This is a genomic window from Fibrobacter sp., from assembly GCF_045112255.1.
Lineage (GTDB): Bacteria > Fibrobacterota > Fibrobacteria > Fibrobacterales > Fibrobacteraceae > Fibrobacter.
In genome coordinates this window covers 57672-245845 of sequence record NZ_JBGUHR010000086.1, presented here as the reverse complement: position 1 = coordinate 245845, position 188174 = coordinate 57672, and the positions used below count along the sequence as shown (strand labels likewise).

The following is a 188174-nucleotide window of genomic DNA, read 5'->3' as shown; positions in this document are numbered from 1 at the left end:
CAAGCAGCCCGTCGCAACACTCGTTTTGCACACTACTGCGAAGAAAATACCTTGGCCGACGCTATATTCTCACTCTGTTTGTCATTCGTTTGTTTTTTGATAGAATATCTCACTAACAGCAATAATAATTGCTTCCAATATGTGCGATTATTTGGACGGTGTCCTTGGCTTCGGGGTGAAAACGCTCTTTTAATTCGGAGTTAGGAAGTATGAATTAGGACTAATGTATAGGGCGAGTGACGCAGGATTGCTTGCAAGCCTATTTCCTAATTAACCTAACCGTTGTCTATTACAATTTTGGAACGCGGACTTTGTCGCCGGCGTTGAGGTGCTCGAGCATGACGCCCGGGTTCACGGACTGGAGGGCCGAGAGCACGTAGAAGCGGGGGAGGTTCTGAGTGCCTGCACCGTATGTTCTGCGGAGGAGCTTGAACAGGTCTTCGCCATCGTTAGCGGTGACGACCTTGTAAAGACTCTTGTTCGAGGGATCGGACTGCAAGGCGGAGAGCGCGTTCGAGAACTTGGCTACGAAATTTTCGGCGTTGTTGCTTGGCTTGGAGGCTTCTGCGGCCTGCTTGACCTGTTTTGGCGGTTTGCTCAGCCCGGATTTGCGGCTCGTGCTCTTTCCGGTGACGGACGGCGGGAGCTTGAATGTCGGCGCCTTGAACGCGTTCATCTTGAGGCTCACGTCGGCGGTGTCTTTGCCTTTTTTGACCGGTTCGAGCTTCAAGATGGAGTCCAGCGAGGCTATATAGTTGCTGTCAGGCCATTCTTCGAGCACCATGCGCTTGTTCACCTCGACAATCTTGGCAGTCGGGTGGTCGTTTTCGCAGGCAATCAAAAGTAACGGAAAAAGCAGCAATAAAGATTTCATGCTATAAAAATACTAAAAATGAGGTTGCAACTTGCCAAAATCCTAAAAAACAACTAAATTATAGCTCTCAACAATTACTTCACAGGAAGTTTTATAATGAAAGAAGGTATCCACCCTAATTATCAACCGGTCGTGTTCGTCGATGCGAATACGGGTAAAGAATACATCACCCGCTCCACGAAGTCTTCCGCCGAAAAGAAGACTATCGATGGTGTTGAATATAACGTGATTTCTTTGGAAATCACTGCTGATACCCATCCGTTCTGGACGGGCAAGCAGCATCGCGTGGATACGGCTGGCCGTATCGACAGCTTCAACAAGCGTTATGGCGGCGGTGCTAACATCACCTCTGCAAAGCGCAAGACTCGCAAGGCTGCTCCGGTCAAGGCTGAAGAAGAAGCTTAATCTTCTTAAATTTTGGGGCCTCCCTAACTAGGGAGGCTTTTCTCTTATTTAACCCTGAGGACGCAAAATGAAAAAGAAACTTAGCATTTGTGCCGCTGCCTTCATCGCCCTTGCTATGACGGCTTGCGATAGCGGTAAGACTGGAACCATCGAAGGCGAAGTTCGTGATGCTTTCACCAACAAGCCGCTGGAAATGCCGACTGTCGGTATGGACTCCACGATTTACACCACTCTTTCCAAGAAGTACGAATTCAACCAGGAACTCCGCAAGGGTAAGTTTAAGTTTGTCAAGGTTCCGGTTGGTGCCTATAGAGTTTATGCTGGTCGTTCTAAGTATGTGAAGACCCGTATGAAGATTGAAACGACGGAACAGAATCCGAACGCTTCTCTCATTCTTTACATCTACAGCGCCCAGGTTGATCCGGGTCTGTACCAGGGCACTCCGGAAGGCCCGCTCAAGATCGATAACAAGTGGGTGGTCTACTCCACGAACTGCAATGAATCCATTGCCGGTTACCGCTTGACGATGCCGCAGCAGACTGGTAGCTCTACTGCAAGCATTGCTGAAAAGATTGGTGTCCAGAAGAAAGGCAAGAAGGGCAAGAAGGCTAAGAAGGCCGCTCCTGCTCAGGTCGCATCTGCTGTTACGAACCTCCCTGAACCGCGCGTCATTGAAGGCAAGCTCGAAGTGTTCTTCCGTAACGCATCTTCTGTGACGACTCCGCTCATTGCTAAGACCTATCCGGCTGTCGTTGCTCCGATCGCATCTCACAAGGACTGCAAGGGCTTTGGCGAAGGCGAAACGAAGGGCGTGTTCCCGGTCAAGGACAAGGCAACCGATCTCAAGGTCGAATACGTTGCTGAAAACCTCTTCAAGATTACTGGCGAACTTCCGAAGGGCAAGCAGATTATCCAGCTCTCCCAGGACGGAAAGACGGTCCAGACTTACTATTTCGAAGCCAAGTAAGCTTTCGAAAATAGCTTGAATATAAAAGCTGCACGGCCAGAAGGTCGTGCAGTTTTTTTGTATAAACGAAAAACTCCGTTGGAAAACGGAGTCCGCGACGAAGTCGCCAAACTAAAACTATTGACTAATGACTATTGACTAGAATTCAATCAGTCCCTTGGCTTCGTCAGCAAGGATGACCTTTGTGGCCATGTTAATGAAGAGGCCGTGTCCGACGATGCCTACGATGTGTTCGAGATCGCGGGCGAGCTTGTCCGGGTCTGCGATGGGGGCGAACTTTGCATCGGCGATGAGGTTACCGGAATCGCTAATCACTGGACCGTCCTTGCCTGGAGCGCCCATGCGGACCTTGACTTCGCCACCGAGCTTTTTCACGCGTTCGGTCACGACGGCGATGGCGCCCGGGATGATTTCGAGAGGTACGGCAAACTTGGTGCCGAGCTGTTGCACGGCCTTGCCACTGTCCGCGATGATCACGTAGTTGTCCGTCATGGAGGCGACGATCTTTTCGAGGAGGTGTGCGGCTCCGCGGCCCTTGATGAGGTTACGGTTCGGGTCGATTTCGTCGGCGCCGTCGATCACCATGTCGAGGTGGCTCACTTCGCCCATTTCCTTGAGCGGGATGCCGAGGCTACGGCATTGGAGCGTGGTGCTCCAGCTGGTCGAAACGCCCGTCACGTGGATGCCTTCAGTCTTGATGCGTTCGGCGAGTCGGTTCACCATGTGGGCCGCCGTGCTGCCTGTGCCGAGACCGACAATCATTCCGTCCTTGATCATGTCTGCGGCGCGAACACCTGCAGCCTTCTTGAGTTCATCCATCGATGCCATTAGCGCCATCTCCTTTCGTTTGAATCAAAGTTGTCGTCGCCCATGCGGTTGTCGTAACTGTCATAGTTATCGTAGCCGTCGTAATCGTCTTCGTCCGGGAATCCGGATTCCTGTTCGGTGAAGCTAGCTTCGACGATGTCTATGACTTCGACATTGAAAGTCAAGTCCTTGCCTGCAAACGGGTGGTTCCCGTCTACAATGACCGTATCTTCGAGAATTTCCTTGATGGTGTAAATGCCGTCGCACTGATCGTCGTCATCGTCAAGGTTCAAGTCGTTCACAAATTCTTCGGCGGTGTCCGGCAGCTGGAATTCGCGGATATCGTTATCCTGGTACATTTCGAGTTCCATGCCGAGCCAGAGTTCCCCGACGTCGCGGAGTTCTTCTTTCGGGACTGTGAGGATTAGGTCCTTGCGGTATTCGCCATAACCGAGATTCGCCGGAATGCTCACTGTAAACTTTTCGCCCAGACGACGCCCCGTCAATGCGTCTTCAAGTCCGGGAATGATGTTGTTGTATCCGTGGATGTACACGAACGGCTGGGTGGCGGGAACTTCTTCAAGAATTCGCTTGCCTTCTCTGAGGGTGTAGGCTATGCTCACCTTCATCTTGTCTTGGATGACTACCATACGTGCCCAAAGATAGAAAAATTATTTCTACAAACGGGCGCTTTCTCTATTTGCTAAAATCAAAAAATGCTGCAGGATCTGTTCCGAAAATTTCACCGAGCTTTATGGCCATCTTGCGGGATACCGCTCTGCGTCCATTTTCCATGGCGCAGAGGTTCTGAACCTGAATTCCGAGTTTTTCGGCTAGGGTGACTTGAGACCAGTTTCGCAAATCACGGTTTGCGACAATCATTTCTCCGGGGGTTGAGTCCAGATTCTTGAACCAATCGGATTCTTCGAAGGGAATCGAATCCTCGTTTTTGCAGACCGCCACATTTTCAGGCTTGTAGGTATCTTTTAGGAATCTGACAAGCGGAGCAGGGATGTGTTTCGCACGAATTTCAATATGGGGCTTTTTCACGACTGCCAACATAGTATACCTCAATATTTATCGACCCATTCTCACATGTCCAGCAAGCGACCCAGTTCAAGGCGATGTGACAATGATACTTGTTGTCGCCAAGTTTCGAGTAATGCCAGAAAAGAGGTTGTATAGGTCCGGAAACCTTTAGCGATTGTAGTAGAGCCTTCAGCTTGTTTTGCACCGCTCTAGGCATGGTTCTCGCCGAACGATCCGCTTTCTTGGTTAAGGTCACATTGTACATAGTTAAATATAATCAGTTTTTGATTATTTATCAACAGGGTTAAATTGTTTAAGGATTAAAAACTATCAAATAAAACACTCAAATACGAGAAGTAATCGAATTTTGCAAACAACCGATTGCAATTATCAACATTTTTTTCAAATCAAGGCGTATTATCCCTATTTGTCAATAGCGGTGTAAGACTTTCATATTTCTTTTTTTCTAAATTACAGGTATGCTTTACGGTATTTGTTCAGATATCCATTCCAACGCCACGGCATTCAAGGCTGTCCTTGAGTCTATGCACGATAACGGCGTTGAACGGAGAATATGCCTTGGTGATATTGTGGGATATGGCGTCGATACCGATGAGTGCGTCAATTTGGTTAAAGAGAACATGGATGTGTGCCTGATCGGAAACCACGACAGTGTGGCGGTACGGTACGAATCCAGCGCTGGCTTCAACCCGTATGCGAAGCAGGCGATTGAATGGACCCAGAAGAACCTTTCCAAGGAGTCTGTGGCGTTTATCCGCTCGCTTCCGTATATTCACGAAGAAAACGATATTTGCTTTGTGCATGCGTCGCCCTTGTCTCCGGCAGATTGGGTCTACGTGACCGATCTCGAGGATGCGCTGAACGCTTTTGACCATTTCTCGGAGCGTTACTGCTTTGTGGGGCATACGCATAGCCCGGTCATCATTGCAAGCCGTCCTTTGGCGATTCCGAAAATTCTTGATGAGTACGAGTACGTGATTGCGAATACCGAACGCTTGCTGGTGAACGTCGGCAGTGTGGGGCAGCCACGCGACCGCGACCCGAGAGCCTGCTGGTGCCTGCTTGATACCGAGACCAAGTGTGTACGGCTCATCCGCGTGGAATACGACATTCGCGAGACGCAGAACCGCATGAAAAAGCAGGGAATGCCCTCGTTCTTGATTGACCGACTATCGGTTGGGAGATAGGTTAGACGAGAGAACGGCTCTGCGAGTCTACAGACTAAAGACGAAAGAGGTGTAAATGACAAGATTTGGTTGTAAGAAAAAATGTTTAGCTTTGAATATTGTTGAACGTGATATTCATCGTATTTATTTGAATTCTCTCGTCTCTCGTCTTTCGTCTTTCGTCTAACCATGAAATGGATTTTAGCAGTTTTCGGCCGTGCTGGTTCCCCGTTCATTGCGGATGAGGTGGAAAAGTATGTGAAGCGTTTGCGCGGTTCCGCGATGCCTCTTGAAGTTGTTGAACTCAAGGAATCGAAAATTGACGATCACGCCCAGGCGCTTGCCCAGGAAGCCGCCCTTTTCGAGAAAAAATTCCCGCGTAACGAGTACCGCCGAGTGATCCTCTCCGAAGAAGGGAAGCTCATGACGACGGTGAAGCTTGCCGATGCGTTACAGGCCCGCTTTACGGGAAATATTGTGTTTTTGATTGGCTCTGCGTACGGCATCGACGAGAACTTGAAAAAGTCGGCCGACTTGCTGTTGAGCCTTTCTCCGTTGACTTTTACCCATGATCACGCGAGGATTATCACGGTGGAACAGCTCTACCGCGTCCAGATGGTCATGCAAAACCACCCGTATCATCACCGATGAGACGAAAGAACGGTGCTGCGCACCTACAGACGAGAGACGAAAGATGTTAATTTCTGCAATTGTAGCGGTTTCTGAAAACAATGTCATTGGGCGCGATGGGCACTTGCCGTGGCACCTTTCGCAGGATCTCAAGCGCTTCAAGGCGATTACCACAGGGCATGCCATCATCCTCGGTCGCAAGAATTACGACGATATCGGCCGTCCGCTCCCGAACCGCACGAACTACGTGCTCACCCGAAACAAGGAATTTCAGGCCCCGGGCTGCATTGTCTGCTCGTCGCTCGGTGAGGCGATCGAGGCCGCCCGCGCCGCAGGCGAGACGGAGTGCTTTATCATTGGCGGTGCCGCCGTGTACCGTGAAGCGATACCGCAGGTCGAAAAGCTCTATTTGACGAGAGTTTTGTCGCATGTAGATGGCGATGTTTTCTTCCCGGAATGGGAGGGAAACTTCGAAAAAGTCAGCGAAGAACCGTTCCAGGCTGACGAAAAAAACGATTTTCCGACCGTTTTTCAAATTTGGGTACGAAAAAAATAAGATTCTATTGCTTTTAGAATTTCTTATTATATATATATGCTGATGAAAAACGGAAAGAGAATTCTTAAGCTTCTCGTTGCAGTGCTTGCCGCTGTAAGTGTTGCTTTGTTTGTCATCAGTTTCAACGGAATGTGCCGTCATGGCACGTGTAATCATGTTATCAAACTTAACGATGGTTGGTCCGTTTCTTTTTCCGATGTGCATCTCACTCCGTTGAAGCATGTGTCGGAATTCCGGGTGCCTTCAAATGTTGAACCCGGTGATACCATTATTTACGAACGGAATATGAGGGATGATTCAATCCCTTTGCCAACGACTTTGCGCTTCCATGCGTATCACGTTGCTATTGCCGTTTATGTAGATAGTATTTGCTATTACCGTTATGGATTTGAACGCTTTAAGGAAGGGCGGCTTGTCGGTAGCGGAATCCATCTTGTGAACATGCCTGAGCATTTGGACCAGCATACGATTCGCGTGGTCACAGTTGTCACAGAAAGGGCTGCCGCAAAATCGCTGACATCTATAGAACTTTTGCGCTCCGGCAGCATGACGGATTATTTTGCGAACAATTCAGATTCCATTACGATTGGAATTTTCCTGATGTTCTTTGGCATGATAGCCTTTATTACCGGGTGTTGTGCAGTGGGGTTTGACCGGGCGTATTATCGACTTATCCTGATTGGACTTTTTGCAGGGCTGATGGGACTTTGGACGCTCAACTATGCGAAGGGAATTCAGATATTCTCGATGAATTATGCTCTGGATACGACGCTAGAGTATATATCGCTTTATCTTGCAGCAATACCGTTTGGGCTTCTCATCATCAATATGCGTTCTGGCAAGATTTCGCCGTGGAAAATGAGAATGCTGAAAGGCATTGTCGGTTTTGGTGGCTTGTTCTTTGTTGTGACGACTATTTTGCATGTGGCTGATATTGCTCATTATCCGTCATTTTTGATTGTCTATCACAGCTATATTTTTGTTTCGTTCTTGTTCATGGTCGTATTCAGGGTGCTTTACGATCGCGGTGCCGGCCTCCAGGAAAAAATCCTTACGTCTGGTACGGTTGTGTTTGTGCTGTTTGGAATTGCGGATGTGTTCCGCTACAACATCCAGAATATGCTTGGGCTGGATAAGCCTTTCATGGATTCGACATGCTTGCCTGTGGGGGCGCTCCTCTTCATTTTGCTCTTGATGGTGGGTTACCTTGTTTACATGTACGAAGAACTCATGGACAAGACCGAGAAGGAAGTCCTTCGCCAGATTGCCTATAGAGATGCGCTCACTGGCATATATAACCGTGCTAAGTGCGAACACATTTTTGAAGTCCTCAATCGTGATGATAGCGATTATGCTATTGTGAGTATCGATGTGAATGGACTCAAGTACGTCAACGACCATTTTGGACATTCTATGGGCGATAAGCTCCTCTGTGCCTTTGCCGATGTGTTCAAGAATGCTTTTAACGGCATTGGAACGACTATCCGCATGGGTGGCGATGAATTTGTGGCTATTGTCCGTGCGGAACATCTTTCGGATCTGAACACTGCGTTAAAGACGATGGTGCTCCTGGAAAAAGACGCCAAGTTGCCGATCGCCATGAATGTTGCTTACGGTTATTCAATACGCCGTCGAGGTGATGCCGTGACAGCAATGGACGTTTACCGCATGGCCGATGCGAACATGTACGCCATGAAGCTCGCCTCTAAACAACAGCGGATGGCGTAATTAATTCGAAATTAGGAATTTTGTTGGCTGTCATCTTGGAGCCGTCATCCTCGAACGAAGTGAGGGGAACCATTATTTCTTGAAATACAATGTATGGAATCCCTCCTTCACGATGCTCTGTCGAGAATGACAATTCTAAAAACTAATAACTAATAGCCTTTTTTTTGATTAGATTATTGAACAAGTATGATTGAGTTCAATATCTTTTATAAGCTTGCGGCGGCGCTGGGTATCGGTTTCATTATCGGTATGCAGCGTGAAAACTCGTATTCCCGCAATAATTCTAGGCACCCCGCTGGGCTGTGCTCGTTTTCGATTGTGAGCCTTTGTGGCGCCTTGTCTTGCTACCTGGGCGACCTGATGGGGTCGATAGTTCCCTTTGTCGTTGGCCTTGTGATTGTCGGGCTTTTGCTCGTGGCAAGCCATATTGCGTACGGCCTTTCGAACCGCGATAACGGCGGGCCTGCGGGCGTCACGACGAGTGCTGCCCTTATCATGATTTATTTCTTGGGGGCGCTTTGCTGGTTCAACCGGCTCCTGGAAGCGTGTATCCTCATGATCGTGCTTTTGTGGCTCTTGGCGGTCAAGCGGCAGCTTCACGATTTTGCGAAAAAGATATCGACCGAGGACATCATTGCGACGGTCAAGTTTGCGGTGATTTCTCTCATGATTTTGCCGTTCCTGCCGAATCGCTCTTTTGGACCGCCAGGCCTTGAAGTTCTGAATCCGCATACGATTTGGCTCTTTGTCGTGTTTATTTGCGGCATCGGCTTTGTGGGCTATGTGCTCATTAAGCTTGTCGGGCCGGGTAAGGGCATTTGGCTTACGGGGCTTTTGGGTGGGCTTGCGAGCAGTACGGCGCTCACGCTGAACTTGGCGGGGCGTAGCGTTGATAACGAACAGTATGCAGCGGACTTTACGCTCGGCATTGTGTTGAGCTGGTCGGTGATGTATGCACGACTCTACCTCATTTGCGTGTTCCTGATGCCCTCCCTTGCGCTCCCGCTCCTGGCGCCGTTACTTGTGCCTGTGGTGCCGGGACTTGGCTATGCGGGGTACTTGAAACTTCGTGAATCCAAGGATCATCGACAGAAGACGACCGATTTTAATAACCCGTTCAAGCTGTTGCCGGCGATTAAGTTTGGCCTAGTCTTTACGGTGGTCATGTTCATTGCGAACGCGGCTCATGCGTACTTTGGATCGGGCGCCTTGATGATTTGTAGCTTCTTGGGCGGTGCTGCCGAAATGGATGCGGTCGCGTTCTCGCTCATTGATATGTGCCGAAAGGCGACTCTTGAACACCACAACTTGATTTTGGCGCTCCTGTTTGCAAGCCTTGCCAATACGCTTACCAAGGGTTGCCTGGTGTATTTTCTTGGAGCAAAGTCCATGCGCCGTCCGATTATCCCGGCGGTTGTGCTCATTTGCGGCGTTTCGGTCGTGATGATTGGTATTTACTCAGTCGTGTAGTAAAAATGCTGGTATATTTTTTTGTGACAATTTCTCCTCTTGGTTCCCGTTTATATAATTTGGAAATGGGAAAATAAAAAAGTGGGTGTATTATGTCTAATAAGATGAATTTTGCGTTGACCATCGCTGGTTTTGATGGTTCTGCGGGGGCCGGAATTTTAGCCGATGTCAAGGCTATGGCTCATTTTGGTGTGTACTGCGAATCTGTATGTACTGCGCTTACTCAGCAAAATGAAGATGAATTTGTGGCGCCTGGCTGGGTCATCTGGGACCGCATCGAAGCTCAGCTAGAAACCTTATTCAAAAAAAGAACTTTCAAGTACGTAAAAATCGGACTTGTCGAAAAAGCCAAAGTTTTGAAGAAAATTGTTGAATATATCCGAACAAAATCTCCAGATGCCTACATTATATGGGATCCGATTGCAAGCGCTTCGGCGGGATTTCATTTTTTGCGAGCGGCCGAACAAGATAAATTCATGCCTGTGATGAATCAGATTGACTTGGTCACGCCGAATCAAGATGAATTTGGATTTCTTGGGCTTGGACTTGCAGCATCTCGTGGGCTGGTTAACCTTGGAAATGATTTTGCGCTTCTCTTGAAAGGGGGACATTCTAGAGGGAAAGAAGCCGTTGACATCCTCTGGGATCGTGATGGAAAACAGTACAAATTCTCTAGCCCGCGTTTGCCAGGGCATGGAAAGCATGGCACAGGCTGCCACCTCTCTTCTGCGATCCTTGCAAATCTTGCGCTGGGGCACACTCTCCCTGAATCGTGCCAGATTGCAAAGAATTACCTCACTGAGCTATTGCAGAGCGGTGAAGGCAGACTTGCAAAAGATATTTAGTTTAGATAGAATAAGCCTCCCGTTGGGGAGGCTCTTTTAATAAATTATTCTGTTTTACTTTTCAATGCATCTGACGGAGAAGGCGTTGTTTTCTTCGATGGCGCGTTCCGCATAACGTTCGTTGTATCCGCCGATGGTCACGAAGTTTGCGATGTAGGTCGTTTCTTCGGTAGCCGTCCAGAAGAATGCGGATTTTTCCATGTCTTCGTAAGCGAAATGTGTGTCGCTTTTGCCAGACGCGTTGAATGATGCTTTGGTTTCTTCGCAGTACGGACTCCACATTTCGTTGTTGCCGAAGCAGATCCTCTGGCCGGCCTGCTTGACTCTGAAACCGTTCTTCTTGCTTGCGCCGAGGTACTTGCTCAAGAAATTCCAGTCTTTGCGGTCAGGGAGCCTCCAGCCGGTGGGGCATGCCTTCATGGCTGCTTTCCATGTGTAGAGGCGACCGTACTTGTGACAGTTGGATTTGTCGTCGTTGTAGCAGTAGCTGCCTTTTGTCGTCTTGTAGGTGAGGTTTTCGGCGAGCCAGTTGTGGTTGCCTATTTTCACGATCTTGTAGGTGTGGCCGTCGCGCGGGTCCTTGAACTTTTTCGCGGAGGCCTTTTTGGAGGGGGCGGCTGCGGCGATGCAGGCAGCCAGAAGCATAAATACGAAACCAATTCTCATGGACTGAAATTTACAAATTTTCTGTTTTAGAAATTTTGTTATCTTGTGAAATGAAGAGGATTTAAAGTTGTTAATTGAAGATGTAAAAAAATCGATTGCTGATGCCGGTTTTCACGATGGCGAAAAAATGCCTTCCGTACGCAAGATGGCGGAGCGTCTAGGCCTTTCTGTGAATACGGTTCACCGGGCGTATAAGATTTTGGCTCAAGAGAAACTGGTGCAGCTCGTTCATGGCAAGGGCTGCTTTTGGGGTTCGGCCCCGTCGTTTGAGGTGAAGGCCGAAGAGAGCGTCTATTCCGTAGTCGAGCGCCTGTTCCAGAACGATTTGGACAGCGGATATCTGAATGCTTTTGATGAACTCCCTTCATGCAAGGAACTTTCGAACCGTTACAATGTTTCGCTTTATATTGTCAAAAAGTTTTTGATGCAAAAATGTGCGCAAGGGATTTTGCGCCATGTGGGGCACCGCTTTTTCTTTAGCGAAGAACGCCCTGTCGAAAAGTCTAATTATATCTTGTTTGTACATCGTTCGGATGAATTCGGGCGACTGAAGATAGAGTCCGAACGAGAATCCGATGTGTTCCGCACTTTTGCGCAGATTGCCGCAGAACAGAAAATTGCGGTGAAGTTTATTGGGTATCACGAAGCATCGAACCAGTTTTATTTATCTTCGGGTGAAACTTTTGTTGTAAAAAACGATGCTCATTGCCTGGGCGTGTTCCTCTCGACGTGGCTAGTTTATGATGCGGCGAAACTCTTTGCCCATTTTACTTCGTTCAAGAATCCGATTTCGGTCTGGTGGGAATACGCGCCGGATGTGATTCCGGTGATTGCCCGCAATAAAAAGAAATGGGCGTTTTACAACGTTGCGTTTGGCAAGGAAGCTGGTGTGATTGTTGGGCGCTATCTCAAGAGCAGGGACATGGGACCTGTTCATTACCTTTCGCCATACCACGCTAGTTTCTGGTCGAAGGCGCGTTTGCAGGGCTTGCTTGAAGCGGGCACGGATGTTATTCCGCTTGTCGATGAACGCTTTGCATCTCCGTTTGACTTGGCGGATGCTGCTGAACACGAGGGCGTTGAACGTCAGGTGCTTTTGGACAACATTCTTGAATCGCTTTTGAAAAATGCGACTTTGGATAAATTTGTTTGTTCAAATGACTGGGTGGCGGCTTCGCTGATTGATTATTTCAAGGCAAAAAAATTACCGGCGCCGTACGTGGTGGGCTTTGACGATACGATTGTAAGTTACCGCTACGTATTTGATTCGTTTGCTTTCAATGTCGGGACGATGGTGAAAGAGGCGATTTACCACATTGTCGCACCGACCATATATGCAGAACAGCGGCGCCAAATGCAGACGCCGCTTGGAAGAGTAGTCGAGAAACACTAATCGCAGTTGTCATCCCGGCCGTTGTGCCGGGATCGACATTGGTTAAACGTTAAACTTCCCGGAGCAGGCGAGGAGTCCGAGCATATACAGGAGTCCGTCGTAGTAGCGCCAGAGTCCGGTCGGGATTTCCATGTTCCAGAGGTCTTCGGCAAACGGCTTGATAAGCGGATCGCCCGCAGGGAGCGCGATCGTTGCGGCTCCGTTCATGGCAATCAGGCCGCCTGTAGCAGGCCTTGCCTCGCGCGGGAACGCGCTCCCGTCGACACGCATGTCGGCGAGATACGGGCGACGCCCGTGGAGGTAACCGAGAATTTTGCGAACAGCAGAAACTTCCCATTCGCTCACATCGGCACGTTCGCCTTTGTCTTGCAATTTGGCCGCGTCAAGACCGATGTTCCACACAACGCGCCAAGCATCACCGCAGAAGCAGTCGCTTTCCGGATGCCACGGCGTTTTCTTTGGCGTTCCGTCAAATTCGCTGTAGTCAGCGGCAAGTCCCGTGACCGGGTGGCAAGCCTTCTTCAAGTAGGCGACACTGTTGTCTGCAATCTTGTTCCAAATCGCGTCACCGCTTGCTTCGCCGTACATTCTGTAGAAGGCGACCGTGTTGTAGCTCGGATCGGTGTAATCGTTGCCCTTCATCGGCGAGAATCGCACGAGGCCCGCGTTCACGTCCATCATCGTGTACACGTCGCCTGCTTGCGGCTTGTGCGCCATGTCGTTGATGAGTTCGACGGCGTCACGCTTGTATTCTTCGTTTTTGAAAATCTTGGCGGCGAAAAGGAGTGCTGCGGCAAAGTATTCTTCGCCATCCGGGGCGGCACCCGGGTCCATCATCGAGAAATCGGCGGTCGAAACTTGCCAGGAGTAATAACCGACGAGGTCGCCCTCGGTGTTTTTCATGTGTGTCTTGGCGAATTTCCAGAGCTTGTCGAAAAGGTCCTGCTTGCCGAGGAGGGCTGCAACCGTCATGCCATAGCTCATGCCTTCGGAGCGGATGTCGTTGTGGCCGATATCCACGATGTACGCCATGTCATCGCCCTTGTCAAAGCAAATGCGTTCGTTTTCGCGGTCGCCTTCGAACAGTTGCGTGAAAGCCTTGTTGAGTTTTGCCTCGATTTCGGCGGGAGTCTTACCAATTTCTTCAAAAATGTTTCTCATGGCATCTAAAATAGAAATGTATTGAGCCGCCGTCTTGTTTACAAGATGAAATGTTTAAAAAGTGTTGTGGGTGTTTCTTGATGCGCTTGGAAAATTGTGGGAATTGTGAAAAAACTTGATAAAATTGAAAACGTCATATTTTGACATTTAATAATTCTATATTCATAAAAAGATTAATCCCGTTTTTTTCAAGCGTGTAAACGGGGAAGGAGAAAAAATGAAGATTATTGAAGAAAAAATATTAACGATTCGAAATGAACGAGTTATTTTGGATTGCGATGTGGCCAGTCTCTATGGTGTGCCTACAAAAGAAATAAATCAAGCTGTTAGGAATAATCCAGAAAAATTCCCCAAGGGGTACATATTCCAAACGACAGATGATGAAAAAAGTGAGGTGGTAAAAAATTTTGACCACCTTGGAAAGTTGAAATTTAGCCCTGTTAATCCTACCGCATTTACAGAACGCGGTTTATATATGTTAGCTACGATATTAAGGGGAAAAATTGCTGTTCAGACAACAATAAATATTATAGATACATTTGTTGAAATTAGAGAATTGTCGCGTGCTGTAGCTAGTATTCCTCATGTTGTAGATGAATCGAAACGAAAGTCTTTGTTGAAGCGTAGTGGAGAAATAATTTCAAATGTTCTTACGAATGATTTGGAAGAATCCGAAACAGAAACGGAAATAGAATTGAATTTGGCTATGCTTAAGATAAAACATAAAGTTAAAAAGGAACGTCAGCGAAAATAAAAACGCCCGCATTACTGCGAGCGTCTTTAAAAGCTTGAGTCTTCTTGGCTCTAAGCGGTTTACTACCTGGAGTAGTATTCCACGACGAGCTGTTCTTCGAGCTTGACCGGGATCTGATCGCGGAGCGGAAGCTTCACGAGAGTACCCTGCATCTTGCCGAGATCGACAGACAAGTATTCCGGAGCGGCAGCAGCAGAAGCGATTGCTTCCTTGATCTGCACGTGTTCCTTGGACTGTTCACGAACAGCGATCACGTCGCCAGCCTTGATGAGGCGGCTCGGAGAGAAGCTACGAACACCGTTCACAGTGAAGTGACCGTGTGCAACGTACTGACGAGCAGCGAAGATCGTACGGGCAAAACCCATGCGGAAGACGACTGCGTCAAGACGAGTTTCGAGCAAGATCATCAGGTTATCACCTGCAGAACCTTCACGACGGTTAGCTTCCTTGTATGCCTTGGCAAGCTGAGCTTCGGAAATGTTGTAGGTGAAACGAAGACGCTGCTTTTCGACCAACTGCTGCTTGTAAACGGAAGCAGACTTCTTGCGGGTCTGACCATGCTGGCCAGGTGCAAAGTTGCGGCGGTCGAGAGCCTTTTGAGTCTTCTGAGAAACGGCAACGCCGAGAGAGCGTGCTACTTTACCTTTAGGTCCGCGGAAGGAGGACATATTTACCTCTTTGAGGAAGCTCTTTGGTTACGCTCGCAAGTTGGCAGAGCTTGGCACGACATGCGAGATTTGGACTTCAAATTTAGTCAAATGTTCACTACTTGTCAACAGAATCCTGGCATTTCTCGAAGACGAAGGGATTGTGGTCGCCCTGGACCTTGAAAATGCGGCGGTCGCGTTCGCATTCGCGCTCGGTGACGGGGTACATCTTGTCCCAGGCTTCGAAAAGCTTGCGGTCCTGCTTGGAGAGGCTGATGTTGTAGGTCTTTTCCATGTAGAAGTGAACGCGGGCAATTTGGCCTCGGACTTCTTTGCGGGGTTGGACCTTCTTTTCCTTGAAATCGACGATGGTTTCGCACTCGCCGTACATAGGGGTTGGGTCGTTTGTCCACTGGCTGAACATGAAGTTGCTGCGGTCACCGTTCACTTCGCCGATGGCGGGGTAGAGGTTGTGGAGGTCGCCTTCCATGATCTTGAATGTGGTGTCGTTTGCGCTGCAGTTCTTGCGGCCGCCGTCGCGCCAGCAGGGGAGGTGCTTACCCATGTTGTGGGCGGTGACGATGTGTTCCCATTCGATGCGCTTGGTGCGTTCAAGGCTTTTGCGGTTCGGATTTTCGCGCGGCTTGTAGTTGCAGGTGTTAAAGTCTACGTGCTTTTTGTCGAGGTAGCGGCAACCGCAGTAGATTGTTTCCTGGAGTTCGCCGTAGTAGATGCGTCTCATTTGTTTGCCCGCATCGCGGTAGTTGTAGTGACGGGGAGCTGCCTCGGGATCGACTTTCGCAAACGAAAATGCTGCGAATACGCAAAGAATCAAAGCGACAGCGCTTGCTGAAACTTTCATATAAACAAAACCTCTTGTAGTGTGTAGTTTAAATGTAATAAATCGGAAGGGGAGTGTTGGTGTTTGGGACTTAGATGGCGGATCAGGTCCGCCATGACGTCGTTCCGGCCTCTGAGCCGGAATCTGACAATAGGGTTTAGCCGACTGCACCGCAGGTGCCTCAACTTTCTATATTATTATCCATGATTCAGAACGGATTGGAATATTTGAATTCCCGCCTCATATTCGGGATGATGCCGGGTCTTGCTTCTACCCGAAAACTTTGCGAAGCTCTCGGAAATCCTCAGAAAAAGTTTAAGACGATTCATGTTGTCGGTACGAACGGCAAGGGCTCGACGAGCTATTACTTGTCGGGTGTTTTGCAGGCACATGGTCTCAAGACTGGACTTTATACGAGCCCGCACCTGGTGAGCATGCGTGAACGCATCCGCGTGAACGATTTGCCGATTGACGATGAATCACTCGATCGCTTGATTATGCAGGTCAAGGCTGCAGCCGAAGAAACGCAAGTGGAGCCGACGTTTTTTGAAGTCTTGACGATTGTCGCGTTCCTCTATTACGCCGAACAGAACATTGATGTTGCTGTACTTGAAGCGGGCATGGGCGGTCGCCTGGACAGCACTGCCGTTGCCGATGGTGAACTGATCGTGCTCACGAGCATTGGGCTTGAACATACGGAAGTTCTTGGTAGTACGGAATCCGCAATCCTCAAGGAAAAAATGGGTGTGGCGGGTTCTGCACAAAGTATTCTTTCGAATGGCCGTAGTAAGATTTTTGTCTTGGGCGGCTTGAATGAAAATTTGATTGCTGAAGCCAAGATTTTTGCTGCATCGCACAGTTGCTCGTGTGTCGTTCCTGAAATCCGTAACGATATTGAACTCCCGAATTTAGGACAACATTACATCGAGAATGCAAGTCTTTCGCTCAAGGCGGCGGAATTGTTCTTGCAAAAGTCGCGTGACTTTTCTGCTGTAGATGTTGTTGCGAATAAAGGAATTGTGTACGATGGTGCTCTTGCGCTCAAGACTCTTACGACTCGCTCCTGGGCGGGCCGTATGCAAAAGCTTGTTGATGCAAACGGCGTTACAAAGTTTATTCTAGATGGTGCCCACAATTCTCACGCGGTTCGCCGCTTGGTTGAAACTCTTGACAAGTATTACCCGAATCAAAAGTTCCATTGCGTGTTTGGAGCGCTCCGCGACAAGGATGTGGGCGAAATGCTCAAGCTCATGGCGCCGCATGTGAGCGCTTGGCATATCACGCGTACGCCGTACCCGCGATTCCGTGAACTTTCGGATTTGCAGATTGAACTTGAAAAGCTTGGCTTGAATGTTGCTAGTGCGGCTGAATTTTCCCGCGAGTATCTCAATGAAGTTTGTGCAAGCGTTACGGATGGAACTCCAGTCCTCATTACGGGAAGCCTTTATATGATCGGGGCGACCGTGCAGGCGCTTAAGGACGATTTTGATGGACTCGCATTCTTCCGTGGGATGGAACCCACGACGAACGAACACCGGTAGGCTTTTCGTCATTCTGAGCGTAGCGAAGAATCCTGTAAAATCTTGAGTAAAAAAAGACATTGGTTTAACCAATGTCTTTTTGCTTGAAATATAAGCTGAAAGATTATTCCATTTCATCGAGTTCTGCGTAAGCTTTTTCAGCGGCTGCGCGAACCTTTTCGGCTTCATCCTTCTTTTCTTGTTCTTCGAGCATCTTGACGTATTCGGAGACAAGGTCGGTGTCGAGCGTCATGACGCCATAGACCTTGAACTTGCCATCGGCTGTCGTTTCAACCTTGACGTCGTTGAGCGTTGCACCGTTGAGGCGCTGGTTCACAGCAGTCTGAGATGTGCTCTGGAAGTGTTCTGCAATTTCGTCGCTCACATCTTCCTTGAAGTTCTTGATAAGAGCCTTGGTCTGAGCGTCGATAGACTTGGCAAGGTCTACACGTGCGTTCTGATCGGCCTTTTCAAGTGCAATCTGTTCATCAGCGGATTCGCCAATACCGATGCCTGCCGGAATGTGCTGCTTAATGTAGTTTTTCTTCTGCATCTGCATTTCGATGAGAAGGCCTGCAGACTTTTCTTGCGGGGTCTGCGGAGGATTGCTGGAGCAGCCTACAAAGAGTGCTGCAATAGCGAGGCATGCGAACAGTTTTTTCATTTTTTTTTCTCCTTGGATTAAAAAATCCACTTGTTTATGTGCTTTTAATATACAAAAATATTTTCACAAAGATGTAGATTCCTTACATTTGTCGAAAAAGTGATGATAAATGGTTTGTGGTATTTTTTATGGCTACTTTTTTGTATTATAATATAGTACGTATATTTTTGTAAAATTTTTGGAGGTTGTCTTGAACAATACAGTACCTGTCCTGCAAATGATTACGCAGTCTGATATTGTAACTATGGTTATTCTTGGGATTCTCGCCTTTATGTCGCTTGGCTCCTGGGGAATCATTATCGTGAAGTTCTTTAAGCATAAATCGAATTTGCGCGCCAACGCCAAGTTCTTTAAGGACTTTTGCAAGCTTAAACATTTTTCGGAACTCCAAAAACTTTGCACGGTTTCGAATGATAGTGCGCTCCGCCTGTTGAGTGTAGAAGTCTTGAACGAAGTATCCAAGTTCAAGGGTAAGGTGACTTACGAATCTATTCAGCATCGTTCTTCCTTGCTTGAAGACGCTATCCAGCGCTCGATTGAAGGCATCCGCATGGGCGAGGACCGCTATTTGACCTTCCTTGCGACGAGTTCTAACTTGGCGCCGTTCTTTGGTTTGCTCGGTACCGTTTGGGGAATCATGATTGCGTTTTTCCAGATTGGCCACCATGGCTCTGCGGACTTGACCGTTGTCGCTCCGGGTATCGCAATGGCGCTTATCACTACAGTGGCGGGCCTTCTGGTGGCTATCCCTGCCTCTGCTGGGTATAATTACTTTACCTCGAAGAATGGTTCTAACGAAACTTCGTATTACAACTTTGGATCGCAAGTTTTGAGCTTGTTCAAAAGAGGTGACATGCTCGCTGTTGAAGGAGTTGCCGAGGAGGAAGCGTGAAACGCAGCCGCCGTAAGGACTTAAAGCAGGAACTCAACCTCACGAACATGATCGACATCGTGTTCGCCATCTTGATTGTCTTTATTTTGTGCGCACCGTTGATGAGCCAGGGCGTAAAGGTCAACCTCCCGCAGGTCAAGGCTCCGACGATGGAACAGCAGAAACTTCTCAAAGTTTCCATCACCAAGAACCTCGAAATTTTCATCGCCGATATGCAGGTGGATATGGAAAGCTTCGAGAGCATTTTCAAGTCGCTGTGGAACGGCGAAATGGCTGTGGTCATCAATTCGGACGAAGCAGTAAGTTACGGCTTTGTGATGAAGGTTGTGACGCAGGTACAAAAGCTCGGTGTAACGAAGCTCGGTTTCTTGACGATGACTCCAAAAGATGAACTGGTAAATGAAAAGAAATAGGGACCATATCCAATATTTCGAGACGGAAAACGATGGATCTTTGTTCAAGATCATCGTGTGTGCTGTCGTGTTTCATTTGGCGGTTGTCGGGACTTTGATCGCTCTCAACAACATTGATTTGAGCAAGCCTGCCGAAGAAATTCCCGTGTTCGAGATGGTGCAAGTCGATGAACCGGTGAAAGCTCCTGCGGCTAAGACCGCTTTGCCGGAGCCTGAACCGCAGCAAGCGCCGAAGGTGGAACCTCCACCTCCGCAACCGCCCGAACCTGTGCCTGAAACGACTCCGGAACCGGAACCCGCTCCAGAGCCGACTCCTGTAAAAACGCTAGAGCCGGAAGCTCCGCAAGTTCCCGAAGAACCCGCTCCTGAAGTGAAGCCCGATACGCCGGAACCCGTTCCTGTGCCGGAACCCAAGGCTGAAGAAAAGAAGCCGGAAGAGGATGTCGAAAAGCCAAAGCCTGTCGAGAAACCTGTTGAAAAGCCGGTGGAAAAGGTTGCGAAGAAAACGGTTGAAAAGAAGAAGGTCGAGAAGAAGCCTGCGAAAAAGCCGAAGGATGACGACTTTGATATCGATGACTTGAACTTGCAAAAGTCGTTTGAATTGCCGAGCCTCAAGGCGGTCAATCCGATTGATATGGACCCGCTGATGCAGGTGTTTCTGGAACGCGCGAAGGCAAAAATCATGAGCAATTTCAATCCGCCAAACGGACTGACGATTGATCGTGATGCAAAAACGACGGTCCAGTTTACAGTTGAACGCTCGGGTGCGATTACTAGCGTGTTCCTCAAGCGATCTTCTTCGAACAGTGCATGGGACCATTTGTCGATGCGAGCGGTGAAGATTTCGAAGTTGCCGGAACTTCCGCCGACGTACAAGGGCTCAAGTCTTGTGTTGCAGTTTAACTTTACGCCGAACTAGGAAAGGAGATGCCCGCAGCATAGTTAGGAGTCCTGAAAATTAGGAATTAGGAAGTCGGAGTTCGGAATAAAAATAATCGCGGCTAAGCCGCCAAGTTAAATAATTCCGATTTCCGAATAACTCTAATGACCAATAACTAATGACCAATGACCAAACTGTCTTGTTGGCAAAATGAGATTATGATGAATAAAGTAAAATTGCTTTTTGTGTTTGCTGCGATGGCGCTTGCTGTGCCTGCGTTTGCGGCGATTGATACGATTGCTGTGGATGTGGGGATTTCGGTATTCCAGACGATGCCGATAGGAGTTGTGCCTTTTGAAGAAGAAGGTAACATCAAGTGGACAAACGAAGTGCCGCATTTGATTTTGACGCGTGATGCAAACCTCACGGGGCGTTTCGAAGCCGTGAATTCGGACAAGTTTGACTTGGTGCTTTTTAGCAAAAAGCGCGCCCGCCAGTACGTGACCGGCAATGCGACCAAGCTTTCGAACGGAAAAATCAAGCTTGATTGCTATTTGTATGCTGCAGAAACGAAGGACTTGCTGCTCGGTGAAAGTTATACTGTGAAGCCTTACGATGTGCGTCAGGCTGTGCATTCGTTTTTTGACAAGGTTGTTTATCGCTTGTTCGGGGAACGTGGTGTCGCATCTACAAAGCTTGCTTATGTCTCGAAAATCGATGGCGTGAAGCAGGTCGTGATTTCGGATTACGATGGTTTTTCGCGTAGGCAGATTACGCGCGATTCCTCCATCAACATGATGCCTGTTTGGCAGAAGGGCAACAAGGGCCTTGTGTATGTGAATTTCCGCAAGCAGCGCCCGAACCTTTATGCCATTACGTTTGGTGGCAAGGAAACCCCGCTCTTTACGCAGTTCAAGCAGACGTTTAGTCCGGCTGTAAATCCGAAGACTGGCGAACTCCTTTTCTCGGTGACGGATGGTGGCAAGACGGAACTTTATCGCGGTGATATAAAGACGGGTTCTGCACAGAAATTTTTGCACTTGAAATCCAATCAGGTGAGTCCTTCCTGGAGTCCGTTTGCAAGTGAAGTGCTCTTTACGAGTGACCGTGGCGGCTCTCCGCAAGTGTATGCGGTAGGGAAGGATGGTACGGATGTGCGCCGCATTACGTACATGGGCCATTACAATGAACGTGCAAGCTGGTCTCCAGAAGGGGATCGCATTGTCTACACGTCGATGGACGATGGCAAGATGAACATTTATACGTGCGCTCTTGATGGTACGGATATTATTCAGCTGACTTCGAATGCGGGGAATAACGAACACCCGACCTGGTCGCCCGATGGCAAGCTGATTGCGTTTGCCAGTGACCGCGGCGGCAATTATCAAATTTATATTATGCGTAAAGATGGGAGCGGCGTGACTCGCATTACGAACGGTAGCGAAAATACATCGCCGACTTGGTCCTGGTTCTTTGACGAGAAAAAATTTAAATAGAGGAGTGAATTATGGGTAAGGTCATTAAACTTGCATTGATAGGTACGGCTGTTGCGCTTTTTGCTTGGGGCTGCAGCAAGGAAAAGCCTGAAACGGATCCGCAACCGCAAACGGCGCCGGAAGCTCCTGTAGATTCTACGCTGAACCTTGATGCGCTTGTGGCAGATACGTTGAGTGCGGATTCTTTGGCTCGCTTGGAAGCGGAACGCCTCGAAGCTGAACGTGCGCGCTTGGAAGAACTGATCAACCGCATCATGCTTGAAGATGTGTACTTTGACTATGACCGCTCTGAATTGACCGAAAATGCGAAGCGATTGCTTGCGCAAGTGGCTGAAATCCTGGTCAACGAAAACCGCTTTATCGTGACGGTCGAAGGCCATACGGATGCTCGTGGCACTGAAGACTACAACATTTCTCTGGGCGCTCGCCGCTCGACAGTGGTGCGCGAATTCTTGATTGCTTATGGCGTGGATGCCAACAGGCTCGTTTCGGTAAGCTATGGCAAGGAACGCCCGAAGGTTCAGGGTTCTGACGAAACGGCGTATTCCAAGAATCGCAGAGCGCATTTCCGCGTGTCCATTGATCAGTAGTTTTGGGAGAATTTAATCGTGAATTTGAAGACTTTATCTCTTAGCGTTGTTTTGGCGTCTTTTGTGCTTTCGGGATGCAGTAGCATTACGATGTTGCGTACAAAAGAAATGCGCGCGGTCGGTGACGATGTCATTGCTAAAAATGATTCGTCGTATAAGGCCCTTTCAGCAGAAAATGCCGCGCTCCGTGCAGAACTCGATAGCGTGAAGGCTCAGCTTGAAGCTTCTGCGGTGGCGCAAAAGCGCTTGCAGGCTGAAGTGACTGTGCTTTCGAATCGCATGAGCGAAGAGACGGTCCGCCGCGATACGCGCCAGGAAGAAATCATTTACCGCCTGGATTTGCTCCTTGGCAAGTCTGACAAGATCTTGGCTAAGAAGGTCGTGGTGAACAATGGCGTGGCTAGCGCTGTGATGGAACCGGATGCCAATGCTGAAAAGATGATTGAGGCGGAAACGATGTTCAATGCCGCTCATTCGGATTACCATCGTGGCGAATACAAGCTCGCGTACAATGGCTTTAAGCAGGTCTATGAGCTTGTGAAAAAGGGCGAAATGGCTGAAGGCGCTCTCTACTGGATGTCTCTTTGCTTGATTGAAGCGAACCAGGCTGCCAAGGCAAAGACGCTCCTCACGAATCTCGTGGATTCTAATCCGAACGGGATGAAGGCTTGCGCGGGCATGTACAAGCTTGCAACGATTTACGGCAATGAATGCAATCTTGACCGTAAAAAGCAGTATTTGCAGATGATTCTTTCGAATAACACGTGTGCTTCGACTCCGGAACTGGAACAGGCCGCAATTTCGCTACAGGAAATGCTCGACTTTAGGTCTCCTGACGGGCGCTCGGCAACGGAGATTTGTAGAGAACAAATGCGGTAAAAACATCTCGTCGTTCTGAGGGGCTATGCCCCGAAGGACCCAGTCAAGTCTTGTTTTGCATTGACGAGATATGACTGGATCCTTCACTTCGTTCAGGGTGACGAAGTGAAAAAAAAGCCGGCTTGGGGCCGGCTTTTGTGCGTTTGGGATGACGTAAAAAAATGGCAGGCGAATGTGCCTGCCGATTTCGTATAATGTGTATTTTGCTCGCTTGGAGGCGGGCACTTTTTTTATTCGTCGCGGGCGTCCGGGTTGAAACGCTTGACGGTCGCACCGATCTTTGCCATCTTGGCTTCGAAATCTTCGTAACCGCGGTCGAGGTGGTAAATGCGGCTGATAGTCGTTTCGCCTTCGGCAATGAGGCCTGCGAGAACGAGGGCTGCACTGGCGCGGAGGTCGGAACCCATGATGTCAGCGCCTTCAAGCGGGAGGCCGCCCTTGATCGTTGCCGTGTTGCCGTTCATCTGGATGGAAGCTCCCAAGCGTTCGAGTTCGGCGACATGCTTGAAACGGTCGTTATAAACCGTGTCTTGCACGAGGCTGTTGCCTGGAATGGAGAGGAGCGTTGCCATGAACGGTGCCTGCATATCGGTCGGGAATCCCGGGAACGGGAGCGTCACAAGGCTCATCGGCTTGAGTTCCTGCTGACGGGCATCGACTTCGGCCCAGTCGGCGCCGACGCTTACCTTGCAGCCGATTTCGCGGAAGGCATCGAGCGTAGAGGCGATGTGTTCCGGGATGATGCGAGTGACTTTTACGCGGCCGCGCGTGATCGCTGCGGCGCAGAGGAAGGTGCCTGCTTCAATGCGGTCCGGGATGGTGACGCCTGTACCCGGGCGGAGCGATTCAACGCCTTGGACGGTAAGGGTGCGCGTTCCGCGGCCTTGGATCTTGGCGCCCATGCTTGTGAGGAAGTCGATGAGGTTGTCAATTTCGGGTTCGAGGGCGGCATTCTGCAAGACGCTCACACCCTTAGCAAGTGTAGCTGCCATCAAGACGTTGACGGTTGCACCGACGCTAGAAATCGGGAAGTTGAAGTTACCGCCGGGGAGGCGGCCTTCGCAAGTGGCTTCGACATAGCCGTGTGTGACGGTAATCTTTGCACCGAGCGCTTCAAGACCCTTGAGGTGGAGGTCTACGGGGCGCGGGCCCCAGGCGCATCCGCCGGGGAGCGAGACGCGGCAGCGGCCGAATCTGGCGACGAGAGGGCCTAGCACGTAGAAGCTTGCGCGCATAGTCTTCACGAGTTCATACGGCGCTTCGAGATGGTCTACACCGCGAGTGTCGATTTTCAGAACGTGGCTTCCGCCATTGATGTGGCAACCGATCACGCGGAGCACATCGGACATGGTCTTCATGTCCTTCAAGTGCGGAACGTTCGTGATTTCAGAAACGCCATCGGCGAGGAGCGCAGCTGCCATCACGGCAAGCACGGCGTTCTTTGCGCCGGAAATTTCAACTTCACCATTGACGGGTGCTTTCACTTGCGGAACGATAAACTGATCCATATAAATTAAACCTCTTTCTTTTCTTTTTGTTCGATGGCATTATGAACGACACGTGTTCTTGCTATAAAGTCGTGTAGCGCTCTCTTTTGCGGATCGATAAGGACAATAAGGTAACCCAGACCATAAAAAACGAGTGTCGCTTGCGTGACGATGCTTGCGATAAAGCGGAAAATCGAGAATGCCCACGAAAGCTTTTCGCCATTTGCCATTTCAACATGAATGTGCAAGAGCTTTTTGCCTGGTGTTGCGCCCCAGACGGCGTGGAATACGATAAAGTAAACAGCCTGTACAATGCTCCAAATCGTAAAGAACGTGGACATTCCGGGAATTTCAAGAGCCTTGGAAACAAGCTCCGTGGAGGTCGGGTTTTCGATGTACTGGTTTACGATCTCGGAGACTGCGGTGATGTCCAGCATGCCGGCCAGGCTCATGACGTAAAGGAATAGTGCTCCGAAAACAGAAAGGATTATGTTATCTATAATAAAGGCGTTCGCGCGTACAAAAAAGCCGGCGTAACGCTTGCGATTCATCCTGCTCTGGAGAAGCGTTTCAATCGTCTGCTTGAGGAGTTCTTCTTCGCTTGGCTCTGGGGGTTCGCTTGCTTCGGGAAAATCCTTCCATGCCTTCCAATTAGCTTCGCCGGTGTGCCAGACTAAAGTTTCGTCTTTTATTTTGCCTTCGTTGACAAAATCTCTAATTTCATCGATAGAATAAGGACCTTGACGCCTATCCCCGTCGGTGATTGATGTGTCGATATAAAACCATTTCATGTTGTGGAATAATTTAGTAAAAAGTTCGCAAGCCGAATTTTCGAAAAAATCCTAAATTTACAGGTTATGATGATGTTTAAAATTGGTCAGCGCTACGTTAGCCAAGCCGAACCTACCCTGGGGCTTGGTATTGTATCTGAAGTTCAGGGCCGTACTGTTAAAATTTTGTTCCCGTCTATCGGTCAAGCTCGTATTTACAGGACCGATGAAGCTCCGATTGAACGATTTGTGTTGCAAGTGGGTGAAACCGTCAAGAGTGAAAAGGGTGTCTCCTTTGTGGTGGACTCCATTCGCGAAGATGCGGGTATCATGGTTTATGTCGGGCGTAATGGCAAGGAAATGAAGGAATCCGAGCTGAGTTCGAAGATTTCGACCGCTCGACCGGCAGTGCTGTTTAAGGCCTTGGCCGATGACGAAGTTTGCTCGTCGCGTGATTTTTTGCGTCATGAAGATGCGATGGAAATGTATTACAAGTGGATGTCTTCACCGGTTCGCGGCATGATAGGCCCGCGTGTGAACATGATCCCGCACCAGTATTATCTTTGCTACCGCGCATGCTCTAGCTCGACACTCCCAAGGCTCATGCTTTCGGACGAAGTGGGCTTGGGCAAGACGATTGAAGCGGGCATGATTTGGCATGCGCTCAAGTCGAGAGGCCGCATCCAGCGTACGCTCGTGATTGTTCCGGAAACGCTGAAGCATCAGTGGATGATCGAAATGAAGCGCCGCTTCAACCAGCTCTTTACGCTTGTAGACGAAGGCTACATCCGTGGCTTGTTTGTCGGTGTCGCTAAGGATGAGACGAAGCCCAATCCGTTCATGCAGAGTAACGACATCATCGTGTCCATCGACTTCTTGATGGCGCAGCCGGCTTTGATCGAAGACCTCTTGAAGACGAACTGGGATATGACCATCATCGATGAAGCCCACCATCTGGTGTGCGAGGATGGTTTCACGAGCCACGAGTACATGCTTGCGAACAGGGTGATTGGCCGCTCGAAGGGCGTTTTGCTTTTGACCGGTACGCCACTCCAGCTCCATCCGGAATCGCAGTTCAACCGACTCAAGATGCTTGATCCGGTGCGCTTTGCCGACTACAATGATTTTATCAAGGACCAGGAAGCTTACCTCAAGCTTGTGCGTGATTTAAATAAGCTTCCGACCGACCCGAACCACCATATGAGCTGGGACGACTTGTACGAATGCGTTCCGAAGAACTCGCAGATCCGTCCGTGGCTGGAACAGGAAAATTCAAAGTCCATGACCGCTGGCGAATGGATGCGCCGCATTGTCGATGGCATGGGTACAGGTTCTGTGGTGTTCCGCAATACGCGTAAGGGCGTGGGCGGATTCCCGAAGCGTGTGCTCGATGAAATCCCGCTTGAACCGAATCCGGCTTACCGTGAAATGGTGGATGTCGCTGCTGACCGCGATTTGGAAGCTTCGACCGATATTCAGGAAAATGGCCTCCTCTGCACGAGGTTCTCCGACGCATGGGCGATGGACGAACGCTTTGTGTGGCTCAAGGGGTTCCTCAAGGAATACAAGAACGAAAAGGTTTTGTTGATTTGCGAATCCATCCAGGTGGTGCAGGCGCTTGAAACTTTGCTCCTCGAATTCCTGGGCGAAGGCGCTTTCGTGATGTTCCACGAAGACATGAGCATCATGGCGCGCGACAAGGCTGCGGCAAACTTCAGCAAGCCCGATGGTGCAAACTTGCTCATCGCTTCTGAAATTGGTTCTGAAGGTCGTAACTTCCAGTTCTCGCATCACTTGGTCTTGTTCGACTTGCCGCTTGATGCAGCGCTTGTGGAACAGCGTATTGGCCGTTTGGACCGCATTGGTCAGGACAAGAACATCATCATCCACGTGCCGTACGTGAAGGGTTCTGGTCAGGAAGTGATGTTCCGCTGGTACAACGAAGGCTTGAACTCGTTTGGCGCTCCGCTCATGAGCGGTGGCGAACTCTTCCTCAAGTACACGGAATCTTTGATTGAAGCTTTGGCAACGCCGCGTACTAGCCTTGAAAACTTTGTGAAAAACGTCATCCCGCAGGTCAAGAAAGATTGCGAGCAGATGCGTAAGCATATCGAAAACGGTCGTGACCGCTTGTTGGAATTCAACTCTCGCAATCCCGAGAAGGCTAAGGAAATCACGGATGAAATTCGTGAACTTGATGCAGAACCGGAACTCAAGAATCTCGTGTTCGATTCTTTGATGAATCGCGGACTCGATGTCGAGAATAGCTCTGTGCAGGATTGCTTCCTCATCACGATGGGACCGCAAGTTGAAGCGGGCTCTGTGCCGGGCATGCCTGATTTGGCAATGGCTGCGGCTACTGCAGGCGGTGGCCGTGTGAATAGCCAGACAGATCTCTGCGGCGAAGGTAGTGGAGAAGGCGACGGCGATGGTCGCGTGAGCGGCGGCACTTGCATGACGGTCACTTTCGATCGCGATGTTGCGATGACGCACGACGATATTGAATTTATCAGCTTGGACCATCCGCTCGCTCAGGGCGTGTTCGATTACGAAACGGGCATGGGTCGTGGAACGGTGTCTTGCGCCATTTGGCCGAACTCCGGTTTGCGCGGGCTTATGATGCAGTACAACTTTGCGGTGGAACTCCCGGTGTCCGAAGAATGGGGCTGTGCCGATATCGCAGGACCGAAGTATTTCAAGGTGCTCGTGAATGCTAAGGGCGAAAACATGTCCGGGTATTTCGATGCGCTTTCGAATGCGGCGCTCAAGGATGTTGGCGTTCCGCAAGGGAATGCCGCTGTCGATATGACGCTCCGTTACTTTGCTAAGGATGGCTTGGCAAAGGCTCGCCTGATTGTATCTGAACAGGCTAAGAAGTATGCCGAAGAAGCCGCGAATGCTGTGGAAGCGCGTTCGGAACAGGAATACCAGCGCATGAACCATTTGCTCTCGATGCGTGGCAAGGCGGGTACGAGCGAAGCTTTGAAGCAACTCCGCAAGAACGTGCAGGAACGCAGGAAGGTTGTGGCTAACCCGCAACTCCGCCTCGATGCAATTCGCCTGGTGGTGTGCAAATAGGTGAGTGGTAATGAAGTACGTAGTCGTCATCCTGAACGAAGTGAAGGATCCAGGGCTGAACTTAACTGGATTCTTCGGCTACGCCTCAGAATGACGTTTCACGCTTTTGCCTAATGAATTTTTAACTAAAGTTTAAATATGAGTGAATTAAGAAAGAACATTTTAGATGAAGCTCGCCGCGTGGTGGTGAAGATTGGTTCTCGCATTCTCGTGGATTCCGAGCGTGGTGGCGTTCGTACGCGTTACATCCAGAAACTCGCGGATTCCGTGGCTCGCTTGATGGATGCAGGGAAGGAAGTCGTCATTGTCACGAGTGGCGCTGTGGGTACTGGCATGGCTGAACTGGGTTATGCACAAAAGCCGACCGTGCTTGCCGAAAAGCAGGCTTGCGCTGCCGTGGGCCAGATTGACCTCATGTACGCTTACCGCGAAATGTTCCGCTGGGTGCAACTCTCTGTCGGTCAGATTCTTTTGTCTGCAGAAGACTTCCGCGATCGTGCGCGTTACAAGAATTTGCAGAATACCATTAAGGCGATGCTTGCTCGCAAGATTGTTCCGATCATTAACGAGAACGATTCCTTGGCTGTTGCTGAAATCAAGGTGGGCGATAACGACAAGCTTTCGAGCGATGTGGCGTTGTTCCTTGATGCAGACTTGCTCCTCATCTTTACGGATGAAGATGGCTTGTTTGATGATAATCCGAAGAAGAATCCAAACGCCCGTTTGTTGAACTTTGTTCCTGAAATCACGCCTGCCATTTTGGCGCTTGCCGGAAAGCCCGGCGAGGCCGGGTCCGCCGTCAGTACCGGCGGCATGAGGAGCAAGCTCGAAGCGATTCGCAATGTGACAAAGAGCGGCGCGAATGCATTCCTCGCTAGCGGTATGAAGGTCCTCCCGCATCAGGTGTTCTTTGAAAATGCAACAGGTACGTTGTTTGCAGGTTCCAAGAAAAAGCTCAATAGCCGTCAGCGTTGGCTGAGCTTCATTACGACGCCGCGTGGAAGCGTGATTGTCGATGAAGGCGGCGTGAAGGCTTTGCGTGAAAATCATTCGAGCTTGTTACCGGTGGGCGTGATTGCCGTGCAGAAGCATTTTGACAAGGGCGATTTGATTGAAGTTCAGGATGAAAGGAAGAATCCTGTGGCTCGCGGTGTCGCTGGTTTTGATAGCGAAACGCTCAAACTTGTGCTCCGCAAGAAGACTGCCCAGGTGCATGAAATCTTGGGCAAGAACGTCCCTGATGAACTTATCCACAAGAATGACTTGGTTGTATTCTAACTAGGTGACTTTAGACCGCTTTAGACAAAAGGATCAAACGTATGGCTGAAGATCAGAATGTCGAAGAACTGGCCGAAGAATCGGCGGAACTCCCGAAAGTTGAAAGTAGGGAAGACCTGGCTCGCATTATACAGGCGCTTGTGTTTGCGTCTCCGGATGTCGTGACGCTCAAGAAGCTTCGCGAAATTCTCGGTGACTTCTTGGACGCACGTTCTGTGGCTGATGCGCTCATCACAGCGAACGATTCTTTGAACAAGATTCAGTCTCCGTTTGAAATTGTGGAACAGGCGGGCGGTTACCGCTTTAGAACTCGTGCAAAGTATTATCCGTGGGTGCGTAAACTCTTCCCGGAAGCAAATGCCCGCAGGCTCAGCCAGGCTGCTCTTGAAACGCTTGCCGTGATTGCGTACCAGCAGCCGATTACCAAAGCCGCCATTGAACAGGTGCGTGGTGTTTCGTCTGCAGATGGTCCGATCCGTAACTTGCTCGACAAGGGATTTATTACTTTGGGCGCAAGAGCTGAAACTGTCGGTAACCCCTATACTTACGTCACGACGCAGGAATTTTTGAAATACTTTGGTATCAATCGCATTCCAGAAGACTTGCCGCGTTTGCGCGAATTCAGCGAACTTTTGGAAGCCGGCGCTCTGGTGCCGCAGTACTCCAAGCCTGATAACGCTCCGGAAGAACCGACTCCGCTCGAAGAATCGACTGACCAGATTGAATTGTCTATGGGAGATGCTTAATGGCCGTTACTCCGTTGATGCAGCAATATTACGAAATCAAGAAAGAAAATCCTGGCTGCATTCTGTTTTTCCGCATGGGCGACTTCTTTGAACTTTTTGAAGATGACGCTGTAATCGCCTCGAAAATTTTAGGTTTAACGCTCACGAGCCGCAATAACGGCGCCTCCGGTGCAACGCCCTTGTGCGGGTTCCCGCACCATGCTGCCGAACGCTATGTGCCAAAGATGGTGGCTGCCGGCTACCGCATCGCCATTTGCGAACAGGTCGAAGACCCGAAACTTGCAAAGGGCATTGTCAAGCGCGACATTGTTGAAATCATCAGCGCCGGCACGGCGATGAACGAAGAAAACCTCAATGCAAAAGAGGCGAATTACCTTTGCGCTTATGTGCCCGCGACAAGCGATGATGGCAAAGGAGGAAACGGCGATGTGGCTGCGTTTGCGATTGCCGATGTGACGACGGGTTACTTGGCGACGTGCCGTAGCAGTGTGCAGGCTTTTGAATGTGAATTCAGCCGTCGCATGCCCAAGGAAATCGTGATTCCCGAAGGGACGACGATTCCCTCGGCGATTATGGACTTGATCAAGGCAGAAAACGTCTTGGTCACCGAACTCCCGGCGATTTTGTTTGCAGAAGACCAGGCGAAAGATGTGCTCTTTACGCATTTCAAGGTCGAAGCGCTTGATGGCCTTGGCTTGGATGGTCGCGTTTTTGAAACGTCCGTGACGGGCGCATTGCTCCAGTATTTGATCAACCAGAAAAAGTCCGAACTATCGCACTTTACGACGCTCGAGATTTTGAATCTGGACGATTACATGACGCTCGACCCGAGTACGCTTCGCAACTTGGAACTCGTGCGTCCGCTGAATGCTGACGATTATTCCAGCACGCTTTGCTCCGTGCTTGATTTTACGGTGACGGCAATGGGTGGGCGTACGCTCAAGGACTGGGTAAGCCATCCGTTGATCGCTGTGGATCGCATCCGTGAACGCGAAGAAGCGGTGGGCGAACTTGTCCAGAATCCCGTGGCGCTTGACGAACTCAAGGAATCACTCACTTCGATTCTCGATATGGAACGCTTGATGGGCCGTGTCGGTAGCGGTCGAGCAAACGCGCGTGACCTCGCGGGAATGGGACGTTCTCTCTCGCAGGCATCGAAGGTTGCTGACGTTTTGGAAGACTTGCATGCGCCGCTTTTTGAAGGACTCCGTGAAACGCTGAACGCGGCAAAGGGCCGTGGCGAAGACTTGCTCAAGTACTTCAATGATGACTTGCCGATGACTGTGCGCGAAGGAGGAATGATCCGCCCAGGTGCAAGTGCAGAACTTGATGCGATGAACGAGGACATCAAGGAACGTCGTGAATGGATTGCTTCGTTGGAAGGTCGCGAACGCGAACGCCTCGGAATCCCGTCATTGAAGGTCGGTTACAACCGCGTGTTCGGTTACTACATCGAAATCACGAAGGCGCAGATGGCAAAGGCCACGCAGCCGATTCCAGACGAGTATATCCGCAAGCAGACAACGGTGAACGGCGAACGCTATATCACGCCCGAGATGAAGGAATGCGAATCCGTCATCAGCAATGCCGAAGTCAACATCCATGCGCTGGAATACAAGATTTTCTGTGAACTTCGCGAACGCGTGAACAGCTGGCGTGCCGAACTCCAGGGTATTGCCGATGCTATTGCCCGTGTCGATAGCTTGTACAGCTTTGCCCGTGCAGCCCGCAAATACAATTACGTTTGCCCGGAAGTTTTTGAAGGAACGGGTATTGAAATTCGCGGCGGTTTCCATCCGGTGATTGTCGCGGTGAACCCCGATTTGAACTTTATCCCGAACGATGTGACGCTCTCGCCGGACGGTACGCGACTGATGCTCATTACAGGCCCGAACATGGCCGGTAAATCGACGTACTTGCGCCAGACGGGGCTTATTGTGCTCATGGCGCAGATTGGCTGCTTTGTGCCTGCCGAAAGTGCGCGCATTGGCGTGGTGGACCGCATCTTTACACGCGTGGGCGCGAGCGACCGCTTGAGCCGTGGCCTCAGTACGTTCATGGTCGAGATGATTGAAACGGCGAACATCTTGCGCAATGCGACGCCGCATAGCCTTGTGCTGCTCGATGAAATTGGTCGCGGTACGAGTACGTTTGATGGCCTCTCAATTGCGTGGGCAATTGTCGAAACGCTCCATAGCGAGCCTGCACGCATGGCGCTTACGCTGTTTGCAACGCACTATCACGAATTGACGGGGCTTGTGGAATCGCTGGAACATGCCGGGAACTTCCAGGTCGCCGTTCAGGAAAAGGGCGACAAGCTCACGTTCTTGCACAAGATTCTCGAAGGCGCTTGCGATTCGAGCTATGGCATTCACGTGGCCGAGATGGCGGGGCTGCCACCTAATGTGGTGCGCCGCGCTCGCAAGATTTTGCTCCGTTTGGAAAAGCAGAAGATTGACCCGAGCGACGAGGCGCAAAACAAGAAAATCAAGGCGCAGCCGCAGATGGACTTGTTTGCTCCGCCAGACGAAAATACGCTCTTGCTCAAGGATGAAATTCGCAGGCTTAAGCCCGAGGAAATGACTCCGATGCAAGCTTTGCAACGCCTCATGGACCTGAAGGAAAATTACGGAAAATAGCAATTCAATTCGGATGTATGAATTAGGACTAATGCATAGGGCGAATGAAGCAGGATTGCTTGCAAGCCTATTTCTGAGCCAGCATTAGGTACTTGAGTAAAACGAAAGTACAATTATTTAATTTGGCGGCTTCGCCGCGATTATCTTAATTCCACTTTCCTAATTCCGAAATCCTAATTAAAAAAAATATGATCGATTTCGCGGCTTTAATGAACTTTGCTTTTGAAAATCGGCTCTACGAGTCCGAGGTTCATGGCATTGAGCATTGGCATCAGGTGGAGTACAATGGACTCCTCCTGGCGAAAAAGACCGGCGCCGATATTGATGTGGTGCGTTTATTTGCAATTTTCCATGATTCGCAGCGCTTGGATGATGCGTACGACCGTGAACATGGCGCGCGCGGTGCGGAATTTGCTAAGCGCTGTCGCGAAGAAAAGCGTTTTGAACTTGATGATGAGCGTTTTGACTGGCTCTATGATGCGTGTCGCCTCCACACGATTCAACCGCGTACAGGAATTGTTACGATTGACACGTGCTTTGATGCGGATCGCCTGGATTTGGGCCGTGTCGGGTTCCCGCTAGACCCTAAGAAAATGGCGACGGAATGGGGTGCAAAAATAGCCCAGAAGTCTCTGACTTCGGGCTATTCCGTATTCCATATGCGCGAATGGATCCGCTCACTTGTAATTTAATTCCGAAATCCGAATTCCTAATTCCGAATTATTCTTTGATTGCCTGGAACGTGCAGCTGATTTCGACAGCGACGTTCTTCGGGAGTGTCGAAACGCCGACTGCCGTACGTGCATGCTTTCCATTTTCTCCGAGAATCTGTACGGCAAGTTCGCTAGCGCCATTCAGTACAATCGGCTGGTCGTGGAAATCGTTTGCGGATTGCACAAAACCTTGAATCTGCACAAGTCGGAGCGTTTCGCCGGCTTTCAACTGCGTGAGGGCGGCGGCAATGTTGTTCAAGAAGCAAATTTGTGCGGCTTCCTTTGCTTTTTCTACAGAAATCTGGTTTGGAACTGTGCCGGTAAATGCGGAAAAGTCGCCCTTCACGGACGGCAACTGCCCGGAAACAATGATCGTATCGCCAAGGCGCGTTGCCGGAACATAAGCGGCAACCGGTGCGGGGCAGGCGGGGAGCGTCAGCCCCAATTCTTGGAATTTAGAGACAATTTGACTCATGTAATCTCCTTGTTTTTGCGCCTTTAATATACAATAATTGAGGGGCGTTTGGGGTGTTTATGGCCCGCTATTTAAAAAGCCCGCACGTTTTTGCGTGCGGGTATATTCTAAGGCTATTAGTGGCGATTATTTCTTCTCGACGAGTTCCGTGGCGAGCTTCTTCATTCCGTTGAAGTCCCACTTGCCGCTTCCGAGCTTCGGAATAGCTTCGACGCCGAATACGGAACCCGGCTGCATGAGTGGCGGAATGCCCGACTTGCGGAGGCTTCTCGAGATTTCTTCGGTGTCGAGTGTTGCATCGTCCTTGACCAAGAGCACAATGCGTTCGCCCTTCACAGAATCCGGCACGGCGGTAATGGCAAATTCGTGTTCGCCCATAATGCCGGTTTCTGCAATGCGGAGTTCCACAGCCGTAAGCGAAATCATTTCGCCGCCGAGCTTTGCAAAGCGGCTGTAGCGACCGAGAATTTGTATAAAACCATCCTTGGTGATGGTGCACTTGTCGCCGGTCTTGTACCAGCGGCGTCCATCGATTTCAAGGATTACGGAGGATGTCTTGGCTTCGTCCTTGAGGTAGCCCTTCATGACTTGCGGGCCGGTCACAACGAGCATGCCTTCTTCGCCTTGATGCAAAAATTCATTTGTTTCTGGATTGATGATTGCAGTGACTGTTCCCGGAGGCGGAAGACCGATACTGGAATTGTCGCTGCACTTTTCCATCGTCAAGAAGTCATCGAGAAGCACGTTCGGGGCGTTGATGGCGGCGAGAGGCGTGAGTTCCGTGCAGCCGTAGCCTTCGTAGAGGTCCTTACCGAACTTGAGCTTGAATGTTTCACGCATTTCGGGACGGAGCTTTTCGGCACCGGCGATGATGTAGCGGAGCGAATCCAGGCACATTGGGTGAACCCAGCGGTTGATGGCGATGGCGCGAAGGAATGTCGGGGTGCCCATGAGGATGGTCGTCTTGTACTGGGCGCACACTCGGGCAAGAGTCTTGATGTCGGTCGGGTCTGGGCAGAGCACCATCGGTACACCGTCCAAAAGCGGCATCATGAACGTCATCGTAAAGCCGAACGAGTGGAAGAGCGGGAGGAGAGAGGTCATCACGTCAGTACGGCAGAGCTTGACGACGTAGTCGCATTGCTGTGCGTTCGAGATGACGTTCTTGTGCGTGAGCTCTACGCCCTTTGGAGTTCCTTCGGAACCCGAGCTGAACAAGATGACGGCATCGTCATCAAGCCTTGCGGAGGTGTTGAACCACAAACTGCGGAGGAGTTTTGCAGGGCAGACGGATACGAAGTAGGTACTAACGAGTCGGCTGAGCGTCGAGATTTTGGCTTCTTCTTCGTCCAGGAAAATCAACTTGCACTTTTCGGTGAGGTGCTTGAAGTCTGGATTCTTGCCACAGAGCTTGTCGAAGAAGGCGCGTGTCGTGACGATTGTCGAAAGTTCAGCCTTGTCGATGCAGCCGATGAGCGTATCGACCGGAGCGGTGTAGTTCAGGTTGACGGATGTCTTGCCCGTGCCGAGAATGGACATGATGCCGAGGGCGGCGTCGCGGCTGGTCGGGAGCATGAAGCCCACGTTCTGGTCGTTCTTGGCGAAGGACTTGATCTTCTTACCGAAGTGGTGGCAGAGGCGAATCATGCCGTAACCGTTGACGTGGTTACCGGCGGGGTCAATCAAGATCGGGCGGGAACGGCGCTTGAGCATCGCTCTGAACCAGAGTGGAACGATGGATGCCGAGTGGTCCATGGCGATGTTCCAGATGTCCGAACCTAGAATCTGAAGCTCGTTGCGGATTTCTTCGTCGGAGGTCGTGGCAGGCATTGCCTTGCCAAAACCCACGCTAATGGTGCGGTTGAAATACTGCGGGCGGTTTACGCTTTCGGAGGCGTTGCTGTAGCGGCTGCCCCAGAGTCCCTGGATGTAGAACGGAACGATCTGGGCTTCAGTGCCCTCTATGGCCTTGCTGTAATCGAGCGAGAACTTGGAAATGAACGGGGCCTTGGAAACTTCGCCTTCGGGGAAGATGACAACTGCTTCGCCCTTGAGGAGTGCTTCGTGGATTTTTTCCATGGCTTCACTCGGGTCGCGGCGGTTGATGTTGATGACGGACTTGCCGTGCGAGAGCCAGCGCAAGTACCAGTCGGCAAAGGTGTTGCGGTTGCTTGCGATGAGGAGCGGGCGCGGGCTTGCCATCTGGAGTACGGCCCAGTCAATAAAGCTATAGTGCGGGCCGACCAAAAGGAGCGGGCCGGATTCGGGCATGTTCTGGATGCCGTGGACTTTGACTCTGTAGCGGAACACGAACGAGAATGCAAAGCGAAGACCTGCGCGCAGGAGCGTCATCGGGGTACGCTTGAGCGTGAACACGAACGTGAGGGCGAGGATCACGGCGAGGAAGAACAGCTGCTTGTGGAGGCTGAGTTCGGTCATGAGGAAGAGGATGACCTGGAAGCCAAGCAGGATGAACAGGAAACTCATCTGGATCATGAACGAGACGGCGTGGATGCGGCCCGAGGTGTCGGGGCGCGTGACGTTCTGGATGACCGTACGGAGGATGACGAATGCGGAACCCGCCCAGAAGGCGATGAACGCATAAAGGAATGCAAGGACGTACTGGTTATTGATGAACGGCGTCACGACCATCGTGATAGAAGATGCAATGGCTGCAAGCGGGATAAGGCCTGTTTCCACGAAGTTCTTGGAGGACTTTGCGGCACTGATCGCGCCAATGATGTAGCCGATTCCCGTAAAGATGAACGTCCACTGGAAAAGCGTTGTGCTCTGTGTACCCGTCATGTTCTGCGAAATCATGATGAGGAACTGCGTCACGCTCCAGAAGGCTGCAATGCCGAGCATCGAGAGCTTGAGCATCGGGTTCGACCAGGTCGATGCAAAATTACGTCTGGGCGAGCGGAGCTTCACGAACTTGTTCTGCTTGCAGATGCGGATGCAGAACGATGAAATGGCGGCGACGAGGCCAACGGCCGAGAGAATGAAGGGGAGAATCGAGTAGCTGATCGTCGAGCTGTCGTTTGGACTGTAGTCAAACGTGACGAAGGAGATAATTGTGATGCCGAGCGCCATGAAAATCAAGTGCATGGCGTTGATTTTCACGAGGTCGTTTCCGTCGGTGATTTCTTTCATGAGGCCGATTTTGGCCGGGTTGAAAATCGAGAGGAAAATGCCGTACAGGAACAAGAGCGCAAATGCGCCAAAGTCGAGCCTATCGCCGAAGAAGAATGCGATCAGTAAAACCGAGACCGACATGCCGATGGACGTCCAGCCCATGACCTTGCTTTTGGGGAAGCGGCCGGCGAAGTAACTTGCGACATGCATCATGATGATGCTTGGCGAGAACATGGCGAACTGGAGCAGTAGGCTCAGCCAGAAAAATCGAGTTCCTTCGGAGTTAAAGGTTATCCATCGTTGGAAATGGATGAATAAGCCGAGTTGCATAAAAGAAGTTAAAAATACAGCAATATAATAGGGAACTTCGCCAGGGCAGGTAGTACGTTTCATATAGGTTGTTTTGTATAAAAATTGTTCAAAATTGCGAGGTAAATATAGTAATGATTGGTGGGGGTAAAAAAGGAAAAGCCCGCACGGTGGCGGGCATGACAGAGCGGCTTCACGTCATTCTGAGGCGAAGCCGAAGAATCCAGTAAAGGTTTATTTCTTAAACACTTTATAGAAGCAGAATGCGCAGAGACCGATGATGGCGCCCCAAGCGCTAACCATGAAAACGAGTCCGCCCGTAGTAAATTCAGCGTCCATTTTTTAGCCCTCCATGTTTTCGTCAGAGTTACCGATTTCCATCTTCTTGATGCTCTTGCTGCGGCCCTTTTCAGCGGGGCCACCCTTGCGCCAGGCGTAGGCGATGGCGAGGTTCAAAAGCAGGAACAGCACGAGCAGGAATCCACGGAAAGCCCATGTGAAACCGACCTGCGGGAACGTGTGTCCGAGGAATGTGACCGTTGCGCTCGGGTCTACGTTGCTAAGCGTGATGAACGGGAGGCCGTCCGTTGCCGTGAACGAAACCAAAAGCACAATCAGGTAAATCGGGCATACGTAAAGGATAATCGGGCGGAGGAAACGCGGGAGCTTGAGAAGCGAGCCATCGTTCATGGTGGCAAATGCTTCGTTTTCGCCCGGTTCCACAACCACTTCGGCTGGGAGGTCGCCATTTTCCTGGGCTTTCTTGGCGTTGCGGCGTCCGAGCACGAGGCTAAAGAGAACCGCCTGGATCATGCCCACGAACACGATGAGGTACGTACCGCCCCAGAAGTCGAGTTCATCGACGGTGCCTGCGGCGAGGCCGAAAATAGCGGTGAGGCTACCGATAAAGGTAATCGTGCTGACCGTCGTGACGGACTTTTTACGCGTAAACTTGAGGTCGTCTTCGCAGAAGCTGATGAGCGGCTGGATGATGGAAATGGCGCTCGTGATGCCTGCAAAGAAGAGCATCGTGAACCAAACCGTCTGAAGCACACCGCCGAACGGGAGCGTACCAAAAACGTAAGGCATTGTCTGGAATCCAAGGCCGAACGTGCCGAGCTTCGCGCATTCTTCGATGTTCGCGCCTGCGATAAGCACTGCCATCGGGATCACGACCGTACCACCAATAATCACTTCGGCGAAGCCGTTTGTTGCGCTTGCTGTGAGCGAAGAAAGCACGAGGTCTTCCTTCGGCTTGAGGTAGCTGGCGTAGCAGAAAATGATCGCCATACCGAGGCTCATCGTAAAGAACACCTGGCCTGCAGCGGCCATCCAGACCTTCGGGCTTGCGAGTTCCGAGAAATCCGGGTTCCACATGAAGGCAAGTCCCTTGCCGATGCCCGGGAGCGTGAGCACACGGACCACAAGCACAAGGCCCAAAATCAAGAGGATCGGCATGCAAATCTTGTTGGCGCGTTCAATGCCCTTGCGCACACCGAACGAAAGCACAATCATGTTCGCGATAAATGTAATGAGGAAGAAGATGATGGCGACCGGGATGCCGCCGACGCAAGTCTTGAGCATAATGTAGTTGCCGAAGAATTCCGTCATCTTTTCAGGTCCCTGCGCGACAACGTCCATCAACGTGCCCGTTGCAGAGTAGAATGCAAACGCTAAAATCCAGGACTGGATAAATCCGTAGTAGAAAATGATGAAAATCGGCGGGAGGAGTCCGAGCGAACCCAGGTACTTTGCCCACTTCTTCTTTTTCTGGAAAATCACGTGGTAGGTGCTCGGGGAGGTACCGTAATTGTGGTAGCCTGCGTAACGGCCGAGCGTCCATTCAATCCAGGCGAGCGGAATCCCGAGGAACACAAACGCAATGAGGTAGGGGATGATGAATGCGCCGCCACCATTGGTAGCCGCTTGCACAGGGAATCGAAGAAAATTGCCAAGACCGACTGCGGAACCTGCAACTGCGAGGATGACTCCGAGTTTGGAACCCCAGTTTTCACGATTATTTGCCATGTTCTTTTCCTAAAATTTGAGCCTAAACTCAGTGAATATCGTGATAAATTTAGTTATTCCTCAAAAAATGGCAACTTTGAAAAATGTTACGGATGGAGATTTCTTTTTGGGCACAAAAATTCCTATACTTTCAACCCAAAAGAATGAGAGGTCCTATAAAGTATTATGAAAAATGGCGTGGTCTTGCTTGCTTTTTTAGGTGTTTTTATTGCGGCATGTTCCGAAGATTCTCCTACAGAAACTATTGACCCTGTGGAAGGATTTACTTTGGGTTCTATGACGGATAGTCGTGATGGTCAAACTTATAAGACTGTGACTATTGGTTCCCAGACGTGGATGGCGGAGAATTTGAATTTTGCCTATACGGGAGTGCCTTTTTATAATGGTGCGTATGCGTCAGATTCCACAAGTTGGTGCTATTATAACGCAAAAAATAATTGCGATATCTATGGTCGTTTATATACTTGGTCTGCTGCGATGGATAGCGCTGGGATTGTTTCTCTGGAAAATGGCGCTGTAGCTTGTGGAGTCGGATCAATGTGTAAGCCTAATAGTCCTCATCGAGGTATTTGTCCCGAAGGTTGGCATGTACCAACGCAGTCCGAATTTGATGTTTTATACAAATTAATTGGCGGAAAGAGCACTGCTGGCACAAAGCTAAAAACAACCAGTGGATGGGATGAAGAAAAAAATGGAATAGATGCGTTTGGCTTTGGCCTTTTGCCCGCGGGGTTCCGTTATTATGGAGGCCCTTATATGGGAATGGGGGAAAGGGGAGTTTTATGGTCTGTTTCGGAAAATGACATCAATTTAACCTTAGCTCAGTTTTTTTTGTTGGAGAATACTTAGATTCAGTTAAGTGGGCTAAAGCCGAAGGGGCTAGCCTTCGTTGCATCAAGGACCGCGAATAAGGCGAAGTCTGCGGCGAATAGTCGCTTCAAATGATTGCGTCGTCATCCTGAATTTTTTCACATCGTCATCCTGAACAAAGTGAAGGATCCAGTAACATCTTGAGATTGCTTCGCGCGGCTCATCTTGATAAATACAAAAAAAGCACCCCGCAGGGTGCTTCTCTAGTCTTTCGTCTGTAGCCGCTTTGCGGCGTTCTTTCGTCTAATTAATCGTCGTCTTCAGCCGGCTTTTTGGACATCTGCTTGCGCTTGATCGGGTCAAGTTCGGTCTTGCGGATGCGGAGCACTTCCGGAGTGACTTCGATGCATTCGTCTTCGTTGATGAAGGTGACGCATTCTTCCAAAGTCATGCGGCGGTACGGCGTGAGCTGGATCATGTCGTCAGAACCTGCGGCACGCATGTTCGTGAGGTGCTTGCCCTTCGTGACGTTCACGGTGATATCGACGTCGCGGTTGTGTTCACCAACGATCATGCCCGGATAAACTTCGGCACCCGGACCAATGATGAGGTAACCACGATCTTCGAGCTTGGAGAGAGCGTAGCTTGCGGCTTCGCCCGGTTCCTTAGCAATGAGCACACCGTTGATACGTGCCGGAATTTCGCCCTTGTACGGCTGGTATTCCTTGAAGAAGGACTGCGTCACGGCATAACCCTTCGAGAGCGAGAGAAGCTTCGGACGGATGCCGATAAGGCCACGTGACGGAACGATGAATTCGAGCTGCACACGGTCATTGTCGTCGGTCGTCATGTTGACCATTTCGCCCTTGCGCTGCTGGATTTCCTGGATGCAGGCGCCGCTGAATTCGCTCGGGACTTCGACCTTGAAGTCTTCGACCGGTTCAAGGAGCTTGCCGTTTTCGTCGTTCTGGAAAATCACCTGCGGAGAACCGATGGTGAATTCGTAGAGTTCACGACGCATGTTTTCGACGAGAATCGTGAGGTGCAAAATACCACGGCCAGAGACCTTGAACGTAGATGCGCCTTCTGCCTTTTCGACGAGGAGGGCCGGGTCTGCCATGTGGGCACGTTCCAGGCGTTCCTGGAGCTGGTTACCCGTCATGAACTTTCCACCGTACTTGCCTGCGAGCGGGGAGGTATTCACGGTGAAGAGCATGGAGATTGTCGGCGGGTCAATATGGATACGCGGCAAGTGCTTCGGATTGCTTGTAGCACTGAGTGTATCACCAATGTCGAAGTAGTCAAGGCCTGCGATGAGGATGATTTCGCCCGGACCGGCTTCTTCGATCGGCTTCGGGGTGAGGCCTTCGTAGCGGAGGATCTTCTGCGGGCGGATGGTCTTGACGGTGCCATCCGGGAATGTCTGGGCGTAAGTCTGGTTCGGCTTGAACACGCCTTCCTGCACACGGCCTACAGCCAAACGGCCGAGGAAGCTGGAGTATTCGAGAGAAGCAATTTGGAGGAGCGGTTCAGCGTTCGGATCGCCCTTCGGAGCCGGGATGCGTTCAATGATCTTGTCCATCAAGATGCTGAAGTCGCCATCCGGGTCTTCAAGTTCGGCGCGGCAAATGCCCTTACGGCCACTACCGAAGACCTTGTCGAAGTCAAGCTGTTCTTCGGATGCGTCGAGTTCGCAGAACAGGTCAAAGACCTTGTCCAAGGCGAGGAGCGGGTTGCAGCCGTCGCGGTCGATCTTGTTCACGACGATAATCGGGGTAAGACCGAGCTGCAAAGCCTTCTGCGTCACAAAGCGGGTCTGGGCCATCGGGCCTTCGAATGCGTCAACCACCAGGATAACGCCATCGACAGTACCCAAAACGCGTTCCACCTGGCCACCGAAGTCAGCATGCCCCGGGGTATCGACGATGTTCACGCGGTATCCCTTGTACATCACGCTCGTGTTCTTGGAGAGGATGGTAATGCCGCGTTCGCGTTCAAGGTTGTCGGAGTCCATCACGCGGTCCACGATTTCTTCACCTTCATGGAAGGTACCGCACTGTTTGAGGAGCTGGTTCACCAGGGTCGTTTTACCGTGGTCAACGTGGGCGATGATGGCAACGTTTCTGATTTTTGATTGATCCATATTTTACCGTTTGGCTTTAATTTTCGGCGCAAAGATAGAAAAATGAGCGGAAAAATGCAATATTTCCAGTTCGTATTCTATATTTAGGGGCGTGAATTACTTGGCTTTGGATTACGGAGAGCATCGTGTCGGGGTCGCTTTTGGCGATTCCGAGCTCAAGATGGCGTTTTCGCGCGAGACGATCGACCAGAAGACGACGAACCTGTTCGAGCGTCTGGATCAATTGGTGAAAATCAACAAGATTGACGAATTTGTCGTCGGGATGCCTTACCACCCGGATGGCCGCAAGGATGGCAAGAACGTGGTGGTCGAGGCTTTTATCAAGGATTTGGCGCTCCGTTTTCCGGGAATGAAAATCCATACGCAGGATGAATCGTACTCCAGCGTTCAGGCGCAGGAGTTCACCTCGTACATGAGCAAAAAGAAAAAGCAGAAGAACAAGGCCATTATCGACCGCACAGCCGCTGCCATCATACTCCAGCGCTGGTTCGATGAGCGTGGCTAAGCCCCGCATAGACGAAAGAACGGCTCTACGAGCCTACAGGCTAGAGACGAGAGTGGTATAATGGTGCTTCGCACGGATTCTGTGAAAAATCTTTCGTCTTTCGTCTCTCGTCTTTCGTCTAATTATTATATTTACAGCATGGCTAAAGAAATCGATAATTTTGATGATGAAGAAATGGACGAAGCCAACGGTGCGATGCTCGATGCATTGAACGCCGAAGAAAACTTTGTTCCGCAAGTCCGTGATTACAGCGACCGTCGCATCCTGATCTGGGAAGAAGACGATGTCCGCCGTGAAGCCTGCCTCGAAGTCCTTTCGGACTTGCTCGTGGGCGCATACTTCAAGGCCGTGAAGACCGAAGAAGAAGCTCTCCAGCAGCTCGAAGAAGACGACTGGGATACGTTCGTCGTGGATTTCTACACCGAAGGCGTCTCCGTCAGCGATTTTATCAAGCGCGTGAACAACTACCCGGGTTCTATCCTCGTCGCCATCAACATGGGTCCGCTGACTCTCCCCGAAGAACGTGAACCGGCCAAGGCCGAAAACTTGCGCCGCCTGTTCGACATCGAACGCGCTAGCTCCCAGATCCACGCTTAAACATTGTCATGCCGCACTAGTTGCGGCATCGCCTTCTTGTAAAAGGTCGCCCCAAATGGGACGACCTTGTTATTTGTCATGCCGGTCTGTCATCCCGGACTCCGTTCCGGGACGGCATCGCCTTTTTTAATTCCCGCAGGCAGAAATCACGCCCGGCGTAGGTGTGTCCGTGCACCAGGAATCCGGCTCACCGCGCTTGTTCCAAAGCCCGATGTTTAACTGCAAGCTCTTTGGCGCTGTTGCCGAGGAGCTTCCGACGGGCAATGGGGCGTTGTGGAGCGTATCGGCCTTGCCGTAATACAGCGAGTCGAGAATGTTTCCGTTGCATTGCAACACAAGCGATCCCGAGGATTTGCCAAATGCAGGCATTTTTTCGGTATGCATGTAGAATCCTGCGATGTCAGCTGTTTCATGATCCCCCACGACAAGGACTTCGTTGGGTGGAAGCTCTAGAGTTGCTATTTCTGCGGCGCCGCTTGCGTTTGATGTTTTCCCTAAGGAACATTTGTCCAAAATGAGCGTGTCTGTGCTCCCATTGTAGAGTTCTACAAAATTGTATTGCGAGGAATCTTTTGCGTTTGTCCATACAAAGAATTCACTGACCACGATGTCGTTCTTGGCCGGAACGCGTTTCGTTGCAGGGAGCTTGAGCGATACATGCACGTTTACTTCTTTTGCAAGTTCGATGGCCAGCGCGATTTTGCTACGCAGCGATTCTATCTGGAAACTTGGAATTGGAGTGTTTTCATCGAGCGTGAACTTGTCGTTCAAACTGAATATGGGTTTCCCGCTTTCATCCTGCATCGCTATTGTTATCTGGTATTCGCGGTTAAGCTTGAGTTCGTCGCTTGTGAACGAGACGCTATCCGAATCAAATATCATGGGGTAGGTGAAGGTCTCGTCTTTGCTTGTGAGAATCATTTCTCCTTTCTTGATTCCTGCCGGGTTTCCAAAGCCGATCGGAATTTTTACATAGACAAACCCGACGAGCGCATGCATCGGAATCTTTAAATTCACGGTTGCGCCGGCGTCAATAGCGGTTGTGACATCGCCTTCTTGCATCAATGCCCCATTTGCGTAAAGCTTTGCCTTAAAAGTCCAGTTCTCGCTTGGGAAAACATCGAGATTGAACGAATTGTTTTCGGCGGAATTTACGAAATGGAGTGTGTCTGGGCCAAAGCAATCCAGCACGAGACTGTCGAGCAGCGGCGTTTCGGAGTAATCCAGGTTGAGTGCGACTTTTGCGGTTTCGCCAATCTGGATTGTATCGAGGGGCGATTCTGCACGGGAATCGCCGGAGCAATTCCACAAGGCAAGGGCTGTTAATGCTGTAGCCGCGCTGCGGCAGGCGTGTTTTCTGATCATAGGACTCATATAACCTCCTGATTGTTTGGGTGGTCCTACTTACTTAACACGCACGAGCGGGCGTTTTATTCCCCCTACTTTTGTGTAAAATTAATTTGACAAAGCTTGTGGAAATGCAATTACAAATGCAACTTGCTTTTCCCGTTTTCCACGCGGTTGCCTTGCAATTTTGCGGCGCATGATTTGTCTTGGCGCAGAATTTTCACGAGCGCACTTGGGCTAAGCCCGAACGCGGCCGCTGCGGCTTTCGTATCGCCGTTCTTTGTTGCCATGATATCAAAGACATGAGCCACAAACAGTGGAAACAGCGGGTTGCTCGGCTGGATGTGCCCGTTGCTTCCTGGAAATTTCATCTCGACCTCGGGAGGATCTTCGCGTACGTTCAGCGCAAGCGCCATTTGCATGCGGTGTAGCGCGTGAATCTTGTTCTCTTTTGCGCTCCTGCTTTCGGAAGACTTAATTTCTAAATTATATTGTTGTAACGAAAGATGAACGCCGGTATTGGTCTTGTTCCTGTGCTGACCGCCGGGGCCGCTGCCTTGATAGCCTTTCAAGGAACAGGCTCGTAAAAGTTCATCCAGATTCATTTTGAGGTAGGTATCGCGATGCATGTACTGAAAAATAAAATTGTTCTTGCGCTTTTGGTGGGCGCTTTTGCTTTAATGTCCGGCTGTGCGGGTTCTTCCAATAACACTTCGAGTGAACTGCCTGAAACGGCGGCAGTCCGTGACGCCAAGGTGAAGGCCCAGGAATCAGATAAGCTTACCATGCTCGAAAACATGTTCACGCTTTTCAAGGAGTCGGTCAAGAACCATGCACCCTCTGATGTATTGCTTGACTTTTTGACGGATCCTTCGGAATCCTGGCTCGATGAACTTGAAAGCCATGCCAGGTCCTACGATGCCGCCGCGATAGACACATGCCAGTTTTATGAAGCTTATGCCATCGTGCTTTATAGACTGTTCGAGCGCGAACACCTCTGGACGGTACCTGATTACCGTATGCTCTATTTGCTTCTTTACGAAACTGAATTTCTGGACCTTGTGGAGCGCGTAAACATGGGACCGTTTGAAATCAAGAATGACCGAGGAAGCGTCGGCCTTGCATCGAGTCCGAAGGTCCCGATAATGCTTTTTAACTGGGACGACACCAAGTGGAAGCTGGACCTTATTGAAACTCTTCCGTTAATCACTAAGGGTATTGAAGCGACTGCTGCAAAGAAGAACTGGACAGGTGCAAAGCTTGCTCTTTATTGGCTCGACAAGAAATACCACTTGCAGTATTCACGCCTGGATGAATCGCTGTTCGAACCGATTGGGTTCTAGTGGAGACCGCTATGCGTAAGTCGCTTGCTGTTCTTGTTTTTTTCACGGTATGTGCAGCATTGTCCTTTGCAGCCCCGTCGGCTTCCGCGAAAGCGAAAGTGACTCCATCGACAAAAATCTACGGTGCTGTAGAAGCTAAGGATGGCTTTGCTGGAGGGCGCCTTTTTGATGTTCTTGATTCTGTTGGCGGCTCTGGAACGTGGATGGAATGGGATGTGAACGGTGTCCGTGACCCTTCGGTGATGAAGGCTATAGACCCTCTTTTGAACTCTTCGAACAAGCCGAAGATGATCTGGGCCATTACAGAACGCGAAAAGCCTTTGCTTGCTGTGCTTTTGCCGAAGGGCGCAGGCGAGGTTATCGTGTTTTACGAGCTTGGCGCCTTTGATGCAAAACCTGTTCCACTGAAACTCAACAAGGTCCTTACGCCTGATGTCGTATTCAGGGATTACAGACAAATTTCTGAAAAAGAATTTGTGCACCTGGACCGTTCGAACTTGAAGATCCTGGTAACGGACAAGTTAATCCGCTTTACCTACGACAATCCGGACAAGACTCCTCTTCGTTACGATCCTGACTTTGCAACGAAAACGCTTGTTGACAAGCATGCCGAAGTGAACGATTATCTGGGCTTCTTAAGGTATGAATATTCGATGATGCTCCGCGCTTTTGTCCAGTCTACCCGCGGTATTTTTAACTGGCAACCGTGGCATTGGTATATGGACAAGTGGAACTCGAAATTCATGATTACGGCGAAGGAAATCGAGATGATCCTTTCCAAAGGCGTTCCTCCTGAATATATAACCGTCTTTAAGGCTAAGGCGTCAGGGGGAGAAATTGTCGAAATGCGCACGACGGGCAATGGATTTCTCGAAATGGTCATTACAAGGCCGTAATTTTAGCATCTGACAGTTCTTACCATTTGCAGCTCTCGCCTTGCATGTCGTTCCGCGCCTCTGCGCGGGAATCCCCGTTTCTGATTTTTACTATTTTAATTTTCGTGAAATCTATCATTAAAAAATTTCAGATTCTACTGGTTGCCTGTGCAACGGTCTCCAGCATGGCTTCTTCTGTCATAGAAGATTCCAAGAAACGTTTTATCTTAGACGACGAGGTCCTTGATACGTCTAAAGAATCTTGTGAAGACGGCTCGGGAATGCGCTTTGCTCCCGAAAATGCTTTTTACATGGATTCTAGCAGGGTGCCGTACCGCTATTACCGAGTGGCACTTCCGTCAGGCGATATGCCTTCGGTCTCGGTAACCAACAATAAGCTTGTTGCGCTTGGAACTTCGTACTGCAAGTCTACTCCTGTAAAGGCACAGACAGTCTCGGTTTCAAAACCGTACCTCAAGGATAATTTGTGGATGGCCGATGTGCTGGTCCCGCTATATGTAAAGCAGGCCGGCTCCATCGCCCTTCGCACGGATTTCCGCTTGAATGTCGATTTTGCAAGTGCATCGGCAAGCGGCCGCAATCCGGGCGCCCGCGCACTTATGCAGGTGGTGAATTCGAAGTCCGCCGCGCAGTTTGGAACGGCCGCGTCCCGTACGGTCCTGCGCCGTGAAGCGGCTTCTGAAATCGATGGCATCGTCAAGCTTGCCAAACTGGTTGTAGGCGACAAGGATATGGCGACATTCCGCGAAGATGGCCTCTATGCCGTTGGTTTCAATTCCCTTCTGAAATTCACAAGTCGTGATGATTTGAGCGGAATCCCCGTAGAAAAAATTTGCGTTTACGGAGCCTCGCCAGATACGCTCCCTGACATGGGGCCAGGAGCCAAGCTTCGCAGCCCGAACCAGCTATTCGAACTGCCCATAACCGTTGATGACCGCAATTCTAACGGCATCTTTGATGATGGCGATTCCCTTTATTTCGTGGGATATGGTAATGCGTTTTGGAAAAGGATCGATTCAGAAGAAGAAAATTATCCCAAATCGAATATGAACTATTTCCATTCGTATTCTCCGTATTCTTTTTACCAGCATTTTATTCTCGGGTATAAAGAAGTGGGGAAGGGCAAACGCCTTGAAACCCTTGCTCAGCCAAAATCGACGCCGAAAAGCATTGAGTGGCTTAGGTATGTGCGTGCCGAAAAAGATGAACTCTTGATTGATACTTATTACGGCAAGTCTCTTGATTGGGAAAAAACAACTGGAAAAGAGTGGTTCTGGAAATGGCATGATAAAAATGAAACTACGGTCGTTACGGACTTGAACGCGGAATCGCAGATCGTGGACTTGCCTGGGTTTGTCAAGGATGGCAAGGGATTTGCGTCTGTTACCTATTTCCCGCTTCGCTCGATAAATTCAAGCAGTGGTGTGGATCAGTCGATTGGCTATATGTCTGATAGCGCTTACTCATCGCGGATGAAGTCGATTCATTTTAAGCTGAGTGTCAATGGCGAACAGCATTCAAAGGATCGTGCAGACTCCTTTTACTGGTCCGATGGCGTCTTGTTGCCGGGAGGGAACTTCGCTATGGAGTTCAAATCCCTCAAGGCTTCCGGGAACGAGTTTGAACTGACCATGCTTCCGAACGAAAATCAATACAACCGCTTCGATGGCGTTTCTGTAGCTTACCAGTGGGATCCGGCTTCTGTGTCAATAGATTCTTCGGAATGGCTGTTGCCTGGGTTTGCCACAGGAATTGTTCGGATCCCTGTCGGTAAAGATTCCGATCTGCGCTTGATGAAGTTTGTGAACTTTAAGCCGGTTGGACTTCTGAAAATTTCGAATGGAACCGCTATCGATAGTATTGGCTTTAATGAAGATGTTCGATACTTGCTTTATAACGAAAAGGATCGCCGTAACTCCACATTGAGTATTGAGGCTATACCTGCGCCATCCCCAAATGCCGTCCAGAAGCTTGCGCAGATTTCTTCCAAGACGGAATACCTGATTATTACGCCAGAAGAATTCCTTGAACCGGCGGAAGATCTTGCGTCGTTCCGTTCCAGCGATTCTGCTATAAGCCCGCTTGTCACTGCTGTTGTTGCTGTAGAAAACATTTACAGACATTACACCGGTGGATCTCCTTCTCCGATTGCGATTCGAAACTACATCGCCTACGCACGAAGCGTCTGCCCGGATTTGCGGTTTGTGCTGCTTGCTGGTTCTGGCCATTATGACTATCGAGGCGTTAATCCTAGACTCGGTAAAAATTATATGCCTCCGTTTGAAAAGGAGTCGGCGGTGACCGAAGACTTCTTTGCGGTCCTGGATTCTGGAGAAATGGTTAGAAGTCCCCGTATATATGATGTAGACCTTGCTGTTGGCCGTATTCCTGTATCGTCTGTCGATGAATTTTATACGTACAATGAAAAAGCTCGCGATTACGAGAAAGTGGGTCGATTTGATCACGGGGAATGGAGATCCACGATGCTGCTTGGGGCTGATGATGCCCGCAATAGCGGTGGGGTGGATAGGATTCCGCATACCGAAGACCAGGAAATGTTGGCAAGGACGATTGATGCAATTTCAGATAAACTTAATTATCGTATGAACATGAAAAAGGTTTATCTCCTGAATTACGAGTATGATGCCGCTGGTCAGAAACAGGAAGCAAATAACGATTTCCTGAATATTATGAATCAGGGTGCCTTGATGACCATATATTACGGTCATGGATCCAAGTCTACATTGGCTTCGGAAGGCTTGTTCAGAACATCGGACATTGCAAAGCTTTCTAATGAGAAAAAATACACGATATTAAGTTCGTTTGCATGTACCGTGGGACGCTTTGATGAAGGGGATTCTAGGTCAATGACCGAAGCTATGGTCCTTGAGAAAAGCGCTGGCGCTATTGCTGGAATTGGTGCGGCTCGTGAAACGTATGAATCTTACAATAATCAATTTTCGAAGAACTTGATAAATAACGCTTTGTCCAAAGATGGAAATTATCTTGGTGTCGCCTATATGCTAGCTAAGGATAATATTGTTCATAATCGTCAAGAATCGGATTCGCATGATAATGTGCATAATACGGAACATTATGTGTTTATGGGCGAACCTGTGATTCAGTTGCCTTTGGCGAGTATGAAGATTACTCTTGATTCGCCGGTGAAGTCTATCAAGGCTCTTGATAAAATGAAGCTTTCTGGAAAAGTGTCCGGAATGACTTCGGGAAACATCGCCTTGACGCTTAGGGAAGGCCGTTATACAAAGGCTCTTGATTTGATTTCTATAGAAAAAGTTATTGATGTGAATTATGATGGCGCGCTGATCTATTCAGAAGTCGTTCCCGTTGCTGATGGCCGTTTTGAAACGGAATTTGTGACTCCGAAGAAGTTGAATATCGGTGATTCGCTTGCGGAATTCCGCGCGTGGGCATTTTCGTCGAAAGAACCTGCTGTTGGGCGCTATCTTGAAAAGAATATTAAGATAACAGGTATTTCCAACTATGCAGATTCCTTGAATGATAATATTCCGCCGACGATTAAAATCCAGTCATGCAATGCCGGGGAATTGACTTCGTTTGCCGATAATCAGCATGTGAAATTGAGAACTCCGGCTTGTTTGCAGGTCGTTGTTGAAGATGAAACTGCTTTGGATTACCGTGAACAGGCCGATGAAGGTATTTCTTTTGAAATGGTTGGGCTTGAAAACCCCTATCATCCGGCACCCTTCCTGGAACAGTCCTCGAAACGTGCTGTTGCTCGCAAGTCGTTGACAACGGAAGCGTATCCGGCTGGCGATTACACGTTCAGGGTTCGTGCTTTGGATGTTCTTGGAAACATTGCTATAAAGACTGTTAATGTCCAGATTATAGAAGATTTGCAGACCGGGCTTGCTGACGTATTCAACGTCCCGAATCCGATGGGCAAGAAGGGGACGACGTTCTACTTTAAGAACCTTTCTGTAGACAAGGATCCGGAAGTGTCGATTTTCATCTATAACCAGCATGGTAGACTTGTCAAGGTTATTAATGACGCTAAATCTGGTGTAACACATTGGGATGGCAAGGACAATTATGGCCGTTTGCTTGCCAATGGGCTGTATCACTATGTTGTCCGAAACAAGGCGAAAGTCAGTGTTTCGGAATCTAAAACAAAAACTAAAACTTGGACTAAAAAACAAAAACTGTTGATCTCGAGGTAAATAAATGGAATTACGTGAAAAACCGGGCAAAGTGCAAAAGCTTTTGGAACTTTCCCTCCGCTTTCGCCTGATTTTTGTGCTGTTGATGATTGGCTTTTCGGTGGCGTTCCTTGCTACGGGCTGGCAACAGATGGCATCCCTTCCGCTGGGGGCTTCTGAAGCGCTTGGAATGTGGATTGCGAAGTTCACGAATTTGGCCTCGGCTTGGAATTCTGCGCAGTATTTCTTTGTTGCCGGACTTTCCATGATTGTGCTCTACTTTGTCTTTGGCGGTATGCGTGGCGGCTTTGGCGGCCTGCTTGCGCTTGCGGCTTTTGTGGGGGCGCTGTTTGCGCTGGGCGGCGATGAAGATATGCTTGTTATTTTCTTTGCCGTGTTTGCGGGCGTTGCACTTTTGCTTGTGCTTTTGGCCAAGTGGAGCGTTGCCTGTGCGCTGTTCCCGTTTGCGCTTTCATGGCTTTTGCTTACGGGATTTGTAAGCTGGTTCCCGCTGATGATTGGCAAGGCTTGGCTCATGTGGGCCGTGCTTAGCACAATTGCGTTCTCGGGCGTTGTTGCCTGTGCGTTGCTTGCAGGGAAGGAACTCGGTGAAGGAACGCCCTCGGCTGGCGCCCTCGTGAAGGCGGGCAAGAAAATGCTTGCTCCGGTCATGATTGCATCGCTCCTTGCTCTTTCGGCACTTGTAATCGACATGAGCGTCGTCGTGGACTGGAGAAGAATCGGCATTGCCGCCATTCTCTGGGTCGCTTTTAACGTCTGGTTTTTCGGATTTACATTCGGGACGATGTCCTTTGCCCCGTGGGAACGCATCCGCTCCGGCTCTCGCCGCGTCAAGATGAGCGACAAGAAAAAGAAATCTTCAAAGAAGAAGTAGACAGTAGGAAGTCGGCGGTAGGATGTTGGTTGTTGCATCTACGTCACCCTGACGCCCGTCATCCTCGACCGTCAGGGAGAGGAACCATTATTTCTCGTTATACAATTGCGGAAGGGTCCAGTTAAGTCTAGAATAATCAAAAAGCGTCTTGTGCAGTTTGCACGAGACGCTTGTTGTTGGAGTGTGGATGTTTTATTCTTTCTGACTATAAGTTAGATTGTTTTGAAACAAAAAGCCCTACTTCCGTAGGGCTTTTTATGGATAAAAAATCCATGTTGAGAATTGGTGTTGAGAATTACGCGACGTTCATCGACTGTTCTCGGATGCACTCAATCTCGTTCTTGAGTTCGATGGCTAGTGCTGCGATTTCGGCATTCTGGCACTTGGTGCCAAGCGTATTCGCTTCACGTCCCATTTCCTGGAGGATGAACCCGAGATTCTTGCCCTGGGCGCCACCCTTGGCGAGCGCGTCGAGGAACAGCTTGTTGTGGCTCCTGAATCTCGTGATTTCTTCATGAATGTCGAGCTTGTCGGCCATGATGCAGGCTTCCTGCAAAAGGCGGACTTCGTCGATTTCGGAATCCTTCATGAGCGTGTTGATGCGTTCGCGAAACTTGCATTTCCATGTTTCAATGCGCTGCGGATCGAGAACTTCGACCTTGTCGATGACTTCGTTCAGGTGGATCACGCGACGGGTGAGGTCTACGGCGAGGTTTGCGCCTTCCTTTTCGCGCATGGCGATAACGCCGTCCAGAGCCTTGTCAAGTTCTGCCTTCAAATGCTTTTCCCAGACTTCGTTGTCGCCGTTGCCGTCCGTGAACTGCAAAACTTCTGGGATGGCAAGCACATGTTCAAGCTTGATGTCGCCTGCAATGCCATACTTTTTCTGCATGGCCTTCGTGATTTCCACGAATTTTTCTACGGCTGCTTCGTTGTAGCAAACGGGAATGTTCCCGGCGTTGCCGGCACCAAGCGTAATCGACAAATTCACGGAACCGCGGACGAGCTTGTCCTTGATTTGTGCCTTGAAGTCATTTTCGAGGTAGGCGAAGTTCTTCGGAATCTTGCTTGAAATTTCGAGGAAACGGCTGTTCACGCTGCGCACTTCGATAACGCATGTGATTCCTTGCAGTGTGGATTCGCTCTTGCCGAATCCTGTCATGGAGATAATAGACATTTTATCCTCTTTCGTCTCTCGTCTCTCGTCTTTCGTCTAATTTACTAATCGTTGCAATCACATGTTCGGCGCCGAAGTTCGGCAGCCCAATGGCGGTCAGGAACTTGCTTATCTTGTGTTCGTTCTGGAAGTGCAAGTTTTCAATCTTGAACCCTTCCTTGTTGCACAACGTATAGAAGTCCTTGAGCGTAAGCACGCGGATGTTCGGTGTGTCGTACCATTCGTAGGGGAGTTCCTTCGAAATCGGCATACGGCCGTGGAGCATCAGGCTTCCGCGGGCAGACCAGTGGCCGAAATTCGGGAACGTCACGATGACCTGCTTTGCCACGCGCAAAAGCTCGTTCAAAAGTGCCACCGGATCGCGAATTTCCTGAATCGTGCGGTTGATAATCGCGTAGTCGAAACTGCCGTCCTTGAGGTCGGCAATGCCGCTTTCGTCCAAGTCACGCTGGATGACCGGCACGTCTTTTTCGAGGCAGCCCAGGATGCCCTTGATGTTCTTTTCGATGCCAAAGCCCGTGACCTGCTTTGTCTTTCTCAAGTTGTCGATGAGGTCGCCTTCGCCACAGCCGAGATCGAGCACATGGCTGCCTTCCTTCACGAGCTTGCTGATGCGCTGGAAGTCGCTCTGGTCGTGGAATACAGGCAATGCCTGCGTTCCGTTCTGCGGGATAATCTTTGAATCGAGGAAACGGCCTACAGCCTTACCGAGTTCGCCCACTTCAATCAGGAATCCGTCATGGCCAAACTGCGTGTCGAGTTCGAGACTTGTCACGGTCTTGCCTGTGTTGAGGAGCGCACTTGTGATGCGGCGGCTCTCGTGCGGCGGGAAAAGCCAGTCGGTCGAAAGGTTCACGTTCAGGACTTCGGCCTTGATGTCCTTGAATGCGTTTTCAATGCTGCCGTATTCCGTTTCGAGGTCGAATGCGTCTGTCGCATGGGCAATGTGTAAGTAGCTGTTCGCGTCGAAGCGGTCAACAAACTTTGTTCCCTGATAACGTAAGTAGCTTTCGATCGGGAGATTCAAGTCGTATGGCGTCGTGTACGATACGGCGTGGCTTCTGTTCTCCTGGTCCTGGGCGCGCTTGAACTTTTTCTCCATGCCCACGGCAGAGAGGTAGGTGATGTGCGCAAGCTTGCGGGCATTCGCAAGGCCGATGTCCGGTCTTGTCTTGCCTTCTTCGTAATAGTCACCGCCGTGGAAGTTAGGGTCCTGCGTGATGACGTCGCGGGCAACAACTTCAAAGCCGAGCGCCTGGCTCGAAAATCTGGGCGAGCTTGCAATCACGATGATGCGCTTCACCTGTTCCGGGTAGTAGATAGCCCATTTCATCGCCTGGAATCCGCCCATGGATCCGCCGATGACGCTGTAGAATTCCTTGATGCCGAGGCTATCGGCAAGTTCCTTCTGGGCATGAACCATGTCTCCTATCGTGATGGTAGGGAATGTGCTCCCATAAGGCTTGCCTGTGCGCGGATTGATTGTCGCAGGCCCCGTGGATCCCTTGCATCCGCCGAGGATGTTGCTGCAAACCACAAAGAATCGGTCTGTATCGATAGCTTTGCCCGGTCCGATGAGTTCGTCCCACCAGCCGGGTTTCTTGTCATTTTCAGTGTACCAGCCGGCAGCGTGGGCGTCGGCGGTCAACGGCGAACAAACCCACACGGCGTTATCACCGGCGGAGTTCAGTGTGCCATAGGTCTCGTAACGGAGGGTGAGGGCGGGTAGCGTCTTGCCGTTTTCCAGCAAAAAGCCCTGTTCACCGTAATCCTTGTTAAAATCCTTTGGGACAACGGGACCAAACGATTTATGCAAATATTCACTCATACGCATAAAAAATAGTAAAGTTTTAGTAGGAAGTAGGCGGTAGACTGTAGGAAGAGATTGTTCTCTCGTTTTTTATTTTCGACAATAGCTTTTGTTTATTGTTGCTTATAAACCAAGCTATTAATAAAACTTCACTGGATTCTTCCTCCCTTTGGTCGTCAGGATGACGTTGCTAGCATTCCACTAACCACTGACTATTGACCACATTGTAAATTCTTTTCGAGCGTTTTTTATAACATTTTTACCATATTCACTTTTGTAACTTATTGAATTGCATATAGTTACGGAACTTGATTTGCGAAGAATGGTCAAAATTTCGGATTTTACAATTGTTTTTTGTGGATACAGATGAGACGTTTGTGTATGCATTTTTGATGTTTTTCCCAAATCAAAGTAAGTTTTCGTTATTATATTTCTCACACATCGTGGGCTGATTGTGCCCTCAAGTTTTAACTCAAAGGACTAAAATGAAACGTCTCTCTCTCTTTGCTATGGCTCTTGTAGTCTCCGGCCTCGTTGCTTGCAACCAAGCTTCCGCTGGCGGTTCGTTCAACCAGCAGGCTCGCCTCGACTCCCTTGAAAAGGATTTCAAGCAGGTCAAGGAAGAATTTGAAATCATCAAGTATGCTCTCGACAAGCGTGGCATTTCTCTTGAACAGGCCCGTGCCGAAATGGAAGCCGACAACAAGGTCTGGGACATTCCTGATGAAGATAGCCCGGTCTTTGGCAACACCAAGAACCCGAAGCTCACGATTGTTGAATTCACGGAATTCCAGTGCCCGTACTGCTCTCGTATCGCTCCGGATATGCAGGAACTCAACAAGAAGTACCCGGACCAGATCAAGTTCGTCTACAAGCACTTCCCGCTCAGCTTCCACGCCAATGCAAAGGCTGCAGCCGCATCTTCTATCGCTGCTCAGAAGCAGGGCAAGTTCTGGGAATACCGCTATGCTCTCGCACCGCACTCCCGTGAACTCTCTGACTCCATCTACATTGCAGTCGCTAAGGAAGTTGGCCTCAACATCGAACAGTTCAAGAAGGACATGGTTCTTGATTCTGCTATGAACGCCCGCATCGACAAGGACTTCCAGTTGGGTGTCAAGGTCGGCGTTCAGGGTACCCCGAACTTCTACATCAACGGCAAGCGTCAGGATCGCTTCAGCACTGGTCTCGTCGAAAAGATGTTGAAGGAAGCCAAGTAATTACGTTTTCAGGCGTACACGTTAAATTGATGGACGTGTGCGCTTTTTATTTCGCAGGTTTATAATTTTAAATCAAAAACAACAAAAGGATGCACATTATGATTAAGCAATCATTGAAAGTTGCCTCGCTCGCCGTCCTCGGCTTGAGTGTTACAGCTGCAATGGCTCAGCCGAAACGTCCGCATCTGGCTGTGTACAAGTTCTTCGATGAACAGTACCGTCCGGGTGGATACGATTACTCTTACGGCGGCACGAGCAAGGGTGTCACCATCACCAAGTCTGGTGGTTACAAGTCCAAGGCTGCCTTGAACATCAAGTTGGACCCGAAGGAATACTCCGGTGCTTCCATTTGCCTTTACAACGAATTCTTCGACTTGAACAAGTACATGCTTGACTCCAAGGTCGAATTCATGATCAAGGGCAAGAATGGTGGCGAAGCCGTGAAGGTCGGTCTCCTTGACGAAGAAGTTTCTGACGGCAAGAAGACTCAGGTTGTGCTTCCGATGAACAAGTACATCGAAGGCGGCGCCGTGACGACGGACTGGAAGAAGGTTTCCATTCCTCTCGTGGACTTCCCGGACCGTGGTCTCTACTGGGACAACACCCGCAAGTCCGAATTCCCGGCTCGTATCGACTGGGACAAGATTGCTGAAATCCGTTTCTCCATTGACAAGAGCGCTGCAAGCGAATTCGAAGTCTGGATCGACAACATCGAAATCGTGAAGGGCAACAAGAAGGCTGCCCCGAAGAAGCAGATGGTCTACTGGGATGAAAACAACGATGTCATCGACGGCCCGAAGAACCCGGAAAAGCTCGACGGCAAGGCCAAGACGCTCGCTACGTTCTATGACAACCAGGTCAAGGGCTTCGCTTACAGCTACGGTGGTCTCACTGCCCAGCGTGAAGCTCAGTCCAAGACTCCGGGCAACAAGAACGTGCTCGCCATGTACATCGATAACAACGACTGGTCTGGCGTGACCTACTCTCTCGGTGAAGGCAAGTTCATTGACCTCTCCAAGGTTCGCGACAAGGGCGGTCTCTACTTCTGGATCAAGGGTAAGCTCGGCGGCGAAAAGCTCTACGTCGGTATCCTCGACAACCAGGGCAACGACATCAAGAGCCAGACCAAGGTCGGCCTCAACGACTGGATCAAGGTCTCCAAGGATTGGCAGCTCGCCAAGATTCCTCTCAAGCGCTTCACCGACAAGGGTAAGGCTTGGGACGCTAACAAACAGGCCGAAGTTGCCAAGGACATCAAGTGGGACAAGATTCAGGAAATCCGCTTCTCTGTTGGCAAGGGCGAAAACGCAGGCGAACCGGGCAAGCCGGCTCCTGTGACGGTCTTCGTGGACCAGATCACCTTCACGTCCAACATCGACTGGGTGGACCCGGATCTCAAGTGGGATTCCTTCAAGTCCAACGCTCCGGACTACGTGATCTCCGACTTCGAAAGCAAGTTTGCTAAGGACAAGTGGGAACCGTCCACCGGTCCGAAGTCTCAGCTCAAGTTCAAGGTCGAAAACTGCGCCGAATTCAAGAGCAACTGCTTGAATATCGAACACTACCTCCTTGCTGACTGGGTTGACGTCGTGCTCGACATGCAGAAGTCTGGTCGTCCGGCTGCTGACCGTGACTGGACCAAGCACTGGGGCCTCATGTTCGACGTGTACTCTGACAAGGCTTGGCAGTCCATCACCGTCCAGGTGCAGGATGCTGGCAACGAAATCTTCGTTTCTAACGTCGGTGCTCCGAAGGGCAAGACCACGATCCTCGTTCCGTTCCGTACGTTCGGCAAGTTCCCGTACTATCAACCGCCTAACGCTGTTGAAAACGGCCTCTTCGACCTCAAGGGTGTCGTCGCTCTCGACTTCAAGCCGAGTGGTGAAGGTACTGCTGGTGGCTTCAAGGTGGACAACATTCGCTTGACCAACCAGCGCGAAGTCAAGGCTAAGGAACGTCCGGCTGTCATCAAGGTCTTGGTGAAGGGCGAAAAGGAAGTTCTCAACCCGGAAATCTCTGGTGGCTTGTTCGGTATCAACGCCGCTCTCTGGGATGGCGACATGCTCGACAACAAGAACTTCAAGGTTCAGACTCGCGAATTTGCAAAGCGCATCAACCACGGCATTATCCGTTACCCGGGTGGTCTCCGTGCTGATGACGACCACTGGAAGGAAATCCTCGACAACCACGACTGGATGGTCGATACTGACGAATTCCTCGAATGGTTGAAAAAGACTGGCTCCAACGCCATGTTCACTGTGAACTTCGGTTCCGGCACTGAAAAGGAAGCCGCTGACTGGGTCAAGCACACGAACATCGACAAGAAGGCCGGCATCCTCTACTGGGAAATCGGTAACGAAATCTACGGTAACTGGCATCCGTATTACGAAAAGTATGGTAAGGACGGCGGTACCATCTATGGTAAGCGCGCTCGTAAGTTCATCGAAGCCATGAAGAAAGTTGACCCGACCATCAAGGTGGCTGTGCTCGGCGTTCTCGAAGGCGACTGGAACGAAAAGGTCCTTGCTGAAACGGGTGACATCGCTGATGGTCTTATCGTCCACCACTACCCGCAGCACTTCGGTGAAGAAAACGACTTCGCTATGCTCTCCGCTCCGCAGACCCTCACTGCAATCTACGAACGCTTGCACAAGGTTGTGGACAAGTGGACCAAGAAGTTCAATAAGGACAAGAAGATTGAACTCTGGCTCACCGAATGGAACTCTGTTGACTTCAACCCGGGTCCGCAGACCTTGTCTGTCGAAAACGGCTTGTTCGTCGCTGACTACCTCGGTATGCTCGCTACTGAAAACGTCGATAACGCTCAGTACTGGGATATCCACAACGACATCACTCCGGAAGGCGGTGACTACGGTTACTTGACCCGTTCTGGTGAAGAATGCATGAACTGCCCGCGCCCGAGCTACTGGGCATTCCAGATGGCTTCCGACGCTCTCCGTGGCAAGCTCATGAAGACCACCATCAAGGGTGACGAAGACGCTCTCCTGACCGCTTACTACACCGTAAACGGCAACAAGAAGCAGCTCCTCCTCGTGAACAAGAGCCCGTACAGCGACTTCGACATCAAGCTTGACATTCCGGGCTTCAAGGGCAAGGCTTCTGTCCAGACTTTGGACAAGACTTCCGAAAAGCTCAAGGAAGGCTGGGCAAACGACCCGTCCAAGAAGGCTAAGACTGTCGATATCACGAAGGGTATCAAGGTTGGCAAGCGCACCCTTACTCTCATCACTTTGAACTAAGTCGATGAACTAAGGTTCGTAAACTAGATTCTCGAAATCTTGAAAGGACTCCGCCGGAAGGCGGAGTTCTTTTTTCTAAATTCAGCCTTAAAGTATGAAACACCTCCTCATTTTGTTGCTGCTGATTTCATCGATTGCTTTTGCCGCACCTTTGTCTGCGCCGTATTCGCATGATGGCTTGTTTGCTAATGCTGCAATGGGGCTTGGTTACGCATCATTTGAAAATACAAATGGCAAAGAATCCATGACCGCTGACGGTTTTGGCGTCATGATTCATGGAAAGCTGGGCTATTATGCCGTTACGGATCTGGCTCTGCATGCGAACTTGGGATATGTGATGTATTCCAATTTTCGAGAAGCCGTGTATGGAACCTCGCAGTACGTAGACCACGATTTTTATGTGCTTAGCTCAGTCTATTTAGGTGCCGGGATCACGTATTATGTGCCCCAATGGAATAATATTTTCTTTAGCGGTTCTCTTGGTGTGACAGGTTATGCAACGAATAACCGAAGGTTTAAAGGAAATACCGGGCTACGTGCCTTTAGCTTTGGACTAGAAGCGGGCAAGGAATGGTGGGTGAGTGAACACGTTGCCTTAGGCGCTTCTGTCGCATTCAATTCAGGCGAATACTGGTCCGATGATGATGGCGTGTTCCGCTCGTCGTCTGTGATGCTTTTGTTCTCAGTAACGTTGAATTAAAAAAATCCCTGAAATGAATTCAGGGACTTTTTAATGAAATTCTAGTAACTAATGACTAGCGACTAAGAACTGCGCGAATGCGCTATTATCTTTCGAGCTTGAAGTAGACTGCTGCAAGAGGCGGAAGCTTGATGTTCAAGCTCCATTCGCGGTTCTGCCAAGGAACGTCCTGCGTCCAGACTTCACCGAGATTGCCGACGTTAGAGCCGCCGAACATCGCTGCGTCAGTGTTGAAAATTTCTTTCCAAGCACCGCGAGCAGGTGCGCCCAAGCGGTAATCGTTACGGACAACCGGCGTGAAGTTAAACACGCAGAGGATCATGTTGCCATGGTCATCCTTACGGACAAAGCTTACAATGGAATTGTCGGCATCGTCGCACCAGATCCATTCAAAGCCGGTATAGTAATGGTCGATTTCCCATAGCGGAGAATTTTCCTTGTAGATGTGGTTCAGGACCTTCATCATTTCGAGGAGCTTGCCATGGCTATCCCAGCTGATCAAGTGCCAGTCGAGTGAACGCTTTTCGTTCCATTCGCGGAACTGACCGAATTCGTTGCCCATGAAGTTGAGCTTCTTGCCCGGGTGTGCGTACTGGAAAGCGTAGGTGAGGCGGAGGTTTGCAAATTTCTGCCAGTTGTCGCCAGGCATCTTGCCGAGCATGGAACCCTTGCCGTGTACCACTTCGTCATGGCTGAAAACTTGTATGAAGTTTTCAGAATAAGCGTAGACCATGCTGAACGTGAGCTGGTTGTGGTGGTACTTGCGGTGGATCGGTTCGTGCTGGATGTAGCTGAGGAAATCGTTCATCCAGCCCATGTTCCACTTGTAGTGGAAGCCAAGACCGCCCTGCTCTGGCGGGCGAGTGATGCTCGGGAAGCTTGTCGATTCTTCGGCGATGAGGATTGCATGCGGGGTCAAGCGGCCCATGATGCTGTTCAAGTGCTTCAGAAATTCGAGCGTGTCGTAGTTGATGTTGCCGCCGTCCTTGTTCGGCACCCATTCGCCTGGACCCTTACCGTAGTCGAGGTAAAGCATGGAGGCAACGGCATCGACGCGCAGACCGTCGCAGTGGAATTCCTTGAGCCAGTACATCGCGTTTGCGATGAGGAAGTTCTTGACTTCGTTACGGCCGAGGTTAAAGATGTAGGTGCCCCAGTGCGGGTGTTCGCCCTGACGCGGGTCGGCATGCTCGTAGCAGGCGGTGCCGTCGAAACGTCCGAGAGCGTGAGCGTCCTTCGGGAAGTGGGCCGGAACCCAGTCCAAAATCACGCCGATTTCGTTCTGGTGGCAGAGGTCCACAAAGTGGCGGAACTGGTCCGGCGTACCGTAGCGGCTCGTGGGGGAGTAGTAACCGGTGACCTGGTAGCCCCAGGATTCGTCGAGCGGGTGTTCGGCGAGCGGCAAGAATTCCACGTGCGTGTATCCCATTTCCTTGAGGTACGGAATGAGGCGTTCGGAGAGTTCGTCCCAGTTGAGGAAACGGTCCGGGTTGGCCGGGTCGCGGCGCCAGGAACCGGCGTGGACTTCGTAAATGTTCATCGGAGCGCCAAAGACCTTTGTGGCCCAGTGCGTCTTCATGTAAAGATCGTCGCCCCATTCGTAACCGTCGAGGTGCGTGGTGATGGAGGCTGTTGCCGGGCGGACTTCGGCGAGCTTTGCAAGCGGGTCTACCTTCACATGGAGGTTGCCATCGGCGCCGTGAATTTCAAAGCGGTAAAGTTCGTTTTCGCCAAGATTCGGAATGAAGATTTCCCAAATGCCCGAGGCCCCGAGCATGCGCATCTGGTGACGGCGGCCGTCCCAGCTGTTGAAATTGCCGACCACAGAAACGGCATGAGCGTTCGGTGCCCAGACGGCGAAGTGAACGCCCTTGAATCCCTGGTGCTCGATGAGGTTTGCGCCGAGCTTGCGGTAAAGTTCGTAGTGTGTACCTGTTGCAATCAGGTGGCGGTCAAAGTCGCTGAGGACCGGCAAGAATGCATAAGGATCGACGAGCGTGTATTCGATGCCGTCGCCCTGCTTGATGATGAGCTTGTAAAAGAACGGCTTGTATTCCAAGTCGAGGATGGCTTCGAAAAATCCAGTGTCGCCAAGCTTCACAAAGTCAAATTCTTCGGTACCGTCGCACGATTCACCGCGGACAAAGCATGCCTGCGGCTGGTAGGTGCGGATGACGGTCTTGATTCCGCGATCGGTTTCGATCGGGTGGATGCCTAAAATTGAAAACGGGTCTTTTGTCTTGAAGTCCCAAATTGCCTGCATGTTTTCTGCGGTCAGGCTCGTGAAATCATTCCATTCCATAGGTTTTCCCACTTAATGTTTTAACGCAAAGAAAAATAACATAAAATGGGAATGTTAAGCGAATAATTGCAATAAAAACTGTAATATTTGGAGCTTTGCTGTTTCTTGTTCTTGTTTGTCATCCTCCGTTAGGAGGATCCATACAATTTAAAGTCTGCAATGTATGGATTCCCTCCTTCGCTACGCTCCGTCGAGAATGTTTTTTTTAGAATCTCTATTAACTAATATCAAGTAACTATGCATAACCTTAACCAACGTTTTTTCTTTATTCGGCATGCTAATCACTATTTACTACATTTCTCGCGACAGGAGGCTTACAATGGCTGTTGTGATGGAAGAAAATGCAAATCCGGTGAAGTATGAAAAACTTTTTAAGGTGACTCCCGAGATGATTGATGAAAACCGCCACATGAACAATGTTTGGGCGGTGCAGTGGGTCCAGGATATTTCGATTGCTCATTCGGATTCCGTTGGTGCGACCGATGTCATGTACCAGTTCGGTTGCGGTTGGATGATTCATACGCAGTTTGTGGAATACAAGAATCAGGCGTTCTTGGGCGATGAAATCCGTGGTACGACTTGGGTCGCTGGTTACAGCAAGGTCGCAAGCGTGCGCAAGTGCCGCTTTGAACGCGTTTCAGATGGCAAGGTCGTGTTTGAATCCGAAACGCAGTGGGTTCTCATGGATATGAAAAAGGGAAGGCCGTTTGCCATCCCTCAAGAAATTAAAGACCGCTTTCAAGTGAAGTAAGGAATGTCATGCCCGTCCCAGAACAAGTCCGGGATGACAGTCGGGCATCTCCTTTATAACTTTGTCCCTTTCACAATGCGATAGAGCGTTTCAAGCTCTTTCGCATTTAATATTTTCGGCACGGGGTAAAGCGGATTTGCTTCCTTGCTTGCTGATTTCGCGAGTCTTGGAATGTCCTCAGTTTGGATAAATTCCAAGTGTTCTGGAATTTCCATGGAACGGTTGAGTTCCCGGATCTGCATGATGAAAACCTTGGACGCTTCATGATTGTCCAGTTCTGCGGGAACAGCTCCGATTGCCTTTGCAAAGAATCCGAGGCGCTTTTCGCAGGCTTCGCCGTAAAACTCTAGAACATGCGGTAAAATGACGGCGTTGGCAAGCCCGTGAGGCGTGTGGTACATGCCACCTAGGCTGTGGGCAATGGCGTGAACGTAACCGACATAGGCGCGTGTAAAAGCAAATCCTGCAAGGTATGACGCCTTTTGCAGATTTTCTCTTGATTTGATATTGTGCCCATCGCGGTAAGCGTTCTGGATATTCTCGATGATAAGACGGCCTGCCAGGATGGCGGCTTCGGCACTACCGTCAAAGTTGCTATTGCCGATGTAGGCTTCGATGGCGTGTGTGAGTGCATCCATGCCTGTGGTTGCCGTAAGACTTGGGGGCAAGTCGAGCGTGATGTTGGCGTCGAGAATTGCAAGGCGCGGAATCAGGACAAAGTCATTGATGGGGTACTTCTCGTGCGTCTGCGGATTCGAAATCACGGCGGCCACAGTTGCTTCGCTTCCTGTCCCCGCCGTTGTCGGGATGGCGACGAGATACGGAATCTTGCGAAGAACGCGGAGCGTCCCTCGCATAAATGAAATCGGAGTCCATGGCCTTGCGATGCGGATTCCAACCCCTTTTGCGCAGTCGATGGCGGACCCTCCGCCAAAAGCAACGAGTCCTTTGCATTTGTTCTTTCGGTAAATGCGGGTGGCCTCGTTGATGTTGTCGATTGTCGGGTTCGGAATCGTTTTATCGTAAACGGAATAGCTGAGTCCCGCTTCTTCCAGATATTTTTTGATGTTTTGGAAATGCTCTGTCTTGGCGAGAAAATCGTCTGTAACGAGCAGGACGTTATCAATGTCGTTTGCCTTGAGGTGCTTGGGAAGATCACGTAAGCTCCCTGCTCCGTGGACAATCTGCGGTTCACGCCAGGGCATGAAGTGGATGCCTACGAAGAATGTTTTCTGGAATGCTCGACAAGCGAATCTGTAAAGTAAAGAAGCCATAGAAACCTCCTACATTGATTTTAAAAAGCGCAACGCTTTTTCGGCGAAACTTTGAATTTTGGAATGCAAGTTGCCCGGAACAATTCCGTAAGGCGGATGGAAAAATGTCACCGCGTCAAATCCCTTTTGCTCCATAATATTGCGTTCGTGGCTAAACGTCTTGAATCCGTAAAATCCGTGGTAGTTGCCTGTGCCGCTCATGCCCACGCCACCGAAGGGAACTTCCAGATTCTCAATCTGGATAATGGTATTGTTTACGCAAGTGGATCCCGATGTGGTATGGCTTAAAACGTGTTTGATATCGCGTTTGTTTGTACCAAAGATGTACAGGGCGAGTGGCTTTGGCCTACTTTGGATAAATGCAATCGCTTCGTCAAGAGTCTTGTAGGCGATAACCGGCATAATCGGTCCGAAAATTTCGGACTTCATGATTTCCATGTCGGGCGTCACATTTGTGAGCACGGTGACCGGCGTGTAGCAGTTTTCGATATCGCTTACTCCGCCGATGACTTGCTTGGCGCCCTTGGCTATCGCATCCTTGATGAGCGCAGCATGACGCTCGGTGGCCCGCTTGTCTACGATGTGTACAAAGTCCTTGCAATCGTGGCGCTTTGCTTCGGTGTCGCCGAAACGGCGTTTGATTTCTTCTGCAAAAGCTTCGGCAAATTCCTGAACTTTGTCTTCTGGGCAAAGGGCGTAATCGGGCGCGATGCAGGTTTGTCCGCCGTTTAGCGTTTTACCCCAGGCTATTTGCTTGATGTGCTTTTTGACGTTTACGCCAGGGAGTAAAATTGTGGGCGACTTTCCGCCAAGTTCAAGCGTAATGCTGGCGTGGTGCTTGGCTGCCATTTCTGCAATATGGGCGCCGACTCTTGGACTGCCTGTAAAGAACACGTGGTCAAACGGAAGCTCTAGTAACTTGTCTCCAATTTCAGCACCTTCGCCTTCGATAAGTGCAATTTCATTTTCTGGGAACAGGTCTTTGAATAACCGGACCGCAAATGCACTAACATGTGGGGTCTTGTGCGATGGCTTCGCCATAATGACATTGCCTGCGGCAATTGCCGAAATGATCGGATTTACAAGCAGCAAAAACGGATAGTTCCACGGCGCAAAAATGAGGACGCGTCCTTTGGGTTCATAGCGGAGAACGCTTTTGGACGTGGGCAAGAAAAAAACTCGATTTGCTTTTTTATCTCGCATCCATCTTTTTAAATGCTTGATGTTGTAGTCTATTTCTTCAATTGTCGGGAATATTTCGCTAAGCCATGCTTCGAATCTTGGCTTGTGAAAATCCTGCCAAACAGCTTCGTAAAATTCATTTTGGTGCTTTATGACGGCATCACGGAGCTTTTTCAGTTTCTGAATACGCTCTTTTGCTGATGTCTGGGCAATTTTCCAGCGATTCTGCCCTTGCGCTTCGAAAATACTTTCGATATCGATCCCATATAATTCATTCATACTCAATAAGATAGAACTTATTGGACAAAATGTTGCATTTTAAGTAATAAAAACAAAGCTTTTTTAATTATATAGGTATATCTTCTTTTGCTTTAATTTTGTAAATTGAAATTATGAGTTCTTTAATCCGTTATAAAGGTAAAACTCCACAGGTTGGTGAAAGAGTATTTTTAGCCGAAGGTGCATGCCTTGTGGGCGATGTTTGCATCGGTGATGATTCGTCGGTGTTCTACAATGCCGTTTTGCGTGGCGATCTGGCTCAAATCAAAGTTGGCAAGAGATCGAATATTCAGGACAATGTGACTGTTCATGTTTCCACAGGTGTTGGCGTGAACATTGGCGACGAAGTGACTGTTGGTCATGGGGCCGTACTCCATGGATGCACGATTGATGACAATGTTCTCGTTGGCATGGGGGCTATTGTCATGGATGGAGCTCATATCAAAAAAAATTGTATTATCGGTGCTGGTGCGTTAGTGACTTCTGCAAAGGAGTTTCCTGAAGGTTCTCTTGTGATGGGATCTCCGGCGCATGTCGTTAGGGCGTTGACCACAGATGAAATAAAGAACGTAAAGATTGGCGTAGAACACTACTTGGACGCAAAGGATGAACTTTTAAAAGATGTATAAGTTCTTTTTCCTCATTAATCCGGTGAGTGGAGGTGGACAAGGTAAGGTTATCCATAAGTTTCTTCCAGAAATTATGGAGTCGATGGATTTTAAGCCTGACGAGTGGAAGTCGGAATTTACGCGCAAGGACGGCTTGAACGAACAAGTCCTGAAGGCGCTTTCATCGACGGAAACGCTCGTTGCTGTTGGTGGCGATGGAACGGTTTCTTCGGTGCTTTCGATCATGCTGACCTCGGAAGATGCTGACAGAGTCCAGATTGGGCTTATCCCGCTTGGTACAGGCAATGACCTTGCTCGCGTACTTGGGCTTTACAAGCCTTTTGCGGATAAGGGACTTTTGTATCTGGTGCGCAGGCTCTTGATGGCGAAGGCTAGACCTTTCGATATCTGGACGGTGAATGGCAAGTACGCGCTTGCAAATTATTTTTCGGCGGGTATTGATGCTCGTATTGCCCATGATTTTAACCAAGATCGTGCAATGGGGGTTATTTCTTCGAATTCTGTTATTGCGAACAAGCTGCATTATGTTAAGCGCTTTTTTGCGGATAGGGCATACCATCTGAAAAGTGGATGGCTGTCGATGGTCGAGAATACGCCTGAGCTTATTGAAAATGTGGATTTGACGGGGCATACGACCGTCATTGTCGGAAACATTCCGAGCTTTGCCAGTGGCGCCAATCCATTCTTCAAGTCCGACATGGCCGATGGTTATTTGGAAGTTGTCTGTGTGCCGAATATGCTGAATTTCTTGCTTGCAATCGCTGTTGGAAATATTCCTGTTGTTGGCTATATTCTGAAAAAGCATCTGCTCAAGTCGCGTAAGGTTCGTTCGCTGACGCTTGACCTTGCCGATAACGAATACATCCAGCTCGATGGGGAAGATTTGAGCGGCAAGGTGGGGCGTCGCGTTACCATTCAGTTTGCATGTCAAGTTCACATGCTCACGCTAGAGGAATAATGTTTTCAGTTTCTTTATCTGAAGTTCTTGAAACGATGAATCTTAAAATGCCTTCGAATGAGGGCGTTTTAAATTTTAAACTGACTGGATTTTCATCGCTCGATCAGGCGGGGCCGCATGATGTCTCGTTCTGGACGGGCGATGCGAAGACGGAAACGGGACTTGCAGGAAATGCCGGTGGCGTGAGCGCCAGTGCTTTTGCCGGCGTTACGGCGGGTCTCCTTTTTGTGCCAAGTTTATACGAAAAGTATTGCGTGGACGGCCGCTCGGAACTTTTGCCGAATGTGCATTTTGTATGCCCGGTCGAAAATCCGTACCATGCAATGGTGACGTTCATGAAGGAATTTGTAGAACGTCGCGAAGTTTTTGAAGAAACGAAAATTGCAGCTTCTGCACAAGTTCATGCTTCGGCGGTTGTTGAAGGCGTGGTGGGCGAGAATGCTGTCATCGGCCCGAATTGCGTGGTAATGAAAGGCGCTACGATTGGCGCAGGCACGGTTCTTGAAGCGAATGTGACGGTTTACCCGCGTGTGACGATTGGTGAAGATTGCGTATTCCAGGCGGGCGTTGTCGTGGGACCTCGCGGTTTTGGGTTTTACGAGTACGAAGGCAAGCGCCGTATGGTGCCGCATTTGGCGGGCGTCCGCATCGGGAACCGCTGTAGCTTTAGCGCAAATGATGTGGTTGCGGCGGGCTTTGTCTCTCCGACGGTGATTGGCGATGATTGTCATTTCGATACGTTCGTACAAGTGGCGCATAACTGCCGCCTTGGGAACAACATCATGATGGCTTCGCAGTCTGGTGTGGCGGGTTCCGTAATCATGGAAGACGACGTGGAATTTGCGGGCGGTGTGCAGTCGGCGGGGCATTTGACGATTGGGAAGGGCGTGAAAGTCGCTGCCAAGGCGGGCGTGACCAAGAGCCTCAAGGCGGGCAAGGTTTACGCAGGCTACCCGGCCGAAGAAATTGACGTCTGGCGCCGTTCCGTCGTGAAACTCCGTATGATGGGCAAGAAATAATTTTATAAATTCCCGTTATCTAAATGAAAAAAGATTCTCGTAAAAGCCCGCGTGAGTGGGAATTTAGTTCTGCGTCTTTGTCTTACGGCAAGGCGAACGTAAAAGTTGAAGTCCAGGAGTATAATCCGCAACTGGAGCCTCGCGTCGAATGGCGCGTGGGCGGTCGTTCTTTTTACAGCACCGATTGCGTGAAGTGCTTCACGGATTTGAAGTTCAGCGTTGCCCGTACCGCAATTTATGAATCGGGCGAAGGCGCTCATGCATTGACGCTTGCGTCACCGGAACACCTTGCACCTGTATTCTTGATGTGGCCGTCTCGCCGCTTTGTGGTGGATGTCGCCTGCAACGAAGAAAGTGATAAGGGGTGTGTTGCCGAAGTTCCGCTGATGGACGGCAGTGCGCTCCCGTTCTTTAGTGAATTCCGCAGAAATGTGGGTGCTCCTGAAGAACTTGCTTTTTACGATGTTCCCGTACATGCATCGTGGGATTTGTTCCGCACGGATGTTGCGGATTCCGCTCAGGCTCAAAAGCCTTACGGTTCCGTGAAAATTTCACCGAGCGAAGCGTTCGAGGTGGAATACATCCTGGAACGCAATGAAAACGGTCACGTTTTTAAGTCGGCGGCGAATGTTTCCATTTACTCGGCTGAAGACTTGTATAACGTCTTTGCCGCGAGAACTTTCATTTTAAAAAACGAATTTGACGAAGCCCGCAAGGCTGGTTTGCTTGGCGGGGTGGATGAATCCTGTGGGCTTCTGCTCGACGATTCTCTGGAAGCTTCTGCTCCCGTGTTTAGAGTTGCCGACGAACCCGCTCGTCATAAAATCCTAGACCTGTTGGGAGACCTTTGCTTTGCAAAGCCTGCTCTCCCGAAAGTTCGTCTGGAAATCATTAACGGTGGTCACTTGAGCCACAGAACAATCTTAGAAAAGGTATTGCCCTATGCTTTACAATGAAGAACAAGTACATGCCCTCCTCCCTCAGAAGGCTCCGTTTGCTTTCGTGGACGAAATTCAGGAAATCACCGAAGGTGACCAGCCGTCTATCGTTGCTGTTTGGCACGTGACGGGCAAGGAAAAGTTCTTTGACGGACATTTCCCGAACAATCCGGTGCTCCCGGGTGTGATTCAGATTGAATCCATGGCCCAGGCCGCAACGCTCTTGACGATGATTGCCAAGAAGGCCGATGTCGAAGGCAAGCGCCCGGCATTCATGGGTGTCGAAAATTGCCGTTTCCGCGCTCCGGTGATTCCGCCGCAGGACTTGACGCTCAAGGCTACGCTCGTAATGGCTCGCCATGGCATCTACAAGTACACGGGCGAAATCTGGCAGGGCGAAACGCTTATCTGCAACGCCTCCTTCAGCGCTGCAATGGTCTAATTAAGGCTGTGTTATGACGCGAGCTGACGATAAATTGAACGTGTTGATTCTAGCGGCGGGGCTTGGCACAAGGCTGAGACCTTTGACGTCGGAAATCCCGAAGCCGTTGGTTCGCGTTTATGACAAGAGCATTCTTGAAATCCAGATGGAGCGGGCGAAATCGCTTGGCGATGTTCGCTTGCATGCGAATGCGCATTACCTGGCCGACCAGATTGTAAGCGAAGGCAAGCGTCTTGGCTTTGAAAAAGTCTGGGTTGAAACGCCTGAAATCCTCGGAACGGCAGGCCCCTTGCGCCGTATTTATGCGGCGGGGTATCGCGGTGGCCTCTTGATTATGAATGGCGACGCGTACTGCAATTTTGACTTGGGTGCGTTCGTGCGGAATGCTCGAAACCGCTGTGAGGCTGCTCTTTTGGCGGTCGACTTTCCGAAGGTGAACACGTTCCGCGTGGGTGAAGATGGTAGCCTCGTTGGAGTTGCCGGACGTTTTGGAGCCGATACGGGAACGGCTGCGACGTTCTCTGGAATTTCGTGGTACAGCGACGAAGCTTTGGCTCGGATTCGTGATGGCGAATTTGATATCCGTGAATTCTGGAAACAGGAAATTACGTCGGGCCGTGCGCCGTTTGTCGATATGTCGCAGTTGCATGCCACTTGGATTGATATGGGTTCTCCCGAAGGTCTCATGGCTGCTGTGGAAGCGCGTTTGGCGGAATGTGGCCGCAACAAGAATGAAGCTGTTGTGGAACCTGGCGTTGTGATTCCTGACGGTGTGAAAATCGCACATTCCGTGATTTTTAAAGGTGCCGAAATTCAACCCGGCGAGACCATCGAAAACGAGATCCGCGGAAAAGGATTTAAGTGGATCGTCAATGGGGCGTCATCCTGAACAAGCGTAGCGCAGTGAAGGATCCAGGAAGTTTTTTAAGAGTTTTTGATTATGCGTAAATTTAGAGTTGTTTTAGTAGAACCGGAACACCCGCACAATGTGGGTTTTGTCGCACGTGCCATGCATTGCTATGCATTGCCGGAACTTTATATAGTCTATCCCAAACGCGACAAAGTCTTGGACAAATCTTACCATACGGCGGCCAATAGCCATGACATTCTGGATAACGCGAAGGTCGTCCACAAGTTTGAAGATGCCATTGGCGATTGCTCTTGCGCTGTCGCTTACAGCCGTCGCATTTTTGCAAGTTCTATCAAGCATACGATGGTGCAGAACTTGTCTGACATGCTCCCCGAAGATGGAACGATTGCTCTCGTGTTCGGTCGTGAATCTTGCGGGCTTGCGCTTGAAGAAGTGAACGCTTGCACGTACCAGTGCGAAATCCCGGTGCCGGGACTCATGAGCTTGAATCTTGGACAGGCTGTCTCGATTAGCTTGTACGAGCTTTGCCGTTCCGGGGCACTCGCGAACGGCGAGGGCCGCGCGAAGCGCACAACGCGAGGCGTTGCCGAAACGGGTCCTGCAACGATTCAGCAGATTGATGGCTTCAAGAAGTTCCTGGACCGCTATCTCACGGGCCAGTATCACGATCAGGCTTGGCGCGATAGCTTCCTCAATACGCTCTTACAGCGCTTGCACCCGACGCGTAACGAACTTTCGGCTTTGTTCGGACTCTTGCGCAATTTGGCAGGCAAGCCCGCTCGCTTGGAACATGCCGCCGAAAAGGCTGCAAAGCAGGCGACGCAGAATACTGAGCAAGAATCCGCTCCGAAAGCTGAAAACTCTAAGAAGTCCAAGTAGCGCAACTCTGGAGATGGACATGTACGAAATATTGCCCTACAGTCACGAACTGGAACAGCGCTGGGATCGCTTTGTCATGGAAAATTCCATGAACGGAACGTTTTTGCAGACGCGCAAGTTCTTGAACTACCATCCAGAAGGTCGGTTCAAGGACGTTTCGTTCTTTGTCGAAAAGAGCGGTATCATCGTGGCTGTCGTTCCTGGCTGTAATGTCGAAGGCAATTTCGTATCGCATCAGGGGTCCACTTTCGGTGGCCCCGTTATCTCCAAAGATTTTTATTCGGGCAATAAGATTCTTGAAATTGTCAAGACGATTGATGATCATATTGCCCAAAATTTCAAAAGCGTAAAGCTAAAACCGACATCGCAAATTTTTGCAACGATGCCGACGGATATGCTGGATTACGCTTTGGAACATGCGGGTTACTGCCGCCATACGGAACTCAGCTGCTATACGCCGCTTGCTCAAGTTGATCCGCTTGAAGCCTGCAAGCGTGAGTGCCGCCATAACTTTAGACAGGCCGAAAAATTGAATTTGACTTATGGTGAAATTCCCGATAGCGAAATGGAAACGTTTTACGATTTCCTGGTGCTTTCCAAGGCTCGCCATAACACGACGCCCATCCATTCCTTAGCTGAACTGCGCGACCTTAAACGGAGATTTCCAAAAGAAATTTTATTCCGTGGTGTTTGGCAGAACAAGCAAAATGGGCAAGATGGCGAATACCTTTCGGGAATGATGATTTTCGTTTTCAAACAGGTGAAGGTTTTCCATTTCCAGTACCTTGCTCCCGATGATTCCAAACGCGAAACGAACGCTACAACGGCGCTGCTTGTGAATGCCATGCGAGAAGCCGCTCAAGCGGGCTGCGAAAAATTCTCTTGGGGAATTTCGACTGAAGATGGCGGCGCGTATTTAAACGAGAATCTCTATCGTTTTAAAGAGTCGTTCGGCGCGCTCCCTTGCGTGAACGCTAGATACGAGAAGTAACTTCTTTAACAAAATCCTCGTACTCGTAGATGTAATCGGATTCATCGTAATGCTCGGAGGCGAGCACCATGCAAACTGCGCCCGAAGAGAAGTTCTCGATTTCGCGCCAGTGCATTGTCGGGATGTAAAGCCCGTGGTAGGAACGGTTCAGGGAATATTTGGAACGCGTCTTGCCGTCGTCCAGGATCACGTCAAAGCTACCGCTTGCCGCAATGATCAGCTGACGCAGCTTGCGATGGGCATGGCCCCCGCGGGTCGTTCCGCCCGGAACGTCGTACAGGTAGTACACGCGCTTGATATTAAACGGGATGAGTTCGCCGCCTTCGACAACGCTCAAGTTGCCTCGCTGGTCGTGAGCGATAGGGATATCGATTAAACGCGGTTCTTTAAGCTGTTCTTCGTTCCATTCCATGCCCTTAATATAACAAAACCTTTTTGAGATGAAATGATTTGCTTGAAAAATATAATGTATGGCGACCCTGGAACAAATGCGAGTACGAGAAATAATGGATCCCCTCCCAAATGAAGGGACAAGAAATAATGGGTCCCGTCGCTACGCTTCAGGATGACAAGGTCGAGGATGACGGGGCCGGGGAGGTTATGTGAGCCAACCTATCTCCAGTGCTTCAGTTGCGAGAGGTGCGAATCAAAGAACTTACGGCGTTCTGCATCGGGCGTGTTGTCGGGATTTGGCATGTGCGAAAGCAAAAAGTCGAGCAATGTGTCTTTGCTTGTGTAGGCAAACTTGCCACCGTCATAGCACCACTTGCAGTAATCTTCGTTGAAAGAGCCGTCCGTTTCGCGGCTGATCATGGCATCGTCACCGAGCGGCATGCCGCAGCACTGGCAAAAGAGCTGGCGCGGTGCGCCGAGCAGCGTGTTGATGGAAACGTTGAATTCCTTTGAAAGCACTTTGAGCATTTCTGTGTTTGGCTGAGTTTCTCCGGTTTCCCAGCGGCTAACGGCCTGACGAGTCACGTGAATGCGTTCTGCCATCTGGTCTTGCGTGAGGTTGTGCTTTTCGCGGATGTTCTTCAAAATCTCCTGGGTCTTCATTGAATCTCCTTTGTTCGATTACGGAGTCAAATATACCAACGGTCTAGCGCAAAATCAAGAAACAGGCTGTTGCGTTGTGTAAAAAGCAAATGGGTTGTTAGTTGTTTGAATTAGAAATTCTGGATCTGAATTTTTGGCATTTTCAGGTTCAATGGACGGTACAGTTCGTCGTATAAATCCTGAAGTTCCTTTTTCTTGAAATCGTAAAGGCGGTATGTTCCTATGACGCTTCTCGCTGTGTCGAGGTTGCCGAGTTTTCTCCCAACTTGGATGTGCTTGAAACCGGCTGTTTTTATAGCCCGCATAAGGGAGCGCAGCTCGTAAAGAAAGTCCTTGTTAAAGCTTTCTTCCAGTATCAGGACAATCCAGTCCTTGTCTGGAAATTCGAATCGTGTGCGCACTGTGGCGAGGTCCTTGGCGATGACGTTAAAGGCCGATAGAGGCTTTATTTCTGCATCTGGAAAGTCTTTGTCACGGATGGCCTTGATAGAAACAGGAGACGTTTTACCACTGCGCCCTTCTCCAGGGAATGCGATGAAGGCCCCGCTGGAATCAGTGATATATTCTTTGCTGGAATCGGAGTAAAGGCCCCAGATTATTTTGCCCGGGTCTTCTTCCGATTCTTTTTGGATGGCGACATAATCTACATTCGACTTTCTCTTGGAAAAATCATCAGATGATGGATCGACGAGTTCCTTTAGAACGGTGTAGTAGGTGTTCGGCATGAAACCGCCCCTTGCGCCGATGACGAAGAAACTGTCTTTTTTTACGGCGACAGCCAAATGCAGCAGGCTGGAATCACTTGTTTTAAAGGAAACTTGGACGTTTTCAAATACGGCACCTTTGGTGCTGCCTTCTGGCCGTTCTTTCGCGGTTGTGTTCGATACAGCAAAAATGGTTATGATTGCAAAAAAAATGATCCTGTTCATACGTTTTACTAAAAGATAAAACTTTGTATATTTACGGCATGACCGCAAAGACTATAAAAATACAATATCTCGATGAATCGATTCCGAAACTCACTTACATTGGTGGCAAATCCGACTGGATAGACCTTGCCGCCGCAGAAACGGTGACGCTCAAGGCGGGCGAATTCCGCCTGATTCATCTAGGTGTTGCAATGAAGTTGCCTGAAGGCTACGAGGCACATATCGCTCCGCGCAGTTCCACGTTCAAGAACTTTGGAATTTTACAAGCAAATTCTGTTGGCGTGGTCGATTCTAGCTATTGCGGCGCAAACGACTGGTGGAAAATGCCTGTTTATGCCACCCGCGATGTGGTAATCGATAAGGGGAGCCGCATTGCGCAGTTCCGCATCATGGAAATCCAGCCGACGCTCACCTTCGAAGAAGGCGCCCTTGACGGTAAAGACCGTGGCGGATTTGGCTCGACGGGGATTTAATTTATAATATTGAAATTTGAATTAACTTGTTCTTTGTGCTTTTGCTTTTCTTCATCGGGAAGCATCATACATGGTACAAGTAATGAACACCAAGAGTCTATAGTCTTTTGACTATAGAAATTTTTTTGAGATGCCATTTTTTTTATTAATTCCATCTCAAGATTGTAAATTTCGTGAATGGAATTAAAAGTTGAATTTTCTGGGATGTATTTAAGTTCTGCTTTTGATCCAAATACAACCATATTGAACGCACGTAATTGAAATTTATTTAGATTTAGAAAATTACATAGTGCTTTGATATGGCCTTCGTTTTGTTTTATTGGGTTTACGATAAAATCTTTTTCACCGTTTTTCTTATAGCGTTCCCATTGCGGATGTTGATAATCTCCATAAACGGTTCCTGAAAGATTTTTACTCTCAAAAACATAGACGCCAGTTTCGTGTAATAGGAGGACGTCTATTTCAGAATATTTTCCATTTGGTTTTGGAATATAGACGTTTCTTAATAGTTTGTAATATCGCTTGTCGTATTCGCATGCTGTCCAAATTGCTTTGCTTACTGCATCTTCTCCGACTTTTCCTGCAATTTCTTTTGCGGATGGTATTTCACCAACTATTTCTTCATAGGTTGCTGGAGTATGTGATGGTATGCTACTAATTGGAGTCTTTGTTTGTGTTTCTGTTGCTTCAGCAAATGATGAAGCTCCTTTAACAGCTTGGTTGGTTACTGGCTTTGTTGAAAAATGATAATGAGGCGGTTCTTTAATTTTAGGAATGACTGTTTCGATTGGTTCCTGTTTGTCTCGCTCAAAATATGCAATTACGATGAGGATTGAAATAATGAATATTATGATTATTCCTGCAATGATAAATGCTGTGCTATGGGTTTTGACGAAATGAATCAATGTGGTCAATATGCCAATCACTAGTGTGAGTATAAATATCCCGCCACATCCATAGGCGACAAATTCAGGTCTTTTGCTTAGGATGGTTAATCCAATAGATATTATGGCTCCGAAAATAAGGATTGGGATGAATTGTGATAGAAAACTATCTAAAAATCCAGTTGCAATTTGTGGACCTAATGGGCTGTTTGCGAATGCTGCGTTTGCCAAAAAAGCGATAAGAATAAAAAAAGTTGAGTCCATTTTTTTCATAAGAAATACCACAATGACTTTTTCATAAAAAAGAGCTAAATGAATGTAATGCTTTTATCTTAAATGTAAACAAAAAATTAAATAAGCGAATGCCTTTATATGAAAAACTTTTGCTTCGGGGGGTTTAGGGGCGGAGCCCCTAGGCGAGGGGGTAGGGTAGGACTTGGCTATGCGTCTTTTTGCTTTTTAAAAAGGAGATGCCCGTTCGGAGATGGGCATGACAGGTTTAGAGCCAAGGCCGCAGCGAGGGGGAGGCTTCCCCCTTCTCATACCTACAATTTTTACATGAATTTCTCTCGTCTCTCGTCTCTCGTCTCTCGTCTAATTCCTATATTTTCCACGCAAAAATTTTAAACAAGGACATTGTTATGGCAAAGATTGCTATTCTCGGTTACGGTAACCTCGGTCGCGGTGTGGAATGCGCTGTGAAGCAGGCTCCGGATATGGAACTCGTCGCTGTTTTCACTCGTCGCGATCCGTCGACGGTGAAGATCCAGACGGCTGGCGTTCCGGTGTTGAACGTCTCTGAAATGGAAGCCTGGAAGGACAAGGTGGACGTGCTCATCATTTGCGGTGGCTCTGCTACGGACCTGCCGGTGCTCACCCCGAAGTACGCATCCATGTTCAACGTGATCGACTCCTTCGACACGCACGCCAAGATTCCGCAGCACTTCGCTGCCGTTGACGCTGCAGCCAAGAGCGCAAACAAGATTGCCATGATCTCTGTTGGTTGGGACCCGGGCATGTTCAGCCTGAACCGCGTGTACGCCCAGTCCATCCTTCCGGAAGGCAAGGACTACACGTTCTGGGGCAAGGGTGTTTCTCAGGGCCACAGCGACGCTGTCCGCCGCATCAAGGGAGTGAAGAATGCCAAGCAGTACACCTGCCCGGTGGAATCTGCTCTCGAAGCTGTGCGTAGCGGTTCCATGCCGGAACTCACCACTCGCCAGAAGCACACACGTCTTGTTTACGTTGTTGCAGAAGAAGGTGCCGATAAGGCATACATCGAAAACGCCATCAAGACGATGCCGAACTACTTCGATGAATACGACACTACGGTCAACTTCATCAGCGAAGAAGAATTCAACAAGAACCATAGCGGGCTTGCTCATGGTGGTTTCGTGATCCGTACCGGCAAGACCGGCATGAACAAGGAACACACTCACGTGATCGAATACAGCCTCAAGCTCGATTCCAACCCGGAATTCACGACGAGCGTTCTCGTGGCTTATGCCCGCGCCGCTCTCCGTATGAAGGCTAACGGCCAGATCGGTTGCAAGACCGTTCTCGATGTGCCGCCGGCATACCTCAGCACACTTAGCGACGAAGATTTGAGAGCTCACTGCTTGTAGTCGCCTACGGCTCACGGAGTAATGCGTTGGTTGCCTCGGAATAATGTCCGGGATGACATTGCAAAAAAAATTTGCCTCGGGTTAACCCGAGGCTTTTCTGTATGAAACAAGTCTTTTTGTGGGGCCTGTTGGAGAGTCTTTTTGTATAATGGACAGAAGAAATTTTTATTTTGGGGGTGAATGTTTCTATAGTTGAAACGGGAGAATCCTATGCGTGTGTTTTTGAGAAAGATTTTTTTGCTGACTGCGGTTGTTTTATGTGGTCTTGTTTTTGATTCTTGTGCTATGATTTTTTCAGTGAGCCGTCCTGATCTTTCGCAAAAAGAATATACTGCCTTGATTATAAATGATAAAAAGGCTGCACAATGCTATGTGGAAGAAACAAGAGTCGGGATGATTATTTTGGATGCTATTTTCTGGCCTGCGCTTCTTGTTGATGGTCTTGGTGGTTATTATACTTATTACTCTTATTCACCTGCCTTTTGCTCCAATAACAGTATAAATAGTGCTGAACCGGTTTCCGTTGCCGAAAAAAAATGGGATGTCGATAAGATTGCCACTAATACACAGAAAAATAAGAAAAGCGTTTCTAGTCGTCCTGTTTTTGTTGCTGTCCTTGAATCGGTTTCGGGTGGTATCCTTAAATATCAGGAAAACCAGTTTATAACAAATGTGTTGAGAGAAGAAGCGGTTAAGGCTTTGTCTTCGGAAATTAACGCAACTATTATGACTAGGGAGAATATCAGAGAAATGCTTCCTCCTGAAAAATCGCTTGAAGATTGCGAGGGGGCATGTATAGTTGAGACTGGAAAAAATATCAGCGCGGATTATGTCTCTCAGGCAAGAGTTGGAACTTTTGGAAAGAACCTGACAATTTCTGTGGAACTTTACAAGACATCAAACAACAAGCTGGTTTCGAGCTTTAACACCAAGGCTCAAGATATAGATGCTCTTGAAGAAAAAATTCGAGAAAATGCATCGGGGATGTTTGCCGACATCATCCGCGAGGAATTAAACAGATAAGGAATTGAACCGATAAAGAATGCCTCGGGTTTATCCCGAGGCTTTTTGTATAAAAGGAGATGAATTCGCGATTTAATCGTGAATCGCGTTCTTGAGGCTTTCAATCAAGCGGGCGAAGCTCGGGTCGGTTTCCATTTCTTTCTTGACGCTCTTGATGGCGTGGACGACCGTGGAATGGTCCTTGCCTCCAAAACGGGAACCGATGCTTTGCAAGCTGATGGGGGAGAGTTCGCGCATGAGGAACATGGCGACCTGGCGGGCCTTGGAGATTTCCTTGGTGCCGCGGCCCGGTTCGATGAGCTTGGTTTCGGGAACTTCGTAATGCTGCGATACGGCATGGAGCACGGCGTCAAGGCTTACGCGGCGACGGAGCGTCGGGGCGATTTCGGTGACGACCTTCTGTGCGATGTTCATGTCGATGTCGTGGCTCATGAGGCTCGACTGGAGCGTGAGCTTGATGATGGCGCTTTCGAGGCAACGAACGTTGCTTGCAATATTTTCAGCAAGGTAACGGATGACTTCGTCGCTGATTTCGAGATGGCGTTCTTCGGCCTTCTTGTGGAGAATGGCTTCGCGCGTTTCGACGTCAGGCGGCTGGATGTCAACGGTTAAGCCCCAGGAGAAGCGGCTCACAAGGCGGTCGGAGAGGTTCTTGACTTCGGCAGCGGGGGCATCGGAGGTGAGCACGATCTGCTTGCCTGCCTGATGGAGCGCATTAAAGATCAAGAAAAATTCGTTTTGTGTTTCGTACTTGCCCGTCCAGTTCTGGATGTCATCAATCAAGAGAATGTCCACTTCGTTGCGGTAGAAGTCCGACATTTCCGTGATGCGCTTTTCTTGCAGGCACTTCATGTACTGCTGCGAGAAGTCTTCGGACGTGAGGTAAATGACGCGCTTGGTCGGATCTTCTTCGAGAATGTAGTTTCCGATGGACTGGAGCAAGTGCGTCTTGCCAAGACCAGAAGACCCATAAATAAATAGCGGGTTGTACTGCGTTCCATCCGGGTTTCTTGCGACGGCGAGGGCCGCGTTGAAGGCGAGCTGGGCCTTGTCACCCGGAACGAAGTTTTCAAAACGGAAGCTGCCAGAGAGCGGAACGCTCGGCTTGATAAATTCGCGGAAAGAGTTGTCGGAGGAGCTTGCTTGCGGCTGGTAAACGTCTTGCGGCTGGAATTCGAATTCTACCGGAGCGTCGTCGTGGGAGACGTCTTTCCAGGCGAGGCGGATCAGGTCCTTGTAAGCGGCATAGACTTTGACGTCAAGTCCGGGGGGCACTGCGATGACGGCGTGTCCTGGGGTTTGGCTTACAAGCTTGGTCTGTGCAAAATATGTCTTGAATACCGTATCCGACAGCATTCCATGGAGGTAGTTCAAGCATCTTTCCCATTCAACTTGCATTCTTCAATCCTCATCCGATCTGGTTCAAAATCTATCAACAACTAGGCGTAATAATTTAGCTAATTCTTTGAAATGTTGATAGATGGGAACTGAAATAAACCTAAAAATTTTCTTACTTCTTTGTAAATGAAAATTAACGTCTGTGTTTGGGCATCCGGGCGGTTGCGAGAATCCTTGAAATTTTGCAAATTTTCTAATTTTTGCTACGATGGTAATGAATACGCTTGTGGAATACTGTTTTTGGACGCCCGTTTTGCTCTGGGTCGGTCTTCATTTTTGGTTTAGGAATGTCTCGTACGTCGTTTTTATGAAAAAACAGCTCAATCGGGGCGAAAAATGGGCTTATGTGCTGAGCGGATTTGTGAAAAATCCGGGTCGAGTGAGTTTTTTGCGCTTTTGCGATTATCTGTTTACGGCGGTGACGTCGTTTGCTACGGCGACGCTTATTGTGTGGATGCTCCAAAAGATGGGGCTAGGTGTTTATGCCTATTATGGTTTTGCATCCGTGCTTGTTTTTGTCTGGGTCGCCCATTTGATGAAGCGGAGGACGGAACTCAAGCTCACGGACCTGTTCCAATCGGCTTTTTATCTGGAATACCGTTGGGTGAATTACGGGATCCAGCGCAAGGGGATTACGATGTCGGAAGAAAACGTGCGTGACCGCGCGGGGTTGAGCTATGCGCATAAGCTTCGCAATGCCGAAGACCATGGGCGTTTTTGGAAGTACGTAAAGTCGATGGCCGCATCTAAAAAGGTTCCGCCGGAAATGTTCGAGGTGTATTGATTAGACGAGAGAACGCCCTTCGGGCTATAGACGAGAGTTTTTAGTAGGAAGTAGGCGGTAGGAAGTAGACAGTGGATTGTAAACAGGAATGTTATGAGTTTGTTTTTGTTTGTCATGCCCGACACCGATCGGGCATCGCCCTCACCTCTTGTCTGACGGCTATTGACTAATGACCATTGACCAAGTAGAGCAAGTATGATTGATAAATTGGATTCTTTAGATGTGGGCGAGAAGGTGCTCGAAGGCAAGGCGGCGTGGAAGTACGCCGAAGATATCTTGCAGTTGGTGTCGCGTACGTTTGCGCTGAACATCCAGGTTCTGCGAGGCAAGTTGCACCGCAGTATTTTGCTTGCGTACCTGTATTTGCGCATTGCCGATACAGTTGAAGATGATCCGGACATGAAGGCGACCGAAAAGGACCGCGTACTTGCGCTGTTTGCCGATGTGTTCAGGACGGGCAAACTTGAAACCGAGAAAATCCGCACGTTTGTGGCGGCTCTCCCGGAATCATGGCATGGCTCCGAAGACCCGAACAAGGATCTTTGCGTAAAGTCCGAAGTCGTGGTGCCGCTTTTGAAGTCGCTCCCCAAGAATTACCAGAAGCCGGTTTGTGACGTGGTGATTGAGATGTGCGGTGGCATGGCGAAGTTTGCGCTCCGCCAGGAGGCTGCGCTTTCGGCGGGCTGGTTTACGCTTGCGAACGTGGGCGAACTCGACGAGTACTGCTACTATGTGGCTGGCATTGTCGGGAAGCTCTTGACGAAGCTTTTCTCGGCGGATACGTGCTTGATTAGCAAGGAGCGCGAGGCCGAACTTTCGAAGCTCGACGTGAGTTTTGGGCTTGCCTTGCAGGTCGTGAACATCGTGAAGGACTGCGTCGAGGATTCTGGACGCCGCGTCTGCTTTATCCCCGAAGAGATTTGCAAGCGCCATGGCTTTGCGCACCCGAGCGAACTGTTTGCCGCAGGGGCTGATGCTCAAAAATGCGGCGCGGTGCTTGCGGAACTTGTCGAAAAGGCTTGGCATCATCTGGACGATGCGATTGCCTACACGAAGCTCATCCCGAACATCAAGATGCGCACAAGGCTCTTCTGCCTTTGGCCGCTCTTTATGGCTGCAGAGAACTTGAGCTTGATCGGGGATGGCGTGTCGGTGTTCACTTCGGACAAGAAGGTGAAAATCACCCGCGATACCGTGAAGCGGATCGTGAAGGAAACGTCGATGCACTTCTATTCGGACAAGTGGATAGATGAAGCCTACGCGAGAATTAAGAGGAACGTGTAGACGAAAGACTAGAGACGAAAGACGAGAGAAGTGTCATCCTCGAAGCGAAGCGTAAGGACAACCATAAAAGGTGAGTGTTGCAGCCATGGTCATCCTCGACCATCAGGGAGGGGATCCATACGGTTGAAAAAACTTTTAGTATAGTGATAAAAAGGAATTTTATGCAAGATAATACGAAGTTCTATAATAAGAGGCCGTTCCATGTGGCGGTGATTGTTTTTAGCATTGTTGCAGACCAGTTGACGAAGCTGTGGGCGGTGGCGCGTTTTACGGATGAAGCCGGGAATTTTACGTACGAGAAAATTCCTGTGATTGGCGAACTTGTGCGTTTTCAGCTTGTGTACAACAAGGGGGCTGCGTTCAGCAGCCGTCCGCAAGACTTGATGCCGTTCTTGCCGCCTTGGCTTTTCTTTTTGCTGATTTCGATTGTTGCCGCTTTTGCTCTCGCATGGTTCTATAAGTCTATCGACAAGCGCGATTACTTGAGCCGCTTGGGCGTGGTGATGATTCTCGGCGGTGCTGTCGGAAACTTTATTGACCGTATGCGCATGCAGATGGTCGTAGACTTTATCGACTGCGATTTCCCGGACTTTATTATGACGCGTTTCCCGACGTTCAATGTGGCGGACTCGTTCGTGACTGTTGGCGTTGCTCTTGTGATTTTGTCTCCCGTAATTTTGCGTAAGTTGCATAAGCAAATAAAAGAAGAGAAAGACATTAAAGAAAAACGCATAGATGAAAATCAAAAGGTGTCATCCTGAGCGTAGTGAAACGGAGTCGAAGGATCTCAAAATAAGTTTAGATTCTTCGACTACACGCCTTGCGGCGTTTCGCTCAGAATGACATGAAGGCGGAATTTCGCCAATCATCTCTAACTACCAACCACAAACCACTGATTCATGAATTACATCGTAGAAGAAAAGCATAATGGTGAACGTATCGACAAGTTCCTTGTCGGCGTTATGGAAAATGTCTCCCGCACAGACGTGCAGAAGCTGATTGAAGCGGGCGAAGTCAAGGTCGGCGGTGGCAAAGTATCCAAGAACTTCCGCGTTGAAACGGGGATGGCGGTTGTCGTTGAAAAGATGATTGAGAAGGAATCTTCGACGCTTGAACCCGAAGATATTCCGCTGAATATCGTGTACGAAGATGACGATATCGTGGTCATCAACAAGCCGCGCAATTTGGTGGTGCATCCGGGCAATGGCGTGAGCAAGGGAACGCTTGCCGCAGCGCTTTTGTACCACTTCAAGGAAAATCTTTCGACCGTGAACGGCCCGCTCCGTCCGGGTATTGTCCATCGTCTGGACAAGGATACGCCGGGGCTTATGGTGGTCGCGAAAAACGATGCCGCTCACAGGCATTTGGCACACCAGCTTGAAACGCGTACGCTCCACCGCACGTATAATGCGCTTGTATGGGGCTGCCCGCGTGACCTCGAAGGAACGATTGACGCTCCGATTGGCCGTAACCCGAAGAACCGTCTCAAAATGGCTGTGGTGAAGGGCGGCAAGGAAAGCCGTACGCATTACGTTGCCAAGCAGTTCTTTGCGATTGCAACGCTTTTGGAATTGCAATTGGAATCTGGCCGTACGCACCAGATTCGCGTGCATAGCCGTTACACGGGCCATCCGGTCGTGGGTGATCCGCTTTACGATGGTCGTGATGAAAGCTTGAACCGCGTGCCGCCTCTGATGAAGCCGGTGGCCGAGAAGGTTCTTGAAATTGCTCCGGCTCAGCTCTTGCAGGCCGTGAAGATTGAACTCATTCATCCGCGTACGAACAAGAAACTTACGTTTAAGGTTCCGATGGAAGAGCCGTTTGCAAATGTGCTTAAGCTCTTGAAGAAGGAATGCCCGGCGTCGGCGCCTGTGTATGATGAAGACGAAGGCTTCCGCGATTTTGACGCGCAAATTCGCTTTGACGAAGATGATGAAGATTTTGATGAATACGCAGAACCGCTGGAGATTTCGCCGGATGAAGCGGCTCCTGTGAAGGAACGCAAAACGCGAGCCCAGCGCCTTGCTGAGAAGAAAGCAACAGCCGCGAAGCGCCGTGCCGTTGCTGCAGAACGCAAGCTCATTAAGCAGATGAAGGCCGCTCGCCGCAAGGGAATCGCCCCGGAAGACTTTGTGGAACCTGGTTACGAACCCACAATCGACCCGGAGCTGTTGGAATAATTCGGAGTTAGGATGCCGGAATTAGGAATTGGTTTAATGGGCGGCTTTGCCGCGAATGTTCAAATTCCGAACTCCAAATTCCGCATTCCTAATTGCTAATAACTATTGACTAAAGACTATTGACCAATGACTAATTCTTACTTCTTTATCGGTGTTGCAGGCGTGGGCATGAGTGCCATCGCGCAGTATTTGGTGGGCAAGGGCGTTGCTGTAAGCGGTTCCGACCGTCAGTTTGGCGAGTTCCTCAGCGGAAAAGCCGAAAAGCCGCTTGTCATGAGCCAACTCGAAGATTGCGGAATCAAGTGTTTTGCGCAGGATGGTTCCGGCGTTGTCGAAGGCCTTACCGCAGTTGTGGTGAGCACCGCTATCGAAGATACGAACCCGGATTTAAAGCGAGCCAAGGAACTTGGCGTTCCGGTGATGCACCGCAGCGAAATGCTTGCAAAGATTTCCAAGGAAGCGCGTACGATCGCCATTAGCGGCACGAGCGGAAAGTCGACGGTGACGGCGATGGTTTACCACATTCTTGATTACGCTGGACTCCAGCCGTCTGTGATGACGGGTGCCGGTCTCGTGAACTTGCAGGCTCAGGGCAAGATTGGAAATGCTGTGAGTGGCAAGGGCGAATGGCTCGTTGCCGAAGTCGATGAAAGCGATGGAACGCTTGTTCGCTATGAACCGGAAATTGGCGTCATTCTGAACATTGATAAAGACCACAAGGAAATCTCCGAGCTCGAACAAATTTTCTTGAAGTTCAGCCAGAACGTCTTGAGCGCAGGCCACATCTTGATTGTGAACGATGCGCACCCGCTCGCAAAGAAGTTTAGCGCTGGTCGCGAATTTGACTTTGGTTATGAAAGCTATGTGAGCGTTCAGGGAATTGATTTCAAGTCGGTCGGGACGCATATCCAGTTCCGCGTTCGCCATGGCAATGAACTTGTGAAGTTCGAAATTCCGCTGCCGGGCAAGCACAACATGGAAAACGCCTTGGCTGCAACAGCAGCAGCACTCCGCGCGGGCGTTTCGCTCCACACATGCGCCGATGCGCTTTCGACTTTCCCGGGCGTGTTCCGCCGTCACCAGATTCTTGGAACGTTCAATGGCATCACGCTTGTCGATGACTTTGCCCACAATCCGGCGAAAATTGCGGCAAGCATCAAGAGCGCCCAGGACTTTACCGAAGGCCGCGTGATTGCTTGGTTCCAGCCGCATGGCTTTGGTCCGACGCGATTCTTGCGCAAGGATTTGGTGGACTTTATCGCCAAGACGCTACGCCCGATGGATATGGATTTTGACCGCAAGAACGATGTGATGTTCTTTAGCGAAATCTATTATGCTGGTGGAACTGTAACGCGTGACATAAGCGCAGGCGACCTTGCTGACGACCTGATTCTCAAGGGTTGCGAGGCCATTTACATTGAAGACCGCAACGAGTGTGCCAAGAAAATGCTCGAGTACGCAGAACCGGGCGACACGATTTTACTGATGGGCGCTCGAGACCCCAGCTTGCAAGAGTTTGCTTTCTCCGTGAAAAAACTTCTCGAAGAACGTTAAGCAAACAATGTCATTCTCCGTCAGGAGAATCCATAAATGTCTATATTATAATATGGATCCCCTTTGCTCCGCTTCGAGGATGACGATGAATAAAAAGACGGTTTTAAAAAATGTTTTCTTTGATGGCGCAAAGCGCGACATCTTGATTGTCGATAATCTCTTTGAAAAAGTGACGCGCCCGCTGGAACCGGCTGATTACGAAGGCGCTGAAATCGTCGATTGTTCGCATTTTGCGATTATGCCTGCGTTTTATAATGGCCATACGCATGCGTCAATGAGCTTGTTGCGAGGCTTTGCGGACGACATGGAACTTCACAAGTGGCTCAACGAATACATTTGGCCTGCCGAAGCGAAACTCACGGATGACGATATTGCAATCGGTAGTCGCTTGGCGATTCTCGAAATGATCAAGTCGGGGTCGGTTTTCTTTGCTGATATGTACTGGCACCGTGAACGGACGATTCAGGTTGTCGAGGATATGGGCATCCGTGCAGCGATTGGCGTTACCTTTGCAGAACCGCTGATGTCATCGGAAGCTTGGGCGGCGAATGTCGATTTCTTGAAGAATCACACGGGCGAATCAGAACGCGTACAGCTCGTAGTAATGCCTCATGCTGTTTATACAGTGGGTGAGGAAAAAACGGCTGAACTGATTGAGCTTGCTCATGCCGAAAATTACAAGATTCATACTCATTTGTCCGAAACGACAACCGAAGTCAAGAATTGCGAGGAAAAGTTCAAGTGTACTCCGGTGGAATTCTGGAAGCGCCTTGGCGGCTTGAATTCGAATTTCTCGGCGGCGCACTGTACACATTTCAACGCTTCTGACCGTAAGATTTTTGCGGAATCAGGTGCAACGGCGATTTTGAATCCGTGCTCTAATATGAAGTTGAATAGTGGCATTCCGCAGGTCGCTGAAATGATCAAGGACGGCATGAAGCTCGGTCTTGGTACGGATGGCGATTCGTCGAACAACAATCTCGACATGCAAGAAGAAATGAAGACGATTGCGCTTCTCGCAAAGTATCTCGGGACTGCGGAAACGCTCCCGGCAGAAGAGGCTCTCAAGATGGCAACGTACAATGTCGCGCAGTTCTTTGGAATCAATGCGGGTCGAATTGCGGAAGGCTATCTTGCGGATTGCTTGCTCGTAGACTTGAACAACGAACGCATGGTGCCGTGCTACAACATTTACAGCAACTGGGTCTATTCTGCAAATTCTAGTGCAATTGATTCTGTGATGTGCAACGGCAAGTTCGTGATGCGCGGACGCCACGTCGATGGGGAAGAAGAAATTCTCCGTAACGCCCGCGAATGCGCTGCCCGCCTCGCTTCTAAATAAAGATGCGGCATTCTGCCGCATCTCGTCATCCTAAGCGAAGTGCGTAGCACGAAGTTGAAGGACCCAGTGAAGTCTTGAAAAAATTATTTCTTAGCGGCGCTCGAAGACGATTTGGCTGTACTAGACTTGCCTTCTTCAAACGTCTTGACTGCAGCATCTTTAGCGGCGATCGCAGCGTCTTTAGCTTTTTCTGCGGTTTCGCTAACTTTATTTGAGAGACTGCCCGCTGCATTTTTGACAGCAGCTTTTGCGCTATCGGCTGCTTGTTCCGTTGAACCTTTTGCTTTGTCTGTAATGGTCTTTGTAAGTTCGCTTGCTTTTTCTTTAGCCATCTTGCGGAGGTTTACTTCATCAGAAGAGTATCCCATGGCTTCAAGAGAAGATTTGTAAAGGCCGTAGGCTACGGCTTCGTTTCTCAATGATTTCAGCTTTCCTTCGACGGGAAGCAGGTGTAAAATGGTCAGCAGTACAAAGCAGACCACAGTTGCCTTGATGATGCCGAAAACCATTCCGAGAATGCGGTTCGTCTTTCCGACGATTGTATTCTTGATGGAATCGCCGACAACATGGCCGATAAACGAAAATAAAAGGAATGGAACTAGAAAGCCGATGCTTGTGCAGATGAGTCGCGCCGCGAAATCTCCAAAGGCAAAGTTGCGCACGAAAAAATCGCCAAAAAGATCTTGGGCAAAGTAGGCGCCTAAAATTGCTGCCACCCAACCGCAAAGCTTAAACACGCTGCTTAATAGTCCACGCCATAAGCCGATGACACTGAACACGAGTAAGCAAGCCGCGCATGCTATATCTATCCAATTCATTGGACAAATCCTCTAGATAGCTAACTGCACACCGATAAATGCGATGGCTGCAACTACCACTCCTAGTAAAAATCCTATTCCATACTTAAATGTAGTTTTTTGCGGCTTCGGAGATATCACTGAATCGATCGGTTGGTCTTCATTTACCGTATCTGCCCAATCGGCGATGTAGGGAGTCATGTCGCGCGGGTATTCCCTCATGAGGTCGGCAAGCTCGTTGGCGGCGTCGCAGGCCGAGGACGGGCGCTTGCTTGCTCGTTTATTGAGCAGCTTCAAGACGAACTTGCGGAGCGGCTTGGGAACATCGTTCGGGAAGACTTCTGGCTTGAACTTCATCTTGAGGATATTTTCGCGTGTTTCTTCGAAGTCCTTGCCTCGGAAAAGGTTCTCGCCAATGAGCATTTCGCAGGCGATGATGCCTACGCTAAAGAGGTCGCTTGCGTAGTTGACCTTTTCTCCCATGATCTGTTCGGGACTCATGTAGGCGGCCGTGCCTATGATGCAGCCGGTCTGCGTAAGTTCCTTGCCGATTTCGAGCGGCGTATCCGTATGGGCGATGCCAAAATCCAGGAGGCGTACACGTCCATCCTTGTCGATCATCATGTTTGCAGGCTTCAGGTCGCGGTGGGTCACGCCGTTTCTATGGGCATGGCTCAAGGCACTCAGGAGTTCATACAATATGGTTTCAACAACCCAGACGGGCGGTCGCTTGTTTCGGAGGAGCAAGTCCTTAAGGCTTGAACCTTGTACGTACTCCATCGACATCGTGTAGTTGCCGTCGCTGTCTTTCCAGAGGGCGTACGGCTGGATGATGTTCGGATGATTCAGGTGGGCGAGGATGCTCCCTTCTTGCAGGAATCTCTTGATGTAGATGTCCTGCTGGTTCAGGTTGGTGTTGAGCCTTTTGGCTACGACGAGCCTGTCGAGGGACGGGTCCCGACAAAGCCATAGACTGCCCATGGCTCCGCTATTGAGAGCTTGTATTGGCTTGTAACCGCCTATTTTAGACGGGAGCTGATCTTTGACTTTCTTTCTGGACTGTGTTGCCTTGACCTCTTCCATGCTGTCCTATATAGAAAAAGATTTATTTCTTGTCGCTCAGGTAAATGCTCTGGTGCTTCGTCTTCGGATCCTGATTCGGGTAGTCGAGGATGTAGTGAAGCCCGCGAGATTCCTTGCGACGGAGGGCGGCAATGAGGATCATCTTGGAAACCTGGAGTGCGTTCAGGAATTCAAGGAAGTGCAAGTTTTCTGTTTCTTTGTTCTTGATGGCAGTATCGACATCTTTCTGGAGTTCTTCGATGACCTTGAGTCCCTGATTGAGGCCAGCAACGGTACGGACAATGCCGCAGTGCGTCCACATCATGTCCTGGAGCATCTTCTTGCGCTTGCGCCAGTAGGCTGCCTTTGCGAAGCTGACTGTCTCTTTCTTGGACTTGGGTGCGGTGAATTTGTCCTTAGTGATGCCGCTCTTTTCGATATCATCGACGGCGCGGATGGCAAACACGACACTTTCCAGGAGCGAGTTCGAGGCGAGACGGTTTGCGCCGTGGACGCCGGTTGCTGCAACTTCGCCGCAAGCATAGAGACCGTTGATTTCGGTGCGGGACCAGGTATCGACGAGAACGCCGCCGCACATGTAGTGGGCTGCCGGGACGACCGGGATCCATTCTTTCGTGATGTCGATGCCTGCATCCATGCATTTAGAATAAATGTGCGGGAAGTGGCTCTTGATGTCCTTTGGCGTACGGCCAGAGAGGTCGATAAACATGTGGTCCTTGCCGAGGCGCTGCATTTCGCTGTGGATCGCGCGAGCGACAATGTCACGCGGGGCGAGGGAGTGCAGTGGGTGCACCTGGTTCATGAATTCTTCGCCCTTGTCGTTCTTGAGGATGCCGCCGAAACCGCGCACAGCTTCGGAGATGAGGAACGGCTTCTTGAACTTCGGTGCGTACAAGCTAGTCGGGTGGAACTGCATGAACTCGATGTCCTGGAGGGCAGCGCCTGCGCGGGCTGCAATGGCCATGCCGTCGCCACAGCTGTCTGGCGGGCAGACGGTGTACTGCCAAATGCGGCCTGCACCACCTGTCGAAAGAATTGTTGCCTTGGCGTAGATGCTTTCGACTTCTCCAGACTTCTGGTGGATAATCTTTGCACCGACGCAGCGCTTGTTCTTGCCTTCGCCTTCGCAAATCAAGTCCTTGATATAGCAGTTTTCAAGGTAGTCGATGTTCTTCTGTTCGTGAAGCTTGCAGAGGAGGGCGCGCATGATCTCTTTACCGGTGAGGTCAGCGGCGTGCAAAATGCGGTGGTGGCTGTGTCCGCCTTCGAGGTGAAGGTCGAACTGCGACTTGTCTTCGGGCGACGGTGTGAACTGGACGCCCCACTTGACGAGCTGCTTGATGGTCGAAGGACCGCTCTTGGTCAAGATGTTGACGGGTTCCTTTTTGCAGAGGCCGGCTCCTGCTTCGAGCGTGTCTGCGATGTGGAATTCAAACTTGTCTGTCTTTTCGGTAACGGTAGCGATTCCGCCCTGGGCGTAGTTTGATGAACCGTCCGGTTTTGCTCCTTTGGTTAGGATAACTACGTGGAAACCTTTTTCTGCCGCGTGGAGAGCTGCGCTCAATCCAGAAATGCCGGCACCCAGAACCAAAATATCGTACATGAGATACTCCAAAGGGATTGTTGTATTTTTATATCCCATAAATAGAAAAAATAGGGCTTTTCGGCATTATATTTGACTTGCAATTTCGATAAAATAAAATGCAAACATTTTTTTTTGCTATTTTTTCGACCGACAAAATTTTAATGGAGTTGTCTCTATGTTAACGTGGATTAATGAAAAAGCCAAGTGGGTAATTGTGATCTTTGCCGCCGGTATCGCCATCGGTCTTCTTGCCATGGACCGTGTTCCGGACCAGGGACGTAGCTATCCTATCGGTGTTGTCAACGATACCAAGATTTCCTATACGGACTTTGATTCTCGCGTGAAAATGATCGTGCAGAACCAGTACCAGAACCAGCACTTGGACGACGAACAGTACTCTCAGCTCCGTGCTCAGGTTTTCTCTAGCTTCGTCCGTCAGGCCCTTTTTGCCGAACAGTATGAAAAGGCCGAACTTAGCGCCTCGGTCGCTGAACTCAAGAACGAGTTCAAGCGCAATTCCGATGCCGTTCGCGCACGTTTGGTGCAGGAAGCCCAGGCTCGCCTCTATGCTATCCAGCAGCAGGCGACATCTCAGGACGACCTGATTCAGCGTTCTCAGGCATACCTCAGTTCCTTGCCGAAGTTCCTCACGGACACGACTTTCAACAAGGCTGATTATGACGCTTGGATTGAAACTCCGGTTGCATACCGCTGGAACTCCATGCTCATGCTTGAAGACGAAATGAAGAACAACACTATTCCGGCTCGTCAACTTCAGACGCTGGTCGGCGCTTCTGTCCATCCGACTTCTCTTGAAGCCAAGTGGAGCGTTGAACGTCGCATGACGGATTACGAACTGCAGGTGGCGGTTGCACCGAGTTCTGCATTTGTTGTGGATTCCAATTCCGTGGATAGCGTGATGGTCGCTGGCTACTTCAATGCTCATATTGATAGCTTCTTTGTTAAGAATGACGCTGCCCAGTTCCAGTATGTTTCCCTCCCGGTTGAAGCTACTGCCGCTGATGACGCAAGCATTCGCGAATACGCTATGACGCTTTACTACCAGCTCACGGACTCCTCTTCCGCTACGACATTCGAAGACATGGCTCGCGTTTCTTCTGAAGATCCGGGCAGTGCTGAAAAGGGCGGTATCTTGAGCGAAGATTTCGTTGGCCGTGGCACTTACGTGAAGCCGTTCGAAGACGCTGCTTTTGCTCTTGATTCCGGCAAGATTTCTGAACCGGTCCGTTCTCAGTTCGGTTACCACATCATCAAGTCTTACGGTAATGTAAAGAATGCCAAGGGTGAAGTTGAAAAGGTCAAGGTCGGCCACATCCTCCTCACTGTTACGGCTTCTTCCAATACAATCGATAGCCTCGAAAAGATCCTCACCAACATCAAGAAGGATGTTGATGCTGGCTCTGACTTGCTCACCGAAGCTCAGGCTCGTGGTCTTGAAGTCAAGACTTCTGAATGGGTTTCTCGTGATGGCAACATTGCTGCATTTGGCTACCTCAAGGGTCTTGCTTCTTTCGCTTGGCCGAACGAAAACCTCCCGAAGGAAGAAAGCGAAATTTCTGGTGTGCTCAGAAACAACAAGTGGGTTGTCATTGCCAAGAAGGTTGGTGCTTATAAGGCTGGCGAACGTAGCCTCGCTCTCTACTACAATGACATCAAGGAAACGCTCCTCAAGCAGAAGGCTGACAAGGCTGCCGAAGTTTACTTGAACTCTGTCGCCGCCCAGGTCAAGGCTTGGAATCCGACTGATACGGCTGCCAAGATTGAAAAGATCGAACTTGAAACCAAGAACGCCTCTGTTGACGGCTTTGTTCCGGGCTTTGGCTACGGCAATGCTCAGATCGCACGAGTTGTGGGCAAGGCTAAGGCTGGCGAATGGACTGCTCCGGTTGTCGCCGAAAACGGCGCCGTGATGGTCAAGGTCGTATCCAAGAAGACTCCGTCTGTTGAAGAAGTTGAAGACGCCATCAAGCAGGATGTCGAAAACTCCTACCGCTTTGGCGTGATGACCGCTTTCAACGACTACGTGACGACTCTTGAAGCTTCTACGCCGGTCAAGAGCAATCTCGACCTCTTCTACAGAGACTAGTCTTTAGTTAATGGTTATTGGTCAGTAGTCATTAGAGATGTTTTCTAAAATCATTCAACTAATGACTAACGGCTAATCGCTAAGAACTAGATTCTAGTAAATGCGGCGAAGCTGCTCTGCAACTCTTGACTAAAATCAGTTGACGGAATACGCTTAATTTGCTATAATGTGCCGCACTTGCCCCCATCGTCTAGTGGCCCAGGACTCGGGATTCTCATTCCCGCAACAGCGGTTCGAGTCCGCTTGGGGGTATAAAAACGACCAACCGAAAGGCTGGTCGTTTTTACTTTCCGCCCCAGGGGTACTAAAAAAGTCTCATGATGAAAACATGAGGCTTTTTTACTTTCCGCGAAACAGGGTATAAAAAGTCTAACCGAAAAGGTTAGGCTTTTTTGTTTTCCGCATCTCGTCATCCTGAGAACCAAAGGGACGAAGGATCCATAATTTCTCGTGGCGGGGTGCTAAAAAAGCCAGGGTTTGTACCCTGGCTTTTCAAATGCTTTAAGCGAGCTTCGCGCGGCTTAGTTAATGCTCGCGCATTTTCGTATTTACGATTACTTGATTGTGCTCGTGAGGCGGAAGGCAAAGCCGACGTCGCTGATTTCATTGCCGCTATAGACGCTGAACTGGAGCTTTGTCTTTGCAATCTTCTTGGCCCATGCTACAGTCCATGCCCAGTCGTCAATCTTTTTGCCGTCATTAAGCTTCTTTCTGTCGCCGATGTGTTCCCATTCCACATAGAGGCTGCTCATAAGGTTGCTCATGAATCCTTCTTCTGGGGCGTATTCTGCGCCGATGTAGAACGGCATGTAAGAATCACCTGGTTTCATGTACTTGCATTCAGGAGCGACGTAATTGTTGGCCGCTTTTTCGACCGCATTGTCCTGCGTGAAAATATAGGCGTATTCGCTGTAAAGACGGAGATCAGCAATCTTGTAGCTCAGGTAAGATGCCATGCGGTGTGTGATGGCTGCTGTATTTTGCAGTGGATCGATGGCGTTGCTGCGGTAGGCGAATTTTGCTTCGAGCGGGAAGTCGAACTTGAGATCTTCTTCAATGCGGATGTAGCCCGTATTGAATTTGTTGTCTCTTGTGGCGATCATGGCGTTGAAATTGGAGTAACCCGTTTTCCAGCCGAATTCAAGGGCGTTGTGTGCGTAGTCTCGCATCCAAAGTCCTCGTGCCGTCAATTCCTTATCGATGTAAGTACCGAAGTGTGTGGACTGCGACCAGTCTGTTTTCCAGTGACCGACCTTGAGGTTGAATGTGTGGCTGTTGTAAGTCCATTTGTAGTTTGCCCAGTAGAGATCTGCGAGAATCTTGTCCTGTGCGGACTTGGTCGTCTTGAGATTGTCGTTATTCCATGTTGCGTCTGTGACGTTGATATTGCCAAACTGCGGGGCGAAAATGCGAAGCATCACCTGTGCATCAAAGTTTTCGCTTTTATAAAGTCCGCCAATGTTGGCGCGAATCCAGAAGGAACTCAAGTTGTTGTCGCGATCAGCAATTGTCTTGGTGGCCTGAGTCTGGACGTTACCTTTGAGATTGAATTCACCATCGGCGGCAAAAGCTGCAGAGCACATTCCTGCAACCAAAACAGCGCTTGTAATTTTTTTGAAGTTCATGGTTTCTCCGTATAAGTTTTTTACAATAAAAATTTAGAAATTTCAAAAAATATTTAAAGATAATTTGAAACTATGTCTGTCAATTTTTATTTTTGCCTCGCATAATACGCTTCATTTTTAGGAGTACAAGAATGAGAATGATATCCCGCATTGCCCTTTCGGCTATGGTGGCTGTTTCTTTTGCATTTGCCGGCAAGCTCTCGCCGAATAAGACGTACGCTGTGTTGAATGTGACATATACGAACAACGAAGATGTTCCGCATGCAAATAAAAAACTTACGTTTGTAGGTCAAAATAAAGGCAAGAAGGTGGTGGTGACGACGGACGTGTATGGCGAAGCGAGCTTCCACATTCCACGTGAAGATACTTACACGATTTTGTGTGAAAGCTTGACCGGTCCGTTTGAATGTGGCGAGACTCCGTATGTTTCCCGTACGGCAAGCACAGGGGGAATCTCCGTTGTTTTTGACGATACTCGTTCGGAACTTACAGGTGTGACGTTCAAGGCTGGAAGTGCAGAGCTTGTTCCTAGTTCTTTGAAAACGCTTGATGCTGCAATTGCTGGGCTGAAACGTAATCCGAAGGCCAAGATTGAGGTGGAAGGTCATACGAGTAGCGATGGCTCTGCAGAACTCAACCAGCAGCTTTCTGAAGACCGCGCGAATAGTGTTCGCAGTTACATGATCGAACAGGGAATCGATGCGGAGCGCGTGACTGCTGTGGGTTATGGCCCGAGCCGCCCTAAAGCGAGCAATTCAAGTGAAGCGGGCCGCCGTGCCAACCGCCGCATTGAACTCAAAGTGCTCAACGCCGACGAAGTAAATTTCTAAAAAACGAGAAGCGCGGCCGATGAGCCGCGCTTCTTATAATGTACACTTAAATCCAGCGAATCTTGAAAATGAAGAAAGCCGCAAATCGCGGCTTTTTTGCATGTATGGACGCGCCGATTAAACTGCGTGAATCCTTAAACTGCGCGAATCCCGCCTTCTTCGATGACGATTTTTTCTTCGCGGAAGAGCGTCCCGATAATCTTCTTGAACGTCTTCTTGGACATGCCGAATTCACGACGGATGGTTTCCGGATCGGTGTGGTCGCCGTAGGGGAGGAATCCGCCTGCTTCTTCGAGCTTTTGCATGATGGCATTGGGGCTTTCGCTCTTCATCATGCCCTTGTAGCCAATCGGAGTCAAGTTGAGCGTAATCTTTCCGTCGCTTGTGAAACGCTGGATAAATCCGGGCATCGTATCGCCGATGTAGATGCGTTCCATGCCGGGCGTCATCATGAGGCGGCCCGTGTAGCGGTAATCCACGAGACAATCGACGTAGTCGGGCGTGACTTCGTAAGCGGCGAGTTCTACGCGCTGGCCGATGTGCAAGTCGTTCGTGTCCGGATCGATAAAGCTCTTGATTTTTTCAGTGGCGATGATGCGTCCGCTCTTCTCGTCTTCGAGCACAAAGACAACGCAGCGGTCGCCTTTCTGCAATTCGCCAAGCTGCTGCTTGAAGGGGAGGAACAAGTCCTTGTTGAGACCCCAGTCCAAGAATGCGCCAACGCGGTTGACTTCCTTGACTGTGAGTACCGCAAATTCGCCTACCTGGGCGAGCGGTTTGTCAAGCGTTGCAATCGGGCGGTCTTCAGAGTCCGTGTAAACGAACACGTCGATAATTTCGCCTTCGACGAGCGTAAATTTGTTGCGGTTGCCAGGGAGGAGTACGCTTCCGCCGGTTTCAAGTTCGAGGTAATAGCCTTGCGGGGTGATAGACTCCACGCGTGCGCGGTTAATTCTTCCAAGTTCCATAATTTGCCTTTCCGTTCAAGTGATGCCGTAAACAATCGCGGCTCATTAAAGTCATGCCCGCCTGTAAGCTGTCATCCTCCGAAGGAGGATCCATACAGTTCTTATCCAATCTTGTATTAACGGGCTTCAACTTCAAATATACTTTTTTGTGCGAGTGCCCGCAAGGGCTTGCGTTGTCCGAATGAGAGGCTTTATTCCGTCGGCAGTTCTTTGCAATGCCGCATAAACCTAAGCGTTTCTTTTTCGCCATCCGTCGCAAGCTTCTTGAGCAAGAACAGCAATTTCTTGTAAGTCGTTTCCGTCATCTTCTCGTGCGCGGTACTTTTCGTCAAGTACTGGAGCGGAGATTCTTGCGTGTAGCTTTTCTTGTTGTAAGTCTTGGAGGCGGCCACGCGGTCGCAGAACATTTCCTTGATGTAGCGGTCCGGCATGTCCATCGGCACGATTTTCTTTGTCTTCATGTCGTAATCGTACCAGAATTCAAAGTGGTGCTTGTTGCGCCCCTTGTGGTGCATCCATGCGAGGCTCATGCCCGTATCGCGGCGCTCGCCGTTGTTTGGCGATTCCTTGCCCGTGTAATATTTTGCACCAGGAATAAATTCGGTGGGACTGTACTTCGATAAATCGTGGAACAGTCCCTGCAACCCGATACCGGCCTTAAAGCAAAGCCGAACTACTTCGTTTCTGTGCTTGGTAATTGTGATGAAGTGCCGGATCGGGTGGAACATGATTTTTACTTCTTCTTGGTCTTCTTGCTTTCAAGCCATTCGTCGAAGGTAATGCTGCGGTCAACAATGCCATTCGGCGTGAGTTCCAAGACGCGGTTTGCGATCGTTTGAACAAATTCATGGTCCTGCGAGCAGAAGATGACCGGACCCTGGAATGATTTGAGGCCGTTGTTCAAAGCGGTTATGGCTTCCAAGTCGAGGTGAGCGGTCGGTTCGTCGAGCAACAAGCAGTTTGCGTTCGAGAGCATCATCTTCGAAAGCATGCAGCGCACCTTTTCACCACCGGAGAGCACGTTTGCGCTCTTGAGGGCTTCTTCACCAGTAAAGAGCATACGGCCGAGGAATCCGCGGATGAACGTTTCGTCCTGTTCCTTGCTGTACTGGCGCAGCCAATCCACGAGGGAAAAGTCCGTCTTGAAGTAAGCGTCGTTGTTCTTCGGGAAATAGTTGTAGCTGATGGTGTTTCCCCACTTGAGCACACCTTCCGGAGCCTTGGTTTCTTCGGCAATGAGCTGGAAGAATGCCGTCTTGAGCGTATCGAATTCACCGACGAGTGCGACCTTGTCCTGATTGCCGAGCGAGAAGTTGAGGCCCTTGCAGATGATGCCGTCGCCGCCGTCAATTGTAGCGTTCTTGACTTCGAGCACGATCTTGCCCGGTTCGCGGTCCATTTTGAAGTTCACCCACGGGAACTTACGGCTCGATGCCGGCATTTCTTCGACGGTCATCTTGTCCAAAAGCTTCTTACGGCTAGTGGCCTGCTTTGCCTTAGCGGCATTCGATGCGAAGCGGCGGATGAATGCCTTCAATTCTTCGATCTTTTCTTCAGCGCGGCGGTTCTGGTCCTTGCGCTGCTTCTGGGCGAGCTGGCTTGCTGCGTACCAGAATTCGTAGTTACCACCGTAAATGTTAATCTTGCCGTAGTCGATATCGCAAGTGTGCGTGCAGACGGCGTTCAAGAAGTGACGGTCATGGCTCACCACAATCACGATGTTTTCGAAGCGTTCGAGGTAGTCTTCGAGCCAGCCGACGGTTTCCAAATCAAGGTGGTTCGTCGGTTCGTCCAAGAGCAAAATGTCCGGGTTGCCAAACAGAGCCTGGGCGAGGAGCACGCGGATCTTCTGGCCGCCATCGAGTTCAGACATCAAGTTGTAGTGGAATTCTTCAGGAATGCCAAGCCCCTTGAGGAGCACGGCTGCGTTGGAGTCGGCTTCGTAACCGCCGATTTCACCAAAGCGCGTTTCGATTTCCATGGCCTGCATGCCCTGTTCTTCGGTCATTTCAGGGAGCGCGTAAAGTTCGTCGCGCTTCTTGCCAAGTTCGTAAAGTTCCGGGAAACCCATCATGACGGTTTCGAGGACAGTGTTGTTTTCGTAAGCAAAGTGGTCTTGCTTCAAAACGGCGATACGTTCGCCCGGGTCCTTCGTGACTTCACCCGTGTTCGGTTCGAGTTCGCCCGAAAGAATCTTGAGGAATGTGGATTTGCCGGCACCGTTTGCGCCGATGACACCGTAGCAGTTGCCTCTCTTGAAGGAAAGGTTCACTTCTTTGAAGAGGACACGGCTACCATACTGAAGACTGACATTAGAAACATTAAGCATGGCGCCAAAGATAGTAAATTGTAGGGTCGGATTGTAGGGGGCTTGGGAAACTCCTGCCCGAAAATGTTCTTTTGAAAAGTAAATACCTAATAAAATTGTAAGAAATTCCCATGTTATTTTGTTATATGGGAATTTTTTTGTAATATAAATTCTATATAATTGGTTTTTATGATTTTTTAAATTTGACCTTATGAAATTAAGGTCAAAATTTTTCATTTATTTTCTGACGTTTGTCGCACTTGCATTTTCAGCCTCATATGCTGATTCTCCGAAGCCTGCTAAAAAAGGAGGGCTTCTTGGAAGTCTTTTCCCTGTTGAAGAAGATGAAGCGATTCATCGCGGGAATTTTCAAACTGGAGCCACGCTCTTTTTGCTTCAGGGTAGCTCTGATGACGATGCCTTAAATATCATTTTTGGCGATATCTACAAGGCCGAAGGCTACACCTTCACCGCAGAAGCGTTTGGCGGATATTTTGTTCGCGATGCAATGGCAATTGGCGCCCGTGTAGGGTATAGCCGTACCTATGCCGATGTTGATTTTTCGATTCTCGAAGATCTTGCCGATATTAAGCAGCGTTGTAAGTATTTAAGCAATGGATTTTTTGTTCAGCCTTTCCTCAAGAATTATTTGAAAGTCCTTGATTCCAAGACAATTTATTTTTTCAACGAAACATCTCTTACTGTGGAATATTCCTATGGAATTTCTCAGTCGGATGATGGTGAGGATGTCTCGAAAACTAAAAATCACGGCTGGACATTTAAATTTGGTATTAATCCGGGGCTTTCCATAATGGTTCTGGATAGGCTGGCATTTGAAACATCTGTAGGTCTTTTGGGGCTGAACTCTTCGTGGATGACGATTGAAGAAAATGATGAAACTCGTAGTAAGGTTTCGTACAATATTGTGAATTTTAAGATAAACTTGTTGGCACTTGACTTTTCGTTGGTGTATTTCTTCTAGGAGTGTGTAATGCTGGTGAAGTTTTTAAATAGTGCTGCGCTGTCGATCGTTTTCGTTGGATTGTTTGCGATATTGAATGGCTGCTCTGCAGATTACGATACTTTGGGAGTCTCGGATTACCGCAATCTGGAAGAAATTTCATTTACAGAACAGGATGGATCTTCCATGGTGTATGCCGCAGAACATCGCATGGAATTTGATTTTGTTGCGCCTCCTGAATCGCTTGAAACTTGGGATTCCATAGTTGTTGAAAATATCGACTTAAGCCATTTTGCATCGCTTTATTTGGTTGATGATAAAGTAAAAGAATTTCCTGAGGATTCATTGGAATTGGATTCTTTGGCTGAGAAGGTTTCCTATTCGAGAGCGTTGAAACCTGGTGATAAAATTCGGGTGCCATCTAGCCATGTTATTTACGTTGTTGTAGTTTCCGAAAGTGGAATGAAATCAATTTGGCAGCTGATTTTGAATGTTCCTGAAATTGAAACGTCCAGCAGCTCTGGGAAAAACGCTACATCTAGTAGTGCTTCTAGTAGTTCTGCAAAGAAAACGTCGAGCAGTTCTGCAAAAAAAGCAACATCCAGCAGCTCGGTAAAGTCTGCGACTTCCAGTAGCTCGACTTCCAGTAGCTCGGCTGGCAACAGCTCCGGCAAGTCTAGCAGTAGTTCATTCGTGTCTAGCAGTTCTAAAGATGGCAAACCTGTTGAATCGTCGTCTAGCGTTGATAATGAATCGCTCGGTTCCAGCGATTCTATAAGTGAAAGCCCAGCTCCGCGCATTCTTTCGCTATCCATCGCAGGCAAGCCTGCTGAATTTGATGCAGAACGCAAAACATTCCACGTGGACGATCTGGATTTCCGCACTGATCTCACAACGCTTGAACTTTCTGAAATGGAACTTTCAGAAGGTGCTACCGCCAATGTCGAAGTGGGCGAGTCTTACGACTTTGGCATGGGCATTCAAGTGACCGTCACGAACGCAAACGACGAATCAGAAACGTTCACCGTCAAGGCAGGCTACCAATTGCCGGGATCAAATTTCAATTCCTGGAAAGGTGATGAAGTCACACCTGATTCCATTTGGGGCAATGCCAATACCATTTTGACGACGACGGAAAAAATCACGTCTGGCTCCATGATTGGTGCTCAAATTCAAACGAGTAGCGCTCTTACAAAAACGGCAAGCGGCAGCCTCTACACAGCAGATTTCAACCCCAAAGGCGTCGGCACTCTTTCAATGGCGAGTTCTTCGACATGGCCCGATGGCAATGAACTTTTGGATTTCGGTAAGCCTTTTAACGCTCGTCCAGAATTCATGGAAGTCAAGTTCAGCTACGAAGGTAAAGGCGACAGCTGCGACATTTACATCCTTCTTGAAAATCGCACCGGCGACAAGAATGTCAACCGCAAGTCCGGCGACGTGAACAAGTTGGTCGCCTCCGCTTGGTTCCGTTCCACAAAGGCCGATAATTCCGGTCGCGAGAATCCGGATGTCGTGAGCGTCTCGGCACCGGACGAAAATGGCATGCGTACGCTCCGTCTCAAGCTCCAGTACGGCGAACCGCTCGCAGGCTCACCGATCGAGAATTCTTCAACGTTCAACACGAAACTTGAATCCTCGAACAAGTCCGCCATCAACAATGGCTTGGTGCAGGGATCAGGCGACGAATCCGTGACGCATATCCGCGTGGTTTTTGCATCGAGTGCCGATGGCAACCATTACAAGGGTACAAAGGGTGCGACACTCGTCATTGACGAAATGAAGCTGATATATTAAATAAAACTCACAAGGGTTCCCAAACTTTCGGCTTTTAACTAACTTTTAATTAAGGTTAGAAAATGATACGAAAGTTATATCTCCCTCTTCTTATTGCTCTGTTCTCGCTCGCGCTTATATCGTGCCAAAGCGAGAAACAGACCGTCATCCCCAACAGGGTTCATTCCATCAGCGATCTCGGCCACAAAAAAGTGGGCGTACAGATTGGCAACACCGCCGATATCTATGCGTCGGACTTTGGTGGCGATACGGCAAAAATTGATGTCGAACGCTACACGAAGCTTGCCGATGCTGTGCAGGCCTTGATGCAGGGGAAGATTGATGCGGTCATGAGTGACGACCAGCCCGCTAAGGCTTTCGTGCTCCAGAATCCGTCGCTCCGCATTCTCGAAGAAGTCTTCGTCGAAGAAATGTACGCAGGCGTTGTCGCGAAGGGCAACGAAGCGCTTTTGGATTCTGTGAACCAGGCGCTTGAAGCGATGAAGAAGGACGGCGTTTACGATTCTCTCTTCAATACGTACATTTACCGTTCGGGCAATTACCACTACCAGAAGAAAGTGACCGAAGGCCCGAAGCTTGTGGTTTCGACCAACGCTCAATTCCCGCCATACGAATACTACGAGAACACAAAGATTGTCGGTCTCGATATCGAAATCGTGAACTACATCGCCGACTACCTCAAACGTACGGTCGAAATCCAGGACATTGAATTTGACGCGATTATCAATGCGGTTGCATCGGGCAAGGCTGATGTCGGTTTCTCGGGATTCACCGTTACCGAAGAACGCAAGAAGTCCATCAACTTCACGACTCCGTATACGCTCTCGAAAGTCGTCGTGATTGTCCGCGGTGACGAGGCCGTTCAAAGCGAAGAAAGCTTTGGCGACCATGTCTACAAGAATTTCGTAAAGGATTCCCGCTGGAAGTTTATTGTTGAAGGTCTCCGCAACACGCTCGTGATTTCGTTCTTTGCTGCTCTCCTCGGCATCATGATTGGCTTTGTGATTGCGCAGATTCGCACGAGCAATGAATTTAACGGTCGTTTCAAGGTACTGAACTGGTTTGCGAAGGCTTACCTCGCCGTGATTCGCGGTACGCCGATGATGATCCAGCTCCTCATCATTTACTACATAGTCTTCTCATCGGTGAACATCAACAAGATTCTCGTCGCCATTGTCGCATTCGGCATCAACTCCGGCGCATACGTTTCCGAAATTATCCGCAGCGGTATCAAGGGCGTTGACCCGGGACAGATTGAAGCGGGCCGCAGCCTTGGCCTCAAGTTCCGCACGGTGCTTTATTACATCGTTTACCCGCAGGCGTTCAAGAACTCGCTCCCGGCTCTCACGAACGAATTTATCTCGCTCATCAAGGAAACGTCCATTTGCGGTTACATTGGCCTTACCGATCTCACTCGCGGTGGCGATATCATCCGCAGTATGACTTACGAAGCCATGCTCCCGCTCCTTGCTGTGGCCGCTATTTACTTTATCATTGTCGCCGGGCTCTCGGCTTGTGTTGCAAAACTTGAAAAGAGGTTGAAGAAAAATGAACGCTAATGCAGAAACTTTAATCCAGGTCAAGAACCTTTGCAAATCTTACGGTGACAAGCAGATCCTCAAGGGCATTTCGCTTGATATCCATCGCGGTGACGTAATCGCAATTATTGGCCCATCTGGTTGTGGCAAGTCAACGTTCTTGCGCCAGCTGAACTTGCTTGAGCTTCCGACGAGCGGCGATATCCTTTTGGATGGCAAGAGCATCTTGGCGAAGGATGTTTCGAAGCCTTCGATTCGCGAGCGCGTTGGCATGGTTTTCCAGCAGTTCAACCTGTTTAAGAACATGACGGCCCTCAAGAACATCATGTTTGCACCGGTAAAGCTCGGTCGCTTGTCCAAGGCTGAAGCCGAAATTCGTGCGCGTGAACTGTTGAAGCGCGTAGGTCTTCTGGATCGTGCGGATCATTACCCGGCACAGCTTTCGGGCGGTCAGCAACAGCGTATCGCCATTGCGCGCGCGATGGCAATGCAGCCCGAAGCGATCCTCTTTGACGAACCGACGAGTGCTCTGGACCCTGAAATGGTGGGCGAGGTGCTCAAGATTATGAAGGACCTTGCAAAGTCTGGCATGACGATGATTGTCGTGACGCACGAAATGAGCTTTGCCCGCGAAGTCGCAAACCGTGTGCTCTTCTTTGCTGATGGTTACGTCAAGGAAGACGGAACCCCCGAAGAAGTCTTCGACAACCCGAAGGACTCCCGCCTCAAGGAATTCCTGTCCGCACTCAAGAAGTGACACGACGTGTCATCCTGAGCAGGCGCAGCGCGTCGAAGTATCTATACATTTTGCGGCACTCCCGTATTACATTGTCATCCCCGCCTTATTTCTCTGTCATCCTGAGCGAAGCGAAGGATCCAGTTAAGTTTTAATGACGATAAAAATGAGAAACCCCGGCTTTTAAACCGGGGTTTCTTGCATTAAAAACGCGGACATCTCGCGGCAGCATTCAGCTTTAAATTTGTTGCATTTTGCCGGCCGTTTCGCTATTAGTTATAGCTGTTCTTTGCTTCGGACTGAGCCTTGAAAATCTTGTCGTATTCGTCCTTCGAGATTCTCATGTAACCTGTCACGATCTTGCCAGATTCGTCTTCGCCGAATTCATAGTAAGCGGAGTCGCCCTTCACGCGCATCAAAATGTCCATGTTGAGCGAGTTCTTGCCACGGAGAGCGTTGTCTTCGTATTTGGCCGTGAGGTCGCCGTTTACGTTTCTGATGGTGTAATCAACGTTATTTTCGGTGAGAACTTCGAAAATCATGTCGGCTTCGCCTTTCCAGTAACCCGTAAAGTTGGGCTTTTCATTGTTGCAGCCGAAGAACGTAAACGAAGAAAGTAAAAGAGCGGAGAGTAAAAGTTTTGTTTTCATGCTTTTAAATTAGATAATTTTTTCCAGTTGAGTTAACTAATCTATGTAATGTTGTTTTAACGGTGAGTTATTTACAACACCTGAAACCGACACTCGGGTACTGGTTTTGCGGGTAGAAGCTGAATTTGCTTACGGAACAGCTACTTTCGTTGTTCGTGTTCCATGCGCCACCTGCGACTAGGAACTTGTCCGGGTGCTGCTTGCTTGTAGAGGCTGTCCATTCCCAGAGGTTGCCGTTCATGTCGTACATGCCGTACCAGCTGCGGCACTGCGTCTTGCGGCCGCTTCTCTTGGCTGCCTTAGTATTGGTGTTGCACTTGCTTTGCTTGTAACTGTTACCGTAGGAGAACTTGAATCCGTCCTTGCCACGGCAGGCGGCTTGCCATTCGTCGATGGTACAGAGGTGCTTGCCTTCGTTTGCGCAAATGCGGGCGGCTTCTTCCTGGCTTACCATGTCCTTAGGCGTAGCGTCCGGCTGGTTCGGGTATTCGTAAGCGTCTACGCAGACGGTCTTTGAGCCGACCGGAACGGGGTAGGCGTTCTTGCCACAAATGTTGTCGCTTGCCATGTCGTACTTGGCTTCTTCCCAGGCGGTGCGGTTACCGACGGAGTCGGTTGCGTAGAAGAATACGGAACCGGTCTTGTTGTAATCGATGGGCTTACTTGCGTCTTGCGGGTTGAGCGTATCGCCGATGGAAACAAATGTCTTGCACTTGATTTCGTCGCACTTGACCTTGAGCTTGATCGGATCGTAGTAGCGGCCTGCAGGCGGCGTGATTTCGGCGGTGGGCGGGACTTTGTCCGAGTTACGGAGACTGTCGGCATAGCGGGCCTTGTTCAGGGAATCCTGGCGGTCTTTTTCGATACGTGCGAGCGAGTCGTTAACGCGGGCGAGGCTATCCCTGCGGAACTTGCGTATGGCACGGATACTGTCCTTGTTGATTGCCGGAACTTTTGGGAGTGCGGCGAGCGAATCTGCCGTGCGGATGGAGTCTGCGATGCGCAAGCTGTCTGCGATTCGTGCATCTTCGAGAGCCTTCAAGCTGTCGGCCTTGGCCTGTTCTGCGCGGAGGCTATCAAGAATCTGCTGCTGGCGAAGCGCTAGTTCCGAAAGCTTCTGCTCTTCAAGCGCTTGCTGCTTGACCTTGTTGAGCTGGCACTGCACTATAAAAAGGCAGATGAGCAAAAGGAACATCAAAATCAGGATGACGAGATTGCGTTTCCCTTTTTTCTTCGGTGCATTGCCCTGTGTATTTTGTGCGTTCTGCGTAGAATTCTTTTCGTTGTTTGCCATAAATTACACCTTGTTTTCGACAGCTTCGTTTTCGCCTTCGGTTTGTTCTTCTTCAATCACTTCGTTGAAGAGGTCGTGCCAGTGGCGGAAAATTTCGGCTTTAAGTTCTTTCGGGGTGAGGCCGCGTCTCAGGTTGTTTCTGTAAGCGGTAGAAATTTTACCTGTTTCTTCGGAAACGATGATGATGAGTGCATCACTTTCGGCGGCGAGAGCTTTTGCGGCGCGGTGGCGCATGCCATAGCCTGCATCGCCTTCGGCATTACCTGCCGGCATCGGTAAAATGCAGCCTGCGGCGACAATCGACTTGCAGTTGAGAATCACAGCACCGTCGTGCAATGCGGAATTCGGGAAGAACAGAGCGCGCAAAAGTCTAGAGCTGATTCGTGCATCGAGGTATTCACCCGTGTCTGCGTAGTTCTTGAGGCCCACGCGTTTTTCAAGCACGATGAGCGCACCAGTTTTTGTCTTTGCCAAGTCCTGAACGGCAGAGCAAATTTTCTGGGCGATGTCATCGAGACCGCTCGCGTGGAAGAGAATATTTCTGAGGTCCACCTTACTCACGCTTTGGCCGATTCGCGTGAGTGCGCTTCGGATTTCGGGCTGGAACAAAATCACGATGGCGATAATACCGAGCGTAGCGAGGTTACTGAGCATCCACACGAGCGTATGGAGTTCCCACCACTGTGCAATGAGCCATGCGAGAATGAGCAAAAAGCCACCGAAAATCATCTGTGCTGCACGCGTTCCGCGGAACAGCAAGAAAATATAGTAGAGAATGACTGATATGAGGAGAACGTCCAGAATGTCAGCCATGCGAACATCAATGATGCCGAATAACTTAAACAGCGTCATGGGACTTCAATGCCTCCAAATATAAAAGTGATTCTTTTGCTTCGCGGACATCGTGAACGCGGATAACGCTTGCACCGCCAAGGGCTGCAATAATGTCTGCGGTCACCGTCGGGATAAGTCTATCGCTTGTTTCAAGCCCAGGCATCTTTCCGATGTAGGACTTTCTCGACGTGCCTATCAAAACGGGGTAGCCGTCCTTGAGCATTACATCCACGGACTTCATCAAGTCAATGTTGTCCTGAACAGTCTTTCCAAAACCGATACCCGGGTCAATGCAAATGCGTTCTTTTTCGACACCTGCATCGAGGAGCTTTTTCACTTGTGCCAAGAGTTCTTCTTGAACTTCCTGGACCACGTTCGTGTACGGCTTGAAGTCCTGCTGCATCGTGCCGAAGTTTCCGCGCATGTGGTTCAGCACCACGCTTGCCTTTGTGCTTGCGGCGGTCTCGATCATCTTCGGGTCCATCATGCAGGCGCTGATATCGTTGATGATGTGCGCACCGAGCTTCATGCATTCTTCGGCAACTTTAGCCTTGACCGTATCGACCGAGATGTAGAACTTGCGGAATCCCGGATTGTCGAGGTCTTCCGAAATGGTTGCGGTCTGCGCGAGCGCTTCGACGACGGGGCATACGCGGTCGAGTTCTTCCTGGACGCTTACGGGGGCGCTTCCTGGACGGCTGCTTTCACCGCCGATATCGAGAATCACGGCGCCTTGTTCCACCAACGAAATTGCGTGTTCGTAAGCGGCTTCGGGCGAGTTATGCTTGCCTCCATCAAAGAAACTGTCCGGGGTCACATTCACGATACCCATGACAAGCGGCATCCTCGAAGCTGGAATGATGTCGTTTCCAATTTTCCAAGAGATTGCACGATTAGATTCTAATAGAGAGCGGAGCATTGAGCGACCTTATTCGTTTTCCTTCACAGAATTTGTAGCGGTTTCGTTGCCTGAAGCAGGGGCTGGCTGCACGTCGGTAATCGGGGCTACCGGCGGTTGGTCACCCGGATCAGGCGGCGGAGTGTTTTCTTCTTCGCGCTTTTTCGCGAGTTCTTCCATGGCCTTGTACTGGCGGCTCTTCTTTGTACCGGTGAGCTTTTCGCCAGCCATGACCTTGTCGATTTCTTCGCGGTCGAGCACTTCAAATTCAAACAGCGCTTCGGCGAGGTCGGTGAGCTTGTCCTTGTTTTCTTCAAGGAGTTGCCTTGCCTTGTTGTCCATGCGCTTGATCAAGTTGTTGATGGCGTTGTCGATCTTTTCGGCCATCATTTCAGACATTTCCTTCGGCTTACTGATTTCGCGTCCGAGGAACACTTCGCCATCGGCGCGGCTGTAGCAGACCGGTCCGATTTCTTCGTCAAAGCCCCATTCCGTCACCATCTTGCGGGCAAGTTCAGTAGCGCGCTGGATGTCGTTACTTGCACCCGTGCTCTGGTGGTTGAAGAAGATGAGTTCGGCGAGACGGCCAGACATCATGATCATGATGCGTTCTTCGGCGTATTCGCGGCTGTAGCTGACCTGGTCGCGTTCGGGCAAACTCATGGTCACACCGAGAGCGCGTCCGCGAGGAATGATCGTAATCTTGTGGAGCGGGTCCGAGTGCTTGCAGAGAAGCGTCATGAGGGCATGGCCTGCTTCATGGTAAGCGGTGTGGCGCTTTTCTTCGTCGGTCATGAGAAGCGTACGGCGTTCTGCACCCATGCTGAGCTTGTCGCGGGCTTCTTCAAAGTCGAGCATCGTCACTTTCTTGTTGTTGAACCTTGCGGCGAGGAGCGCTGCTTCGTTCACCAAGTTTTCGAGGTCTGCACCGGCAAGTCCCGGAGTTCCCTTGGCGACCGCCTTCACATCGACATCATCGCCAAGAGGCACCTTGCGCTTCTTCAAGTGAACCTTCAAAATTTCTTCACGGCCCTTGAGGTCGGGGAGGCCCACCACGATCTGGCGGTCAAAGCGGCCCGGGCGGAGGAGAGCCTTGTCGAGCACATCCGGACGGTTCGTGGCTGCAATCAAGATCACGCCTTCGTTGGCGGTAAAGCCGTCCATTTCCACGAGCAACTGGTTCAATGTCTGTTCGCGTTCGTCGTGACCGCCACCGAGACCTGCACCACGCTGGCGACCCACGGCATCGATTTCGTCGATGAACAAAATGCACGGAGCGTTCTTCTTGCCTGTTTCGAACAAGTCACGTACGCGGGATGCACCCACGCCAACGAACATCTCCACGAAGTCAGAACCGGACATGCTAAAGAACGGTACACCCGCTTCGCCAGCAACAGCGCGGGCGAGGAGCGTCTTACCCGTGCCCGGAGGGCCAACGAGCAAAGCACCCTTCGGGATGCGGCCGCCGAGCTTGTCGTACTTCTTCGGGTCCTTCAAAAATTCAACGAGTTCCTGCAAGTCCTGCTTGGCCTCGTCGCAACCGGCAACGTCGTTGAACGTCGTCTTCTTCTGCGAGTTCAGCTGGCGCACCTGGCTCTTGCCAAACGAGAACGGGCTCTTACCGCCACCGCCCATCTGACGGCTCATCATGATGTAGAAGAACGCAATCAGCAAAATGGCGGGCAAGAATGCGACGAGTGTATCGATCCAGGTGGTCGATTCGTGAATGACCTTGACCTTCACGTTCTTGAAAGCTTCCCAAGTCGAAATCTGCTCGTTTGAAATCTCGAGCATGTGGCTCTTGAAATGCTTGTTCTTGGTGTCGGTGCTATTGCGAGTGAACCTGGCGAGCGCGCTTTGGCCCTTCTTGGCCTCGGCAATTTCTTCCGGGGACATCTCATAAGCGCCTTCGATAATCACGCCATCGGGAGTCTTCTGGAGTGTAAGTTCAGTAATGACCTTGGTCGAGTCGCCCATCATGGCTAAAAATTCGGTACGGGTGATATCCTTGCTGGAATCTTTCCCGGTCATGGGGAACATGACGAAAAGCATGAGGAGCATGATGAGAACAATGATAAAATTCTTGTTCTTAAACGGAGCTGGCTTCTTAGGTTGATTCATTATAATCCTTTTCTTTCTTCTCGCAAGATACAAATTTTGCGGCTGAAAGCGCGTCCTTGAACTCGCAAATCCAGACAGTATGCGCTATTTTGACGATGGAACGCCTGCGGTAAACCGCCCGGACCGGAATTTTCACGTGGGCAGGCTCCTTAGGGCCGTAGAAAAATCCAATCGGGAACCGAAATCCCTTTTCCGTGAGCCATAACCGGAACAATTCGGACAGATCCGCGTTCGCGTATCCGCGTAGAATTTTATTGAGTTTTTTCTTGTCTAATGAGACGAAAGACGAAAGACGAGAGACGAGAGACGTGTCATCCTGAGCGGAGTGTAGCGGAGTCGAAGGATCCTTGTCATTCCCGCCAGAGCCTGTGCTGAGCGAAGTCGAAGTAAGCGGGAATCCCCTTGTGTCATCCTGAGCGAAGTCGAAGGATCTAGAGCATTTTGCCATCACTTTCGCATACGCCTTGTCGGCAAGCCCCGCAATCTTGCAAAGCTGTTTGATTGCCCCCGGACATTCGCGTTCCAGATTCGGCAAAAACTCGTGCCTAATCTTGTTTCGTGCGAACTTCACATCCGCATTGCTCTCGTCTTCGCACCAGCTTAAACCATTCTCGCGAGCATACGCGAGGAGGTCGCTACGTGTGACGCTCAAGAAAGGACGATAGATGAGAATGCAGGGAATGTCATGCCCGCCTTGATCTCTTTGATCACTTAGTGCTTTAGCACTTATGTGAGCATGATCCGCGTATGGGGAGGGCATCTCCTTCTTGTCCTGAATCGCCCTTACTTCTTGAATCCCGCGCAGCCCGGCAAGCGTTGTTCCGCGCTTGATCCGCATATACATCGTCTCCGCCTGATCCCCCGCATGATGCGCCGTTACAATCGCGATAGGGTTGTAGGAGACGAAAGACGAGAGACGAGAGACGAGAGAAATGTCATCCTGAGCGGAGTGTAACGAAGCCGAAGGTCCTTTGTCATGCCCGCCACCGAGCGGGCACCTCCCTTCTTCTTTGTCATCCTGGAGCCTCGCAGAGGCGATAGGATCCAAAGCATAATGGACTCTATCGCCAGTCGGCTCCAGAGTGACAATGCTTTTCACAATTTCTGTTAGCGCTTTATACCTTGCGTCTCGTGCATTTTCTTCGAGCGAACCTTCAGCACCTTTCAGCGCCTCTCCATTCAAACGCTTCAAGAAAAATGGAATGTCGTGCGACTTTGCAAATTCTTCCACAAATTTTGCATCGCGATCCGCCGTCCCTTCGCGCAGCCCGTGATGCACATGTGCAATGCCGAGCCATTCGATGCCGATCCGATCAAGGTTCTTGATAAAATAATGCGCCAAGCAAATAGAATCCAAACCGCCCGAAACTGCAAGCAGCAGGCGTTTGAAATCATGACGGCGAATATTTTCAATTAAGTCGAAAGACAAACGGAGAAAACCTCGACATCAAATCTAAAAAATAGATTAACGTTTCATGGCTCTGCGTCGTTCAGGTTTTCGTATTTCTTGCTTTGTTGAATCATGCTCCGAATTCGTCTTCATTTCTACGAATATTTGAGGCAGACGGTCGTTGCATTTTTCCTCTACATCTGCAGAGTCGTTGAATGGAATTAAGGTTAATCCTAGATTGACGATTTCTAGTGCGTTGGAAACTTTTTCCGAAGTGTTCCCGAGTTCCAATGAACGAATCTTTTTCTTTTTGAAGTCTAAAATATCAATACCAAATGTGTATCCGTCCAACGCAAAACCCAGTGTGTATTCCCTGCGATATTTCTCTGCCAATTTTTTGAGTTGAATCAGCGTTGCTTTTTTCTCTTGAGGCAAGGGTTCCCACTGGCAGATATTTCGCGGTGTTGCTTGTACAGATTGAGTGTCGTGGCTTGCCGAATCTTCAAAAACAAACGTTACACCGGCGCACATTCTATATTGTTTGCAATAAACGATTGAATCTTCGTTGGAACCCGCTACGTGCTTCCCGCGCATAGTGATGGTGTAATGGTTATTGCCCCATGCATCAGCGTGATTTATTTTCACCTCGTAGTCATAATTAGCGTTGTAGAGACTGTCTGGCAAGGCTTTGTCATTTATATAGCCGAAAGGTTCCCTCAATTCGTAATACTCAAAAGTCGTGAGCAACAAAAGAGAACAGGGGAGGATTAGAATTGCTGTGAGACAAAGGATAAATTTCTTATTGCTGAAATAGTAACCGACTGCAATTGACGCACTGAACAAAATTGCGAGTGCGCTACAGATTATGAAAATGTATATAAATGTAAAGGAACAGACAAAAAGTAAATAGCATAATACAACTGACGGAATTGCCGCTAAAATAATTTTCAGTTTCTTTTTTTGATCCTTGAATTTTACCGTAAAAATCAATGCCAAAAGGCTCGGCAAAAAAATGCAGAGCCCGTAAATATGTGGATCATCTGATATGATTAATTTGAAAATTTCGAGCATGCTATTAATTGTTGTGAACCTTAGCAAATGGGCTTAGTAAATTCTTCGTTTCTTCTGTGACAAGAGATTTTGTGCATTCGTAATACTCATCTCTGTTGTCCATTTTGAAGCCTTCTACAGGACCTTCTTCATAGTAGAATTGTTCCTCGCTTTTATCGCGATCGCTCAACAGAAATTCTGCGCTTTCTTCTTTGCACATTTTTTCGTTGATATTTCCAAAACGTTCATGTCTTGTGCATGTTTTACCATTACTTGAAAAAGTTTCAAAGTAATTCATGCCTGTTGAATCAAATTTTGCATAGCCGTCAACTTCAAAAACTTGATTACCGATAGAAAAAGAAAACCTTTCAACTGGATTTGGAGTTTGATGTGAAATCTCCTTGATGACTTGAGTTTTGAAAAGAGAGTCTATGTAAAGGTCCCCGATATCAAATCCCAAATTATCATCAAGAATATGTCCGTAATTTGCACCAAGCTCAATTGCGTTGTCTATACTCACTCTAGTCGTGCTATATAGAGAGTCTGGAGTGATTGTAAATGTTCGTGTTATACCGCTCAAGCTAGCAATGAATTTTGTGCATTTTATTTCTGTTTCGCCGAGAATCCTTTTGCAACCGGTAAGTTCCCATACACCATAAATACCGTTGTGGTTATTGCTTAAAGACAATGTTTCAACATTTCTGTATGCGTCAAGAAACTGTTGCTCATTGGGATCTTCAGAAACTTGTTTTTCTGTTGGTCCTATCCAAAGAGAATCTCCAACAACCCTAAATGAACTGGGCTCTAGTGATTTTAGATTTTCTTCCCATGCAAAAGTTTTTGTATCGGGGTGGTAATTGCAGGAGTATGTCCCTACGTATGCTTTTTTTGTGTTCTCCTCAAATCTGAACGGAGTCACAAACGTATAACCTTCGCCGATATCAACATTTGACTGAGTTGATGGTTTTGTGGTTTGAGTATTGTCGAGACCCGATGTCGGATTGTCGTCGCTGCAAGCGACGAATATGAACATGCCAAATAAAACTGCGTAAGCCTTTCTCATATTAAAACCCTTTTTTATTTAACGGTAATATATTAAATTTATTCATTAAGGAGGCTGTCATGGCTAAAAAGAAAGATAAAGCGTTCAGCAAGGTTGCTGAAACCGCCAAAGAAAGCGATATAATGCGCATGCGACGCATAGACGGCTCCCAAAACGGAGCCACGTTACGGACAAGAGTTGTCCGAGACAAGACAAAGTACAATAGAAATTTGAAACATAAGAAATCCTTCGCAATAGATGCGGGGGATTTCCCTTTTTTATGGGGTGCGGTCGTATGTGAATGAATCCATATAGAATTTCATATTTATATTTGTAATGAGATTTTTTATTTAGCAAAAAAGGTTTCTTATGCGGTTTGTGCTATTTGGAATTTTGAGCATTGCGATGGCGCTCGGTGCCTGTTCTCAATCGGTCTCGTCAACTGAAGATGATGATCCTGCTTCTTTAAATGGTCCCAAGAAAAATAAGGTCAGCTCCAGTAGCAGAATTAATGAAAAAAGTTCATCGAGCCGTTCCACGGAAAAATCTGACGAAGAAGATTGTTCTGGCGAGTCGGGTGAACCTTGGGATGGAACGACCGCAAAGGATTTCGCCTGTGGTACTGGAACTAAGCTTAGTCCGTACATCATTTTGACGGCTGAACAGCTTGCTCGCTTGTCTTTCTTGGTAAATGCGAGTGAAAAGGCTTATAGCGGCAAGTATTTCAAGCTCGGTGCAGATATCTTGCTCAACAAGGGAAAAGTTATTGACAGCAAGGGCGCTCTTGTTGCTGATTCGGCGAAGCTTCACAAGTGGACCCCTATCGGTAATTCAAGTGTGTCCTTTGACGGCAACTTCGATGGCGACGGTCATACTATAAGTGGCATGTTCATTAACACGACAAGTACGCACAATGGGCTGTTCGGAAATAGCCAGGGAACCGTGCAAAATTTGACCGTGGACAATTCTTGGGTGTATGGTGGTAAATATACAGCAGGAGTTGTGGGTTACAATAGAGGTACGGTAAAAATAATCTCTAATTATGCAAGTATTACAAGTTTAAATGGTCCTGTTGGTGGAATTGTTGGTGGAACAGAAGACTCTTATGGCAATGTAAACGTATTAGATAGTTTAAGTAATTGGGGCGTCATAAAAGGAAAAACTGATGTTGGTGGTGTTTTGGGATTTGTTGATAGAATAAAGTTGTCTTATTCGAAAAATTATGGTTTGGTTGAAGGTGAAAAATATACGGGTGGTATTTGGGGGGGGGCTCAATCAACTACTATCGATGCTTCTTATTTGGTTAATTATGGTAAAATTATTGGGCGGATAAATACAGGTGGATTAGCTGGTTATTGTGGGCATTATGGTCTAGGCTCCAAATATTCAGCCAAATGTGGAACCCTCAAAAATTTGAGAAATGAAGGCTCTGTACAGGGGGAGACGTATGTTGGTGGTATTGCAGGCTCATTTGGTGGAAAAGCAAGTTCAATAAGTAATGTAGCTTCGATTTTAGGAACAAATTACGTTGGTGGATTGTTTGGCAATGCTGATTTTTCAACAACCAACTTGATTTACAATACAGGTAATATCTCAGGCTCTCAGAATGTTGGTGGAATCGTTGGGTATAATCAGGAGGGCGTTACAAGTTCTGCATATTCCACCGGTAAAGTCGATGGAGATTCCCTAGTTGGTTTGATGATTGGCTACAACTACAATACCACGATGGCTGATTACTACTACCTAGAACGTGGCAAGCAGGAACCTTTTGGCCTCAATAACGGCGGTGGAGTCGCAACGCCAAAAACTGAGGACGAAATGAAATCTAAAGACTTTGCCAAACTTCTCGGAGATGAATTTGTCTATGAATCCGGCCTAAATGACGGCTATCCTGTCTTTAGCTGGGAAAAAGAGTAATTATGGGAAAAAAATTTCGTACGCATGTTCAAGGCGAATCGCTTCAAAAGAAAATTGATGCTGATTATGAATCGTTTTATGGCCTTTTGACAATGTGTTTAGCATTCTTTTTATTGACGTTGTATATATGGTTGTTTTACTTAGGCGTTTGGGATATAACACTGGGGCTTGCGATAACATTTTCTGTATTCACGGTTCTCCTGATTATCTATTCTGTTCGCAAGACTTTAAAGCTTGTTAAACATATGCGTAATTGTTATAAGGGCATGGAAGGCGAGCGTTTGGTTGGTGAAATGTTAAATAAGTTGAGCTGTGATTCTGTCCGTGTGTTCCACGATGTTTGTGGCGATTGTTTCAATGTCGATCATCTGATTATTAGTACTCGTGGAATTTTTACCATAGAGACGAAACATTACGATAGAAAAAGGGGGTATAAGTTTTTGTATCAAGATGGTAGATTGTTGTTTAATGGGCGTGTTTGCAAAACTCTTTTGAATCAAATGGATGGCGAAGCAAACTTTATTTCTGAAAAACTTGAGTCGCTATGTGGACGGAATTATCCTGTTCAAAAAGTTGCGATTATTATTGGGGCGTATATTGAGAACCCTGCGAGGGATTTTTCAAAGTATTGGATTTTAAATGAAAGCGGTTTCCCAAAATTTTTTACGAATGCAAAGGAATCGCTTTCTCTTGACGAAGTTCGCTCTATTGCCAATCAAGTGACAGAGTGGCTTAAAGTTTCTGTGGATTAGTTGAAAATTTCGAAATTCTAAAAAAATCCATCGAATTTTCCGATGGATTTTTAATGCTTAGGATGATGAGCGGCGCACTCGCGATGGCCTATGCTGTTGATGGGAATGCGCCGGATCGCTTACTTGTTGTTGGCGCGGATCAAGTTGAGGGCGGAGCCTGCCTTGAACCATGCCCACTGCTGTTCGTTGTAGGTGTGGTTGAGGGCGATGTTATCGACCGAGCCATCCTTGTGGTGTGCAACGAGCGTGAACTCGGAACCCGGAGCGAACTTGGTGAGACCAACGATGTCGAACACATCCTGTTCCTGAATCTTGTCGTAGTCGGCGGCGTTCTTGAAGGTGAGGGCGAGCATGCCCTGCTTCTTGAGGTTCGTTTCGTGAATGCGGGCGAAGCTCTTCACGATCACGGCCTTCACGCCGAGGAAGCGCGGTTCCATGGCGGCGTGTTCGCGGCTGGAGCCTTCACCGTAGTTTTCATCACCGATTACGATGGAGCCGACACCTGCTGCCTTGTACTGCTTGGCGAGTTCCGGAACTTCCTTGTAGCTGCCGTCGTTGCTGAGCACCTTGTTGGTTTCGCCGTTGAAGGCGTTCACGGCGCCGATGAGCATGTTGTTCGAAATGTTTTCCAAGTGACCGCGGTAGTTGAGCCACGGACCAGCCATAGAAATGTGGTCGGTGGTGCACTTGCCCTTGGCCTTGATGAGGATCGGGGCGCCTGCGATGTCCTTGCCGTCCCAAGCACCGAACGGGGCGAGAGCCTGGAGGCGCTTGCTGGTCGGGTTGATGGAAACGGTGATGTTGGAACCGTCAGCTGCCGGAGCCTGGTAGCCAGCGTCCTTCACGTCGAAGCCCTTCGGCGGAAGTTCGCACTGTTCCGGCGGGTCGAGCTTCACGGCCTTGCCTTCGTTATTCACGAGGGTGTCGGTCATCGGGTTGAAGCGAATATCGCCAGAGAGGGCGGCAATCACGGCCATGAGCGGGGAGGCGACGAAGGCGTGCGTGTTCGGGTTACCGTCAGCGCGCTTGGCGAAGTTGCGGTTGAAGCTGTGGACGATCGTGTTGAGTTCCTTCTTGTCGGCACCGGCACGGTCCCAGCGGCCAATGCAAGGACCGCAAGCGTTTGTCATAATTGTTGCACCGAACTGCTTGAACAAGTCGATGAGGCCATCGCGTTCAGCAGTGTAGCGAACTTGTTCGGAACCCGGGTTGATGAGGAGCGGGCACTTCGGGGTAAGACCCTTGGCGAGAGCCTGCTTGATCATGTTGGCAGCCATGTAAAGGTCTTCGTAGCTGGAGTTCGTGCAAGAACCGATGAGGGCGGCACTCACGACCGGAGTAGATTCCGGCTTCGTTTCGGTAGCCTTGAGGCTTTCTGCCATGTCGGTCACGGCAAATGCGCGGTCCGGGCTGAACGGGCCATTGTAATGCGGAACGAGCGTGTTGAGGTCGATTTCCACAACGCGGTCAAAGTACTTTTCCGGTTCGGCTTCAACTTCCGGGTCGGCCTTGAGGTCGGCGGCAATCTTGTCGGCGGCGTCAGCGACGTCGGCACGGCCTGTGGCGCGGAGGTAGCGGCTCATGGAATCGTCGTAGCTGAAGGTGGAGCAGGTGGCGCCCACTTCGGCACCCATGTTGGCAATTGTTGCCTTGCCGGTAGCGGAGAGGCTGCGAGCGCCTTCGCCAAAGTATTCGATAATAGCGTTCGTGCCACCCTTAACTGTGAGGATGCCGGCGAGCTTGAGAATGATGTCCTTAGCCGTTGCAAAGCCCTGGAGCTTGCCGGTAAGCTTCACGCCGATCATCTTCGGGTACTTGAGTTCCCATGGGAGGCCGACCATGGCGTCCACAGCGTCTGCACCGCCCACGCCAATCGCGAGCATACCGAGGCCGCCAGCGTTCACAGTGTGAGAGTCGGTACCAATCATCATTCCGCCCGGGAATGCATAGTTTTCGAGCACCACCTGGTGGATGATGCCTGCACCCGGGAGCCAGCAGTCAATGCCGTACTTGGCGGAGACGGACTGCAAGAAGTCGTACACTTCCTTGCTTTCTTCCTTGGCGCGCGGGAGGTCCTTTTCGACACCTTCGCGAGCGATAATCAAGTGGTCACAGTGCACAGAACTCGGTACAGCCACGCGGGACTTGCCTGCAGTCGTGAACTGGAGGAGGGCCATCTGGGCGGTTGCGTCTTGCATGGCTACGCGGTCCGGGTGGAATTCGGCAAAATCAGCGCCGCGCTTGTAGGTTCTGTTTTCTGCGCCATCGATCAGGTGGCTGTAGAGAATCTTCTCGGCGAGAGTGAGCGGGCGGCCAAGCTGCTTGCGGGCAACAGCGACGCGTGCAGGAATGCGGGCGTATGTGGCCTGGATCATGTCGAAATTAAAAAGCATAGTTACCTCATGAATTTTTCGAGCGAAAAGATAGAAATTTTAAAAACTGGGGAAAGGGGAGAATGTGTAAAAGCGGGATGCGTACAATTTTGTATTTTCAATGTAACCATGTCTGTAATATCTACGCCCCCAAAGGTGCTTTTTAAGCTCCTGAATTGGTTTCTTGGTGCCGCAGCTTTTGCTTGCGTTACCTGTGGCGGTAATTCTTCTATATCCTTCAGCGATGAAAGCATTTACGATGCCGAAAAAAATACTTTGACCGATCTTCGCGATGGGCAAGTTTATCGTACAACGACAATCGCTCCCGAAGGAACGGGCTATTCCAAAGTATGGATGGCGCAAAATCTGAATTACCGCTATAATCTGAAGTCTTTCAATGGAGGCGTTGCCGATACGTCTAGTTATTGCGTCTATAACGATCCGGAAAAATGCAAAACGCTGGGGAGGCTTTATACTTGGCCTGCCGCCATGGATAGCGCTGCATTGTTCAGTACCGATGGCAAAGGTTGCGGTTATACGAGGGACTGCAAGGCAAGCGAGGTCGTTCGCGGTGTATGCCCGAAAGGTTGGCACCTCCCTAGCATGGAAGAATTTGAAGCTTTGCTAAAAGCGGTGGGCGGCAGTTCTATCGCTGCGTTAAAGCTGAAAGCGACTAGCGGCTGGACGGAGAATGGCAACGGTGCGGATACTTTCGGATTTGCGGCGTTGCCGGCTGGTTACAGGGATGCCGATGGGCATTTCGGTTTTCAGGATAGCAGTGCGTATTTTTGGAGCACGACTGAAGTCTATTTCGCTAATTCGTACTTTATGGACATGTATTTCCGCAACAACTCTGCTGATATCCTTGGTGAGAACAAGGATATTGCTTTTTCTGTCCGTTGCGTGAAAAATTGATTTTATATTTAGACCTATAATTGGAGGACGTATGAAACTTTATACAACAGATTATATCACGGGCAAAGAAATCGAAACGCTTCAAATGGTAAGAGGGAGCGTGGTTTTTAGCAAAAATGTTGTGCGTGATATATTTGCGGGACTCAAGACTCTTGTGGGTGGTGAAATCGCAGGCTATACTGAAATGCTTAACGATGCTCGTAATATCGCTATTGGACGTATGGTCAGCGAAGCAACTGCTATCGGTGCCGACGCAATCGTCAACGTTCGTTTTGCAACAGCCTCGGTGATGGCTGGTTCCGCAGAAATCATCGCCTACGGAACTGCCGTAAAATTCAAATAAAAAATGTCGTATGGATAAATTCCATACGACAAATTTCAATCCCAAGAGGGGTTGCGCGGGGCTTTACTTCCCGGCGATTTCTTTGGCTTTTGCTTCGATTTCGGCGATAGCCTTTGCGCGGCCTTCGGCGGTGTCTGCGTTAGCAAGCACGATGTTTACGAACACGGAACCCGCGACCACAGCATACACGTGCTTCGAAAGCACCTTGGACTGTTCGCCATTGCGAATACCGAATCCGCCGAGAACCTTGGCGCCATGCTTGCCGACCGTGTCGATAAAGTCGAGCGTGTCCTGGTCAATCGTCGTTTCGCTACCGGTGGTACCAGCGCGGAGTGCGGCATAGATGTACTTGAAACCGGCGGAAGCCATTGTTTCGAGGCGTTCCTTGGTCATGCTCGGAGCGGCAACTGGAATGTTTTCGAGACCGTGCTTCTTGCAAGCTTCGGTGAGGCCTTCGTCATGGTCAAACGGCAAGTCCGGAATGATGCATGCAGAAACACCTGCGTCCTTGCACATCTTGACGAAATTTTCGACGCCCGGTGTAAAGGCGAGTGAGCCGTAGGTCATGATGTAAATCGGCGTTTCGGGGTGGCGTTCGTGAATCTGCTTCACGATGGCGAGGCCCTGCTTGGTGGAATAGCCTTTTTCGAGGGCGATGGTGGAGGCGGTCTGGATGGCCGGACCGTCTGCGCTCGGGTCGCTAAAGGCAAGCTGGATTTCGAGGATGTTGGCGCCACCCTTCACAAGAGCGTCGGCGATGGCGATAGAAGTTTCAGCGTCAGGAAAACCCGCAATAAGATGAGACATTAAATTCATGGTGATTACTTCCTTGTCATAATTTCGGCGTCGTGGATGTCTTCGTTGTTGTCAAGGCGCTTGAGTTCTGCCTTGAGGAATTCCTTCCACTTTTCGGGACGGAACACCGGGCTTGTGATAAAGATGTCCTTGTCACCGCGACCACTCATGTTGATGACGAGCGCCTTGTCCTTCGGGAGTTCCTTTGCAATCTTCATGGCGGCGGCACCGGCGTGAGCGCTTTCGAGTGCGAACAAAATGCCTTCGTTACGTGCAAAGAACTTGACGGCTTCCAAAGCTTCCTTGTCGAGAATTGCCGTGAATTCCACGCGGCCGGATTCGCCGAGGGCGGCGAGTTGCGGGCCAATGCCCATGTAGTCGAGACCTGCCGAAATGGAGCGCGTCGGCATGGATTGACCGTCTTCGTCAATGAGGAAGCGGCTCTTGTAACCCTGCACGATGCCTTCGCGGCTTGCGTTACCCGTCATGCGGGCTGCGTTTTCGCCGACGTTCGGGCCAATGCCGCCTGCTTCTGCTCCGATCAGGCGTACGTTCTTGTCTTCGATAAACGGAGTGAACACGCCGATGGAGTTGCTACCGCCACCCACGCAAGCGACAACGGCTGCGATGTCGATGTTGCGTTCTGCGGCCTGGCGCTTGACTTCTTCACCGATGATGGACTGGAATGTACGAACGATATCCGGGAACGGGGCAGGGCCGAGTGCAGAACCGAGCACATAGTGCGTGTTCTGGAAGTTTGTGGCCCAGTCGCGCATGGCTTCGTTCACGGCATCCTTGAGCGTGCGGCTACCGCTCGTGACCGGCACGACCTTTGCACCGTACATTTCCATCGTTGCTACGTTCGGCTGCTGACGACGAACATCGACTTCGCCCATGTACACGACGCATTCGAGGCCGAGCTTAGCGCAAGCGGCTGCAGTGGCGAGACCGTGCTGACCGGCGCCCGTTTCGGCGATGATGCGTGTCTTGCCCATCTTCTTGGCCAAAAGGCACTGACCGATAGCGTTGTTAATCTTGTGGGCGCCCGTGTTGGCGAGACCTTCGAGCTTGATGTAAATCTGCGCACCGCCCAGAAGCTTGGTTGCCGTCGGGGCAAAGTACAGCGGCGTTTCGCGGCCAATGTAGTCGCGCTGGATGATGCGGAGTTCTTCGAGGAATTCCGGATCGTGGATGTACTTGTTGAATGCCGCTTCGAGGTCGTCGAGCGGGCGGCGGATGATTTCGGCAACGTACTTGCCGCCGAACTTGTCAAAGAAACCGTTATTAGAAGTAATCATAGTAGGTTCTGGGTTTAGGTTTAAAATTCGAGGCTTTGGCTTTCGCCGCAATCCAGAAACCAAAAAAAATCGGCTTCCGGAGAGTCCCGAAAGCCTTTTACAAACACTTGATGAAATCAGCAAACCGGACTCTATTTCGTAGAGCCCCACCACCAACGGTTGAAACGGATTACTGCGTTCATCTTCATGTCATAAAATTTAGGAAGCCAATATAAATTTGGCAAGGGAATATGGAAAAATTGCTATAAAAAATAGGCTTCCGATAACGCACGGAAGCCATTTTAGCAAACACTTGATGAAACCAGCGAATCCGTTCCGTTTTACGGGAACCCCTCCCGCAAGCGGTCTGAGTGGATTACCGATTTCACCTTTACGTATATCAATATATAATGTAAGTTGTTGATTGTCAATAGGTTACGATAACTTTTTTGTAAATTTTTAGTATGAATTTGGGACTGTATAGAAAAAGCCTATCTTGTGGTTTAAAAAAATTTTACGCAAAAATAGTGGAATAATTTCTTTAAAAAAGCGTGTTAATGTAATAGGTGGGGAAATGCTTCCTTACCATTATATAAGGACTTAAAATGATAAGAGAAGAATATGCGCTTTTTCTTAATGGACTCAAGAATGTTCTGAATAAAGGTGGTGACGTAGATGCTTATATAAAGCAGTATGAAAATCGGAACGTTTACTTTTATAATGACGCCTGTATCAAGAAAATTCTAGCGAGCGAGAAAAATCTTATGCTGACGACGGACCTGATTAATGCGGCGTTGAACCTTGTCGGTTCAGACCGTATTGAAAATCCGAAGCTCGTGAACCCATATGTTCCGGGCGAACTAGGGCGTCGGAGTATTGAACCTGACTTGTTGCTGACGAATGAGCGGGGGGGTGAAATCCCGCGTGACCGTATTTCGATTGAAATCCAGCATGAAAATCACAAATCTTTGTACAGCGATCGTTTGGTTTTCTGCGTTGCCCGCCTTACGAATAACATGGTGTCAAAAGGGGCTGTTCCTCAATTGGAGAACTTGCATGTGATTAGTTTTCAGTTTTTCGACACTTTCAAGGATTCACCGAATTACCGTCATACGGTTCAGTTGCGCAATCAGGAGCATATGGTTTATTTTGACCGCCAAACGGTCACTTTAGTTGAGGTGAGCAAGTTCTTGAGGCTGTCGGAGAAGTTCGCAAGCGACAATTGCCGCATAGCACTGTGGCTCCGCGCGATTGATGCGCTGAATCGCGAAGCCGATTTCAGTAGGTTTGTGGGCGACCCGGTGTTCAATGTGTTGCAAAACGAAGTGAAATTGAGTAATTTTAGTCCTAGATATATGTCGAATTCATGGATGAAAGATTATGATGATGCTGTCCTCAGGTATGAGGGCTTTCTCGATGGTGCTCAAGATAAGGCTCGTGAAATGGCAACGAAGATGCTGTTGAAAAACAAGCCCTTAGCTGAAGTTGTTGAGTTTTCGGGGCTTCCAGAATCAGAAATTCTTGAAATCAAGGCGTCCCTTGATCGAAAGTGATGAAAATAAAAAAAATTATGAAAAAGCCTATCTCTGCGGATAGGCTTTATGCTTAATTGCGATTTCCTGATTGCTATTTTGCGGCGATTGCTGCAAACAGAGCTTTCATCTTGTCGTGATTCTTGATGCCGGGGGCGTCTTCGATGCCGCTAGAAACGTCGATGAGTTCGGGGTGGAACTTTTCGCAGATTGTGGCGACATTTTCGGGATTGACTCCGCCGGCGAGCCAGAGCGGGGTGCCGCTTGCTTTTTCGCGGAGAAGCGATTCGGGGATAGTCTTGCCGGTTCCGCCGGGAATGCCTTCGACCTTAGCGTCCAGCAAGATGCGAGGTTCGCCGTTTTTGCGGAGACCTGCGACGTAATCGAAATCTTCGGGGGCGCCTACGCGGGCCGCGCAGTAATAGGGAAGGGCGTTGCAGGATGCGGCTGCGTCGGAATTGTGCGGGTCAACGCCGTGGAACTGTACTGCGTCGAGGATGCCTTCTTGGGTGAGCTTGATGGCGGTTTTGCCTTCGACAGAATTCGGGTCGGTAATCACGCCTACGAGAAGCGGAGATCCGTCCTTGCGAACTGCGCGGAGCTTGGTCGAGAATGACGTTACGAATTCTTCGGTGGTGAGTCGCTTGGTGGTGCTGAACACGAATCCGAGCATGTCGGCGCCGAGTTCGGCGGCGAGGAGACCGTCTTCTTTACGGGTGATGCCGCAGATTTTTACGAGCGGGCGGTGCGCATTTTGCGATGAGGCTGCGCGAGTCTCGTTATGAGCAAATTTGCGCTCGGCGAATTTTTTCCAGAACTGCCCGCGGGCGTTTTCGCAGCCGCTTTCGAATGCGCTGACCACGTCTTTTGCGAGCGGCGGATTCTTGGCAACGGCTTCACCGACAAGAATTCCCGTGAATCCGAGATTGCGGGCGTATGTCGCGTCGGCGGCGCTCAGAATGCCCGATTCAAAAACGGCTTTGGCAGGAAGCTTGCTGCGGACGCTTGCGGGTATCAGCGGGTCCGTGTGGAATGTGGCGAGATCGCGAGAATTGACGCCTGCGACAATCGTCTTGGCGGCAGCGTCACCGAGTGCGGCTGTCACGACGGAGAGCTTGCGGAAATCGTCTTCTTCGCGGACTTCAACGAAAGCCTGAATGCCAAATTTCTGAGCGCGCTCGGCCATCCTTACGAGCTGAGCGTCATCCAAAATTCTTGCAATCAAAAGTACGGCGTCGGCACCGCAGCGGTAGGCTATGTCAATTTCGTCTTCGAATAAAAGGAAATCTTTGCGGAGAACAGCGCAAGTGTGCAAACCCTGCTGACGGCGGCGTTCCATCAAGTCTGCCACGGCAATCAGGTCACGGAGTGAACCTTTGAAAAAGTTCATTTCGGTTAGCACAGAGACCGCTTGAGCGTGTGCTTCGGCGTAAGTTGTTGCGAGTTCCACCGGATTCAGATTCGGAGCAATGTCTCCCTTAGATGGCGATGCTCGTTTGACTTCGAGAATGGCTCCTGCGTTACCGAGAAATTCTGTATGACCGACGCGGCGTACTTCAGGAATTTCAATATCGAAATTCAATCCAAGTCGTTCAATGTCTTCGCGACGCATACGCACGATTTTCGACAAAATATCTTCGCTCATACTAGTTCCTTACGTTCGGTTCAAGGGACGATTGCTTATTCTTTTACAATGATAGAAAAAAGAGACGCCCCGTCGAGGCGGGGCGTGACTCATCCTATAGTCTTCTTCCTGCTAAATAATATAGTACCACTCGTCGCTTTGTTGGAGTTCTTCGGTCTTGTGCTTGCTATTGGTGGTAGAAACGTAATCCATTTCAAGATTCTTGAGGCTTACGCGAGTGTTGGCATCAATGGATCTTGTAATGAAGGCGTTACCGCCGATAATCGCGTTTTCGCCAACAACAGTATCGCCGCCGAGAATGGAGGCTCCTGCGTAAATAGTGACGTTATCCAAAATTGTCGGGTGGCGCTTTTTGCCGGAGAGTTTCTGTCCGCCTCGAGTTGAAAGTGCGCCGAGTGTGACGCCTTGGTAAATCTTGACGTTCTTGCCGATGACAGCTGTTTCGCCAATCACAATGCCTGTGCCGTGATCGATAAAGAAATATTTGCCAATGGTTGCACCCGGATGAATGTCAATGCCCGTTTTAGAGTGTGCGTATTCGGTCATGAGTCTCGGGAGAACCGGAACGTGCAAAAGGTAAAGTTCGTGGGCGATGCGGTAAATTGTTGTCGCCATGAGGCCGGGGTAGGCAAGAATAATCTCGTCGAGGCAGCCGGCAGCGGGGTCGCCGTCAAATGCGGCGTGTAAATCAGTTTCCAGGAATTCGCGAATTTGCGGAATCTTGGCGAAGAATTCCTTACAAATTCTATAGCTTTCGATTTTGCGCTCGTCCGAGGTCATGGTGCCGCGGAGTTTACAGTAATCCAGCGCGATTGACACCTGCTTATGAAGGTGATAGAACGTGTCTTCGATAATGACTGCGAAGCTGTTCTTGGGATTGTAAATCTTATGCGTACGATCTCTGAAGTGCCCCGGATAAACAACTCGAATCAGATTTTGCAAAATCGTCTGGATTTCGGCCTGGTCGGGTCGATTGTAAATATCGATATTGTCGATATGCTTGCCGCGATTGTAATCTTCGAAAATAATTTGTACGGCTTTTTCAACTTCAGATTCTTGGATAAGTTCGTGCATAAGGTCTTTGATTCTAAGTAAAAAAAGTATAAGGAGATCCCCGGTCAAGCCGGGGATGACAAGGTGTTAGGTCTTATCTAAAACCTAACACCTGTTGTCTAACCTACGCGAATGTCTTCAACGCTCTTACGAGGGCGTCGATGTCATCCGGTGAGTTGTACAATGCGAGAGTGGGTCGCACGGTACTTTCGTAGCCGAAATGGCGGAGAACCGGCTGAGCGCAGTGATGCCCGGTGCGAACGGCAACGCCGTAAGCGTCGAGTCTCTTGCCCACTTCTTCGTCGGAGTAACCGTCGAGCTTGAAGGCAAGCGCAGAAGCTTTGTTGAGTGCGGTTCCAACAAGGTGGAGACCCTTGACAGTCTTCAATTCCTTAAGGCCGTACTGCAACAGTTCATGTTCCCAGCGGAATACACACGGCATACCGATTTCGGAGAGGTACTGGAGGGCTGCACCGAGGCCAACAGCGTCGGCGATGCTTCCGGTTCCTGCTTCGAACTTGTTTGGAATTCCGTTGTAAATCGTGCGTTCGAAAGTGACGTCTGCAATCATGTTGCCGCCGCCATGGTAAGGTCTTGCTGCTTCGAGCAATTCCTTCTTGCCATACACGACACCGATACCGGTCGGAGCAAACACCTTGTGTCCAGAGAATACGAAGAAGTCTGCGTCGAGGGCTGCAACGTTCACCGGAATGTGAGCGATGGACTGAGCGCCGTCAATGAGGATTCTCACGCCGTGTCTATGAGCGATGGCGATGAGTTCTTCAATCGGGGTCACAGTGCCAAGCACGTTCGAAACATGCGTCACGGAAACGAACTTGGTGCGCTTCGTGAACAAAGCTTCGTAATCGTGGAGCTTGAGCTGACCGGTAGAATCGCACGGAATCACCTTGATGATTGCGCCTGTTTCTTCGGCAATGAGCTGCCAAGGAACGATGTTGGCGTGATGTTCCAGGATGGAGACGATGATTTCGTCACCCGGCTGGAGCGTCGGCTTCACGTAGGCGTTTGCAACCAAGTTAATAGCTTCGGTCGTACCGCGAACGAAAACAACTTCCTGCGAGGACGGAGCACCGATAAAGTCACGAACAATGTTACGTGCATTTTCGTATGCGTCTGTCGATGCGGCCGCGAGCGTGTGTGCGCCACGGTGAACGTTCGAGTTTTCGTTTTCGTAGTAGTACTTGAGGCGGTCAATGACTACCTGCGGACGCTGCGTCGTTGCACCGTTATCGAGCCAGACAAGCGGATGACCGTTGATCTGCTTCGAGAGAATCGGGAAGTCAGAACGAATCTGGGCGAGTGTCTTGGAACCGATGCGGATGGAATCGTTGCGAGAATTTGCACCGCTGTTTGCAGAACCGGTCTTCACGGAATCGCCACCGAGGGAAGTCGGTGCATCGATCTGGCGGCTAGTTTGGGCGGCCTGCGTCTTGGACACGACCTTCGGGGAGTAACCCTGGGCCGGTGCGGGGGCTGTCGGGATGTCGCTCAGCTGCGATGCAAACTGCGATTCAGGAACCGCAGGGGCTTCAACTGTATTGAGCCAGGTGTCTGTAGAACTTCCGCCGTAGGCAAACGGAGCCGAAGATGTCGGCTGGTCGCCATAGGTCGCAAAGGGATGTTCCCAGTCGAAGGCTGGAGTTTGGCTAATGGCAGCGGCACCTTGTGCGGCGCTCACACCCTGGGCTGCAGAAGCGTTCTGCGCTTCGGGAGCGGCGGGGGTTGCTGCGTAGGCACTGTCCGTCAAATCTGGAAAGTACGCGTTAGCCAATTGCTCCAGTTCAGCCGCATTGGGAACTCCGGCGAGTTCTTCCAGCGATCTGGTTTCTGGATTATTCGTAGTCATAGTATTCGCCAACCTCGACATCTTCTAACACGGCGATAGCGTCGTCTGCGAGAATTGCGGCAGAGCAGTACAGAGACAAGAGGTAGGATGCAACGCCCTTGTTGTCGATACCGCGGAAGCGCACAGAGAGGCCACGGGAGTGTTCGTTCTTGAGACCGGCCTGGAAGAGACCGATAACGCCGCGCTTGGCTTCGCCAGTACGGACGAGGAGAATGTTGGTCTTGCCACCCTGGGACTTCGGATTCTTCACGCCATCGACAAGGAGCTTGTCGGTCGGGACGAGAGGAATGCCGCGCCAGGTGAGGAACTTGCCACCGGCGATGTCAACGACGACAGGCGGCACGCCACGGCGGGTGCATTCGCGTTCGAAAGCGGCGATAGCACGCGGGTGGGCGAGGAAGAAGGACGGTTCCTTCCAAACCTTGGAGATGAGTTCGTCGAGATCGTCCGGAGTCGGGCGGCCGTCGGCACGGAGCGGCTGGATGCGCTGGGAGTCAGCGATGTTCTTCAAGAGACCGTAGTCATCGTTGTTGATGAGCTGGCTTTCCTGGCGTTCGCGGAGAGATTCGATAGCGAGACCGAGCTGTTCCTGAACCTGATCATACGGGGAACTGTAAACGTCTTCGATAGCGGTGTTGACGTTGATGATCGTGGAGATGGAGTTGAGCTTGTATTCACGCGGTTCGGTTTCGTATTCAACGTAGCCTTCCGGGATAATGTCAGACTTCTTGGTTGCGCTGCAGAGAACGTCGAGCGGTGTCTGGCCTTCGACGACCTTGTTCACGCGGAAAAGACCGGTTTCGAGACCCTTGAATTCAAGGAACTTGGTGAGCCACTTGGGAGTGAGCGCGCCAAATTGCGGCTTGGTCTTGGTGACGTTCGCCAGGTTGTAAGCGGCCTTGGCGCCGAGGGCATTAATGCCCGTGTTCTTTTCTGCTTCATTTGCCATAATGGTTTACCTCTTATTGTTTGTTGTGTTTAAGTCCAATAACTCTATTTCCCTAGTAGTTAGGTATAGAAAGTTAGAAAAAAATAAGCTTATCTTGTTGTTACGAGAATCTCACGTTGCCGAAAAAATTTTTTGACATAGCTTTTCCCTATTCAAAGCCCAACGTTATAACCAAGCGCCTTCGTGCGAGAACATGATGTCCTTCATCGCGTCGATGCCGCCCTTCAGGTTGTACAGAGGGCCGGTGTAACCCGCTTCGCGCAAGGTGTTGATGGCAAGTTCGCTGCGCTTGCCCTGCTTGCAGACGAAGATGGTATCCTTGTTCGGGTCGAGTTCCTTTTGCCTGCGGACGAGCTGTCCAATCGGAATCACGATGGCGTTCGGGAAGCGCAAAATCGCGCGTTCGTGCGGTTCGCGGACATCCACGATGGTCATATCGTCGCCATTTTCAATGCGCTTGGCGAGTTCTTCAGGGGTGAATCCTTCCACAGGAGTTTCGTTTGTGGTTTTCAATCCGCAAAGTTCTTCGTAGTCGATGTCTTCGACGTTCGTGATTGTCGGGTTGTTACCGCAAATCGGGCAGTGGCAATCGCGATGAACTTTGAGAATTCTTGATGTCAGGTACAAGCTATCCACGTGGAGAATTTTGCCGTTCAGGTGTTCGCCGATGCCCAAGATGAGCTTGAGCGCTTCGTTTGCCTGGATGCTGCCGATGATGCCCGGGAGCGGGCTGATGGCGCCACCTTCTGCGCAAGAGGGGATGAGCCCTGCTGGTGGAGGAGACGGGTATTGGCAACGCAAGCACGGACCACCATCCAGGTTGAAAATGCCGACTTGACCTTCGAACTGGTAAATCGCGCCGAACACAAGCGGAATGCCATGCAGAGCGCAAGCATCGTTGATCAGGTAGCGAGCCTTGTAGTTGTCCGTGCAGTCGATGACGAGATCGTAGCCTTCAATTTCGGCTTCGATGTTCGATGCGTCGAGCTGTTCCTTGACGGCTTCGAAGACGATATTCTTGTTGATGTTTTTGACTTTGTCCTTTGCAGAGGCGACTTTCGGACGCTTGACGTCGCGTGAACCGTGCAATACCTGGCTTTGCAAGTTTTCGAGTGAGACTTCGTCAAAGTCGATGGCTTTGATGGTGCCAACGCCTGCGGCGGCGAGATACTGGATCACTGGGGATCCGAGTGCGCCAACGCCAATGACGACGACTTTTGCTGCCTTGATGCGCTTTTGGCCCTTGACGCCGATGTCTTTAAGCATCAGGTGCTTGCCGAAGCGTTCGATTTCGCTATCTTCAAAAGCGATCGCCTTGCGTCTTTCGTCAGAAATCAAACTTTCGACAGGTGCGCTTTGCGATTCTTCGACCGGTGCGCCGCCTGCGATGGCGGGCAAGAGCAGGATTTCGGAATCGTCTTCAAGTGTGGCGTCCCAGAGTGTATCGACGTTCAAGTTCTTGCCGTTGAGGTAGATCTTGATGAAACTTCTGAGCTTGTTGTTTTCATCAAAAAGGACTTTTTCTCCTTCTGGATAAGTACTTGTTAAATTGGCGAGCGCCTTTCTGACCGTGTTTTCGGGAACGCTAACCTGGGCGTTTTTCCCGAAGAAATTCCTAAGAGTTGCTGATATATATATTCTCACTTTTTTCTCCGTACATTAAAAAGTGGTTGTTCCGTACAAATTTTCCCACAATACTTGTAGGATTTTTTTCATGCCGAAATATAGAACGCAAATTGTAATTTGTCCAATACTTAATTTTTATGCGCTCTTATTGATTTTTTCTATAGCTGACGACGTTTAGTTATCTTTGGTTATTGCTATTGTGGATTGCGCGGGGAACTTCGCCGCAGTAGACAGTAGGTTGTAGGAAATTGGATGTCATCCTGAGCGAAACGTAGTGGAGTCGAAGGATCCAGTGACGTTCTTTTCGCGATGTCATGCCGAACGCCGATCCGGCATCGCCTTCTTGTAGCTCTTCACGTCCACGACTTCGCCGTTTTGCACGGACATGATGACGTATTCGAGGCCGGGTACCATGTACTCGTAATCCTCTTTGGAGAGGATGGCGGGGCAGTCGGGGTGCGAATGGTAAACGCCGACAATCTCTAGGCCGCGCGGCTCAATTTCTTGCTCCACGTGGTAAAGATATAGTGGGTCTATTTTGAAATGGGCGGCTTTTTGCCCTTGAAACTGGTTGGGGGCTTCGCGAATTTCGGTGATTTCGATTTCGCTCTGTTCGGACTTTTTACCCACCAAAATGCCACAGCATTCGTTCGGATATGCTTTTTGGGCAGCTAAGGCCATTTGTTCTGAAATGTTTTTACTATATTTGGCCATCATTAAAATTTCCCCTATAAAAAGCGCCCCCGGAATCGGAATTTCAGAAGGATCCCAGGGGCGCCGTTTGTACGGAGACCTTTTACTCGATCACCAAGCCTTCGTTCGTGGCGTTGTCGCCTTCAATGTGGAACGAATTGAGCACCGGGTTTTCACGATCCATCAGCGAAAGAATCAAGTAGCTTGCCTTGCTGTCAAAAGCGAGGCGCTTGTCTTCTTGTGAAGGGCGCGACGGGGACTCGGGATGAGAATGCCAGTTACCAAGTGGGGATAGGCCGTTTTGGCGCATATCCTTGATGGCGGCCAAGTGTTCCTTGGGGTCAAGCGAAAAGTGCTCATTGGAATGGTCAATATTCGTGAGCAGGTAAACCTTTTCAATATGCTTGTCGTTCCCCTCGATTTTCCCGGCAATCAGCCCGCAAGCCTCTTCGGGGAGGTTCTTCTGGGCATGCTCCAGGATCTTTTGATATTCAGCTTTTGGTAATGTAATCATTGAAATTCCTCTTTTGGATCTGTTGACACAGTTGTTCTCGACCGAAGGGAGGGAATCCAGTGCTTGTTCTCGTTTCAATTGTAAATCGAGAAATTATGGATCCCCTACGCTTTGCTTCGAGGATGACACATTCGTGTCACTTCCTACTGTCTACTTCCTACTTCCGACTCGCCTAGTGCTTCATTTCGCAGACGGCCTGTTCGTAGTCAATCAGGTGGTCAATCGTCGGGTGGTCACCGCAGACTGCGCAATCCTTCGTGTGGGTCGGGAGCTTGATCTTGCGGAATTCCATCGTGAGCGCATTGTAGGTGAGCAAGTAACCCGTGAGCAAATTGCCGACACCGAGAATGTACTTGACGGCTTCCATAGCCTGCAAACTACCGATAACACCGCCCATAGCGCCAATCACGCCTGCCTGCTTGCAGGTCGGCACGGCATCTTTCGGAGGGGGTTCCTTGAAGACGCAGCGGTAGCATGGTCCCTGGCCCGGAACGTACGTCATGAGCTGACCCTGGAAGCGGATAATACCCGCATGAGAGAACGGTTTTTTAGCCATGACGCAAGCGTCGTTGATGAGGAACTTTGCCGGGAAGTTGTCGGTTCCATCAATGATAAAATCGTAATCCTTGATGAGATCCATGATGTTTTCGCTGGTGACGAACGTGTGGTACGTAATCACCTTGACATCCGGGTTCATCGCTTCCATCGTTTCCTTAGCGGACTGCACCTTGGGCTTGCCCACATCCTTTGTAGCGTGGATAATCTGGCGCTGCAAATTGGAAAGGTCAACGACGTCTGCATCGGCAATGCCGATGGTGCCAACGCCAGCGGCTGCGAGGTACATGGCGACAGGAGCGCCGAGGCCACCTGCTCCAATGACGAGCACCTTGGCGTTCAGGAGCTTCTTCTGGCCCTTTGCACCCACTTCCTTGAGGATGATGTGGCGGGAATAGCGTTCGAGTTGTTCGTTAGTAAAAGCCATTACTGACCACCTCCCATGAAGTAGAGGAATTCGACGGTGTCGCCGTCCTTGAGGGCGGTCGTTGCAAACTTGTCGTTTTCGACAAATTCGTCGTTCAGGGAAACGGTCACGTACTGCGGCGTTTCTACCTTTTCTTGTTCAATGAGTTCTGCAACGGTGAGGCCGTCTTTAACTTCTTTCTTGTTTCCTGCAACAGTAATAAACATGTTTGAAATTCCTTTTCGGTTGAAATTTTTTGATTTTGTCATTCCCGCCTCCGAGCGGGAATCTCCTTAATCGCCTACTTTTTTGACAAACAGTGTAAAGGTTCCGTCCTGGTTGTCGTTGAGCTTGAGGATTTCGTGGCCTTCTTCCTTGAGGCTGCGCGGCACATTCTGCACCGGTTCGCCGTCATTCAGGCGCACAGCGAGAATTTGGCCTTCATCAAGTTCTTCGATGGCGACTTTTGCCTTGACAAATGTAGTGGGGCACTTGACGTCGGTGACGTCGACGGTATCGTCTACTTTGAATTCTTCTGACATTTATTTATCTCCGTACTTTAATTTTGTTGCTAAATATAGAACGCGTTTTTTACTTTGTCCAATACTTAATTTTTATGCTGAGTTATTGAATTTTTCTATATGGTCATTTTTTTGCTTCGGCGGTTACATCGTCATGACGCATCGTTTGTTTTGTTTTTTTTGCACCTCAGACCCCGTCATGGCGGACTTGATCCGCCATCTGGCTAGCACCTTCTACGAAATCTGCTTTATCGCTTGCTCAAAATCTTCCTTGAGGTCGGCAATATCTTCGATGCCCACGCTGATGCGGATAGATCCTTCGAATACGCCGGCGTTTTCCTTCTGTTCCTTGGTGGCGTGCGTGAAAATCGTGCTATCCGGGTGGATGACGAGCGTGCGCAAGTCGCCAATGTTCGTGGCAATCGTGGCGTATTTCAAGTTATTGATGAGCTTGAAAGCCTTTTCCTTGGTGCCTGCGTCAATGGAAATGATGGCGCCGCCCTTGCCTTTGAACTGCTTTTGAACGAGATCGTAATAGGGATTGCCCTTCAATGCGGGGTAGTTGACCTTGATGCCTTCGAAACCCTGCAAAAATTCAGCGAGCTGCAAGGCGTTGTCGCAAAGGCGTTCCATGCGGAGTCCGAGAGTTTCAAGACCGAGCGAGTTGAGGAATGCTGTAGCGGGTGCGAGACAACAGCCAATGTTGCGCCAGACGCCGTTACGGAGCTTTGCGAGGTAGGCGAACTTGCTAAAGCGCTTGTATTCTTCCAAACCCTTGTATTTTGCGTAATCCCACTTGAACTTGCCGCTATCGACGATGATGCCGCTGATGGCGCTGCCGTTTCCGTTGATGTACTTGGAAGAGGAATGGACAACGATGTCTGCGCCAAAGTCAAAAGGATGGACAAGGTAAGGTGTTGCGGTCGTGCTATCGACAATCAGCGGGACGCCTGCTTCGTGTGCGACATCTGCAACGCTTTGAAGATCAACGACATTGAGTTTCGGGTTACCGATAAGTTCTGTAAAAACGGCCTTGGTCTTTTCGCTCAGCTGCGAGCGGACGCTCTCGGCGGTGACTTCTGTGACGTAGCGCGTGGTGATGCCGAATGCTTCCAAATCATGGAACAAGTCAATCGTGCCGCCAAACAGCGCCGTGCTTGCAATGACTTCGTCGCCGGACTGCAAAATGTTCAAAAGCGACATCGTCACGGCAGCCATGCCCGAAGAACAAGCTATGGCACCAATGCCCTTTTCAAGAGATGCAATGCGCCTTTCGAAAGAATCTGTCGTAGGGTTTCCAATGCGTGTATATGCAAAACCCGGGGCCCTATTGTTAAAAACAGCTTCGAGTTTTTCTGCGGATTCTTGCGAAAATGCACTGACTTGATAAATAGGGGTAAGCGTAGAGCCGGTACTTCGTTCACTTTCAAAATTATGATGCAATAAAGTAGTATTAAAATCCATTAGGTTCTCCGTACATAATCCTATAAATTTCGTAGGCAAATATAGAACGCGAATTTGTGATTGTCAAATACTAATTTTATATGGCTTTTAATAGGAAAAATCTATAGAAATGGCCTTTAAATCACGACAATTGGTTCGCTGATGGACTTGTTTTGCAACAGGTAGGCGTTCTCGCCAACGGTCGCAAAAATGCGGTAAATGAATACATCCACCTTTTCGCCGATGCTGACATTTGCTTCGTCAAAGCCGCGCCTTGCTGTGAGCGATTCGCCGTTTACAAGAACAGTGACTTCGATGCCGCTGCCACGGAATGCAATGTCGGTGACTACACCTTCTTCGGCGGAATTTTTGTATTGCTGAATTTCGCTTTTCTTGGTGACCTTGACGAATTCGGGTCGTACAATCGCCTGTTCTACGTTTTCAATTTCTTCAAAGCTATGGAATTTGCTATAGTCCCTGAAAATAGAAGGTTGCCCGAAGAATGATGCGACAAAGGCTGTTTTGGGCTTGTTGTAGACGTCAAGCGGTTTCCCGATTTGGTCAATACGTCCTTTGTTTGTAATGATGATTTCGTCGGCGACTTCGATGGCTTCGTCTTGGTCGTGGGTGACGAAGATGCTTGTGACACCGAGTTTTGCGATCATCTCCTTGAGCCAATGACGGAGTTCCTGGCGGACTTTGGCATCGATGGCGGCGAAGGGTTCGTCAAGTAAAAGTAATTGTGGGTTAGGGGCGAGTGCGCGGGCGAATGCGACACGCTGGCGTTGGCCGCCCGAAAGCTGGCTCGGATAGCGGTTCTCGAGACCTTCAAGGCCAATGAGCTTCACGAGTTCTGCAACGCGTTCCTTGATTTCTTTTTCGGATTTCTTTAAAACGCGGAGACCAAATGCGATGTTTTCGAAAACGGTCATGTAGCGGAATAAGGCGTAACTCTGGAAAACGAATCCAATGCCGCGCTTACTTGCAGGGACGTTGTTGATGACTTTCCCGTCGATGATGATTTCGCCACTGTCGGGCGATTCAAGCCCGGCGATCATGCGGAGGATTGTTGTCTTGCCAGAACCGCTAGGGCCGAGAAGTCCGATGAGTTTGCCCTTTTCAATGCCAAAGGAAACATTGTCCGATGCCTTGAAATTTCCGAAATGCTTATTGATATTTTTCAATTCTACGTACATAATGTCTCCTATGGCTCAACTTTATTTTTCTTCTTTCCGTTGTATTCAATAACGCTTCTCGCAATCAAGATGATGATGGCTAACATCACTAATATTGACGATACCGCAAATGCAGGCACGTACTGAAATTCGTTAAACAAGATTTCAACGTGCAAGGGGAGTGTGTTTGTCTTGCCGCGTAAATGTCCCGAGATGACCGAGACGGCTCCGAATTCGCCCATCGCACGTGCTGCACAAAGGACTACGCCGTACAAGAAAGCCCACTTGATGTGTGGAAATGTAATCTTGCTGAAAATCGTCCAGCCTTTTGCACCCATCAGCGCTGCAGCCTCTTCTTCATCGTTGCCTCGTGCTTCTAGAACGGGAATCAGCTCGCGCGAAATGAATGGGAACGTTACGAAAATAGTGGCGAGTACAATTCCCGGCACTGCAAAAACGATTTTGATGTCCAAATCTTGCAATAGCGGAAAAATTGGGCTTTGTCGGCCAAACGTGAGTAAGAAAATGAGACCTGCGATAATCGGCGAAACCGTCACGGGCAAGTCAATCAGCGTTGTGAGAATCTTTTTGCCCTTGAACTGATACTTTGTAATGGACCATGCGGCGCTCAGTCCGAATACTGTGTTGATAAGAACTGCAAGCAGAGTTGCTTCGAGCGTGAGCCAAATTGCCTTGACCGTGTAATCGTCTGCTACAGCTTTTGCGTATACGGCGGCGCCCTGCTTGAATGCTTCGGTGATGACCGTGATTAGCGGGAGCAAGAGCATAAGCACGACAAAAATAATGCTGATGCTTATCAAGAACCACTTGATAATTTTAGATGATGTCGTCTCTTTGTTCATCAAGCGCCTCCTTTCAAAATTTTTGTATTTCTAGTTTGTACCAAGTTTACGAGGAAAAGCGTGACGAACGATGCAATGAGCATGACAAGTGCGATTGTTGTGGCGCTCGCATAATCGTATTCCTGCAATTCAGACATGATGATAAGCGGTACAATTTCTGTTTCGAAAGGCTTGTTGCCTGCGATAAAAACGACACTTCCATATTCGCCGAGGCAACGCCCGAATGCAAGACCAAAACCTGTCAATGCGGCGGGAATGATTTCCGGGAAGATAATCTTCCAAAAAATGCGGCTGCGTGATGCTCCGAGAACGCCTGCTGCTTCTTCGTAAGCGGGGTCGAGTTTTTCAAGAACCGGCTGCACGGCGCGAACGACAAACGGGATGCCGATAAAGACGAGTGCGACCGTAATGCCGATTTGCGTAAAGGCTATCTTCACGCCGAACTTGGCGAAAAAGCCGCCGATTAGCCCCGTGTCTGCGGTAAGTGCGGTCAATGCGATGCCCGCCACGGCTGTCGGGAGCGCAAACGGAAGTTCTATCATGCCGTCAATCAGGCGCTTAAACGGGAATGTGTATTTCACAAGAACCCACGCCAGTACAATGCCCATGACGGCGTTGATTAATGATGCGACAAATGCTGTCACAAAGCTTACCTTGAAACTTGAAAGTACACGATCGCGTGTAATTGTTGCGATAATTTCGTCAAGACTCATCTGCGCCGAAAATACCACAAGCGATGCAAGCGGAATAAGTACGACCACGCTCAAGATGGCAAGCGTGATGCCTGTTGTAAGGCCAAAACCTGGTATAACACTTCTGTTTGTTCTTTTCATATGTGAGGTCAAATATAGAACGCGATTTAGCTTGTGTCCAATACTTAATTTTTATGCGGGATTATCGGAATTTTTTATAATAGATAAAGTAATTTTGTTAGAAAAATCCTCGCCCGTTTGTGGGCGAGGATGGAGCTTTTGTTGTTTGGATATGTATTATTTCTTTTCGTAAATCTGGTCGAAAATACCGCCGTTGGAGAAGTGCTTGTTTTGAGCCTTATCCCAACCGCCAAAATAGCTGATGTCAATCAAATTCACGTTCTGGTCGAATTCCTTGTATTGATCAAGGATGGACTTGTTAGACGGACGATAATGATTCTTGGCGGCGATGTGCTGGCCTTCGTCAGAATAGAGGTAGTTCAGGTATTCAGTGGCGAGTTCGCGGGTGCCGCGCTTATCCACAACCTTGTCTACAATGGCGACAGAAGGTTCTGCCAAAATGCTCACGCTCGGGATGACGATTTCGTAATCGTTCGGGTAGTCCTTAAGCGAAAGGAAAGCTTCGTTTTCCCATGAAAGCAAAACGTCGCCCTGGCCATTTTCGATAAATGTGGTCGTAGAGCCGCGTGCGCCTGAGGCAAGCACGAGAACGTTCTGGTAAAGTTTCTTCACGAAATCCTTGGTCTTGGCTTCGTCTCCGTTATACTGTTTTTCGGCCCAGGCCCAAGCGGCGAGGTAATTCCAGCGCGCGCCACCAGAAGTTTTCGGGTTCGGTGTAATGATGCCGATGCCTGGCTTCACGAGATCGCCCCAGTCCTTGAGACCCTTCGGGTTGCCCTTGCGGACAAGGAATACGATGGTGGAGGTGTACGGGGCGCTATTCAGCGGAAATTCCTTGACCCAGCCATCTTCGATAAGACCTGCATCGCGGACTGCGTTTACGTCGTATTCCAAGGCGAGCGTTACAACATCGGCTTCGAGGCCGTTAGCCACTTCAAGCGCCTGCTTGCCGGAACCGCCATGAGACTGCGTAATTTCTACGTCCTTGCCGGTCTTTTCTTTCCAATGCTTGGCGAAAACCTTGTTGTAGTTGGCGTAGAGTTCACGCGTCGGGTCGTAAGACACGTTGGTGAGAGTCTGCTTGCCGTGTTCGTGCTTTTCTTCGGAAGAAGAGCATGCCGTGAAAGCGAGGGCGAGGAGAGCAATAGATGCTATGGTAAGTTTTTTGAAATTCATGTTTAAAACCTCTTTTTGTTAAATGTTTTGGTTTGTTTTTGGGGAGAAACGCCCTCAGCGAAATGGATCAAAGAAGCTGTTATGCTGTGCTGAGGGCGCTCGGGATATGCTAAGTCTTATTTGAGTGATGCCGTGAATCGTGCGGCAAGAGCGACTTCAGAGGCCTTCTTTTCGCTATAGACGTTCACTTGAATCTTGGAATAATCGTTTAATTTCTTGATGAAGCTTAACGTCCATGCAATTCCGTTTGCACCTGCCTGCAATTTGTCACGGTTAGAGAGGTATTCCAGTTCGGCGTACAGATTGCTCAAGAAACCTCCAGTGGGAATTTCCAAGCCGACGAAGAACGGAATGTATCGTGAATCCTGTGCGTATTCAGACTTGATGGCGTTTGATGCCTTAAGGTTTTCCCCATCGCCGGTAGCGATCAATGCGACTTCACCATAAAGGCCAAAGTTCTTTTGGAAGTTGTAGCTTGCACGGCCTGCAACACGGTGCGTTAACTGAGCTGTATGCTGGATCGGATCGAGTGCGTTCACGCGGTAAGCGGCACTTACTTTGGCTTCGCCAAACTTAAGCGTTTCTTCAAGGCGGACATAACCTGTATTGAACTTGGCATCATAAGTACCGAGCAATGCTTTGAATGTCGAAATTCCGTTTTCGTAACCGAATTCTACTGCATCATGCTGGTAATCGCGAGCGAGGAATCCACGCTTGTTGAGGGCTACGTCGACATAAGTACCGAAGTTTCCGCCAACACTCCAGTCGGTACGGAATCGACCGAACTGCAAATTGAATTTGCCATGTTCTGTATCCCACTTGTAGTTGGCGTAGTAGGTATCTGCGGAAATTTTGTCGTAGTTCTTGTCTTCAATCGTGTTGCCGAAAGCAGGACTGAAAATACGCAAATTAATTACGGCGCTGAGTTTTTCAGAGTCGTACTTTGCGCCAATATTTGCGCGCAGGAAAGAATTGTCAAGCGTGTTGTCTGCATCGTTATCGTAGAGCGACTTAATGGCTTGTGCCTGGACATTTCCTGTCAGCTTAAATGTGCTTTCTTTAGCAGATTCTGCAGCAGAGCAAATGGATGATACCAGTGCTGTTGAAATCAAAATCTTAGAAATTGTCTGGTTCATTCGTAGACTCCTTGTTGTTGTATGGTTTATTGTTTTTTTTTTTGTGCGGCAAAATATAGAACGCAATTTTCACTTTGTCCAATACTAAATTTTTATGCGGAGATATCAATTTTTACTATCGTAAATTTGTTTGTAATTTAAAATTACTTTATTAAAAATAAATGCTCGGCGTGAGCCGAGCTTTGTGTTGATGAAGAAGTAAGATTGATTATTAGTGTAAAACTACTTTGCGGTACGTGTTGAACGAAGCCCATTTGCGGAAAAAATCTTCGCGACCAGCGATACCTGCTTTCTCGTATTCTTTGAGCAACTTTTTCACGTCTTCATCGGAATGGACCTTGATTTCAAAGCCGCGTCCGTTGATGACGGGAACATTCCCATAGCGGTATTCTTCTGTCGTGGTGATTTCTGCGATGCGCTTGTTACGCACCTTGACGGCGACACTGTCACGCAAGATGATGATGTCAAAATCATCGGGGTAGTGGTAGCTTTCGCCTGCGGTGGGGATTTCATCACCGACGGTGTAGTGCTGCTTTACGGGTTGCTGTTTCACGACAGAGAGCGTTGCCGTATCGTAGAAAAATTCTTCAAAGATTTCTCCGCGACCATGGCGCTCGCCTTTCACAAATGCCGCTTTTTCCTGAGATTGTAATTGTTTTTCGTAAAGCGCTTCGACAACGCCGCAGGCGGCTGTAGCATGTGTTACGATGTCAATGAGAATGAGCTCGCCGAGCGTCTTGTGCTTTTCAAAAAGATCAACGACAATGGCTTCGGCAAAAACGAGTTCACAGAGGGCGATTCCATTCTTGGAAATACTTTCTACTTCCAAATGTATGCCCGTGTTCACGTCAATGGCGTAGTCTATTTTCGTGAGTGTTCCAGGAATAATCTTTGTCCCGATTTTGACGAGATAATCTTTACCGAGCGAAAGTGGTTCGTCATCCATCCACAAGAGCGAAGCCTTGATTCTCTTGTAGCTACCGATGCTTGCGTCTCTCGCGAGAACGCAACCTCTTGATACATCAACTTCGCGGTCTAGCGTAATCGTGACTGGTTCGCCGGCGTGGGCTTCCTCGACATTCTTGTTTGTGTAGAGAATGCTTTTGACGGATGCTTTCTCGTAGCTCGGAAGTGACTTGATGACATCGCCAACGCGAACCGTTCCCGATTCAATCTGTCCTTGGAATCCACGGAATGTGCGGTCGGGGCGGCTCACGCGCTGAACGGGCATGTAAAATCCCTTTTCTTGCGCAGAGCTTGATGTGTCGACATTTTCAAGGTATTCGAGCAACGCGGGGCCTTTGTACCAAGAAATATTTTTCGATTTTACAGTGACATTGTCGCCTTCTGTTGCCGAAAGCGGAATGACTTGTATGTTGCTCAGGGAATGAGTCTGTGCAAGTTCTGCAATTTGTACCTTGATTTTGTTGAAAACATCTTCGCTGTAATTGACAAGATCCATCTTGTTTACGGCAAATACAAAGTGGCGAATGCCCATCAGCCTGCAAATGCGTGCGTGTCTGCGAGTCTGTACGAGAACACCCTGAGAGGCGTCCACGAGAATCACGGCGAGGTCGGCAAAGGATGCTCCCACCGCCATATTGCGTGTGTATTCTTCATGCCCCGGCGTATCGGCAACAATAAAACTGCGGTTGTCCGTCGTGAAATAGCGATAGGCAACGTCGATGGTGATGCCTTGTTCGCGTTCTGCCATCAGGCCGTCGAGCAAAAGTGAGTAGTCAATCTTTCCGCTGCGGCTACCGACTTTACTGTCCAATTCCAGTGCCTTTTCCTGATCGGTGTAAAGCAACTTGGAATCGTAAAGAATATGACCGATAAGGGTTGATTTTCCGTCGTCAACGCTACCGCAAGTAATAAACTTCAATAAACCTTTCATTAGAAATAGCCCTCCCTCTTGCGGCGTTCCATGCTGCCGGCGGCTTCGTTGTCAATCACGCGCGATGTTCTTTCCGAAGATACGGCGCTCAAAGTTTCGTCAATGATTTCGTCAAGTGTTGTGGCTGTCGATTCTACGCCGCCAGTGAGCGGGTAGCAACCGAGCGTTCGGAAACGCACCGACTTGATTTCTGGCTTTTCGCCTTCACGCAAAGGGAATCGTTCGTCGTCCACCATGATGATGTTGCCGTCACGCACAACGACTGGGCGCGGGGCAGCAAAGTAAAGCGGTACGATGTCGATGTTTTCGCGCTTGATGTACTGCCAGATATCTTTTTCAGTCCAGTTCGAAATCGGGAAAACGCGAATGCTTTCGCCCTTGTTGATTTTTGTGTTGTACAGTTTCCACATTTCCGGGCGCTGGTTTTTCGGGTCCCAGGCATGTGCGGAATTGCGGAACGAGAAAATGCGTTCCTTGGCGCGGGATTTTTCTTCATCGCGGCGGCCACCGCCAAATGCAGCTGTAAAACCGTACTTGTTGAGCGCCTGCTTTAACGCTTGCGTCTTCATGATGTCGGTATAGGCGGAGCCGTGATCGAACGGATTGATGCCCTGTTTTACGCCATCCTGGTTGATGTGTTCCAACATTTCAATGCCGTACTTTTTGGCAATTCTGTCGCGAAATTCAATCATTTCACGGAATTTCCAAGTCGTGTTGACATGCAAAAACGGAAAAGGCGGTTTTTCGGGGTAGAATGCCTTGATGGCTAAATGCAACATGACGGAACTGTCCTTGCCAATGGAATAAAGCATCACCGGCTTTTCGCATTCTGCGGCGACTTCGCGGATGATGTAGATGGCTTCGGCTTCCAGCTCGTCGAGGTGTGAAAATTCGCTCACTGTGAAACTCCTAGTATTTATTTGATTCTTTGGGGTCAATGTCAATGGATTTGACGCTCCCGTCCGGGAATTCCACAATCCAGCGAATTAGACCGTTTACTTTTTCGGTATGTACCTTGCTTCCCTTGCCGCCAATGTCTTCGCCGAGGAAAAATTGAATGGCGTGAACAGGGCATTCCTTGATACACGAGGTGCAACCCCAGCAATCTTTGGGGTACTTGATAAATGCTTTTTTATTTTCATTTATCTTGATTAGCGTACCGGGGCATACATCGTGGCATCTCCTACAGCCGATACATTTGCTTTGATCAATGCTGATGCTCATAGTTCTTTTGCCCTTCTGCGGTGAGGTCGCGCAAGATGATTTTGATTTTGCCGTTGACGAGCTTTGAATTCACGTATTTGCGGAAGTTTGCGTTGTCTTTTTCGGGGTAATCCAAATTTTCTGCAAAGCTGTGCCAACGTGTCTCGTGTCGTGCCTTGAGGTGTGCTATAACGCTCTTGCAAACTGTCAGACGTTCCTTGAGTTCGTAGATGTACATCACTTCCTGCAAATCGGCAGCGCTGAGCTTATCCGTAAGACTTTCAATTTCGTCGATTTTTTCTTTGGCGATATTGAGCTGCTTTTCGCTGTAGCCGTAGCCCGTCTTGATTCCGCCTGCATGTTCGTTCATGGCGATTTGCATTGCTTCTTCAAGTTGCTCGGTCGTGTACAGCGAATTTTTCTGCGATAAATACGATTCAATTTCAGCGACGTGGCGGGCAATTTCTGCATCCTTAATGTTTGCTTTTGCGTCTACGGTCGCGCTGATATATTCCACAGCCGACTTCGCTGCAATTTCACCTTCGGCAAGAGCGCCTGTCACATACTTTTGCGGGCATCCGCCTGCTACGTCTCCAGCGGCATAAAGCCCCTTGATTGTCGTTGCTCGCTTGGTATCCACCCAGTAACCGCTTGCCGTGTGGCCGCCTACAATGTAGGGCTCCGTTCCTTCAATTTCGACATTCGCTTTGGAGGGTGTTTCGTTTTCGAGCCAGCGAATCGTTTGCGATGGAGCCATGTTCAGGTACGCTTTCAAAAGCGATTCTTCTTGCTCGGCTGAAATTCCTACAGTCCTTAAATAGCAAGGTCCGCGACCCGCTAAATTTTCGGCGACTGTTCCGTAAACGCGTTCGAATGTTGAAATTCCGTATTTCGTTTCGTAAACTTCGCCAAGCGAATTCACTTGCTTTGCGCCAACGCCTTGCGCGAGCGTTCCTGTCGGGGCAATCGTATCTTTGCAACGGAGCGCAATGAATCGCATTTCGAATGTTGTCATTTCGGCGCCGTGGCGGATTCCCATTGCGTAGCCCGCACCCGTATTGAACGGGGGGTACCACATTTTATGCCTTGAAAATCCAGGATTGTTCGGAAGGTAAAGACCTGCCGCGCCACCGGTTGCGATGATGACCGCTTTTGCTTCAATGGCGTAAAACGTTCCATTTTCAATGCCGAATCCGAACGCTCCGTCAATTCTGTTGTTGTGTACGGAAAAATCAATGATGTTCACATGATTCAACACTTGTACATTGGGCAATTTTGAAACCGCTGCGGCAAGAATCGGCTTGATGTTTTCACCGTTAATCTTGATATTGCGATTCCCACGCGTGACGTATTTCCCGTCCTTGTCCTTCAAGATGACAAGCCCAAGTTTTTCCAAATGCGCCGTGACTTCATTGAATTTTTCGGAAATGGAATACAGAAGATCTTCACGCACGATTCCATCGGCGTCTTTCTTCGCGTATTCCACGTAATCCTTTGGCGTACGACCCTCGGTGATGTATGCGTTCAGTGCATTTACGCCGGCTGCAAGGCAACCGCTTCGCTTGATGTTCGCCTTTTCGACGATGAAAATTTTCAAGTCCTTCGATTTGCCTAATTTTTGTGCAGCTGTAATGGCTGCGTAACACCCTGCCGTCCCGCCACCGATAATCAGCAAGTCTGTTTTTATTTTTTCAATATTCATTACTTGTTATAAACTTCTCGTATTTTTTCTGCGAAAACATCGTGACCGATACGGTCAATCGTGTACTTGAAACGTTCGCCGCTCTTGGCGTTGTCCGCAAAGAACTGGATGGCGGCATCGCAAATATCCAAAAGCTTTTGCTTGTCTTCGATGAACGGAATAATGGTTTCGCCCTTGTTGATGCTGTTGCCGAAAAGTCCGCCAAACGATACGATGTATCCGTGTGTATCGCTCCATGCATCAGTGGGGCAGGACTTGTAACAACGACCGCAGTAGTTGCATTTTTCTTTGTCAAAAATGACTTTCTTGTTTTCGATTTTGATTGCGCTTCTGCGGCAAACTTTTGCACAGAGCCCACAACCGATACACTTGTCTTGCAACCAATCCACCTTAATGGCGCCCTTGATGCCGACGTCATTTTCTTCGGCTTTGAGACAGTTGTTTTGACAACCCGTCACGCCGAATTTGAACTTGTGCGGAAGTTCCCGGGCGAAATAGCGGTCGTCCAGTTCTTTTGCAATGGCGTAGGTGTCAATGCAACCGCTTGGGCAAATGGCTTCGCCCTGGCATGCAGTTACCGTTCTCACGCGAGCGCCGCAAACGCCCGGTTCTACGCCGCCTTCGGCGAGCGCATTTTTTACGTCATCAACTTGATCCAACTTGATAAACGGAATTTCGACGCTCTGTCTTGAGGTCAAATGCACGTGGCCGTCGCCGTATTTGTCAGCGACTTCCGCGATTTTTGCAAGCTGCGTTGCAGTAAGGTTTCCGCCGACTACGCGCAAGCGAAGCGAAAAATTATTTTTCTGCTTCTGGCGCATGAATCCGCCTTTCTTGAGTGTAGAATAATCTGCTGCCATAGAATGTCTCCCATTTTTTTTGCTCTCAAATATAGAACGGGGATGCTCTCGTGTCCAATACTAAATTAATATCGCTTACGATAATATTAATTTATTAGTAATTATGCGGCGCAGCCTAATTTTTTATTATCGAAAAACTCGATAACTGGTGATTAAAAAATTATATTGGACATTACTATTAATCAATTCTATAATTGCGTTTGAAAATAGAAACGAAAAGGCTTATCCATGTCCGAAGTGAAGAATTTTTCTGCGAAAGATTTTTACAAGATTGATTTGAAAAACTCGACGCTGCTCGATGTTCGCGAACCAGGCGAAGTCCTTGTGCGGCCTGTGAATGGCGCTATCCAGATTCCGTTTTTTGAACTTTCAAAGAAAATTGATTCTATCCCGAAAGATAAACCTGTTTACGTATTCTGCACAACGGGAGATCGTTCCGAACAGGTTGCCGAAATTCTTGCCGATCGTGAATTTGACGTGTATAATGTTGATGGCGGGCTTGACGCGGTTCCTAAGGCTCATTTTGTAGATGCAAAAAATCTTTGCTGCCCGGGGCCGATTGTGAAAGTAGACGAGGTGGTGCGTGATGCCCTTGTCGGCGATGAAATCCAAGTTGAAGCGACAGAAAAAGCTTTTGCTCTCGATGTCAAAACATGGTGCGAACGTACCGGAAATGAATTGAAATCGCTCAATGAAAAAGATGGTGTTATTTATGCAACCATCGTCAAGCAAAACGCACCCGTCGCTGAAAAAAGTGAATTTGAACACGCCAAGACTTTTGTCGTTTTCAGTGGTGATTTAGATAAGGCTATTGCTTCGTTCATCATGGCGAATGGCGCTGCCGCAATGGGCCGCCCGGTGACAATGTTCTTTACGTTCTGGGGCGTAAGCCTTTTGCGTAGACCTGAAAAGGTTCGCGTCAAAAAATCGTTCATCGGTAAAATGTTCAGTTTGATGCTCCCGCGCGGTTCCAAAAAGCTTGGACTTTCTCGCATGAATTTTGGCGGTCTTGGCGCAAAGATGATTCGTGCGGTGATGAAACAGAACGGAGTCTCTTCACTCGAAGAACTGATTGAAAGCGCAAGGCAAAAAGGCGTAAAGTTTGTCGCTTGCCAAATGTCGATGGAACTGATGGGAATCGCTCCCGAAGAACTGATTGACGGCGTAGAACTCGGAGGGGTCGCGACAATGCTTGGCTCCACCGAAAAATCGGACTTGACCTACTTTATTTAGCGAATCTGGTCAAAAATGGCTCCATCGGCAAAGTGCTTGGCTTGCGCCTTGTCCCAACCGCCAAAGTGTTCAATCGTAATCAGATTGACATTCTGGTCAAATTCTTTGTACTCGTCAAGAATCGCCTTGTTTGTCGGACGGTAATGATGCTTTGCCGCAACATGCTGCGCTTCGTCAGAGTATAGATAATTCAGGTATTCCGTCGCAAGTTTGCGCGTGTTGCGTTTGTCTACAATCTTATCTACAATCGCGACAGAAGGCTCTGCCAAAACGCTCACACTCGGCATCACGATTTCGTATTCCTTGGGGTAATCCTTGAGCGAAAGGTAAGCCTCGTTTTCCCAAGAAAGCAACACGTCACCCTTGCGTTCTTCAATGAACGTATTCGTAGAACCGCGAGCGCCCGAAGCGAGGTCGAGAACGTTCTTGTAAAGCTTCTTCATGAAGTTCTTGACTTGTTCTTCATCGCCGTTGAACTGTTTTTCGGCGTAAGCCCAAGCCGCGAGATAATTCCAGCGCGCACCGCCCGAAGTCTTCGGATCCGGCGTGATGATGCCGATGCCGTCTTTTACGAGATCATTCCAATCCTTGATTTTCTTGGGATTCCCCTTGCGCACGAGAAACACAATCGTTGAAGTGTAAGGTGCGCTGTTGTGCGGAAATTCCTTGACCCAGCCGTTTTCGATAAGCCCCGCATCACGGATAATGTTCACGTCGTATTCCAGCGCGAGCGTGACCACATCCGCTTCAAGCCCGTTCACCACCTCAAGCGCCTGCTTGCCCGAACCGCCATGAAACTGCGTAATCTTCACATCTTTGCCGCTGACCTCTTTCCAATGCTTCATGAAAATATGATTGTAATTGGAATAGAACTCACGCGTCGGATCGTAAGACACATTGACAAGCGTGTTGTTCTCAACCTCGGGAGCCTTCTCCGAAGAGCAACCGAAAAAACAACCCGCGCCCGCCACCAGCGCCCCCGCAAAAACTGTCTTGAAAAAATGCAGATTCATAGTGAAATTCCTTCTTACTGAGAATGATAGTAATATTTTTGCAGTGTCACCCCGGACTTGTTCTCTTTGACCACTTGTACTTTAGTACTTATGTGGTCATGATCCGCGAATGGGGACGGGGGCGCCTATTTTATATGAATTTATTTTATAATAAGGAGGGGGGGAGAATCCCCCTGGTTCGCACTTCGTTGCTCTCCACCTCCTCTGCGGGGCTCAGACGCCGCCCCGCAACGCCTGGCTTGCCCCGCCCAACGCGCCCTTTTTTTCATGATTTTTCTTAGCATGTCATTTTATGCCATTCTAAAAAATCTAAATTTTAAAGAGAAAAGGATGAAATTCTATGACTCCATATTCTCGACATATAGATAAAACTTTAGCAATCAAGATTACAGAAAAACCTGTAGTTTTGGATTTGTTTGCTGGATGTGGTGGTCTTTCTCTTGGTTTTGAATCAGCTGGGTTTGAAACTATTGGTTATGAAATGATTGCAGAGGCTGCTGAAACATATAACATGAATCTAAAAGGACGCTGCTTCTGTGAAAAGCTTTCTCCAGGATTTGATTATCCACAAAATAAAAAAATAGATATTGTGATAGGTGGTCCTCCGTGTCAACCCTTTAGTGTTTTTGGAAATCAATTGGGGATGAAAGATGTTCGAGATGGATTCCCAATATTCATTGATGCTGTGAAACGGATAAATCCAAAAGTTTTTATGTTCGAAAATGTACGAAATCTCGCTTTTTCGCATAAAGATTATTTGGAAATGATTCTGACTGAACTAAGAAATCTTGGATATATTATTTCGTATAGAGTGATGAATGCGTCTAGATTTGGTGTTCCTCAGAATCGCGAAAGGCTTATTGTTGTTGGACACAAATCTCAGTTTGTTTTTCCGAAGGAATTACAAAAAACAGTAACTGTTGGAGATGCTCTTGGAGACATTATGGAAACGGTGACTGATGAAAAGATGATCTTGACTCCTCGGCAAGATGAATATATTGCTGCGTACGAAAAAAAATCGCATTGTGTTCGTCCTCGTGATTTGCATCCTGAGTTGCCGTCAAGAACCGTTACTTGTCGTAATTTGGCTGGGGCCACAAGCGATATGCTTCGCGTAAAATTGAAAGATGGACGTCGCAAACGTATTTCTGTTCGTGAAGCTGCAAGATTACAGTCGTTCCCAGATTGGTTTGATTTTGCGGGCAATGAGAGTAGACAATTTTATCAAATAGGAAATGCTGTACCTCCTATGTTGGCTCATCATATTGCTTTGGCGATAAAAGAGACTTACTATAAACCGTGTAAATCTTTGTCGGAAATACAGTTGATTAATGAAGCTGAATGTTATTCTTATGATTTGTTTGCTAAGGTGGGAACATGATTAAAAAGTTTACTGGAAATAAATCTCCCAAATTGCAAAGTCTCTACCAAGATATGCTTGTCATTTTGGACTGCATTGGTATTCCAGTTGAAAATTTGACTGATAGAGCAAAAGAAAAAATGGTTGGAGCTTGCCTTGCTGTAGGAAATGTCAGAAATGAATTAAGTGAAATTTGTTGCTTGCCGAAAGAAAAAGCACTAAAAACCCGTGATATAATAAAATTCGAAAATGAGTATTTTGGAGAGAATATTTCTCCTGGTTCTTACGATGATATTCGTCGAAAGGATTTGTCGCTTTTGACGGAAGCAAATGTTGTCTTGAATACTTCGTCTTTTTGTAAACAAAATCCAAATGATCCGAGCCGAGGGTACGTTCTGAGTCGTCTTTTTGTAGAATTAGTTTCTCATTATGGTAAAAAAGATTGGGGTGAAGCTTTATTAAAATATCAACATGAAAATAAATCTTTAAAAGAGGAACTTGCTCATAAACGTAATCTTGAAAAAATTCCAGTCAAATTACCAAATGGTAAGCTGCTATATCTTTTTCCTGGTGAACATAATGAATTACAGAAAGCTATTATAGAACAGTTCTTGCCTTTATTTGGATTTGGTGCCGAAGTTTTATATGTTGGCGATTCACCGGATAAATATCTTCATGTTGAAAAAGAAAAGTTGGAGAAAATCCATTTTTTTGAAATTAAACATAAAGAATTGCCTGATGTGGTTGCATATTGTAGTCAAAAAAACTTATTGTATCTTATTGAGGCGGTACATAGTCATGGCCCAATGGATGAAATTCGCATTAGGAAATTGAAAAGGTTGTTGACGGAAAGTGGTTGTATTGCGCAGGTTGTTTTCTTTACTGCTTATCTTGATAAAAAAACATTCCGTAAAGATTGTGAAAAAATTGCTTGGGAAACAGAAGTTTGGATTGCAGAAAATCCTGAGCATTTAATTCATTTCAATGGTCACAAATTCTTGGACTTGTATAAGTAAAAACATTAAGACTTTTGCTGCGTAAATAAAGATGTGTTTTCCCTCATCTCACAATTCCAATGGCGCAATACAGTAGCGATACTCCCATAAGCGTGTAGAAAATTCTGTGATGCTTTTGGAATAGTCCTTGCAAAAGAACGCCTGCGAAAAGCCATGCCAAATTGCAGATGGGGCCTGTAAGCGGCAAAAACAATCCGAGAAATAATAAATGCGGAAAATCCTGGTGGTAGGGGAGCATGTAGGTCGTGATTGCCGTGAGGCAGAACACCATGATTTTGACGTTTGTGAGCTGCACAAATAGCCCAGTGCGGAAACTGCCGGTTGTGCAGCTGTTGCGAATTTTTTCAAGGGGCTTGAACGCTTGAATTATAAGGCTGATTGCCAAATATGCAATGTAGATTGCACCGACGAATGAAAATACTTTGATGAAATTTTCAAAGGCGCTGCTGATAAAATAAACGATAAAGACGGATGCTAGCGAAACGATCGTGTATCCAGTAAAAAGTCCGTACCATTGCTTTATCGCGACGCTTTTTCCGCTCCCCATCGCTACCGAGAGAGAACAGAGGTTCGCGGGCCCCGGGGTAATTCCCGAGACGAATGCGTAAAGCAAAAAAGAAAGTGTTACTTCTAATGTCACTAAGCGACCTGTTCTATTGTTATTCGTCTTTGCTTTCTACAGCCCACGTGAATCCCGCATTTTCGATTTGGCGGAATGTATTTTCTAGGCTTTGGCCGCCTTCGGTGAGATACCCTGAGGCGAAAATGGAATCGGCGACTTTGAACAATTCCTTTTCGTGTCCTTTGAAATAGACTTCGCGACCGGCGGCGCAGCGGATGTCCGATTTCGGGAGCAACAAACGGGCAAGGCTAAGAATCTTGATGCCGTATTCGAATGTGAGTCCGGAAATGTCGCGGTTCGCGAGGCGTGTGCCTTTGACCGGCAACAAAAAGTTTATGGGAACGGATTCTGGATTGATGGCGACCAAGTCGAAAAGCATGTCGACCACGTCTTCTTTTGTTTCTCCCATGCCAATGATGCCGCCACAGCAAATTTCAAAACCGATGTTCTGCAACATGCGGATGTTTTGGATGCGACGCTCGTATGTATGGGTGCTGCAAATTTCGGGGTAAAAGCGACGGCTTGTGTTGAGGTTGTGATTGATGCGGTCAAGGCCGGCTGCTTTTAAAATGCGGGCTTGGTGTTCCGTTAGGAATCCGATGGAACAGCAAATGTGCGTACCCGATTTTTTCATGTGGGCGATGCGCTCGGCGAGTTCTTCAATTTCTTTGTCCGTAAAGCCCATGCCCGAAAGTCCGATGCAATGCCTAGACAGTTGAAATTCATCAACGAGATTGTTGTCACCGTAAAGCTTTTCGTCCGAAACGCTTTTGTATTTTTCAATGGGGGCTTCAGAATCACGAGATTGGGCGCAATAGGCACAATTCTGTGTGCAATTGCCGCTACGGACATTCGTCAAAAGCTGAATGTTGACGCGATTTCCTTTGTATTTCGTGCGCAACTTGAACGCAGCATCAATCAGCAAATGCAATTTTTCGTCGGGAAAATTTAAAATCTGCAAACATTCTTCACGCGAGAGGACCTTGCTTTCGTCCCAACCATTTGCCAAATAATCTGTAATTGCCATTCCTAAACTACCGTCATTGATCTTGTTGAATTTTGGTGACAAATATAAAAGCCAAGTTTCTACTTGGCTAATACAAAAAAACTATGGTTTGTAGGGGTGCTATTCACGAAACCGAATGCTTAATGATGGTGGTGTCCTTCGTGCATCGATTCCATGTGGTGTGCGGGGGCTTGAACTTCCGAAATCGATTTTGATTTGGTTTTGTAGCCTGCGATTCCTGGGTCCACCATTCCGAAAATCATCGCGATGTGCGAAAGAATGAGGAATGCGGCCAGCAAGAGAATGGCGTATGTCGTTTTTTTCGGAGCATCCGCTTTGCGGAATAAAATCTTCAAGTTCAAAAGGGCGAGCAATATCATCGGGATGCCCGCAAGGATGTAAGAGAATATGGCGACGACGTCAATCCATGTTCTGAAATCTCCTGCCGATGCAAGCGGTGCAATGACGTTCGGAATGAAATAGATTATGATTCCGACGAATGCGACTCCCGCAAGTATCCCTGCGATGTGATTTACTTTGGAAAGCGTTGGGTGCGCATTGGGCGATTTGAGCAGGAACAATTCTGTGATGGCGATGGTCTCGGCGAGAATGACGGGAATTGCCATGAATAGAATCAGGTTCCAGGGAGAATTCTGCATCAGCAGATCCATATAGTGAGTAGAGTACATGTTGTATCCTTTTTGTTATGGGTTTGACTTATTCTCCATCTCGTAATGCAATGTACAAAAAGAATTTTGCAAAAGTGTTATTGAAAATTTTGATATCTAGCGCTCTAAAAAAAGTGTAATTTTTTTACACATATTTCGAAAGCGTTTTGACATCTTTCCCGCTCCACGTGTAGAGTGCGAGCATGGGCTCGTGTTCGGTTTGCATGGAGTGTACGTGGTTGGATGGATGCAGTACAAATTCACCAGGGCCACGTACTTTTGAGATTCCGTCTAGTGTCCAGATGGCATGTCCGGACAGAATGACATACAGTTCTGTGGCGGGGTGCAAGTGGGAGGGGTAAAAGGTGTTTTTACCGAGGAGCGTAAAGCCGAAACAGAAATGCTCGTCATGGTAGGGCGCTTCGGGGCCAAGGATTTCGCCCCATCCCATTTGATCGGCTAAATCAGGCATGTCGGGGCGCGGCTCGTAATTGTATTTCCACGGCAAATAGGGGAGGGCGGGCTCCAAAGCTTTTAGCAAATCTGCGGTTTCGGGATTCCCGTGCTTGATGGCTTCTCCGATGTAGCGGATTAACGGCGAGTCGCTTTTTTCAAATTTGCCGATTGGCTTGGGAATGTCTCGGACTGCGAAATTGGCGGCTTCAAGCCCGATTTTATCGTCTATTTTGGCTCTCTTGAAAAGGAACTTTTGAGATTCTTTGATTAGATTGTTTATAACGTTTTTCATGGAACCTCTACTTTAAACTTGATTTTAACACGGCGACGGTATGGCCGATGACTTCGCCTTTTTTGAATGCTTCGTATGCGGCGGTTGCTGTGAGTTTTACGGAGTCTAGTGATTTTTCAATTTCAAGCGCACGATTTCCCGAATCCTTGACGGATACGTTTGCGAATGCTTTTTGCAAATCTTCAGCGCGGTAGAATCTGAACGGCCCGAGTCCTGCTTTTTCTTGTGCGGCGTATCCCGAAATCACATCTTCAGGCTCGGCTTGGACTTTCCAGGAATAGGTGAAAATTTCGGAATGGAGCCCAGCCAATTCTCCGAGCTTGATGAATGCACTGAGCGGAACGCGCCCGCCGAGCGTTGAATAGACGGCCCCGTTTTCTGCCAAGTAATCGCGAGCTTGCTTGAGCGCGAGGTAGTGCAAGTCAAGCATTTGCTCGTGTACAAATTCGGGGATTTCTTCTTCGCGCTTTTCCAGGTAATGACCGCTATTGCGTTTGTCTTCAATCTTTGTGTTGTTTGCAAGCGGCACGTTGGGGAGGTTTTCGTAAATCACATCGTAATTTCTTTTGCCGTTTTTGAGGGGTTGCAAAAGATCGCCATCGCCAAATTCAAATTCGATGTTGTTGCTTTTTAAGTTGTTCCTGACGTTCTGTGCAGCGGCGGCGACAACGCTTCTTTGCAAATCCGTGAAGCCTACGCGCTTTGCTCCCAAAAGCTCAATGCCGGTCAACACGTCAATGCCGGAGCCTGTGCCGATGGAAACGAATGAATCAATGTCGTGACCCAATTTTTCGCGAATCAGCTTGAATGCGGGGGCTGCAATGTAGGCGACCCAGTCGCTTTTAATGTCTTCTGTTTTCGGCAGGTAGGCGTGATCGGCAACTTCAATAGAGAGGTAATCTTTGATGCGCTTTGTCGCACCATTTAATGCAAGGTATTTATTGACATCTACAACGATACTCATTACTTACCACCTTTGGTGCTTGCTGCAATAGCTTGTTCAAAATCAGCGATGATGTCGCGTGGGTCTTCAATGCCGACGGATACGCGAATCATATCTTCGGGGATGCCTGCGGCGAGTCTATCCTTCGGGGAAAGCTGCGAGTGCGTGCTTGTGGCTGGGTGTAAAACGCTTGTGCGGGCATCGCCAACGTGAACGACCAAGGCGGCGACTTTCAGTGCTTTGACAAACGAACGGATGGCTGCTCTGCCGCCCTTGAGCCCGAATGTGAGTACGCCGCTACCGCCCTGATAATCAAAGTATTTGCGGATTCGCTTGAAGTACGGGCTAGATTTGAGTCCCGGATAGCTGACCCAATTCACGGCCGGGTGTTTGGACAAAAATTCAGCCAATGCGAGAGCGTTGTTGCTGTGCTGAGGCATTCGCAAATGGAGCGTTTCAAGTCCCAAATTCAAAAGGAATGCGTTGAACGGGCTTAATGCGGCACCGAAATCGCGCAAAAATTGTGCGCGAGCCTTTGCGATGAATGCGGCACGTCCAAATTTTTGAGTATAGGAAGTGTTTGCGTATTGTGCGTCCGGTTCCACAAGGTCCGGGAACTTTCCGTTTTCCCAGTTGTAATTACCACCATCAATGACGACACCGCCGAGCGCAACCGCGTGACCATCGATGTACTTTGTGGCAGAGTGGATGACGACGTTTGCGCCGAGTTTCAAAGGCTTCACGAGGAATGGCGTGGCAAGCGTGTTATCGACGAGGAATGGAACGTCAAATTCCTTGGCGAGCTTGGAGAACTTTTCAAAGTCCAAAATGCCCAAGGCGGGGTTGCCAATCGTTTCGCCGAAAATGAGCTTGGTGTTCGGACGGAATGCTTTGCGGAGTTCTGCGATGGAGTCTTCCGGGTCGATGAACGTCGTTTCAATGCCGAGCTTGGCAAGTCTCACGCTGAGCAACGTGTAGGTGCCTCCGTAAATGGTTTTGCTGGCAACGATGTGGTCGCCTGCTTTCACGAGGTTCGAAATTGCGAGGAAGACTGCGGCTTGGCCTGATGCTGTTGCGACTGCACCCACGCCGCCTTCAAGTTCTGTAATCTTGCTTTCAAATGCCGCAACGGTCGGGTTCCCAGTGCGGGTGTATTTATTGCCCGATTGCTTGAGTGCGAAAAGTCGCTCCACTTCGTCAACGTCTTCGTACTTGTACGTTGTGGATTGAAAAATCGGGAGCACGCGAGGCTCGCCAATCTTGGGCTTCCAACCAGCCTGTAAACACTTTGTTGCAAAATTCCATGTGCTCGGATCGGTAACGTTTGCGATATTCTTTGCGGATTCAATTTTCTTTTTCGATATAATCTTTGTCATTTTAAAAACTCCTCTAGCAAAATAATTGCTCTTGAATAATTCTATTTGTACGGCGAAAATATAGAACGCAACTATTACCTTGTCCAATACTTAATTAATATCGTGTATAATAGAATTAATTTATTAGTAGTAAAATGTGCGCGGACTATAGCCTTGTACGTCATTCCCCTAACGGGGCTTGAATGCTGCGGTTATCCAATACGAATGCAAGCGTTCGTGCTGTCTAACCTTGCGCGTCATTCCGAACGTAGTGAGGAATCCAGTGATTTCTCGTCTATCGAAATAAGCAATTGTCAGTGATTAGAAAAATTTATAACTCGCCACATATTGCGTAGTGACTCGCAAAAATTCGTGGGCGAATGCTGTCAATCGTCCTCATAAAATTCTTATATTTCGTGCCATGGCATTATCAGCAAATATTACACGTGAAGGAGCGCTTGAACTCCTTAAAAAGTACAACAAGGATCCGTTCCACCTTGAACATGGCGAAATCGTAGAAAATACGATGCGTTACTTTGCTCGTGAACTCGGTTACGGCGAAGACGAAGAATTCTGGGGAATCGTCGGTCTCTTGCATGATCTTGATTTTGAATTGTGGCCGGAACAGCATTGCATCAAGGAACGTGAATTGATGCAAGAGGCGGGCCTTTCGGAAGAGCTGATTCATGCGACAACGAGCCACGGCTGGTCTATCACGGTGGATGTCAAGCCGGAACATGAAATGGAAAAAGTGCTTTATGCTGTTGATGAACTTACGGGCTTGATTGGTGCTGTAGTTTTGATGCGTCCGTCCAAGAGTGTGCAGGATTTGGAACTGAAATCGGTCTTGAAAAAGTACAAGGCCCCGAAATTTGCAGCGGGCTGCTCCCGCGAAGTGATTGAACGCGGCGCGAACCTCCTCGGATGGGAATTAAACGACCTCATTTCAAGAACAATCGCCGCCCTAAAAACTTTTAGACCGTAAAAACGTCATCCTGACGCTTACCGCGGAAGGACTCTGTAAAGTCTTGTTTTTCATATGAAAAAAGCGCTCCGAATTTTCGGAGCGCTTTCTCGTCTTTCGTCTATAGCCCGCTTTCGCGGGCATTTCCTTTATGCGTTAGTCGCGACTTTCACTTCCTCAATCTTCTTGAGGACGGAGCCGTCTTCCATCGCCTTGATTGCCTTATCAAAGCCTTCCTTGATGCTTGCTGCCTTATTGCTGATGTAAAGTGCAGCGCCTGCATTCAAAGCGCAAGCGTACTTGATGCCTGGACGGCCCTTGCCGTTCAGAACATCGAGAGCGAGGTTGAAGTTGTCCACGCCCGTGCCGCCGGCGAGGTCTTCCGGATCCACAGCCGGGACGCCGAAATCCTTCGGGTCGATCCGGTATTCGCGATACTGACCGTCTTCGAGGATTTCTGCAATCGTCGTCGGAACGCACGGAGAGATTTCATCGTAGCCGTCATCGGAGATGGCGACCATCACGCGCTTTGCACCGAGGGACTTTGCGGCCTTGGTGAACGGTTCCAAAATAGACTTGCTGTAAACGCCGAGCATGAGGTACTTGGCTTCTGCCGGGTTCGTGAGAGGTCCAAGCAAGTTCATGATAGTCTTCACGCCGAGAGCGCCACGCACAGGGCCTGCAAAACGCATAGCGCTGTGGTAGACCGGAGCCATGAGGAACACGAAGTTTGTCTTGTCGATGACGCTTGCAGCCTTTTCCGGAGTCATGTCGAGCTTGAAGCCAGCGGCCGTGTAGAAGTCGGCAGCGCCAGACTTGCTAGAAACAGCGCGGTTGCCATGCTTTGCAATCTTGGCGCCGCAGCTAGCTGCGATAAGGCCGGAGAGAGAGCTTACGTTGAAGCTACCCTTGCCATCGCCACCGGTACCCACGATGTCGGTGAGTTCGTCACCGCTGTACGGGAACTTGCGCTTCTTGCTGCTCAAAACCTTGGCGCAGCCTGCAATTTCTTCGGTCACAGGACCCTTGCTAGAAAGTGCGGTAAGGATGGCAGCCATCTGACGTTCGTCCATGATACCGTCGGTCAGGTCTTCCATGAACATTTCGGCGGTTTCGCGGCTCAAGTCCTTGCCTGCGGTGAGCGTGTTCAAAATTCCGCGAATGTCGAGCGGTTCACGACGGTAGTTGAGGAATGCCTTGAAGAATTCGTCAGCGCGACCGCTAGCGATGGATTCCGGGTGGAACTGCACACCTTCAATCGGGAGCGTCTTGTGGCGAATGCCCATGATGTCGCCGTCTGTGGCGCGGGCGGTCACTTCGAAATCGCCCGGGAGCGTAGATTCGTCGATGACCAAGCTGTGGTAACGCGTGAAGATGTTCTTCTTTCCGATGGTGCGGAAAAGTCCCTTGCCGTCGAGGTCGATTTCTTCAGCGATGCCGTGCTTGATGAACTTGGCCTGCACAATCTTTGCACCGAAGGCGTAACCGATAGCCTGGTGGCCGAGGCACACGCCCAAAATCGGGAGCTTGCCTGCAAAGTGCTTGATGGCGTCCACAGAGATGCCGGCATCTTCCGGACGACCCGGACCCGGGCTCACAATAAGGCGGCTCGGATTCAACTTTTCGATGTCTGCGATGGTGCATTCGCGGCTACGGAGCACGCGGATTTCTTCAGTAGTAATCTTGGCTAGCGCCTGGTAGACGTTGTAAGTAAAAGAGTCGTAGTTATCGATAATAATAATCATTCTTTTATCCACTTTTTTAAATGTTTGTTGCTCGGGGTCGAGTAGATTCCGGGTCAAGCCCGGAATGACGTTCTCGCGTCATGGTGGACCTGATCCGCCATCTAACTTTTAATTTTCCCCCTCCAATACAGCCCTGATCGCTCCGAGCTTTTCATTCGTTTCTTCAAATTCGCGGTCGGCGTTCGATGCCGCGACAATGCCGCCACCGGCCTGCAAGCTAATCGTCTTGCCCTGCTTCAAGCAGCAACGGATAGCGATGCAGAAATCCAGGTCGCCGTCCGATTCAATGTAACCCACAGCGCCTGCGTAGAAACGACGCTTGATCTTTTCGAGGCCAGAAAGAATTTCAATGGCGCTGATTTTCGGAGCGCCGCTCACCGTACCTGCCGGGAAGCTGGAGCGCAACACTTCAATAGCCTTCTTGTTCTTGGAGACGCGACCCTGCACATCAGAGACCAAGTGGATCACGTGGCTGAACTTTTCGCATTCCATGTACTTGGTGGTTTCGACCGTACCGGCTTCGCAAACGCGGCCAAGGTCGTTGCGGGCGAGGTCCACGAGCATCAAGTGTTCTGCGCGTTCCTTCGGGTCGCCCTTCAGGTTCTTCATCAAAGCTTCGTCTTCCATGTCATCCTTACCACGGCGGCGGGTACCTGCAATCGGGTGGATGGTGGCGATGCCTTCACGCACGCGGATCAAGCTCTCCGGCGATGCGCCGATGAACTGGTGCGTACCGTAATCCAGGAAGAACATGTACGGAGACGGGTTCACCGTGCGGAGGCGACGGTAAATGTCGAGGGCTTCAATGTCGCTTGCAAACTGGATGCGGCGAGACGGAACTGCCTGAACAATGTTGCCTGCGATGATGTGCTTCTGCAATGCGGCGACCTTTTCCACATATTCCCTGCGGGACTGTTCGAGGTCGGTCATCGTGATGCCCTTGCCGTACTGCTTTTCCGGAGCGAGGTAGCTGAAGTCGAGGTCTGCAAGGCGAGCTTTGACCTTTTCAATAGCGGCCTTCAGGTCGATTTGGTGTTCTTCGTAGTTCAGGGCGAACAAGTGAAGCTTTTCGGTGAAGTGGTCAAACACAATGTAAATGTGGCCGACCAAAAATTCGGCTTCGGGAATGTTGAGTTCGTCCACCTGCGGGGCGAGGCGAATCGTATCGCAGCGGGCGCAGAATTCGTAGCCGAGGTAGCCCACGCCCGAAGACGGGATAGGAATCTGGTTGGGCGGCACCGTGTTTTCGGCAGAAATCTTGAGCAAGGCGTCGAGAATATCGCCATCACCTTCGTCCAGGAACACGCTTTCCTTGCCATCCACGACGATGCTTACGTTCTTGTCGTTCTGGCGCAGGCGGAAACCTTCGTCCACCATCAAGGTCGAATAGCGGCTGCGACCGTGGTCAAAGCTTGCTGATTCGAAGATGGCCTTTGCGCCGAGCTTCTTGGCGAGTGAAAACGGGGTGTAACGTTCGCCGGGGAGAGCAACGTAAATGCTATCAGTACGCGGAGCGTAACCCGGGCGTTCGGTGATGTGAGTAATCTTAGTCATTTTAATCCTCTAGTTTTAAAACTCGTTTGCTTTCGCAAAGGCTTTATGTCCCGGAGGAATTCGTCAATTTTCGGAAAAAAGGAAGGCCTCCGTGAGTCCGGAAGCCTTTGCTAAAAAATCTTGGGTGATTCGTAACAATTACCGGGCTCTATGTTAGAGTCCGCGCCACCAACGACGGTTGAGAGTTGCATTTGTTACGAAATTCATCATGTCACAAAAATATCAATCAAAATTGCACATGGCAAGGGGTAAGTTCAAAATTTTTTCAGAATCCTATAAATTTTCTCTGTAAATCTACTTTTGAGGCTTGTCTTCATCCAAGATGCACCATATAGAACGGTATTTAGTTTTATTGGGGCGGCATAAACTCACCCTGATGCCTTCGGGAGCGCCCATGTTGCGTCGAATGCAATCGAATGATTCGTTATAACGCTCCGCACGGGCGTCGCAGTTTTCGGATGATGTTTTTGAAGGATCGTTTTTATAGCCCCATGCTTTGCAGGTTTCGTTTTCGAAAATCCATGTGTATCCATCATCTGTTATTTTCACATTGTACTTTTCAACGATAATTGTATCGACGTAGTAAGAATTGTTTTTGTTTTCGATTATAGTTAACATGGAGTCGCCTTCGAATGTATCTGTTGACCATGAAGAAGGGGTTTCGTAAACTGAATCCATGTCTACTTCTGTTGATGGAATGTACAATCTGCCGTCAGCGTACCAGACGGTAATCGATGAATCGTTCAACTGAATTAACTGCTTTTCGGATTCGTTGTAATAAAAATCGTTATTCCCGACTGTAATCTTTCCCGAGTAGAATGCTGTGCTATCGCATGCGCCCCAAGAGTGTATTTGTCGACAGTACGTGGCCGGACCAAGCATGAGCGAATCGTCTCTAACAACAAAGACGCTGGGTTGTTCGTAGGCATTTCTACCCGGCTCCATCGTTATAATCCCGTTTCCGTCTATATGTGTATCCTTGCAGAATTCTTTGGAATAAAATTTTAGAGCAATGTAATTCTCCCAAAATTCGCCCTGTTTCTCTTTGTGTTGGCGCAATCCGTAGTCGTTGAAAACCTCTTCAGGCCTTAAGAAGCTAATTGTCTGAGACTTTATTCCTGTTGTATCGAAGGGAAGTGCGTCCATGACGGTATTTTGTGAAGTCCCTTCATGGTTAGATGAAACCGGATCTGAAGATGAATTGTCGCAGGCGATAAATAAAAGAGTAGCCGCTGCAATCAATGAAAATTTTTTAAGCACAAATGCCTCCAAATGTTTGAAGTAACGTAATCAATATATATAAAGGTTGAATAGAAAGTAAACTAAATATGAAAAAAAATCCCGCGACTAATGTCGCAGGATTTCTCGAATCATAAAAGGAGATGCCCTGTCATCCTGGAGGCCAAAGGCCGATAGGATCAGACGGACATGACATTGCGTTAGTCGTCCAAGCAGCTGTCCATGACCTGGATAATCTTCTTTTTATCCATGTGCTGGCCGATGAACACCAGGCGGATGATGCGGTCGCCGTACTTTTCGTCCCAGATTTTCTGGAGCTGTGGATTTTCGGCGAGCATGCGGGCCTGTTCTTCCTTGCTTTCGGCGGCAAACCACTGACCGAAGTTTTCGGCGGAGGCCTGCTTACCGGCCTGTTCGAATAAGAAGCTGTTGTCGCGATCGTCGCTGAACCATACAAGACCCTTGGTGCGGATGATGCTGGTCGGATAATCGTCGAGGAACTCTTCGAACTTTTCGCGGTTCAGCGGACGGTGAGTCTCGTACACGAACGTACTGATGCCGTATTCGTCGCCATGCGGATGGTCCTTGTCGTGATGGTGGCCGCAGTGGCAAATGCCATGTTCGTGGTCGCAATGGCTGTGGTCATCGTCATCGTGGTCGTGATGGTGATGATGTTCGTGTTCGTCGTGATCATCGTCATGGTCATGATGGTGTTCGTGTTCCTCATGATCGTGGTGATGCTCGTCGTGTTCGTCGTCATCTTCATTGTGATTGTCGTGGTCCATGCCGTTGAGGCGGATGGCCCAGGCGCTGGATTCTGCGACCTTGCCAAAATCGAACTGCTTCGTGTCGAGAATTTCCTTCATATCGACCTTGCCGTAGTTCGTCTCGATCATCTTGGCGGTCGGCTGCAAAGCCTTCACGACGGCCTTCACGTGTTCCAGATCCTGCTTGTTGAGGCTATCGACCTTGTTCAAAAGGATCGTGTTGCAGAATTCAATTTGCTGGATGAGGAGGTTTGCAATATCGTCTTCCTCGAGATCTTCATCGAGGAGCTTCTGGCCACCGGCGAATTCATCGGCGAGGCGCATCACATCTACGACGGCGACAATGTTGTCGAGGTGGCAGGCGAGGCGCTGGCCGTTACGGCCCATCAGCTGGCTTCCAGCTGCGCAAATGGTCTGGGCTATAGGAATCGGTTCGCAAATACCGCTAGCTTCGATAAGGATGTAGTCGAACTTGCCCATTTCCAAAAGTTCGGCGATCTGTTCGAGCAAATCCGTCTTGAGCGAGCAGCAGATGCAGCCGTTCGACAGCGGAACAACCTTGCCCGAGTCTTCCTTCGTGATGTTTCCGCCCTTTTCAATCAGGGTCTGGTCGATGTTCACTTCGCCAATGTCATTGACGATGACGGCGACGTGATAGCCCTGCTGATTGTTGAGAACGTAGTTGAGGAGAGTTGTTTTGCCGGCTCCCAGGTAACCGGTCAGGAGCGTTATAGGTACAGATTTCATGCGTTAAAATTTACTAAAAATTGCAATTTTAGGCAATGTGACCCGGATTACAGATTAAAAAGCCATTCCAAATTGTACTATTAAACATCTTGCCTTTTTCTTAAATTTTTAATACATTTGGTTTTAGGGATTGAAGCGAGGGCTTTTGAGCCGAGTTTTATTCCGAAACGAGCTGCTTTGGTTTAATACCCTTCCTTGAGGGTTGCAGATTGTAGCTTCGCTGTGCTAAATCTTTTAATCAAAACAGTTCTGGGCGTCCTTCGGGGCGCCTTTCTTTTATTTTATCTTGTATTTCCCCCTGAGATTTTTTATTTTCTGCTGGTTCGTAATAATTTTGGGTATATGCAATGAACACGTTCCTTCGCAATATTTCTTGCACTCGTTCTTTTGCGCTCGTTTCGGCGCTTTTACTTTGTGGACTCGTATCCAGTTTTTGCCTGATGGGCTGTAGCGAAGAAAACTCTGGCTTGGGAACTGATGTTTCGGAAAAGCCCGATGTTTCGGAACAGCAGTTGGATTCCGTGACATTGTCCGAATATGACCATTTGACCGGTTATGTTGAGTATGTCGGTCGCGTTTCTGCAGTTACATTGTATGAACTCGATTCGGGACTTGTCTTTACGGGCCGAGAATTTACGGAAGCGGTGGATACGAGTAATGGATTTTTTGATTTTAAAAATTTGAAATTGCAGTCGCCCTATGCTTTGTTAAAATACGAAGCCGTTAGCTATTATCCTCCGCTGTGGGGTTTTGTCGATTTGAGTAAGAATGATTCCATTCACTTGAATACGATGGTGAACCTTGAATATCGACGCGTGATGAAGCTTGTTAAAGATGGCTTGCCGACGGACTCTGCGGAAAAGCAAGCCCAGCACGAAATCATGATGGATCTGTTCCAGAAAATATACGACATTAAGCCTTCAAATCAGCTTTCAAATGACGAGGCGGATTCTGTTGCTAGAGCCATTCATCGTATATATTCAAAATATCTTTTTCGTGATAAAATCGCTTATAAGTACGAATCGGATGGAACATGGGAAATCGATTCCTTGAAAACTCATTTTGTGGATCAAATTTATTTTTTCTTTGGGTATCCTAATGCAAAAGATTACGATTTTGGAATGGCTCGGTTGTGTGCATCTATCTTTGGAAATATTCAAGGCATAGGCGAGTGCTCCGCAAAAAATGATGGCGAAACCAAGCGCGTTACCAATGAAATGAGCGATCTTTACAAGAGACCGTTTGTTTGTAAAAAGGATTCGGGATGGACTTATCCGGGACCTTATTTCCAAGATACTTATGAGTGGGAAAAAGGCTATGATGGCGAAATGCGGAAGGGCGATTTCTTCAGTCCGTTCTGGTACGCTTACGATTCGCTTCAAGGAAAATGGATTCCTTCTCTAGATGACCCGATTGATGTGGCGTGCGTGTCGTCGAAGTTGGGGGCAGTCCGTAAGAGTGAAGCTACATACGCTTTTGCGCCCAAGTACCAAAAGTGCATTTTAAGGGATGGTGAATATCACTGGACTTCCGCGGATTCAGAAGAAGAATACATAGAGTATGGAACCAAGGGCTTGGAATGTGATTCTTTAGGACGCGTCCAGAAACTCACTATAGATCCGTCTTTTTATGTTGTTTGCGAAGAAGGCGGGTTCCGCAAGGCGACCGATGATGACATAAGGCTTGACTTGATTGAAAGAGAAAAGGCTGCAAATCCGTGTGGCGACGAAGATGACGACTTGCGTCAGGGAAAAGTGGATACGACGATTTACTATTCTTGCTACCATGGTGCATTGAAGATGGCGGGTGAACTGGACAAGTTCCTTGGAAAAGCCTGCAACCGTGGCTCTGAAGGATATTACAAGTACCAGAATTCCTTGTTTTACTGCAATGCTGTTCAATGGAAGTATTCTTCGGATTCTCTGGTGACCGAAACTGTGACCGATGAACGGGATGATTCAAAGTACAAGACTGTTGGCATCGGAACGCAAATCTGGATGGCTCAGAATTTGAAATTGAAGACGGATTCTAGCTGGTGCTATCAGGGTGATGACGTTAATTGTGGAATGTTCGGCCGCCTTTACCAGTGGAAAAATAATGTGGGAGCCAAGGGTGAGAATATTTGCCCTGAAGGGTTCCATGTCCCATCGAGCAAAGACTGGGAAACTCTGAAATCTTATGTCAACGGTGTCTTTGATTGGGATCATTATACACGTATTTTAGGCGCTAAGAAGGGTTGGGAAAAGAGGACCGAATGGTATATCGGAAATGATGACTTTGTCGGTTTCTCGGCGATTGCATCTGGTGTCCGCGATAGCAGTGGCACGTTTGCGGATGAGTTTGAAGCGGCTTATTTCTGCACGACGGATCATACGGACACTTCCTTTACCGTTTATAAAATGCAGAAATATTTGCCCAATCTCGAAGGGGTTGAATCTCCCAAGAACAGCGCTTGCACAATCCGCTGCATTAAGGACTAAACCCGTTGCATTGTCACTCCCGTCTTTTTACGTTGTCATCCCGGACTCCGTTCCGGGATCGCCTTACACACTAGTCATCCTCGACCTTGTCATCCTGGAGCGTAGCGACGGGACCCATTATTTCTTGTATTACACAAAATTTAGAGGTCCAGTGTCATCTGGTCTTCCGCGGGCTTTGTTGAACTGTTCGCTGCATTTTCAGCAGGTGCGCTGTCTTCTTCTGTGCTTGCGCCAGATTCGTCGGCGTTTGCAATCTGTGCCATAAGCCATGCTTCGTCGTGCACGGGAATCCCGAGTTCGTTTGCCTTGGTGAGCTTGGAACCTGCTGCTTCGCCTGCCAAAACCCAGCTCGTCTTTTTGCTCACGGAACCGGAGACCTTGCCGCCGTTTTCTTCGATGAGCTTGCGGGCTTCGTCGCGGTCCATGTTTGGAAGCGTTCCCGTGATGACTGCGGTTTGCCCTTGGAATAAAGTCTTGACAACGCCCTTGAATTCCGTCGGGAGTCCGAGTGCCACGAGTTCGTCAATTTCATTTGTGTAAAGCGGCGTGTGGAAGAATTCGTAGACTGATTTTCCGATGCGTTCGCCGACGTCGGTCACGTTCTGCAGTTCTTCGACCGTTGCCGTACGAATTTTTTCGAGCGTACGGAAATGCTTCGCGATATTGCGGGCGCTGGTGCGGCCGACAAAGCGGATGCCGAGACCGTGCAGCAAATTTTCGAGGCTCTTTTGCTTGGATGCTTGGATGGCATCGTAGACATTTTTCGCGCTCTTCTTCGCCATGCGATCCTGCGATTCCAGATCTTCGAGCGTGAGGCGGTAAAGGTCTGGAATGCGCTTGATTTTGCCTGTCGCAAGGAGGCTTGCAATAAGTGCAGGCCCGAGATTCTCGATGTTCATCGCTTCACGGCTCACGAAATGCTCGAACAAACATTGCACTTGCGCCTTGCAATGCAAGTTTTCGCAGCGCAAAATCACTTCGCCGTCGATGTGCGTCAGTGGCTCGCCGCACACAGGGCATTTTTCGGGAGCCAGGACGGGGGAGGCCCCGGCGGGGCGCAGCTCGCGCTTGACGTCGGTGATTTTCGGGATGATCTCGCCACCCTTCTCTACGCCGACGGTGTCGCCATAGTGCAAGTCAAGCCTTGCCACTTCGTCGAAGTTGTGGAGGGTGGCGCGCTTGACGGTCGTGCCGGCGAGGCGCACGGGTGCGAGATTTGCCACCGGCGTCACTGCACCGGTGCGGCCGACCTGAAATTCTACAGACAAAAGCGGCGTGTAAGCGCGTTCCGCCTTGAACTTGTAGGCGATGGCCCAGCGCGGGCTCTTGCTCGTGCTGCCGAGTTCCCGCTGTTGCTGCAAATCGTTCAGCTTTACGACCATGCCGTCAATGTCGAACGGGAGGCTGTCGCGGCTTGCGCCAATCTTTTCGGAAATCGCCATGATTTCATCGACCGTGTCAGCGGTCCAGTAATCGTTCGTGTGGAATCCGAGACGCTTGAGCTGCTTCAAGTTTTCTTCGTGAGTTTTGTTGTTGCTCTGCGGAATGTGGTAGGCAAAAAAGCGCATCGGGCGCGTCTTGCATTCGGCAACGCTCTTGAGCTTGAGAGAACCCGAAACCGTATTGCGGCAATTCTGGAAAGTCTTCTTGTTTTCCAAGATGAACTGTTCGTTCAAGCGTTCAAACGCTTCGCGTTCCATGTAGACTTCGCCGCGGACTTCGAACGTCCCTTGCGGAATCTCGCTCGGGTCAATCTTCAATTTCTTCGCGTCAAAAAATTCTGGAATGTCTGCAATCGTAAGCGCATTCAACGTCACATCGTCGCCCTGGGCGCCGTCGCCACGAGTTGCCGCCTGCTTCAAGCGACCATTCTCATAAACCACCGAAAGGCTAACTCCGTCAATCTTGCGCTCGCAAATCCATTTTTTAGGCAATTGTGTAGATTGCTTCGCTTCGCTCGCAATGACGTTGCTTGTTGTGTCATCCTGAGCGGTGCTTTTCTCGTCATCCTGAGCGCGAATGCGCGATATAGAATTGTAGGCATCTTGATGCCTTACAATTCTTAGGTTCGTAGGAGCAGGATCCAGTGAAGTCTCGAGACTCGCAATCCCCTCTTCTGCGGCCTTCACAAACTCGCGCATTTCTTCTTCGCTGTACACGTTTGCAATGCTGAGCATCGGCACCGCATGCGAGACCTTCGCAAAATCATTCGTAAGGTCGCTACCGACCTTCTGCGTGAGCGAACCCTTCCCGCGCAGTTCCGGATACTTCGCTTCGAGCGTTTCCATCTCCTTGATCCCAAAGTCAAAATCCTGGTCGCTCATGGGGGAGATTCCGTCCTTGTAATACAGACGGCTTGCTTCTTCCAGTTGTTTCTTTAACTCAAAATAGCGGGTACGGTCGATATCTTTCTGCTCACTCATGGAAAGCAATATAGAAAGTGTTTTAAACGGTCCATGTCAATAAAAAACAGAAAATAATCACTTTTTCTTCTATGCCACTTGTATCATTCTTTTTCTCTTGTTATATTTTTCTCACTTTTTAGATGTAGTCGTTAATCCAATGAGACCGAAAAAACATTCAAAATTCAGTTGTTGCCTCAAAAATTCGACGCCTCGTTTTGAAAAAAACTTCTTTATACCGTGAAAGAATCTTTATGAACGTGTTAGATAAAAATTCAAAGATTTATGTCGCTGGCCACCATGGGTTGGTCGGTTCTGCTATTTGGAACAACCTCAAATCCCGCGGGTACAATAACCTTGTCGGTCGCACCCACAAGGAACTCGACCTTACCGATCAGTATGCTGTCAAGAAGTTCTTTGACGAAGAACGCCCCGACGCAGTGGTTCTTGCCGCAGCCTTTGTCGGGGGCATCATGGCAAACTCGCTCTATCGCGCGGACTTCATGATGATGAACATGAAGATCCAGTGCAACGTGTTCAGCGAAGCCTACGCCCACAACGTGAAGAAGTTCTTGTTCCTCGGCTCTACTTGCATCTACCCGAAGAACGCCCCGCAGCCCATGAAGGAAGATGCACTCCTCACGAGCGAACTCGAATACACCAACGAGGAATACGCCATTGCAAAGATTGCGGGCCTCAAGATGTGTGAAAGCTACAACCTGCAATACGGCACTAACTACCTCGCCGTGATGCCAACGAACCTTTACGGCCCGAACGACAATTTCCACCTGGAAAACAGCCACGTGATGCCAGCCATGATGCGCAAGATCTATCTCGCGAAGCTCATCCACGACAACGACTGGAATAGCATTAAGGTCGATATGGACAAGCGCCCCGTCGAAGGCATCAACGGCAACGCTACGCAGGATGAAATTTTGAAGGTCCTCGCCAAGTACGGCATCGAGAACAACAAGGTGACCCTCTGGGGCACGGGCAAGCCGCTCCGCGAATTCCTCTGGAGCGAAGACATGGCCGACGCATCCGTTCATGTGCTCTTGAACGTGAACTTCAGCGACATCATCGGCATCGAAAAGTATTCCAGCGTACATTATGGCGCAAGCGTCGATGGCGCGGTGGACCGTAACCACAGTGCAGGCCGTGGCGGAGCCATCCCGAAGCTCGGTGAAATTCGCAATTGCCACATCAATGTGGGCACGGGCAAGGAACTCACCATCCGCGAACTCAGCGAACTCGTCGTGAAGGCGGTCGGTTTTGAAGGCGAAGTCGTGTTTGACGCCAGCAAGCCCGACGGCACCCCGCGCAAGCTGATTGATGTGAGCAAGCTCCACAGCCTCGGCTGGATGCACAAGGTCGAAATCGACGAAGGTGTACAGAAACTCTTCAACTGGTACAAGGAATCCCTCAATGGATAAGCGTAACGTAGCACTCATCACCGGCGTCACCGGACAGGACGGCTCCTACCTTTCTGAATTTCTCCTCGCCAAGGGCTATGAAGTCCACGGCATCATCCGCCGCTCTTCGGTGGACTATCGTGAACGCATTGCCCACCTCGAAGGCAGGCCGAATTTCCACCTGCACTACGCCGACATGGGCGACTCCATGAGCCTCGTGAAAGTCGTGGGCAAGGTCCAGCCGACCGAAATCTATAACCTCGCGGCCCAGAGCCATGTGCAGGTCTCATTCGACTCCCCGGAATTCACTGCCGACGTGGATGCCACCGGAGTCCTCCGTGTGCTTGAAGCCGTGCGTACCAACCACCTCGAAAAGACTTGCCGCATTTATCAGGCTTCGACTAGCGAACTCTACGGCAAGGTCGAAGAAGTCCCGCAGAACGAGAACACCCCGTTCCACCCGTACAGCCCGTACGCAGTTGCCAAGCTTTACGGTTTCTGGATCATCAAGGAATACCGCGAAGCTTACAACATGTTCTGCTGCTCCGGCATCCTCTTCAACCATGAATCGGAACGCCGTGGCGAAACCTTCGTGACCCGCAAGATTACGCTCGCCGCAGCCCGCATTGCCCAGGGCAAGCAGGATTGCCTGTACCTCGGCAACCTCGACAGCCTTCGCGACTGGGGCTACGCCAAGGACTACGTGGAATGCATGTGGCTCATTTTGCAGCACGACAAGCCCGAAGACTTCGTGATCGCAACCGGCGTACAGCACACCGTCCGTGAATTTGCGACGCTCGCTTTCCACCACGCAGGCATTGAACTCCGCTGGGAAGGCGAAGGCGTGAACGAAAAGGGAATCGATATTGCTACAGGCAAGACCGTCGTTGCAGTCTCTGAAGATTTCTACCGCCCGACCGACGTGGTGAACCTCTGGGGCGACCCGACCAAGGCGAGGGCCGAACTCGGTTGGAACCCGCAAAAGACGACGTTCGAACAACTCGTGAAACTCATGGTCGAAAACGACATGCGCAAGGTCGCCGCCGACGATGCCGCAAGCCGCGTACGCACGAACCTCGCCGAATACTTGGAAAAAGGTTTGGTGAAGTAAGAGGGAATGGTGGTTGCTTTTGAACGATATATTTTAGTCAAGGCAACCGCCTTATTTGTCATTCCCGACTTGTTCGGGAATGTTTTTTGTATATTCAACGGTTTGCAAAATCGTGAATGTTGCAAACCGTTGGTGACAGAGTATAGGGTGGCGGGATGATAGAAGTCTTATTAATAATGCTGCTGTTTTCAGGGGCAAAACAAAGTGATTTTTCAAAAGAAAAAACTTTGTTTTTAAAAGCTTTTTTGCCGTTCCTTGTAATTGCTAGTCATTATTGTCCTAGTATTATTACGCCAGCCAAAAACATTCAGTTATTGGGTTGGTTTTCTGTTTCAATTTTTTTCTTTATTTCTGGATACGGTCTAAGTGTAAAGGTGAAAAAAAATAGGCTGAAGTTGAGTTATCTTGTAAATAAAGTTATTTGTCTCTTGATTCCTCTAGCGATTGCGGTCTATATGTATATTGGATTTTGTTCGTTATTCGTAGAGAAACCGCTTAATATAGACTTGTTATCAGATATAAAAAATAATTATGTAGTACACCCTACTACTTGGTTTGTTATTTCTTTAGTCTATCTAAACATTATTTTTTTTGTAGCTCATTCATTTTTTGAAAAAAAACAACTTTTGGTATTGACGGTACTTGTACTCTTGTTGATGCTTTCGCAAAAATTATGCAACGTGTCAGGAACTTATTTTATGAGTGATTTGGCTTTTGTTTCTGGTGCTTTTTTTGCGAAATATGGCGAAAAAGTTCAGAAAGTTCCTATGTGGGTGATAAAAGTTAGTTTTTCATTCCTGATGCTTTTGGAGCTAATTCATCTTAAAGGCTTTACATTTGTTAATTCATTTTTGCTTCCTATTTGTTTTATTTTGCTTTTTTGCTCTATAAAACTTTTCCGAAATAAGATTGTCGATTTTTTATCAAAAATTTCTTATGAACTGTATTTGGGGCAGATCGTTGCTGCCGTAGTTGTTTATCATTATTTTGAACGCGGTATTGAATCTTTCGTTTTTATAGTTCTTTTAGATGTAGTGTTGGCGTACGTCATTTGTGTATGCTCTAAAATGTTAAAAACGCTCTTTTCCACTATGGTTTTATATAGAAAGGGGAAGGAAACGTAAATGATTTTTCTTAATTTAACATTGATGTAGATAGAATTAATGGTCTTTATATAATAATTGTTAATATCAGGTTTAATGTAAATCATGGCTACCGAACAGGAAAATAACAAGAGAATTGCGAAAAATACATTGTTGCTTTATGTGCGCACAATGTTTGTGATGGCTGTATCTCTTTTTACTAGTAGGGTAGTTCTAAATGCTCTTGGTGTTGAAGATTTCGGTACGTATAATGTTGTTGGTGGCTTTGTTGCGATGTTCTCTGTTATTTCAGGAGCCTTATCTTCCTCTATTAGTAGGTTTTTAACGTTTGAACTTGGTAAAGGAGGCGGTGAAAAACTTAATAGAATTTTTTCAACAAGCGTAAATATCCAAATAGTAATTGGTGCTGTTGTTTTTATATTAGGTGAAATTGCTGGATTATGGTTCTTGAATTATAAAGCAAATATTCCTGATGGACGTCTTATTGCTGCCGTTTGGGTTTTGCAGTGTTCATTAATTGCTTTTGTTGTTAATCTTGTTAGTGTCCCTTATAATGCAGCGATTATTGCCCATGAAAAGATGAAAGTTTTTGCTTACATTGGAGTTTTAGAAGCTGTATTGAAATTGCTTGTTGCTTATTTTTTGTACATATCTTCATGGGATAAATTAGTTACGTATGCTGTTTTGCTTGTACTGATTTCGGTAATTATTCGATTGATTTATGGAATTTATTGTCATCGGAATTTTTCAGAAACGAGATATAAGTTCTGCTATGACAAAGAGCTTGTGCATGAAATGACTGGTTTTGCAGGCTGGAGCTTTTTTACTAATTGCGCTTTTATATTTAATACTCAAGGAGTCAATATTCTTATAAATGTTTTCTTTGGGGTTGCTTCAAATGCTGCACGAGGTATTGCTGTTCAAATGGAAACCGCTATAAAAAAATTTGTTTATGACTTTACAACAGCAATCAACCCCCAAATAACTAAGAATTATGCTGCGGGAAAGTTTGCTGAAATGAACAAGCTTATTTGTAGGGGCTCGAGGTTTTCGTATTTGCTTTTTTTGATTTTCGCGTTACCATTTATTTTTGAAACACCAACTGTTCTTAAACTTTGGTTAAATGTTGTTCCTGAACATACTGTTGCGTTCTTTAGACTTACCATAATTTGCTCTGTACTTGATGTATTGGGGAATACTGGTTATACAGCCTGCATGGCGACAGGAAAAATAAAAAATTATGTTTTGAAAATAACTTCTGTAACTTGTTTGGCTTTCCCCTTATCTTGGCTGGCTTTTTATTTAGAATTTCCTGTTGAATCATGCTATGTTATTCTTGCTTTTTTGTATTTGATAGTTGATGTTGTTCGATTGTTTTTGATGAAACAAATGCTTGGATTTCCTCCGACTTTATATGTTCGAAATGTGTTTTTCCGAATTTCTTTGGTTACGATATTTGCTATACCGTTACCCTTGCTTATAACGCAATTGATGGACCAAACAATTTTTCGTTTTTTCGTTAATGCTATAGTCTGTGTGCTTGTTGCTAGTTTTTTATCTTTCTTCTTAGGTCTTTCGAAAAATGAAAGGATTGCTATTCAAAATGGTGTTAAATCGAAAATTTTAAGAAAATAGAAACGAAAAAAATTATTGGAGAAACTTTCTTTATAACAGGCGGCTCAGAAACAATTGACAAGGAAAAATAGCTTATTATGTACACAATTCAAGAAAACGTTCGAATAGTCATTGCTCTTCTTAAATTGTACAATATCAGGCATATTGTCGTTAGCCCTGGTGGTACAAATATTCCGATTTCTCAGGCAGTTCAAGATGATCCGTTCTTTATTTGCTATTCTATTCCCGATGAACGTAGTGCAATGTATTTTGCAATAGGTCTATATTTGCAAACAGGTGAGATAATAGCGACTTCTTGTACGAGTGCTCAGGCAACTCGAAATTATGTTCCCGGCTTGACTGAAGCTTTTTACAAGCATGTTCCGATTCTTGCAATAACTACAGCTAAATTGGAGCGTTTTCAATATCAGGAATACATGCAGGCTCCTGATCAGTGCTCTTTGCCTAAAGACTCTGTGAAGGCTTCTTTTGATTTGCCTCCAGTAACTGACGATAACACTCGGATACAGGTTTATCATAATGCAAAGGAAGCTATTTTGGAAACGACGCATCGGGGTGCCGGACCTATTCAGCTTAATATCCGAATTATAGATGCGTTGCAAAGTCAATTTGAAAATGTTGAACTACCAAAAATTCGTCCATTAACTCGCTATATGGCATGGGACGAGTGGTCTGACGTCGATTTAGAAGGCAAGAAAATTCTTATAGTAGTTGGAGAACATCGACCATTTACTGATAGACAATTAAAAGCAATAGATTGCTTCTGTGAAAAATATAATGTGTGCGTTTATGTAAATCATTTGTCTAATTATCATGGAAAATATTCGGTTTCTGCCAATTTGATGGTTTCTTGTGGTGGCTTTAATCAGTTGAAGCCAGATGTTCTTATCACAATTGGTGGTCAGACTGGAGATTACGCGATTTATGGAGCTCTTAACGGACTTGGAAATGCTGAACATTGGAGAGTGTCGGAAGATGGTGCTTATGTAGATACATATTGCCATTTGACAAAAATATTCGAATGTCCTGATTATTTTTTCTTTGAACGTTTTGTCAAAAAAGAGATTTCTGCTCATCCCTATTTCCAGGAATGGAAGTCTCTTTGTGATTCGATGAACTATGATGTAGAACTGCCATTTTCTAATTGCTATGTTGCACAACAGCTTCATGCTAAGATCCCTGCAAATAGTGTTATGAATTTTGCAATTCTTAATAGCTTGCGGTGTTGGAGTTATTTCCAATTGGATCCAAGTATTCAAGGGTATGCTAATGTGGCTGCGTTTGGTATAGACGGCTGCAATTCCATGCTTTTTGGTGAAAGCATGAAAACGGATGAGCTTTGCTTTATTGTTACGGGTGATTTGGCATTTTTCTATGATATGAATGCTTTAGGTATTCGTCATCTTAAAAAGAATGTGCGTATCTTGCTTATTAATAATAATGGCGGTGCTGAATTTAAAATTATGACTCGTAATTGGAAAAATGATGTTCGTGTTGATGATTTTATTTCTGCAAATGGTCATAATGGTAACGCTAAGGGATGGGCTGAAAATTGCGGCTTTAAATATTTATCCGCTTCATCCAAAAACGAATTTGAAAATCAAAGAGATTTATTTGTATCTTCTTGTGAACAACCGATTGTTTTGGAGGTGTTTACAAAAGAGGATGATGAGGTTGTAGCTATGAAAAATCTTGTTGAATCAAATAGGATTCAGTCTGCACAGGATCATTTAAAGGGTGTGGTTACTAATCTTGTTGGTGAAAAGGGTACGGCTTATTTGAAAAAGATTTTGAAGCGAATATAATAGGAACTCTATGAAACGTATACTTTTTGATATCTTATATTTGATTACATATTTTCTGAGAGCTTTTTTTACTTTCAAAAAAAAGGTCTTGTTGTTTTGTGTTCCTGAACATCCGAATCTAGGAGACCAGGCTCAGTTGATGTGTACTGAGAAGTGGATTAAGAAGAATTATGGTGATTACAAGTTGTTCGAGTTTCCACTGATCTGTCAGGTTTTTGCTAATGACAATAAATCCTTGTTATTTAATTATACGTTTTGGGTTTTTATTGTTTTAAAGTTAACTGTTCGTAAGAAAGATATTTTTATTGGGCATAGTGGATATTTCTTTACAGATCATCATGGAGGTTGGTTTTCCTTTGAGTTCTTGTTGGAACATTGGAGGAATCAGTTTATAATACTTCCGCAAACAATTAATTTTTATGCTCCGTTTGTTAAACAGCTTGTTGCAAAGAAATTTGGGAATCGAGAAAATCTCGCAATATTGTGTCGTGATGAAGTTTCTTATGAAAATGCAAAAAAGCTTTTCGGGTCAACGAAATTATTGCTTTTCCCTGATATTGTAACCAGCTTGATTGGTACGCGATCTTATAAAGTTGAGAGAGATGGGGTGCTTTTTTGCATACGTGATGATGTTGAAGCTTTTTATTCTGCAAGTAGTATTGATGATTTGATGAACAGATTTGGAAATGTTCGAAAAGAAAAGATTGACACAACGCTAAAGGTTAGTAATGTTGAAATGCGGAAGCATCGTGACGAATTGATAAATAAAACTATTGAAAAAATTTCAACCTATAAAGTTGTGATTACAGATCGTTATCATGGAACTATTTTTTCTGCGATTGCCAATACTCCTGTGATTGTAATTAATTCGGCTGATCATAAATTGAGTAGTGGCGTTAAGTGGTTCCCAAAAGATTTTTTTGGTGAAAATGTCCAATATGCAGAAAATCTAGAGGATGCGTATGAAAAAGCTTGTCGAATTTTGCAAGATTCGAGACAAGTAACTGCTAATCCGGCTTATTTTAAAGAAAAATATTGGGATAAGTTAATAAACGTGTTGTAGAGATGTTCTTGTTATGATGAATAAAACGTCAAATAATCCATTTAATACAATTATTTTAGGTTTTTTCCTATTTAACGTTATATCTGACGTTTTTTTTAAGCTGAGCCAAGGAAGTGAAATTGTTATTGCTGGATTTAAAATTATAGGCTTATTTTTTATATTCAAGAGTTTTTTTTCTATAAAAAATAGAAATATTTATCTTTTTTCTCCGTCTTACAGTAATTTGTTAAGTCTTTATAAAATCATTTGTGCAATAATGATTGTTCGCGGTTATATGATTGATTATCAATACGTATGGATTAGTACTGCAGGAATGATTAATTATCATTTTTTTCAACCTTTTTATATTCTTTGTTATCTTATGCCTTATGTGTCATATATCGATTATCGATTTTACGATTATGGATATTTTATGAGACTGGCATATAAATGTGCAAAAATTTCAGTTTTTCTTTTTGTGGTTGCATTTCCGTTTTTAATAAAAGAATCTAGCCAGCGTCTTTTATCAAGCGATAGCTTTTCTGGAAATGTGTCTGAAAGTAGCTGGATATTGCCTTATACAATATTTAACTTGTTTGTATTCTTTTTTCTTTTAGGCAAATATCAAACGAAAGTGGAACGTAATTGGATTCTTGGTGGCTTTATTTCAGTTCTTCTTGGTGGCCTGTTGTTGGGACGTAGAGGTAGATGCGCTATAATGGTTCTTTATTCGTTGTTTCCTATATATATGTGGATTCAAAAATTTAGAAGGGGAAAATTTTTTGTCGGCTTGTTTGCCCTGATGTGTGCTGTTGCCTTAACATTTTTGCTTTTTAATACATCACTTACGTCTTTTATTACATCTCGAGGTACGACTGACACTCGTTCAGGGGTTGATGTGGCTTTGATGGATCAAATGGATTCATGGGAAGTTGTTTTTGGTAAGGGCTTAAATGGAAGATATTACTACCCATTACGTGAGGATGATTACCTTAAGGGGTGGAGATATGGCTCTGAAACAGGTTTTTTCAATTTGATTTTAAAGGGAGGCCTTTTGATGGCTTTTGTTTATATAGCTCTCTTAATAATCCCTGCATTTAAAGGAATGTTTAGGTCTAATAATTTACTATGTAAAGCATCTGGTTATTTTATATTTGTGAGTTTACTTGAACTTTATCCGTTTGGATGGTTGATGTTTGATTTAAAATTTTTAATTATTTGGATGGGTGTAGTTATTTGTATGAATCCACAAGTTCGGTATATGAATGATGAACAGGTATATGAACTTTTCTTTGAAAGGAAAATATCATGAAAATTCTTTGGTTTGCAAATACGCCTTGTGAGGCTGAAGAAAAGCTCACTGGAAAGCCTGTCACCGGTGGTGGATGGTTGTACGCTCTTTCTCAAGAAATGAAAAAAAATCCTCAGGTAGAGCTGCATATCGCCTTTTATTGGGGTGTGCCGATGGAACCTTTTCTCTATTCTGGCATATATTATCACCCTGTATTGCGTTCTGGAAATGGCTCTAAGATTGGAAGGTATATCTATAGGCTCCGGTCCCAATTTTCCGATTGTTACGATGCCGTTGAAATTCCTCGTTTGCTTGATGTCGTATCTAGTACTAATCCTGATGTAATCCATATTCATGGATCTGAGGAAAATTTTGGGCTAATTGCGGAACATATTGATTCTCGGAAAATTTGTATGTCGGTGCAAGGAATTTTGGGCCCTTATAAGAATAAATATTTTTCAGGGATTCCTAAAGAGGTTGTAGAAAAAAATTCTCCCTTTATAAAAAGGTTGTTGCTAGACGATTCTATTGCATCGTTTCGCCGTTTTTGCAGAAAAACGTCAAGGGAAAAAAGAATTTATCGGAAAATAGATAATATTATTGGTCGTACGAAGTGGGATGAAATGTGTTCTTTGGCATTGAATCCGGAAAGAAAATATTATACCTGTAATGAAATTCTTCGTAGTGATTTTTTCAAAAAAGAGTGGGCGCCTACATCAAATGAAAAATTCAAGATTGTTTCGACGATAAGTTTTGGCTTGTGGAAAGGGGTCGAAGTGATTTTCCAGGCCGCCAAAATTTTAGAAGAGGCGGGATTCAATTTTGAATGGAACGTTATTGGCATAACGGCCAATGACGAAAAGGCTTTGTATTCCGAAAAAATGACTTCTTTCAACAGAGATTCATTAAATGTTAAATTTTTAGGCCGTATGGATTCATCTCGGTTGATTGAACAGATGATGTCTTCAAATTTATTTGTTCAGGTGAGTAGAATTGAAAACAGTCCAAATACATTATGCGAAGCTATGTTACTTGGTATGCCCATAATAGCATCTTATGTTGGTGGTACTGCAAGTATGATGAAAGAAGGGATTGAGGGGAATATGTACCAAGAAGGAGAACCGTATGTTCTTGCTGGGCTTATAATGGATTGTGAAAAAAATTACGCTAAATATGTTGAAATGGGGAAAAATGCGAGAGCACATGCTTTGAAAAGGCATAATCCCCAAAATGTCGCTCAAGAGTTGAAACGTATCTATGAATCAATTTGTTTGTCGAATGAGCGCGTAAATGATATGAGGGTGTGATATGAAGACGAAAATAATGAAGCTGCTAAGCAATGTCTACAAAAATGTTCTTAGAAAAAAATATGTCGGAAAGTCTTGGCCGAGCGAAAATGAGAGAGAAGACGCCAATCGAGCCATTTTTGATTTATTAAATGCGGATAAGCCTTGCTTTATTGGACGAATGGGAACGACTGAGGGGGCTGTCATACATAATTATATTACGGTTCATAGTGATGTAAGCTATTTCAAAAAATTGCTTAATTACATTACTGATAAAACGAGACTTCCTTGGTGGGATTTTCCTAGATTAGACAATGATTTGTGTCAATTTTCTGGTTTTTTTCCTGGTGGTGATTTAAAAAAATTGGAAAAGTTTGCAGAATTATATTTGAAATATATTCCGACAATGGATTTGGCGGGGCGCTTTTCTTATTATGAAAAATTTTTGCCGTTTAATTCCAAGTGTCAGTTCTTTCAGTTGGAATCGCTATATCCATTTTTTGTTGAGCATTCCTGGATGAAGGCCTTAGAAGGAAAAAAGGTCCTTGTTATTCACCCTTTTAAAGAAACCATTGAAAAACAGTATGAAAAAAGAGCCCATTTATTCCCTTCAAAGGACTGGCTCCCTGATTTTAAGAGTCTTACGGTTATAAAGGCTGTACAAACTTTAGCGGGTGAAAAATGTAAATTTGTCAACTGGTTCGAAGCTTTGGATTCAATGATTAAGCAAATTGACGAAGTTGATTTTGATGTGGCTCTTATTGGGTGTGGCGCCTATGGCTTACCTTTGGCGGCACATTGCAAAGAAATTGGAAAAAAGGGATTTCACCTAGGGGGTGGGCTACAGCTTTTATTTGGAATTAAGGGAAAACGTTGGGAGTCCCAATACACGAACTCTTGTTACAGGGATTTGTTTAATGAGTATTGGGTGTATCCAGATGGATCTGAAAAAATAAAAAATGCGTCATCTGTTGAATCTGGTTGCTATTGGTAATGTTTATGGTGCATAAATCGAATAGTCTAGCTCATTATTGCAATGTCGCTTGGAAAAGGCTTTCTAAATATTTTTGGCTGTTGCCCAATGTCTTGACAGCCTGGTGGTGGGGCGTCAATTTGGGCTCAAAGAACCGTTTTTATGGAAAGACTGTTTTTCGAACAGAACCTGATTCTATAATTTCTATAGGAAACAACTCTTGTTTCAATTCGTCTCATCGGTCGAATTTGATAGGTGTTTTTTCTCCGTGTATGATTTCCACAATAGCGCGGGGGGCCGAAATCCATATTGGAGACAATTGTGGCTTTTCGGGAACCGTTATTGGTGCTGCATTGTCTATAAAACTAGGCAATGGCGTACGTTGTGGAGCCAATACTATGATTACAGATAGCGATTGGCATTCGGATGATCCCAGATCTGGGAAGGATGCTCCTGTTGTTATTGATGATAACGTTTGGCTTGGTTATGGAGTCAAGGTCTTGAAGGGTGTACACATTGGTGAAAATACAGTAATTGGTGCAGGGAGTGTCGTTACTCATGATATTCCTGCCAATGTTGTTGCGGCAGGAAATCCATGTAAAGTGATAAAGGGCTTGAATTAGTATGAACGTGATTCTTATGACTGGTGAGGGGTATCCGAAGCGATTTTCTGCCAATAATTCCAAGAGTGAATTTATTGCTCGTGGCTTAAAGGAATGTGGCTGCTCTGTGTCTATTATAGATGGTGCTTTTGGTGCTTATGGTATCAGAGAGGAAATGTCAGGTATTTCTGAAAATGGAATAGACTACTGTATTTTTCCGAGAACTAATCGCCTAAAAAGTTTCTTTGTGAACTTGCCCAAATTATGGAAAAACCTAAAGAATAAGAAGCGTAAAGGTGAGGTAAACCATATAATAATCGGAATGGAAATGGTTCCTTTTATATATGTTTATTTTGCTATGGCTTGGTTGCTGGGGTATTCCAGAAGTTGCCTTTTTCATGAATGGCATGCCGGTTTAAGTCAAGGCTTTGTTTCGAAAATACGAGGATGCCTTTTAGATTATACTTTTGGCTATTTTGTAAATGCAATTTTCCCTATAGGTCATTTTTTAAGAGAAAAGTGTAATCGATTCCATAAGCCTAATATGTTGATTCCGATTTTGGCTGATTTTGATGTGAAATATCAACGTCAGAAAATTGCAAGTCATTTTACGTATTGTTGTGCTGGTGAGTATTTGTTGAGAAATACTTTGGTCTTGGATTCTTTTCGTGAGCTTCATAAACAGGAACAATACCGAGATGTCCAATTAGTTCTTGTGATTCAAGGAAATGATCGTGTTTTGAAAAAAACGCAAGAGCTGGTGCAGTCTTATGCTGATAATGAAAATATCATTGTCAAAAATAAAGTTCCACGTCAAGAGTTGAATGAAATTTTTGCATCGTCAATAGGTTTGCTGATTCCTTTAGATCCGAATAGCCTTCAGGATAAGGCCCGTTTTTCTCAAAAAATTGCGGAATACGTTGCCATGCGTAGACCGATAATAACTAGCGCTGTTGGCGAAATTCCTTTTTATTTTAAAGACAAGGAAAGTGCTATTCTTGCGTCTTATGATGTCGCCGGATATTCTGAGGCAATGCGTTTTTTAGTAGATAACAAATCAAGTGCCGATGAAATTGGCGAAAATGGTTTTATAGTTGGGCAATATTCTTTTGATTATCGAGAATGTGGTAAAAAGATTAAAGATTTTTTGAATACAATATGCCAATACAAATGAGATGTGAAAAAGACGTTAAAAAAGGAGTTTCCACAATGAAACCTAAAGTTATAATTGCAGAAGGTGGGCCTTCTGGAAATGTCGGATCAATGGCGTTAATGGAAAACTCCATAAAAATAGCAAAACAAAAACACTCCAATTGTGAGATTGTACTTTTATGTGCAACTCCAGAGGATGTTGATTATACCTTGTATAAGGAAAATCTTCATGATGGCGTCAAGGTTATGGGAGATTTATTTCTCTTTCCTACTGCTAGCAGTGTAAATAAAATGATTTGGCTGATTCTAACTATATTGTGGATCGCTTACACAAGAATTCTATTAATGCTAACATCGAATATTAGCTGGGGCTTGTTTGGAAGGCGAAAAAAGATTATTCAAGAAGTTGAAAATGCTGATTTTATTTATTGTATTGGAGCCGAACGAATAAATGATATTTACTATAAAACCGCATTGTTGTCACTGGTTGCTTTAGATACATATTGTCGAATGGGTAAAAAAATTATCCATTTGTCTTTGACTATTGGCCCTGTTTTTTATAAAAGTACAATTCATTTTGCAAAAAAAGTTTTGAATAAAAGTTTTGCTATTTATGTTCGGGACAAAAAATCATTTGAAATTTTAAAAGAATGGCATTGTACAGCTCCTTACCAATTTAATTCATTTGATATAGCTTTGTTGCAGTCGACTATTTGTAATGATGAAGATTCTGAAACTCTTATCAGATCACTTGGAATATCTCCGAATTTTATTGCGGTTTCTGTCATTGATTGGTCATTTCGCAAGGCTGTTGGTCCCGCTCGTATGCCGGAATACAACCGAGTCCATGCTCAGATTTTAGATTATATCATAGAAAAATATGATAAGGATATTGTGTTTACACCAACTGTGGTTGGAGGTGGGTACAAAGTTGGTGATTCAACTGCAGCAGAATCTGTTTTATCTCTGATGAAAAATAAAAATAGAGTTGTTTCTATTCTGCGTTTGTTAACGCCTATGGAATTAGCCTCTGTTTATAAACGTTGCTATTTTGGCATTGTTACAAGAATGCATGCTGCTATTCTTTGTTCTGGAGCGGGGCATCGTCCTGTTATCGCTGTTAATTATTTATACAAATTACGAGAGTACATGAAAAATATAGGTTTTGAGGATTATTCAATAGATATTGATTTTATTAATTTTGATGACTTGAAAAGAATTGTTGACAAGATGTTTCTTGAATATGATTTGAACAAAGAACGTTTGAACAATCGTGTACTTGAAATGCAAAAGCAACTTTGTCTTGACTTAGAAAAAATTAATTGAGGTAAAAAGGGGTAATAAAATGAATGAAGAAAAGGTAACTATTATTGTTGGAATATATAATTCGGGCAAATTTTTGCGAAAGGGCTTAGAATCGTTAAAAACACAAACATGGACTAATGTTGAAATCCTGTTGATGGATGATGGTTCTACAGATGATAGTGGAAGTATCTGCGATGAATTTGCTGCGTCGGATAAACGTTTTATTCCCATTCATAAAAAAAACAGCGGTGTTTGCGATTCCAGAAATAAAGCCCTTGATTTGGCATCTGGAGATTACGTATGTTTTATGGATGGTGACGATTGGTTTTCGCCTGATTTTGTAGAATATATGATGAATATCATACATTCTACACATACTAAAATAGCTCTTTCTGATCATTTATTTACGACAAGAGATCAGGTGCAAATTATTGACGATAGAATTGAAGTCCAAGATTGCAATCGTGTCATTGCAGACATTATTTATATGAATATGGTGTTAGGTCCTTGGAATAAAATGTACAGTATGGAATTGATAAATAAGTATAACATACGTTTTCCTCCACATTGGTTTGGGGAAACGCTTCACTTTGCAAATACCATTGCTTATTTTTCTAAGAATATTGGTGTTGGACATAGAAAAGTTTATAACTACAGATTGAATAATGTTGACAGCGGAACAACTAAATATAATGTGGAGACTAGACTCCTTTCTCTGGATAATTGTTTGAATTTAAGAAAATGCATTTTTGCAAAAGAACAAAATGTTCGGGATGCGATTGAATGGCATATTTACGCTAACTATTATGAACTGTTGTTGAATATAATAGCAACGAATTCTAAAAGTCGGTATATGCTTGAATATAATGAAGCGAAAACATATCTAAAAAAGAACTGGTTTAAAATATTGATTCACAGCAAGGTGAATCTTAAACGAAAAGTGGCTATTGTCATAGAAGCGTTTTTCCCGATTATGCTGGCTCAATTGAGAATGAAAAAACATCTACATGCAATATCCAAAGACAAGATGATGTGAGCCGTTTTTTCCTCAGTCTTGTTAAAGGTAAAGAATAATGAAAAAAATACAAGAATTCCTTAGTAAAGATTTAGAACGTTTTGGCAAATACAAGCCATCTTTTAAGGATTTTTTGCTTCATAATGAATGTTGGTATATTTGGCAATATATTCGCCATATGCGATATATTGAGTATCATCAGGGGAAAGGTGGACTTCATAAGTTTGCTTATTTATGGCATTGGTATAGATTTAAACATTTGCAGTTTAAGCTACATTTTGCAATATACCCAAATACAATAGGTCCTGGTTTTAGAATCTTTCATGTGGGTAATTATACTCATGTAGGTCCGAATGTGAAGATTGGAAAAAATTGCACGATGGTTTCTGGTGTTGTTTTTGGTAATAAAACAGAACAAGAAGATAATCGTCCTGTTGTTGTTGGCGACAACTGTTATTTTGGTCTTGATTGTAAAATACTTGGTCCTGTACGGATTGGTAATAACGTTACTATTGGTGCAGGGGCTGTTGTAACAAAGGATATTCCTGATAATGCTGTTGTTGGAGGAATTCCTGCTAAAATTTTGAAATTTAAGGAATGTTAGTTATGCCTAGGGTTCTTGTTGTTGCTACATCCCATAAAACTCGTGGCGGTATAACTTCTGTCGTAAAAGCTCACCAGCAGGGGCTTCAATGGAATGAATTTCATTGCAAATGGATAGAAACCCATATAGATAAAGGTCTGTTTCTAAAGTTTTTGAAGGTTATTCCGGCTTTTTTTGAATTTTTATTTTTATTGCCATTTTATGATTTGGTGCATATCCATTTAAGCGAACCTCCTTCTGCTATGCGAAAAATTATATTTGTATGGCTTGCTAAGCTATTCTCAAAAAAAACGGTTATACATTTTCATTCATTTTCTGTTGAGACGACTATCCGAAGCAAATATGCTTTTTTGTACAAGTTTTTGTTTGCTAGGGCGGATAGAGTTGTTGTGTTGAGTGAGTATTGGAAAAAAGAAGTTGAAGCTGTATTTCCTTTTGTTAAGGTTCAAGTTATTTACAATCCTTGTCCTTCTTCACACAGTATTTCTTCGTTGAATTCAAACCCTTCTTGTACTCAATCAAAAAAATGCTCTATTCTATATGCTGGAACAATATGTCATAGAAAAGGCTACGATGATATGATAAAGGCTTTTGCTAGAATAGCCATGAAATACCCAGACTGGCAGATTGTTTTTGCAGGAAATGGAGAAGTTGAAAAGGGAAAATTGCTTGCTAAAGAATTGAATGTTAGCGATCAAGTTGTATGGCTTGGTTGGGTTAATGGACTGGATAAAGAGAAAGCTTTCCGTGATGCAACTGTTTTTTGTTTGCCTTCTTATGCAGAGGGCTTTCCTATGAGTGTTTTGGATGCTTGGAGTTTTGGCTTGCCTGTGATAACTACTCCGGTTGGGGGGATTCCTGATGTTTCAAAAGATGGAAAAAATATGCTTCTTTTTTCTCCGGGAGATGTAGAAAAACTTTCGAACTGTATGGAAAGAATTATAACGGACAGAAACCTTCGGGAATCAATTGCTAAGGAATCAGTTCGTTTTGCAGAAACAATGTTTAATATAAATACAATAAATAAACAGATTGGTGATTTGTATAATCAGTTATTATCTGAAAAAGAAATGTAAAGATTTTGCAAACTGAAGAATTACAACAAAAAGAGTTTACAAAAAGGTTACAGTAAGCTATCTTTGTAATCACGGAATTTGGTTTATTCTATGATTTGCATCAGAAACTTAAATCTCCTCTGTAGTCGAGCTGAACTTGCAAACCTCCCCGAGGGCAAGCTGTTAATCAACACGATTAACGCGTTCTCGTACAACAACGCTCGTCGAGACGTCTTGTTTGAAGAAGCTCTGACCAAAGGCGATGTGTTAATTCCCGATGGTATTAGCATTGTCCGCGTGTGTAATTTCCTTAAAGGCAAATCACGCCCCAAGGAACGCATTGCCGGGTGGGACCTTTTTGTTCACGAAATGCGGCGCCTAAACGAAAAGGGGGGCAAGGTGATGTTCCTGGGCTCCAGTGAAAAGGTTCTGAAGCTCATTCGCCAAAAAGCCGCTATCGTTTACCCGAATCTGGAAGTCGTTACGTATTCTCCGCCGTATAAGCCCCAGTTCACGGTCGAGGATGACTTGAACATGGTTAAGGCGATTAACGATGCAAACCCGGATTTGCTATGGATTGGCATGACTGCCCCCAAGCAAGAAAAATGGGTTTATGCCAACTGGGACCGCCTGAATATCCACTGCCATGTCGGGACTGTTGGCGCGGTTTTCGATTTCTTTGCAGGGACTTACAAACGCGCCCCGATGATATGGCAAAGGCTTGGTTTGGAATGGCTTTATCGCCTTTTAAAGGAACCTCGCCGAATGTGGCGCCGCTACATAATTGGCAATGTGATGTTTTGTGTGCTAGTGTTCCGGGAAAAGCTTGGGTTTTAACGGCTTGTTGTGCTCTCGATTCTTCTTCTTTGTTATATTGCGAGTATAACTAGTTGGATCAAAATTTTATGACAGTTACACCGAATAATAAACAGCAGAATCCGCAGCAGCCTTTCTTTTTGCAAGCCAACAGGGGAGATTCTTTCGATTTGTTAGGTAATATTTTTCGTCATTGGAAGCTTGTGGCGGTATTGTCAATTGTTGGACTTTTGGCAGGTACTGTTGCTTCTCGCTATGTTCGCGATTCTTTCGATAACAAGACGATGCTCCAGCTCGATACAAAGTCCAAGAGCGGCAAGGCTGTTTCTGATTTTGGTGACTTATTCGATGCTAAGAGTCCGGCGGTTGCCGAGATCCACTTGATAAAGAGCTTGAGCGTTCTGATGCCGGTGGTGGAACAGCTGCATCTGAACTATACGGCAGAGCCGCAAGGGATTGTGGATAGGCTCATGCGCCGTGAAGGCCGTATGGACTTGGATCTTTTTGAACCGCCTAAAACGGCCTCGCTTGAGAAAGATAAAAAGGCTGAAAAGTGGATTGCCGTGATCCAGTCGCAGGATACGTACGAACTCTTCTCGCCGATGGGGCAGAGCCTTGTTGTGGGTAAAGTCGGAGAGACGTACCGCATACCGATGGGTGCGGATTCTGTCGCGATTTGTGTCAGGGTTTTTTCTGCTGAACCGGGGCAGTCGTTCCGTTTGTTCAGGTCCTCGGTCCTGAGTGTTGCTGAAGGTTTGCAGGCGTCGATTAACGCCTACGAGAAAGAAAAGAATTCGAATATCCTGGAAATTTCGTATTCCGGTCGCTATCCGGATCGCGTCGCCGATGTGCTTAATGCTGTTGCGCAGGCCTATGTGCGCCAGAATGTCGAGATGCGCAGTGCCGAAGCCGAAAAGTCCCTGGAATTTCTGGAAGAACAGCTGCCTTCCATCAAGGCAAAGCTGGACTCCTCGGAACGCCTGTTGACAAACTATCGCAATAAGATGGGGACTGTCGATCTCGGTGCTGAAGCAAAGGGAACTCTTGAACGTCAGGTCGAACTCAAGACGCAGTTGCTCTCGTTGCAGCAGCAGTACCAGGAAAAGGCTCGCTTGTTTAAGGAAGATCACCCGGCGATGCAGGCTCTTTTGCAGCAGCAGCAACGCTTGAACCGCGAAATCGGTAAAGAAGAAAGCAAGACCAAGAAGCTGCCGATTACCCAGCAAGATGTGCTGAAGTTGCAGCAGGATGTGGAGATCAATAACCAGCTGTATACGTCGGTTTTGAACAACATCCAGCAGTTGCGCGTGGTCCGTGCAAGTGAAATCGGTAACGTGCGCGTCGTGGACCCGGCCTATATTCATGAAAAACCGTCCAAGCCCAACCGCAAAAAGATTATGGCTGCGGGCCTTGGCGGGGGCTTTGCGTTCAGCCTTCTGTTGATATATCTCTTGCATACCATAGGTGGCCGTGGTGTGGGTTCTTCTTCTGAAATTGAACGCGAGACGGGCGTGAGTGTCTATGCCAAGATTCCCAAGACGCAGATTAATCGCAAGCTGCCGGGCGTTAACGACAAACGCTTTATTCTGGCTAAGGCCGATGCCGAAGACATTGCGATCGAGAAGGTGCGTACGCTCCGCACGGCGCTAGAGTTCTCGTTCCTCGAAGAGGGTGGGCGGGTGCTCATGGTGACGGGTATCATTCCCGGTGCGGGCAAGTCCTTTGTTTCGCTGAACTTGGCCTATCTGTTTGCTAAACAAAATAAGCGAGTTCTGTTTGTTGATGCCGACCTGCGCAAGTCACGCCTTTCGCACATGCGCGAAAAGGGTGTTTCGGATATCTTGATCAATAACGGCAAGTTGGAAGATTTCGTTGTCGATATGGGTGAGGGCTTTTACTTCTTGCCTAAGGGTTCCCGTGCGCCGAATCCAGGCGAAATGGTGAGTTCCAGGGCCTTTGCCGAACTCATTGACGAATGCAAGTCTAAGTACGACGTTGTCGTGATAGATACGCCGCCAAATTCGCTCGTTTCTGATGCCCAGTCAATTGCCAAGTTGGCTGATTTTGGCCTGATCGTCATCGAATACAAGAAGCATTCCATGGATGAGATCCAGGATGTTATAGACCAGCTCAGTATTGCGAAGCTTGACAAGAAGGCTATCGTTCTGAACCAGTGCTTGCAGGACGGTCTTGGCTATGGGTACGGTTACCGTTATCGCTACGACGAAATAAAGAAATCGTAGTCTACACAAACATCTTCACGCCAATGGCGATGAGTATAATCCCGGCAATGAATTCCGGGATTTTTGTTTTGAAACGCTTGGAGGCGTGGCGCCCGATTTCAAAACCGAGAACGCCCATCACAAAGCTTGCGATTGCAATAGCGGATGTTGCAAAAATCATGTTCGCGTTCAGGAATGCAAACGAAATCCCGACCGCAAACGCATCAATGCTTGTGGCAATCGACAGTAGCAGGATGTTCATGAGGCTCAAGTGCGCACAAGAGGCTGTTGCTTCGCCGCCCCGAATCGCGCTCCAGATCATGCGGGCGCCCAAAATGCAGAGAATCGCGCATGCAATTGGAGTGC

At 48.2% G+C, this 188174-nt stretch carries 163 protein-coding genes and 1 tRNA gene (1 of these 164 only partly in view); 85 read left to right on the top strand and 79 right to left on the bottom strand.

Annotated elements, in window-relative coordinates:
* Nucleotides 1–289: 289 nt before the first annotated feature.
* Nucleotides 290–874 carry a hypothetical protein gene (locus ACJMM9_RS12380; protein WP_405327434.1) on the bottom strand — a complete coding sequence of 195 codons (585 nt, stop codon included), beginning with the start codon at nucleotides 872–874 and terminating at the stop codon, nucleotides 290–292.
* A gap of 96 nt (nucleotides 875–970) precedes the next feature.
* Here ACJMM9_RS12380 and ACJMM9_RS12375 point away from each other — a divergent pair, with 96 nt between their 5' ends.
* Together ACJMM9_RS12375 and ACJMM9_RS12370 are read left to right on the top strand one after the other, a co-directional pair.
* Nucleotides 971–1279, top strand: a complete 309-nt coding sequence (locus ACJMM9_RS12375; protein WP_012820063.1) for a type B 50S ribosomal protein L31 — start codon at nucleotides 971–973, stop codon at nucleotides 1277–1279.
* A 67-nt stretch (nucleotides 1280–1346) separates the two neighbouring features.
* Entirely contained in the window at nucleotides 1347–2246 is a 900-nt protein-coding gene (locus ACJMM9_RS12370) for a hypothetical protein (protein WP_405327431.1), read from the top strand.
* Between the two features lie 138 nt (nucleotides 2247–2384).
* Here ACJMM9_RS12370 and rpiA read toward each other — a convergent pair whose 3' ends face one another.
* The 3 genes from rpiA to ACJMM9_RS12355 are packed head-to-tail and all read right to left on the bottom strand — an operon-like array spanning nucleotide 2385 to nucleotide 4115.
* On the bottom strand, nucleotides 2385–3074 hold the full coding sequence (rpiA, locus tag ACJMM9_RS12365; protein ID WP_012819869.1) for a ribose-5-phosphate isomerase RpiA: 690 nt from the start codon (nucleotides 3072–3074) through the stop codon (nucleotides 2385–2387).
* Nucleotides 3074–3703, bottom strand: a complete 630-nt coding sequence (locus tag ACJMM9_RS12360) for a peptidylprolyl isomerase (RefSeq protein ID WP_088639444.1) — start codon at nucleotides 3701–3703, stop codon at nucleotides 3074–3076. Before ACJMM9_RS12360 ends, rpiA begins: the two co-directional genes overlap by 1 nt.
* Nucleotides 3704–3749: 46 nt before the next feature.
* Nucleotides 3750–4115, bottom strand: coding sequence for a helix-turn-helix domain-containing protein (locus ACJMM9_RS12355; RefSeq protein ID WP_405327427.1), 366 nt, complete (start codon nucleotides 4113–4115; stop codon nucleotides 3750–3752).
* 446 nt (nucleotides 4116–4561) lie between these two features.
* Between ACJMM9_RS12355 and ACJMM9_RS12350 the strand changes: the two genes are divergently transcribed.
* From ACJMM9_RS12350 to ACJMM9_RS12325, 6 genes are all read left to right on the top strand, one after another.
* Entirely contained in the window at nucleotides 4562–5290 is a 729-nt protein-coding gene (locus ACJMM9_RS12350; RefSeq protein ID WP_088639445.1) for a metallophosphoesterase, read from the top strand.
* A gap of 168 nt (nucleotides 5291–5458) precedes the next feature.
* Nucleotides 5459–5920: a 23S rRNA (pseudouridine(1915)-N(3))-methyltransferase RlmH gene (locus ACJMM9_RS12345; RefSeq protein ID WP_405327425.1), complete on the top strand. Its 462-nt coding sequence runs from the start codon at nucleotides 5459–5461 to the stop codon at nucleotides 5918–5920.
* Nucleotides 5921–5963: 43 nt separating this feature from the next.
* The gene (locus tag ACJMM9_RS12340) at nucleotides 5964–6455 is read left to right on the top strand and encodes a dihydrofolate reductase (RefSeq protein WP_405327422.1); all 492 of its coding nucleotides are present in this window, start codon (nucleotides 5964–5966) and stop codon (nucleotides 6453–6455) included.
* A 42-nt stretch (nucleotides 6456–6497) separates the two neighbouring features.
* Nucleotides 6498–8183 (top strand): GGDEF domain-containing protein, encoded by a 1686-nt coding sequence (locus ACJMM9_RS12335; protein WP_405327420.1) that lies wholly within the window; start codon nucleotides 6498–6500, stop codon nucleotides 8181–8183.
* Between the two features lie 186 nt (nucleotides 8184–8369).
* Complete coding sequence (locus ACJMM9_RS12330) at nucleotides 8370–9653, top strand: MgtC/SapB family protein (protein WP_405327418.1); 1284 nt, start codon at nucleotides 8370–8372, stop codon at nucleotides 9651–9653.
* A 92-nt stretch (nucleotides 9654–9745) separates the two neighbouring features.
* Nucleotides 9746–10498 carry a hydroxymethylpyrimidine/phosphomethylpyrimidine kinase gene (locus ACJMM9_RS12325; RefSeq protein ID WP_405327416.1) on the top strand — a complete coding sequence of 251 codons (753 nt, stop codon included), beginning with the start codon at nucleotides 9746–9748 and terminating at the stop codon, nucleotides 10496–10498.
* Between the two features lie 54 nt (nucleotides 10499–10552).
* On the opposite strand, the gene ACJMM9_RS12320 is transcribed toward ACJMM9_RS12325, so the two are convergent.
* Nucleotides 10553–11143 (bottom strand): FISUMP domain-containing protein, encoded by a 591-nt coding sequence (locus tag ACJMM9_RS12320; protein ID WP_405327413.1) that lies wholly within the window; start codon nucleotides 11141–11143, stop codon nucleotides 10553–10555.
* A gap of 88 nt (nucleotides 11144–11231) precedes the next feature.
* On the opposite strand from ACJMM9_RS12320, the gene ACJMM9_RS12315 reads away from it, so the two are divergent.
* The gene (locus tag ACJMM9_RS12315) at nucleotides 11232–12557 is read left to right on the top strand and encodes a GntR family transcriptional regulator (RefSeq protein ID WP_405327410.1); all 1326 of its coding nucleotides are present in this window, start codon (nucleotides 11232–11234) and stop codon (nucleotides 12555–12557) included.
* Between the two features lie 42 nt (nucleotides 12558–12599).
* Here ACJMM9_RS12315 and ACJMM9_RS12310 read toward each other — a convergent pair whose 3' ends face one another.
* Nucleotides 12600–13718, bottom strand: a complete 1119-nt coding sequence (locus tag ACJMM9_RS12310; protein ID WP_405327407.1) for a glycosyl hydrolase family 8 — start codon at nucleotides 13716–13718, stop codon at nucleotides 12600–12602.
* A 217-nt stretch (nucleotides 13719–13935) separates the two neighbouring features.
* Here ACJMM9_RS12310 and ACJMM9_RS12305 point away from each other — a divergent pair, with 217 nt between their 5' ends.
* Nucleotides 13936–14472 carry an ORF6N domain-containing protein gene (locus tag ACJMM9_RS12305; RefSeq protein WP_405327404.1) on the top strand — a complete coding sequence of 179 codons (537 nt, stop codon included), beginning with the start codon at nucleotides 13936–13938 and terminating at the stop codon, nucleotides 14470–14472.
* A gap of 62 nt (nucleotides 14473–14534) precedes the next feature.
* Here the strand turns inward: ACJMM9_RS12305 and rpsD are convergent, their stop codons facing one another.
* Complete coding sequence (gene rpsD / locus ACJMM9_RS12300) at nucleotides 14535–15140, bottom strand: 30S ribosomal protein S4 (RefSeq protein ID WP_405327402.1); 606 nt, start codon at nucleotides 15138–15140, stop codon at nucleotides 14535–14537.
* A gap of 97 nt (nucleotides 15141–15237) precedes the next feature.
* On the bottom strand, nucleotides 15238–15981 hold the full coding sequence (locus tag ACJMM9_RS12295) for an endonuclease (RefSeq protein WP_405327399.1): 744 nt from the start codon (nucleotides 15979–15981) through the stop codon (nucleotides 15238–15240).
* Between the two features lie 182 nt (nucleotides 15982–16163).
* Between ACJMM9_RS12295 and ACJMM9_RS12290 the strand changes: the two genes are divergently transcribed.
* Nucleotides 16164–17501 (top strand): bifunctional folylpolyglutamate synthase/dihydrofolate synthase, encoded by a 1338-nt coding sequence (locus ACJMM9_RS12290; RefSeq protein ID WP_405327396.1) that lies wholly within the window; start codon nucleotides 16164–16166, stop codon nucleotides 17499–17501.
* Nucleotides 17502–17604: 103 nt separating this feature from the next.
* Here the strand turns inward: ACJMM9_RS12290 and ACJMM9_RS12285 are convergent, their stop codons facing one another.
* The gene (locus ACJMM9_RS12285) at nucleotides 17605–18144 is read right to left on the bottom strand and encodes a hypothetical protein (RefSeq protein WP_405327393.1); all 540 of its coding nucleotides are present in this window, start codon (nucleotides 18142–18144) and stop codon (nucleotides 17605–17607) included.
* A gap of 190 nt (nucleotides 18145–18334) precedes the next feature.
* On the opposite strand from ACJMM9_RS12285, the gene ACJMM9_RS12280 reads away from it, so the two are divergent.
* From ACJMM9_RS12280 to ACJMM9_RS12255, 6 genes are all read left to right on the top strand, one after another.
* Nucleotides 18335–19036 carry a MotA/TolQ/ExbB proton channel family protein gene (locus tag ACJMM9_RS12280; protein ID WP_139829232.1) on the top strand — a complete coding sequence of 234 codons (702 nt, stop codon included), beginning with the start codon at nucleotides 18335–18337 and terminating at the stop codon, nucleotides 19034–19036.
* Nucleotides 19033–19449 carry a biopolymer transporter ExbD gene (locus ACJMM9_RS12275; RefSeq protein ID WP_072828243.1) on the top strand — a complete coding sequence of 139 codons (417 nt, stop codon included), beginning with the start codon at nucleotides 19033–19035 and terminating at the stop codon, nucleotides 19447–19449. Before ACJMM9_RS12280 ends, ACJMM9_RS12275 begins: the two co-directional genes overlap by 4 nt.
* Nucleotides 19436–20368 carry an energy transducer TonB gene (locus tag ACJMM9_RS12270; RefSeq protein ID WP_405327389.1) on the top strand — a complete coding sequence of 311 codons (933 nt, stop codon included), beginning with the start codon at nucleotides 19436–19438 and terminating at the stop codon, nucleotides 20366–20368. The genes ACJMM9_RS12275 and ACJMM9_RS12270 overlap by 14 nt, the downstream gene beginning before the upstream one ends.
* Before the next feature lie 179 nt (nucleotides 20369–20547).
* On the top strand, nucleotides 20548–21825 hold the full coding sequence (locus ACJMM9_RS12265; RefSeq protein WP_405327386.1) for a translocation protein TolB: 1278 nt from the start codon (nucleotides 20548–20550) through the stop codon (nucleotides 21823–21825).
* Nucleotides 21826–21836: 11 nt separating this feature from the next.
* A complete protein-coding gene (locus ACJMM9_RS12260) occupies nucleotides 21837–22415 on the top strand; it encodes an OmpA family protein (protein ID WP_405327383.1) in 579 nt (192 codons plus the stop codon).
* 18 nt (nucleotides 22416–22433) lie between these two features.
* Entirely contained in the window at nucleotides 22434–23294 is an 861-nt protein-coding gene (locus ACJMM9_RS12255) for a tetratricopeptide repeat protein (RefSeq protein WP_405327380.1), read from the top strand.
* Between the two features lie 230 nt (nucleotides 23295–23524).
* Here ACJMM9_RS12255 and murA read toward each other — a convergent pair whose 3' ends face one another.
* Together murA and ACJMM9_RS12245 are read right to left on the bottom strand one after the other, a co-directional pair.
* On the bottom strand, nucleotides 23525–24802 hold the full coding sequence (gene murA / locus ACJMM9_RS12250; protein WP_405327377.1) for a UDP-N-acetylglucosamine 1-carboxyvinyltransferase: 1278 nt from the start codon (nucleotides 24800–24802) through the stop codon (nucleotides 23525–23527).
* Between the two features lie 5 nt (nucleotides 24803–24807).
* Entirely contained in the window at nucleotides 24808–25572 is a 765-nt protein-coding gene (locus tag ACJMM9_RS12245) for an RDD family protein (protein ID WP_405327374.1), read from the bottom strand.
* Between the two features lie 66 nt (nucleotides 25573–25638).
* Here ACJMM9_RS12245 and rapA point away from each other — a divergent pair, with 66 nt between their 5' ends.
* The 5 genes from rapA (at nucleotide 25639) to ACJMM9_RS12220 (ending at nucleotide 33984) form a co-directional block, all read left to right on the top strand.
* Nucleotides 25639–28629: an RNA polymerase-associated protein RapA gene (gene rapA, locus ACJMM9_RS12240; RefSeq protein WP_405327371.1), complete on the top strand. Its 2991-nt coding sequence runs from the start codon at nucleotides 25639–25641 to the stop codon at nucleotides 28627–28629.
* A 138-nt stretch (nucleotides 28630–28767) separates the two neighbouring features.
* Nucleotides 28768–29907 carry a glutamate 5-kinase gene (gene proB, locus ACJMM9_RS12235; protein ID WP_405327369.1) on the top strand — a complete coding sequence of 380 codons (1140 nt, stop codon included), beginning with the start codon at nucleotides 28768–28770 and terminating at the stop codon, nucleotides 29905–29907.
* Between the two features lie 41 nt (nucleotides 29908–29948).
* Nucleotides 29949–30653 carry an SMC-Scp complex subunit ScpB gene (gene scpB / locus ACJMM9_RS12230; RefSeq protein ID WP_012820032.1) on the top strand — a complete coding sequence of 235 codons (705 nt, stop codon included), beginning with the start codon at nucleotides 29949–29951 and terminating at the stop codon, nucleotides 30651–30653.
* Nucleotides 30653–33292, top strand: a complete 2640-nt coding sequence (mutS, locus tag ACJMM9_RS12225) for a DNA mismatch repair protein MutS (RefSeq protein WP_405327366.1) — start codon at nucleotides 30653–30655, stop codon at nucleotides 33290–33292. The genes scpB and mutS overlap by 1 nt, the downstream gene beginning before the upstream one ends.
* Nucleotides 33293–33501: 209 nt before the next feature.
* Nucleotides 33502–33984, top strand: coding sequence for a hypothetical protein (locus tag ACJMM9_RS12220; protein WP_405327363.1), 483 nt, complete (start codon nucleotides 33502–33504; stop codon nucleotides 33982–33984).
* Nucleotides 33985–34012: 28 nt separating this feature from the next.
* Here the strand turns inward: ACJMM9_RS12220 and ACJMM9_RS12215 are convergent, their stop codons facing one another.
* From ACJMM9_RS12215 to ACJMM9_RS12205, 3 genes are all read right to left on the bottom strand, one after another.
* The gene (locus ACJMM9_RS12215) at nucleotides 34013–34480 is read right to left on the bottom strand and encodes a RidA family protein (RefSeq protein WP_405327360.1); all 468 of its coding nucleotides are present in this window, start codon (nucleotides 34478–34480) and stop codon (nucleotides 34013–34015) included.
* A gap of 126 nt (nucleotides 34481–34606) precedes the next feature.
* Entirely contained in the window at nucleotides 34607–37945 is a 3339-nt protein-coding gene (locus ACJMM9_RS12210; protein ID WP_405327357.1) for an MFS transporter, read from the bottom strand.
* 321 nt (nucleotides 37946–38266) lie between these two features.
* Entirely contained in the window at nucleotides 38267–39952 is a 1686-nt protein-coding gene (locus ACJMM9_RS12205) for a sodium-dependent transporter (RefSeq protein ID WP_405327354.1), read from the bottom strand.
* A 165-nt stretch (nucleotides 39953–40117) separates the two neighbouring features.
* Between ACJMM9_RS12205 and ACJMM9_RS12200 the strand changes: the two genes are divergently transcribed.
* On the top strand, nucleotides 40118–40801 hold the full coding sequence (locus tag ACJMM9_RS12200; RefSeq protein WP_405327351.1) for a fibrobacter succinogenes major paralogous domain-containing protein: 684 nt from the start codon (nucleotides 40118–40120) through the stop codon (nucleotides 40799–40801).
* Between the two features lie 268 nt (nucleotides 40802–41069).
* Here the strand turns inward: ACJMM9_RS12200 and typA are convergent, their stop codons facing one another.
* Nucleotides 41070–42905, bottom strand: coding sequence for a translational GTPase TypA (gene typA, locus ACJMM9_RS12195; RefSeq protein ID WP_405327348.1), 1836 nt, complete (start codon nucleotides 42903–42905; stop codon nucleotides 41070–41072).
* 91 nt (nucleotides 42906–42996) lie between these two features.
* Here typA and ruvX point away from each other — a divergent pair, with 91 nt between their 5' ends.
* Nucleotides 42997–43410, top strand: coding sequence for a Holliday junction resolvase RuvX (gene ruvX, locus ACJMM9_RS12190; protein WP_405327345.1), 414 nt, complete (start codon nucleotides 42997–42999; stop codon nucleotides 43408–43410).
* Nucleotides 43411–43548: 138 nt separating this feature from the next.
* A complete protein-coding gene (locus ACJMM9_RS12185) occupies nucleotides 43549–44007 on the top strand; it encodes a hypothetical protein (RefSeq protein WP_073423950.1) in 459 nt (152 codons plus the stop codon).
* A gap of 126 nt (nucleotides 44008–44133) precedes the next feature.
* Here the strand turns inward: ACJMM9_RS12185 and ACJMM9_RS12180 are convergent, their stop codons facing one another.
* A complete protein-coding gene (locus tag ACJMM9_RS12180; RefSeq protein WP_405327343.1) occupies nucleotides 44134–45372 on the bottom strand; it encodes a lamin tail domain-containing protein in 1239 nt (412 codons plus the stop codon).
* 119 nt (nucleotides 45373–45491) lie between these two features.
* Entirely contained in the window at nucleotides 45492–45983 is a 492-nt protein-coding gene (locus tag ACJMM9_RS12175) for a peptide chain release factor-like protein (protein ID WP_088639474.1), read from the bottom strand.
* Between ACJMM9_RS12175 and ACJMM9_RS12170 the strand changes: the two genes are divergently transcribed.
* From ACJMM9_RS12170 to ACJMM9_RS12155, 4 genes are all read left to right on the top strand, one after another.
* Nucleotides 45978–46697 (top strand): hypothetical protein, encoded by a 720-nt coding sequence (locus ACJMM9_RS12170; RefSeq protein WP_405327340.1) that lies wholly within the window; start codon nucleotides 45978–45980, stop codon nucleotides 46695–46697. The two genes, ACJMM9_RS12175 and ACJMM9_RS12170, sit on opposite strands and share 6 nt — an antisense overlap.
* An 11-nt stretch (nucleotides 46698–46708) precedes the next feature.
* Nucleotides 46709–47593: a hypothetical protein gene (locus tag ACJMM9_RS12165; RefSeq protein WP_405327338.1), complete on the top strand. Its 885-nt coding sequence runs from the start codon at nucleotides 46709–46711 to the stop codon at nucleotides 47591–47593.
* A 104-nt stretch (nucleotides 47594–47697) separates the two neighbouring features.
* The gene (locus tag ACJMM9_RS12160; protein ID WP_405327335.1) at nucleotides 47698–51795 is read left to right on the top strand and encodes a C25 family cysteine peptidase; all 4098 of its coding nucleotides are present in this window, start codon (nucleotides 47698–47700) and stop codon (nucleotides 51793–51795) included.
* A gap of 4 nt (nucleotides 51796–51799) precedes the next feature.
* On the top strand, nucleotides 51800–52669 hold the full coding sequence (locus tag ACJMM9_RS12155; RefSeq protein ID WP_405327333.1) for a hypothetical protein: 870 nt from the start codon (nucleotides 51800–51802) through the stop codon (nucleotides 52667–52669).
* Nucleotides 52670–52964: 295 nt separating this feature from the next.
* Here the strand turns inward: ACJMM9_RS12155 and ACJMM9_RS12150 are convergent, their stop codons facing one another.
* Nucleotides 52965–53846: a YicC/YloC family endoribonuclease gene (locus tag ACJMM9_RS12150; protein ID WP_405327330.1), complete on the bottom strand. Its 882-nt coding sequence runs from the start codon at nucleotides 53844–53846 to the stop codon at nucleotides 52965–52967.
* A gap of 1 nt (nucleotide 53847) precedes the next feature.
* The gene (locus ACJMM9_RS12145; protein WP_405327327.1) at nucleotides 53848–55674 is read right to left on the bottom strand and encodes a homoserine O-acetyltransferase; all 1827 of its coding nucleotides are present in this window, start codon (nucleotides 55672–55674) and stop codon (nucleotides 53848–53850) included.
* Nucleotides 55675–56141: 467 nt separating this feature from the next.
* Between ACJMM9_RS12145 and ACJMM9_RS12140 the strand changes: the two genes are divergently transcribed.
* From ACJMM9_RS12140 to ACJMM9_RS12130, 3 genes are all read left to right on the top strand, one after another.
* The gene (locus ACJMM9_RS12140) at nucleotides 56142–56876 is read left to right on the top strand and encodes a DsbA family protein (RefSeq protein WP_405327324.1); all 735 of its coding nucleotides are present in this window, start codon (nucleotides 56142–56144) and stop codon (nucleotides 56874–56876) included.
* A 98-nt stretch (nucleotides 56877–56974) separates the two neighbouring features.
* Complete coding sequence (locus tag ACJMM9_RS12135) at nucleotides 56975–60136, top strand: carbohydrate binding domain-containing protein (RefSeq protein WP_405327321.1); 3162 nt, start codon at nucleotides 56975–56977, stop codon at nucleotides 60134–60136.
* A 94-nt stretch (nucleotides 60137–60230) separates the two neighbouring features.
* On the top strand, nucleotides 60231–60836 hold the full coding sequence (locus tag ACJMM9_RS12130) for a hypothetical protein (RefSeq protein ID WP_405327318.1): 606 nt from the start codon (nucleotides 60231–60233) through the stop codon (nucleotides 60834–60836).
* A gap of 85 nt (nucleotides 60837–60921) precedes the next feature.
* Here the strand turns inward: ACJMM9_RS12130 and glgB are convergent, their stop codons facing one another.
* Nucleotides 60922–63138 (bottom strand): 1,4-alpha-glucan branching protein GlgB, encoded by a 2217-nt coding sequence (gene glgB, locus ACJMM9_RS12125; protein WP_173465753.1) that lies wholly within the window; start codon nucleotides 63136–63138, stop codon nucleotides 60922–60924.
* Between the two features lie 319 nt (nucleotides 63139–63457).
* Between glgB and ACJMM9_RS12120 the strand changes: the two genes are divergently transcribed.
* Nucleotides 63458–63889 carry an acyl-CoA thioesterase gene (locus ACJMM9_RS12120; RefSeq protein ID WP_405327315.1) on the top strand — a complete coding sequence of 144 codons (432 nt, stop codon included), beginning with the start codon at nucleotides 63458–63460 and terminating at the stop codon, nucleotides 63887–63889.
* Nucleotides 63890–63942: 53 nt separating this feature from the next.
* Here the strand turns inward: ACJMM9_RS12120 and ACJMM9_RS12115 are convergent, their stop codons facing one another.
* Nucleotides 63943–65163, bottom strand: coding sequence for an iron-containing alcohol dehydrogenase (locus ACJMM9_RS12115; protein ID WP_405327312.1), 1221 nt, complete (start codon nucleotides 65161–65163; stop codon nucleotides 63943–63945).
* 9 nt (nucleotides 65164–65172) lie between these two features.
* On the bottom strand, nucleotides 65173–66624 hold the full coding sequence (locus tag ACJMM9_RS12110; RefSeq protein WP_405327309.1) for an aldehyde dehydrogenase family protein: 1452 nt from the start codon (nucleotides 66622–66624) through the stop codon (nucleotides 65173–65175).
* A gap of 113 nt (nucleotides 66625–66737) precedes the next feature.
* Here ACJMM9_RS12110 and ACJMM9_RS12105 point away from each other — a divergent pair, with 113 nt between their 5' ends.
* Genes ACJMM9_RS12105 through ACJMM9_RS12070 form a run of 8 tightly spaced genes read left to right on the top strand, consistent with a single transcriptional unit; the run spans nucleotide 66738 to nucleotide 73351 of the window.
* Nucleotides 66738–67253 carry a gamma carbonic anhydrase family protein gene (locus ACJMM9_RS12105; RefSeq protein ID WP_088639487.1) on the top strand — a complete coding sequence of 172 codons (516 nt, stop codon included), beginning with the start codon at nucleotides 66738–66740 and terminating at the stop codon, nucleotides 67251–67253.
* Nucleotides 67246–68211 carry a diacylglycerol/lipid kinase family protein gene (locus ACJMM9_RS12100; protein WP_405327306.1) on the top strand — a complete coding sequence of 322 codons (966 nt, stop codon included), beginning with the start codon at nucleotides 67246–67248 and terminating at the stop codon, nucleotides 68209–68211. The genes ACJMM9_RS12105 and ACJMM9_RS12100 overlap by 8 nt, the downstream gene beginning before the upstream one ends.
* On the top strand, nucleotides 68211–69230 hold the full coding sequence (locus ACJMM9_RS12095; protein WP_405327303.1) for a UDP-3-O-(3-hydroxymyristoyl)glucosamine N-acyltransferase: 1020 nt from the start codon (nucleotides 68211–68213) through the stop codon (nucleotides 69228–69230). Before ACJMM9_RS12100 ends, ACJMM9_RS12095 begins: the two co-directional genes overlap by 1 nt.
* 23 nt (nucleotides 69231–69253) lie before the next feature.
* Nucleotides 69254–70186: a UDP-3-O-acyl-N-acetylglucosamine deacetylase gene (locus tag ACJMM9_RS12090; RefSeq protein ID WP_405327301.1), complete on the top strand. Its 933-nt coding sequence runs from the start codon at nucleotides 69254–69256 to the stop codon at nucleotides 70184–70186.
* Entirely contained in the window at nucleotides 70173–70610 is a 438-nt protein-coding gene (gene fabZ, locus ACJMM9_RS12085) for a 3-hydroxyacyl-ACP dehydratase FabZ (protein ID WP_014545193.1), read from the top strand. The genes ACJMM9_RS12090 and fabZ overlap by 14 nt, the downstream gene beginning before the upstream one ends.
* A gap of 13 nt (nucleotides 70611–70623) precedes the next feature.
* Nucleotides 70624–71499, top strand: a complete 876-nt coding sequence (locus tag ACJMM9_RS12080; RefSeq protein WP_405327297.1) for a sugar phosphate nucleotidyltransferase — start codon at nucleotides 70624–70626, stop codon at nucleotides 71497–71499.
* A 51-nt stretch (nucleotides 71500–71550) separates the two neighbouring features.
* On the top strand, nucleotides 71551–72360 hold the full coding sequence (locus tag ACJMM9_RS12075) for an RNA methyltransferase (protein ID WP_405327294.1): 810 nt from the start codon (nucleotides 71551–71553) through the stop codon (nucleotides 72358–72360).
* Nucleotides 72361–72379: 19 nt separating this feature from the next.
* On the top strand, nucleotides 72380–73351 hold the full coding sequence (locus ACJMM9_RS12070) for a GNAT family N-acetyltransferase (protein WP_405327291.1): 972 nt from the start codon (nucleotides 72380–72382) through the stop codon (nucleotides 73349–73351).
* Here ACJMM9_RS12070 and ACJMM9_RS12065 read toward each other — a convergent pair.
* From ACJMM9_RS12065 to ACJMM9_RS12055, 3 genes are all read right to left on the bottom strand, one after another.
* On the bottom strand, nucleotides 73335–73763 hold the full coding sequence (locus ACJMM9_RS12065) for a sugar 3,4-ketoisomerase (protein ID WP_405327289.1): 429 nt from the start codon (nucleotides 73761–73763) through the stop codon (nucleotides 73335–73337). The genes ACJMM9_RS12070 and ACJMM9_RS12065 overlap by 17 nt on opposite strands.
* 200 nt (nucleotides 73764–73963) lie before the next feature.
* The gene (locus tag ACJMM9_RS12060) at nucleotides 73964–74407 is read right to left on the bottom strand and encodes a zinc ribbon domain-containing protein (RefSeq protein WP_173354038.1); all 444 of its coding nucleotides are present in this window, start codon (nucleotides 74405–74407) and stop codon (nucleotides 73964–73966) included.
* Between the two features lie 110 nt (nucleotides 74408–74517).
* Nucleotides 74518–75336, bottom strand: coding sequence for a hypothetical protein (locus tag ACJMM9_RS12055; protein WP_405327286.1), 819 nt, complete (start codon nucleotides 75334–75336; stop codon nucleotides 74518–74520).
* A 38-nt stretch (nucleotides 75337–75374) separates the two neighbouring features.
* On the opposite strand from ACJMM9_RS12055, the gene ACJMM9_RS12050 reads away from it, so the two are divergent.
* Entirely contained in the window at nucleotides 75375–75809 is a 435-nt protein-coding gene (locus ACJMM9_RS12050; RefSeq protein ID WP_405327283.1) for a dUTP diphosphatase, read from the top strand.
* Here the strand turns inward: ACJMM9_RS12050 and ACJMM9_RS12045 are convergent.
* Nucleotides 75806–76966, bottom strand: coding sequence for a nuclease-related domain-containing protein (locus ACJMM9_RS12045; RefSeq protein WP_405327280.1), 1161 nt, complete (start codon nucleotides 76964–76966; stop codon nucleotides 75806–75808). The genes ACJMM9_RS12050 and ACJMM9_RS12045 overlap by 4 nt on opposite strands.
* Before the next feature lie 368 nt (nucleotides 76967–77334).
* Between ACJMM9_RS12045 and ACJMM9_RS12040 the strand changes: the two genes are divergently transcribed.
* Both ACJMM9_RS12040 and ACJMM9_RS12035 read left to right on the top strand, forming a co-directional pair.
* Nucleotides 77335–78318, top strand: a complete 984-nt coding sequence (locus tag ACJMM9_RS12040) for a diaminopimelate dehydrogenase (protein ID WP_405327277.1) — start codon at nucleotides 77335–77337, stop codon at nucleotides 78316–78318.
* A gap of 210 nt (nucleotides 78319–78528) precedes the next feature.
* Nucleotides 78529–79341, top strand: a complete 813-nt coding sequence (locus tag ACJMM9_RS12035) for a hypothetical protein (RefSeq protein ID WP_405327274.1) — start codon at nucleotides 78529–78531, stop codon at nucleotides 79339–79341.
* 72 nt (nucleotides 79342–79413) lie between these two features.
* Here the strand turns inward: ACJMM9_RS12035 and dnaA are convergent, their stop codons facing one another.
* Nucleotides 79414–80739: a chromosomal replication initiator protein DnaA gene (dnaA, locus tag ACJMM9_RS12030; protein ID WP_405327272.1), complete on the bottom strand. Its 1326-nt coding sequence runs from the start codon at nucleotides 80737–80739 to the stop codon at nucleotides 79414–79416.
* 307 nt (nucleotides 80740–81046) lie between these two features.
* Here dnaA and ACJMM9_RS12025 point away from each other — a divergent pair, with 307 nt between their 5' ends.
* The 6 genes from ACJMM9_RS12025 to ACJMM9_RS12000 all read left to right on the top strand — a co-directional run bounded on the left by ACJMM9_RS12025 (nucleotide 81047) and on the right by ACJMM9_RS12000 (nucleotide 87883).
* A complete protein-coding gene (locus tag ACJMM9_RS12025; protein WP_405327269.1) occupies nucleotides 81047–81523 on the top strand; it encodes a hypothetical protein in 477 nt (158 codons plus the stop codon).
* Nucleotides 81524–81718: 195 nt separating this feature from the next.
* On the top strand, nucleotides 81719–82807 hold the full coding sequence (locus ACJMM9_RS12020) for a squalene/phytoene synthase family protein (protein WP_405327266.1): 1089 nt from the start codon (nucleotides 81719–81721) through the stop codon (nucleotides 82805–82807).
* A 161-nt stretch (nucleotides 82808–82968) separates the two neighbouring features.
* Nucleotides 82969–83568 (top strand): signal peptidase II, encoded by a 600-nt coding sequence (gene lspA / locus ACJMM9_RS12015; RefSeq protein WP_405327264.1) that lies wholly within the window; start codon nucleotides 82969–82971, stop codon nucleotides 83566–83568.
* A gap of 138 nt (nucleotides 83569–83706) precedes the next feature.
* Nucleotides 83707–84987 carry an RluA family pseudouridine synthase gene (locus ACJMM9_RS12010; RefSeq protein ID WP_405327262.1) on the top strand — a complete coding sequence of 427 codons (1281 nt, stop codon included), beginning with the start codon at nucleotides 83707–83709 and terminating at the stop codon, nucleotides 84985–84987.
* A 126-nt stretch (nucleotides 84988–85113) separates the two neighbouring features.
* Nucleotides 85114–86541 (top strand): UDP-N-acetylmuramate--L-alanine ligase, encoded by a 1428-nt coding sequence (gene murC / locus ACJMM9_RS12005; protein WP_405327259.1) that lies wholly within the window; start codon nucleotides 85114–85116, stop codon nucleotides 86539–86541.
* An 85-nt stretch (nucleotides 86542–86626) separates the two neighbouring features.
* A complete protein-coding gene (locus tag ACJMM9_RS12000) occupies nucleotides 86627–87883 on the top strand; it encodes an amidohydrolase (protein WP_405327257.1) in 1257 nt (418 codons plus the stop codon).
* An 83-nt stretch (nucleotides 87884–87966) separates the two neighbouring features.
* Here the strand turns inward: ACJMM9_RS12000 and ACJMM9_RS11995 are convergent, their stop codons facing one another.
* From ACJMM9_RS11995 to nadB, 3 genes are read right to left on the bottom strand one after another with little or no spacing between them, the layout of a single operon-like run.
* Nucleotides 87967–88701 (bottom strand): CvpA family protein, encoded by a 735-nt coding sequence (locus ACJMM9_RS11995; protein WP_405327255.1) that lies wholly within the window; start codon nucleotides 88699–88701, stop codon nucleotides 87967–87969.
* A gap of 12 nt (nucleotides 88702–88713) precedes the next feature.
* Entirely contained in the window at nucleotides 88714–89763 is a 1050-nt protein-coding gene (locus ACJMM9_RS11990; RefSeq protein WP_405327254.1) for a serine/threonine protein kinase, read from the bottom strand.
* A gap of 22 nt (nucleotides 89764–89785) precedes the next feature.
* Nucleotides 89786–91366, bottom strand: coding sequence for an L-aspartate oxidase (gene nadB / locus ACJMM9_RS11985; RefSeq protein ID WP_405327251.1), 1581 nt, complete (start codon nucleotides 91364–91366; stop codon nucleotides 89786–89788).
* Nucleotides 91367–91523: 157 nt separating this feature from the next.
* Here nadB and ACJMM9_RS11980 point away from each other — a divergent pair, with 157 nt between their 5' ends.
* Complete coding sequence (locus ACJMM9_RS11980) at nucleotides 91524–93455, top strand: peptidylprolyl isomerase (protein WP_405327248.1); 1932 nt, start codon at nucleotides 91524–91526, stop codon at nucleotides 93453–93455.
* Between the two features lie 179 nt (nucleotides 93456–93634).
* A tRNA-Glu gene (locus tag ACJMM9_RS11975) sits at nucleotides 93635–93707 on the top strand.
* Between the two features lie 302 nt (nucleotides 93708–94009).
* Here the strand turns inward: ACJMM9_RS11975 and ACJMM9_RS11970 are convergent.
* Complete coding sequence (locus tag ACJMM9_RS11970; RefSeq protein WP_405327245.1) at nucleotides 94010–95080, bottom strand: hypothetical protein; 1071 nt, start codon at nucleotides 95078–95080, stop codon at nucleotides 94010–94012.
* A 131-nt stretch (nucleotides 95081–95211) separates the two neighbouring features.
* Between ACJMM9_RS11970 and ACJMM9_RS11965 the strand changes: the two genes are divergently transcribed.
* Nucleotides 95212–95910 (top strand): OmpA family protein, encoded by a 699-nt coding sequence (locus ACJMM9_RS11965; RefSeq protein ID WP_405327242.1) that lies wholly within the window; start codon nucleotides 95212–95214, stop codon nucleotides 95908–95910.
* Between the two features lie 134 nt (nucleotides 95911–96044).
* Here ACJMM9_RS11965 and ACJMM9_RS11960 read toward each other — a convergent pair whose 3' ends face one another.
* The 3 genes from ACJMM9_RS11960 to ACJMM9_RS11950 form a co-directional block, all read right to left on the bottom strand.
* On the bottom strand, nucleotides 96045–96878 hold the full coding sequence (locus ACJMM9_RS11960) for a S1 RNA-binding domain-containing protein (RefSeq protein WP_405327239.1): 834 nt from the start codon (nucleotides 96876–96878) through the stop codon (nucleotides 96045–96047).
* Nucleotides 96879–97069: 191 nt separating this feature from the next.
* Nucleotides 97070–97606 carry a DUF5662 family protein gene (locus tag ACJMM9_RS11955; protein ID WP_405327236.1) on the bottom strand — a complete coding sequence of 179 codons (537 nt, stop codon included), beginning with the start codon at nucleotides 97604–97606 and terminating at the stop codon, nucleotides 97070–97072.
* A 5-nt stretch (nucleotides 97607–97611) separates the two neighbouring features.
* On the bottom strand, nucleotides 97612–99207 hold the full coding sequence (locus ACJMM9_RS11950; RefSeq protein ID WP_405327234.1) for an ABC-F family ATP-binding cassette domain-containing protein: 1596 nt from the start codon (nucleotides 99205–99207) through the stop codon (nucleotides 97612–97614).
* 190 nt (nucleotides 99208–99397) lie between these two features.
* Here ACJMM9_RS11950 and ACJMM9_RS11945 point away from each other — a divergent pair, with 190 nt between their 5' ends.
* From ACJMM9_RS11945 to ACJMM9_RS11930, 4 genes are all read left to right on the top strand, one after another.
* Nucleotides 99398–100168 (top strand): hypothetical protein, encoded by a 771-nt coding sequence (locus ACJMM9_RS11945; RefSeq protein WP_405327231.1) that lies wholly within the window; start codon nucleotides 99398–99400, stop codon nucleotides 100166–100168.
* A 9-nt stretch (nucleotides 100169–100177) separates the two neighbouring features.
* Nucleotides 100178–101944: a PCMD domain-containing protein gene (locus ACJMM9_RS11940; RefSeq protein WP_405327228.1), complete on the top strand. Its 1767-nt coding sequence runs from the start codon at nucleotides 100178–100180 to the stop codon at nucleotides 101942–101944.
* Nucleotides 101945–102006: 62 nt separating this feature from the next.
* A complete protein-coding gene (locus ACJMM9_RS11935) occupies nucleotides 102007–103503 on the top strand; it encodes an ABC transporter permease subunit (protein WP_405327225.1) in 1497 nt (498 codons plus the stop codon).
* Complete coding sequence (locus ACJMM9_RS11930; protein ID WP_405327222.1) at nucleotides 103493–104239, top strand: amino acid ABC transporter ATP-binding protein; 747 nt, start codon at nucleotides 103493–103495, stop codon at nucleotides 104237–104239. The genes ACJMM9_RS11935 and ACJMM9_RS11930 overlap by 11 nt, the downstream gene beginning before the upstream one ends.
* A 251-nt stretch (nucleotides 104240–104490) precedes the next feature.
* On the opposite strand, the gene ACJMM9_RS11925 is transcribed toward ACJMM9_RS11930, so the two are convergent.
* From ACJMM9_RS11925 to ACJMM9_RS11890, 8 genes are all read right to left on the bottom strand, one after another.
* Complete coding sequence (locus tag ACJMM9_RS11925) at nucleotides 104491–104868, bottom strand: hypothetical protein (RefSeq protein ID WP_405327220.1); 378 nt, start codon at nucleotides 104866–104868, stop codon at nucleotides 104491–104493.
* Between the two features lie 67 nt (nucleotides 104869–104935).
* On the bottom strand, nucleotides 104936–106162 hold the full coding sequence (locus ACJMM9_RS11920; RefSeq protein ID WP_405327217.1) for an SUMF1/EgtB/PvdO family nonheme iron enzyme: 1227 nt from the start codon (nucleotides 106160–106162) through the stop codon (nucleotides 104936–104938).
* A gap of 3 nt (nucleotides 106163–106165) precedes the next feature.
* Nucleotides 106166–107014 carry a diadenylate cyclase CdaA gene (gene cdaA / locus ACJMM9_RS11915; protein ID WP_405327214.1) on the bottom strand — a complete coding sequence of 283 codons (849 nt, stop codon included), beginning with the start codon at nucleotides 107012–107014 and terminating at the stop codon, nucleotides 106166–106168.
* Nucleotides 107001–107915: a dihydropteroate synthase gene (gene folP / locus ACJMM9_RS11910; protein WP_405327210.1), complete on the bottom strand. Its 915-nt coding sequence runs from the start codon at nucleotides 107913–107915 to the stop codon at nucleotides 107001–107003. The genes cdaA and folP overlap by 14 nt, the downstream gene beginning before the upstream one ends.
* Nucleotides 107916–107924: 9 nt before the next feature.
* Entirely contained in the window at nucleotides 107925–110015 is a 2091-nt protein-coding gene (ftsH, locus tag ACJMM9_RS11905) for an ATP-dependent zinc metalloprotease FtsH (RefSeq protein WP_405327207.1), read from the bottom strand.
* Entirely contained in the window at nucleotides 110002–111444 is a 1443-nt protein-coding gene (locus ACJMM9_RS11900; RefSeq protein WP_405327204.1) for an ATP-binding protein, read from the bottom strand. The genes ftsH and ACJMM9_RS11900 overlap by 14 nt, the downstream gene beginning before the upstream one ends.
* A 36-nt stretch (nucleotides 111445–111480) precedes the next feature.
* Nucleotides 111481–112401 (bottom strand): hypothetical protein, encoded by a 921-nt coding sequence (locus ACJMM9_RS11895; protein ID WP_405327202.1) that lies wholly within the window; start codon nucleotides 112399–112401, stop codon nucleotides 111481–111483.
* Between the two features lie 79 nt (nucleotides 112402–112480).
* A complete protein-coding gene (locus ACJMM9_RS11890; protein WP_405327199.1) occupies nucleotides 112481–113518 on the bottom strand; it encodes a hypothetical protein in 1038 nt (345 codons plus the stop codon).
* Nucleotides 113519–113577: 59 nt separating this feature from the next.
* Between ACJMM9_RS11890 and ACJMM9_RS11885 the strand changes: the two genes are divergently transcribed.
* The 3 genes from ACJMM9_RS11885 (at nucleotide 113578) to ACJMM9_RS11875 (ending at nucleotide 116166) form a co-directional block, all read left to right on the top strand.
* Nucleotides 113578–113802, top strand: coding sequence for a hypothetical protein (locus ACJMM9_RS11885; RefSeq protein ID WP_405327196.1), 225 nt, complete (start codon nucleotides 113578–113580; stop codon nucleotides 113800–113802).
* 73 nt (nucleotides 113803–113875) lie between these two features.
* On the top strand, nucleotides 113876–115414 hold the full coding sequence (locus ACJMM9_RS11880) for a hypothetical protein (protein ID WP_405327193.1): 1539 nt from the start codon (nucleotides 113876–113878) through the stop codon (nucleotides 115412–115414).
* A 2-nt stretch (nucleotides 115415–115416) separates the two neighbouring features.
* On the top strand, nucleotides 115417–116166 hold the full coding sequence (locus tag ACJMM9_RS11875; RefSeq protein WP_405327190.1) for a nuclease-related domain-containing protein: 750 nt from the start codon (nucleotides 115417–115419) through the stop codon (nucleotides 116164–116166).
* 119 nt (nucleotides 116167–116285) lie between these two features.
* On the opposite strand, the gene ACJMM9_RS11870 is transcribed toward ACJMM9_RS11875, so the two are convergent.
* A complete protein-coding gene (locus ACJMM9_RS11870; RefSeq protein WP_405327187.1) occupies nucleotides 116286–118559 on the bottom strand; it encodes an aconitate hydratase in 2274 nt (757 codons plus the stop codon).
* A gap of 108 nt (nucleotides 118560–118667) precedes the next feature.
* Between ACJMM9_RS11870 and ACJMM9_RS11865 the strand changes: the two genes are divergently transcribed.
* Nucleotides 118668–119453, top strand: coding sequence for a fibrobacter succinogenes major paralogous domain-containing protein (locus tag ACJMM9_RS11865; protein ID WP_405327185.1), 786 nt, complete (start codon nucleotides 118668–118670; stop codon nucleotides 119451–119453).
* Nucleotides 119454–119484: 31 nt separating this feature from the next.
* Nucleotides 119485–119796, top strand: coding sequence for a YbjQ family protein (locus ACJMM9_RS11860; RefSeq protein WP_088639534.1), 312 nt, complete (start codon nucleotides 119485–119487; stop codon nucleotides 119794–119796).
* A gap of 63 nt (nucleotides 119797–119859) precedes the next feature.
* Here the strand turns inward: ACJMM9_RS11860 and trpA are convergent, their stop codons facing one another.
* Both trpA and trpB read right to left on the bottom strand, forming a co-directional pair.
* A complete protein-coding gene (trpA, locus tag ACJMM9_RS11855) occupies nucleotides 119860–120612 on the bottom strand; it encodes a tryptophan synthase subunit alpha (protein WP_405327181.1) in 753 nt (250 codons plus the stop codon).
* 5 nt (nucleotides 120613–120617) lie between these two features.
* Nucleotides 120618–121889, bottom strand: coding sequence for a tryptophan synthase subunit beta (gene trpB / locus ACJMM9_RS11850; RefSeq protein WP_405327178.1), 1272 nt, complete (start codon nucleotides 121887–121889; stop codon nucleotides 120618–120620).
* Between the two features lie 584 nt (nucleotides 121890–122473).
* On the opposite strand from trpB, the gene ACJMM9_RS11845 reads away from it, so the two are divergent.
* Nucleotides 122474–123421 carry a PD-(D/E)XK nuclease family transposase gene (locus ACJMM9_RS11845; protein WP_405327175.1) on the top strand — a complete coding sequence of 316 codons (948 nt, stop codon included), beginning with the start codon at nucleotides 122474–122476 and terminating at the stop codon, nucleotides 123419–123421.
* A gap of 73 nt (nucleotides 123422–123494) precedes the next feature.
* Here the strand turns inward: ACJMM9_RS11845 and ACJMM9_RS11840 are convergent, their stop codons facing one another.
* The 21 genes from ACJMM9_RS11840 to ACJMM9_RS11740 form a co-directional block, all read right to left on the bottom strand.
* The gene (locus tag ACJMM9_RS11840) at nucleotides 123495–125045 is read right to left on the bottom strand and encodes a bifunctional indole-3-glycerol phosphate synthase/phosphoribosylanthranilate isomerase (RefSeq protein WP_405327172.1); all 1551 of its coding nucleotides are present in this window, start codon (nucleotides 125043–125045) and stop codon (nucleotides 123495–123497) included.
* 111 nt (nucleotides 125046–125156) lie between these two features.
* Nucleotides 125157–126119 (bottom strand): serine O-acetyltransferase EpsC, encoded by a 963-nt coding sequence (epsC, locus tag ACJMM9_RS11835; protein ID WP_405327169.1) that lies wholly within the window; start codon nucleotides 126117–126119, stop codon nucleotides 125157–125159.
* A gap of 103 nt (nucleotides 126120–126222) precedes the next feature.
* Nucleotides 126223–127965 carry a SufS family cysteine desulfurase gene (locus ACJMM9_RS11830; RefSeq protein ID WP_405327166.1) on the bottom strand — a complete coding sequence of 581 codons (1743 nt, stop codon included), beginning with the start codon at nucleotides 127963–127965 and terminating at the stop codon, nucleotides 126223–126225.
* Nucleotides 127952–128914 (bottom strand): family 2A encapsulin nanocompartment shell protein, encoded by a 963-nt coding sequence (locus tag ACJMM9_RS11825; protein ID WP_405327163.1) that lies wholly within the window; start codon nucleotides 128912–128914, stop codon nucleotides 127952–127954. Before ACJMM9_RS11825 ends, ACJMM9_RS11830 begins: the two co-directional genes overlap by 14 nt.
* A gap of 165 nt (nucleotides 128915–129079) precedes the next feature.
* On the bottom strand, nucleotides 129080–130558 hold the full coding sequence (gene thiF / locus ACJMM9_RS11820; protein WP_405327160.1) for a thiazole biosynthesis adenylyltransferase ThiF: 1479 nt from the start codon (nucleotides 130556–130558) through the stop codon (nucleotides 129080–129082).
* Nucleotides 130559–130852: 294 nt separating this feature from the next.
* Nucleotides 130853–131257, bottom strand: a complete 405-nt coding sequence (locus tag ACJMM9_RS11815) for a Mov34/MPN/PAD-1 family protein (protein WP_405327157.1) — start codon at nucleotides 131255–131257, stop codon at nucleotides 130853–130855.
* Nucleotides 131258–131336: 79 nt separating this feature from the next.
* Complete coding sequence (locus ACJMM9_RS11810; protein ID WP_405327154.1) at nucleotides 131337–131747, bottom strand: M67 family metallopeptidase; 411 nt, start codon at nucleotides 131745–131747, stop codon at nucleotides 131337–131339.
* A 172-nt stretch (nucleotides 131748–131919) separates the two neighbouring features.
* Nucleotides 131920–132729 (bottom strand): thiazole biosynthesis adenylyltransferase ThiF, encoded by an 810-nt coding sequence (gene thiF, locus ACJMM9_RS11805; RefSeq protein ID WP_072828214.1) that lies wholly within the window; start codon nucleotides 132727–132729, stop codon nucleotides 131920–131922.
* Nucleotides 132729–132935: a sulfur carrier protein ThiS gene (gene thiS, locus ACJMM9_RS11800; protein WP_405327150.1), complete on the bottom strand. Its 207-nt coding sequence runs from the start codon at nucleotides 132933–132935 to the stop codon at nucleotides 132729–132731. Before thiS ends, thiF (ACJMM9_RS11805) begins: the two co-directional genes overlap by 1 nt.
* A 66-nt stretch (nucleotides 132936–133001) precedes the next feature.
* Entirely contained in the window at nucleotides 133002–133250 is a 249-nt protein-coding gene (locus ACJMM9_RS11795) for a sulfurtransferase TusA family protein (RefSeq protein WP_405327147.1), read from the bottom strand.
* A gap of 213 nt (nucleotides 133251–133463) precedes the next feature.
* Entirely contained in the window at nucleotides 133464–134693 is a 1230-nt protein-coding gene (locus ACJMM9_RS11790; protein ID WP_405327144.1) for an O-acetylhomoserine aminocarboxypropyltransferase/cysteine synthase family protein, read from the bottom strand.
* Between the two features lie 116 nt (nucleotides 134694–134809).
* Entirely contained in the window at nucleotides 134810–135868 is a 1059-nt protein-coding gene (locus ACJMM9_RS11785) for a sulfate/molybdate ABC transporter ATP-binding protein (RefSeq protein ID WP_405327141.1), read from the bottom strand.
* Between the two features lie 8 nt (nucleotides 135869–135876).
* On the bottom strand, nucleotides 135877–136710 hold the full coding sequence (cysW, locus tag ACJMM9_RS11780; RefSeq protein ID WP_405327138.1) for a sulfate ABC transporter permease subunit CysW: 834 nt from the start codon (nucleotides 136708–136710) through the stop codon (nucleotides 135877–135879).
* Nucleotides 136710–137543 carry a sulfate ABC transporter permease subunit CysT gene (gene cysT, locus ACJMM9_RS11775; RefSeq protein WP_405327135.1) on the bottom strand — a complete coding sequence of 278 codons (834 nt, stop codon included), beginning with the start codon at nucleotides 137541–137543 and terminating at the stop codon, nucleotides 136710–136712. Before cysT ends, cysW begins: the two co-directional genes overlap by 1 nt.
* A 156-nt stretch (nucleotides 137544–137699) precedes the next feature.
* On the bottom strand, nucleotides 137700–138719 hold the full coding sequence (locus ACJMM9_RS11770; protein ID WP_405327132.1) for a sulfate ABC transporter substrate-binding protein: 1020 nt from the start codon (nucleotides 138717–138719) through the stop codon (nucleotides 137700–137702).
* A gap of 116 nt (nucleotides 138720–138835) precedes the next feature.
* Nucleotides 138836–139855, bottom strand: coding sequence for a hypothetical protein (locus tag ACJMM9_RS11765; RefSeq protein WP_405327129.1), 1020 nt, complete (start codon nucleotides 139853–139855; stop codon nucleotides 138836–138838).
* Between the two features lie 211 nt (nucleotides 139856–140066).
* A complete protein-coding gene (locus ACJMM9_RS11760) occupies nucleotides 140067–141752 on the bottom strand; it encodes a sulfate adenylyltransferase subunit 1 (protein WP_405327126.1) in 1686 nt (561 codons plus the stop codon).
* The gene (gene cysD, locus ACJMM9_RS11755; RefSeq protein ID WP_405327123.1) at nucleotides 141752–142651 is read right to left on the bottom strand and encodes a sulfate adenylyltransferase subunit CysD; all 900 of its coding nucleotides are present in this window, start codon (nucleotides 142649–142651) and stop codon (nucleotides 141752–141754) included. Before cysD ends, ACJMM9_RS11760 begins: the two co-directional genes overlap by 1 nt.
* Nucleotides 142652–142661: 10 nt before the next feature.
* Nucleotides 142662–142976 (bottom strand): ferredoxin family protein, encoded by a 315-nt coding sequence (locus ACJMM9_RS11750; RefSeq protein ID WP_405327120.1) that lies wholly within the window; start codon nucleotides 142974–142976, stop codon nucleotides 142662–142664.
* Nucleotides 142960–144657, bottom strand: a complete 1698-nt coding sequence (locus ACJMM9_RS11745; protein WP_405327117.1) for an adenylyl-sulfate reductase subunit alpha — start codon at nucleotides 144655–144657, stop codon at nucleotides 142960–142962. Before ACJMM9_RS11745 ends, ACJMM9_RS11750 begins: the two co-directional genes overlap by 17 nt.
* Nucleotides 144657–145517 (bottom strand): 4Fe-4S binding protein, encoded by an 861-nt coding sequence (locus tag ACJMM9_RS11740; protein WP_405327114.1) that lies wholly within the window; start codon nucleotides 145515–145517, stop codon nucleotides 144657–144659. Before ACJMM9_RS11740 ends, ACJMM9_RS11745 begins: the two co-directional genes overlap by 1 nt.
* Before the next feature lie 228 nt (nucleotides 145518–145745).
* Between ACJMM9_RS11740 and ACJMM9_RS11735 the strand changes: the two genes are divergently transcribed.
* The gene (locus tag ACJMM9_RS11735; protein WP_405327112.1) at nucleotides 145746–146750 is read left to right on the top strand and encodes a DsrE/DsrF/DrsH-like family protein; all 1005 of its coding nucleotides are present in this window, start codon (nucleotides 145746–145748) and stop codon (nucleotides 146748–146750) included.
* Here the strand turns inward: ACJMM9_RS11735 and ACJMM9_RS11730 are convergent.
* A complete protein-coding gene (locus ACJMM9_RS11730) occupies nucleotides 146747–147763 on the bottom strand; it encodes a sulfate ABC transporter substrate-binding protein (protein ID WP_405327109.1) in 1017 nt (338 codons plus the stop codon). The genes ACJMM9_RS11735 and ACJMM9_RS11730 overlap by 4 nt on opposite strands.
* A gap of 340 nt (nucleotides 147764–148103) precedes the next feature.
* Here ACJMM9_RS11730 and ACJMM9_RS11725 point away from each other — a divergent pair, with 340 nt between their 5' ends.
* The gene (locus ACJMM9_RS11725) at nucleotides 148104–149144 is read left to right on the top strand and encodes a DNA cytosine methyltransferase (protein ID WP_405327106.1); all 1041 of its coding nucleotides are present in this window, start codon (nucleotides 148104–148106) and stop codon (nucleotides 149142–149144) included.
* Nucleotides 149141–150139, top strand: a complete 999-nt coding sequence (locus ACJMM9_RS11720; protein WP_405327104.1) for a BsuBI/PstI family type II restriction endonuclease — start codon at nucleotides 149141–149143, stop codon at nucleotides 150137–150139. The genes ACJMM9_RS11725 and ACJMM9_RS11720 overlap by 4 nt, the downstream gene beginning before the upstream one ends.
* A 43-nt stretch (nucleotides 150140–150182) precedes the next feature.
* Here the strand turns inward: ACJMM9_RS11720 and ACJMM9_RS11715 are convergent, their stop codons facing one another.
* The 6 genes from ACJMM9_RS11715 to ACJMM9_RS11690 all read right to left on the bottom strand — a co-directional run bounded on the left by ACJMM9_RS11715 (nucleotide 150183) and on the right by ACJMM9_RS11690 (nucleotide 155502).
* On the bottom strand, nucleotides 150183–150779 hold the full coding sequence (locus tag ACJMM9_RS11715; RefSeq protein ID WP_405327101.1) for a LysE family transporter: 597 nt from the start codon (nucleotides 150777–150779) through the stop codon (nucleotides 150183–150185).
* Between the two features lie 19 nt (nucleotides 150780–150798).
* Nucleotides 150799–151788, bottom strand: a complete 990-nt coding sequence (gene bioB / locus ACJMM9_RS11710) for a biotin synthase BioB (protein WP_405327098.1) — start codon at nucleotides 151786–151788, stop codon at nucleotides 150799–150801.
* A gap of 119 nt (nucleotides 151789–151907) precedes the next feature.
* Complete coding sequence (locus ACJMM9_RS11705) at nucleotides 151908–152456, bottom strand: DUF6803 family protein (RefSeq protein ID WP_405327095.1); 549 nt, start codon at nucleotides 152454–152456, stop codon at nucleotides 151908–151910.
* 124 nt (nucleotides 152457–152580) lie between these two features.
* Complete coding sequence (locus tag ACJMM9_RS11700; protein ID WP_405327093.1) at nucleotides 152581–153183, bottom strand: dimethylsulfonioproprionate lyase family protein; 603 nt, start codon at nucleotides 153181–153183, stop codon at nucleotides 152581–152583.
* Between the two features lie 7 nt (nucleotides 153184–153190).
* Nucleotides 153191–154147 carry a 50S ribosomal protein L11 methyltransferase gene (locus tag ACJMM9_RS11695; protein ID WP_405327090.1) on the bottom strand — a complete coding sequence of 319 codons (957 nt, stop codon included), beginning with the start codon at nucleotides 154145–154147 and terminating at the stop codon, nucleotides 153191–153193.
* Complete coding sequence (locus ACJMM9_RS11690; RefSeq protein ID WP_405327088.1) at nucleotides 154147–155502, bottom strand: O-acetylhomoserine aminocarboxypropyltransferase/cysteine synthase family protein; 1356 nt, start codon at nucleotides 155500–155502, stop codon at nucleotides 154147–154149. The genes ACJMM9_RS11695 and ACJMM9_RS11690 overlap by 1 nt, the downstream gene beginning before the upstream one ends.
* A 400-nt stretch (nucleotides 155503–155902) precedes the next feature.
* On the opposite strand from ACJMM9_RS11690, the gene ACJMM9_RS11685 reads away from it, so the two are divergent.
* Nucleotides 155903–156466, top strand: coding sequence for a hydrolase (locus tag ACJMM9_RS11685; protein ID WP_405327085.1), 564 nt, complete (start codon nucleotides 155903–155905; stop codon nucleotides 156464–156466).
* A gap of 128 nt (nucleotides 156467–156594) precedes the next feature.
* On the opposite strand, the gene ACJMM9_RS11680 is transcribed toward ACJMM9_RS11685, so the two are convergent.
* The 4 genes from ACJMM9_RS11680 to ACJMM9_RS11665 form a co-directional block, all read right to left on the bottom strand.
* Nucleotides 156595–158190 carry a bifunctional anthranilate synthase component II/anthranilate phosphoribosyltransferase gene (locus ACJMM9_RS11680; RefSeq protein ID WP_405327083.1) on the bottom strand — a complete coding sequence of 532 codons (1596 nt, stop codon included), beginning with the start codon at nucleotides 158188–158190 and terminating at the stop codon, nucleotides 156595–156597.
* 108 nt (nucleotides 158191–158298) lie between these two features.
* The gene (locus tag ACJMM9_RS11675; protein WP_405327081.1) at nucleotides 158299–159744 is read right to left on the bottom strand and encodes an anthranilate synthase component I family protein; all 1446 of its coding nucleotides are present in this window, start codon (nucleotides 159742–159744) and stop codon (nucleotides 158299–158301) included.
* A gap of 294 nt (nucleotides 159745–160038) precedes the next feature.
* On the bottom strand, nucleotides 160039–161004 hold the full coding sequence (locus ACJMM9_RS11670; protein ID WP_405327079.1) for a hypothetical protein: 966 nt from the start codon (nucleotides 161002–161004) through the stop codon (nucleotides 160039–160041).
* Between the two features lie 179 nt (nucleotides 161005–161183).
* The gene (locus ACJMM9_RS11665) at nucleotides 161184–162497 is read right to left on the bottom strand and encodes a CobW family GTP-binding protein (protein WP_405327076.1); all 1314 of its coding nucleotides are present in this window, start codon (nucleotides 162495–162497) and stop codon (nucleotides 161184–161186) included.
* A gap of 347 nt (nucleotides 162498–162844) precedes the next feature.
* Here ACJMM9_RS11665 and ACJMM9_RS11660 point away from each other — a divergent pair, with 347 nt between their 5' ends.
* Nucleotides 162845–164977, top strand: coding sequence for an FISUMP domain-containing protein (locus ACJMM9_RS11660; protein WP_405327075.1), 2133 nt, complete (start codon nucleotides 162845–162847; stop codon nucleotides 164975–164977).
* 140 nt (nucleotides 164978–165117) lie between these two features.
* Here ACJMM9_RS11660 and ligA read toward each other — a convergent pair whose 3' ends face one another.
* Nucleotides 165118–167400, bottom strand: coding sequence for an NAD-dependent DNA ligase LigA (ligA, locus tag ACJMM9_RS11655; RefSeq protein WP_405327072.1), 2283 nt, complete (start codon nucleotides 167398–167400; stop codon nucleotides 165118–165120).
* A 233-nt stretch (nucleotides 167401–167633) separates the two neighbouring features.
* Between ligA and ACJMM9_RS11650 the strand changes: the two genes are divergently transcribed.
* From ACJMM9_RS11650 to ACJMM9_RS11570, 17 genes are all read left to right on the top strand, one after another.
* On the top strand, nucleotides 167634–168812 hold the full coding sequence (locus tag ACJMM9_RS11650; protein WP_405327069.1) for a GDP-L-fucose synthase family protein: 1179 nt from the start codon (nucleotides 167634–167636) through the stop codon (nucleotides 168810–168812).
* Complete coding sequence (gene gmd / locus ACJMM9_RS11645; RefSeq protein WP_405327067.1) at nucleotides 168805–169902, top strand: GDP-mannose 4,6-dehydratase; 1098 nt, start codon at nucleotides 168805–168807, stop codon at nucleotides 169900–169902. Before ACJMM9_RS11650 ends, gmd begins: the two co-directional genes overlap by 8 nt.
* 155 nt (nucleotides 169903–170057) lie before the next feature.
* Complete coding sequence (locus ACJMM9_RS11640; RefSeq protein ID WP_405327064.1) at nucleotides 170058–171026, top strand: acyltransferase family protein; 969 nt, start codon at nucleotides 170058–170060, stop codon at nucleotides 171024–171026.
* An 84-nt stretch (nucleotides 171027–171110) separates the two neighbouring features.
* Complete coding sequence (locus ACJMM9_RS11635; RefSeq protein ID WP_405327061.1) at nucleotides 171111–172640, top strand: oligosaccharide flippase family protein; 1530 nt, start codon at nucleotides 171111–171113, stop codon at nucleotides 172638–172640.
* Nucleotides 172641–172717: 77 nt separating this feature from the next.
* Nucleotides 172718–174445 (top strand): thiamine pyrophosphate-binding protein, encoded by a 1728-nt coding sequence (locus ACJMM9_RS11630; RefSeq protein WP_405327058.1) that lies wholly within the window; start codon nucleotides 172718–172720, stop codon nucleotides 174443–174445.
* A 10-nt stretch (nucleotides 174446–174455) separates the two neighbouring features.
* Nucleotides 174456–175508 carry a polysaccharide pyruvyl transferase family protein gene (locus tag ACJMM9_RS11625; RefSeq protein ID WP_405327055.1) on the top strand — a complete coding sequence of 351 codons (1053 nt, stop codon included), beginning with the start codon at nucleotides 174456–174458 and terminating at the stop codon, nucleotides 175506–175508.
* Nucleotides 175509–175521: 13 nt separating this feature from the next.
* The gene (locus tag ACJMM9_RS11620; RefSeq protein ID WP_405327052.1) at nucleotides 175522–176799 is read left to right on the top strand and encodes a hypothetical protein; all 1278 of its coding nucleotides are present in this window, start codon (nucleotides 175522–175524) and stop codon (nucleotides 176797–176799) included.
* Nucleotides 176796–178085 carry a glycosyltransferase family 4 protein gene (locus tag ACJMM9_RS11615; RefSeq protein WP_405327050.1) on the top strand — a complete coding sequence of 430 codons (1290 nt, stop codon included), beginning with the start codon at nucleotides 176796–176798 and terminating at the stop codon, nucleotides 178083–178085. The genes ACJMM9_RS11620 and ACJMM9_RS11615 overlap by 4 nt, the downstream gene beginning before the upstream one ends.
* A gap of 1 nt (nucleotide 178086) precedes the next feature.
* On the top strand, nucleotides 178087–179058 hold the full coding sequence (locus ACJMM9_RS11610) for a hypothetical protein (RefSeq protein WP_405327047.1): 972 nt from the start codon (nucleotides 178087–178089) through the stop codon (nucleotides 179056–179058).
* Between the two features lie 377 nt (nucleotides 179059–179435).
* Nucleotides 179436–179660, top strand: coding sequence for a DapH/DapD/GlmU-related protein (locus ACJMM9_RS11605; protein ID WP_405327044.1), 225 nt, complete (start codon nucleotides 179436–179438; stop codon nucleotides 179658–179660).
* A 1-nt stretch (nucleotide 179661) separates the two neighbouring features.
* Nucleotides 179662–180813: a glycosyltransferase gene (locus tag ACJMM9_RS11600; RefSeq protein ID WP_405327041.1), complete on the top strand. Its 1152-nt coding sequence runs from the start codon at nucleotides 179662–179664 to the stop codon at nucleotides 180811–180813.
* A gap of 35 nt (nucleotides 180814–180848) precedes the next feature.
* On the top strand, nucleotides 180849–182117 hold the full coding sequence (locus ACJMM9_RS11595) for a polysaccharide pyruvyl transferase family protein (protein ID WP_405327038.1): 1269 nt from the start codon (nucleotides 180849–180851) through the stop codon (nucleotides 182115–182117).
* A 19-nt stretch (nucleotides 182118–182136) separates the two neighbouring features.
* On the top strand, nucleotides 182137–183132 hold the full coding sequence (locus ACJMM9_RS11590; protein WP_405327036.1) for a glycosyltransferase family 2 protein: 996 nt from the start codon (nucleotides 182137–182139) through the stop codon (nucleotides 183130–183132).
* A 37-nt stretch (nucleotides 183133–183169) separates the two neighbouring features.
* Nucleotides 183170–183715 (top strand): serine acetyltransferase, encoded by a 546-nt coding sequence (locus tag ACJMM9_RS11585; RefSeq protein ID WP_405327033.1) that lies wholly within the window; start codon nucleotides 183170–183172, stop codon nucleotides 183713–183715.
* 2 nt (nucleotides 183716–183717) lie between these two features.
* Complete coding sequence (locus ACJMM9_RS11580) at nucleotides 183718–184791, top strand: glycosyltransferase family 4 protein (RefSeq protein WP_405327030.1); 1074 nt, start codon at nucleotides 183718–183720, stop codon at nucleotides 184789–184791.
* Between the two features lie 90 nt (nucleotides 184792–184881).
* Nucleotides 184882–185607 carry a WecB/TagA/CpsF family glycosyltransferase gene (locus ACJMM9_RS11575; RefSeq protein WP_405327028.1) on the top strand — a complete coding sequence of 242 codons (726 nt, stop codon included), beginning with the start codon at nucleotides 184882–184884 and terminating at the stop codon, nucleotides 185605–185607.
* A gap of 68 nt (nucleotides 185608–185675) precedes the next feature.
* Nucleotides 185676–187829 (top strand): polysaccharide biosynthesis tyrosine autokinase, encoded by a 2154-nt coding sequence (locus ACJMM9_RS11570; protein WP_405327025.1) that lies wholly within the window; start codon nucleotides 185676–185678, stop codon nucleotides 187827–187829.
* A 1-nt stretch (nucleotide 187830) separates the two neighbouring features.
* Here ACJMM9_RS11570 and ACJMM9_RS11565 read toward each other — a convergent pair whose 3' ends face one another.
* A protein-coding gene (locus tag ACJMM9_RS11565) for a manganese efflux pump MntP family protein (RefSeq protein ID WP_405327022.1) crosses the window boundary here: on the bottom strand, nucleotides 187831–188174 show its 3' portion. 205 nt of this gene lie beyond the right edge of the window; the window shows 344 of its 549 coding nt (coding positions 206–549); its start codon lies beyond the right edge, outside the window; the stop codon is at nucleotides 187831–187833.

Coding starts and splice junctions, on each gene's coding strand:
- ACJMM9_RS12380 (WP_405327434.1), bottom strand. CDS start 874: ATGAAATCTTTATTGCTGCTTTTTCCGTTACTTTTGATTGCCTGCGAA.
- ACJMM9_RS12375 (WP_012820063.1), top strand. CDS start 971: ATGAAAGAAGGTATCCACCCTAATTATCAACCGGTCGTGTTCGTCGAT.
- ACJMM9_RS12370 (WP_405327431.1), top strand. CDS start 1,347: ATGAAAAAGAAACTTAGCATTTGTGCCGCTGCCTTCATCGCCCTTGCT.
- rpiA (WP_012819869.1), bottom strand. CDS start 3,074: ATGGCATCGATGGATGAACTCAAGAAGGCTGCAGGTGTTCGCGCCGCA.
- ACJMM9_RS12360 (WP_088639444.1), bottom strand. CDS start 3,703: ATGGTAGTCATCCAAGACAAGATGAAGGTGAGCATAGCCTACACCCTC.
- ACJMM9_RS12355 (WP_405327427.1), bottom strand. CDS start 4,115: ATGTTGGCAGTCGTGAAAAAGCCCCATATTGAAATTCGTGCGAAACAC.
- ACJMM9_RS12350 (WP_088639445.1), top strand. CDS start 4,562: ATGCTTTACGGTATTTGTTCAGATATCCATTCCAACGCCACGGCATTC.
- ACJMM9_RS12345 (WP_405327425.1), top strand. CDS start 5,459: ATGAAATGGATTTTAGCAGTTTTCGGCCGTGCTGGTTCCCCGTTCATT.
- ACJMM9_RS12340 (WP_405327422.1), top strand. CDS start 5,964: ATGTTAATTTCTGCAATTGTAGCGGTTTCTGAAAACAATGTCATTGGG.
- ACJMM9_RS12335 (WP_405327420.1), top strand. CDS start 6,498: ATGAAAAACGGAAAGAGAATTCTTAAGCTTCTCGTTGCAGTGCTTGCC.
- ACJMM9_RS12330 (WP_405327418.1), top strand. CDS start 8,370: ATGATTGAGTTCAATATCTTTTATAAGCTTGCGGCGGCGCTGGGTATC.
- ACJMM9_RS12325 (WP_405327416.1), top strand. CDS start 9,746: ATGTCTAATAAGATGAATTTTGCGTTGACCATCGCTGGTTTTGATGGT.
- ACJMM9_RS12320 (WP_405327413.1), bottom strand. CDS start 11,143: ATGCTTCTGGCTGCCTGCATCGCCGCAGCCGCCCCCTCCAAAAAGGCC.
- ACJMM9_RS12310 (WP_405327407.1), bottom strand. CDS start 13,718: ATGAGAAACATTTTTGAAGAAATTGGTAAGACTCCCGCCGAAATCGAG.
- ACJMM9_RS12305 (WP_405327404.1), top strand. CDS start 13,936: ATGAAGATTATTGAAGAAAAAATATTAACGATTCGAAATGAACGAGTT.
- rpsD (WP_405327402.1), bottom strand. CDS start 15,140: ATGTCCTCCTTCCGCGGACCTAAAGGTAAAGTAGCACGCTCTCTCGGC.
- ACJMM9_RS12295 (WP_405327399.1), bottom strand. CDS start 15,981: ATGAAAGTTTCAGCAAGCGCTGTCGCTTTGATTCTTTGCGTATTCGCA.
- ACJMM9_RS12290 (WP_405327396.1), top strand. CDS start 16,164: ATGATTCAGAACGGATTGGAATATTTGAATTCCCGCCTCATATTCGGG.
- ACJMM9_RS12285 (WP_405327393.1), bottom strand. CDS start 18,144: ATGAAAAAACTGTTCGCATGCCTCGCTATTGCAGCACTCTTTGTAGGC.
- ACJMM9_RS12270 (WP_405327389.1), top strand. CDS start 19,436: ATGAAAAGAAATAGGGACCATATCCAATATTTCGAGACGGAAAACGAT.
- ACJMM9_RS12265 (WP_405327386.1), top strand. CDS start 20,548: ATGATGAATAAAGTAAAATTGCTTTTTGTGTTTGCTGCGATGGCGCTT.
- ACJMM9_RS12260 (WP_405327383.1), top strand. CDS start 21,837: ATGGGTAAGGTCATTAAACTTGCATTGATAGGTACGGCTGTTGCGCTT.
- murA (WP_405327377.1), bottom strand. CDS start 24,802: ATGGATCAGTTTATCGTTCCGCAAGTGAAAGCACCCGTCAATGGTGAA.
- ACJMM9_RS12245 (WP_405327374.1), bottom strand. CDS start 25,572: ATGAAATGGTTTTATATCGACACATCAATCACCGACGGGGATAGGCGT.
- rapA (WP_405327371.1), top strand. CDS start 25,639: ATGATGATGTTTAAAATTGGTCAGCGCTACGTTAGCCAAGCCGAACCT.
- proB (WP_405327369.1), top strand. CDS start 28,768: ATGAGTGAATTAAGAAAGAACATTTTAGATGAAGCTCGCCGCGTGGTG.
- scpB (WP_012820032.1), top strand. CDS start 29,949: ATGGCTGAAGATCAGAATGTCGAAGAACTGGCCGAAGAATCGGCGGAA.
- mutS (WP_405327366.1), top strand. CDS start 30,653: ATGGCCGTTACTCCGTTGATGCAGCAATATTACGAAATCAAGAAAGAA.
- ACJMM9_RS12220 (WP_405327363.1), top strand. CDS start 33,502: ATGAACTTTGCTTTTGAAAATCGGCTCTACGAGTCCGAGGTTCATGGC.
- ACJMM9_RS12215 (WP_405327360.1), bottom strand. CDS start 34,480: ATGAGTCAAATTGTCTCTAAATTCCAAGAATTGGGGCTGACGCTCCCC.
- ACJMM9_RS12210 (WP_405327357.1), bottom strand. CDS start 37,945: ATGCAACTCGGCTTATTCATCCATTTCCAACGATGGATAACCTTTAAC.
- ACJMM9_RS12205 (WP_405327354.1), bottom strand. CDS start 39,952: ATGGCAAATAATCGTGAAAACTGGGGTTCCAAACTCGGAGTCATCCTC.
- ACJMM9_RS12200 (WP_405327351.1), top strand. CDS start 40,118: ATGAAAAATGGCGTGGTCTTGCTTGCTTTTTTAGGTGTTTTTATTGCG.
- typA (WP_405327348.1), bottom strand. CDS start 42,905: ATGGATCAATCAAAAATCAGAAACGTTGCCATCATCGCCCACGTTGAC.
- ACJMM9_RS12185 (WP_073423950.1), top strand. CDS start 43,549: ATGGCTAAAGAAATCGATAATTTTGATGATGAAGAAATGGACGAAGCC.
- ACJMM9_RS12180 (WP_405327343.1), bottom strand. CDS start 45,372: ATGATCAGAAAACACGCCTGCCGCAGCGCGGCTACAGCATTAACAGCC.
- ACJMM9_RS12170 (WP_405327340.1), top strand. CDS start 45,978: ATGCATGTACTGAAAAATAAAATTGTTCTTGCGCTTTTGGTGGGCGCT.
- ACJMM9_RS12175 (WP_088639474.1), bottom strand. CDS start 45,983: ATGCATCGCGATACCTACCTCAAAATGAATCTGGATGAACTTTTACGA.
- ACJMM9_RS12165 (WP_405327338.1), top strand. CDS start 46,709: ATGCGTAAGTCGCTTGCTGTTCTTGTTTTTTTCACGGTATGTGCAGCA.
- ACJMM9_RS12155 (WP_405327333.1), top strand. CDS start 51,800: ATGGAATTACGTGAAAAACCGGGCAAAGTGCAAAAGCTTTTGGAACTT.
- ACJMM9_RS12150 (WP_405327330.1), bottom strand. CDS start 53,846: ATGTCTATTATCTCCATGACAGGATTCGGCAAGAGCGAATCCACACTG.
- ACJMM9_RS12145 (WP_405327327.1), bottom strand. CDS start 55,674: ATGAGTGAATATTTGCATAAATCGTTTGGTCCCGTTGTCCCAAAGGAT.
- ACJMM9_RS12140 (WP_405327324.1), top strand. CDS start 56,142: ATGAAACGTCTCTCTCTCTTTGCTATGGCTCTTGTAGTCTCCGGCCTC.
- ACJMM9_RS12135 (WP_405327321.1), top strand. CDS start 56,975: ATGATTAAGCAATCATTGAAAGTTGCCTCGCTCGCCGTCCTCGGCTTG.
- ACJMM9_RS12130 (WP_405327318.1), top strand. CDS start 60,231: ATGAAACACCTCCTCATTTTGTTGCTGCTGATTTCATCGATTGCTTTT.
- glgB (WP_173465753.1), bottom strand. CDS start 63,138: ATGGAATGGAATGATTTCACGAGCCTGACCGCAGAAAACATGCAGGCA.
- ACJMM9_RS12120 (WP_405327315.1), top strand. CDS start 63,458: ATGGCTGTTGTGATGGAAGAAAATGCAAATCCGGTGAAGTATGAAAAA.
- ACJMM9_RS12115 (WP_405327312.1), bottom strand. CDS start 65,163: ATGGCTTCTTTACTTTACAGATTCGCTTGTCGAGCATTCCAGAAAACA.
- ACJMM9_RS12110 (WP_405327309.1), bottom strand. CDS start 66,624: ATGAATGAATTATATGGGATCGATATCGAAAGTATTTTCGAAGCGCAA.
- ACJMM9_RS12105 (WP_088639487.1), top strand. CDS start 66,738: ATGAGTTCTTTAATCCGTTATAAAGGTAAAACTCCACAGGTTGGTGAA.
- ACJMM9_RS12100 (WP_405327306.1), top strand. CDS start 67,246: ATGTATAAGTTCTTTTTCCTCATTAATCCGGTGAGTGGAGGTGGACAA.
- ACJMM9_RS12095 (WP_405327303.1), top strand. CDS start 68,211: ATGTTTTCAGTTTCTTTATCTGAAGTTCTTGAAACGATGAATCTTAAA.
- ACJMM9_RS12090 (WP_405327301.1), top strand. CDS start 69,254: ATGAAAAAAGATTCTCGTAAAAGCCCGCGTGAGTGGGAATTTAGTTCT.
- fabZ (WP_014545193.1), top strand. CDS start 70,173: ATGCTTTACAATGAAGAACAAGTACATGCCCTCCTCCCTCAGAAGGCT.
- ACJMM9_RS12080 (WP_405327297.1), top strand. CDS start 70,624: ATGACGCGAGCTGACGATAAATTGAACGTGTTGATTCTAGCGGCGGGG.
- ACJMM9_RS12075 (WP_405327294.1), top strand. CDS start 71,551: ATGCGTAAATTTAGAGTTGTTTTAGTAGAACCGGAACACCCGCACAAT.
- ACJMM9_RS12070 (WP_405327291.1), top strand. CDS start 72,380: ATGTACGAAATATTGCCCTACAGTCACGAACTGGAACAGCGCTGGGAT.
- ACJMM9_RS12065 (WP_405327289.1), bottom strand. CDS start 73,763: ATGGAATGGAACGAAGAACAGCTTAAAGAACCGCGTTTAATCGATATC.
- ACJMM9_RS12060 (WP_173354038.1), bottom strand. CDS start 74,407: ATGAAGACCCAGGAGATTTTGAAGAACATCCGCGAAAAGCACAACCTC.
- ACJMM9_RS12055 (WP_405327286.1), bottom strand. CDS start 75,336: ATGAACAGGATCATTTTTTTTGCAATCATAACCATTTTTGCTGTATCG.
- ACJMM9_RS12050 (WP_405327283.1), top strand. CDS start 75,375: ATGACCGCAAAGACTATAAAAATACAATATCTCGATGAATCGATTCCG.
- ACJMM9_RS12045 (WP_405327280.1), bottom strand. CDS start 76,966: ATGAAAAAAATGGACTCAACTTTTTTTATTCTTATCGCTTTTTTGGCA.
- ACJMM9_RS12040 (WP_405327277.1), top strand. CDS start 77,335: ATGGCAAAGATTGCTATTCTCGGTTACGGTAACCTCGGTCGCGGTGTG.
- ACJMM9_RS12035 (WP_405327274.1), top strand. CDS start 78,529: ATGCGTGTGTTTTTGAGAAAGATTTTTTTGCTGACTGCGGTTGTTTTA.
- dnaA (WP_405327272.1), bottom strand. CDS start 80,739: ATGCAAGTTGAATGGGAAAGATGCTTGAACTACCTCCATGGAATGCTG.
- ACJMM9_RS12025 (WP_405327269.1), top strand. CDS start 81,047: ATGAAAAAACAGCTCAATCGGGGCGAAAAATGGGCTTATGTGCTGAGC.
- ACJMM9_RS12020 (WP_405327266.1), top strand. CDS start 81,719: ATGATTGATAAATTGGATTCTTTAGATGTGGGCGAGAAGGTGCTCGAA.
- lspA (WP_405327264.1), top strand. CDS start 82,969: ATGCAAGATAATACGAAGTTCTATAATAAGAGGCCGTTCCATGTGGCG.
- ACJMM9_RS12010 (WP_405327262.1), top strand. CDS start 83,707: ATGAATTACATCGTAGAAGAAAAGCATAATGGTGAACGTATCGACAAG.
- murC (WP_405327259.1), top strand. CDS start 85,114: ATGACTAATTCTTACTTCTTTATCGGTGTTGCAGGCGTGGGCATGAGT.
- ACJMM9_RS12000 (WP_405327257.1), top strand. CDS start 86,627: ATGAATAAAAAGACGGTTTTAAAAAATGTTTTCTTTGATGGCGCAAAG.
- ACJMM9_RS11995 (WP_405327255.1), bottom strand. CDS start 88,701: ATGAATTGGATAGATATAGCATGCGCGGCTTGCTTACTCGTGTTCAGT.
- ACJMM9_RS11990 (WP_405327254.1), bottom strand. CDS start 89,763: ATGGAAGAGGTCAAGGCAACACAGTCCAGAAAGAAAGTCAAAGATCAG.
- nadB (WP_405327251.1), bottom strand. CDS start 91,366: ATGTACGATATTTTGGTTCTGGGTGCCGGCATTTCTGGATTGAGCGCA.
- ACJMM9_RS11980 (WP_405327248.1), top strand. CDS start 91,524: ATGTTAACGTGGATTAATGAAAAAGCCAAGTGGGTAATTGTGATCTTT.
- ACJMM9_RS11970 (WP_405327245.1), bottom strand. CDS start 95,080: ATGAACTTCAAAAAAATTACAAGCGCTGTTTTGGTTGCAGGAATGTGC.
- ACJMM9_RS11965 (WP_405327242.1), top strand. CDS start 95,212: ATGAGAATGATATCCCGCATTGCCCTTTCGGCTATGGTGGCTGTTTCT.
- ACJMM9_RS11960 (WP_405327239.1), bottom strand. CDS start 96,878: ATGGAACTTGGAAGAATTAACCGCGCACGCGTGGAGTCTATCACCCCG.
- ACJMM9_RS11955 (WP_405327236.1), bottom strand. CDS start 97,606: ATGTTCCACCCGATCCGGCACTTCATCACAATTACCAAGCACAGAAAC.
- ACJMM9_RS11950 (WP_405327234.1), bottom strand. CDS start 99,207: ATGCTTAATGTTTCTAATGTCAGTCTTCAGTATGGTAGCCGTGTCCTC.
- ACJMM9_RS11945 (WP_405327231.1), top strand. CDS start 99,398: ATGAAATTAAGGTCAAAATTTTTCATTTATTTTCTGACGTTTGTCGCA.
- ACJMM9_RS11940 (WP_405327228.1), top strand. CDS start 100,178: ATGCTGGTGAAGTTTTTAAATAGTGCTGCGCTGTCGATCGTTTTCGTT.
- ACJMM9_RS11935 (WP_405327225.1), top strand. CDS start 102,007: ATGATACGAAAGTTATATCTCCCTCTTCTTATTGCTCTGTTCTCGCTC.
- ACJMM9_RS11930 (WP_405327222.1), top strand. CDS start 103,493: ATGAACGCTAATGCAGAAACTTTAATCCAGGTCAAGAACCTTTGCAAA.
- ACJMM9_RS11925 (WP_405327220.1), bottom strand. CDS start 104,868: ATGAAAACAAAACTTTTACTCTCCGCTCTTTTACTTTCTTCGTTTACG.
- ACJMM9_RS11920 (WP_405327217.1), bottom strand. CDS start 106,162: ATGGCAAACAACGAAAAGAATTCTACGCAGAACGCACAAAATACACAG.
- cdaA (WP_405327214.1), bottom strand. CDS start 107,014: ATGACGCTGTTTAAGTTATTCGGCATCATTGATGTTCGCATGGCTGAC.
- folP (WP_405327210.1), bottom strand. CDS start 107,915: ATGCTCCGCTCTCTATTAGAATCTAATCGTGCAATCTCTTGGAAAATT.
- ftsH (WP_405327207.1), bottom strand. CDS start 110,015: ATGAATCAACCTAAGAAGCCAGCTCCGTTTAAGAACAAGAATTTTATC.
- ACJMM9_RS11890 (WP_405327199.1), bottom strand. CDS start 113,518: ATGAGAAAGGCTTACGCAGTTTTATTTGGCATGTTCATATTCGTCGCT.
- ACJMM9_RS11885 (WP_405327196.1), top strand. CDS start 113,578: ATGGCTAAAAAGAAAGATAAAGCGTTCAGCAAGGTTGCTGAAACCGCC.
- ACJMM9_RS11875 (WP_405327190.1), top strand. CDS start 115,417: ATGGGAAAAAAATTTCGTACGCATGTTCAAGGCGAATCGCTTCAAAAG.
- ACJMM9_RS11870 (WP_405327187.1), bottom strand. CDS start 118,559: ATGCTTTTTAATTTCGACATGATCCAGGCCACATACGCCCGCATTCCT.
- ACJMM9_RS11865 (WP_405327185.1), top strand. CDS start 118,668: ATGTCTGTAATATCTACGCCCCCAAAGGTGCTTTTTAAGCTCCTGAAT.
- ACJMM9_RS11860 (WP_088639534.1), top strand. CDS start 119,485: ATGAAACTTTATACAACAGATTATATCACGGGCAAAGAAATCGAAACG.
- trpA (WP_405327181.1), bottom strand. CDS start 120,612: ATGAATTTAATGTCTCATCTTATTGCGGGTTTTCCTGACGCTGAAACT.
- trpB (WP_405327178.1), bottom strand. CDS start 121,889: ATGATTACTTCTAATAACGGTTTCTTTGACAAGTTCGGCGGCAAGTAC.
- ACJMM9_RS11845 (WP_405327175.1), top strand. CDS start 122,474: ATGATAAGAGAAGAATATGCGCTTTTTCTTAATGGACTCAAGAATGTT.
- ACJMM9_RS11840 (WP_405327172.1), bottom strand. CDS start 125,045: ATGAGCGAAGATATTTTGTCGAAAATCGTGCGTATGCGTCGCGAAGAC.
- epsC (WP_405327169.1), bottom strand. CDS start 126,119: ATGCACGAACTTATCCAAGAATCTGAAGTTGAAAAAGCCGTACAAATT.
- ACJMM9_RS11830 (WP_405327166.1), bottom strand. CDS start 127,965: ATGACTACGAATAATCCAGAAACCAGATCGCTGGAAGAACTCGCCGGA.
- ACJMM9_RS11825 (WP_405327163.1), bottom strand. CDS start 128,914: ATGGCAAATGAAGCAGAAAAGAACACGGGCATTAATGCCCTCGGCGCC.
- ACJMM9_RS11815 (WP_405327157.1), bottom strand. CDS start 131,257: ATGATGGCCAAATATAGTAAAAACATTTCAGAACAAATGGCCTTAGCT.
- ACJMM9_RS11810 (WP_405327154.1), bottom strand. CDS start 131,747: ATGATTACATTACCAAAAGCTGAATATCAAAAGATCCTGGAGCATGCC.
- thiF (WP_072828214.1), bottom strand. CDS start 132,729: ATGGCTTTTACTAACGAACAACTCGAACGCTATTCCCGCCACATCATC.
- thiS (WP_405327150.1), bottom strand. CDS start 132,935: ATGTTTATTACTGTTGCAGGAAACAAGAAAGAAGTTAAAGACGGCCTC.
- ACJMM9_RS11795 (WP_405327147.1), bottom strand. CDS start 133,250: ATGTCAGAAGAATTCAAAGTAGACGATACCGTCGACGTCACCGACGTC.
- ACJMM9_RS11790 (WP_405327144.1), bottom strand. CDS start 134,693: ATGGATTTTAATACTACTTTATTGCATCATAATTTTGAAAGTGAACGA.
- ACJMM9_RS11785 (WP_405327141.1), bottom strand. CDS start 135,868: ATGTACGTAGAATTGAAAAATATCAATAAGCATTTCGGAAATTTCAAG.
- cysW (WP_405327138.1), bottom strand. CDS start 136,710: ATGAACAAAGAGACGACATCATCTAAAATTATCAAGTGGTTCTTGATA.
- cysT (WP_405327135.1), bottom strand. CDS start 137,543: ATGAAAAGAACAAACAGAAGTGTTATACCAGGTTTTGGCCTTACAACA.
- ACJMM9_RS11770 (WP_405327132.1), bottom strand. CDS start 138,719: ATGAATTTCAAAAAACTTACCATAGCATCTATTGCTCTCCTCGCCCTC.
- ACJMM9_RS11765 (WP_405327129.1), bottom strand. CDS start 139,855: ATGAACCAGACAATTTCTAAGATTTTGATTTCAACAGCACTGGTATCA.
- ACJMM9_RS11760 (WP_405327126.1), bottom strand. CDS start 141,752: ATGAAAGGTTTATTGAAGTTTATTACTTGCGGTAGCGTTGACGACGGA.
- ACJMM9_RS11750 (WP_405327120.1), bottom strand. CDS start 142,976: ATGAGCATCAGCATTGATCAAAGCAAATGTATCGGCTGTAGGAGATGC.
- ACJMM9_RS11745 (WP_405327117.1), bottom strand. CDS start 144,657: ATGAATATTGAAAAAATAAAAACAGACTTGCTGATTATCGGTGGCGGG.
- ACJMM9_RS11740 (WP_405327114.1), bottom strand. CDS start 145,517: ATGGCAGCAGATTATTCTACACTCAAGAAAGGCGGATTCATGCGCCAG.
- ACJMM9_RS11735 (WP_405327112.1), top strand. CDS start 145,746: ATGTCCGAAGTGAAGAATTTTTCTGCGAAAGATTTTTACAAGATTGAT.
- ACJMM9_RS11730 (WP_405327109.1), bottom strand. CDS start 147,763: ATGAATCTGCATTTTTTCAAGACAGTTTTTGCGGGGGCGCTGGTGGCG.
- ACJMM9_RS11725 (WP_405327106.1), top strand. CDS start 148,104: ATGACTCCATATTCTCGACATATAGATAAAACTTTAGCAATCAAGATT.
- ACJMM9_RS11720 (WP_405327104.1), top strand. CDS start 149,141: ATGATTAAAAAGTTTACTGGAAATAAATCTCCCAAATTGCAAAGTCTC.
- bioB (WP_405327098.1), bottom strand. CDS start 151,788: ATGGCAATTACAGATTATTTGGCAAATGGTTGGGACGAAAGCAAGGTC.
- ACJMM9_RS11705 (WP_405327095.1), bottom strand. CDS start 152,456: ATGTACTCTACTCACTATATGGATCTGCTGATGCAGAATTCTCCCTGG.
- ACJMM9_RS11700 (WP_405327093.1), bottom strand. CDS start 153,183: ATGAAAAACGTTATAAACAATCTAATCAAAGAATCTCAAAAGTTCCTT.
- ACJMM9_RS11695 (WP_405327090.1), bottom strand. CDS start 154,147: ATGAGTATCGTTGTAGATGTCAATAAATACCTTGCATTAAATGGTGCG.
- ACJMM9_RS11690 (WP_405327088.1), bottom strand. CDS start 155,502: ATGACAAAGATTATATCGAAAAAGAAAATTGAATCCGCAAAGAATATC.
- ACJMM9_RS11685 (WP_405327085.1), top strand. CDS start 155,903: ATGGCATTATCAGCAAATATTACACGTGAAGGAGCGCTTGAACTCCTT.
- ACJMM9_RS11680 (WP_405327083.1), bottom strand. CDS start 158,190: ATGATTATTATTATCGATAACTACGACTCTTTTACTTACAACGTCTAC.
- ACJMM9_RS11675 (WP_405327081.1), bottom strand. CDS start 159,744: ATGACTAAGATTACTCACATCACCGAACGCCCGGGTTACGCTCCGCGT.
- ACJMM9_RS11665 (WP_405327076.1), bottom strand. CDS start 162,497: ATGAAATCTGTACCTATAACGCTCCTGACCGGTTACCTGGGAGCCGGC.
- ACJMM9_RS11660 (WP_405327075.1), top strand. CDS start 162,845: ATGAACACGTTCCTTCGCAATATTTCTTGCACTCGTTCTTTTGCGCTC.
- ligA (WP_405327072.1), bottom strand. CDS start 167,400: ATGAGTGAGCAGAAAGATATCGACCGTACCCGCTATTTTGAGTTAAAG.
- ACJMM9_RS11650 (WP_405327069.1), top strand. CDS start 167,634: ATGAACGTGTTAGATAAAAATTCAAAGATTTATGTCGCTGGCCACCAT.
- gmd (WP_405327067.1), top strand. CDS start 168,805: ATGGATAAGCGTAACGTAGCACTCATCACCGGCGTCACCGGACAGGAC.
- ACJMM9_RS11640 (WP_405327064.1), top strand. CDS start 170,058: ATGATAGAAGTCTTATTAATAATGCTGCTGTTTTCAGGGGCAAAACAA.
- ACJMM9_RS11635 (WP_405327061.1), top strand. CDS start 171,111: ATGGCTACCGAACAGGAAAATAACAAGAGAATTGCGAAAAATACATTG.
- ACJMM9_RS11630 (WP_405327058.1), top strand. CDS start 172,718: ATGTACACAATTCAAGAAAACGTTCGAATAGTCATTGCTCTTCTTAAA.
- ACJMM9_RS11625 (WP_405327055.1), top strand. CDS start 174,456: ATGAAACGTATACTTTTTGATATCTTATATTTGATTACATATTTTCTG.
- ACJMM9_RS11620 (WP_405327052.1), top strand. CDS start 175,522: ATGATGAATAAAACGTCAAATAATCCATTTAATACAATTATTTTAGGT.
- ACJMM9_RS11615 (WP_405327050.1), top strand. CDS start 176,796: ATGAAAATTCTTTGGTTTGCAAATACGCCTTGTGAGGCTGAAGAAAAG.
- ACJMM9_RS11610 (WP_405327047.1), top strand. CDS start 178,087: ATGAAGACGAAAATAATGAAGCTGCTAAGCAATGTCTACAAAAATGTT.
- ACJMM9_RS11605 (WP_405327044.1), top strand. CDS start 179,436: ATGATTACAGATAGCGATTGGCATTCGGATGATCCCAGATCTGGGAAG.
- ACJMM9_RS11600 (WP_405327041.1), top strand. CDS start 179,662: ATGAACGTGATTCTTATGACTGGTGAGGGGTATCCGAAGCGATTTTCT.
- ACJMM9_RS11595 (WP_405327038.1), top strand. CDS start 180,849: ATGAAACCTAAAGTTATAATTGCAGAAGGTGGGCCTTCTGGAAATGTC.
- ACJMM9_RS11590 (WP_405327036.1), top strand. CDS start 182,137: ATGAATGAAGAAAAGGTAACTATTATTGTTGGAATATATAATTCGGGC.
- ACJMM9_RS11585 (WP_405327033.1), top strand. CDS start 183,170: ATGAAAAAAATACAAGAATTCCTTAGTAAAGATTTAGAACGTTTTGGC.
- ACJMM9_RS11580 (WP_405327030.1), top strand. CDS start 183,718: ATGCCTAGGGTTCTTGTTGTTGCTACATCCCATAAAACTCGTGGCGGT.
- ACJMM9_RS11575 (WP_405327028.1), top strand. CDS start 184,882: ATGATTTGCATCAGAAACTTAAATCTCCTCTGTAGTCGAGCTGAACTT.
- ACJMM9_RS11570 (WP_405327025.1), top strand. CDS start 185,676: ATGACAGTTACACCGAATAATAAACAGCAGAATCCGCAGCAGCCTTTC.